Source organism: Amycolatopsis sp. N2S4-7, from assembly GCF_058119595.1.
The window spans coordinates 6,661,994-6,884,964 of sequence record NZ_CP172299.1 but is presented as its reverse complement, the minus strand read 5'-3'; the positions used below and the strand labels follow the sequence as shown (position 1 = coordinate 6,884,964).

The following is a 222,971-nucleotide window of genomic DNA, read 5'->3' as shown; positions in this document are numbered from 1 at the left end:
AAGCGTTTCGCCTCGCGCAACTGGCTCCGCACGGTCGGAGCGCGAGGTTCCGTGACTGTGCTCATGCAGGTAAGAGCGCCGGCCACGCCCGCACGGACGACATTCCCCCGTTCGGCGGTACGGCGACGCTCCCGTGATCTGAGGCACACCGCCGGCAAAGCACCCTGCGGGGTGAACGAACGGTGTTTACATGTCCGGAACGCGCAGCCCGAACCAGAGGTGAGTGATGATCGGATTCGAGACCGACCTGCAGGACCTGCGGGACTCGGCCGCGGCCCTCCAGGGCGCCGCCGGCGCCGCCGAAACCGCGTCGAACGGCCTGCGCGGCACCGACGTCCCCGTCTCCTCCGACGGCGGCGGGCTCTTCGGCGGCATCGCCGGGATGCTGCCCGTGGACAACGCCTTCGGCCGGTCGCTGGGGATGCCCGCGGTCGCCAAGGCCTACAACGACCACCTGGAGAAGATCCAGAAGCTGGTCGCCCGCCTGCACCAGACCACCGCCGACACCAGCCACGCATTGATGCGGGTCGCGGAACTGTACGAAAAGGCCGACGAGGACTCGAAGCAGCGCGTCAACCGCGCGGCCGCGGGCCTGGAAGGGAACTGACGCCGTGGACGGCTACTTCGACTCCGGGCTCGACGCCCAGCCGATGTCCGACGGCGACGACCGCCGCGCGGAACTGCTCGAAGGCGTGTCCGCGGACCTGACCGACGGCGCGAACGACGCGCTGGACGCCCTCGAGATCCTCAAGTACACGGACTGGGTGTTCAGCCTGGGCAACGACGAATCCGGCTTCCGGAAGATGCAGGACGACATCGCGGCCATCTACCGCGAGTTCTCCGACGCCGACATCGACCACGACTCGGCCGACGGCCTGCAGAGCCTGATCATGAAGCACGACGCCGTCTGGAAGCAGCTGCAGCGCGAGTCGGGGCCGAAGCTCGACGACGCGCAGCAGTTCCTCGACGTCTGGCGCGGCTCCGCGGCCAACGCCGTCAAGGCCTACCTCCACGACCTGGCCGAGACCTTCACGGCGGTGACGTCGAAGATCACGGTGCTGGAGAGCGACCTCGTCGCCGCGCGCGAGGCGATCGCGTCGGCCCGCCAGGACCTGAGCAACCTCGGCTCCACGTTCAAGCAGACGGCCGAGGACTACCAGAAGTCGCAGGAGCGCAAGCGCGAATCGGCGATGTCGAAGGTGCTCGCGGCGACGTTCGCGGGCGCGGTCACCGGGCTGCTCGCCGTGGCCACCGGCGGTGCGGGTGCCGCGGCGGGGACGACGATCTTCACCGCGGCCAACGGCGCGCTGGTCGCCGGGAACGCGGCAGGCGGCGCGATCACCGCGGTGGTGGCCAACCAGGCGGAGATCACCGGCGACAACGCGTTCGACCTGTACCAGAGCTTCATCGACAGCGCGGGCAAGATCCGCGACGGCGCCGGCCAGGCCGCCGCAACCCTGGCGGACCGCATCGGCGACGAGGCCGTCGACCTGCCGCCGATCCCCGAGTCACCGGACGTCAGCCCGGGCTCGAGCTTCGACCCGGACAACTTCGAGACCGACCACACCTCGCGGCGGACCGAGGAGAACGTCCGCGACGCGAACGTCGACATCGCTCCCGACGGCCAGGTGTCCGACGGCGGCCACTTGGAGCGCCTGAATGGCTGACCAGACGGCGAAACCCGACCGCGACGCGCTGCTGGCCGAGCTGTCCGCGCTGTCGGCGACGGCGACGTCCACCGACGGCGCGGTTTCGCTGTCGGTCAACACCGACGGCGTGCTCACCCGGCTGCGGCTCACCGACGCCGTCTCGCGGATGTCGCCGGCCGAGATCGCCGACGCCGTCCTGCGGACCTACGTCGACGCGCAGCGGGAGTCGGCGAAACGGACCGGGCAGCTGCTCGCGCCCCTGGGCACCGGCGGCTACCTGATGGACCGGCTGCGCTGGCGGATGCAGTTCGAGCCCGATCCCGTTTCGCCGTCACCCGCCGCTCCTTCGCGCGATGAGCGGACCGACGCGGTGCTGAAGGACCGGTCGGCCGAGGCCCCGGCCGCCCCGCCGCCACCCGGCCCCGTGGCGGACGAAGACTTCTACCGCCAGGGCCCGCGGATGGACCAGGCCTGGTGAGCCGTCAGGCGGGTTTGAGCTCTCCGGTGAAGTAGGCGACGAGGTCCGGGGTGCGGCGCTCACGGCCGATCGAGACGTAGAGCCCGGCCACCCGGCGGTCGTCCGCGCCGAAGAGCACGATCCCCGTGACGCTGCCGACTCCGGCGACGTACTGGCCGTGCAGCCCGCCGCCGTCCCAGGTGCCGCGTTGGACGGTGCCGTCGCCCATCTGCAGCTTCGCTGCCGCCTCGATCTCCTGGACGGTCACGCCCTGGTAGTAGCTGACGGCGGCGCCGTTGCCGAACCCGCAGGTGACGGCTGCCTGGGCGTGCACCAGCCGGGCCACCGAGTCGGCCGCCCGGCAGGTGGCGCGGTCCGGGACGGTGCCGGCCAACGAGCGCAGGCACGGGGTGAACCCGGCTTGGTCGCGCTGGGCCGTCGTGGTGCAGTCCACTGTGGACTGAGCGGCCGATTCACCCTTGGTGGCCAGGACGATCACGGTGACCACGATCGCGACGACGACCAGCACCGCCAGCGCGATGAGCCACGGCTTGGTGTTCTTCGTCGGCGTCGGCGTTGTCGGCGGCGGCGGCGCGTACTGCGGCGGCCGGACGGCCTGCTGCTGCCACGGCTGCGGCCGCGGCGGCGTCACCGGCGGGCGGACCGGTGCGAACGCGGGCACGGTGAGGTCGGTGGCGGTGCCCAGCGGGACGTGGTGCAGCCCGAACGCGACCGCCGTCTCGGGCTGGTCCTGGGTGGTCGGCACGACGCCGAGCTGGCGGCCGAGCAGCGCGGCCAGCAGCGGCATCCGGCTCGGCCCGCCGACGAGGTAGATGCCGGCCAGCTGCGCGGGACTCAGCCCGGCGCGGGCGATCGTCGCACCGAGCAGCTCGGCGCTGCGCAGCAGGCTGGGCCGCACGAGCGCCTCCAGTTCGTCCCGGCTGACCAGGACGTCACCGAACGGCTCGGGCATGGGCACGTGGGTCTGCGCGTGCCGCGACAGGCTTTCCTTGGCGTCGCGGACGTCCTGCAGGAGGGCTCGGCGGAGGCGGCGGTCGGCGGTGGTCTGCGGGCGCAGGAGGCGTTGCCACTGCGCCGGATCGGCGTGCGACACCGACCGGCCGATGTGCACGAGCAGCGCCTGGTCGATGTCGAGGCTGCCGAGGTCGGGCAGGCCGTCCTCGGCGAGCACGGCGAAGCCCTGCTGGTTCACGCCGACGACCGCGCAGTCGAAGGTGCCGGCGCCGAGGTCGTAGACGCCGATGGGACCGGTGTGGGAGTTGCCGAGGCTCGCGTAGTGGGCGGCCGCGGCCACCGGCTCCGGGATCAGCCGTACGTCCCCGAACCCGGCCTTCGTGGCGGCGGTGCGAAGCGCTTCCTGCCGCGTGGCGCCCCAGCCGGCGGGGTGCGAGATCCGGACCTGCCCGGGCGGCCGGCCCAGCTGCCGCTCGGCCTCCTCGCCCATCCGCCGCAGGACCGCGGCGAAGGCGTCGGTGACGTCGATGGTGACGTCGCCGAGCCGCAGGGTGCCCTCGTCGAGGCGCCGCTTGGGGTTGGGCTCGAACCGGCTGGGATCGAGCCGCGCCCGCCGCTCGGCGTCCTGCCCGACGACGAGCAGGCCGTCGTCGTTGACGTAGACGGCGGAGGACATGGTGACGGACCCGTCGACCTCGATGGCCCGCGGCCCGCGTCCGAAGGCGGAGAGCACCCCGACCGTGCTGGAAGTCCCGAAGTCGATCGACAGCACGTCCAAAGCGGTTCCCCTCCCGAGCCCGCGGGCATCGTCTCATGCCCCCGGACGCGAGAAGGGCGGCTCCCCTTCGCGGGGAACCGCCCTTCCTCCGTGCTACCTGACGAGCCGATCAGTCGTTCTCGGCTTCGCCGCTCTGCTCCTCGTGACCGGCGCCGATGCTGACCGGCGGGGCGTCCGGGACCGACGACGGCTTGCGCTCACCGCGGAAGGTGAACTTGGCCTGGTCGTCCTTGTCCTCGGGGTTGCCGCTCCAGCCTTCGACGTCGACCAGGATGATCTGGCCCGGCTCGACCTCGCCGAAGAGGATCTTCTCCGACAGCTGGTCCTCGATCTCGCGCTGGATGGTCCGGCGCAGCGGCCGGGCACCGAGCACGGGGTCGAAGCCGCGCTTGGCCAGCAGGGACTTCGCCTTCGGCGTCAGCTCCAGCTCCATGTCCTTCGCGCGCAGCTGGGTCTCGACCCGGCCGATCATCAGGTCGACCATCATGATGATCTGTTCCTGCGTCAGCTGGTGGAACACGATGATGTCATCGATCCGGTTCAGGAACTCCGGGCGGAAATGCTTCTTCATTTCCTCGTTGACCTTCTGCTTCATCTTCTCGTACCGGGTGCCGGTGTCGTTGGACCCGGCGAACCCGAGCGAGACGGACTTCGAGATGTCCGACGTGCCCAGGTTGGACGTGAAGATGAGGACCGTGTTCTTGAAGTCGACCGTGCGACCCTGACCGTCGGTCAGGCGGCCGTCCTCCAGCACCTGCAGGAGCGTGTTGTAGATCTCCTGGTGCGCCTTCTCGATCTCGTCGAACAGGACCACCGAGAACGGCTTGCGCCGCACCTTCTCGGTCAGCTGGCCGCCCTCTTCGTAGCCGACGTAGCCCGGAGGGGCACCGAAGAGCCGCGAAGCGGTGTAGCGGTCGTGGAACTCACCCATGTCGATCTGGATGAGCGCGTCGTCCTCGCCGAACAGGAACGAGGCCAGCGCCTTGGACAGCTCGGTCTTACCGACACCGGACGGGCCGGCGAAGATGAACGAGCCGGAGGGGCGCTTCGGGTCCTTCAGACCGGCACGCGTACGGCGGATCGCCTGCGAGACGGCCTTGACCGCGTCCTCCTGGCCGATGATGCGCTTGTGGAGTTCGTCCTCCATGCGCAGCAGCCGGGTGGTCTCCTCCTCGGTCAGCTTGAACACCGGGATGCCGGTCCAGTTGGCCAGCACCTCCGCGATCTGCTCGTCGTCGACCTCGGCGACGACGTCGAGGTCGCCGTCCTTCCACTGCTTCTCCCGCTCGCCCTTCTGGCCGAGGAGGGTCTTCTCCTCGTCGCGCAGGCGGGCGGCCCGCTCGAAGTCCTGCGCGTCGATCGCGGACTCCTTGTCGCGGCGGACGTTCGCGATCTTCTCGTCGAACTCGCGCAGGTCCGGCGGCGCGGTCATCCGGCGGATGCGCATCCGGGCGCCGGCCTCGTCGATCAGGTCGATCGCCTTGTCCGGGAGGAACCGGTCGTTGATGTACCGGTCCGCCAGGGTCGCGGCGGCGACCAGCGCCGAGTCGGTGATCGAGACGCGGTGGTGCGCCTCGTACCGGTCACGCAGGCCCTTGAGGATCTCGATGGTGTGCTCCAGCGACGGCTCGCCGACCTGGATCGGCTGGAACCGGCGCTCGAGGGCGGCGTCCTTCTCGATGTACTTGCGGTACTCCTCGAGCGTGGTCGCGCCGATCGTCTGCAGCTCACCGCGGGCGAGCATCGGCTTCAGGATCGAAGCCGCGTCGATCGCACCCTCGGCGGCACCCGCCCCGACCAGCGTGTGCAGCTCGTCGATGAACAGGATGATGTCGCCGCGGGTCTTGATCTCCTTGAGCACCTTCTTCAGGCGCTCTTCGAAGTCACCGCGGTAGCGGGAGCCGGCGACCAGGGAGCCCAGGTCCAGCGTGTAGAGCTGCTTGTCCTTGAGCGTCTCGGGCACCTCGCCCTTGACGATGCTCTGCGCGAGGCCCTCGACGACGGCGGTCTTGCCGACGCCCGGCTCGCCGATGAGCACCGGGTTGTTCTTGGTCCGGCGGGACAGGACCTGCATGACCCGCTCGATCTCCTTGCCGCGCCCGATGACCGGGTCGAGCTTGCCCTCGCGGGCGAGCACGGTCATGTTGCGGCCGAACTGGTCCAGCACCAGCGACGACGACGGGGTGCCCTCACCACGGCCGCCGGAACCGGTTTCGGTGGACTCCTTGCCCTGGTAGCCCGAGAGCAGCTGGAGCACCTGCTGGCGGACGCGGTTCAGGTCCGCACCCAGCTTGACCAGCACCTGCGCGGCGACGCCCTCGCCCTCGCGGATCAGGCCCAGCAGGATGTGCTCGGTGCCGATGTAGTTGTGGCCGAGCTGCAGCGCTTCGCGCAGCGACAGCTCCAGCACCTTCTTGGCGCGCGGCGTGAACGGGATGTGCCCGCTCGGCGCCTGCTGGCCCTGGCCGATGATCTCTTCGACCTGCTGGCGCACGCCCTCCAGGGCGATGCCCAGCGACTCCAGCGCCTTGGCGGCGACACCCTCACCCTCGTGGATCAGACCCAGGAGGATGTGCTCGGTGCCGATGTAGTTGTGGTTGAGCATCCTGGCCTCTTCTTGAGCCAGGACGACCACCCGCCTCGCGCGGTCGGTGAACCTCTCAAACATGTGCACTCCCTCGACTGCTGCGCCGGCGGCCCGTTTCCATCGTGCTTTCACCGCGATGGATTCAGCACCGTGAGACCACTCTAGTAGCCAAGCGGTCGCGCTGGCGTACCACTACGGCTGTTCGCGGTCTTTTCCGCACCCGGACGTGGGGTCTTCCGGATGCTTCCATCTTCAGGTTGCCCTGCACCTTTACGTCAAGCACAACGTGCGGACGGCCACGCGGATTCCGCCATCCGCGCGGTGTCCGCTCACCGCGAACAGTCCGCAAGCTGGGAGTGCCCGCCTCCATCGCCACCCGATTGGCGCAGCAGCCGTCTGCCTGTAAGGTTAGGCAGGCCTAATCCCCTACGGCGCTTCGAGGAGGGCCGCGGTTGAACCAGCAGCGGTCCTTCCGTGACGCACGCGAGGTCGGCGACGGCCTCGCGTCGTCGTTGCGGCGGGTTTCCGGCCGTCAGGAACGCACTGAGCTGCGGCGGGACGTCCCGGTGGGCTGGATCCGCTGTTCGGAGCTCCTGGCGACCCCGGCGTACTTCGACGAGTGGCGCGGCCTCCTCGGCGACTGGCTGCTGCGCGAGCACGACGCGACCCCGTCCCGCACGACGGCCAGCTGGGTGATGACGTGGTACCTCCACGTGCCGGCGTACGTCGGCGCGCTGCTGCTGCACCACGAGCGCCGGGTGCCGTCCCTGAAGCCTTCGGAGCTGGCGTTCCGGCTGGCCGACGACCGCCCCCACCCCGACGGCATGGCCGTGCTGGGTGACGCGTTCCACTGCCTCCCGACCGACCCGGGCTCGGCCCGCCCGGAGGCCACGGTGGTCCGCGACGAGCGCGCGCTGGCGGCGGTGCTGAGGGCCCGCTACCTGGCCCACGCGGCGGCGTTCGTCCGGGCGTACGCCCCGGTGAGCAGGCTGGGCCGCCGCACCCTCTGGGCGGCGGCGACCGACGCGCTGGAGAACTCCCTGTGGTGGGCGGGCCGCCAGGGCGGAACCCCGGAGGCGGAGGGCGCGGGCGTCGCGGACGCGGCGCTGGTCCTGGACGCGCGGTACCCGCCGCTGACGTCGGCGTCGACGTTGCGCCTGGCGGAGGGGGCGGACGGCCACCGGGAGTGGACACGGCGCCGGGAGAGCTGCTGTTTCTCGTACTTGCTCCCGGCGGAGTCGGAGTGCGACGGCTGCCCGCGTACCTGCTCCCGGGAGTCCAGCACCTGACGGGTTCACGGCCTCCAGGCCGGGTCCCGCCCCGAGGCACCGAGCGCCCGCTCCAGCGGCGAAGCGTCCTCCGCCACCGCCACCACCGGCCCGTAAACCCCCATCGAGCGTGCCTGCTCGCCCATCGCCACCGCGGACTCGAACACCGCCGTCGCCGCCTCAGGCGCGCAGCGGAGCTCCTGGCCGCTCGCCCGGGCCAGGTCCCAGCCGTGCAGGACGAACTCGCCCAGCACCATGTCGCCGATCACCGACGCCGGCATCTCGGCCGTGCCCAGCGCCGCCGTGCCCGTCCACGCCGACGGTGTCCCGAAGGCGTCCACCAGCGTCTCCGTCTGCTTCTCCAGCGCCGCGCGCCAGTCGTCCGTGACCAGCGCCGCCTCCGCCTCGCCCGTGGACGGGGACGGCGGGGCCTCGCGGCGGCCCGCGGCGATGAGCCACGGGCCCCAGTACAGGAGGTGGTTCAGCAGCCCGCGCACGTCGTACCCGGCGCAGGGCGTCGGCGCGGTCAGGTCGTCCAGGGCACCGGCCACGCGGAGGAATTCGGCCGCGGCGGGGCGCAGCAACTCGGCAGTCATGCGGCGATCCAAAACCGGCGGCCACCGGGCCGTCTTGAACGAACGCGACAGCTACCGTTGAGCCGTGGCGCACCGGATCCCGCGCGGCATCGTGGCCGAGGCCACCGCGCGCACGATGTTCACGCTGACCAGGTACCCGCCCACGCCCGAGCTGGCGGACTTCGTCGACTACCACTGGGTGCTGCGCTGGGACCTGCGCGGCAAACCGCCCCACGAGCAGCGGGTGCTGCCGAACCTCGCGGTCAACGTGACGTTCTTCCCCGGCGCCTCCGGCGTCCACGGCCCCGCCCGGGACGTCTTTTCCCACCGCCTGGAGGGCCGCGTGCAGGGCTTGGGGGCGCGATTCCGGCCCGGTTGCTTCCGCGCGTTCCTCGGCGCCCCCGTGAGTGACATCGCCGACCGGGCCGTCCCGCTCACGGACGTTTTCGGACCGAAGGCGATCGACGCCGCGGAATCGGTGCGCACGGCGGCCGGTGACGCGCAAATGGTCCGTGCGATCGACAACTTGCTGATCGCAAAACCGGTGACGCTCTCGGCGGCCGCGCGCCGGGCGGCCGAGGCCGTGGAATCAATCGCCCGCGATCCCGGAATTACCCGGGTGGCGCAACTCTGTGCGGATACTGGACTAACCACCCGGTCCTTGCAGCGGCTGTTCGCCGAACACGTCGGCTGCCCGCCCAAGTGGGCGATCCGGATATACCGGCTGAACGACGCGGCGCACCGGATCGCCACCGAAGGACCGCCGGATTACGCCGGACTGGCGGTTCGACTGGGCTATAGCGACCAGTCGCACTTCATCCGCGATTTCCGGACGGTGACCGGACAGTCGCCCGGCGAGTACGCCCGGACGTCCCGCGCCGCCGCCGAACGCGAACCGGACAACGATCGGACATGAAGAAAGCCGCCGGGCGAATTCGCCCGGCGGCCACCGCCGTAAACCCCGCTTGCCGAGATTGTCCTGCCGTCACCGGCGCGAGACAGCCGCTGGTCAGCGACCTGCGATCAGCCCGCGCGGAGCCGGTGCGAACAATCTTCAGTTCTTCTTGTGGTAGGCCTCGACGACCTCGGAGGGGATGCGGCCCCGGTCCGAAACCGCGTAACCGTTCTTGCGCGCCCAGGCCCGAATGGCCTGGTTCTGCTCACGGTCGACCGCGGCCGGGCGGGCCGAGGCCTTACCCGCCACCGGGCGCCCGGAAGCGCGCTTGCGGCCACCCGCGCGACGCGCGTGTTCGACGTACTGGGCCAGGGCGTCCCGCAGCTCCTCGGCGTTTTCCGAAGAGAGGTCGATCTGGTAGCTGACTCCGTCCAAACCGAACTCGACGGTCTCTTCCGCCTCACTGCCGTCCAGGTCGTCGACCAGCGAGACGAGCACCTTCTGTGCCATCTGTTTCCTCCTGCGGGGCTTACTCAATGATCTGGTTACGGGGCGAGCCCCGGGACAGAAGACTTTGTCTAGAACATTAGTACCCGCTTCGGGAGGGCAGCGCAAATCTCATTGGGATAACCGACGGCTATCCTCACACGGCCGGGTTATTCGGGACGCACCAGCGGGAAGAGGATCGTCTCCCGGATACCGAGACCGGTCAGCGCCATGAGGAGCCGGTCGATACCCATTCCGACGCCGCCGCTCGGCGGCATTCCGTACTCCAGGGCACGGAGGAAATCCTCGTCGAGCCGCATGGCTTCGCTATCGCCCTGCGCGGCGAGGAGGGACTGTTCGGTGAGCCGTTCCCGTTCGACGACCGGATCGACCAGCTCGGAGTATCCGGTGGCGAGTTCGAATCCGCGCACGTAGAGGTCCCACTTCTCGGCCACGCCGGCCCGTGAGCGGTGCTGGCGCGTCAATGGCGACGTCTCCAGCGGAAAATCACGGACAAAGGTCGGGGCGTGCAGGTGATCTCCGACGAGGTGTTCCCACAGTTCCTCGACCAGCTTCCCGTGCCCGAGCTTCGGATCCACTTCCAGGCCCCTGGCCTGCGCGAATCCGAGCAGTTTGGCGGCGGGCGTCTCCGGCGTCACCTCTTCGCCGAGGGAATCGGACAACGACTCGTACATTCCGAGAGTGGTCCATTCGCCGGACAGGTCGTACTCCGAACCGTCGGGCAGGGTGACGACCTGGGTGTCCAGCACCGCCTGCGCGGCCTCCTGGATCAGCTCCCGGGTCATCACCGCATTCGTGTCGTACGTGGCGTAGGCCTCGTAGTACTCGAGCATCGCGAACTCCGGCGAGTGCGAGGAGTCGCTGCCCTCGTTCCGGAAGTTGCGGTTGATCTCGAAGACCTTCTCGATGCCGCCGACGACGCAGCGCTTGAGGTAGAGCTCCGGCGCGATCCGCAGGAACAGCTCCATGTCGAACGCGTTCGAGCGCGTGACGAACGGGCGGGCCGCGGCGCCGCCGTGCAGCGTCTGCAGCATCGGCGTCTCGACCTCGGTGAACCCGCGCCGGTGGAACGACTCCCGCAGCGACCGGACTACGCCGGCGCGCGTGCGCACGACGTCCCGCGCGCGCGGGCGCATGATGAGGTCGACGTACCGCTGGCGGATCCGCGTCTCCTCGGCCAGGTCCTTGAAGGCGTTGGGCAGCGGGCGCAGCGCCTTCGACGTGATGCGCCAGCTGTCGGCCATCACGGAGAGCTCGCCGCGCTTGGACGTGATCACCTCGCCGTGCACGAACACGTGGTCGCCGAGGTCGACGTCGGACTTCCACGCCGCCAGCGCGTCCTCGCCGACCTTCGCCAGGCTGATCATCGCCTGGAGTTCGGTGCCGTCACCCTCGCGGAGGCTCGCGAAGCACAGTTTGCCCGTATTGCGCAGGAACATCACCCGGCCGGTGACGCCGACCACGTCGCCGGTGGCGGTGTCGGCGGGCAGCCCGGAATGCGCCGCACGCACATCGGCGAGCGAGTGCGTACGGGGTACCTCGACCGGGTAAGGATCGATACCCTCGGCGAGGATCCGGTCGCGCTTCTCCCGGCGCACCCGCATCTGCTCGGGCAGTTCGTCTTCGGCGGGCTCGCTGGTGGAAGCGGGGTTTTCGGTCATGGCCCATAGGGTACGAACCCCGCGGCGCGCTACGCCAACCGGATTACCTTTCCTTTCCCTCCATTAACCTGGGCCGCGTGAGTGAACCCACACCGGACCTCCACGCCCAGCGGGCTTCTTCGTTCGGCAGCCGGGCCGGCGCGTACGCCGAGCACCGGCCCGATTACCCGCGGGAGGCGATCGAGTGGGGCCTTTCCGGGGTGACCGGAACCGCGCACCGGGTCCTCGATCTCGGCGCCGGAACCGGCAAACTCACCCTGGGCCTGGCCGGGCTCGGCCTCGACGTCACCGCGGTCGAACCCGATCCGGAAATGCGCGCCGAACTGGCGCGGGTCGTGCCGACGGCGACGTCGCTGGCCGGACAGGCGGAACGGATCCCGTTGCCCGACGCCGTCGTCGACGCGGTTTTCGTCGGCCAGGCGTTCCATTGGTTCGACGTCCAGCCGGCGATGACCGAGATCGCCCGCGTGCTGCGCCCGGGTGGCGTGCTGGTGCCGATGTGGAACTACGAAGACGATTCCGTGCCGTGGGTCGCCGAGTTCGCGAAACTCGGCCGGACCGGGGTGAGCAGCGCGTGGATCGAAGGCAGGCGGCAGCCCGCCACGCACCCGGAGTTCGACTCTTTCGAAAGCCGGACGTTTCGGCACGCGCAACGGCGCACCGCGGAAAGCCTCGTGGAAACGATCGCCACGCATTCGCACATGATCGTCGCGGATCCGGCGGACGCGGCCGCCGGATTGGCGGAGATCCGCCGCTTCCTCGCGGCGAATCCGCACACCGCATCCGGCGAGTTCGACCTGCCGCTGCGCACTTGGGTGTTCCGCGCCCGGCGGCATTGACCTCGATCAAACTGGAGGTTCCATACTGCGGTCATGAGCAGGAAATCCCTGGGGCGAGCACTGATCTCGCTGACCTCTTTGGTGACCGCAGTGGGCCCGTACCGCGCCGACTGGAACGAGACCCACGTGCACAACCCGGCGTGGCCACCGCACGCGAAGTTCCACAACGGCCAGACGATGAGCCTGGGGCTCGCGCTGGGCGTCACCAGCCTGTGGCAGCTGTGGCGGGCCCCTTCGGCGCGCACCGGCCTCGACACCGGGGCGCTGCTGGCGTCGCTGTACTGGGTGACGCAGATTTCGGCGCTGGCCTACCCGGGTTCGAAGGCGGTGGACCCACCGGGAACCGCGCGGTTCCCGCAGGCGAAGATCGCGTTCCCGGCGTTGGCGGTGACAGCGCTGGGGTACGTGCTGGAGCGCCGCCGCCTGGCCCGCGGCTGACGACCGGACCGGGTCAGGACCGGATGTTGCGCTCGTAGACCAGCCGCAAGCCCAGCAGCGTCAGATCCGGGACGTGGTCGGTGATCGTCTCCGACTCGCTGATCACCAGCGGGGCCAACCCACCCGTGGCGAGCACCGCCACCGGTTCCGTTCCGCCCGGTGACAGCTCGCGGACGATCCGGCGCACCAGTCCGTCCACCTGGCCGGCGAACCCGTACAGGATCCCCGACTGCAGGCACTCCACCGTGTTCTTGCCGATCACCGACCGCGGCGGGACCAGTTCGACCTTGCGCAGCGCCGCCGCGCGCAACGCCAGTGCGTCCACCGAAATCTCGATGCCCGGGGCGAACGCTCCGCCGAGGAACTCGCCCCGGGCCGAGATCGCGTCCACGTTCGTCGACGTGCCGAAGTCGACCACCACGCACGCCGTGCTGTGGAGGTGGTGCGCGGCCAGCGTGTTCGCCAGCCGGTCCGCGCCCACCTCCTTCGGGTTGTCCACCAGCAGGGCCACGCCCGTGCGCACCCCCGGCTCGACGACGATCTTCGGGATCCGGGCGTAGTAGCGCGCCAGCATCACCCGCAGCTCGCGCAGCACCGCCGGCACCGTCGACAAAGCACTGATCCCCGTGACGGCGTCCGCGTGCGGGCCGAGCAGCCCGCGGACCGTCAGCGCCAGCTCGTCGGCCGTCATGCGGGCGTCCGTCCGCATGCGCCAGTCGCCGACCAGTGAGCTGCCGGACCACAGGCCCAGCACGATGTTCGTGTTGCCGACGTCGACGGTGAGCAGCAAGCGGGTCAGCTTTCCGCGTGCAGCAGCGCGTCGAGGCGGCGGGCGTCCGCCGTCTCGGCCACCGGGAACACGGCCGTCTCCTCGTCCGGCGGCAGGGTCACCGTGCCGGACAGCAGTCCGGAGCCCTCCGGCGCGTGGCCGGGGTCGGTGTGCCGGTGGACGATCCGGTTGTCCGCGTCGACGAACACGACCCGCGGTTCGTACGTCGCCGCCTCGGCGTCGTCCATCTGGCCGTACGAGATCAGGATGACCAGGTCACCCGGGTGCACCAGGTGCGCCGCGGCGCCGTTGATGCCGAGCACCCCGCTGCCGCGCTCGCCCTTGATGACGTAGGTCTCCAGCCGCGCCCCGTTGGTGACGTCCACAATGGACACCTGTTCCCCCGGCAGCAGGTCCGCGGCCTCCATCAGGTCTTCGTCGACCGTCACCGAGCCGACGTAGTGCAGGTCCGCCTGGGTCACGGTGACCCGGTGGATCTTCGACTTGAGCATCGTGCGGTACATCGTGGACTCCTATTCCCCTGCGTCCCGCTCCGGGTGTGCCGGGTGCTCTACCGCAGCGCCGAGCAACACCGGAACGTTGTCGATCAGCCGGGTGCTCCCCACCCGGGCGGCGATCAACAGTCGTGCCTCACCGTCGACGGGCGCGGGCCCGAGGTCGGTTCCCCTCAACTCCAGGTAATCCACCTCGACCGCAGGACGCGCGGCGAGGGTCTTCCACGCGGTCTCGAGGACCGCGGCCGCCCCGTCCCGGCCGACGAACGCCCCCGCGGTGAGGGCGGCCGACAGGACGATGGCGTCTTCGCGCTGCTCAGGCGTCAGGTAGACGTTGCGCGATGACAGCGCCAGCCCGTCGCGCTCACGCACGGTCGGCACGCCGATGACGCGCGTGTCGATGTTCAGGTCCTTGACCATCCGCTTGATCAGCACCAGCTGCTGGTAGTCCTTCTCGCCGAAGAACGCGTAGTCCGGGCGAAGCAGGTTGAACAGCTTCGCCACGACGGTCAGCACCCCGGCGAAGTGCCCGGGCCGGGCGGCGCCCTCCAGCTCGTCGCCGAGCGGGCCGGGGTGCACGGTCACCGTGGCACCTTCGGCGTAGAGGGCGTCGGCACTCGGCGTGAACGCGATTTCGACGCCGTCCTCGGCCAGCACGGCCAGGTCGGCGTCCAGCGGACGCGGGTAGGCCTCGAAGTCCTCGCCCGCGCCGAACTGCAGCGGGTTGACGAAGATCGAGGTGGCCACGACGGTGTTCGGCAGCCGCTTCGCGCGGCGGATCAGCTCGCGGTGCCCGGCGTGCAGCGCGCCCATGGTCGGCACGAGCGCCAGCTTGCGCCCGACGCCGTGCAGCGCCCGGCTGACCTGGCTCACGTGCTCGGGCGGCGCGAACGTGTTCAGGGTGCCGCGGCTGAATTTCGGTGTGGTCACTGGTCTTGGTGCCCTTCGGCGGGATCTTCGAGGAGTTCGGTGAGGTCTTTGGCGGCCGCGGTGTCCAGCAGCCCGGCAGCCGTCGAACGCGCCACCGTGCGCCTGGCCAGCGCGCGGTAGGACGGCGCCACGTCCGGCGCCCGGTCCGCGAGCACCTCGAGGTGCTTGCGGACGGTGCCGAGATCGCCACGGGCGACCGGGCCGGTGAGCGCGCGGTCGCCGTGTCGGAGCACATTATCCAACGCGGCCGAAAGCAGTGGCGCCACCAGGCGCTCCGACTGCGCGATTCCGGCCTGGCGCAACAGGTCCGCGCAGTCGGCGACCAGCGTCATCAGGTGGTTCGCGCCGTGCGCCAACGCAGCGTGGTAGAGCGCTCGCGCGGAGTCGGGGATCCGCACCGGCTCGGCGCCCATCTCGACGGCGAGCGCTTCGCCGACGTTCCACGCCGCCTCGTCGTCCTCCGCCGCCGTGACGCCGATGCTGCACGCCGCCAGCCGTTCGAGGTCCTCCTCGCGGCCGGTGAACGTCATCGCCGGGTGCAGCGCGAGCGGCAGCGCCCCGGCCTCGGCCGCGGGCGCCAGGACGTCGATGCCGTGCGCGCCCGAGGTGTGCACGACGATCTGCCCCGGCCGCAGCGACTCGGTCGCGACGAGCCCGCGGACCATCCCGGCCAGCGCGTCGTCGGGGAGGGCGAGCAGCACCAGGTCCGCCCGGCGGACGGTTTCGTCGGGCGGCAGGAGGGGCACGTCGGGCAGGAGGCGTTCGGCTCTCGCCAGTGACGAGGCGGACAGGCCGGACGCGGCGACCACCGTGTGCCCCGCCCGGGCCAGCGCGGCACCGAGCACACTGCCCACCCGGCCGGCGGACACGACGCCGACCGCGAGGCGAGCGGGCCTCATCATGGCGTGCGCCTGTGGACGCTCATGGTTCGCAGACTCCCTCTGCTCTCGTTCCAGTCCCGCTCCGGGTACCGGACGACGGCGCGAGACTAACTCGATTAAGCGCGCACCGTTGAGCCCGGGTGACCAGCTTCACCCGGACCGGGTCACCCGCGGGCGGCCTCGTCGGCGAGGCGCGTCGCCTCCGCGCGAGCGGCCTTCAACGTGCGCAGCAGCTCCTGCTGGCGCTGCCGGTCGGTGTCGCTGCGGAGCTGGTGCCGGTCCAGGAACGCGAGCTCCGTCACGCTCGCCTGGTACACCGCGACGGCCCTCGCGGCCTGCTTGCCGGACTGGCGTTTCGCCTGACGGCGCCAGGCGCGGCGGCCGGGCAGGCTGGCCAGCAGGTCGACCTCCGAGGGCGCGATCCAGCGCGCCGCGGCCATGTGCGGCAGGGCGGCGGCGATGATCCGCTGCTCCCGCCGTCGCTGCAGGACGACCAGGTACACGACGCCGAGGAACAACGGCACCATGATCAGGAAGTACACGGTGAGGAACTTCGACCCACCGAGCAGCGCGGCGCTGTTCCACAGGGCGTGCAGGCAGACGGCGGCCAGGTAGCCGGCGAGCGGCGCGATGACCCGCATCGCCTTGGTGGTCGTCCGCGCGGCGATCCCGATCCCGATGCCGGTGAGCACCGCGAACAGCGGGTGCGTGAACGGCGCCAGCACGCCACGCAGGAAGAACGCCGTGATGACGCCCTGGCTGTGCCCGTCGCCGAAGCCGTAGTCGGCGAACGCGCGGCCGAAGTAGTAGATGTTCTCGGTGAACGCGAACCCGGCGGCGCTGAACCCCGCGTAGACGACGCCGTCCACGACGCCGTCGAACTCGCTGGAGCGGCGCCACAGGATCAGCACCACGAACAGCGCCTTCGCGGCCTCCTCGACGACCGGGGCCGACACCAGCGCGGCGAGGGTGTTGCCGCTGCCGGAGCCGAGCAGCTCGTCACCGACCGCCTCGGCGGTGGTGTTGATGAGCAGCGCGGTGATCGTCGCGATGCAGGCGCCCCAGGCGAACGCGAGCAGCAGGAACTTCGCCGGCTCGGGCTCCCAGCGGTCGACCCACAGGAACCCCGCGACCACCCCGGCGACCGGCACCAGCGCGGCCAGCACGCCGATCGTCACGGCGAGCGGGCCGACCCGCGCCGTCGCCAGGCCGAACAGGAAGAGGCCGCACAGGGCCACCACGATCAGCCCGAGCACCGGCAGCAGCACGGTGATCCGGCGAGGCCGCCGTCCGCGATCCAGTCCCGTCGCGGGCGAGAGGGTTCCGCTCACAGCCGGTCACCCTACGCAGACCGGACGCGGACCGGAATGCGAACCCCGCCTCAGTCCTCGGCGCGCCGGCGGCGCCGCGGCGTCGCCGCCGTTCCGCCGTTCGCGGCCAGCAGCTCGCTCACCGAACGGCCCGCGGCGTGGGAGCCGCTGCCCGGGGCCGGCTCGGCGGCGCGACGGCCGTTGCGGGCGGCGTGCCCGTTGCCGTTGCCGTTGTGCCCGTTGCCGTTCTGCTCGACGTCCGCCGGGTCGACCGGGGTCATGTTGCGCCGCGACATGGACGCCCGCTCGGCGATCATGCCTTCCCACGCCGGCGGTTCACCGTCCGGACGGCGGCGGCGGCCACCCGCGGGCTCGGGCGGCGGCGCGGGCACGGCGGGCATCTGCTGGGAGTCGTCCGGCTTGCGGCGACGGCCCCCGGAGCGGCCCTGGAAGTTGCGCACCGACTCCGGCAGCGTCGGGTTCGCCATCGGCGCCTCGGCCGGGGCCTGGGCCGCCGGCTCGGCGGGCGCGCGGTGCGAACCACCGTGGCGGGACGGCGGCTCGTCGAGGATCGGCGACATGTCGGCCCGCGAGAACTGCTCCAGCCGCGACGGACGCCGCCCATCAGCGGCCGGTACCGGCGTGGTCGGCGGCACGACCGGCGGCAGGTCGGTGCGCGACGGCTGCTGCCGCGCCGCCGGGCTGGTGCTCGGCACCGGCGTCGTCGGCGGGACGATCGGGATGTCGGTGCGCGACGCCGAGGCGCCCCGCGGCATCGGCGGCTTGGCCGGCGTCGGCTCGGGCGGCTTCGGCCGGTTCGGCCGCTGCCGCTCGGCGAAGTCGTCGCGGTTCTGGAAGGCCGCGCTCAGGTCGGTCACCGGGCGGATGTCCGACCGGGACATCTCGGACGGCTTCGGCGGCGGCGGCACACTGGCCGCCGGGCGGCCCGGCGCCGGCCGCGGCGGCTCGGGCGCCTTGCGCGGCTCGGGGCGCCCGCCGTTCGGCTGGCCGCCGACACGGGGCAGGTCCGGCCGCGACATCTCGACGCGCGGGATGTCGGGACGCGACATCTCGACGCGCGGAATGTCCGAACGGGACCGCTCGACCCGCGGAATGTCCGAACGGGACCGCTCCACGCGCGGGATGTCCGGGCGGGACATCTCCACCCGGGGAATGTCCGGCCGCGACATCTCGACGCGCGGGATGTCGGGGCGCGACATCTCCACCCGCGGGATGTCGGGACGCGACATCTCGACGCGGGGAATGTCCGGACGCGACATCTCGGCGGGCCGCATCGCGGGGCGCGAGAGCTCCGCGCGCCGCGCGGGCGGCGGCTCGGGACGGCGGATCTCCGTCTTCGGCTCCGCGGGACGGCGGATCTCGGTCTTGGGCTCGACCCGGGGCACATCGCGGCGCGTCGGCTCGGCGGCGGCTTCCGGACGGCGCTCGGGCTGCTTCGCCACTTCTTCCGGCTTCGGCAAGCGCATCGGCTGCGACTCGGCCTGGCGGCGGGCCGCCTCGGCGCGCAGCTCGGCGGCCTTCATCTCCCGCTGGGCGGCGTTCAGCGCCGGGTCGACCGGCGGCACCGGCGGACGGCGTTCGCTCAGCGGCTTCGGCCGGGCCATCTGCTGGGTGCTCTGCACGGAGACGTTCGCCGGGGTCTTCGGGACCGGCTTGCCGCCGAAGCCCTTGCCCTTGCCGAGGCCCTTGCCGTTCGCGGGCTTGCCGCCCGAAGCCTTGCGGCGGCGCTCGTCCAGGACGCGGTCGATCAGCTCGGTCGGCCGCTCGCCCGCCTCGACCACCGGCTTCTTGCCGGCCATCAGCTGGGCCGGCTTCTTCTTCGGCGCGCCGTCGGTGACCATGCGGTTGTCGTCGGAGAGCTTGCGCATCCGGGTCGCCTGCGCGGTCAGCGCGACGCGCTCGAGCAGCACCTCGCCGCCGAACAGCGACTGGAGGCTGTCGCGCAGCGCGGAAACCTCGTTGCGCAGCGCCTCCAGCTCCTCGCGGCCCCGGGAGTCGGCCGCGGTGCGGTTCTCCGCTTCCATCTCCAGTTCGTACTCGCGCCGGGCCGCGATCTCGCGTTCCAGCTCCAGCTCGTACACCGCCTGCGCCTCGGCGACCGCGTCCTCGCTCTGTGCCGCGTGCTTGCGGTACTTCACGGCGAGGAACGCGCCGATCAGGGCGGCCCAGAGGGCGGCGACGATGCCGAGCCGGAGGTACCGGAGGTCGTCGCTGAGCACCAGTGCGAGGGTGGCTCCGATGGCGAGGACAAAGCCGACAACGAGCCACGGCCTGCCCAGTAGGCGGCCGCGCGAGTCGTCACCCACGCCGGTCATGACTGACACCGTACCTGCTCGTAATCCGAACGAGACCTACTCGGTCCAGCGAGCGGTGGGATTCCAGCGCTAACCGGTCGTCCCGCGGGTGCGCTCGCGCTCTTGGTCGCGGGGGGTCCGGCAGCAGTGTTCGAGCCACAAACCCGCTGCTACCAGGGCCGCGGAGGAAACCACGCCGACTATCCCGGCGCGGGTGTCGAGGACCGCGGCGACGAGTTCGTCACGTCGCGGAAAAAGGTAGGCGAGCGCGGCCAGCCAGGCGCCGCCCATGAACGCTCCGGCGAGTGACGAAGCTTTGGCGAGCGCCACCGATCGGGCGACCCCGATAGCGGCAACGACCCGGCCGCTCTTGATCCGTGAGCGAATGGCGAACGCGAGCACCGCCTCGATCACGGCCAGCACCGCGAAGGTGACGCCGGCGAACGTGGGCAACTGGGGCAGCTCGCCGTAGGCCACCAGGAAGAGCAGGTAGCCGAGGACCAGGCCGAGCAGCCCGGCCACCACCAGGTCACGGGGCCGGGTGAAGTGCATGCCCCAACCGTACCGACTCCGCCGGCCGGACCTCGGAACTAAGGTTGACTCTCCACCGACTGGAGAGTTCATCATGCGTCTTGTGGGCACCACCGCGACCTTCACCATCGGCGAGCTGGCCCGGCGGACCGGCCTGCCGGTCAAGACCATCCGCTTCTACTCGGACGAGGGCCTGCTGCCCCCGACCGAGCGGACGGACGCCGGCTACCGGCTCTACGACGCCGCGGCGATGGCCCGGCTCGAGCTCGTCCGCACCCTGCGGGAGCTGGGGCTGGGCCTCGCCGACGTCTCGGCCGCGCTGACCCGGTCGACGACCGTCGGCGAGCTGGCGACCCGGCACGTCGAAGCGCTCGACGAGCAGATCCGGCGGCTTCGGCTGCGCCGGGCGGTGCTGCGCGCGGTGGCCAAACGTGATTCCGAACTGGAGGAAGTGAAGCTGATGAACCGTCTCGCGTCGATGTCCGACGAGGAGCGCAAGCGGCTGGTCGACGAGTTCTGGGACGAGATGGTCGCGGGACTCGACGTGGACCAGGAGTTCTACCGGCGGATGCGCTCGGGGAAGCCCGAGCTGCCCGACGACCCGTCGCCCGAGCAGCTCGAGGCCTGGATCGAGTTCGCCGAACTGGTGCAGGACCCGGACTTCCGGACCTTGATCCGCCAGATGAGCGAAACGCAGGCGCGGCAGATCCGCGAAGGCGACTTCCAGCAGCCGGCGGACGCCTGGCAGCAGAACTGGCCGGGCTGGGTCTCCCGCGCGGAGGCGGCCGTGAAGGCCGGCGAATCGCCCACGTCGGAGACGGGGCAAACGCTTGCGGCCGAGATCGCGGCGGCCACCGCCCGCGCGGACCAGGACCCGGCGTCGGCGGAGTTCCGCGCGGAGATGGCGGACCGGTTCGCGACGAGCGGCGACCCCCGGGCCGAGCGTTACTGGCAGTTGCTGGCGACCATCAACGGCTGGCCGCCGGTCCCGACGGCCCAGCCCGCGGTCCGGTTCATGGTCGCGGCCCTGCGCGGCTGACTCGTGCGAAACAGCGTGGGCAAGCTCCCTGTCGCCGACCCGAGACGGCGACTCGGCGATCCACCGGCCGCCGGGGGTTGACTTGCTCAGCGCAGTGCGAAGTCCGTCCGGCGGACCGTGGCGACCTCGTCCGCCGGCCGGGCGGCGAGCAGCGTGGCGATCGGGCCGTGCCCGGGCAGCACCGCGGCCGGCTCGATCTCCACCCACGGCACCAGCACGCTCGCGCGGTCCGGTGTCCCGGGGTGCGGCAGCAGCAGCTCCGGGTTGTCGGACGTCACGCCGTCCACCGTGACCACGTCGACGTCCAGGGTCCGCGGGCCCCAGCGCAGCTCGCGGACCCGGCCGGCGGCCTGCTCGGCCGCCTGCCCGGTGCGCAGCCACGCCCAGTGGTCCCGCGCCGGGTCGTCGACGACGCACACGGCGTTGAGGAAGTCCGGCTGGTCCTCGACGCCCCACGCCTTCGTCTCGTACACGCTCGACACGGCGACCAGCGCGGGCCGCACGGCGTCCAGCGCCAGCTCGAGGAACGCCAGCCGGTCACCCAGGTTCGAGCCGAGGGAGAGAACGGCGCGGCTCATCGGTCGCGCCGCACCGTCACGGCGACGTCGTCGAAGGTCAGCGGGATCGGCGCCGACGGCTTGTGGACGGTCACCTCGACCGCGCTCAGCCGCTCGTCGCGCAGCACCTCGTCGGCGATCTTGCCCGCGACGCTCTCGATGAGGTCGTACGGCTCGCCCGCGACGATCCCCGCCGCCAGCTCGGCCAGCTCGCCGTAGTGCAGGGTCTTGGTCAGGTCGTCCGACGCGGCGGCGGGCCCGAGGTCCAGCCACACGGTGACGTCGACGACGAACTCCTGGCCGTCCCGCTTCTCGTGCTCGAACACGCCGTGGCGGCCGAAGACCCGCAGGCCGGTCAGCGTGATCCGATCAGACATCCGGTGAACCCTTCCACCACGCCGCGGCCACCGTGACCGCGTCCAGCGACGCCCCGACTTCGTGCACCCGCACACCCCACGCACCCGCGGCCGCGGCCAGGGCGGAGATCGCCGCCGTCGCGTCCTCGCGGCCGTCCGGCGGACGCGGGGTGCCGTCCTTCGCGGACAGCAGGCGGCCGAGGAACCGCTTGCGCGAGGCGCCGACGAGCACCGGGAAACCGAGGGAAAGCACCGAGTCCAGGCCGCGCAGCAACGCCCAGTCGTGCTCGGCGTTCTTCGCGAAGCCGAGCCCCGGGTCGAGCACGATCGCGCTCTCGGCCACGCCCGCCGCGAGCGCAGCGTCCACTCTGGACAGCAGTTCGGCGCGGACGTCGGCCACGACGTCCTCGTACTCGGCGAGCGCCTGCATGTCTTCGCTGTGCCCACGCCAGTGCATCAGCACCCACGGCACGCCGGCCTCGGCCGCGACCCGGGCCATGGCCGGATCGGCCAGCCCACCCGAAACGTCGTTGATCACCTTCGCGCCGGCTTCGAGCGCCGCGGCGGCGACGGCCGCGCGCGTGGTGTCGACCGACAGCGCCATGCCTTCGGCGGCGAGGGTCTTGATCACCGGCAGGACGCGCTGCAGTTCGGTCTCGGCGTCCACCCGGGACGCCCCCGGCCGCGTCGACTCCCCGCCGACGTCGATCAGGTCGGCACCGCGCGCCCACATCTCGCGGGCGTGCTCCAGCGCCTGGTCGAGCCCGAGGTACCGGCCACCGTCCGAAAAGGAATCCGGCGTCACGTTCAGCACGCCCATCACGACGCACCGGCCGGGCGCGGGGAGCCCCACGCTCACCGGCGCGCCTTGATGAGGTCGAGCGCCTCCGCCCGTGACGACGGCGAGGTCTTCAGCTGGCCCCGCACCGCGGACGTGGTCGTGCGGGCGCCGGGCTTCCGGATGCCGCGCATGGCCATGCAGAGGTGCTCGGCCTCGATCACGACGATCACGCCCCGCGGCTCGAGCTTCCGCACGATGGCGTCGGCGACCTGGGAGGTGAGCCGTTCCTGAACCTGGGGGCGCTTGGCGTAGAGGTCGACGAGACGCGCCAGTTTGGAGAGCCCGGTGACCTTTCCGCCGGCGTTCGGGATGTACCCGACGTGCGCGACGCCGTGGAAGGGCACCAAATGGTGCTCACAGTTATGCGTTAAATGTCCCGCAATCAAAAAGGTCGGATGCGGCTCGCATTTGAAACTGTAAACAGTATAGGGTTTGGCGCCAGTCGCTGTCACCGGTGTCACCGACTCGACCTGCACGTACTCGGACTCGATCAGGTCGGTTGCGTAGTCGTCCTGGGGGAAGCCATGCTTCCGGAACCAGCTGTCCGCGACGTACAACCGAGACGCGGTATCACCGGTGTTCGCGGTGAACCGGGCACCGATGATCGTCGCCAGGTCCTCGAGGAACGGCGTGTTGGCACTCGCGATGATGCGGCCTGCCGAATGCTTGCTCCGGTGTCCGTCCCCATCGACGTATCCGTCGAGGAAGCCGTTGAACGTCGACAAGTCGTTGAGGACGACCACCGGGAACCGCTGACGCATGTGGTGGGCGTCGCCGCCGACGTACTGCCGCATCAGGTCGGCCAGGAAGGACGACACCACTCGAACGCGGAACCCAGGGAGGTCGCGTCCCAGGTAGCCGGACGGCCGCGAAGTCGGTTCGACCTTCGCGTCGATACCGAACGCGCGGTGCAGCGACTCGGCGAACTTCTTCGCGTAGTCACGATCGTTCACGACAAGCGACACGGACCGGTCGGCGACCGTGCCGTCGGCGCAGACCGTGCCGATGACATAGCCGAAGTCGTATCCCGGGGTGGGGCGCCGGCGATCCCGGCAGAGCTTCTTCGGGTGCGTCCATTCAATGAACGTGCCCTCGACGTCCTTGGCTTCCTTCCAGCCCTCCGGAGTCGCCAAAGGATGGTCGGGAGTGACGAGGAACTTGCCCACTGAGGTCTTCACCTCGACCAGCTCACGCGTCTGGTGCGAGCTGATCTCGGTGACCTCGGTCTCCTCGACGTTGCCGTCGACGAGCGTCCAGAGCTTGTCACCCACCTGCACGTCAGCAGCCTGCTTCCGGCCGCCGACGGCGTTCACCGTCTGCTTGCTGGGCACGCACTGGCTGAACATCGGGATGTCCGTGATCAGCACCAGCTCTTCGTGGGACTCGTCGAAGGTGCGGTCGAGGACCGCGTCCGGTTCCGTGTACAGGCCCGCGAACATCTCGCGGTACGCGCGGGCGACCCGGGCGGGGGTCTCCTTGAGACCGTCCCGCTCCGGGTCTTCGCCACACGCCAGAAGAAGCTCGCGGATCGCCTTCTCCGCCCGGTCCTGGTCGAAGACCGGGCGACCGGCGTCACTGGGGCTTTTCTGGTCCATCCACGTCACGACGCTCCCCCTCGCTCTGCTGGTTGCCGGCCTGGTCGGCGAACCAGCCGTGCTCACGAGGGCGTTCTTCACCACCGGGCCGCCACGACTGGCCCGGCTGACCGCCGGGGGAGGTCGCGGGCGTCCAGCCCGGAGGGGCACCGTAGTTCGGCGGGCCGCTCTGGCCGGCCGCCGGGCCACCCGGGTAGCCGCCGGGCTGCTGGCTGCCGTAGTTCTGCGGCCAGTGCGCCGTGCCGTTCGGGCCACCGTTCGGGCCGCCGTAGGGCCGGCCGCCGTTCGGGTAGGCGCCCGGCGGCGGCGGGGCGTACGGGTTGGCGTTCGGGTCGACCGGGGACGGCGACGGGTACGGCGGGCCACCAGGCAGGTCACCCGCGCCCTGGGCCGTGCCGACCGGGGTCGGCTCCGGCTTCAGGACCGGCTTCTCCTTCTCCGGCGGCGGCCACGGCTCGCCGCGCTCCATCGCCAGCTCGCCCGGGGTCTTGATCGGCGGCTTGTCCGACGGCGTCCGCTCACCGAACTCGTTGAACACGGTGATGTGCGGGCGCTTCTCGACCGTCGCGAAGATCCGCTCCAGGTCCTTGCGGGTCAGCGTCTCCTTCTCGAGGAGTTCGATGACCAGCTCGTCGAGCACGTCGCGGTAGGTGTTGAGCACGTGCCACGCCTCGGTGTGCGCCGTCTCGATGAGCTTGCGCACCTCCTCGTCGATCTCGTGCGCCACCTCGAGCGAGTAGTCCGCCTGCCGCCCGGCCGACCGGCCGAGGAACGGGTCGCCCTGTTCCTGGCCGTACTTGACCGCGCCGAGGCGGGCGCTCATGCCGTACTCGGTGACCATCGCGCGGGCGATCTTCGTCGCCTGCTCGATGTCGGACGAGGCGCCGGTGGTGGGCTCGTGGAAGACGAGCTCCTCCGCCGTGCGGCCACCCATCGCGAAGACCAGCCGCCCGATCATCTCGGAGCGGGTCATCAGGTCCTTGTCGTCCTCGGGGACGAGCAGGGCGTGGCCGCCGGTCCGGCCGCGAGGCAGGATCGTCAGCTTGTAGACCGGTTCGATGTCCGGCATCGCCCACGCGGCGAGCGCGTGCCCGCCCTCGTGGTAGGCCGTGATCTTCTTCTCCTTCTCGGAGATGATCCGGCTCTTGCGCGCCGGGCCGCCAACGACGCGGTCGACCGACTCCTCCAGTTCGACGTCGCCGATCACGTGCCCGTTCTTGCGGGCGGTGAGCAGCGCGGCCTCGTTGAGCACGTTCGCCAGGTCGGCGCCGGACATGCCGACGGTCCGCTTGGCCAGGCTGGTGAGGTCGGTGCCCTGAGCGATCGGCTTGCCCTTGGCGTGCACCTCGAGGATCGCCTTGCGGCCGCGCAGGTCCGGCGCGGACACCGGGATCTGCCGGTCGAACCGGCCGGGGCGCAGCAGCGCCGGGTCGAGGATGTCGGGCCGGTTCGTCGCCGCGATCAGGATGATCCCGCCACGGGCGTCGAAGCCGTCCATCTCGACGAGCAGCTGGTTCAGCGTCTGCTCGCGCTCGTCGTGCCCGCCGCCGAGGCCGGCGCCGCGCTGGCGGCCGACCGCGTCGATCTCGTCGACGAAGATGATGCACGGCGCGTTCTGCTTGGCCTGTTCGAACAGGTCACGGACACGCGACGCACCGACACCGACGAACATCTCGACGAAGTCCGAGCCGGAGATCGTGTAGAACGGCACGCCGGCCTCGCCGGCGACGGCCCTGGCCAGCAGCGTCTTACCGGTACCCGGCGGCCCGTAGAGCAGAACGCCCTTCGGGATCTTCGCGCCGAGCGCCTGGTACCGCGCCGGGTTCTGCAGGAAGTCCTTGATCTCGTACAGCTCTTCGACGGCCTCGTCGGCACCCGCGACGTCCCCGAAGGTCGTCTTGGGCATGTCCTTGTTCAGCTGTTTCGCCTTGGACTTGCCGAAGTTGAGGACGCGGTTGCCGCCGCCCTGGGCGTTGTTCATCATCCACATCAGCAGGCCCAGGACGAGGGCCAGCGGGATGGCGAAGATGAGGATCTGCGTCAGCACGCCCTGCTGGGTCACCTTGGTGGTGAACTTGATCGGCTGACCGCCGGTCTTCGCCGCGATCAACGAGTCGTAGATCGGGCGGGTGGCGTCCGAGGGGTACTGCGAAATGATCTGGGTGACCTGCTGCCCGTCGACGTCGATCGGTTTCGCCAGCAGCAGCTTGAGCTGCTGTTCCTTGTCCTCGAGGCTGGCTTCCTTGACGTTGTTCGTGGTGATCTGGGAGTTCGCCACCGAGATGGGTGCCTGGGTGTACCCACGATCACTGTCGAAGATCGTGTTGTACGCGAACAACGCCAGCAACCCCGCGACGATCCACAGCAGTGGGTTCCTGAGCACGCTCTTCCGGTTCATACGACTCGGCCCTGGTGGCCTCGACCCTCCCTGGTTGGGCGGCTCCTGTGATACCCGCCATCACGATCTTGACAACCCGTGGTGCCTGGACACCCGTCCCAACAGGGTACCGTCCGCTGCCGCGTTCATCCCCTGTGAGCCTCTCGCAGGTCAACGGGCGATACCGCGTCCAGGTTCCCGGCCGGCGTCCGCACTGGAACTTATTCTGCCGTCGCCCGCCGCATGACGTCCGCGCTGCCCTGCGGCTTTGCGCTCGGGACGCGGCGGGCTGACCAAAACAAGCCTCACGGTCACGCTAGCGCGTGCCGTCCGACACACTGCTCACCATCTCGCCCAGCCGGGTCCGCAGCGTTGCCGCGTCGGCGGGGGCCACGGTGACCCACTCACGGCCGTCTGTACCTGCGCGGGAGAGACTCAGGTAGCGCCCGGTCGCGGTGTCGAACCAGGCCAGCACGCGGGACCGCTGCTTGGCGCCGACCTGGGAACGGCTGTTCGCTGCCAGCTGACCACCGCGCAGGCGGGGCTGGCCGGCGATGCGGCCGTACCCCTCCCGCGGGTCGGCCGTGGCGCGCTCGCTCAACGGCGTGCGGCGGGACCGGCCCCGGCGTTTGTCGTCTTCATCACCCGGCGCCGACGGCACCGGGACGCGGATCGGGGCGGTGCGCAGGGCGTCGTCCAGCGGGAGTGTGACCGACGCCTCGCTGCCGCGCGGCCCGGCGGGCAACACGCCGATGACGGCGGAGACCAGGGCGTCCGGCGGGACGTCCCGCAGCCAGATGCCGTCGGCGTCCTGGATCGCGAGCACGCCCTTCGTGTCGTCGGCCGCCGCGAGCACGCCGACGGTGGGGGCCTCGAACTGCGGGATGTGCAGCGCGTCGATGGTCAGCGGGGCGAAGGCCAGCAGCTGCAGTGCGTCCTCGATCGGCGGCGCCAGCCTGCCGCGCGGCTCCCGGATGCCGCGCGCCTTCAGCTCGACGTCGGTGCGGTGGCGCAGCGAGACGCGCTCGTCCTCGGTCGCGCCGTGCGACCGGACCAGCAGCGGGTACGGCAGCTCCCCGACCTGCGCCGACTCCCAGAGGAAGTCGAACGCCAGTGGCGAGAAGAACTCTTGCATCATTACTCTCCCGGTTCGGACTCTCGCTCAGCGTAGACCGCCCCACCGACAAAACGGGACGGTTCCCGTCGCCGGCCGGGCAAGCCCGAAGAACCCGGACCGATCCTCCCAGAGGTCAGACCGTGCTGGTTGTCGCGGCTCCCGCGAGCATCTCCCCGAGGCGGTGGCGCAGCGTGGCGGCGTCGGCGGGGGCGATGGTGATCCAGTCCCGGCCGTCGCGGCCGCGGGTGGCCTGCGTGAAGTACCGGCCCGACTCCGTGTCGAACCAGCTCAGCACCGGCGTCCGCGTCCGCCCGCCCACCCGGTTGCGGGCGTTGGCGGCGATCTGGCCGCCGCGCAGCCGCGGCTGGGCGTGCAGCCGGGCGAGGGCCTTGCGGTCGTCCTCCGCGCCGGCGCGCTCGTCGCCGTTGCCGCGGCGCTGCAGGAAGTCGACGCCGTGGGCACCGACCAGCTGTTCCAGCGGCACCGTGACCGACTTTTCACTGCCGCGCGGGGCGCCCGGCAGCAGCGAGACGATCGCGCTGGCGAGCCCGTCCGGCGGGCACGGCTGCAGGTGCAGGCCGCGGGTGTCCTGCACGGCCAGCAGCCCTCGGCCGCCCAGCACGCCGGCGATCGCGAGCAGCGGCTCGGCCTCCGGGGCGATCAGCTGGACGGCGTCCAGGCTCAGCTCGGGGGTGGCCAAGACCCCGAAGTAGTCCTCGACGTGCGGTTCGGGACGGCCGCGGCCGTCGGCGAGCCCGCGCGCGGCGAGCCCTTCCAAAGTGCGCTGACGCAGCAGCGACCGCTCGTCGACGGTTTCCCCGTGCGAGCGGACGCGCAGCGGGTACGGCAGCTCGCCCAGCCCGGCGGACTCCCACAGGAAGTCCACCTCGACCGGGGTGAGCAGCTCAGCGTTCGGCATCGAGCCACCCCCAGGAAAAGGACGAGCCGGGCGCGCTCTCGCGCGCCCGGCCTCGGGTCAGCGGTCTTCGTCGTCCCCGGACCACGCACCGATGACCGGCGGCGGGGTCGCCTGGTTCGCGCCGAAGGCCTCGTCCGGGTCCGCCTCGATGAGGAACGACGCGTGCGTGTGCTCCTCGTCCTGCTCCTGCTGGGCGCCCTGCGGAGCCATGCCGCCCATCCCGCCCATGTTCGGCGGCGGCGGGGTCTGCCCGCCGATCGTGCCCGCCGACGAGACGACGCCCTGCTGGGGCGCCTGCGCCGACGCCGCGCTCTGCGCCTGGCCGTCGGAGGACGCCGTTGTCGTGTCGTCGGCCTTCGCGCCGGACCGGTTGCCCTTGCCGAGCGCGCGGGAGGCCAGCGCGCCGAGGCCGCCGGCGGCACCGCCGATGCCCAGGCCCATGCCGATCTTGCTGAGCGGGTTGCTGCCACCGGACTGCGCGCCGCCCGGGGCGACGTGTCCCGTCCCGGTGCTCGTTCCGGTGCCCGTGCCCGGGCCGCCGGGGGCGTCGCTGCCCAGCGTGGCCGCGTCGTGGCCGAAGCCGGCACCGCCGTGGGCGGCCGCCGCGCCCGGACCGCCGACCGCGTGCTGCGCGTCGAACGCGCCGCCGTGGCCGCCGAAGCCGGCACCGCTGGAGGCGAAGATCGCGTCGCCGGCGCCGCCCGAGAGCCCCTGCACCGGGCCGGCGCTGCCGACGGAGTTGACCGCGTTGAACGAGATCGAGTTGTGCGATCCGGTCGGCTTCATGCCGAGCGACTCCGGGCCGAAGCTCGGGGTCGAGCTGTCGACCTCGCTCATCGCCTTGGTGTAGGCGTTGAAGAACGCGACCTGCTGCGCCTTGACGTCGTTGGCGGCGTCGGCCTGCGCCTTCTGGTCGGCGATCAGCGCCGCCGGGCCACCCGCCAGCGCGGCCGCCATGGCCTGCTTGGGGTCGTAGTCCTTGGGGGCCGGCATCTTCTTGACCTCGGCGGCCGCCGCGGCCTGCCGGGCGAGCCGGTCGGACATCGTGTGCGCGGCCTCGGACGCCTGCGAGCCGGAGTTGGCGATGGCCACCAGCGCGCCCTGCGCGCCCGCGGCACCCTGGCCGACCCACGCGTTGCCCAGCTCGGAGATCGCGTTGTAGAGGTGGTCCGACGCCTGCTTCAGCTCGGTGCCGTGGTGCGCCCAGGCGTGCCCGGTCGTCTCGGCCGTGCCGGGGTCGTTGTTGTTGACCGCGCCTTCGTACAGCTGCTGGCTGGCCTGCGCGTTCCAGTTCGGCGGGTTGGCGATCGCGCGGTCGCTGCCCATGTCGAAGCCGTCGGAACGGCCGCGGGCGCTGGCGACGATGTCCTGCGACGCCGAGTTGTCGCCGAGCGGGACGAGCGAGCCCGGGTCACCGGTCGACGGCTGGTCGCTGTTGTTCGGAGCCATGACTTCGAAATCCCCCTCTGGACTCAGGCCTTGCGGAACGGGTCGGCCGCGGCCTGGTCGATCTCGTGGTACCGGGACATCGCCGTGACGATGCCCTCCTCGGCGGCGGAGTACTGGTCGAGCAGGTTCTGCAGGGCGGCGGCGTAGGAGTCGCCACCGCCGTCCGCGCGCTGGACGAACTTGGCGGCCATCGCGTTGCCGACCGGGTTGTCACCCAGCTTCGGCGGCTGGGCGAGCGTGCCCGCGCCGTTGAGCAGGGCTTCGACCGCGTCCTTGCCGGTGCGGATCTTGTTCAGCACGGTCTGCGCGGCGTCGGGGTCGATCCCGACCTGGCCCGCCGCGGCCGCGGCCTTGAAGGCGTTCGCGTCGGCAGCGCTGCTGTTCCCCATCTGCACTCTCTCCCGTTCCCCCGACCCGGTCACCGCGGGCACGAATGGTCTTCGCATAGGTTAACGCACGTGATCAGAGCCTATGACGCAATCCACGAAGCCGGGGTTCCGCAAATCCGGTAGTTGCGGTGAACGGTCGGTGAACTACGCCGTGTAGACCTTCGGGTCCAGCGTCCCGATGTACGGCAGGTCCCGGTAGCGCTCGGCGTAGTCGAGGCCGTAGCCGACGACGAACTCGTTGGGGATGTCGAAGCCGATGTACTTGACCGGCACGTCCACCTTCACCGCTTCCGGCTTGCGCAGCAGCGAGACCACCTCGAGCGACGCGGGGTTGCGGCTGGCGAGGTTCTTCAGCAGCCACGACAGGGTCAGGCCGGAGTCGACGATGTCCTCGACGATCAGCACGTCCCGGCCGGCGATGTCGCGGTCGAGGTCCTTGAGGATGCGCACGACACCGGACGACGAGGTCGCCGAGCCGTACGAGGAGACGGCCATGAATTCCAGCTGCGTCGGCAGCGGCAGCGCACGGGCGAAGTCGGTCATGAACATGACCGCACCCTTCAGGACGCCCACCAGCAGGAGTTCGCCCTGCCCGTTGGCCGGATAGTCGGCGGCGATCTGCGCCGACAGCTCCGTGATCTTGTCCTTGATCTGCTGCTCGGTGACGAGCACGGAGGCGATTTCGCCCTCGTACACGGGTCATTCTCCTCGCGTGGTGGGTTGGGAGGTGAGGCAGAGCCTGCCATGCGCCCGGCGCGCCTCCAAGTTGCCCGGCAACCAGACACCGCCCTGTCCACGCCACCGGGCGACCAGCGCGTCGACTGCGCGGAGGTGCGCGTCGGTGAGCTCGCGCACACCCGATTGCAGCAACCACCTGCGAAGAACCCGCCGCCGCAGCGCCGCCGGTTCGCCCGCGAGCACGGCGACATCCAGTCCTTCGGGGCCGCCCGCGCGGGTGAAGATCATGTCCGCCACTGTGTCCAACGCCTCGTTGTCCTCACGCAATTGCGCCGCGGTGCGGGCCAGCGCGGCGGCCACCCCGCCGTTGAGGACGTCTTCGAGGAGCGGCAGGACTTCGCTGCGCAGCCGGACCCGCGTGAAGCGCGGCTCGGCGTTGTGCGGGTCGTCCCACGGCTCGACGCCGAGTTCGGCGCAGGCCTGCCGGGTGGTGGCGCGCGGGACGGCGAGCAGCGGACGGCCCCACGGCGGGTCGTGCGGGCGCATCCCGGCGACGCTGCGGGGGCCCGAGCCGCGGCCGAGCCCGAGCAGGACCGTTTCGGCCTGGTCGTCGAGGGTGTGGCCGAGCAGGACGAGGTCGTGCCCGGCCAGCGCCCGGTAGCGGGCCTTGCGCGCGGCGGCTTCCGGGCCGCCGGGGCCGGTGACGTCGGCCCGGCGCACCTCGGCTTCGTCGACACCGAGCGCCTTCGCCGCGGCGGCGGCGTCGCGCGCGATCTTCGCCGAGCCGTCCTGGAGGCCGTGGTCGACGACCAGCGCGCGGACGCGGTGGCCGTGCTGGTGCCCGACGTGGGCGGCCGCCTCCGCCAGCGCGAGGGAGTCGGCGCCGCCGGAGACCGCGACGCACAGCTCGGGCGGCGCTTCGACCGTCTCGAGGAAGGCGCGGACGGCCCGGCGGACGGCCGCGACCGCCGTCCCGGTCATCCGTGCAGGCGCCGGACCCACGCGGCCGGGTCGGAGATCTCGGCGCGCGACGGCAGGGTGTTCGGCGACCGCCAGACGGCGTTGAAGCCGTCCATGCCGACGGCGTCCACGACGTGCTTCGTGAACTTCGCGCCTTCTTCGTACTGACGGATCTTCGCGTCGACGCCGAGGAGCGCGCGCAGCAGCCGGTCGAAGACGCCGCCGCCCTTGCGCCGGGCGGTGAACCGCTCGCGGATCGTGTCGACGCTCGGCACGACCTGCGGGCCGACGGCGTCCATCACGTAGTCGGCGTGGCCTTCCAGGAGCGTCGAGAGCGCCAGCAGCCGGTCGAACACCGCGCGTTCCTTCGGCGACTGGAGCAGCTCGGCGAGGTTCAGCTTCGGGCCCTGCTTGATCGCCTCGGGCAGCCGGCCGACCAGGTCGGACAGGCTGTCCGTACCGCCGCCGGCGAGCCCCGAGACGAGGCGTTCGACCTCGTCGGCGAAGTAGTCGCGCAGCCAGGTGACCGCGGTGAACTGCAGCCGGTGGGTGCACTCGTGCAGGCAGACCCAGAGCCGGAAGTCGTGGCCGGGGACGTTCATCGCCTGCTCGGCGGCGACCACGTTCGGCGCGACGAGCAGCAGCCGGCCTTCCCGGTCCGGCCCGCCGAAGGGGTCGTACTGGCCGAGCACGCGGCTGGCCAGGAACGCGAGCACCAGCCCGGTCTGCACGCCGGCGCCGCCGGCCAGGATCGGCCCGAACGGCCCGCCCTGCTGCGGCAGCGCCCGCCCGGTCAGCGCGTCCAGCCCGGCCGCGGCGGAACGCACCCAGCCCGGGCGGTCGACGACCTCGCCGGGCAGCAGCGGCAGGTCGAGCCCCAGGTTCGTCAGCTGCCGCACGTGCCCCTCGGCCTCGACGGTCAGCTCCCGCAGATCGGTGACGGCCGCGTCGGCCTCTTCGCGCGGGACCTGCGGGCCACCGCGCACGAGCAACGCCCCGGTCTGCGCGGCGATCGCCCAGTCGACCATGGGCCGGGTCTCGGTTTCCTGACTCACCCTTCCGACGCTACCTGGCCGGGGTGGGTTTCCGGCCACGATCTTCGTACGGTTCGGCGGCTACGAGCACCCCGCCGCGCTCGTGGCGCGGGACGCGCACGCCGACGTGCGGCCGCGACGGGGGCCGCCGGACCGCGCCGCCGCCGCGACGGCGGAACACGAGCGGCGCACCCGCAGCAGCCTCGCGCCTCCGGGCGGCACGACCGCCTCGGCCCACCCACCACCCAGCCTCGGCGGCTACGAGCACCCGCACTTGCGGAGGCTCGTCGCGAGGGCGTCGATCGCGTCCCGGCCGGGCTGCTGGTCGGAGCCGTTGGACATGAACGCGAACACCAGCACCCGGCCGTCCTGGTCGAGGACCAGGCCGGCGAGGGTGTTGACGCCGGTGAGCGTGCCCGTCTTCGCCCGCACCCAGCCGCGGCCGGCCTCGGATGCGGGCGTGGCGAACCGCTTGTCGGCGAGGGTGCCGGTGCCGCCGGCCACCGGGAGGCCGGACAGCACCGGGCGCAGCTTGGCCGTGTTCGGGTTCTTGCCGTCGGGCGCCGCCGCGGCGGCCAGGACCTCGGTCAGCAGCTTCGCCGGGATCTTGTTCTCGCTCGAGATGCCGCTGCCGTCGGACAGCTTGACGCCGCCGACGTCGAAGCCGTGGTCCTTGAGCACCTTGATGGTCGCCGCGGCGCCGCCGGCGAAGCTCGCCTCCTGGCCGGTGGCCAGCGCCACCTGCCGCGCGAGGGCCTCGGCGAGGACGTCGTCGGACAGCTCCATCGTGTCGGAGACCAGCTCGGTCAGCGGGGCCGACTTGACCTCGGCGAGCACCTTCGCGTCCTTCGGCGCCGTGGTCTGGCCGCCCGCCGACGCGCTCAGCTTCGACGCGATCGTCGCCGCCAGCGTGGTGCCCGCGTTGGGCACGCGCTGGGAGTTGTTGTTCCTCGGGTCCTGGCGCCCGGCGTCGGCCATCACCGACCCGATCTGCGTGGCGAAGGTCGACGGCGCGTCGCCCGCGGCCCAGCCCGGGGCCGTCGTCGCGCCCTTGAACAGGCTCAGGTCGACCTGCACCTTCTTGACGCCGGGATTGGCCTTCTTCACCTGCGCGACGAGGTTGTCGAGGTGCGCGGCGCCCGGGTACAGCGGCGATTCGGTGCCCAGCGGCAGCGCGGTGAGCGTGACGTCACCGCCCCCGACCAGGATGACCGTGCCCGGGTCGGCGCCCTGCACGATCTTCGTCGACAGCCGCGTGTTCGGGTCCATCGTCAGCAGCGCGGCCGCCGAGGTGAGCACCTTCGTCGTCGACGCGGGTGTCACCGCCGTCGACGCACCGTGGTCCCACAGCGTCGTCCCGCTCACCGGGTCGACCACGCTGCCGTTGAGCTGCCCGAGTGCGTTGTTCCCGGCCGCCGGGGCCAGCGCGGACTTGACGCCGTTCGCCGTCGGCGCCTGCCCGGACGTGTCCGGCCCCTGCAGCTGACGCGTCGCGGCGGCCGGGTCCGGGCTGTCGCCCTTCGGCGCGTTCGGTGCCCACGGCAGGCCCAGGCGGTTCGACACCTTCGGCATGGCGGCGGCGACCCCGCCCCCGGCCAGCAGCAGCAGGACCACCACGACGAGTGCGATCAGCTTGCCCTTGCGCCGCTTCTTCGGCGGCTCCTCGGCCGCCGCCGGTTCGGGCGCGGACGGCGACGGCGGCTCGGCGGGCGGCTCGTTCCGGGGCGGCTCGGTCCGCGGCTGGGGCTGCTGCTGGAAGGCGCCGGGGAACTGGGTGGGCCGCTCGATCCCGACGGTCGCCTCGGCGTCGAACCGCTGCCCGTCCGGCTCGATCCGCATCGGCCGGGCCAGCGACCCGGCGGACGCCGACGGCACGACCCCGCGCGGCGGCTCCGGCGGCAGCCCGGGACGGTTCTCGCGCACCTCGATGCGCTGCGCCCAGGGCGGCGGCTCCTCGACGCGCTGCTGGGGTTCCTCCAGCCGCTGCGGCGGTTCGTCGCGACGCTTCAGCTGCTCTTCGCGGCGCTGCTGCTCCTCGCGCCACATCTGCAGCTCTTCCCGCCACTGCTGCTTCGGCTCCCCGGCCGGCTCCTCGTGGCGTTCCGGCTGCTCGGCGGGCCAGACGTTGCGCTCCACCGGCACCCACGGCGCCTGCTCGGACCGCACCGGCGCCATGTGCTCGGTGCCCTGCTCCGCCGACGGCTGTTCGGCCTTCTGGATGAACTGCGTGCTCTCCGCACCCGACGCCGCGGGCTTCGCCTCGGTGGCCTTCGGCTCGGCAGGCTTCGGCTCGGCAGGCTTCGGCGCGGGCTGTTCCACCTGGATGTACTGCGTGCCCTCGGCCGCCTTCGGCTCGGTCGGCTTGGGCTCAGGCTGCTCCACCTGGATGTACTGCGTGCCCTCGGCCGGCTTCGACTCGGCTGGCTCGGTCTCGGGCTGCTCCACCCGCATGTACTGCGTGCCCTCGGCCGCCTTCGGCTCAGGCTGCTCCACCTGGATGTACTGGGTGCCCTCGGCGGACTCCGGCCCGGCGGGCTGCTCCGCCGGCGGCCGCTTCGGCTCTCGGCTGCCGAGCCGGTCGGCGAGGTCCTGCTTGGCCGGGCTGGGCGCGGACGGCGGCGTCGGCTCCTCCGCGGGCGCGTTGAGACCCGGGATCGGCTCGGGCGCGACATTCGGCGCGAACCACCCGCCCTCGGGGGCCTCGCTGCCTGTGACCTTGGGCACCCCTGGCCGGTTCGAAGCGGCCGCCGGCGGGTCGGGCAGCGACATCGGAGTGGTCTTCCGCGCCCCGGACGACGAGCGGTCTTCGTCCGACGAAGGCCACATCGGCTGGTCGTTTTCCGGCACCCACCACTCCTTCTCACCTGCCCCGGGAGGGGCCAAGCTCACATGCCGTGAGGCCGACATCGATGCGGCCCCGCGGCAGGGCGTAGTCCACACTAGGAGACGTCAAGACAGTCATGAAGGTTGCCGCCCGCGACGCGTGGCATGCCGGGACCTATGAAGAAGCAGCGAGGACAGGCGTGGAGTTCGACGTCACGATCGAAATCCCCAAGGGGGAGCGCAACAAGTACGAGGTCGACCACAAGACCGGCCGCATCAAGCTGGACCGGACCCTGTTCACGGCCACGCAGTACCCGGCCGACTACGGCTTCATCGACGACACGCTCGGCCAGGACGGCGACCCGCTCGACGTGCTCGTCCTCGTGCAGGAGCCGACGTTCCCCGGCTGCCTGATCCGCTGCCGCGCGATCGGCATGTTCCGGATGACCGACGAGAAGGGCCCGGACGACAAGGTCCTCGCGGTCCCGACGAACGACCCGCGCCTCGAGCACCTGCGCGACATCCACCACCTGAACGAGTTCCACAAGCTGGAGATCCAGCACTTCTTCGAGGTCTACAAGGACCTGGAGCCCGGCAAGAGCGTCGAAGGCTCGAGCTGGGTCGGCCGCGCCGAGGCCGAGAACGAGATCGCCCGCTCCTACGAGCGCGAGACCGACCGCTTGGCGAAGGAAGAAGCCAACGGCGGCCACTGAGCAGCGAAAAGGCCCCCTCGGGAGTTTCCCGAGGGGGCCTTTTCACGTCGTCAGTGCGCCAGGGCGAGGGCGGGGACGCCGTCCTCTTCGGCCTCCGCGCGCTGCTGCATCGCCGACTTGTCCGACAGCGGCGTCTCCTTGAGGAACCACACCAGCGCGAAGCCGACGGTCAGCACGATCCCGCCGACCAGGAACACCGTGCTCATCGAGTCGGCGAAGCCCTGCAGGATCGGCCGGGCCAGCGTCGGGTCGAGGGTGGACAGGAACGACGTGTCGTTGACGTCCAGGCCGCTCTGCATCCGCTGGGCGAACTCCGGGTGCTGCGCCAGCGCCGTCACGTAGGCCGGCGTGGTCATCGCCGAGCGGATGGCGTTCGCGATCCGGTCGCCGACCGTGCCGAACAGGATCGACAGGAACACCGCGGTGCCCGCCGTGCCGCCGATCTGCCGGAAGAAGGTCGCCGCCGAGGTGGCGACGCCGATGTCCTGCGGGCGGACGTCGTTGGTCGCGGCCAGCACCAGCGTCTGCATCGAGGCGCCGAGGCCCAGGCCGATCACGAAGGCGATCACCATGACCAGCGCCAGCGAGGTGTCGACGGTGATCGTCGACAGCGCGAACAGCGCCGCCGCCATCAGGCCGATCCCGGCCACCGCGAACATCTTGTAGCGCCCGGTCTTCGAGATGAGCCGGCCGCTGGTCATGCTCGCGCTCATGATGCCCAGCGTCAGCGGGAGCATCTGCAGGCCGGCCTGGGTCGGCGTCGCGCCCTTGACGATCTGCAGGTACAGCGGCAGCGACATCATCGCGCCGAACATCCCGGCGCCCTGCACGACCGTGACGATCGTCGACATCCGGAACACGGACCGCCGGAACAGGCGCAGCGGCAGCAGGGCGGCGTCGCCCATCCGGCGTTCGATCCACACGAAGGCGGTCACGCCGAGCGCGCCGACGACGTACATCGCGATCGACGCGGCCGAGCCCCAGCCCCACTCGCGGCCCTGCTCGGCGACGACCAGCAGCGGCACCAGGCCGACGGCCAGCGCCACGGCACCCCAGTAGTCGACCTTCTGGTCCACGCGGCTGTGCGGGAGGTTCAGCACCTTCGTCACGACGACCAGCGCGGCCAGCGCGATCGGGACGTTGACCAGGAAGACCCAGCGCCAGCCGGTGATGCCGGCGAAGGTGTCGATGCCGGCGAAGAAGCCGCCGACGACCGGGCCCGCGACGCTCGAGATGCCGAACACCGCCATGAAGTAGCCCTGGTACTTGCTGCGCTCACGCGGCGCGGTGATGTCGGTGATGATCGCCAGCGCGAGCGACATCAGGCCGCCGGCGCCGAGGCCCTGGAAGGCGCGGAACGCGGCGAGCTCGTACATCGACGTCGCCATGCCGCTGGCCAGCGAGCCGACCAGGAACAGCGAGATCGCCGTCAGGTACATGGGCTTGCGGCCGTAGAGGTCGGACAGCTTGCCGTACAGCGGCGTCGAGAGCGTCGCGGTGATCAGGTAGGCGGTAGTGGCCCACGCCTGCAGGGACAGGCCGTGGAGCTCGTCAGCGATGGTGCGCATCGACGACGACACGATGGTCTGGTCGAGCGCGGCGAGGAACATGCCGAGCATCAGCCCGGACAGCACGGTCAGGATCTGGCGGTGGGTCAGTTTGCCGGTTGTCGCGGCTGCTCCTTCCGCCGTGGTGGTGTCGCTCATGGTGGTCTCCCTCGAAGTCCGCGTAGTTGCTTGTACCTCTCAACTACTTGCTTCGACCAACTATTCCGCAGAAGCTTGTATCGAGCAACCAAATATTCTGTGACCCCGGTCTCCCGGCCCCGAACGCCGTGAAGGCCACCTCGAGGGGAGTCCTCGAGGTGGCCTTCACGAACCGGTGGTCAGGCGGAGTACCCCGGGATGGGGAACGGGGCCAGGAACTCGCGGATCTCCGCGGCGATCGTGTCCAGGGACGACTCGTCGTGCGCGGCGGCCGCGGTGACCGTGCGGTCGATCCAGTCCGCCACCTGCGGCTGGTGCTCCGGCTTGAGGCCGCGGGTGGTGATCGCGGACGTCCCGAGCCGGATGCCGGACGGGTCGAACGGCTTGCGCGGGTCGAACGGCACCGTGTTGTAGTTCAGCTCGATGCCCGCGCGGTCCAGCGCCTGCGCGGCCGGCTTGCCCGCGACCGCCTTGTTCGTCAGGTCGATCAGCAGCAGGTGGTTGTCCGTGCCGCCGGAGACCAGGTCGTACCCCTTGGCGAGCAGGGCGTCCGCGAGGGCCTTCGCGTTGGCGACGATGGTGTGAGCGTAGTCGCTGAACGACGGCTGCTGCGCCTCCCCGAGGGCGACCGCGATCGCAGCGGTCGTGTGGTTGTGCGGGCCGCCCTGCAGGCCGGGGAACACGGCCTTGTCGACGGCCTTCGCGTGCTCGGCGTCCGAAAGGATCATCGCGCCGCGCGGGCCGCGCAGCGTCTTGTGCGTGGTTGTCGTGATCACCTGCGCGTGCCCGACCGGCGACGGGTGCGCGCCGCCCGCGACCAGCCCGGCGATGTGCGCGATGTCGGCGACGAGCACCGCGTCCACTTCCGCCGCGATTTCGGCGAACGCCGGGAAGTCGATCGTGCGCGGGATCGCCGTGCCGCCCGCGAAGATCAGCTTCGGGCGGTGCTGACGCGCGAGGTCGCGCACCTGGTCGAGGTCGACGCGGCCGGTCTCCTTCGCGACGCCGTAGCGCACCGGCGTGAACCACTTGCCGGTGGCGGAGACGCTCCAGCCGTGCGTGAGGTGCCCGCCGTCCGGCAGCGCCATGCCGAGCACGGTGTCGCCCGGCTGCGCGAAGGCGAGGTACACGGCCAGGTTCGCCGGGGAGCCGGAGTACGGCTGGACGTTCGCGTGGTCGGCCCCGAACACGGCCTTCGCCCGCTCGATGGCGAGCTGCTCGACCTGGTCGATGAACTGCTGTCCCTCGTAGTACCGCTTGCCCGCGTACCCCTCGGAGTACTTGTTGGTGAGCACGGTCCCGGTCGCTTCGAGCACGGCCTGCGAGACGTAGTTCTCCGACGCGATCAGGCGGATCTTGTCGTGCTGCCGCTTGGCTTCGTCCTCCACGAGCCCGGCGATGGCGGGATCGGCGGCGGCGAGTGCGTTCAATTTCGGCTGGTGTGTCATGGCGTACTCCGGTTCAGGAGTGGCCTTCACCCAGGCGCGCGGTGCCGGCCTCGTCGTCGCTTCCCGGTGGTGCTCCACCTCGATGGCGCCAGTCGCTGCTGCGCGGTAGAGCCTAGTCCACCCCGCTCGAGACCCGGCGGTGTTCGGCGCACCACTTGCGGGTGCACCCCGACGTGCGGTCGCAGAACGGCCGGGCACAGGTCGCACACCGCTTCACCCGCCGCCAGCCGCCGACGGTGACCAGTTCGGCCAGCCCGGCCGCGCCCGCCGCCAGCTCGCTTTCGCCGGCTCGCGTCGTCACGTAGACGATCCGCCACGCCGCGCCCGTGTCGACGAGCCGCGGCCGCGCCCCGGCCTCCGCCAGCACGGCGTTGAGGCGGCGCGCGGCCGCGTGTTCGCCGGGAAGCTGCGCGACGATTTCGCACAACCGCGGATTTCCCTGGCGCAGCAACCGTTCCGCGACCCCGAGCTCGGGGTCCAGCGCGTGGAACGGCGGCACCACCGCGTGCTTGCGCACTTCAGTCCACGACCGCGACGCCCATCGAACGGGCCGTGCCCGCGATCGTGCGCATCGCCGCCTCGACGTCCGCGGTGTTCAGGTCCGGCAGCTTGCGCTCGGCGATTTCGCGCAGCTGGTCCTTCGTCAGCTTCCCGGCGACCTCGTGCCCCGGGCGCGCCGATCCCTTGTCCCCCAACGCCTTCTTGATCAGGAACGACGTCGGCGGCGTCTTGAGCCGGAGCGCGAACGAGCGGTCCTCGAACACGGAGACGACCACCGGCACGATGTCGCCGCGCTGGGCCGCCGTCGCCGCGTCGTAGGCCTTCTTGATCTCGACCAGGTTGACCCCGGTCTGCCCCAGCATCTTGCCGAGGTCGACGACCGGGGCGTTGCCCGCGGTGAGTTCCAGGGTGACCTGGTGGGTGAGTTTCTTCGGAGCCATGCCCCGAAGTTAGGGTCTCCAGTTACTGGAGGGTCAAACCGGTTTTGTGCCCGCCCGGTGCCGACGCGCCAGCTCCTGGTAGATCGCCGCGTTGTGCTCGACCCACATCCGCGCCGAGTCGGTCAGCGGCACGAACTTCTTCGCCGGGCTGCCCATCGCGATGACCTCCGGCGGGACCTCCGTCGCGGGCGTGACGGTCGCGCCGGCCGCGACGAGCGCCCGCGCGCCGATCTTCGCCTTGTCGAGCACGGTCGAGCCGTTGCCGATCAGCGCCTGCTCCTCGATCGTGCAGTCGTGCACCAGGCACTGGTGGCCCACGGTGACGTTCTTGCCGACCTCGCAGACGCCGTCGTTGACGTGGATCACCGAGTTGTCCTGGATGTTGGCGCCCTCCCGGATGACGATCCGGCCGAAGTCGGCCCGGATCACCGCACCGAACCAGACCGAGGCGTCCTTCTCGACGACGACGTCGCCGATGAGGGTGGCGGTGGGCGCGATCCAGGCATCCGGGTGGACCTGCGGGCTGAGCCCTTCGAACGAGAACAGAGGCATGCCCGCACCCTAGACCGCGCCCCGCCGTGACATCCGAGGCTTCGCCTCGGGCCGGGGCTCCGCCACCCGGAACCCCCGGAAAGCACCATGGGGTCAGCCGGTGATCGCCGCGTTGATGATGATGTCCACGGCCTGGTCGTTGCGCGTCGTCTGCGGGACGATCTGGGTGTCGCGCGGGTAGAAGCCCGGGCTGCTGCCCTTCGGGTACATCTCGAAGGTGAAGCTCCAGATCTTGTGGTTCGCCCACATCCAGTCGTTGACGCTGCCGTCGGTGATGTAGAGGTCGCTGGACTGCTCCGGCGTGTAGCCGTTGGTCGCGGCCATCTGCCTGCCGAGCGACTGGAACTTCTGCGCCTCGGCCGCGGTCAGGCCCGGCGCGGTGTCGGCGTAGGTGTAGCCGAACGGCCAGAGCACCAGCTCGGAGTAGGTGTGGAAGTCGATGTGCGTCTTGATCTGCTGGACGCCGCCGACGACCCGCGAGTTCACCCAGTTCGAGACGGCGCGGGTCTCGGGCGCGGAGAACGCCGCCGTGCCGCGGTAGGTCTCACTGGACGGCGAGCTCGACGAGCCGCCGCAGCAGCCCCACTTGTAGCCCCAGTTGCGGTTGGGGTCGGTGCCGCTGCCCTGGCGGTTCTTGCGCCAGCTGTGGAACGTGCCGCCGGAGATGTCGTACTCGGAGCCGTCCGGGTTGACGCTGGGGATCACCCAGATCTCGGTGCTGTCGACCAGCCGCTTGATCGCGCTGTCCGTCGCGTACCCGCTGGTCAGCCGCTGCACGATGTGGAGGCACATCTCGGTGGTGAGGTGCTCGCGGGCGTGCTGGTTGCAGGTGAAGAGGACCTCGGGCTCGTTCTCGTCGGTGCCGGCGTTGTCGCTGATCTTGAGCATCGACAGGGCGCGGCCCTCGTATGAGCTGCCGGCGCTGCCGAGCTTCGTGAGCGTGGGGTAGTTCGCGACGGCCTTCTGCAGCTCGGTCTGCGTCTCGGCGTAGGTGTGGTAGCCGGTGTAGCCGGCGGGGAAGTCCTCGACGGTCTCGGTGCCCTGCGGCCGGTTCACCTTGCCGAGCGCCTTGACGCCGAAGCCGAGCGCGCGCAGCTGGGCCGCTTCGGCCGGGTTGGCGATGACCGTGGTCGTCGCGCCCTGGGCGTCGAGGATGTCCGCGCCGGTCCGGGCGACCTCGGTGCGCTGCTGGGCGGTGCCGGTGCCGGTCACCTCGTACACCTGGGGTCCGTCGGGCTGGGCCGCGCCGGCCTGACCGCCGACGGCGAGCACCAAGAGGGCGGCCACCGCCGCCGCCATGCACGTTCGTGTGCGCATCACGTCTCCTGCTCTCGGGGGGGTTCCTCGACCTTCGCCGGAGCCGGACGTAACGCACAATCCGTAGCAGTACGGATCTATTGGGTGTTTCTAGCCGTAGTTCGCGAAGCAGAGCGCCTCGATGTCGGCACGCAGCGTGGCGAACGGCCGCGGGCGCACCCGCTGCTGGACGACCGTGCCCAGCAGGTACGACAGCAGCGCGCGGGCCCGGGCCCGCGGGTCGTCGACGTCGAGCGGGGCGAGGAGCTCGGCGAGCAGCTCGGTGAGGGACGTGAGCATGACGTCGATGGCCTGCGGGTGCTGCGCCCGCCCGGCCGCGATCCAGTACTCGAACCAGAGGAAGGCCGCGTTGGGGTTCGCGGCGAAGACGCGCAGGTACTCCTCGAGGACGGCGAACAGGCGCTCGCGCGGCTCGTCGTGCTTCGCGGCGACCTCGCGCAGCCCCGCGGCGAAGGCGGTGATGTGCGCGGCCATCGCCCGGTCGATGAGGACGTCGATGTCGGCGAAGTAGTAGTGGATCGCGCTCTTGGTGAGCGGCCCGGCGTCCGCGATGGCCCGGACGGTGCACCCGGCGAGCCCGTCGCGCGCGAGGACGACCCGGGCGGCTTCGACGATCTGTTTCTGCTTGGCGAGCTGGTTGGGAGAGAGCCGCTCGCTGCGACCGGGGACTGCGCTCACGGTGATTCTCGTTACCTTCTTCCTGGGCGGCAGCCCCGAATCCTAGGGCAGACGTCCTGTGGGTGGCCTCCGGGTGAAAAACCGGATTGGCCACCCCGGTCCGCGCAGCGGACAATGCGCGCATGGTGATCTCAGGGGACAAGGGGCTCAGCCCGGCTGCGCGCAGCCAGCTGGAGAAGGAAATCGCGAACCTGCGCGCGCAACGGGAAGCCCTCGCGCCGCAACCCGGCGAGCAGGAACGCACCGGGGACGCGGCGGACCAGGCGGACGTGATCGACCGTGCGGAAGCCGCCGCCCGGCTGGACCGCCAGATCGCCGATCTGGCCGCGAAGATGGAACACGGCGGCTACGGCAACGCCCAGCTCCCGGACGGCACATCGGTGACCCTCCGCTTCTCCGACGGCGACGAAGAGACGTTCCAGGTGGTGACGGTCCCGGGCGAGGACGCCGACGCGATCACCTCGGACAGCCCCCTGGGCCTGGCCCTGGTCGGCCGCAAGGCCGGCGACGAGATCACCTACCGAACCCCCCGCGGCGACGCGAAGGCCACGGTGGTGAAGCTGACCCCACCGAAGTAAGACCCGTCGACGAAGGCCCCCAGCCACGAGCCGGGGGCCTTCGTCGTCCCGGCGTTGACCCGGACGGGCGGATCCTCGGACGAAACCCAGCGGTCTTGGTGTGCTTGCGCCACCACCCGAGCCGGGACATGCTGGAGAGGCTTACAACTCCACACTGAGCGACTTCAGCTCTCACGGAATCCCTGAGCAAGGGGGTGGGGTGCCGAGGCCCCACCACGGCCTCGGCACCCCCGCCATCAGGGCAGACCTTCGGGTCGGCGATCCAGGAGAGCGAGGCGTCACGTCGGTGACCAGCGAAATCGTTCAGGTCAGTGGGATTGTGGGGACGGCACTGGTCGTCCGGTACGTGACGCAGTTGATCGTGATCGTCTGGTCTTTGAGGGCAGACGAGCCAGGTCGCAGACACGCGATCCGGCTGCTCGAACTGCTTCGCGGGACCAGACGCCAACGTCGTCGGCCGCCGTAGCGGCCCCGTGCGGACGAGGTACCCCCTAATTCGCCCGCACGGGCCCTACGGGGCTCCAAAGCCGCTGGTCTCGCGTCGAGGCGACCGCGATGAACCGGATCTTCCCCGTGACGGGTGAACCTGCGGAACTTTTTCGCCGCCGAAGTCACTCACTTTGCCACCCACCAGACGAGTCAGGCCCCACCCGAGGTGTCTCGGATGGGGCCTGACCTGCGGAGCCGCCTAGGGGAATCGAACCCCTGACCTATTCATTACGAGTGAATCGCTCTGGCCGACTGAGCTAAGGCGGCATGTCTCCGGCTCGCGCTGGCGACGACGACAAGTGTAGCGGAGGCTGTCACCGTCACTTTCCGGGGGGACCGTCGTTAGGGCCCTATGACGTCGGTCTCACTCCCCGGTCGACCTATCTGGAGGCTCTGGCACATGCGGCGAAGACTGCCCCGTTCGGTGGCCCTGCCGGCGGCCGCGGCGTTGCTCCTGCTCAGCGCGGCGCCGGCGAACGCCGACCCGACCTATCCGACGACGCCGATCCCGCAGCCGGCGAATCCGGGGCAGGCGCCCATTTCGGCGCCGATCGGGCCGCAGCCGCTGGGGCAGGCCGTCGGTGATGCGGGGACCGCGCTCGGGATCATCCGGCTGCTGCCCAACGCCGTGCCGACGAGCACGATCCTGCCGGGGTTCGGGGCGACGCTGCCGAAGCAGTCGGCGCTCGAGGCCGGGATGGGTCTGTCGAGCGCCTCGGCGAACTCGGACGCCTACCTGAGCTACGAGAAGGCGATCGCGCAGGCGTCGCCGTTCGGCTTGTCGGTGGGCGGGAACGCGCCGCAGACGCCGGGCAGCGTCGTGCAGACCGCGTTGCCGGACAACCCGCAGCCGATCAGCGGTGGCCTCAACGCGCCGTCGAACCCGCTGCTCAACGTGGGTCTGCTCAACGGGAGCGCGCACGCGCGGTGGAGCCCGACGCTCGGCCCGTGCGTCGACACCATCGCCGACGCCAGCACGTCGGTGGCCAGCCTCTCGCTGCTGAACGTCGTGCCGTCGATGCCGAACCTGGGCCTGGACGCGCTGAAGCCGAAGCTCGACCCCGGCTCGCTGGCGAGCGGCTTCGACCTGACCAAGGGCCTGCAGAGCCTCGGTGGCCTGCTGCAGGGCGGCGGGCAGACCGCGGCCGACGGCAACGGCTCGCTGCTGAGCCTGCCGAACACGCTGTCGTCGCGGTCGCAGGTGAAGCTGGTCGACCTGCCCGGCTCGAAGAACAAGGCCGTGCAGTCGACGTCGACGCTGCAGGCCGCGGACATCGAGATCCTCAAGGGCACGCCGCTGGCGCTGAGCGTCAAGGTGGCCAGCCAGCCGACGCTCAAGGTGACCTCCACCGGCGACGCGAAGACGTCCAAGGTCGAGTACACCGCGCCGGTGCTGACCATCGAGGCGGGCGGCAAGACGCTGTACACGCTCGACGCCGCGCACCCGACCAAGGACATCCCGATCGGGCTGCCGCTGAAGCCGTTGAGCGACCAGTTCGGCAAGGTGAAGGACCTGCCGGTGGTGGGTGGCCTCCTGGCCCCGCTCGAAGGTCCGGTCCAGCAGGTCGGCAACACCGCGGGCACCGTGCTCGACCTCGGCGTGCTGCGGCTGAGCATCGCCGGGCTCGACCAGAAGTCCGCGAACATGACCACGCCGTTCAAGGGCTTCCAGCTGGGTGCCTCGGCGCGGATGTTCGACCTGCAGCTGCTGCCGACGACCAAGCTCAAGAGCCTGCTGCCGGACGACCAGGCGAAGAACCTGCCGTCGTCGCTGGCCCAGCTGTCGCTCGGCGAGCAGGTCGCGCGGGCCTACGCGCCGACCGGTGGCGTGGTCTGCGGGACCGCGTCGACGCCGCCCGCGGGCGGTCAGGCGCCGAAGGGGCCGGTCAAGAACCTCGCCTACACCGGCGGCGCGTACGACACCGTGCCGCTGTTCTGGACGGGTACCGCGATGCTGCTGCTCGGCGTGGTCATGGTGGCCGCGATGCCGGGTGGGCGGCGGCGCCCGCTGGCCGTCGTCGTCGAGGAGAAGCCCTTCAAGCCGTCACCACGCCCGCGCGAGTGAACCGGACGCCCCGGGGGCAGTGAGGGAACCCGTCAGGAGCCTTGCTCCTGACGGGTTCCTTTTGCTGTCAGCCCTGGCGAAGCGTCGTGACCATCGCCTCGACGGCGATGCGCGGCTTCACGTTCAGCTCGATCGCCTCGCGGCACTCCAGCACCGCTTCGAGACGGCGGAGCGTCGACTCCGGCGTCCACGAAGACGCCGCTTCGGCGATCTCGTCGGCGTGGTCCGGGTGGTTGAGCGTCGCGCCGGAGCGAGACGTCGTCACCAGGACGTCGCGGTAGAACCCGACGAGGTCGATCAGTGCCAGGTCGAGCGTGTCGCGCTGGGTGCGGGTGGCGCGGGACTTCTGCTTCTTCTCGAGCTGCTTGACCGCGGCTTCGGCGGCCCGCTTGGCGCCGGCGACGCCCTTGCCGATGCCGTCGCCGCCCATCGCGGTCCGCAGCTCGTTGCGCTCGTCCTCGTCGCGGGACTTGCTCGCCTCGCCCGCGTCGGCCTCGGCCGCGCTGATCAGCTGGTCGGCGCACGTGAAGACGTCACTCGGCCGGCGGAGGCCGAGCGGGATCCGCAGCACGGTGGCGCGGCGCTGCCGCGCGGCCTCGTCGGTGGCGAGCCGGCGCGCGCGGCCGACGTGGCCGCCGCACACGGAAGCGGCCCACTGCGCGCGCTCCGGGTCGACGCCGTCCCGGCGCACGAGCACGTCGGCGATCGCCTCCGGCGGCGGCGTCCGCAGCGTCACCAGGCGGCAGCGCGAACGGATCGTCACGGAGACGTCTTCGGGGTGGTCGGAGGGGGCGCAGAGCAGGAAGACCGTGCGGTCCGGCGGCTCCTCGACGGCCTTCAGCAGGGCGTTCGACGCGCCTTCGGTGAGCCTGTCGGCGTCCTCGATGATCACCACCTGCCAGCTGCCCGTGGTCGGGCGGCGCGCGGCGGCCTGCACCAGCGCGCGCATCTCGGCGACCGAGATGGACAGGCCTTCCGGCACCACGAGCCGGACGTCGGCGTGGGTGCCCGCCATCGTCGTGTGGCAGCCGGGGCAGGCGTTGCAGCCGGTGCCGGTGCTGCACTGCAGGGCCGCGGCGAACGTCCGCGCGGCCACCGAGCGGCCGGACCCGGGCGGGCCGGTGAGCAGCCAGGCGTGCGTCATCGCGCCGGACGGGGCCGGCTCGCCGGCGACGATCTTCGCGGCGGCCGACGCCGCCGTGGCGAGTGTTTCGACCGCGGGTTCCTGGCCGACCAGCTGGTTCCAGACGCCGATGCGTTCGGTCGTCGTCACTTCGCCTCCACGCGAGGCTCTTCCGGGGTCTCGACGGGCAGGGTTTCGACGGGCAGGGTCTCCACCGGGAGCGGCACCGGCTTCTCCGTCGTCGGCGCCAGCGCGGACAGGCGGCCGACGAACACGGCGCGCAGCGCCGTGCGGATGCGCTCGGCGACCTCGGTGTCGGTGCCGTCGGCGTCGATCACCACGTACCGGTCCGGGTCGGCCGCGGCCATCTCGGTGAGCAGGTGCTGGACGCGCCACTGGTCGTTCAGCTTGGCCGACTTGTCGCGCGGTGCCCCGTTCGGCGCGGAGTCGAGCAGGACGGTCAGGTCCGGGCGCAGCCGGCCGGTCGCCCAGTCGGCGAGGCCTTCGAGCTCGTCGCTGTCGAGGCCGGCGACGGCGGACAGGTGCGCCAGCGGCGAGTCGACGAACCGCTCCATCACCACGACCGAACCGGCGTCGAGCGCCGGCTGGACGTGCCGCTCGACGATGTCGGCGCGGACGGCGGCAGCGGCCAGGGCCTGGGCCCGCGCGCCGGTCAGCGAAGCGCCGGAAACGAGCGCGGTGAGCCGCTTGTCGTCGAGCGCGGGGTCGGCGGCGACCACGACCGGCCGGGTGCCGCCGCGCATCCAGTCGGCGAGGTTGACGGCCTGGATCGCGGTGTTGATCGCGGTGGTGCCCTCGACGGCGATGAGGAAGCCGTTGACGCGCCGCGGCGTGCGGCGCAGCGCGTTGCGCAGGTCGGACAGGATCGGCTCGGTGCGCTTGTCGTCCATCTGCCGGTAGGCGAAGAGGCCGGCGACCAGTGCGATCGCGGCGCCGCCGAGCATGATCGGCCGGGTGCCGTCGATGGTGACTGGGCTGCCCCAGACGTTGATCGTGTGCGGCGCCACCACACCGACCAGGACCGGGACGGTGACCGTGGTGCCGAACAGGACCAGCTTCATCATCAGCTGGTAGATCGCGTTGATCCGGCCGCGGATCGCGTCCTCGACCCGGGAACCGATGATCGTGACACCGGTGAGGAACGCCGTCCCGGCCCAGAAACCGACCAGCACCACGGTGATCAGCGAGATCGACAGGTGCGGCGACAACGCGACCAGCATCAGCGAGATCCCGGCCGCGACGATGGAGATGCCGAACAGCCTGTCGTGCGCGAGCCGCCGGGAGAGCTTGGGCGCGAGCGCCATCCCGGAGGCGAGACCGAGGAAGACGGCCAGGACCAGGAGGCTGAACGCGGAGTCACCGGCCAGCAGGCTGGAGGAATAGGGCTTGGCGGAACCGATCACCGCGCCGCCCGCGGCGAACGCGCCGAACGCGCCCACCAGCAGGCCGCGCACGAGCGGCGTGCTGCGGATGAACCGGAAGCCGTCGGCGATCATCGTGCCGACGCCGAGCTTTTCCTCGTCGGCCTGCTTGACCTTCTGTTCCGGCAGCGCGTGGACGTTGCGCAACGAGAGCTCGGGGATCCGGGTGGCGATGAGGATCGCGCTGGCCAGGTAGAGCAGGCCGGTGATGATGACGACCAGCTTCGCGATGCTGAGACTCGCGCTCTCCCCGGGGAAGAGGTGGAAGGTCGTGTTGACGCCGGTGATGACCGCGTTCGCGCCGGCCGCGGTGATGACGGCGAGGCCGTAGGTCATCACCATGCCGAGCTGGTTGGCCGTCTCGACCTGGTCGGGCCGGCGGAGCAGGTTGGGGACCGCCGCCTCCTTGGACGGGATCCACATGCTCGCCGCGCTGCCCACCAGGAAGTTGCCGACGAGCAGCCACCACGGCGCGCTGATCAAGGCGATGGACAGCAGGAAGCCGCACCGCAGCAGGTCGGCGACGACCATGACCTTGCGCCGGTCGAACCGGTCCGCGAGCAGCCCGCCGACCGGGGCGAACAGCAGCCCGGGCGCCAGGCCGGTCAGCACGACGCCGACGAAGGCGAAGTTCTGCGCGAAGTAGTTGTTCGTCAGCTTCGTGGCCAGGCCGGTGAGGGCGAGGATGTTCAGCCAGTCGGCCACGCTGCACAGGTACGTGACGCCCCAGAGCCGCCGGAAAGGTTTGATCGCCAGTACCCGCCGGACCCGGTTGATCGTGGACGCCTCGGCGCCCGACGACGCACCCGGGCCGGCCCCGGGTACGGAACGCACGCCCTCGCTGATACGCCCACCCCACTAGTCACCGCGGTGCCGGACGCCCTCGTGAGGGCGCCCGACCGTGAAGTCAGGGTAGCCCGATCGGCCCCTGGCGCGCGGCACGCCCCCGTGGTGCGGGGCGGGTGGTGACCAGCGGAGGGACGCTAGTCGAACAGCCCGGTCACGCTGCTGACCAGGCTGGACACCATCTCGATGGCGACGAAACCGAACACGATCAGCAGCACCACGGCGAGCATCACGCCCGCCGCGCTCGACGACGGCCGGTTGAACGCCGGCATCGACATCGACGGCATCCGCGGCAGCCTCCGCCGCTTGACGGGCACCACCTCGAGGTCGTCGTCGACGTCCTCCTCGGCAGGCGCCTCCTGCCGCACGGGCCGCAGCAGCTGCGGTGGCCGGGTCGGCCACGTGCGCTGCCGGTTCCGTTGCCGGGGCAGCACCCCGAGCGGCGGAGCCACGTTCTCGCCCACCGTGCTCAAAGTGCCCGCCGGCGGAATCGCCTCCGGGGCCCGGACCCCGGCTTCCCTCTCCTCGCGGAGCGTCTCTTCGACCATCCGGCGCACGACTTCTTCGTCGTGCTGCACCGGCCCGGCGACCGGAACGGGGCCGGGCTCGTGGCCATTCAACCCACCGGTGCGTGGCTCGGGCGCCGCGGTGACCAGCCCGGAGACGGGATCCGCGAACGTTTCGCCGGGGGCTTCGGACAGAGTGCCGTCGCGCTGAGTGAGCTCGGGGGCATTGAAGAAGGGAGCCTCACCGTTCGCGCTCATGGTGACCACCTCACTACTGAATGTCCTCGCCTTTCCAGGGTAGCGACGATGGCGGATAACGCATCCGCCCAATGGCTCTGTCTCCATTGGATGGTCGGTCACGCAGCGCAAGCCCGTGCCCGAACCCCCTGCAGTGTCCAGTCCGCCGGGGACGTGGTCGACCGCCAATGGTGACGGATTGTAGTGAGTCCGATCACATCGGCGGTCGGCGGCACTGGCCGGCGGGCTGGCCGCAGATGGCCAGTTTGGCGGCCGGTGCTCGGAGTGGTCATGGGTCCGGCTGGAGTCGCAGGGACCGCCACGAAGGGCTTTCATCAGCGACGATCGCTCCGGCCGCCCCGCCCTGACGCGACTCGGGAGCGGCTGGCGCGCAGACGCCGAGCTGGACCCGTCCACCCGCGACCCGCCCGCTTCCACAGCAGCACCGGGCCGCTACTGCCCTGTCGCAGCAGCCGGGAGACCCTTTCTTCTCAGGGCACCTCCTCCTGTCCGAGATCGATCATCTTCCGGCACCAGTCGCGCAGCATGCCGCGGCTGAAGGGGCTCATCACCAGCTGGCGCCGGCCGTCGCCGCGATCCAGGGCCGCCAGCGCGAAGCGGCCCAGGTCCGTGTCGACCAGGACGAAGCCGTGGTCGGGGAACTCCGCGCACAAGCCGCCGAACGCCAGCATGTCCAGGACCGCCGTGCCCGAGCGGGGGCGGGCCAGCAGCTCCCGCATCGCGCCCACGTCGTCGTCCTGGCCGTCGTGGACCAGGCCGTCGTCGTCCACCGAGACCCAGATCGGCCGCGACGAGCTGCCGAACGGAGCCTCCGGCAGCTCCGCCACCAGCATCTCCGGCAGCTCCTCGAAGTCAGCGAGGTGGATCGCCGTGCGGCCGGGCAGCGAGCCCATCATGAACGCCCGCTCGCCGTCGGCGTAGCACCGGATGTCCGCGGTCTCCGGCCCTTCGTCGAACACGCCGCACAGCGCCGCCCGGACCGAACCGCGCAGCATCAGCGACACCACCTCGAAGCCGATCTCGTTGAGCTCGCCGTCCTCGCCGAACGGCGTGCCGTCGATCCAGGCGGCCCACGCCGTGTGCCGCTCGACCTCGGCGACCAGGTCCGCCGGGTCGTCCGAGACCGGACCGTGCACCAGGATGTCGTGGTCGCTGACCTCCGGGTTGTACAGCCGGTCCACCGGCTCGCGGTCCGGCATCGCCGTCAGCACCGGCCAGGCCGCCAGTTCCAGCAGCTCCCTGGCCGCCGTCCGCTCAGCCATGACTTCGCACCACCTCCCCCGCCGCCGGGCGTCCGTGGTCGTCGCGGCAGACCGGCTCGGCCACCCGAGCCGACGACCCGCCGGCCGGGCCGGACCGCGAATCCGCGGACGAGCCGCCTTCCGTGGCCCGCTGGTCCGGCACCCCGCTGTTCAGCTCGGCCGCCTCGAGGATGGCTTCACCGACCGTGAGGTTCATCGGCACCACCTCCGCCTCCTGGCCCGGCGACGGACCCGCGGCCACCGGGTCCACCGGGGCCGACGGCTGGTACCCGTTGTACTCACGCATGGCTCTGCACCGCCTCGACGATCCACTGCTCGGCCGTGCTCCGCGACGCCGGACCCCACGTGACCGTCCAGCGCCCGTTCCGGCCGACCGCGGCGCTGAACTGGTACCGGCCGAGGTCGTTGTCGATCAGCCCGAACGCGCCGTGCGGGTACTCCGCCAGGATCGCGTCGCGCACCGCGAGGTCGACCAGCACCGTGCCCAGCCGCGGCCGCGCCGCGCACTCCCGGATCAGCTCGACCGCCCGCTCGCACCGGCGAGGGATCAGGCCGCCCTCGTCGGTCTCGATGCGCACGTGCTGCCCCGGGCCCGGTGGCCGGTCCGGCAGCCCGTCGAACACCCAGCCCGGCAGCTCGCTGAGGAAGCCCGACCGCAGCCGCGCGCGGTTGCCCAGCTTGTGCAGCACCGTGGTGTAGTCCTCGTCGCCGAAGAACCGGACCTCCCACGGCTCGTTCCGGGCCGGGAAGACCCCGGTGACCACGCCGCGGATGAAGCCGCCGCGCAGCGCCCGGTAGAGCCCGACGGCCTCGGCCGTGACCTCGCCACCCGGCGCGAGGCCGATGGCGGCCATCCCGGCGACGAACCGGGTGTACTGCTCCACCTCGTCGGCAAGGCTGCGCTCCTCGTCGGCCGGCGGCGAAGGTCGACGGCCCGGCAGCGGTTCGGTGTCCGCCAGCACCGGCGGAATCTCGAACTCGGGGTCGTAGAACTCCATCACCGAGGGCCGCTCCGGCACCTCGGCCGACAGCGGCGCGATGACCTCGTCGATGACGTCGAAGACGGCGACTGAGTTGTTCACCCCTAGATTGAACACCCTGGCACCGACAATTTCTCGCACATGTGTTCGAGTGAGTGACATCTGTCGGTGAGCGGTCGGCGAGCGGCTCAGACATGCTCCGGCACCCGCCCCTCGACGAACTCCGCGAGCCTCTCCACGCTGCCGGGCAGCCACCAGAACCGGCGGTGGCCGCCCCGGCGTCTGCCGAGCGCCGCCAGGTGACGGCCACGGTTGTCGTCGACGAACGCCAGCGTCTCCCACGGCCGCCGCGGTCCGTCGTCGCGATCGCGGACGAAGTCGACCAGCACCGTGCCGAGCCGGGGCCGTCGCAGGTCCTCCATCAGGTCGAGGACCAGGCATTCCTGTCCGGGGTCGAGCACCCCGCGCTCGTCGGCGTCGAGGTACAGCCCCTCGCCCGGCACGGGCGGGCGGAACGGCAGGTTCGTGAACGCCAGGCCGAGCAGCTCCGCGACCGAGCCGGACGTCGGCCCGGACAGGTGCGTGCCCTCCCAGGCGACGCCGAAGGTCTTCCGGTCGTCGAAGAACGCCGACGACCACGGCTCGTCGAACATCGCGACGGCCACGCCGCAGAGGCCGCCACTGCCGGCGAAGCCGGGCAACGAGTCGAAGAGGTCCGTGGCCGAGGACGCCGCCGCGGCCGCCGCTCGGACGGGCTTGAGGATCTGGGGGGTCACCGTGTGCACGGTGCGTGGTGTTGTGGTCACGTGTTCATGAAACCCGGGACCACCGACAATTTCCCGAACGTCTGTTCGAGGTGTCACCTGAAGGTGTGACGAAAGGCCCCTTCCCGGCCACGAGAGCCGGGAAAGGGGCCTTCAGGAAGAGCGCTACTTGGCCTTCGTCGTCGTAGACCGCTTCGTGGCCGTCTTCGTCCCGGTCGACTTCGCGGCCGCCGCCTTCGCGGTCTTGCTCGTGCCCGCCTTGACCGTCTTCGCCGTCGTCGAAGCCGGCTTCCGCGCCGGCGCCTTCCGCTTCGGCGCCGGGCCCTTCGCCCGCTTCTCGGCGAGCAGCTCGGACGCCCGCTCGGCGGTGAGCTCCTCGATCTCGTCGCCCTTCCGCAGGGTCGCGTTGTACTCGCCGTCGGTCACGTACGGGCCGAAGCGGCCGTCCTTGACCACCATCGGCTTGCCCGACACCGGGTCGTCACCGAGCTCCTTGAGCGGCGGCTTCGCCGTGGCGGACCGCCCACGCTGCTTCGGCTCCGAGTAGATCTTCAGCGCTTCCTCGAGGGTGATCGAGAAAAGCTGGTCCTCGGTCGAGAGCGACCGCGAGTCCGTGCCCTTCTTCAGGTACGGCCCGTAGCGCCCGTTCTGCGCGGTGATCTCGTCGCCGGACTCGGGGTCCTTGCCGACCACGCGAGGCAGCGAAAGCAGCTTCAGCGCGTCGTCGAGCGTGATGGTCTCGATGTCCATCGACTTGAACAGCGAGCCCGTACGCGGCTTCGGCGCCTTCGCCTTGGCGGCCTTCTTCTGCGCGGGGGTGGCGTCCTCGGGGATCTCCACCTCGGGCAGCACCTCGGTCACGTACGGCCCGAAGCGGCCTTCCTTCGCGACGATCTCGTGCCCGCTCACCGGGTCGGTGCCCAGCGAGCGGCCCTCCTGCGGAGTCGCGAACAGCTTCTCCGCGATCTCCTGCGTGAGCTCGTCCGGCGGCAGGTCCTCGGGCAGGTTCGCGCGCTGCGAGTTCCCGTCGACCTCGCGCTCCAGGTACGGCCCGTAACGGCCGACCCGGACCACGACGGTGTGCCCGTTCTCGTCGCTGAACAGCGGGATCGAGTTGATCTCGCGCGCGTCGATGTCCTCGACGCTGCCCTCGACGAGCTTCTTCAGCCCGCCCAGCCGGCCGATCGAGCCGTCGACGCCCATGTCGCCGCCGAAGTAGAACTTCGACAGCCACTGCCCGCGCTGCTCGTCGCCGTTGGCGATGCGGTCGAGCTCGTCCTCCATGCCGGCGGTGAAGTCGTAGTCGACGAGCCGCTCGAAGTGCCGTTCCATCAGGCCGATCACGGCGAACGCGACCCACGACGGAACGAGCGCGGACCCCTTCTTCCAGACGTAGCCGCGGTCCTGGATGGTCTTGATGATCGACGCGTACGTCGACGGGCGGCCGATGCCCAGCTCTTCCAGCTTGCTGACCAGGCTCGGCTCCGAGTACCGCGCCGGCGGCGACGTGGTGTGGCCGTCCGGGTTCAGGTCCGACGCGGTGAGCGCCTGGTCCTTCTCCAGCACCGGCAGGCGGCTCTGCTTGTCGTCGGCCTCGCCACCGGTCTCGGTGTCGACCGCCTCGACGTACGCCTTGAGGAAGCCCGCGAAGGTGATCGTGCGGCCCGAAGCGGCGAAGGTGCACTCCTCGCCCGAAGTCGCGGTGCCGACGATGCGCACGGACATCGTGGTGCCCTTGGCGTCCGCCATCTGCGACGCGATCGTGCGCTGCCAGATCATCTCGTAGAGCCGGAACTCGTCGGTGTCCAGCTCGCCCGCGACCTGGCCCGGCGTGCGGAAGACCTCACCCGACGGCCGGATCGCCTCGTGCGCCTCCTGCGCGTTCTTGACCTTGCGCGTGTACTGGCGCGGCGACGGCGAGACGTACTCCTTGCCGTACAGCTGCGTGGCCTGGCTGCGCGCGGCCGAGATCGCCGACTCCGACAACGTCGTGGAGTCGGTACGCATATAGGTGATGTAGCCGTTCTCGTACAGCTTCTGCGCGATCCGCATCGTGCGCTCCGAGGTGAACCGCATCTTGCGGCCCGCCTCCTGCTGCAGCGTCGACGTCATGAACGGCGCGTACGGCTTCCGCGTGTACGGCTTCTCTTCGACGCTGGAGACCTTGAAGTCACGCTGCTTCAGCGCTTCGGCCAGGCGTCGCGCGTCGGCCTCGGCCAGCACGCGGATCTCGTTGTTCGACGCCTTGAGCTGCCCGTCCGAGCCGAAGTCGCGGCCGGTGGCCAGGCGCGCGCCGTCGACGGCGACGAGCCGGGCCGGGAAGTTCCGCGGCGAAGCCTCTTCGCCGGCGTCCATCGTCGCCGAGATGTCCCAGTACGAAGCCGACGTGAAGCGCATCCGCTCGCGCTCCCGCTCGACCACGATCCGGGTCGCCACCGACTGCACGCGGCCCGCCGAGAGCTTCGGCATGACCTTCTTCCACAGCACCGGCGAGACCTCGTAGCCGTAGAGCCGGTCGAGGATGCGGCGGGTCTCCTGGGCGTCGACGAGGTCGGCGTCGAGCTCACGGGTCGAGTCGGCGGCCGCGCGGATGGCCTGCTCGGTGACCTCGTGGAAGACCATCCGGCGGACCGGGACTTTCGGCTTCAGCGTCTCGAGCAGGTGCCACGCGATGGCTTCGCCCTCGCGGTCGGGGTCCGTGGCGAGGTAGAGCTCGTCGACGTCCTTCAGCAGGCTCTTCAGCTCGGTGACCTTGGACTTCTTGTCCGGGGTGACCACGTAGAGGGCCTTGAAGCCGTTGTCGACGTCGACGCCGAGCCGCGCCCAGGCCTCGCCCTTGTACTGGGCGGGCACGTCGGCGGCACCGCGCGGCAGGTCGCGGATGTGCCCGACGGAGGACTCGACGACGTAACCGCCGCCCAGGTAGGGGGCGATCTTGCGGGCCTTGGTCGGCGACTCGACGATCACCAGCCGCCGGTGCCCGGCGCCGTTGTCCGCCCCGGCTCCGTCCTTCTTGGTCCGTGCTCCTGCCACGCTGTCCTGCTCTCCGCTCATCTCGCCCCGCCGCCGCGGGACTGCACCACGTCTCTGGCCTCACCGGAGGTCCGAGCCCGCGTCTCGACCTGCCAGTGTGCACGCTGTTCCGGCCTGGACGGCGCGGAGGTGGCCCAACACGCCGCTGGACCCGTGCCCAGCGCATCGCCGCTGACCTCGACGATGTTTCCCCAACGTACCTGCTACGTGATTTAGGCCACGTCCCGCGCAGCCTAGCGCGTGACCGTCCGGATACCCTCCGTTCGACGGTGGTGGGCGCGGGGACGTCACCGCTTCACTGGGTTCCCCGTCCAGCCGAAAGGATCCGCCATGACCCGACGCCTGCTCGGCGCCCTGCTCACCGCCGCGACCGCCACAGTATTACTGGGAACCACTCCGGCGAGCGCGGCCGCGGCGAACTTCGCCGGCACGGTGGCGCTGTCCAACTGCTCGGGTTCGGTGGTCAAGCCGGCCGCGACCCCCGACACGGCACCCGCGCTCGTCATGTCCAACGGGCACTGCCTCGAAACCGGCTTCCCGGCTCCCGGTCAGGTGATCACCAACCGCAGCTCCAGCCGGACGTTCACGTTGCTCACGGCCAGTGGCAGCAACAAGGCCACGCTCCGGGCCAAGAAGATCGTCTACGGCACGATGACCGACACCGACGTGTCGCTCTACCAGCTCACCACCACCTACGCGCAGATCAAGGCCAGCTACGGGATCTCGCCGCTCGAGCTGTCGAACGCCCACCCGGCCGCCGGCGCGGCGATCGACGTCGTTTCCGGCTACTGGAAGCGCATCTACTCCTGCACCATCGACGGCTTCGTGTACCGGTTGAAGGAGGGCAGCTGGACCTGGAAGGACTCGATCCGCTACACCTCCGCCTGCCAGACCATCGGCGGCACCTCCGGCTCGCCGATCATCTCCGGCGGCAAGGTCGTCGGCGTGAACAACACCGGCAACGAGGACGGCGGACGCTGCACGGACAACAACCCGTGCGAGGTCGACCAGGCCGGCAACGTCACCGTCCGCGAGGGCATCAACTACGGCCAGGAGACCTACGGCATCCCGGCCTGCCTCACCGCGGCCAACGAAATCGCCCTCACCCAGGCCGGCTGCACCCTGCCCCGGCCCTGACGCGGCTCTCGCACCCGGTCAGGCCGTGCTCGACGCGGCCTCCGGGTGCGAGACCGGCAGCGGCGGCGCACCGGGCCACGCCGCTTCGGCGCCCGGCGGCGGCTCCCCGATCAGTTCCAGCAGCGCCTCCAACCGGCGTTTCCCGGTGACCTTGACGGCCGGGGCCTCGGCTTTCGGGCCGGTCAGCTTCGCCGCGACACCCAACGGCGTCAGCGCCTCGACCAGCCGCTCGTGCATGCCCGGCGCCAGCGGGTCGACGCCCAGCAGGTAGCCCTGCGTGCCGGGACGGCCGCCGGCGAGCGCCCACATCCGCAGCATCGCGCCGCTCAGCCGGAAATTCTCCGGCACCGCTTTGCCCGAGTCGTCCTCCGCCGGGCCGCCGCAGCCCTCACGCAGCCACCGCAGCGCCAGCGGGAGCAGGTCGACCCGGAACGATGTGCGCACCTGCGGGCGGCCGCAGTCGGCCTTGGACACCTGGGCGTCGGAGCCGCGGCAGCGGAACTCGCGGGCCAGGATGTGGGCCCGCCACGGCTCCTCGACGACCACCGACAGCCGGGCGGCGGTGCGCCCGAACCCGGTGATCTGGCCGTGGCAGCACAACAGCCCGGCCAGGTCGCCCAGGCCGGGCCCGCTGGCCTCGGCGGAGAAGAGCGAGATCGTCCGATCCACCGCGCCATACTAGAACACAAGTTCGATTCGTGGCGAGTGTCACGCCGATCTTCACCGAGGTGGTTGATCCAGCTGACGGCAGCTCGGGGCGCGCTGTTCCGCCGCCTCCAGGGCCGGGACGTCCTTGAGGCCCTTGAGGTAGTCCAGCGTGTCGATGCGGTCGAGCGTGGCCCTGGCTTCGCCGAGGGCGTCCTTCGTCGCCGTCGCGTCGCCGCGGACGGCGTCGATGCGGTCACGCGCGCTCTGGGCCTGCTCGCGGATCTCGGCGAACTGCCCGATGACGTCCTTGCGGCCGCCGTCCGCCGACGGCACCGGCGGCGCGCCGAGCGCGTTCAGCCCGGCGAGGCTCTGGTCGAGCCCGCCGACCACCGACGAAAGCAGGTCACTGGACGTCCGGGACGCCTGCTGCGGCGTGCTCGGGTCGACGGTGGGCAGCGCGGCCAGCGCGCGGACCAGGTGGGTCACCGCGCCGCAGTAGCCGTCCGCCCATCTCGCCGCGGGATCGGACTGGGGAACCACAGTCGTCACCGAAAGACCCTGGTCACGAGCTGGCGACTGCACCGCGGCCTGCTGTCCGCACCCGGCGAGGCCGAGGGTGATCGTCGTGGTCAGAGCGGCTAACACGGTTGACCGCAGCCGCACCTGCACACCTCCTGCCCGACGCCGTCCCGGCAGCCCCGACGGTACCGATTCGGTGCTGCTTCGCAAGTCGCCGGGCCTTTCTGGGATTGCCTCACCGGACCCCGGCAAGCCCCGGGCCCGGCACGCGTCGCCGCGTACCGGGCCCGGGTTCGCTCACTAACCGGTGTCAGGCCTTGATCTCGGTGGGGGTGTCGGAAAGGACGGTCCCCCGGCGCTTCGACACCACGATCGCCGCCACGATGATCGCGACCGCGACCAGCGAGATGATGATGCGGACCGCGGCGTTCTCGTCCGGGCCGATCGAGAACTGGACGACGGCGGGCGCGATCAGCACGGAGACCAGGTTCATCACCTTGATCAGCGGGTTGATCGCCGGGCCGGCGGTGTCCTTGAACGGGTCACCCACGGTGTCACCGATGATGGTGGCCTCGTGCGCGGACGAGCCCTTGCCACCGTGGTTGCCGTCCTCGACCAGCTTCTTCGCGTTGTCCCACGCGCCACCGGAGTTGGCGAGGAAGATCGCCATCAGGGTGCCGCACGCGATCGCACCGGCCAGGTAGCCGGCGAGCGCGCCGGTGCCCAGGCCGAAGCCGACCGCGATCGGGGCGAAGACCGCCAGCAGACCCGGCGTCGTCAGCTCACGCAGCGAGTCGCGCGTGACGATGTCGACGACCTTGCCGTACTCGGGGCGGGTGGTGCCCTCCATGATCCCCGGGATGTCGCGGAACTGGCGGCGCACCTCGTAGACGACCGCGCCGGCGGCCCGGGACACCGCGTTGACCGCGAGACCGGAGAACATGAACACCACGGCCGCGCCGATGATGACGCCGACCAGCGTGTTCGGGCTGACGATCTCGTTGACGAACGACTTCGCCGAGTCCATGCCGGTGACCACGCCGTTGCCCATGCCCGCCAGCGTCTTCGTGATCGCGTCCGAGTAGGAGCCGAAGAGCGCGGTCGCCGCGAGGACGGCGGTCGCGATCGCGATGCCCTTGGTGATGGCCTTGGTCGTGTTGCCGACCGCGTCCAGCTCGGTGAGGATCTGCGCGGCCTTTTCGTCGACGTCGCCCGACATCTCGGCGATGCCCTGCGCGTTGTCCGAAACCGGGCCGAAGGTGTCCATCGCGACGATGACGCCGACGGTGGTCAGCAGGCCGGTGCCGGCGAGGGCCACGGCGAACAGCGCGACGCCGCCGCCCAGCAGGTACGCGCCGAACACGGCCGCGCCGATCACCAGAGCGGTGTAAACGGCGGACTCGAACCCGACCGAGATGCCGGAGAGGATGACGGTCGCGCCGCCGGTCTCCGACGTCTGCGCGACGTCCTTGACCGGCTTGTACTCGGTGCCGGTGTAGTAACCGGTCAGCTTCAGGATGACCGCGGCGAGCACGATGCCGATGATCACCGCGATGGTCGCGATGACCGCCGGGTTGCCCGAGTTCTCGTAGCCCGCGCCGAAGTCGGAGAAGCTGCTCGGCAGGTACACGAACGCCGCGATCGCCGACAGCACCGCGGAGATGACCGCGGAGATGTAGAAGGAGCGGTTGATCGTGACGAGGCCGCCTTCGCCGGCACGCGCCTTGGTGATGTAGACACCGATGACCGCGGTGATCACACCGATGGCCGGCACGATCAGCGGGAAGATCAGGCCGTGCACGCCGAAGGCGGTGCTGCCCAGGATCAGCGCGGCGACGAGCATGACGGCGTAGGACTCGAAGAGGTCCGCGGCCATGCCGGCGCAGTCGCCGACGTTGTCACCCACGTTGTCCGCGATGGTCGCGGCGTTGCGGGGGTCGTCCTCCGGGATGCCCTGCTCGACCTTGCCGACCAGGTCGGCGCCGACGTCCGCGGCCTTGGTGAAGATACCGCCGCCGACACGCATGAACATCGCGATCAGGGCGGCGCCGAAGCCGAAGCCCTCCAGCACCTTCGGGGCCTGGCCGGTGTAGACCAGCACGACGACCGCGGCACCGAAGAGGCCGAGACCGACGGTGATCATGCCGACCACACCACCGGTGCGGAACGCCACGCGCATGGCCGTTTCCCGGCCGCCTTCCTCGCGCGACGCGGCGGCGACACGCAGGTTCGCCTGCGTGGCCAGCCACATGCCGAGGTAACCGATCGCGAACGAGAAGGCCGCGCCGACCAGGAAGAAGATCGAACGGCCGATCTTCTCGTTCCAGTCGTCCGCGGGGAGCGCGAAGAGCAGGAGGAACACGATCACGCCGAAAATGGCGAGGGTGTTCCGTTGCCGCTTGAGGTACGCGGCCGCGCCTTCCTGCACCGCCTTGGCGATGTCCTGCATCTTGGCGGTGCCCTGGCCTGCGGCCAGCACCTCCTTGAGCAAGACGTAGCCGATGACGAGTGCGGCAAGCGCGACCACGGCGACTACACCGACAATCGTGTAGCCACCTCCGGAGAGCGCAATAGTGCCTGCGCCCTCCGCGAGGAACTGCCGTGACATTCGTCCTCCAGGAGACGTCGTCTTGCACCAGCGTCGACGGCAGCCGGGGGTTCGACACGGCCGGCGCTGGCATGGACCCTGTACCGAGCGACACGCTAGCCGGGCAGCAATGCACGTCTCACATGACGCTCACCACAGAGGGTGTGGATTGCGGGAGTGTATTGGTATCGCAACCAGCGTCTTCACGCCGTCCCGGGGACGGTACATTCCGTTACCTTGTGAGCCTCCTCACTTGATCGATCCCTCTGGCGCCGATGCGTTGGCGCAGCTGGAGATGCGAGAACTGTCGGACCCCTGTGCCAAGCTCGGCGGGTGGACGACTCACGTGGGCGGCGGCTGCTGGGGCGGGTGACCGCCGGCATCCCGTCGCGCGAGCACCCGGTCACGCACGTCGCGGACCTGCCGGGCCGTGCCGCGCGCTACGCACCGTGGCCGTCGTGGACGGATCCGGCGGTGATCGCTGCTCTCCGTGACTGCGGCGTCTCGGCGCCCTGGGCCCACCAGGCCGAGGCGGCGTCGCACGTGTACGAGGGCCGTCATGTGGTGATCTCGACCGGCACGGCCTCCGGCAAGTCGCTGGCCTACCAGCTGCCGGTGCTGTCCCGGCTGGCGGCGGGCGAGAAGGCGAACGCGCTGTACCTGTCGCCGACCAAGGCGCTGGGGGCGGACCAGCTGCGGTCCGTGTCCTCTTTGGACGTCCCCGGCGTCCGGGCGGCGTCGTTCGACGGGGACACGCCGATGGCCGAGCGCGACTGGGTGCGCGCGCACGCGAACTGGGTGTTCACCAACCCGGACATGCTGCACCGCGGCATCCTCTCGGCGCACGGGCGGTGGGCGACGTTCTTCCGGCGGCTCAGCTGCGTGGTCGTCGACGAGTGCCACAGCTACCGCGGCGTCTTCGGCTCGCACGTCGCCCTGCTGCTTCGCCGGCTTCGGCGGGTGGCCGAGCACTACGGCGCTTCGCCGGTCTTCGTGCTCGCGTCGGCGACGACGGCTTCGCCGGCTTCGTTCGCGTCGCGGTTGACGGGTGTGCCGTGTGAGGCGGTGACGGAGGACGCGTCGCCGCGCGGGGCCCGGACGGTGGCCTTGTGGGAGCCGCCGCTGCTGGAGGAACTGACCGGGGAGAACGGCGCGCCGGTCCGGCGTTCGGCCGGCGCGGAGACGTCGCGGATCCTCGCCGACCTGGTCGTCGAAGGCGCGCGGTCGCTGGCCTTCATCCGGTCGCGGCGGGGCGCGGAGCTGGCCGCGCTGGGGGCGCGTCGCATCTTGTCCGAAGTGGACCCGGCACTGGCGGAAACCGTTGCGGCGTACCGGTCCGGCTATCTTCCGGAGGAGCGCCGGGCGCTGGAGGCGGCGTTGCTGTCGGGACGGCTGCTGGGCGTCGCGACGACGAACGCTCTGGAACTCGGCGTCGACATCGCGGGGCTGGACGCGGTGGTGCTCGCCGGCTACCCGGGCACCCTGGCGTCCTTCTGGCAGCAGGCCGGGCGGGCGGGTCGTTCCGGCGATTCGGCGCTCGTGGTGTTCGTCGCGCGGGACGATCCGCTCGACACCTACCTCGTGCACCACCCGGCGGCGCTGCTCGACAGGCCGGTGGAGACGGCGGTGCTCGACCCCGCGAACCCGTACGTCCTGGCGCCGCAGCTCGCGTGCGCCGTCGCCGAGCTGCCACTGACGCTCCCCGAGCTCGAGGTGTTCGGCGGCTCGGCGGCGCGGGAAGTGCTGGAGGAGCTGGCGGAGCAGAAGCTGCTGCGGCGCCGGTCGAGTGGCTGGTACTGGACGTCGCGCGAGAAGCCGCACGCCGAAGTCGGCATCCGCGGCACCGGCGGCGAACAGATCGCGGTGGTCGAGTCGGACTCCGGGCGGATGCTCGGCACGGTCGACCCGGGGTCGGCCTGCTTCGCCGTGCACCCCGGGGCGGTGTACCTGCACCAGGGGTCGTCGTACGTCGTCGACGAGCTGGACCTGGAGACGGGGCTGGCGCTGGTGCACGCGGAAAACCCGGACTGGACGACGACACCGCGCGAGATCGTCGACATCTCGGTGCTGAGCACGCAGGAGAAGCAGGACTTCGGCGGGGTGAGCGTCTGCCTCGGCGAGGTCGCCGTGACGTCGCAGGTGGTCGGGTACCTGCGGCGCCGTCCGTCCGGGGAGGTGCTGGACCACACGCCGCTCGAGCTGCCGGAGCAGAGCCTGCGCACGCGGGCGGTCTGGTACACGATCTCGCCGGAGCTGCTCGGGACCGACGTCGGGCGTGCGGGTTCGAGCGGCTCCGGAGACTCCGGCTTCTCCAGTGACTCCGGCGGTTCGGCCGATGGCGAGGCGGGGACCGGGGGCCATCGGGTGGGGACCGAATCTGCGGGGCCGGTGGGGACCGGGAAGGAAACCCTGGCGAGCGGTCGGGGGCCCGCTCGCGAGGGTGGCAGGACACCGGGGGGTGCCGGATTGGTTCCGGCACGGGTCCCCGGTGCCCTGCATGCCGCCGAGCACGCGGCGATCGGCCTGCTACCGCTGTTTGCTACGTGCGACCGATGGGACATCGGCGGGGTGAGTACCGCGTGGCACGAGGACACCGGGGAGGCGACGGTGTTCGTGCATGACGGCCATCCCGGGGGTGCGGGATTTGCCGAACGCGGTTATGCCGCGATTGTCCCGTGGCTGGCCGCAACGCGGGAGGCGATCGTCTCCTGCGAGTGCCCGACGGGATGCCCGTCCTGCGTTCAGTCGCCGAAGTGCGGGAACGGCAACGAACCGCTGGACAAGGCGGGGGCTGTGGCCGTTCTGGGAACCGTGCTCGGGGCTTTGCGTCAACACGGCACCTAGGACGGCCACTGGTGGTTCATGGAGTTGTGTCCTGCTCCGCCTCGGCCGGGCTGGGACCGGCCAGGGGCGGTGGTTCGGGTGGTTCAGGCCGCGGTGGTGTGGACCAGCTGCGGGGAGTGCTCGCCGGCCAGGGCGCGGACGAGGACGTCGTGCACCTCGGCGGCGTCCGGCAGCTGCCAGCCGCACACCTCGGGCTTGACGCGCCAGTGCACGACACCGTGCTGGAACGGCGACGGCGGCAGCGGGATGTAGCTGTCCTTGCCGTGCCACTGGATGGAGGCGCGGGAAGCGATCTCGGCCGGGACGTGGTCGGCGACGGTGGTGAGGAAGAGCCAGCGGCCGTTCGGCATCGCGACGATGGGCGCGGGGTGACCGAGGGCGCGGAGCAGGCGGCAGGCGCGCTTGCCGAGTTCGTCGTCGACCTCGAGGGCGTCGAGGACGGTGCCGGTCGCGACGAGCAGGCTGTGGGTGCGGTCGGAGAACCAGGTGGCGACCTCGTGGGCGTGGGTGCCGATCTGCTCGCGCCAGGCTTCACTGGCCGGGACCGGACGGCGCCAGGTGAGGTCGTCGCCGTCGGTGAGCGGAGCGGGGTTGACGCCCGGGAGCACCGGCCAGCCACGCCAGGCGAGACCGATCGCCTCCGCCCGCAGTTCGATGCGGAAGGCGCCCCGCCAGCTGTCCGGCCAATTCGCGTCCAACATTGTCTTCCTGCCTGCCTTCAAGTCCGGTTCTCCGCGACCCGGTTAAACCCGGTCGTGGTGTCGCACATCTCACTAAACGGCAAGTTGCACATCGCCCGGAACCCCCGCGCGACAACCGGTGGTTACGAGGCGATGAACGCCCAGTAGTCCGTACGGCCCGACCGAACCCGACGACGCGGATCGACGGTGAGCGGCGACCACACAGGGACCGTTCGTCGTGCAAAACCCCAGGATCGACACTCCCCCGACCGGGCGCGGAGTGGCTGAAGCACCTCCGTTCGGCCCAGGTGAGCAGCCGATTCGACCGCTCGCCGTGCACCAACGACCGCTGCCCGTGACCATCAGCCGCTCATCGTCGGGTCCGACGGATCAGCCGGTCGTCGCCGCATACCGACCGGTCGGCGTCCGCTGGGCGGCAGTGGCCGGTGGGCTCGGCTGCGCTCGGGCTGCGGCCGGTGGGCCCGCAGGGTTGGGGGGGTCCGGCGCGAGTGGCCATGGTGACTGGCCGGTGGGGCCGGCGCGGGCCCTGGCGGATGGCGCGGGCAGCCCGGGGAAGTCCCGGCGCGAGGGTCACGATGGCTGGTCGGCGGAGCCAGCCCATGCCCTGGCAGATGGGGCGGGCAGCCCGGCCAAGCCGCGGCGCGCGGGTCACGGTGGCTGACCGGTGGGGCCAGCCCGAGCCCTGGCAGATGGGACGGGCAACCCGGCAAAGCCGCGGCGCGCGGGTCACGGTGGCTGACCGGTGGGGCCAGCCCGAGCCCTGGCAGATGGGACGGACAGCCCGGCCAAGCCGCGGCGCGCGGGGTCACGGTGGCAGGCCCGTCGGGCCGGCGCGGGCCCTGGCAGATGGGGCGGGCAGCCCGGCGAAGCCGCGGCTTGCGGCTTGGACCTCGACCAGGGCGTCGAGTCGCTGCCATCGGCAGGTCAGGAGCGTGGTGCCCATCCGGTCGGCGACCCACCTGGCGCGCTCACACGCCTGGACGGGCCCCTCCGCGGCATGGGAAGCGGCCGCGAGGGCTCCCAGGTCGGCGGCGGCTTCCGCGCGATGCCGGGCGAGGACCGCGGCGCCGAGCCAGAAGCCGAGGACCGCCACGCCGGCCAGTGCGGTCACCGCCATCGCTGTCCAGATGGTGGCCACTCCGCTGTCGGAGCTGTCCTGAGGCCGTCCGTTCTCAGCGACTGCGGGACTGCCCTCAGGCCGCCGGACGAGCACTCCGTTCCTAGCGACTGCGGAACTGTTCTCCCGTCGCCGCGCGAGGCGGCTCGATGGTTGGGGGTCAGCCTGGTGCACCGGCGGCCTCCGTTCCCGGCTCGGCCACCGCGTAGGCGGTTGCGGCCAGATCGACGCCCGGCAGCAGGTCACCTGCTGGGTGGGCCGTCACCTTGACCGTGAAGGCGTCGCCCGCGTGGTGGAAGTCGAGGTTCGCGCCTGGTGGGGCGATCGCGTGGACCGCTGCCGCCGCCTCGTGGGGCTGGCCTCTTGCCAGGAGGCGCGCCGCTTCGCGGGCTGCGTCCGTGCAGCGCAGCTGGCTCGTCAGGACCGTGAGGCCGGCGACTAGCAGCACCGTCACCACCGTGAGCCCCGCCAGGCCGAGCGCCGCCTCGACGGTCACCGATCCTTCGTCGCGACGCCTCACGACGGCACCGACAGGGCCTTCATGACCAGGCCCGTCAGCCACGAAACGACCGAGTCGCCGGTGAGCAGGGTGTAGAGGACGGCGGCGAAGGCCGCGACGGCGACGGTGACGATGGCGTACTCGACCGTCGTGGAGCCGTCGTCGTTGCCGGGGCGCCGGTGGAACGCGCGCATGGGGTTTCCCTTCGGTACTTGTCCGTGGTCAGAAGAGCGGGCCGAGACGTCCAGCGAGGCCGAGGACGACGGGCAGCACGCCCAGGCAGAAGAAGGCCGGCAGGAAACACAGTCCGACCGGGAGTGCGAGCGCCACCCCGGCGCGTTCGGCGCGCTCCTCGGCTTCGGTGGCCAGCTCGTCGCGGAACCGTCCGGCGAGGTCGCCGGCCGCCGTGGCGAACGCGGCGCCCGAGCGGGACGTCCGGATCGCGGCGGCTGCCAGCTCGCTCAGGCCGGGGACCGCCTGCACCGGTGCCCAGGCCTCGCCGGACCGGGAGCCGAGGCCGAGCAGCCCGGCGGTCGAGCGCAGCGCCGCGCCCGCTTCGGCAGGCGCGGTTCCGGCGACGGCATCGAGAGCCGAGGGAACAGGCAGCCCGGCGCGCAGGCAGGCGGCGAGGAGGTCGAGCGTCCCTGCGAGCCGCAGCCTGGCGGCGATGTCCACGGTGGGTGCGCGCGGCCGGCGGGTGCGGCGGATGGCCCACCACCCGGCGGCGGTCACGATGGCGCCGACGACCATCCCGGGCACGCCGCCGATGAGCACCGCCATCGAGGCACCGCCCAGAGTCGCCGCCGTGTGCGGGACCGCCTGGCGCCAGACGTGGGGGCGCTCGGGTTTGGGGTCGCCCGCCAGCCAGTCGAAGCGCCGCGCTGCGGTGGTGTCCGGCCAGATGAGGAAGGCGCAGCCGAAGAGCAGGAGTGCGATCGCGTTCATCGGATCCCCACCTGGCCTGTCAGGGCGCGGCACCAGGCCGTGCCTGCCCAGAGGAGGGTGCTGCCAGCCACCAGGAGCAGCTGTCCTGGCGTGCTCCCCGTCAGTACGGACAGGGGACCCGCGCCCATGGCCTGGCCCGCCAACACGCACAGGGCGGGGAGTCCGGTGAGTACCGCCGCGCTTGCCCGGGGGCCGGCCAGTTTTGCGCGTGTTCGGCGGGCGAATGTCAGGGCTGCTTCGGCGTCGCGGCGGGCTGCGTCGAGGACGTCGGCCATCGGTAAGCCGTAGCGTCTTCCCAGCGTCCATGCGGCCGCCAGCTCGGGGAGGGCCGGTGCCTTCAGCTCGCTGTCGAGACGGGCTGCCGCGGACAGGGCGTGGAGGGCGTCCGCCACCGGTGGGACCACCTCCGCGGCCGCTTCCGCCGCTGTTATCGGGTGGGCTCCGGATCGGAGCTCGGCCACCATCGTCCGCAGGGCCGTCGCCGTGTGGGCGGCCATCTCCAAGTCCGCCTTCGCGCGGCTGTGGGCTCGCCACTCCTGGCGCCACGCCAGCGTCAGCACGCCGGCGGCAAGAGCGCCGCCTACGCCCGCGAGTAAGCCGCCGAGGGCCGCGGGGAGCAGCCAGCGGATGACGGCCCACACCTCAGGGAGCCGGACCTGGCTCGTAGCGGGTTGCTCGACCGCGGCCTGGAGCCGGTTCGGTGGCGCGGGCCAGCACGCGAGGGCCGCGCCGATGCACAGCGGGATCCACGGGGTGATCACCGGTGTCTCCTTCGCCGCCGGGGGAAGACGTTCACCAGCAAGGAGATGCGCACCAGCAGGAGGCTCAGCACGTGATCGCCCCCGAGGTGACGAAGAGGTGGCGGTCGATCGTCCAGCGGCCGGCGCGCCACACCGGCACCACGCGGGCCCGGCCGTGCTCGGCGCGGAGCACGCCGACTTCGGCGAGGCGCCGTCGGCCGCCTGGTTCGCGTCGCATGTGGAGGACCACGCGGATGGCGGCGACGAGCTGGCTGTGCACGGCTTCGCGACCGAGGCCGCCGAGTGCGGCCAGTGCCTCGATGCGGGCGGGCACCTCCGCCGGGGAGTTGGCGTGGACGGTGCAGGCGCCGCCGTCGTGCCCGGTGTTCAGGGCGGTGAGCAATGCGCCGACCTCGGCGCCGCGGACCTCGCCGACCACCAGCCGGTCGGGACGCATGCGCAGTGCCTGGCGCACCAGCTCGGGCAGGCCAACCGCGCCCGCACCCTCCACATTGGCCGGCCGGGCGACGAGACTGACGAACTGCGGGTGCGCGGGCTGCAGCTCGCCGGCGTCCTCGACGCAGACGATCCGCTCGCCCGGGTCGACCGCGCCGAGCAGCGCGGCCAGGAGCGTGGTCTTGCCCGCGCCGGTGCCCCCGGTGACGAGGAACGCCATGCGCCGGGCGACGACGGATTCCAGGATCTTCGTGCCGCTCGCGTCGAACGCGCCGAGCTCGCTGAGGGTGGCGAGGTCGTGCGTCGCCGGGCGAAGGACGCGCAGCGACAGGCAGGTGCCGCCGGCCGCGATCGGCGGGAGGACGGCGTGCACGCGGATCCGCCCGTGGGGCCCGGAGCCGGGCAGCCAGCCGTCCACAAAGGGCTGTGCGTCGTCGAGGCGACGCCCCGCCGCGAGCGCGAGCCGCTGGGCCAGGCGGCGGACGGCTTCTTCATCGGGGAAGCGGACAGCCGTGCGGCTGAGGCCTTCGGGACCGTCCGTCCAGACCTCGTCCGGGCCGGTGACGAGCACGTCGGTGGTCGCCGGGTCGTCGAGGAGCGGCGCCAGCGGGCCGGCGCCGACGAACTCGTCGCGGGCTTGGCGGGCCGCGGCGAGCACCGCGTCGTGGCCGAGGGCGCCCCCTGCTTCGGCTCGGACCGCGGTCGCGACGGCGACCGGGTCGGCCTGGCGGCGGTCGCCGGCGAGGCGGTTGCGGACGCGGTCGACGAAGTCGCTGGTCATGGGTTCACCTCCGGGGTCGGAGCAAGAACCGAAGCCGCTGTGACCCGGGTGCCGGCCGATGGACGCGACGGCGTTCGGGGCGTCAGCAGCGTCAAGAAGTTCTCGGCGCTCATCGGGCCGCGCGCCGCGAGAGTCAGGACCGTGGGCAGGAGGAGATCGCCCACCTTGACCGGAGGTCCCGGTGGCCGGAGGCCGGTCATCGCGGTCATCGGGCGGCTGCCAGGGCTTCGCGTCGGGCCACGTTCAGGACCTTTGCCGCCGCCGACGCCAGCGGCCCCGCCGGTTTGGCCGGGAACTCGCCTCGCTCCACCGTCGCGGACAGGCCGCGCTCCGCGGGCATCGAGGCCAGCATGGGCGGGCCGAGGAGGCCGACCGTCCGCGCTGCCAAGGAGTCGGCCCGGGACCGTCCACACGCGACCACGCCGAGGCGGGCGGTCAGTTCCGACAGTCCGCGCAGCACCTGCTTCGCCGCCATGCACGCGCGGAACTCCACCGGCACCACCAGCACCACCAGGTCGGCCACCGCAACCGCTTCCGCGGCCGCGCCGCCGAGGGTGCGCGGGAGATCGCACACCACCGTGCGGCCCGAGCGGCGCCCCGCGGCGAGGACCGCCGAGAGCGACCCGACCGCCGGGCCCTCGCCCTCCCGGCCGCACGCCAGCACCGGCAGGCTGCCGCCGCGATGTCGGCGTTGCGGGAGTGCGGCCGCCAGCGCCGACACCGAGACGCGGCCGCTGAGCCGCACCTCGGGCCAGCGCAGCCCGGGCGCCTTTTCCAAGCCGAGCAACAGATCCAGGCCCCCGCCGAGCGGGTCGCAGTCCACCAGCAGGGCACCGCCCGGATCGCGGTCGGCCACCATGGCCAGCATCGAGGCGAAGACGGACGCGCCCGCGCCGCCCCGGCCGCCGACCACGCCGAGCACCAGGCCGGGCTGCTCCGAGGGTGTCTCGACGATGTCGGCGAACGCGCCCGCGAGCTCGGTCTCCTCGTCGGGCAACGAGATCACGCGCTCGACGCCGCCGCGGAACGCGTGCTCCCACGTTCGCGGCCCCGGACTGCCCTTGCAGACCAGGAGGATCCGGCCCCGCCGGGGCAGGACGGGTGGTAGCTGCGCGGTTTCTTCGTCGAGGACGACCAGCGGCGCACGGGCCCAGAGCCCGCGGGCCGCGGTCAGGTCCGGTGCTCGCTCGAGCTCACAGCCCGCCACCGCGGCCACGCGCAGTATCTCGTCGAGCACGGTTTCGTCCGCGGCGACCACCAGCGGTCGTTCGCCCGTCATGCGTTCCTCCCCCGTCGTCGGTGCGGGCCGTGGGTGGCCCGGCTTCCACCGTCGCGGTCGGCGGGGTGGCGGCACAACGGGTCGGGCGGCCGGCTGTGGACAACCGGGGTGTTGTGGACAACTGCTGCCCGCGGACGGGCTCGTGAGCCGGTTCTGTCGGTGGGCTGTGGCAGGATCGCGCCCGCCCGCGACGCACTTGCGGCGGCGATCGGCACAAACTTCCGCATTCGACGATTTCGACTCGATCGCGTGAATGCCGGAATTCCGCCGGATACAGGAAACCGGAAAAGGTTAGCGGAAGGCAAGGGCGCGGTACTCCGCAGAGAAGGCGGCCACCAAGAATCGCAATTCGGCCTGGGAAAAGAGAATTCGCGAAGGTAAGCGGAAAGTAAGAGGGCGGCCCCCGCCAGGGGGAGGGACGGGGGCCGCCGTGGGTTCAGCCCCGGGGGGTCGGACTGAACCGGGCCCGGTTGGACACCGGGCTCCCTCACTGTAACTCCGCCCGGCGCAGGTTCGCGCGCCGGACGAGGCATACAGTTCGGTAACGGCACAGCGCGCCCGAAGTCCCTTCCTGTCATGGATTTTCCGGCGGTGCGACGCGCGCGTGGTGGATCAACGGGACGCGCCGCGATCAAGCTCTTATCCTGGGCACGTGGCCGAACCGAGCAGCGCGCCGTCGCGCATCCGGAAGCCGGGCCCGGAGCACGCGGTGGCCGCGTTCTTCGACCTGGACAAGACGATCATCGCCTCGTCGAGCGCGCTGGCGTTCAGCAAACCATTGCTCAGAGAGGGACTGATCAACCGTCGCGCCGCGCTGCGCAGCGCCTACGCGCAGCTGGTGTTCTCGCTCGCCGGCGCCGACGAAAACAAGACCGAGCGGCTGCGCGCCGAGGTTTCCGCGTTGTGCGCCGGCTGGGACGTCGCCCAGGTTTCCGCGATCGTCCGCGAAACCCTGCACGACGTCGTCGACCCGCTCGTGTACGCGGAGGCGGCGGAACTGATCGCGCGCCACCGCGCGGACGGGCACGACGTCATCGTGCTGTCGGCGACCGGCGAGGAGGTCGTCGCGCCGGTGGCGGAGATGCTCGGCGCGACCCGGAGCGTCGCCACGAGGATGCAGATCGTCGACGGCCGCTACTCCGGCGAAGTCGACTTCTACTGCTACGGCGCCAACAAAGCCGTCGCCGCGAAGCAGCTCGCCGCGACCCACGGCTACGACCTCGCGGAGTGCTTCGCCTACACCGACTCGAGCACCGACATCCCGCTGCTGGAGGTTGTCGGGCACCCGCACGCGGTCAACCCGGACAAGCTCCTCCGGCGCGAGGCCCTCGACCGCGGCTGGCCGATCCTGGCCTTCGAGCGGCCCATGTCACTGCGCACCCGGCTCCCGGCGCGGTCGGCGGGGATCGTGGCCCTCGGTGTCGGCGCGGTGGCCGCCGGAGCGACCTGGTACGGCCTCAGCCGTCGCCGTAGGTCCCGTTAGCCGCTCGCCCGCCACCCACACGGCCGTACGGCCTCCACTTTGCTTGGTCCAGCCCCGAATTGTCCGTCGCGCAGGGTGCCGGTGTCACCCGATCCAGCCTCTGTACCGGTGCACCCATCCGCGCACTTGAAGTGACCGGGCTCACGGCGTAGAAAGTAGGTGCGGACGTTCGGTCGGCCAGGGAACAGGTAGAAGAGAAGCCTGTTCCACCCCGGCAAACCTCCGTGCGCGGACTCCGGGTACCCACGCGCAGCGCGCCGCGGGAGGCTCGTCGTCTAGGGACTGCGTAGTGGGACGCCACACGCCGAGTCCATGTAGGTACGACCAGAGTTGCACGCTTGGTCGCCCGAGAAGTTCGCGCTTGCAGGCGGCGCCCGTGGCCCATGGCCACGGGCGCCGCCTCGTCTATGTGGGGGACAAGGACGCCGGGATGCGGGGACAAACACCCCCGCTCGGGCTTTGCCCGTGATCTGCGGGGCATCACGCGCGACTGGCGGGGCATCACGCGTGACTGGTAGGGCATCTCACGTGAGCAGACAGGCATCTCGCGTGACTGGCGGGGCATCACGCGTGATCAGAGGGGCATCTCGCGGGAGCGGGACGGATCTCGCGTGATTGAAGCCGGGACTCGCGGGATTGGGGACGGGACTCGCGGGATTCGGCACGGCGCAGACCCCGTTCGAGCCTTTGCACCTTGCGAACGGCGACTTTCCTACCGATCCGGGTACGACTGGACCGTTGGTGCGGTCGGTCGATGGACATCGACGGATTCGGTGAGTAGCTTCCCGATACTGGCGCCTCCGAGTGGACTTCTCACGTCCCACCAGGCGCCCGCAACTTTCTGGGAGGCTGGTCGTGACGACCCGAAATCGGAGGTTCCATGCGCTCGCCCTGCCCGTCGCGGGGGTGCTCGCCCTCACCGGTGTGGGTGTTGCGACCGCGGCGAGTGCGCCGCGGGTGAGCGTGGACGCGCAGGCGGAGGCCGCGGCGACGCAGGCGTTGCGCGGGCTGACGCTCGAGCAGAAGGTCGGGCAGCTGTTCGTCACCTGGGTGAACGGCAAGACCGCCGACGAGGTGAACCCGAAGAACAAAACGGACTTCGGCGTCGACACCCCCGCGCAGGTGATCCAGAAGTACCACCTGGGCGGCGTCATCTACTTCAACAACGACTCGCGCGACAACTTCGACGACCCCACGCAGGTCGCGAAGCTGTCCAACGGCCTCCAAAAGGCCGCCATCACGAGCGGGGCGCACATCCCGCTGCAGATCGCCGCCGACCAGGAGGGTGGCACGGTGACCCGGATGGGGGCGCCGGCCACCGAGTTCCCGAACGCGATGGCCATCTCGGCCGGCCGGGACACCGGGCGCGCGACGCAGGCCGCGACGATCCTCGGCCAGGAGCTGCGCGCGGTCGGCATCAACCAGGACTTCGCGCCCGATTCGGACGTCAACTCCAACCCCGTCAACCCGGTCATCGGCGTCCGATCGTTCTCCGGGCAACCCGGCCTGGCCAGCGACTTCGTCACCGCCGAGGTCAAGGGCTTCCAGAAGTCCGTGGCGGCGACCGCCAAGCACTTCCCCGGGCACGGCGCCGCGCCGACCGACAGCCACACCGGGCTGCCGCGGATCGACAGCACCGAGGCGCAGTGGCGGGCCACCGACGTGCCGCCGTTCAAGGCCGCGATCGCCGCGGGCATCGACTCGATCATGACCGCGCACATCCAGTTCCCCAGCCTCGACCCGTCGCTCGAGCCCGCGACGCTGTCGAAGCCGATCGTCACCGGAAAGCTGCGCAACGAACTCGGCTACCGCGGCGTGATCGTCACCGACTCCCTCGAAATGCAGGGCGTGCGCGAGATGCACAGCGACGCCGAGATCCCCGTCCTCGCGCTCAAGGCGGGTGTCGACCAGCTGCTCATGCCGGTGCACCTCGACGTCGCCATCAACTCCGTGCTGGCCGCCGTGAAGTCCGGTGAGATCCCGATGCGGCAGATCGACCAGAGCGTTCTCCGCATCCTCACGCTGAAGTTCAAGCGGGGCATCCTGTTCTCGCCGTTCGTGGACGCGAACAAGGTCATGAAGACCGTCGGCACGCCGTCGCACCTCGCCACCGCGCAGGACATCGCCGACCGCGGCATCACGGCTATCGCGAACGACGCCGGACTTCTGCCGCTGAAGCAGAAGCCCGCGACGGCGCTCGTCACCGGCTGGGGCGTCTCCACGACGGCGTCACTCGCGCAGAAGCTGACCGCCCACGGCACGGCCGCGACCGCGTACCAGACCGGCCAGGCCCCGACGGACGCCCAGATCGCACAGGCGGCCGCCACCGCGAAGAACGTCGACCTCGTCGTCGTGCTGACCAACAACATCGGCGGCTTCCCCCTGCAGACCAAGCTCCTGGACGCCCTGCAGGCCACCGGGAAACCGGTTGTCGCGGTCGCCGCGCAGATCCCGTACGACGCGGGGTACCCGACCGCGGTGAAGACGTGGCTGGCGACCTACGGCTACATCGGGCCGACGCTGGAGGCGCTCGCCAAGGTGATCCTCGGCGAGACGAAGCCGATCGGGAAGCTGCCGGTCGACATCCCGGCCGGGGCCGACGTGCACACCGTGAAGTACCCGTTCGGCCACGGGCTGACGTGGTGAACCTGAACCGGCGCCACTTCCTCGGCGCGAGCGCGCTCGCCGTCCCGGCGCTGGCGGGCGGCTCCGCCGTCGCCGGGGCCCAGCCCGAGCAGCCCCCAGCGCCCGCGCAGGCGGGCCACGGCCGGGTGCTGACCGGTGCGGAACAGCTGGCCGCGCAGGGCTGGCGGTCCCTCAAGGGCCGCAAGCTCGGCGTCCTGTCGAACCCGACCGGCGTCTTGCTGAACGGGGACCACATCGTCGACTCGATGGTCGCGGCCGGCGTGAAACCGGTCGCGGCCTTCGGGCCCGAGCACGGCTTCCGCGGCAGCGCGCAGGCCGGCGGCTCCGAAGGCGACTACACCGACCCTCGCACGGGCGTACCGGTGTACGACGCGTACGGCGTCGACGCGACGAAGCTCGCTTCGCTGTTCACCAAGGCGGGCGTCGACACGGTCGTGTTCGACATCGCCGACGTCGGCGCGCGCTTCTACACCTACATCTGGTCCCTCTACACGGCGATGGTGGCCGCGGCGAAGACCCAGGCCGCCTTCGTCGTGCTCGACCGGCCGAACCCGCTCGGCGGCCGGGCGGCCGGACCGGTGCTCGACCCGAAGTTCGCCTCCGGGATCGGGCGGAAGCCGATCGCGCAGCAACACGGCATGACCGTCGGCGAACTCGCGCGTTTCTTCGCCGAGGAGTTCCTGCCCGGCGAAGGCGTGAAGCTGGAGCACCTCGACGTCGTCCAGGTACGCGGCTGGCAGCGCGACACGCTCTTCGCGCAGACCGGGCTGAACTGGGTGCTGCCGAGCCCGAACATGCCGACCCCGGACACGGCGCTCGTCTACCCGGGCACCGGCATGTTCGAAGGCACGGTGTTCTCCGAAGGCCGCGGCACCACCAGGCCGTTCGAGATCATCGGCGCGCCCGGGCTCGACTGGCGCTGGCGCGAGAAGCTCGAGGACCTCGGGCTGCCCGGGGCGAGGTTCCGCGAGACCTACTTCGTGCCGACGTTCAGCAAGTTCGTCAACCAGACCTGCGGCGGCGTGCAGGTGAGCGTCGACGACCCGCGGGTCTTCGACGCCATCCGGACCGCGGTCGCCATGCTCGTCACGGCGAAGGCGCTGCACCCGGACGTGTTCGCCTGGCGCCCCGACAACTACATCGACAAGCTCTCCGGGTCCGACCGGCTCCGGACCATGGTCGACGCCGGCGCGGGCGTCGACGAGGTCACCGGGGCCTGGCGGGCCGAGCTGGCCGAGTTCGACCGGAAACGTCGTCGCTACCTGCTCTACCGCTGAGGGGGAGACTCGTGCGTGCTAGGAAGGTCATCGCCGCGGCCACCGGAGTGCTGGTCGCGCTGACCACGTTGACCTCGGGAGCCAGCGCCATCACCGGACGCCACGACGTCGCCGGTCGCTTCGACCGGCCGCAGCAGGGGTTCGCCCCGGCGTGGACGACCCTGCGCGACGGCGGCCCCAGGGACGTCGGCCTCGACCCGGCGCCGATCAAGGCGGCCGAGGACTTCCTGGCGAGCTGGACGAGGCCGGACGCCACCGGGCACCCGCACTTCTCCGGCGCGGTCGGCCTGCTGGCCCACGACGGCGTGGTCGTCGACCGGTACGCGGTCGGCGGCGCGCTGCGGTACGCCGACGCTTCGGGCACCGAGCTGCCCGCGGACCAGCAGGTCCCGATGCGCAACGACACGATCTTCGACATGGCGTCGATCTCGAAGCTGTTCACCTCGATCGCCGTCCTGCAACTGGTCGAACGCGGGCAGTTCACCATCGACACCCCGGTCTCCCGCTTCTTCCCGGAGTTCGCCACCGGCGACAAGGCCGCCATCACGGTCAAGATGCTGCTCACGCACACCTCCGGCTTCGACGCCGACCCGATCCCGTCGTTGTGGGCGGGCTACCCGGACATCCCGTCGCGGCGGCAGGCCGTGCTCGACAGCCCGCTGAAGAACAAGCCGGGCACGACGTACCTCTACTCCGACATCAACCTGCTCACCCTCGGCTTCATCGTCGAGAAGCTGACGGGGCAGTCCCTGGACAAGGTCGTCCACGACCGGATCACCGCCCCGCTCGGCATGGCCGACACCGGCTACAACCCGCCCGCGGCGAAGCTGAACCGGATCGCCGCGACGGAGTTCGAGGCGAACCCGCCGCGCGGGATGGTGCGCGGCAGCGTCCACGACGAGAACGCGTGGTCACTCGGCGGCGTCGCCGGGCACGCCGGGGTGTTCAGCACCGCCGGCGACATGGCCGTGCTGGCCCAGACGGTCCTCAACGGCGGCAGCTACCGCGGGCACCGGATCCTCGGCCAGGACACCGTGCGTCAGATGCTGACGAACTACAACCAGCAGTTCCCGGACGACTCGCACGGCCTCGGCTTCGAGCTCGACCAGCCCTGGTACATGGGCGCACTGGCGTCGCCGGTCAGCGCCGGGCACACCGGCTTCACCGGAACGACGCTGGTCATCGACCCGGAGTCGCGCTCGTTCGCGATCCTGCTGACCAACCGGGTGCACCCGACCCGGACCTGGGGCTCGATCAACACCGCCCGCCAGGTGTGGGCGACGTCACTGGCGAGGGCCATGGCCGTGAAACCGGCCGCCGGGAAGGACGCCTGGACGAGCACGCTGGGTAACGCCGCCGTGGCAACGCTGAGTACTCGCCCTTTTACTACGCAAAGTGATCAAGCCCGCGTGTCCTTCTACGCTTTTGTGGACACGGAGGGAAGCACTGATCCACTTCAGCTGCAGGCCAGCTCCGACGGCGTGAACTGGCAACCGGTCACGGTATCGGTTTCCGGACCGGGAGCACCCTCCGGAAACGTGACGTCGCTCTCCGGACACGGGCACCGTGCCTGGTGGAAGGTGACGGGCGCGCTGCCGCAGGGCGCCTCGGTCAGCCTCCGCTGGCGTTACAGCACCGACCCGAGTTACACGGGCCGCGGTGTTTCCGTCGACGGTGTGAAAGTCACCGAGAGCGGCCGATCACTCCTCGACGGTGAACGAAACCCTGCCGCGTTCGTCGCAGAGGGTTGGCAGTTGAGCGCTCGGTGACGCTCTCGTCGCCGACTGTCGACCATTAGTCGGAATTTACCGTCCGCTTGCCGCTTGCACCGCGACACTAAGTTGCCAAGTCGTTAGCTTGACCTCGTTAACAAGGTCGACCCTGTTGGCGACTTTCTGGTCAACGATTAATCGCAAATCTAGATCCGCAGACACGGACGGGTTGCGATCGTACCGAAGGGTGTGGGTAGCCTTGTCGCAAATGCCAACGGTTAGTAACTTTCCGACGGTGAGTGATACCGATTCCGTAGTCGGCACGACACCGTCCGAACCCGTACCGGTTCAGACGGCCGTGCGGGACGCCGACTCCAGCCCGCTGGTGCGGATCCGGTCCCTGCTCCCCGGCTTGGCCCGCGCCGAGCAGCGCGTGGCCAAGGTGGTGCTGGAAAACCCCGCGTCCGTCGCGAGACGCAGCATCACCGAGGTGGCCCTGGCCGCCAGCACGAGCGAGACCACGGTCACGCGGTTCTGCAAGGCCGTCGGGGTCGGCGGGTACCCGCAGCTGCGCATCGCGCTGGCCGCGGACACCGCGCGCACCGAGGCGCGCACCTCGCGCAACCTCGGCGGCGAGATCGGCCCGGAGGACGACCTGGCCGCCGTGATCGGCAAGGTCAGCTTCGCCGACGCGCGGGCCGTCGAGGAGACGGCCGACCAGCTCGACGTCGCCACGCTCGAGCGCGTCATCGAGGTCGTCGCGAGCGCCGGCCGCGTGGACGTCTACGGCGTGGGCGCCAGCGCGTTCGTCGCCGCGGACCTGCAGCAGAAGCTGCACCGCATCGGCCGCGTGTGCTTCTCGTGGTCGGACACGCACATCATGCTCACCTCGGCCGCGGTGCTGAGCCCCGGTGACGTCGCGATCGGCGTCTCGCACACCGGCGCGACCACCGACACCGTCGAGGCGCTGCGGGTGGCCAGGGAGCACGGCGCGATCACCATCGCCGTGACGAACTTCCCGCGCTCCCCGATCACCGAGGTCGCCGACCACGTTTTGACCACCGCTGCCCGGGAAACCACTTTCCGTTCGGGAGCCACGGCGAGCCGGATCGCCCAGCTCACCGTCATCGACTGCCTGTTCATCGGCGTCGCGCAGCGGCACATGGACGCGTCGGTCAACGCACTGGACGCGACCCGGGACGCGGTCGGCTCGCACCGCTTGGGGGTCAGGCCGGACGGTCGTCGCCGTCCGCGGGAAACCGGCAAGTAATGACCGGAGAAAATGTGAGGCGCATGATGACCGTCCCCGTGCAAGCGGTGCACGTCGATTCGCCGACCGAGACCCGCAATCCCCGCACCACGGACATCGACCTGATGTCCACCGCGGGGATCCTGGGCGCGATCAACGCCGAGGACCGCACGGTCCCCGGTGCCGTCGCCGCGGTGCTGCCCCAGGTGGCGCGCGCGGTGGACTACGCGGTGGACGCCCTGCGAGCCGGCGGCCGGGTGCACTACGTCGGCGCGGGCACGTCGGGCCGGCTGGCCACCTTGGACGCGGCCGAGCTGGTGCCGACGTTCAACGTGCCCGGCGACTGGTTCATCGCGCACCACGCCGGCGGCGAGCGCGCGCTGCGCCACGCCGTCGAAAACGCGGAGGACGACTCGGCGGCGGGGGCAGCCGAGATGGCCGCGATGGTCCAGCCCGGTGACTTCGTGCTCGGGCTGACGGCGTCGGGCAGGACGCCGTACGTGCTGGGTGCGCTGGCCGCGGCGGCGCGCCAGGGTGCCCGGACGGGCCTGGTTTCGGGCAACGCCAAGGCGGCCAAGCCCGCCGGGGTCGACGTGCTCATCGCCGTCGACACCGGCCCGGAGGCGATCGCCGGCTCGACCCGGATGAAGGCGGGCACGGCGCAGAAGATGATCCTCACGTCGTTCTCCACCGCGACGATGATCAAGCTCGGCCGGACCTACTCCAACCTGATGGTCAGCATGCGGGCCACCAACGCGAAGCTGCGCGGCCGGACCATCCGGATCCTGCAGGAAGCCACCGGCATGACGATGGCGGACTGCTCGGACGCACTCACCGAGGCCGGGGGCGACCTCAAGGTGGCGCTGGTGCACCTCCTGTCGGGCTCGGACGTCACGAGCGCGGCGAAGGCGCTCCACACGAGCGGCGGCCATGTCCGCAAGGCACTCGACACCTTGCGGGTACGCGCCAGTTAGAACAGATTGCCCGTCATCTGTTCACCTGCCTAACCTCTCAGGTGAGGAAGGCGGGGGTGGGCGATGACGGGCGCGGGTACGACCGAGGACTCGCGGCGCGGGCTTTCGCGCCGCGAGTGGGTGTCGATCGGCGGGATGGCCGGGTTCATCCTGCTGCTGAACGTCGTGGGCTGGGGCGTCCTGGCGGGCTTCGTCGCGCCGCGGCACTACGCGCTGGGCACGTCCGGCGTGTTCGGCATCGGGCTCGGCGTCACCGCGTTCACGCTCGGCATGCGGCACGCCTTCGACGCCGACCACATCGCCGCGATCGACAACACCACGCGCAAGCTGATGGCCGACGGACGGCGGCCGCTGTCGGTCGGGTTCTGGTTCTCCCTCGGGCACTCGACGGTCGTCTTCGCGCTGTGCCTCCTGCTCTCCCTGGGCGTCCGCGCGCTGGCCGGTCAGGTCGAGGACGGCTCCTCGGCGTTGCACGAAGCCACCGGCCTCATCGGGACGTCGGTGTCCGGGGTGTTCCTGTACGTGATCGCGATCCTGAACCTGGTCGTGCTCGTCGGGATCCTGCGCGTGTTCCGGCGGATGCGCCGCGGCGACTTCGACGAAGCCGCGCTCGAGCGCCAGCTGGACAACCGCGGCGTCCTGAACCGGTTGCTGCGCGGCGCGACGAAAGCCGTCCGCAAGCCGTGGCACATCTACCCGGTCGGGCTGCTGTTCGGGCTGGGCTTCGACACCGCGACCGAAATCGGGCTGCTCGTGCTCGCCGCCGGCGCCGCGACCTTCGCGCTGCCCTGGTACGCGATCCTCGTGCTGCCGATCCTGTTCGCCGCCGGCATGACCCTGTTCGACACCGTGGACGGCTGCTTCATGAACTTCGCCTACGGCTGGGCGTTCGCGAAGCCGGTGCGGAAGATCTTCTACAACATCACGGTGACCGCGCTGTCCGTCGCCGTCGCGCTGCTCATCGGGACCATCGAGCTGGTGACGATCCTCGCCGAGGAGCTGGACATCACGTCCGGGCCGCTGGCCGCGATCGCGTCGGTGAACCTGGACTACGTCGGCTTCGGGATCGTCGGGCTGTTCGTGCTGACGTGGGTCGTCGCGCTGACGGTGTGGCGGTTCGGGCGGATCGAAGAGAAGTGGTCGGCGAAGCTGTCCTGAGCGCGACGGCCAGTGCGGCGACGGCGGCGAGTGCGCCGGCCAGGCCGACCCACGCCGGGCCCGCGGCGGCGAGGACGACCCCGCCCACTGCCGAGCCGAGTGCGCCACCGACGTAGATCGCGGAGCCGTTCAGTCCCAATGCGACAGTCGGGGCGTCCGGTGCGAGCGTGAAGAGCCGGTGTTGCTGCGGCACCATCAGCATCCCGCCGAAGACGCCGGAGAACAGCGCGAGCAGCAGCGCGCCGGGCAGCGACAGCACGGCCAGGTCCAGGACGGCGAGCACCACGGCCGTGCCGGCCAGGGAAAGCGCGAGGACGCGGGCCGGGCCGAGGCGGTCGGTGGCGCGACCGGTGACGGTCGTCCCGATCACCTGGCCGAGCCCGGACCCGACCAGCACCCACGACAGCACCGCGCCGCTCGCGACCGGCGCGACCAGCACCGGCAGGTAGACGAAGACGGTGAAGCCGGCGAACGTGCCGAAGATCGTCACCAGCAGCACCCGGGCAACCGGGCGCCGGACCACCACCTCGAACCGGGCGCGCAGCCCGGCCGCGGGCAGCCGGACCTCGGGGATGAGCGGGATCAGCGCCGCGACGAGCACCGCGAGCACCCCGATCCCCCACATCACCCCGCGCCAGCCGAACCAGGTGCCCGCCAGCACGCCGATCGGGACGCCGAGCACCATCGACACGCTCATCCCGGCGGCGACCGTGGCGAGCGCGCGGCCACGGCGTTCCTCGGAAGAGAGCGCACCGGCGAGGACGTAGGCGTTGGACTGGAACGCGGCCGCGCCGACCGCCGCGAGCAGCCGCGCGACGGCGACCACCGCGAACGACGTGCCGAGCGCCTGCCCGGCCATGCCGGCGGTGAACAGCGCCATGCCGCCGGCCAGCAGCCACCGGCGGTCCCAGCCGCCGGTGAGCGCGGCGATGAGCGGCGACGCGATCGCGTACGTGAGGGCGAAGACCGTGGTCAGCTGGCCGGCGACGGATTCCGTCACGTGCAGGTCGGCGGCGATGGCAGGCAGCAGGCCGTTGAGGACGAACGCGTCGGTACCGACGATGAACGTGCCCATCGCGAGGACGAGCAGGACCTCCGGCGCGCGAGGCGATCGAGATCGTGACGGTGCTGCAGGCGCTCGCCGACCCCGTGCGCCTGGAAGTCATCCGTGAGCTGGCGAAGGAGATCGAGCCGCGAAGCTGCTCGCTCGAGGAGTACGACGTCGACATCACCGCCGCGACGCTGTCGCACCACTGGCGTGTGCTGCGCGAAGCCGGTCTGACGACGACGTTCGTCGAAGGGCGGCGACGTTGGGTCGAACTGCGCCGCGAAGACCTCCAGGCGCGGTTCCCCGGCCCTGCTTGACGCCGTGCTGGCTTAAGAAGCCGCGTCCGAGATGCTCTTCGCTTCGCGCGCACCCGCTTCGAACGCTTCGCAACAGAAGAGCAGCCACGCGCGTACGCCTTCGGACGTCCCGCTCGCGAAGCCTTCGGCAGCTTCCAAGTACTTGGGCACCCGGCGGAAGAACGCCACCTCGGGCACGCTCAGCGCCTTCGGGTCCAGGCCCGTCGCGACCATCGTCAGCCGTGCGGCTGCGCGCGCCACGACGCCGTCCGCGCTGCCGAACGGCTTGAGCGCCAGCAGTTCGCCGTGCACCACGGCCGTCAGGACCGGGCCGGGCACCGACGTCGCCCCGGTCACCAGCTGGGCCAGCAGCTCCAGGCGGCCACCGCCGGAATGCGGGCGCCCCAACGCATCCGGGTCGTCGACGAGGTCCGCGGCGGCCAGGACGTGCAGCCGCGCCAGCGCCTGCATCGGCGCGCGGCGCCACGTCGGAAGGAGCGTCTCCAGGGTCTCCGCGACGCGCAGCGCGCCGGCGAGGACGGGGTCGTCGACCTCGCCGTCGGCGGGCAGTTCCGGGTTCGCGCCCTCGATGCCGGCGGACGCGCGGGCCGCGCGGACCGAGGCTTCGGCCGCGGTCGCCGCGCCGCCGCGGAGGTTGGCCGGGAGGCGGTGCACCGCGAACACGGCGTCCTGCGCGGACTTCGCCGCCGCGGCGACGCCTTCGAGGTCGAGCAGCGGCTTCAGCGGGTCGCTCATGCGTCGAGCACCTGTCCTTCGCGGGTGACCACGGGCGGCAGCACCGACCACGGGAAGTTGATCCACTTGTCGGTGTGCCGCCAGACGTACTCGCACTTCACCGTCGAATGCGGCTTCTCGTAGACGACCGCCGAGCGCACCTCGGCGACGTGGTCGAGGCAGAAGTCGCGGACGAGCTTGAGCGTCGCGCCGGTGTCGGCGACGTCGTCGGCGATCAGCACCTTCTTGCTCGTGAGGTCGACGACGTTGGGCACCGGCGGCAGCATCACCGGCAGGTCGAGGCGCTGGTCGACGCCGGTGTAGAACTCGACGTTCATCACGTGCAGGTTCTTCACGTCGAGCGCGTAGCCGAGCGCGCCGGCGACGAAGAGGCCGCCGCGGGCGATGGAGAGGACGAGGTCCGGCGCGAAGCCGTCGTCGGCGATGGTGTGAGCCAGTTCACGGCTCGCCGTGCCGAACAGCTCCCAGCTCAGCTCTTCCCGCTCTTCGGCCATCGATCTCGCCCTTCGTCGTGGTCCGCCGAGCATAGGCAACGCCGAAGTGGCCCTTGGAAACGCTCGAAAATTGGCTATCAGACAGCGCCACTCCCGCGTTTACGGTGATCACGTGAGCGACTGGAGCACCCGACCGACCCTGTCCGGCGAGCACGTCCGCCTGGAGCCGTTGACGCACGAGCACGCCAAGGGCCTGTTCGAGGCCGGCGCCGACCCGGGCATCTGGGCGTGGCTGAGCCTGCGCCGGCCCGCGGACCTCCCCGCCGCCGAGGCGATGGTCGAGCAGATCCTGGCCGACCCCGACCGGCGGCCGTGGGCGCAGGTCGACGTCGCGTCCGGCCGCGTCGCCGGGACGACGTCGTACTACCAGGTTGTCGAGAAGCACCGGATCCTGTCGATCGGGCACACCTGGATCGGCGCGGACTGGCAGCGCACCGGGCTGAACACCGAGTCGAAGCTGCTCCTGCTCGAGTACGCCTTCGAAACCCTTGGCGCGCAACGCGTCTCCTGGGAGACCGACATCCGCAACCTGCGCTCGCAACGCGCCATCGAACGACTTGGCGCGCTTCGGGAAGGTGTCCTGCGGGCGCACCGGATCCGGCCGGACGGCTCGTCGCGCGACACCGTCACCTACTCGATGCTGGCACCGGAGTGGCCCGCGGCGAAGGCCCGGCTGAACGAACGCTTAGTCACCGGGGCTCGACTGCCCCGGTGACACGGAGGGCAACGTGGGTGCAACCTTTTACAAGGCGGACTAACGTCGCTAGCGTGCCGCTAGCCGTCGTTTCGGCGCACTACAGGAGGCCTTGCACCATGACCGAGCAGTCCCCAGCCCTGGACAACCTGCTCACCGAGAGCCGCACCTTCCCGCCCAGCGAAGATTTCGCTGCTCAGGCCAATGCGAAGGCCGACCTCTACGCCGAGGCGGACGCCGATCGCGAAGCGTTCTGGGCGAAGCAGGCCGAGCGGCTCACGTGGGACACGAAGTGGACCACGGTACTGGACTGGACCAATGCGCCGTTCGCGAAATGGTTCGTCGGCGGCAAGCTGAACGTCGCGTACAACTGCGTCGACCGGCACGTCGAGTCCGGCCACGGCGAGCAGGTCGCGATCCACTGGGTCGGCGAGCCGGGTGACACCCGGGACATCACCTACGCCGAGCTGAAGACCGAGGTTTCCAAGGCCGCCAACGCACTCGTGTCGCTGGGCGTCACCGCCGGCGACGTCGTGGCGATCCAGCTGCAGATGGTCCCCGAGGCCATCTTCGCGATGCTCGCGTGCGCGCGGATCGGCGCGCTGCACAGCGTCGTCTTCGGCGGCTTCTCGCCGACGGCGCTGCGAGCCCGTGTCGACGACGCCGCCGCGAAGCTCGTCATCACCTCCGACGGCCAGTTCCGCCGCGGCAAGGCCGCGCCGATGAAGGCCAATGTCGACGAAGCGCTCGAAGGCGCCGAGACGGTCGAGAAGGTCATCGTCGTGAAGCGCACGGGCGACCAGCTCGAGGGCGAAGTGCCGTGGACGGACGGCCGCGACCTCTGGTGGCACGAGCTCGTCGACGGACAGTCCGAAGAGCACACTCCCGAGGCCTTCGACAGCGAGCACCCGCTGTTCATCCTCTACACCTCCGGCACCACCGGGAAGCCGAAGGGCATCCTGCACACCTCCGGCGGCTACCTGACGCAGACGGCTTACACGCACCACAACGTCTTCGACCACAAGGCCGGCGAGGACGTCTACTGGTGCACCGCGGACATCGGCTGGATCACCGGCCACAGCTACATCGTCTACGGCCCGCTCGCGAACCGCGTCACGCAGGTCGTCTACGAAGGCACGCCGAACACCCCGCACGAGGGCCGCCACTGGGAGATCATCCAGAAGTACAAGGTCTCCATCTACTACACGGCGCCGACGCTGATCCGCACCTTCATGAAGTGGGGCGCGGAAATCCCGGAGAAGTACGACCTCACGTCGCTGCGCGTGCTGGGCTCGGTCGGCGAGCCGATCAACCCCGAGGCGTGGATCTGGTACCGCGAGACCATCGGCGCCGGCCGGACCCCGGTTGTCGACACGTGGTGGCAGACCGAGACCGGCGCGATCATGATCTCGCCGCTGCCGGGCGTCACCGCCGCCAAGCCGGGTTCGGCGCAGAAGGCGCTGCCGGGTGTCTCCGCGAAGATCGTCGACGACCAAGCGCAGGAGGTCGGTCCCGGCGGCGGCGGGTACCTGGTGCTCGACAAGCCGTGGCCGTCGATGCTGCGCGGCATCTGGGGCGACGAGGAGCGCTACAAGGAGACGTACTGGTCGCGCTTCAGGGAGCAGGGCTTCTACTTCGCCGGCGACGGCGCGAAGTACGACAACGACGGTGACGTCTGGCTGCTGGGCCGCGTCGACGACGTCATGAACGTGTCCGGGCACCGCATCTCGACGACCGAGGTCGAGTCGGCGCTGGTGTCGCACCCGACGGTGGCCGAGGCCGCGGTCGTCGGCGCGACCGACCCGACGACCGGCCAGGGCATCGTCGCGTTCGTGATCCTGCGCGGCAACGCCGTGGACGGCGGCGAGGAGGCCATCCAGGCGCTGCGCAACCACGTCGCCAAGGAGATCGGGCCGATCGCGAAGCCGCGGCAGATCATGGTCGTGCCGGAGCTGCCGAAGACGCGCTCGGGCAAGATCATGCGCCGCCTGCTGCGCGACGTCGCGGAGAACCGGCAGGTCGGCGACGTCACCACGCTGGCCGACTCGTCGGTGATGGACCTGATCTCGTCGGGCCTGCAGTCCGGCAAGTCCGAGGAGTGAGCTAGCGTTCTGCCAGTCAGGGCCCTTCCGGTTTTGCGCCGGGAGGGCTCTGTCATGGAACCCCCGAGCGGCGCGCGTCGAACGCATGTTCTACACTGTGCCGCGAACCACACCCACTTCCCGGGCAAGGAGACGACACGACGATGACCGTGGATGTCCTGACGCACGACGAGGAAACGGCTACCGAAGCCCCGGCTCCGGCCGTTGCCGTTACCACCGACGAGGCGGCCGTCGACTCGTCCGCGTCCCCGGCCTCCCCCTCGGAGGAGCCGGCCGAGCCGGCCGCCGAGGAAGAGGCCCCCAAGCCGAAGCGCGGCCGCCCGAAGGGCGCGGCGACGGCGTCGACGGCGAAGAAGACCCGCACGGTCGAGCTGATCCTGACGGTCACCGGCACCGCCGACGGCGAGTGGCAGGCCGAGCTGAAGAACGGTTCGAAGTGGGTCGCGAAGGGCCTGGAGATCCCCGCCGCGGCGGTCTCCCGCGCGGCGAAGGAGCTGCACGCCGAGCTGTCCGGCCCGATCGACGAGGTGATCAACCAGGCCCGCGAAGCGCAGGCCGCGAAGGTCGCCGCACTGGAAGCCGAGCTCGAGAAGGCCAAGCAGGCCCTCGCCGAGCTCGACGTCTGAGCTTTTTTCCAGGAAACGCCCGGTTCCGCGATGGCGGGGCCGGGCGTTTCCGCTTTTCCGGGGGTCGGGTTGGGTACCTGGGGAGTCGGCTCGCGTACCTGGACAGTCGGCTCGCGCGGGAACGGGTGACGTCAGCCGTCGGCCGTCGAACGTGCCTCGAAGTCGTCCAGCCAGCTCTGGAAGTCGAGCGGTCCGTAGAGGTACTCGCCGATCTTCCGCACCTCGTCGCGGGTCGGCGCCACCTCGTGGCCACGCTCGACGGTCACCAGCTCACCTCTCTCGATGTCGACGGTCGGCTCAGGCGATGGGTGGACGGCTCGGGAGCGGGGTCTTGAACTCCACCCACATGGAGTCCGTCAGTGCTTCCACGTGGTGCGCCACCCCGCGCGGGTGCAGTGCCGAGTCGCCCGGTTCCAGCACCGACTCCACACCCGCGATCGCGCCGCGGAGGCGGCCCGACAGGACGTAGATGATGCTGTCGTGGTCGTGCGCGTGGGTCGGCGATGCCACCCCCGCCGGGTAGTGGATCAGGTAAGCCAGTCCGCCCGCCGCCTGCTCCAGCAGGCGGAACCGGCCTTCGCCGCCCTCAAGAGGGAGACCTTCCACCGTGCTCAGCGGCTGCCAAACTTGCTCGTCCATGCCGACCATGATGACCCAGAACCGGTGAGTCCACACAGGACCGGCTTAGGTAAGGCAACTGTTAATTAGGCGAACCTGACACAAAGAAGAAGGCTCGCCTCGCTTCTCTTTCCGTGTTTCACTTGTCCCGTGACCGAAACGATTGACGGTGACGCCGTCGGGCACGCCCACGAACCGCACCAGGGCGTCGGCGGGAAGCTGAACTGGCTGCGGGCCGGGGTTCTCGGGGCGAACGACGGGATCGTGTCGGTCGCCGGGATCGTCGTCGGCGTTGCCGGCGCGACCACCGAAAGCACCACGATCCTCACCGCCGGAATCGCCGGGCTCGTCGCCGGTGCCTTTTCCATGGCCGGCGGGGAATACGTCTCCGTGAGCACCCAGCGCGACACCGAACAGGCCTTGCTCCGGCTGGAAAAGCAGGAGCTCAAGACCATGCCGGAGGCCGAGGAGCGCGAACTCGCCGAGATCTACGAGGAGAAGGGCCTTTCGCCCGACCTCGCGAGCCAGGTCGCCCGCGAACTGACCGAAAAGGACGCCCTGCAGGCGCACGCCGAGGCCGAACTCGGCATCGACCCGGACAACCTCACCAGCCCGTGGCAGGCGGCGTGGGCCTCGCTGGTCGCGTTCTCGGTCGGCGCGCTGCTGCCGATCCTCTCCATCGCCTGGGCCGGCGTCTCCCTGCGGGTGTGGGCGTGCGCCGCCGCGGTCGTCGTCGGCCTCACGCTGACCGGGTGGGTCAGCGCGAGGCTCGGCGACGCGAACGTGGGGCGCGCGATCGTCCGGAACGTCGGCGTCGGCGCCCTCACCATGGTGGTGACCTACTTCGTCGGGGTGATCTTCGGAGTCACCGTGGGCTAGTGCACGCCCTTCATCAGCTTGCGGATGAACGGCGTCGCCACCAGGAGCAGCAGCCCGATCGCGATCGCGACCCCGCCGACGGTGCCGAAGTACGGCGTCTCGTCGTCGACCGAGTAGTACTCGGCGAGCTTGCCCGACATCGCCGTGCCGAACGAGATGGACAGGAAGTTCAGCGCCACCATCTGCGTCCGGAAGGCCACCGGCGCGAGCTTCGTCGACAGGGACAGCCCGACCGGCGAGAGCATCAGCTCGGCGATCGTGAAGACGAACAGGATGCCCACCATCGCGAGCAGCGGGCTGGCGTTCTTGCCGCTGCCCACCATCGGCAGGAACAGCAGGAACGCCGCGCCCATGAGCACCGTGCCGAGCACGAACTTGATCGGCGTCGACGGCTGGCGCTCGCCGAGCTTCGTCCACAGGGCCGCGAGGATCGGGGCGAACACGATGATGAACACCGGGTTGATCGAGTTGACCCACGGCACCGGCATCACCCAGCCGAACAGGTCCCGGTTCAGCCGCTGGTCGGTGTAGGCCGCGACAACCGTGAACTGCTGCTGGTACAGCGAGAAGAACGCCGCGCTGGCGATGAACATCGGGATGAACGACAGCACGCGGCTGCGTTCCACGCCGGTGATCTTGCGGCTGGTCAGGATGACGAGGAAGTAGATCACCGAGATGACGCCGACCGCCCAGACGACGACGTCGGCGAGGTTGCCCGGGTTGACGACCCCGGTCAGCAGCAGCGCCACGACGACGGCGAGGAGCACGACCGCGGCCCCGGCGGCCAGCAGCCGCTGCGACGACGGCAGCGGGTTCGGCACCTCCTTGGCCTTCTCGCCGAGGTTCTTGCGGCCCAGCGCGTACTGGATCAGCCCGAGCGCCATGCCGATGGCGGCCAAGCCGAAGCCGAGGTGGAAGCCGACCTTGGTCTGCGCCAGCCCGGTCAGCAGCGGCCCGACGAAGGCGCCCAGGTTGACGCCCATGTAGAAGATCGTGAACCCGGCGTCGCGCCGCTCGTCGCCTTCGGCGTAGAGCGTGCCGACGATCGCGGTCGCGTTCGACTTGAGCCCGCCGCTGCCCAGCGCGACGCACACGAGGCCGACGGCGATGCCGGTCAGGCCCGGCAGCAGCGCCAGGCTGATGTGGCCGATCATGATGAGCACGGCGCTGTAGAACAGCGTCCGTTCGGAGCCGAGGAGCCGGTCGGCGACCCAGGCGCCGATGACGGCGGAGAGGTAGACCAGGCCGCCGTACGCGCCCACGATGCCGAGCGCGGACTCCTGGGCCAGCCCGAGGCCGCCCTGCTCGACCTTGTAGTAGAGGTAGATCGGCAGGATGCCGAGCATCCCGTAGAAGGAGAAGCGTTCCCACATCTCCACGCCGAAGAGGTTCGCCAGCCCTCGTGGGTGCCCGAAGAACCTCGTGTCCTGCTGGACCTCGGTTGAGGTGCTCACAACTGAGTCTTCCTTTGTCTCGGACTTCGTTGTCGCTTGGCATGCTATGAGCACACCGTGTTAACCCACCACCGGTACCCCGTGTGGCGGCGGCCATAACAATCCGTGACAAAGAGGCATTAAGCTCCGGTCAAAGGTGCGCCGGGAAGTCTGGTCGGCAACAGTGATCAGCGACCCCAGGAGCCGCCCGTGTCCCGCCCGTTGAGCGAATTCGCCCGCTACCTGCGCACCGAGACGACCGGCGGACTCATCCTGCTGGCCGCGACCGCGGTCGCGCTGATCTGGGCGAACTCACCGCTGCGGGACAGCTACGAGGCCCTGCGCGACTTCCGGCTCGGCCCGGAGTTCCTCCACCTGAACCTCACGATCGGCGACTGGGCGAAGGACGGCCTCCTCGCGCTCTTCTTCTTCGTCGCCGGGCTGGAGCTCAAGCGCGAGCTCGTCATCGGCGAGCTGTCCCGCTTCAAGCAGGCGGTGCTGCCGGTCGTGGCGGCGGTCGGCGGCATGGTCGTGCCCGCGCTCGTCGCGCTGAGCGTCGGCTGGGGGACGCCGGGGATCGAGCGGGCCTGGGCGATCCCGGTCGCCACGGACATCGCGTTCGCGCTCGGCGTGCTCGCGCTGACCGCGTCGAACCTGCCCTCGAGCGCGCGGATCTTCCTGCTGTCGCTGGCCGTGGTGGACGACCTCGGCGCGATCGTCGTCATCGCCGTGGTGTTCACGACCGGCTTCGACCTGGTCGCGGTGGCCGTCGCCGTCGTGGCCCTCGCGCTGTACGCGTACCTGCAGCACCGGCGGGTCCGGACGGCCTGGCTGTACGTGCCGCTCGCGCTGGTCACCTGGGTCGCGGTGCACTCGGCGGGCGTCCACGCGACGATCGCCGGCGTCGCGCTCGGCCTGCTCACCCGCGTCCGGGCCGACGAAGGCGAGGCCGAGGCGCCGGCCCTGCGGCTCGAGCACCGGCTCCAGCCGTGGTCGTCCGCGGTGGCCGTGCCGGTGTTCGCGCTGTTCGCGGCCGGCATCTCGGTCAGCGCCGATTCCCTGGGCGCGGTGTTCACGACGGCGTTGCCGCTCGCGGTGCTCGCCGGGCTGCTCGTCGGGAAGGTCGTCGGCATCCTCGGCGCGAGCGTGCTCGCGGTGAAGCTGGGCGCCGCCGAGAAACCCCGAGGCGTGGGCTGGCGCGACCTCGGCGCGTTGTCGCTGCTCGGCGGGGTCGGGTTCACGGTCAGCCTGCTGATCGCGGAACTCGCGCTGCCGGGCGACGCGAGCGAACTGGCGAAGGCAGCGGTGCTGATCGCATCGGCGACGGCGTCCCTGCTGGCGGCCGCGGTGCTCCTGAGGCGCAGCCGGGTCCACGCCCAAGCGGAGTGATCTCGCGACACTCGGCTACGCCGCCGCGCCCCCATAAAGGACACATGGCACGATGACCCGGTGAGCAGCCCCAAGCACGAACGCACCGGTCCCGACGGCGTGGGGGCCGTGCCTTACCTCCCGCTGTCCTCCGACACCGACGTCCCCGGCGACCAGTCGATCGGCAGGCTCGTCGGCGACGCGACCCAGCACATCTCGACCCTGGTCAGGGCCGAGATGGAGCTCGCGAAGTCCGAGCTGGTCGGCGAGGTGAAGAAGGGCCTCAAGGGGGCCGTCTTCTTCCTGATCGCGCTGACGGTCTTCCTGTACAGCACGTTCTTCCTGTTCTTCTTCGCGGCCGAGGGGCTGGCGCAGTGGCTGCGCTACCGCTGGATCGCGTTCGGCATCGTGTTCGTCCTGATGCTGCTGGTCGCGGCCGGGGTCGGGTTCCTCGGCTACCGCAAGGTGCGGAAGTTCAAGGCACCCGAGCGGACGATCGCCAGCGTCAAGGAGACCGCCGCCGCGCTCAAGCCCCAGCGCGCGCCCGAAGCCGACTTGACCACCACGCGCGACTGAGTCGTTGCACGCGTCCCCCGACCCGTCGACCGTCCGGCTCGACGGCCCGTGGGCCCACCGCGATGTCTCCGCGAACGGCATCCGACTGCACGTCGCCGAGCTCGGCGAGGGGCCCGTCGTGGTGCTGCTGCACGGGTTCGCCGAGTTCTGGTGGACCTGGCACCACCAGCTGCGGGCACTGGCCGACGCCGGGTTCCGCGCGGTCGCCGTCGACCTGCGCGGCTACGGCGACTCCGACAAACCGCCCCGCGGCTACGACGCGTGGACGCTGGCCGGTGACGTCGGCGGGCTGATCAAGTCGCTCGGGGCGCGGCGCGCGCACCTCGTCGGGCACGCGTGGGGCGGCATGCTCGCCTGGACGGTCGCCTCGCTGCACCCCCGGCTCGTGGCCTCCGTGACGGCGATCGGCGCGGCCCACCCGCTCGCCCTGCGGTTGTCGGTGGCCCGCGCCCCCTGGCGCGGCCAGGCCCGCGCGGCCGGGCACCTCTTCCGCTTCCAGGTGCCGATGGCGCCCGAGAAGTGGCTCGTGAAGGACGACGCCAAGGCCGTCGAGGACCTGTTCGGCAGCTGGGCCGGGAGCCGCTGGCGGTCCACTTCGGACTTCTCCGCGAGCGTGGCGGCCTTCCGGCAGGCGATGCTCGTGCCCGGCGTCGCGCACAGCGCGCTCGAGTACTACCGCTGGGCCTTCCGCGCCCAGTTCCGCGGCGAAGGCCGCCGCTTCACCGGCGCCGTCGACGCCCGGATCGCGGCGCCGACGCTGCAGCTGCACGGCGCCGACGACACCTGCATCCTGCCCGAGACGGCGACGTCGTCGGTGCGCTGGGCGGGCCCGCACGCCGAGCCGGAGATCTGGCCGGGCGTCGGGCACTTCCCCCACCTCGAAACGCCGGACCGCACGTCGACGGCCCTGGTGGACTTCCTCAAGCGAGGCTGATGGCGTTCTTCGCCCGCTCCACCGACTCCTCCGATGCCGGCCCTTCGGGGTTTTCGGTGGCGAGCGCCTGGTTGAGCTCGACGAAGGGCCGCATCCGCCGTTCGTAAGCCGCGAAGGCCTCCTCGTACCCGGCCCGGCCGAGCTCCTGCGCGAGGACGTACGCGCCGACCAACGCCAGGCTCGTGCCTTGGCCGGACAACGGCGAGGCGCAGTAACCGGCGTCGCCGACCAGCGCGATCCGGCCCGTCGACCAGCGGTCCAGGTGGATCTGGGCCATGGCGTCGAAGTAGAACACGTCCGCTCCGGCCATCGCTTCGAGGAGTTTCGGCACCTCCCAGCCGACGCCGGCGAGCCGCTCGGCGACCAGCCGCTTCTGCTCCGGGACGGTCAGCCGCGGCAGCGGTTCCGAACCGAAGCCCAGTGTCACGCGGAGTTCGGTGTTGTCCCGCACCGGGTAGGCCACGCCCCCGGTGTGCTCGTGCCGGAACCAGACCTGCCAGTCCTCGAGGCCGAGGAAGTTGGCCGCCGGGAAGATCGCGAGGTACTGCCCGAGGTGCCGGATGAACTCCGCTTCCGGCCCGAAGGCCAGCCGCCGGACGGCCGAGTGCAGCCCGTCCGCCCCGATGACCAGGTCGAACGTCCGGATGCCGCCGTTCTCGAACTCGACGCGCACCCCGTGTGCTTCCTCGGTCAGCGCCGTGATCGATTCGCCGAAGACGTATTCGACGCCGGTCGCCTCGCCGAGGATCGAGACGACGTCGTCGCGCAGCAGCTCGAAGTCGTCGCTGTCGAGACGTCCGCTGGTGAACGTGTGCTCCTCGGACCGGAACAGCTCGTGGCCGTCCCCGTCCACCACGGACATCCCCCGCATCCGGGTGCGCACCGCGCGCATCCGTTCGCCGAGGCCCATCCGGTCGACGACGTCGAGGGCGACCCCGCGCACGTCGATCGCCTGCCCGCCGCTGCGCACACCGGGTGCCCGGTCCACCACGGTCACCGCCCAGCCGTCGCGTGCCAGGAACCAGGCCAGGGTGCCGCCGGCGACGCCGCCGCCGGAGATCAGGATGTTTCGCATGTGCCCTCCAGAGTCGTACGCTTGTGCGGACAACAGTGGAGTTCATCCAGCTGGAAGGCCAATTCTGTACTAGTACAGATGGCTGTCTGTACTAGATCAGGAGACCATCGTGAAGTACGTGGCCATCGCCGAGGAACTCCGCGGGCGGATTGCGCGTGGCGAGCTTCGGCCGGGCGCACGGGTGCCCTCGACGCGGCGGCTAGCGGCCGACCACGGGGTCGCGATGGCGACCGCGGCGAAAGCGCTGGCCCAGCTGAGCCAGGAGGGCCTCGTCCACGCCGAGCCGCGGTCCGGCACGGTCGTCGCGGGCCGCGAGCGCCGCGGTGGGCAGCGCGGACTGACCCGCGAACAGCTCGTGCGGACCGCCATTTCGATCGCCGATGCCGAGGGCCTCGGCGCGCTGTCGATGCGCGGCATCGCGGCCCGCCTCGGCGTCGCCGCCATGGCGCCCTACGGGTACGTGAGCGGCAAGGACGAGCTGGTCATTTTGATGGCCGACGCGGCGTACGGGGAGTGCGGTTACCCGGCGACCCCGCCGCGGGGCTGGCGCGAACGGCTGACGCTCGGCGGCCGGACCCTCTGGACGCTCTACCGGCGGCACCCGTGGCTCGTCCAGCTCGCGCCGATCACCCGGCCACTGCCGCTGCGCAACCTGGCCACGCACGCCGAGTGGGCGCTCTCCGCGCTGGCGGAGCTCGACGTCGACGCGGCCACCCTGTGCGACCTGCACGTGCTGTTCTTCAGCCACATCCAGGGCATCGCGATCCACCTCGAACGGGAGCAGCACGCGCTGGCGTCGTCCGGGCTGTCCGAAGACCAGTGGATGGACCACCAGGCGCCCGCGATGGCCGCGATGACCAGCGGCCACCCGACCTTCGCCGCGATGCTCGGCGAGCTGTCCGCCACCGGCTACGACCTCGTGCTGGACGACCTCTTCGAGCTGGGCATGCGGGCCCTGCTCGACGGCCTGGCGCTGCGGTTCGGGCGTTAGGCGGCGCAGGAACCGGTGGACACGTTCGCCGTCTGCGACGACGCCGCGGCCACCTCGGCCCGCACCTGCTCGGCCGTCAGCGTGAAGCCGGTCTCCGGGTCCTCCACCGCCGCCCCGAACACGACGCCGATGACCCGGCCGTCCGGTGTCACCATCGGACCGCCCGAGTTGCCGCTGCGGATCTCGGCGCGGACGGTGAAGACGTCCCGCTGCACGGTGTTGGCGTCGTAGATGTCGGGGCCGCGGAGGTTGATCCGGCCGCGCACGCGCGCCGGGGTCGCCCGGTACGGGCCGTCGAGCGGGTAGCCGAGCACGACCGCGCTGTCGCCCGCCCGTGCCGTCTCCGGCGCGAACTCCAGCGCCGGGGCGCGCAGCCGCGGCACGGCGAGCACCGCGATGTCGACCTCGGGGTCGAAGTAGACGACCCGCGCCGGGTAGTCGCCCTGCGTCGTCTCGATGCCGACGGTGTCGGTGCCGGCCACGACGTGCGCGTTCGTCATCACCCGCTGCGGCGCGATCACGAACCCGCTGCCCTCGAGCGACCGCGAGCACGAGCTGGCGCTGCCGCGGATCTTGACCACGCTGCCGTGCAGGTCCTGGACGATCGCGCTGCTCTGCAGAGCGGGGTCCGGCGGCGAGGTGTCCGCCGTCGGGGCCTTCTGGAACGGGTCCATGATGGACGGGAAGCCGGACGCGTCGAGCAGCTTCCGCAGCTGGCTCGGGAAGCCCTGCGCGGCCTCCGGCATGGTGTCGTTGACCTTGCCGAGCACCACCGAGTTGTTGATCGCCTTGGCCAGCCCCGGCAGGCCGGACACGGTGGTCAGCGGCGTCGCGATCAGCCACGCGACCACGAACACGACGACGGCCTGCACGACCGCCCCGAGCGTCTTGTCGATGCCGGAGAGCTTGTCCGGGTTGATCTTCTGCCGCAGCTTGCGGCCCACGTAGACGCCGATCGCCTCGCCGAAGGCGACCAGGAACACCACGGTCGCCACCGCGAAGGCGACCTTCCACACCGGGTCGTCGAAGAACGAGACGACCACCGGCGCGAGCTTGATGCCGACGATCGCGCCGAGCACGACGCCGACCAGCGAGGGCAGCGCGATGATCACGCCCTGGAACGCGCCGGACACGGCCGCCAGCAGGGCGAGCAGCAGCACCAGCACATCGACCCAGTTCACCGCGTCACTCCCCGCTCACGCTTTTAGGGGGGTCCGGGTGGCGGAGCCCCCGGCCCGGGGCGGAGCCCAGGTCGGACGCTGTCCGTGCCTGATACGCCGCCAACGCCTCGTCGAGGTCCCGGACGTCGTCCGAGTCCCACTCGCGCTCCCAGCCTCCCAGGCTGAGGAGGACGGAAAGCAACCCGGCGGTGAAGCCCCAGACGAACAGGCCGCCGACCTCGAAGGCCGGCCCCTTCCAGGGCGCGCCGGCCTTCTTGACCGTGAACCGGTTGGCCGGGTCGACCAGGTCGGCGATGGCGACGCGCGCGACGGACGCCGTCTCGCCGGGGTCCACCGCGTGCACCGGGGACGGCTCCGCCCAGTGCGCCAGCACCGGCGTCACGGCGAAGCCGGACACCGGGACGAACAGCTCCGGCAGCACCGCGACCGGCCGGACGCCGGACGGGACGACCCCGGTCTCCTCTTCGGCCTCGCGCAGCGCGGTGCCGATCGGGCCGCCGTCGCCCTCCTCGGCGCCGCCGCCGGGGAAGGCGACCTGCCCGGCGTGCGAGCCCAGCGTGTCGGCGCGGCGCTGCAGGAGGACGTCCGGCTCGCCGTCGGCTTCACGCTCGCCGAAGAGGATGAGCACGGCCGCGGGGCGCGTGTAGGCGTCTTCGGGCGGGCTGAACCGCGTGAACGTCTTCGAATCGACTTCGGCGCTCACCTTGACCAGCGGCCGGAGCCACTCGGGAACCGACTCCGGCTCGACCAGTGGTCCGATCACGATGCCCCCTCGACTGCCGCGCGCACCTGGTCAGTGTTCCCGAAGACCCGGGGATTCGCGATGAACCGGATCTCACCGGCGGCGGTGACCAGGTAGGACGCCGGCAGCGACGAAGGCACCTTCAGCGCCGTCCGGACGGGCCCGGCGGGCCCGTCGCCGTCGAACACCGACGGTAGGTGCACGCCCAGGTCGGCGAGGAGGTTCAAACCGTCCTTCGCCGGGCTCTGCACCTGCACGCCGAGCACGCGCACGGCACCCGGCTGCTTGGCGTACTCCTGGAGCACGGGCAGCTCGGTCCGGCACGGCTCGCACCACGACGCCCACACGTTGACCAGCACCGGAGCGCCCGCCAGCGCGCGTCCGACGTCGACGCTCGCGCCGTCGCCGAGGCAGTCCGCCCTGACTCCGTCGAGCTCCTTCACCGGCTGCGCGGACCCCGGTGCGGGGCACGGCTGCAACGCCGCCGCGGACCGGGCGGGACCGAGGTCCGCGGACGGCTTCGCGGCGGTGTCCGAGGCGCCGCGCGGCAGCAGCGCGACGATCAGCGCCACCGCCAGCACCGCGGCGGCGAGGGCCCATTTGGTGACGGTTGTCACCGGGGCGCCGCCAGCGCCAGGATGTGGTCCTTTTCGACGCCTTTGACCAGTTTCGCGGCTTCGTCGAAGCCGGTCGGGCCGGCGCCGTACGACGGGCAGTCCCTGGCCAGCGGGCAGGCGCCGCAGGCCGGCTTCTTGGCGTGGCAGACGCGGCGGCCGTGGAAGATCACCCGGTGCGAGAGCATCGTCCACTCCTTGCGGGGGATCAGCTCGCCGACCGCGTGCTCGACCTTGACCGGGTCCTCCTCCGCCGTCCAGCCCCAGCGGCGGACCAGCCGGCCGAAGTGGGTGTCGACGGTGATGCCCGGGACGTCGAAGGCGTTCCCGAGCACGACGTTGGCCGTCTTGCGGCCGACGCCGGGCAGGGTGACCAGGTCGTCGAGCTTGCCCGGCACCTCGCCGCCGAACCGCTCGACCAGCGCCGCGCCGAGCCCCATGACGGAGTTCGCCTTGGCCCGGTAGAAGCCGGTGCTCCGGAGGTATTCCTCCAGCTCGGTGCGGTCGGCGCCGGCGTAGTCGGCGGCGGTCCGGTACCGCTTGAAGAGGGCGGGCGTGACGAGGTTCACCCGGACGTCGGTCGTCTGCGCGGACAGCACGACCGCGACCAGCAGTTCCAGCGGAGTGGTGAAGTCGAGCTCACAGTGGGCGTCGGGATACACGTCGTCCAAGCAACGCTTCATCCGCCTGGCGCGTCTCACCAGAGCTAACCGGCTTTCACCAGCGCCCTCACGGGGGGCGTTCGTGGTGGCAGGTGGCACCCCGATAGCCTACGGGCGCCGTCGGACGAGCCGGTCAGTGCACCGGTGGACGACCGACACGCCAGAGCACCACCTCGGCGCAGTTTCCCGGCCGCCATGAGCGAGGATCTGGAGTAGATGCTTCCCACTGAGTGTTTCGGGGTCCGGTCATGACTGTCTGGTTCGTCATCCTGGTCCCCCTGGTCATCATGTTCTTCGCGCTGGGCATGGAGCGCGTCGAGAGTAGGCTCAAGCACGTCGCGGTGCAGGAGAACGAGGTCGAAGAGTTCCTCGAGCAGGCGCAGCCCAACGAGGTGCGGGCGCTCTACGGGCACGGCATCGGCCGCGCGCTGGAGCTGTTCCGGCTGCGTAGGCTGGGCGGACGGGCAGCCAGGCTACGCGCGCGTCGCGTGCGGAGTTAGGCTCCACGTTCGAACGAGATCGTTTCGCGGGCGCGCGCGTCCGACGGGCGATCTCGGGAGTACGCCCTAGACTGACGCGCAAGTGATCGGCGTCACGCTCCTCCACGCAAGGGGGAGCGTGATCGTTTCTCGACGAGGAGGCACCCGAGGTGGACGAAACCCTGGCCCGTGCGGGCATTTTCCAGGGTGTTGAGCCGGCAGCGGCGGAGGCGCTGGCCCAGACCTTGGAATCCGTGGAGTTCCCCCGCGGCCATGTCATCTTCAACGAGGGCGAGCCCGGCGACAAGCTGTACATCATCCAGTCCGGCAAGGTGAAGATCGGCCGCAAGTCCCCGGACGGCCGCGAGAACCTGCTGGGCATCTTCGGCCCGTCGGACATGTTCGGCGAGCTGTCCATCTTCGACCCCGGTCCCCGGACGTCGAGCGCGACCACGGTCACCGAGGTCCGCGCGGTCACCATGGACCGCCCGGCGCTGCGGCAGTGGATCTCGACCCGCCCGGAGATCGCCGAGCAGCTGCTGCGCGTGGTCGCGCGCCGCCTGCGCCGGACGAACAACATGGTCGCGGAGCTGATCTTCACCGACGTCCCGGGCCGCGTGGCGCGGGCGCTGCTGCAGCTCGCGCAGCGGTTCGGCAGCCAGGAGGCGGGCCTGCTGCGGGTCACGCACGACCTGACGCAGGAGGAGATCGCCCAGTACGTGGGTGCCTCGCGCGAGACCGTCAACAAGGCTCTGGCCGACTTCGCCCACCGCGGCTGGCTGCGGCTCGAGGGCAAGAGCGTGCTGATCCTGGACCCGGAGCGCCTGGCCCGCCGGGCCCGCTGACCCCAGGGTTCACCGGCGGAGGCCTCCCGACCTGCGAGCCGGGAGGCCTTCGTCGTTCACGGGCCTGTACACGACAAAGAGCCGGGCGCCACCCCCGACGTGGCGCACCGGCTCTTCGTTGTCGCGCGGACCATCCCCCGACGATCCGCGCTCCCCGCCCTCCGGATCAGGCCCCGACCCAATGTGCCGGAGGGAGCTGGGTTTTTCTGTGCTGTTGTTCAACCATCACGGCCCATACCCACGAATTCAAGGCCATTCACTCTCAAGGACGCCGTCTCGGCCGTTTCGTTGCAGGAGTTCACGGAGAATATCCTGAGTGTTACCCGATCGAGACCTCTCGCTCGGGATCAAGATCGATTTCCAGTCTGCCGGTGACGCACGCGACCGTCAAATAACTGGTACTCACGTACCACTCTGCGGCATACTGGTACGCGTGTCCCAGTCTGCCTCGAACCACGAAAGCCGGACGTCCCTCGCCGACTACCGCGCCGCGCTGACGACCCGCGCGGCCCGGCGGCCCGCCGTCGCCTCCGTGCTCGCCCGCCTGCCGATCGCCATGATCGGCATCTCGGCCCTGCTCTACGTCCAGCGCGAGACCGGTTCCTTCGCCGCCGCCGGGCTCGTCTCGGCCGGCTCGCTCGTCGGTGTCTCGGTCGGCGCGGTGGTGCAGGGCAGGCTGATCGACCGGTTCGGGCCGACGCGGCCGCTGCTGATCGTCGCACTCTTCTCCGCGCTCTCGATGGCCGCCTTGGTCACGGCCATCGAGTCGCACGCCGCGACCGCCGTCCTGGTCGCGCTCGGCGCGGTCACCGGGCTGTCGGAGCCGATGGTCGGGTCGGCGTCGCGGGCGCTGTGGACGCGGCTGCTGCCCCCGGGCGGCGCGCGCAACGCCGCGTTCTCGTACGAGGCGATCAGCATGGAGGTCTTCTTCATCCTCGGCCCCGGCGTGGCCGGGCTGCTGGTCATGGCGCCGTGGGCGGGCACCGGCCTGGTGCTGGGCGTCGCCCTGCAGTTCACCGGCGCGCTGCTGTTCGCGCTGAGCCCGGCCGTCCGGGCGTGGGGTCCTTCGTCCGGCGCGCGCGGGTCGCTGCTGGGCGCGCTGTCGAGCCCCGGCATGCGGACGCTCGCGCTCGCCGCGCTCGGCTTCGGCGTCGTGATCGGGTTCGTCGAGGTCGCCGTGCCGGCGTCGGCCACCGAAGCGGGGCACGCGTCCGTGGGTGGCCTGCTGCTGTCGGCGTGGTCGCTGAGCTCGGTGGCGTTCGGCGTCGCCTACAGCCTGCGGCCGTGGCCGCGGCGGCTGGGCCAGCGGCTGCCGGCGCTGCTCGGCGGGTTCGGCGCGCTGGTCGCGCTGCTCGCGTGGCCGTCTTCGCTGTGGGGACTCGCCCTGATGATGCTGCTCGCGGGCGCGTTGATCACACCGCAGTCGACGGCCCACTCGGCGGCGATCGAGGTGGTCGCGCCGGCCGGGACCGCGGCGGAGGCGTTCGGCTGGGTGCTCACCGCCGTGACGCTGGGGCTGGCCGCGGGCCAGTCGGTCAGCGGGTACATCGTCGAGCACGCCGGGCCGGGTACCGCGTTCCTGGCCGCGAGCGCGGCCGGGCTGGTGCTCGCGGTGGCGGTGTGGGCGCTGCGCGGCACCGTTCGTCCGGCGCAGGGGCCTGCGTCGATCGAGGAGCCTTCGCTGGTCGGCGCCGGCCAGTAGGGCGCGTTTGCGCTGGTCAGCGGGTTTTGTCGGTGGTGCCCGCTAGTTTCGTGGCATGGACGTCACCGCGCCTGCCCACCGCCTCTCGGCGGCCGTCTCCGCCGCTTCGCGCCTGCTGCCCGCCCGCGCCGGGCTGCGGCTGCGGGCCGGCGCGGGCGGGCTGACGGTCGACGGCAGCGACCCGGACCTCACCGTCCGGTTCGACTGCCCGGCGACCACGCACACCGACGGCTCGGTTGTCGTCCCCGCGGCGCCGTTGACCGAGACGCTTCGGGTCCTGGACGCGGAGCTGGTGCGCCTGGTCGTCGAAGGCAGCCGCCTGGCGTTGCGCCTGGACAACGCCCGGTTCGCGCTACCGCTCCTTTCGGCCGCGGCTGACCAGCCGGTTTTCGAGCCCACCCGAGTGTCCGAAGTGGACGGCGTCGCGTTCGCGTCGGCCCTGCGGATCGTCGCGGGCACGGCGGCGAAGGACGACCCGCTGCCGCTGTTCACCGGCGTCCGCCTCCAGGCAGCCGGCGGCAGGCTGACGCTGACCGCGTCGGACCGCTACCGGATGGCGGTGGCCCGGTTGCCGCTGCGCTCGCCGGGTTCGCTGGACGTCCTGGTGCCGGCGGCCCTGCTGACGGAGGCCGCCCGCCAGGCCCGCGGCGTCGTCGGACTGCACGCGGGCCCCGGACGGTTCGGTGTGAGCTGGCAGGGAGGCCTGGTCGGCACGGCAGTGCTCGACGCGGGCTTCCTCTCGGAGGACTCGATCCCCTCGGGAGCGGTCGACACAACGGTGTCCCTGGAGGCGGATGCCCTGGCAGCGGCGGTCCGCCGCGTCGGGGTGTACGCCGAGGACCGGCGGGTGCTGACCCTGGAGGTCCGGGACACCGAGGTGCGGCTGGCGAGCGCCCGCCAGGACACGGGCGAAGCGGAGGAGACCCTGAAGGCCGACGTCCTCGGTGGCCGGACGTCCCCGTCGTTCCAGGCGAGGTACCTGCTGGACGCGCTGCAGGCGTTCGCCGGGGAGCGGGTGGTGCTGTCGATCCAGCCGGGGATGCGGGCCTGCGTGCTGCGAGGCGCCGAGGGTGGGGAGGTGGAGCTGACGTACTACCTGATGCCGATGCTCAGCCGATGATCTCGGTCAGGTCCTTGAGGGCGACGTCCGCCGCCGGCCCGGCGGTGAACTGGCTGACGGTCATGGCCGCGCTCCCGAAGCGCTGTTCGTAGGCGAGCCGGAGATGGGGTGACGAGCGGTCGAGCACGTAGAGCTCCGCACGGCGATCACCGCGCTCGAGGACCAGCCCGACGAGGTCGGCGACGAGCCCGCCTTCCACTCGGCGGCTTTGAACTCCGCTCCCCGTCGGCAACGCGCGAACGATCATGGCGGCGTGGATCAGGTCCTTCTCGACAGGTCTTCTTGGCCGAAGAACTCGAGCAGTTCGATGCAGGGAGCCGAGGTCGCTCTTGGGCGGCGGTGGCTCGGTGGGCGGCGCGGGGTCGGCCTGCTCGCCCGGCTCGTGGGGAAGCGGGCTCGTCGAGAAGTCGATCGCGTGCTCGTCGTCCACAGGCAGTGAGTCGCCCGTGTGCCGTCCCGCGCTACACCGGCTCCAGGGTGCCGAAGCGCTTCAACGTCCTGATCATCGGAGCCGTCTCCACCTGGTGCACCCCCGGCAGCCCGCCCAAGTCATCGGCCAAGTACGAGTAGAGCGCTGCGTCGTCGCGGCAGCCCACGTTGGCCACCAGGTTCGCCGGGCCCGTGGTCGCCGCCGCGAAGGCCACCTGGGGGTGCGAAGCCAAAGCTCGGCCGGCCGATTCCAGGGCCGAGGGCGCCACCGTCAGCCAGAGCGTTGCCGTCAGGGGGTAGCCCAAGAGGGCCGCGTCCACCTCTACGTCGAAGTACAGCGCTCCCGATGCGCGCAACGCCGCGAGGCGACGGCGGACCGTCGACTCCGAACGGCCACACGCCGCCGCCAAGGTGGGCACGTCCGTGCGGCCGTCGTGGGCCAGGGCCGCCAGCAGGTCCGCGTCGCCTGGCTCCGGTCGGTACGGGACGTCCGGAGGCGGGTGGCGCAACGCGGCGACCTCCGAGGGCGACAACGCGTTCGACCGGCCCGGCCACCCCGCCGGGCCGCCCGCGAAGCGGCGCAGCAGCCGGTACGCCGTCATCGACACCACCCTCGGCGTCCGCGGCAGCTGGCCGAGGAGCAGGCCGTCCGTCTCCTCGCGCAGCGGCGCGCGGATGAAACACACGATCTCCGTCCCGCCGGACATCAGGCTCACCCACTGGGTGTCCGGCCGCCGAGCCAGGGCCGCGGCGATCGCGCCGGCCGCATCCGGGACACAGCGCAGCCGCACCAGCCAGTGCACCTGGCCCAGCGGCGCCGCCTCCGGAACGCCGACCACCCGCAGCACCCCGGATGACCGCAGCTTCCGGTACCGGCGCGCGATCGTCTGGTCCGAGACCCCGAGCACCGACGCGATCGTGCTGAACGACGCCCGGCCGTCCAGCTGCAGCGCGTGCGCCAGGCGGCGGTCGAGGTTGTCGAGCAGGCCGGATTCCACCAGATCAGCCTAGGCAACGTCGGATTTCGCGCACAATCACGCCACGAGCGGAAGATCAAGCTCACCGAGCCCACCCTGAAGCCATGAACATCGACCACACGGTCTTCCTGACCCGCCGTTACGAGGAAACCTGGCGGCGCTACGAACAGCTCGGCTTCACGCTCAGCCCGCCGTCGCGGCACTTCGCGGCCGTCAGCGACCGGAGCGAACCGGTCCCCAGCTGCACCGCGAACCGCTGCGCCTACTTCGGCGGCTCGTTCCTCGAACTGATCGGCATCGTCGACGAGGAAGCCGGCGACCCGTGGCGGGTGCTGCCGATCCTCGACGCCCGCGGCAACGGCCTCCACGGCTGCTCCTTCGGCGTCGACGACTCCGACGAGGCCGCCAGAAGGCTGCAAGAAGCCGGCCTCTCGACGTCGGGCGTGCTGAAGCTGCAACGCGACGTCGAACTGCCGGAAGGCACCCGCACCGCGCGCTTCCGCAGTGTCCACATCAGACGGGACCGCACCCCCGAAGGCATCCTCCACACCGCCGAACACCTCACGCCGGAGTACATCCACCAGCCCCGCTACCTCGATCACCCCAACGGTGCCCGCGGAATCGCCGGAATCACCCTGATCGTCCCCGACGACGAGATCGACGACTACCGGAAGCGCTACGACGTGATCACCGACGGCCACCAGCTCGTCGACGTCTTCGGCGTGAGCGACCTCGGCGCCGTCCTGCCCGGCGAAACCCCGCGAGAACCGCCGTACTTCGCCGCGCACGGGGTTGTGGTTGCGGATCTGGCGAAAGCGCGGAAGCTGGTCGAGGAGCACGTTCCGACCACCACCCACGACCACGGGTTCTTCGTCCGGGCCGAAGACGCCTGCGGAGCCGCGGTGTCCTTCGAGGAGGCACGATGATCGTCGAAACCACCACCGGCCGCGTCCGCGGGCAAGATGGCACCTTCTGGGGAATCCCCTACGCCGCGGCGAAACGCTTCGAAGCGCCGACACCGCCGCAGCCGTGGACCGGCGTCCGCGACGCGCTCGAAGCGGGTCCCGCGGCGCCGCAGCCGCCGTCGCGCCTGGAGCACGCCCTCGGTCCGATGCCGCTGCCGCAGAGCGAGGACTGCCTGAGCCTCAACGTCTTCACGCCGTCGGCCGCCGGGAACCGGCCGGTGCTGGTGTGGCTGCACGGCGGCGGGTTCTCCAGCGGCTCGGGCGGCCAGGTCTGGTACACCGGCACCCGCCTGGCCCGTGATGCGGACGCCGTCGTCGTGACGCTCAACTACCGCCTCGGCGTGCTCGGATTCCTGCACGCCGACGGGATTCCGCCGAACCTCGGCATCGCCGACCAGTTCGCCGCGCTCGAATGGGTCCGGGACAACATCGCCGCGTTCGGCGGGAACCCGGCCGAGGTCACGCTCGCCGGGCAGTCGGCAGGCGCACAATCGACGCTGACCTTGTGGTCGTCACCGCGCACCGGAAACCTCATCAAGCGGATCGCGCTGCAGAGCGCGCCGCTCGGGATGCGACCGTCCACACCGGACGAAGCCGCGGTGTCGGCCGGACGGCTCGCCGAAGCGCTGAAGGACAACGACATCCGCACGGTACCGGTCGAGCAGCTGCTCGCCGCGCAGCTCGCCGTACCCGGCAAGCCCGGCTCGCTCGAGCCGCCGTTCCAGCTGGTCGCCGACGACGACCTCGTCGCGAAGGACCTCATCGAAGCGGCCCCCGAAGGCCCGGCGCTGATCAGCCGGACGCGGGAAGAACTGCGCGCCTTCGTCCCCGACGCGCCCCGAGAAGCGATCGACGAAGTGAACAGCTTCTTCACCAGCGACCGGCTGGCCGAGAAACTCGGCGCCTTCACCTACCGCTTCGACTGGCAGGCCCCGGGCAACCGGTTCGGAGCCTGCCACTGCATCGACATCCCGTTCCTCTTCGGCACCCACGACGTCTGGGACGCGCCGATGCTCGAAGGCGCCCCGAAGGGCCTGGAGAACGAAACCGGGCTGCGCGAAGTCTGGGCCGCTTTCCTCCACGGAGAGCAGCCCAGCTCGCTCAGCCCGCCGAAGCTGCCTTGACCGCGGCCTCGACCTCGGCGAAGGAGGGGTTGACCATCGCGGTCGACCCGACGATCACGGTCGGCACCGTCTCGTTGCCGTTCGCGACTTCGCGCACGCGCGCGGCGCCGGCCGGGTCCTCCCAGATGTTGATCTTGCGGATGGTGAAGCCGCTCTTCGACATCGGCCGGTCCAGCGCGGCGCAGAACCCGCACCCCGGCCGCCAGTAGAACTCGACCTCGACGTTGCTCATCCCTGTTCCTCCGACCGCAAGTAGTCCAGCTGCGCCTGCACGCTCAGTTCGGCGGGCGCCCACAACGCCCGGTCGACGTCGGCGTAGACGACCTCGACCACCTGGCGCGGTGTGGCGTCCGCACCGAGCGTCTTCAAGGCCGAACGCACCTGGTCGAGCCGCTGTTCCCGATGGGCAAGGTACGCACGCGCGGTCGCGGGCAGGTCGGGGAGCTCTGGACCGTGCCCGGGCAGCCCCACCGTGCCCGCCGGCAGCTCGATCAGCTTCCGCAGCGAGCGCAGGTAGTCGCCGAGGTCGTGCAGCACGGTCGTGCCCCGGCCGAGGATGGTGTCGCCGGTCAGCACCTGGCCGTCGAGCACGAGCGACACCGAGTCGTCGGTGTGCCCGGGGGTGTGCAGGACACGGAGGGAGAGGCCGCCCGCCGTGATCGTCTCGCCGTCCACAAAGGACGACGCGCCGAGGCACAGCGACGGGTCGAAGGCCCGCACCGGCGCGCCGACGCGCTCGGCGAACCACGGTGCGCCCTCGGCGTGGTCGGGGTGGAAGTGGGTCAGCAGGACGAGTTCCACCGTGCCGACCGCGGCGAGCAGTTCGAGGTGCTCGAGGTCGCGGTAGCCCGGGTCGACGACCACGGCCGGACTCGACGGCGTTGCCCGCAGTACCCAGGTGTTCGTGCCTTCGAGCGTCATCGACGACGGGTTGTTCTCCAGCAGCACCGACGCCGTCTCGGACACCTGGCGCAGCACGCCGTAGGCCGGGGCGCTCATCGCGGCTCCAGGACGACGCGGACGTGGTCGTTCTCGCGGATCAGCGTCGGCGCGATCCGGACGATCTCGCGCGGCGCGTTCAGCACGTCGTCGGCGGTGGCGAACCGCGCCAGCTCGCTCAGCGTCAGCCAGGTCGGGGGCATCAGCATCCGGCGGCCTTCGCGCGCGTCGGCGATCGCGTCGTCCGGGCGCTGCCAGCCGGAGCTCGACGCCTCCGACGTCGCGCCGTCGGCCTCCTGGCCTTCGGGGAGCTTCGCGACGTAGAACCGGGTGTCGTACCGGCGCGGCTCCTGCTCGGGCGTGATCCAGTGCGCCCACGGGCGCAGCAGGTCGGCCCGCAGGGTCAGCCCGGCGCCGGCGAGGAAGCCGGCCAGCGACACCTCACGCGTCTCCAGGGCCTGCCGGGCGGCCGCGTACGGCGTGACGTCGGTGAGGACCGCGTCCGCGCCGCCCGCGAGCAGCACGCCGGACTCCTCGAACGTCTCGCGCACGGCCGCGCAGGTCAGCGCCCGGGCGAGGGCCTCGTCGCAGCCGAACCGCGAAGCCCACCACGACGGCTCCGGGCCGGCCCACGCCACCGACGTGTCGGCGTCACGCTGGTCGACCCCGCCGCCGGGGAAGACGGTCATCCCGCCGGCGAACGGCATGCCCTTGACCCGGTGCTGCAGGAAGACCTCGACGCCGTCGGCGCCGTCCCGGACCAGGATCACGGTGGCCGCGTCCTTCGGCGTCGCCGGCGGGCCGTCGGCGTTGGCCCGCGTCGCGACGCCGGCACCGACCGGGATGTCGAAGACAAACTCCTTTGGCTGCTCCACCCGGGCAACATACCTCCGCCCCCCGACGTTCCGTCGCGCAGTTGTGGCACGCCGGACACGGAAAAGGCGGCACCTCCCGGAGGGGAAGTGCCGCCTTCTCGCGAAAGAGGTCCTACGGAGCGGTCCAGCCGCGCTGGTCTCCGCCGGAGCGGGAAGCGCCGTTGAGCCGCATCTTCGCCGCCTCGGCGCGCTCGCGCTCGGCCAGCTCGGCGTGCAGCTCGCGCAGCAGCGCCCGGTCGCGCTCGCTCAGGCTCGGGTCGTCCAGATCCAGTGCGGGCAGCTCGACGACCTCGTGCATCGACGGCTTGCCCGCGGCGATCTCGCGGCCCTTCTCCGGGTCCTCGGCCAGCGCCTGCCGCAGCTGGGCGACCTCGGCCGGCGTCAGGTCGGCGGTGCGCTCCGCGCGCGTCTCGGACCGCGCCTTGCGGGGCGGCTCCGGGGCGGGCGGCGGTGACACGATCGGCACCACCGGGGCGACCGGCTCCGCCGGCGTCGTCGCGGTGGTGCTGCTGGAGCGCATGCTGTGCCTGCTGCCCGACTCCGCGACCGGTTCCGGCGTCACCGGGGCCGGCGGCTTGACGACCGGCTCCGGCCGAAAGGACGACGTGCTCGACGTCGTGCTCCCGGTCACCCAGGCCGGCGACGCGGCCGCCGAAGCGGCCTGGTGGTACTCGGAGTGCGCGACGCCCGGACCGCTGACCTCGACGACGGAGTGGATCCCGGCCCGGCGCAACGCCGTGTCGACGCGGAACGCGACGGCCGGCGGGTTGCCGTCCGGACCCAGCTCGACGAGCACCACGCGCTGCGGCAACGCGCCCGGCACGCTGCCGGCCGGGGTGTTGCGCCACACCGCGTGCACCGAGCGGACGTCCGGCAGCACCTGCAGGGTGCGGTCGAGCGCCTCGGCGATGCCGAACTCCGGGGAGTTCTCGCCGCTGAACCGGTGCGTGTTGACCGGCTCGGTCTCGTCGACCAGCAGGTCGTTCGCCAGCGTCGCGTCCGACCGGCTCATCTCGAGGACCAGCGCGAGCTCGCGCTGCTCGGCGGAGCTGACCGGGATCCGGCCCGCGATGAGCGTGCCGGTGGTCAGCTCGACCGCCTCGTCGATGTGCGCCCGGGCGATCAGCTCACGCGCCTCGGTGAGCGCGCTGTCGTCGATCCGGCCCGCCAGGGCCAGTAACAGGTTGTGCAGGCGCAGGGGCACCGAGAACCCGTCCATGGGCGGGCCGTCGTGGACCTCCACCATTGCCTTGCTCCCTCCCAGCTCGCTGGCGGGCGAGCGTTATGCGGCTACTAGCCGGTTCCCCGCCACCGCGCCCACGCAGACCAGCTCTGAGTCGGCCAGCGCGGCCCGGTGGTACCCCGGCAGGTCGAAGCGCGGCGGGATGACCTCGACGCTGGGCTCTTCGTCGCCCAGTACCCGCAACACCCGCTGCAGTTCGCCGGTCAGCCTCGGCAGGCCCGCCTGCGCGGTGATCAGCAGGACGCGCTTGGCGGTTCCCTGCCCGACCACACCGACGTGTCGCCAGCTCTGCCGCACTTCCCCCACGTCCGGGCGTCCGCGCAACGTTGCGTGGATCAACACGGACACGGAGTCGACCGAGTTAACCCATTCGGGCGCACTCGACGTGAATGTGTACCGGTTCTCGGTGACGTCGTCTACCCCCAGCGTCGAACTGACCTGGTGCCAGTCGGCGCCGTGCGGGATGAGACCGGCCACGAGCAGGCGGTACTCCGTTTGGTCGAGGTCGATCCTGTGCTTAAGCAAAGACCTCGGCAGGGTCCGGGCGAGGGTGCCCATGGCGCCCTCGCCGAGCCAGTCACGGAAGCGCCACAGCAGCTGGTCGGGCAGCCGCCCGGCCAGCCGGAGCAGCAGCTCGTGGGTGGACTGCTCGATGTCCGGATCCATCACTGCACCTCCACGATCAGTTCGACCTCCACCGGCGACCCGATGGGCAGCTCCGCGACGCCGACGGCCGAGCGGGCGTGGATGCCCGCGTCGCCGAAGACCTCGCCGAGCAGTTCGGACGCGCCGTTGACGACCGCGGGCTGACCGGTGAAGCCCTCCGCGGAAGCCACGAAGCCGACAACCTTGACGATCCGCACGACGTTGTCAATGCCGACCAGCGCGTGCACCGCCGCGAGCGCGTTGAGCACCGACGTCCGCGCGTGGCCCTTGGCCTCTTCGGGGCTGATCTCGGCGCCGACCTTGCCGGTCGCGGCGAGCACGCCGTCGACGAAGGGCAGCTGGCCCGAGGTGTAGACGTGCTTGCCGCTCTGGACGGCGGGCACGTACGCGGCCAGCGGGGCCGCGACGCCGGGCAGCTCGATGCCGAGCTCCTTCAGCCGTTCGCTCCAGCTCACTCCGGTCAGCCCTTCGGACGCTTGAGGTACGCGACGTGCTGCTCGCCGCTCGGGTTCGGCAGCACCGCGACCAGCTCCCAGCCGTCCTCACCCCACGTGTCGAGGATCTGCTTCGTGGCGTGGATCAGCAGAGGGACGGTCGCGTACTCCCACTTGGTGGCGCTCATGTCCCGGGAGCGTAGCCAAGCGGGCAAGGGCGCCGGGGACGACCGCCGGAAAACGAGCCGCGACGCGCCGTCGCCCGGGCGGACTGTGGTCCATCTCACGTCCGCCGGCGCCCGCTAGCGTGGCCTCGTGGAAACGTGGCGCGTGATCGCGACGGCGCTGCTCGCGGCGGCCGGGCTGCCCCTCGTGCTCGTCGTGATGGCCAAGGTGCGCGACCGGACGCGCAGCTCGGGCCAGGTCGCCGTCGGCGGTGTGGTCACCCTCACGCTGCTCGTGGTGCTCGGCGTGCTGCTGCTCACGGTGCTGCCCGGGCTCGTCGCCTGGCTGCTCGTCGCGGCGGTCGCGGCTGCGGTCAGCGTCATGCTGCTGGCCAGCTGAGCACTGATTTAGGGTGAAGAAGTGACCACTTCCCATGCCGGCTGGACCGACGAGCTTGCCCGCGCCCGGCTGCACTTCGTCACCGGCAAGGGCGGAACCGGCAAGACGACGCTCGCCGCCGCGCTCGGGCTCGCGCTCGCCCGCGAAGGCCGTCGCGTGCTGCTCATCGAGGTCGAGGGCCGCCAGGGCATCGCCCAGCTCTTCGACACCGAGCCGCTGCCCTACGCCGAGCAGCGCATCGCGTCCGTCCCCGGCGGGGGCGAGCTGCGCGCGCTGCACATCGACGTCGAAGCCGCGCTGCTCGAGTACTTCGAGATGTTCTACAACCTCGGCTTCGCCGGCCGGACGCTGCGGCGGATGGGCGCGATCGAGTTCGCGACCACCCTCGCGCCGGGCCTGCGGGACGTCCTGCTCACCGGGAAGATCAAGGAGTGCGTCGGCCGCACCGAGTCCGACGGGCGCCACACCTACGACGCCGTCGTCGTCGACTCGCCGCCGACCGGCCGGGTCGTCAAGTTCCTCGACGTCACCAAGGCGCTGACCGACCTCGCGAAGACCGGCCCGATCCGCGGCCAGGCCGACGGGGTCGTGCGGCTGCTGCACTCCGGCGAGACCGTGATCCACCTGGCCACGCTGCTGGAGGAGATGCCGGTCCGCGAGACCGTCGAGGCCGTGGCCGAGCTGGACGGCGCGGACCTGCGCCCGGGCGCGGTGCTCGTCAACCGGGTCCGGCCGCCGCGGCTGCCGGCCCGCTCGGTGACCGCCGCCGCGGACGGGCGCGTCGACGCCTCCCGCGTCCGCACCGGGCTCGCGTCGGCCGGGCTGAAGCTGCCGGACGCCACCCTGGACGCGCTCGTCGACGAGACCGTCGAGCACGCCGTGCGGGTCGCCGCCGAGCAACGGGCGCGCGAGCAGCTCGCCGAGGCGGACCTGCCGACGCTCGAACTGCCGGACCTGACCGACGGCGTCGACGTCGCGGCCCTCTACGACCTGGCCGAGGCCCTGACCGACCAGGGGGTGCGGTTGTGACCACCATCGACATCGACGCGCTGCTCGACGACCCGGAAAGCCGCGTGATCGTCTGCTGCGGCTCCGGCGGCGTCGGCAAGACCACCACGGCCGCGGCGCTGGCCCTGCGCGCCGCCGAGCGCGGCCGCCAGACGGTCGTGCTCACCATCGACCCCGCGCGCCGCCTGGCGCAGGCGCTCGGCCTGCGCGAGCTCGGCAACCACCCGAAGCAGGTGCAGGTCGAAGGGTTCGAGCCGAAGGGCGAGCTGTGGGCGATGATGCTCGACATGCGCCGCACCTTCGACGACATGGTGCGCGTGCACGCCGGCCCGGAACGCGCCGAGCAGCTGCTGCAGAACCCCTTCTACCAGACCATTTCCACGTCGTTCTCCGGCACGCAGGAGTACATGGCGATGGAGAAGCTGGGTCAGCTCGCGGCCACCGGCGAGTGGGACCTGATCATCGTCGACACCCCGCCGAGCCGGTCCGCGCTGGACTTCCTGGACGCGCCGACCCGGCTCTCGAGCGCGCTGGACGGCCGGATGATCCGGCTGCTGACCGGCCCGGCGAAGGCCGGCGGCTGGGGCCTGCGCAAGGTCGTCAACGCCGGCTTCTCGATGTTCGCCAAGGCGGTGTCGACGATCATCGGCGGCCAGCTGCTGACCGACGCGTCGGCGTTCATGCAGGCCTTCGACAGCATGTTCGGCGGCTTCCGCGAGCGCGCGCGCAAGACGGCGGAGCTGCTGCGCTCGTCCGGGACGTCGTTCCTGGTCGTGGCCGCGCCGGAGCCGGACGCGCTGCGCGAGGCGTCCTACTTCGTCGAGCGGCTCTCGTCGGAGTCGATGCCGCTGGCCGGGCTGATCGCGAACCGCACGCACCCGGTGCTCGCCCCGCTGTCGGGTGCCGAGGCCTTGGCCGCGGCGGAGTCCCTGCAGAAGGGCGACACGAACGCACCGCTGGCCGAAGCCGTGCTGCGGCTGCACGCCGACCGCGTCAGCCTGGCCGCCCGCGAGGAACGGCTGCTGGCGCGGTTCACCCGGGCCCACCCCGAAGTGGCGCTGGCCCGGGTGCCCGCACTGGCCGGTGACGTCCACGACCTCGACGGCCTGCGCGACATCGGCGTGAAGCTCGCGGGCTGAGCGGCGCGGGCGGCGCGGCAGCAGGGCCGCACCGCCCGCACCCGCTCAGCCGACTTCGACCCGTTCCTCGGCGTCCCGCTTGGCCGCTTCGAGCAGGTCCGCCCAGCTCTCCACGTCGGGGCGACGGCGCAGCAGAGCCCGCCGTTCCCGTTCGGTCATGCCGCCCCAGACCCCGAAATTGATACGTCCGTCGAGTGCTTCGGCGAGGCATTCCGTGCGGACCGGGCAGCCCATGCAGACGGCTTTCGCCCGGTTCTGCTCCGCACCCCGGACGAACAGGCCGTCCGGATCGGCGTCCCGGCAGGACGCGTTGATTCGCCAGCTCGACTGGTTGGTTTCCATACCCCCAGCTCCCTACCCTGGTGATCGACGCACCAGCGGGGAAAGGCACTGCGCGCCCTGCCCCCGCGAGCGTGTCTCCCTCTGCTCACGTCGGTTACCCGGGCACCTCCCCGGTGCCGGTGCCGCCGTTCGGACCAAGCGAGCTCCCACCCGCGTTGATCCATCCGACGGCTTTTCTTCGTGAGACGTTGACGGACTGTAGGGGCCGTCGGTTCCCCCCGCCAAGACCTAGAATGCCTTCCGTTACCAGATGTCACTGAAGGGGGTCAGTTTTGTCACTGAATTCACACTTGTGGAGACACGGCGTCACCGGCGCCTGACTCACTCCGCGTAGGCTGGCCCTCGTGCGAAAAGCGGATGGTTTGTTCAAGCTCATCGGCCTCTGTCTGCTCGCGGGGGTGCTCGTCGCCGGCATGCTCTTCCCGGTCGTGGGGGCCGCCGGTGTCATGTCCAACCAGGCCAGCGAGACGGTGGAGAAGACGTCCTCCGACCTCGCGGACATCCCTCCGCCGCTGGTCACGACGGTCACCGACAGCACGGGGAAGCCGATCGCCACCCTGTACGACCAGTACCGGCTGCCGATCAACGAGAACCAGATCAACGAAGCCATGAAGTGGGCCCTGGTCTCGGTCGAGGACAAGCGGTTCTACGACCACCACGGCGTCGACTGGCAGGGCACGCTGCGCGCCGCGGTCAGCAACACGACCGGCGCCGACACCCAGGGCGCCTCCACGCTGACCCAGCAGTACGTCAAGAACTACCTGATCAACGTCGTCTACCGGACCGACCAGGTCGGCCAGAAGAAGGCCCAGGAGCAGTCGATCGCCCGCAAGCTCAAGGAAGCGCGGATCGCGATCCAGCTCGAGACGAAGCTGACCAAGCAGCAGATCCTCGCCGGCTACCTCAACATCGTCGAGTTCTCGCGGCAGATCTACGGGATCGGCGCCGCCGCGCACGCGTACTTCGACACCACGCCGGAGAAGCTCACCGTGCCGCAGGCCGCGCTCCTGGCCGGCCTGGTGAACAACCCGATCAACAACGACCCGTGGAAGCACGCGGACAAGGCCACCGCCCGCCGCAACCTGGTGCTCGACCGGATGGTGGAGAACAAGAAGCTCGCCAAGGCCGACGCCGACCGCTTCAAGGGTGAGCCGCTGGGCGTCGTGCCGGACTTCCCGGCGAAGCCGCCGGCCAACTGCATCGGCGCCGGCCCGGAGTCCGGGTTCTTCTGCCAGTACGTCGAGGACTACCTGCTCAAGGCGGGCGGGATGACGAAGGACCAGCTCTACACCGGCGGCTACACGATCAAGAGCACGCTGGACGAGCGCGCCAACCACGAGGCGAAGGTCTCGGCCGAGGCGCAGGTCAAGAAGACCCAGCCGTACATCGCCAACACGCTCTCCCTGGTGAGACCGGGCAAGGACCGGCACGAGGTGGTCGCGCTCGCGTCGAACCGCGACTACGGCCAGGACCAGGACGCCGGCCAGACGACGTACGCGCTCCCCACCGGCGTCTACAACACCGGCGGCGCCGGGTCGACGTACAAGATCTTCACGACCGCCGCGGCGCTCGACAAGGGGGTCACGGGGATCTTCTCGCCGGTCGACGTGCCGGACACCTACGTCTCGCACGTCTTCACCGGTGGTGGCAACAGCTGCCCGCAGACGGGGCCGCCGCTGCGCTCGCGCTGGTACTGCGTCGGCAACGCCGGCGACTACAGCCGGGTCGCCCAGGGCGCGACGGTCCAGACCGCGCTGGCGACGTCGCCGAACACCACGTTCGTCGAGCTCGAGGACCGGCTCGGCAGCACGGCCCCGGGCATCGACATGGCCCGGCGGCTCGGCATGCGCGACACGATGGCGAGCAACGCCGGCGGCGGGACCGTCGACCCGAAGGCCGACTCCGAGGCGAAGAACATCAGTCAGGCGGAGTTGTACGGCCCCCGCGGGAACAACCCCGGGTACGGCGCGTTCACCCTCGGCTTCAGCCCGCTCAGCGGCTTGGAGCTGGGCAACGTCGCGGCGACGATCCTGTCCGGCGGCGTCTGGTGCCCGCCGACGCCGATCGCCGGGGTGACCGACCGCAACGGGAAACCGGTGGCCGTCAAGGAAGCGCCGTGCGAACAGGCGGTGCCCGAGGGATTGGCGAACACCCTCGCCGTCGGCATGAGCAAGGACGACCAGCCGGGCGGCACCTCGGCCAAGGCCGCCGCCGACGTCGGCTGGGACCGCCCGATCATCGGCAAGACGGGGACGACGCAGGGCAACGTCTCGGCGACGTTCGTCGGCGGCACCCCGCAGCTGGCGGGCGCGGCGATGACGTTCAAGTTCGGTGGCGGCCAGGGCGGCATCTGCGACGCCGGGCCCGGCAACGTCCGGGTCTGCCCGACCGGGAACATCTTCGGTGGCAAGACCCCGGCCCGCACGTGGTTCGGCGCGATGAAGAACATCCTCGACGGCAGCCAGCCGAGAATGGACCTGCCGCAACCGGATCCGAAGTACATGGGCGGCCCCGGCCGGTAGCCGACGGCGAGCGGAGGGGCCCGCGGCCCCTCCGCTCGGTTCAGTTCTTCGGCATGTCCACCAGGATCCCCGTGTTCCACCACTCGTAGAGGTCTTCCAGCTCGGCGTTGTCGGTGACCTTGGTCGAGAGCAGCACCCCGGCGACGAGGTTCTGCTGCGTCCACACGAGCTGGGCCGGGTCGCCGAGGAAGCACGTCAGGAACTCGCCCGGCTTCGGCGAGGGCGCGCGGTAGTACGTGCCCCAGATCTTCGGGTACTTCTCCGGGCTGCACGCACCCTGCGCGTCGTTGCGGGTCAAGCCCTGCGTCTTGACGATGTCCTGGAAGAACGCGTCCATCGCCGCCGCGTCGGCGAACCGGAGGAACCGCGCCCCGGTCGGCTCCGGGAACACCACGTTGCCCGACTTGATGTCACCGACGTTCGAGCCCCGGCACTCCACCGCCGCGACCGCACCGGCCGTCGGGGCCGCGTCGACGCACGAGTACTGCTTGTAGATGGCGGGAAGCGCGTCGTACAGCTTCTGGTCGTGCGGCGGCTTGGCTTCCGATGTGGACGGTGGAGCCGAGCCCGGCGACGTCGACGGCGCGTCCGAGGTCTCCGTGACGGTCGCGGGCACGGACGGGCCGGCCGTCTGCGTCGCCTTGTCCTTGGTCACCAGGTACGTGATCAGCAACGCGGCCACCACGACGCCGGCGAGCGCACTGCACACCGCGATCCACCGGTTGCGCTGGGACTTCGGCGGCTGGCGGGAGGCCGGAAGGCTCGGCGGGCCGGTGAACCGCCCGGTCGGCGGACCGGGGTGGGGCGCCGCCGGGATCGGCGTCGCCCGCGGCGGGGTCATCGGCGCGGGCATCGTCGGCCTGGGCGAGGTCGTCGGCGCGGCCAGCGTCGGCCTGGGCGGGGTCGTCGGCGCGGACAGCGTGGGACGCGGCGGCGTAGCCGGGCCCGGTGCCGTGAGCTGCCACGTCGGGATCGGCGGCGCCGGTGCCGTCACGGCCGCCCGGACGGCTTCGGCGAACGCCCCCGCCGTCGGGTAGCGCTCGGCGGGGTTCTTCGCCATCCCGTGCGCCACCACGGCGTCCAGGGCCGGCGGCAGGCCCGGCCGCACCTGGGAGGGCGACGGCGGCGGGGCGGTCAGGTGCGCGCCCATCTGCGCGGCCGCGCCCTCGGCCGGGAACGGACGCCGGCCGGTGAGGCATTCGAAGAACACGCACGCGAGCGCGTAGACGTCGACGAGGCCGGTGATCGGGGCGTCACCGAAGCGTTCCGGCGCCATGTAGTCGAGCGTGCCGATCACGTTGCCGGTGCCGGTGATCGACGTCCCTTCGGCGGTCATCGACCGCGCGATGCCGAAGTCCACGAGGTAGACGAAGTCGGCGCTCGTGACGAGGACGTTGGACGGTTTGACGTCCCGGTGCACCAGGCCGTCCGCGTGGGCGGCGTCGAGCGCGCCCGCGACCTGCTCGACGATCCCGGCGGCCCGCGCGGGGTCCAGCGGCCCGTCTTCCAGGAGCTCCTTGAGGTCGCGGCCCTCGACGAGCCGCATGTCGAGGTACAGGCGGCCGTCGATCTCGCCGTACGCGTGGATCGGGATCACGTGCGGCTCCCGCAGCCGAGCCACGATCTGCGACTCGCGGCGGAACCGCGCGCGGAAGGCTTCGTCGCCGACGAACGGGTCGGACAACAGCTTCAGCGCGACGACGCGGTCGTGCGCCGTGTCGTAGGCGCGGTGGACCTCGCCCATGCCACCGCGGCCGAGCAGGCCTTCGATCCGGTACGGCCCGAACTGCTCCATCGTTCTCCCCAAGCCCCCCGGCTCGTAACCCGTGACAACCGGGCCGACGCAGATGCTAAGCGGCAGGTTCCCCGGAACGGCGGCGAAGTCACTCAACCGTTGAGCACGTATCCTGGACTTCGTGAGCACGCTCAGTAACACAAGCACGTCGGGGGCGACCGCCAAGCGCCTCGCCGCGGGGACGCTGGCGCTCGGCGCCGCGACCCTCGGTTACGCCGTCGGCATCGAACGGCGCCGCTGGACCCTCCGCACCGCCGAACTCCCGGTGCTGGCGCCCGGCTCGCGGCCGTTCACCATCCTGCACGTCTCGGACCTGCATATGCTGCCGAGCCACCGCAGCAAGCAGCGCTGGGTGGCCGCGCTCGACGAACTGAACCCCGACCTCGTCGTCAACACCGGCGACAACCTTTCGCACCAGCAAGCCGTCCCGTCCGTGCTGCGCGCGCTGGGCCCGCTGCTCGACCGGCCCGGGGTGTTCGTCTTCGGCAGCAACGACTACTACGCGCCCAAGCCCAAGAACCCCGCCCGGTACCTGATGCCGCAGGGCAAGAAGAAGCGCATCCACGGCGTCCAGCTGCCGTGGCGCGACCTGCGCGCGGCGTTCGTCGAGCACGGCTGGACCGACCTGACGCACGTCCGCCGCACCATCGACGTCGGCGGCCAGCGCGTGTTCGCGGCCGGCGTCGACGACCCCCACCTGCGCCGCGACCGCTACCCGGACATCGCGGGCCCGGCCGACAGCGGCGCGGCCGTCCGCATCGGCGTCACGCACTCGCCGGAACCGCGGGTCCTCGACACGTTCGCCACGGACGGTTACGACCTCGTCCTGGCGGGCCACACCCACGGCGGCCAGCTCCGGCTCCCGGGCTACGGCGCGATCGTCACCAACTGTGAGCTCGATCGCAGCCGGGCCCGCGGTGCGTCGAGGTGGGGGGCGCACATGTGGCTCCACGTCTCGGCCGGTCTCGGGACGTCGCCGTGGGCGCCGGCCCGGTTCGCCTGCCCGCCCGAAGCCAGCCTGTTGACCCTGGTCCCGCGCGGGTCGGGGTCGGCCGAGCCCCGTAAGGCGGCCCGCCGAAAAGCCCGCGACACGGTCCGCTAGACTTCTCCACGACCCGTTAAGCAGTACCTCGGGGTGTGGCGCAGCTTGGTAGCGTGCCTCGTTCGGGTCGAGGAGGTCGTGGGTTCGAATCCCGCCACCCCGACGAGTAAGAGCCGGTGTCTTCGGACACCGGCTCTTCTGGTTTCAGCGGGTCGCCGTCACTTCGACCCAGCACTGGCTGAAATCGCCGTCGCCGCTTCTGGCCCACGTCCACGCCGAACGGGCCGCACTCGCCAGCTGGTCGCGGTCGCGGCCGAAGTCCGGGTCCTCCAGGGCCTCGTCCAAGCGGGATTCCACGTACTTCGCCAGGTCGCGGTACGTCAGGTCCGAGCGGTAGCGGGCGCGCGAGACCACCTCTCGGAAGCCCGCCGACGCGCAGTGGTCCGCGATCGTGCGGCCCGCGAACGGGTCGCCGCCCGCGCGGCGGCGCAGCAGGTGGTGACCGCGCAGGGCCGCGTCGACGTTCGCCGTCTTCGGGCGCAGGCGGGCCTTGCTCCAGTCCGAAGTGGACAAAGCAAGCCGCCCGCCCGGCTTCACCACCCGGTACAGCTCGGCCAAGGCGTCCGAAGGCCGCGAGAGGTGCTCGAACAGCGCGTGCGAAAAGGCGACGTCGACGCTGCCGTCCGCGAACGGCAAGTCGTACGCCGACGCCACCACGAAGTCCACTATGGACCTTCCGGCGCGGCGGGCGGCGGCGCGCGCCATCGCCACCTGGCCCGCGTCGCGGTCCACGCCCGTCACCCGCGCGTCCGCGGCCAGCCCCAGGGTGATCGAGCCGGGGCCGCAGCCGAGGTCGACCACCCACATGCCCGGCGCGAACAGGGGCTGGGCGAACGTCGCGCGCTCCGCGGCCGTGCGCGCGGCCATCATCGAAACCGCGTCTCGCCCGTAGCCCGGCGCATAACCCTCCAGCACCCCGCACACAGTACGGCCAGAAGGTGGCAGGATCGAGGGGTGAGCACGCAGTCAGCCAACCAATATCCGCCCGCGGTGGTCCCGGACCGGCTGTTCGACGACGCCGAAGCCGAAGCCCGCTGGCGCGCCCGCTTCCACGCCCCACGGATTTCCGTGCCCGACTGGGCCCGTGACGCCCCCGACGCCAACATCTACGTCTCGAACGCCAGCGGCGTCTGGGAGGTCTACGCCTGGAACCGCGCGACCGGCGAGCACCGCCGCGTCACCGACCGGCCGAACGGCACCCTGCACGCCACGCCGTCGCCCGACGGCGAGTGGATCTGGTGGTTCGACGACACCGACGGCGACGAGTTCGGCTCCTGGGTCCGCGAGCCGTTCGCCGCGACCGAGGGCAGCAAGCCCGAGAAGGCCGTGCCGGACGTCCACGACGGCTACCCGGCCGGCCTCGAGATCGGCACCGGGATCGTCGCGGTCGGCGTCTCGACCGACGACGGCAGCGAGCTGTTCGCCCGCGCCAAGGGTGAGACGCACCGCTTCTACAGCCACCCGGACGACGCCGGCATCGCGTCCCTGTCCCGCGACGAGAGCCTGATCGCGATCTCGCACTCCGAACACGGCGACTCGCGGCACCCGGCGCTGCGGGTGCTCGCCACCGACGGCTTCGGGACCGTCGCGGAGAAGTGGGACGGCGAAGGCAAGGGCCTGACCGCCCTCGAGTTCTCGCCGCTGCCGGGCGACCAGCGGCTGCTCGTCCTGCACGAACGGCGGGGCCGCGAGGAGCTGCTCGTCTGGGACGTCCGGGCCGGCACCGAGACCGAGCTCGAACTGGACCTGCCCGGCGAGGTCGTCGCCGGCTGGTACCCGGACGCGCGCGCCCTGCTGGTCGTCCACTTCCACGAGGGCCGCAGTTCGTTGTACCGCTACGACCTCGACACCGCCGAGCTGTCCTCTGTGGATACTCCGGCCGGCCGGATCGGCGGGGCGGGCGTCCGCCCGGACGGCACGGTCGAGTACTCGTGGTCGAGCGCCGCCGAGCCGGCCGCGGTCCGGGCGCGGACCACCGACGGCACCGATTCGGTGCTGCTCGAGCCGCCGGGTGACCGGGCGCCGGGTTCGGAGCCGGTCACCGACGCGTTCGTCGACGGCGTCGGCGGGCGGATCCACGCGCTGGTGTCGCGGCCGTCCGGGGCGCCCGACGGCCCGCTGCCGACGGTGTTCTCCCTGCACGGCGGCCCGCACGCGGCGGACGAGGACCGCTTCTCCGCCTACCGCGCGACCTGGCTCGACGCCGGGTTCGCCGTGGTCGAGGTCAACTACCGCGGCTCGACCGGGTACGGCTCGGCCTGGCGCGACGCCATCGAAGGCCGGCCGGGGCTGACCGAGCTGGAGGACGTCGCCGCGGTCCACGACTGGGCCGTCCAAACCGGACTCAGCGACCCGGCGAAGTGCGTCGTCAACGGCGCTTCGTGGGGCGGGTACCTGTCCCTGCTGGCGCTCGGCACCCAGCCGGCGCGGTGGGCGGCGGGCGTCGCCGGGGTGCCGGTGGCGGACTACGTCGCCGCGTACGAGGACGAGATGGAGCAGCTGCGCTCGTTCGACCGCGCGCTCTTCGGCGGCTCGCCCGACGACGTGCCGGCGGTGTACCGGGAGTGCTCGCCGATCACGTACGTCGACGCCGTCACGGCGCCGGTGCTCGTGCTGGCCGGCGACAACGACCCGCGCTGCCCGATCCGCCAGATCGAGAACTACCTCGACCGCCTCGCCGGCCGCGACCTGCACCACGAGTTCTACCGCTACGACGCCGGCCACGGCTCGCTGGTGATCGCGGAGACGATCAAGCAGACGGCCATCGAGGTCCACTTCGCCCTGCGGGCCCTCGGCCTGCGCTGACCCGGCAAGTCCGTGAAGGCCTCTCCGCGTGCGGGGAGGCCTTCACGGCGTTTCAGCGTTCCGAGTGCAGCACCCCGCCGGTGGCCCAGTGGTCCGCGCCGATCTCGACGAGCGTCACCTGGACCCCTTCCGGCTTGCCGCCGCAGGTGCGGATGAACGCGTCGGTCAGCTCGCGGACCAGTGCGCTCTTCTGGGCGGGCGTGCGGCCGGGGAACATGGCAACGCTGATCATCGGCATGGCGGCTCCTGCTGCTAGGTGGGACGCCGCGAAGCTAGCACCGGGACCGCCGCCGCGTACTGCGGGACGAGCCGCGCGCCGAGGGTCGCCTTCAGCCCCGGCCATGCTCTTGCCGAGAACGACCGACGGCCGCCAGTGCCCACTGGACGACTTCGCCGTAGTAGTGGAAGTAAAGGCCGGGCCGCCCGCTGTCCTCGCGCGGGCACCGCGCCCCAGTGCCGGGCGATCGGCAGCTCCGGGTGGTCGAACACGCTCCCGACCGCCGGCAGCCGGCCCGTCGCGGGGTCGCGGTACTCCGTGATCCGGACGCCGGGCTTCGGCCGCGCGCTGTTCGTGTTCGCGGTTTCATTACATGTCCTATTTGGACACGAAACTGGTCATGCGGGTCCAGGCGTTCGCGCGCGCCGCGGCGGGCCGCCGAGCGTGCCGGCCGCGGTGGTCGTCGCGCTGCCGGTCGGGAAGTGGGTGAACCGGGCGCTCAGAGTCCCCGGTTCACCGACTGCAGTTTCGTGACGGCGGTCTCGTCGCCTTCGAACCCGAGGTCGACGGCGTCGCGACCGAACACGAACAGCAGCAGGTCCACCGGCTCGCCGACGATCGTGACCGGGTCGGGCCCGGTCTTGACCGCGGCCTCCCGGCCGTCCTTCGTGCGGAGGGTGACGCCGACGGGCGCCTTGCGCAGGTTGAGCTTGGCGGCCTGCTTCACCGAGCGCCAGGCGGCGGCGTCCCGGGTGGCGTCGGCGGGCCGGGGCTGCCAGCCGGGTTGCGCGCGCCGGACGTCTTCGTGGTGAACGAGGAACTCGGCGGTGTTGGTGAGCTCGTCGAGCGGGCCGATGGCGGTGGGCCAGAGCTTCGACGGGCCGGTCCGGACCTGCTCGACGAGGCTCGCCCACGGCTTGGCGGCGTAGCGGTCCTGGACCTTCCGCGTGTACCCGGCGAGCGCGGGCACGACGATGCCGGGCGCGGCGTCCAGGCGGTGTTCACGCACGACGAGGTGCGCGGCGAGGTCCCGCGTGGTCCAGCCCTCGCACAAGGTCGGCGCGTCCGGCCCGAGGTCGTCGAGGAGCGAGCACAGCGCCTGGCGTTCGTCAGCAGCGACACCCATGTGGTCGACGTTACCCGCCGGTAGAGGCCGAGGCGACGGGAAGAGACGGCGGGCACGTCTCGTTGATCGAAGAGTGAGCCGACTCTTCAGCCCGATCTCCGTCCGCGGCCTGACCCTGCCGAACCGCGCGTGGGTGTCGCCGATGTGCCAGTACTCGGCGACCGGCGGCCTGCCCGGCGACTGGCACCTCGTCCACCTCGGCCAGTTCGCCGCCGGCGGCGCCGGGCTCGTCATGACCGAGGCCACGGCCGTCACCCCTGAAGGGCGGATCAGTCCGCAGGACACCGGCATCTGGAGCGATGAGCACGCGGACGCCTGGCGCCGGATCGTCGACTTCGTGCACGGCCAGGACACCGCCATCGGCATGCAGCTCGCCCACGCCGGCCGCAAGGGCTCTACGCGCCGGCCGTGGGAAGGGCCGGGCAGCGTGCCGCCCGAAGACGGTGGCTGGCAGAGCGTCGGCCCGTCCGCGACGGCGTTCGGCCAGTACGCCACCCCGCGCGAGCTGAGCACCGACGAGGTCAGCTCACTCCCCGGGGCATTCGCCGAGGCGGCCCAGCGAGCCGAGAACGCCGGGTTCGACGTGCTCGAGCTGCACTTCGCGCACGGCTACCTCGTGCACCAGTTCCTGTCGCCGCTGTCCAACTCCCGCACCGACCGCTACGGCGGCGACTTCGAGGGCCGCACCCGGCTGGCGCTGGAGATCACCGACGCGGTGCGGACGCGGACCGGCCTCCCGCTGTTCGCCCGGCTCTCGGCGACGGACTGGACCGATGGCGGGTGGACCGTCGACGAGTCCGTCCGGCTCGCGAAGCTGCTGGCCGAGCGCGGTATCGACCTCATCGACACCTCGTCCGGCGGCAACACCCCGCACCCGGACATCCCCGTCGGCCCCGGCTACCAGGTCCCGTTCGCCGAGCGCATCCGCTCCGAAGCCGGCCTCCCGACCGGCGCGGTCGGCATGATCACCGACCCGCACCAGGCGGAGGAGATCATCGAAAGCGACCAGGCCGACGCGGTCTTCCTCGCCCGCGCCCTGCTGCGCGACCCGCACTGGCCGCTCCGCGCGGCGAACACCCTCGGCGCCGACGTGCGCTGGCCCGACCAGTACGCCCGCGCCAAGTCCTGGCACTAGGCCGTGTCCTCAAAGCTGGTGGGTGACTGCTTGATCTTGGGTTGTGGTGCTTAGGCATGAGCTGACTGATGAGCAGTAGCAGGTCATCCAGCCGTTGCTGCCTGCTTCGGGGGCGAAGGGACGCCCGCGGGTGGATGACCGGCGGGTGATCAGCGGGATGGGGAAGCACACGCGCGCGGCGGGCCACAGCGAGCCAGACGATCACGCCATCGGCCGGCGCCGGGGTGGACCCACCACCAAGATCCCTCTCGCCTGCGACGGTCACGGACGGCCGTTGTCGGTCGTGCTGACTGGCGGCAACGTCAACGACTGCACCGCTTTTGTCCAGGTCATGGCGGGCATCGAGTTCCGCCGGCCAGGTCCCGGCCGTCCGCCGACCCGGCCGAGCCGGGTGCTGGCGGACAAGGGCTACTCCAGCCGCGCCATCCGCTCCTCCCTGCACCGACGGCACATCCCGGCGACGATTCCCGAACGCCGGGATCAGCAGGCCAACCGGTTGCGCCGGGGCCGGGCCGGTGGACGCCCACCGGCCCTCGTCCGTGTCGCCTACCAGCGCCGCAACATCGTCGAACGCTGCCGGCTCATCTCCTACCGGGGCCTGATCGACCTGGCCACGCTGCTCATCCGGCTTTGAGGACAGGCCCTAGTGGTGGAACGCCGTCGCCTTCGACGGGTCCTTCGGGCGGCCGCCCAGCTCCTCCAGCTCCGGCAGCACCCTCGCCAGGTCGGCCAGCAGCAGGTCCGCCAGGTCGTGCGTGAAGCCGTTGCGGACCACGATGCGCAGCACCGCCAGGTCCGTCCGGTTCTCCGGGAACGTGTACGCCGGCACCAGCCAGCCCCGCTCGCGCAGCCGGCGGGACACGTCGAAGACGTCGAAGCCCGCGTCCGGGCGGGTCGTGAACGCGAACACCGGCAGCTGGTCCCCGCGGGTCAACAACGAGAAGGGCCCGAGCGCCTCGATCCCGGACGAAAGGTGCACGGCGACGTCACGCGAGGCCTGCTGCACCGCCCGGAATCCCTCCCGGCCGAGGCGGACGAACGTGTAGTACTGGGCCGCGACCTCCGCTCCCGGGCGCGAGAAGTTCAACGCGAACGTCGGCATGTCGCCGCCGAGGTAGTTCACATTGAAGACCAGCTCCGACGGCAACGCGGCCTTGTCGCGCCAGATCACCCAGCCGACGCCCGGGTACACCAGCCCGTACTTGTGGCCCGACGTGTTGATCGACGCCACGCGCGGCAGCCGGAAGTCCCACACCAGGTCCGGGTCGAGGAACGGCGCGATCATCGCGCCCGAAGCGCCGTCGACGTGCACCGGGATGTTCCAGCCGGTCCGCGACTCCACGGCGTCCAGCGCCGCCGCGATCTCCGCGACCGGCTCGTAGCTGCCGTCGAACGTCGAGCCCAGGATCGCGACCACGCCGATCGTGTTCTCGTCGCAGCGCTCGACGGCTTCGGCGGCGGTGAGGTGGAACCGGTCGCCGTCCATCGGGACCAGCCGCGGCTCGACCTCCCAGTACTCGCAGAACTTCTCCCAGCACACCTGGACGTTCGCGCCCATGACCAGGTTCGGCCGGCCACTTCGGCCGAGCCGGGCCCAGCGCCGCTTCAACGCCATTCCGGCGAGCATGCACGCTTCGGACGAACCGGTCGTCGAGCAGCCCATGATGTCGGCCGGGTCGCGGGCGTGCCAGAGGTCGGCGAGGATGTTCACGCAGCGTCGCTCCAGCTCGGCGGTCTGCGGGTACTCGTCCTTGTCGATCATGTTCTTGTCGACGCACTCCGCCATCAGCTCCCGCGCCTGCGGCTCCATCCACGTCGTGACGAAGGTGGCGAGGTTGAGCCGCGCGTTGCCGTCGAGCATCAGCTCGTCGCGCACCAGCTGCAGCGCGGTGTCCGGTGGCAGCGAGTCGTCCCGCAGCTTGTCGTGCGGCATGACGAAGTCCGCCGCGAGCGCCGGGTTCGCCCCCGCGTAGAGCGGGTTGGTCCCGGCCGCGCGGTCCGGGCGGTCGGTTTTCCCCTGATGCAGCACCATGCCACCGAAGGTACTGACCCCCACCGACGAAAAAGGGCCGCTCCGTCCGGAACGGCCCTTTCGTGGGGAAAAATCAGGCCTGCTGGGCCTGCCACATCCAGTGCGCCTCTTCGAGCGCGCGGGTGATCTCGATCAGCAGGTCCTGCGTCACGAGGTCGCTCTTGTCGGTCTCGTCGATGCGCTGGCGCAGCCGCTCGATGAGCGCGGCGAGGATGTCGACGATCGCGGCGACCGTGGACTCCACGGACTGCCAGTTGTCGGGGAACTCGGGCACGCCCGAGCTCTCGACGACGGTCTTCGCCTTGCCGTTCGGCGAGATGCCGATGGCGTTGGCGCGTTCGGCGACCTCGTCGACGTACTGGCGCGCGGTGGTGACCAGCTCGTCGAGCTGCAGGTGCGCGCTGCGGAAGTTCGAGCCGACGACGTTCCAGTGCGCCTGCTTCGCGATGAGGGACAGGTCGACCAGGTCGACCAGCGTCGCCTGCAGGGCGTTACCGGTGATCTCCTTGTCGGCCTCGGAAAGCGGGCTCTTGATCGGAGACTTGCTCATCTCTGGTGATCCTTTCCTCGTACTGGTTCGGACCTGGAGCCGGGGGTCAGACGGTGGCGGAGAGCGCGACCTCGATGTTGCCGCGGGTCGCGTTGGAGTAGGGGCACACCTGGTGGGCCTGCTCGACCAGCTGGTCGGCCTGGGCCTGCTCGAGGCCCGGCAGGGAGACGTTCAGCGCGACGCCGAGGCCGAACCCGACCTCCTGCTTGAGCACGCTGACCTCCGCGGTCACCGTCGAGCCGTTCAGCGGGACCTTGGCCTGGCGGGCGACCAGCTGCAACGCGCTGTGGAAGCAAGCCGAGTAGCCGGCGGCGAAGAGCTGCTCCGGGTTGGTCTTGTCCCCGCCGGGGCCGCCCATCTCCTTCGGGATGGCCAGCGACTCGTCGATGACCCCGTCCGACGAAGTCACTTCGCCGTTCCGGCCGTCCCCGCGCGCCGTCGCCACCGCGGTGTAGATCGCCTGCCCCATGTTCAGCCTGCCTTCTGTCCCGGACGCTCCACAGCGAGCGTCTCACCGGACACAACATCCCGCACCCGCGGAACGGTGCCACCACATGGCAGGCATCACGTGGATCGATTACCCGGGGCCCTCCGGGCGAAACGTCATGCGGTGCGCGTCACCGCGAATTCGGCGACCTGCCGCCCGATCAGGCGAAGGGTCCGGTAGCTCTTCTCGTCCGACGCGCCGCCGCCTTCGTCGAACTTGGTCTCGGCGGAGTTGATCGAACCACCCAGCGGGGTGGCCCAGCCGCGCAGCGCGTGCGTGATCGTGCGCAGCTGCTCGAGCGTGGTCACCGCGGCCTGCCAGCCGTAGGCGACGGCGGCGAGGCCGACCGCGCGGCCGTCGAGGTAGGGACGGCGGTCGTCGCGCAGGTCCTCGACGTAGTCCAGGGCGTTCTTGACCAGGCCGGACAGCGCGCCGTGGTAGCCCGGCGAGACGACGATGAGCCCGTCCGCGTGCCGGATGGCCTCGACGAGCCGCGTCGCGCGTTCGTCGCGCTCCAGCTCGCCGGCGTCGTAGAAGGGCAGGACCAGCTCGGGGCCGGTGAGCATGCGGGTGTGGACGCCCAGTTCGGCCGCGCCGGTGAGCGCGATCTGCAGCGCGCGTTCGGACTGGGAGCCCTCGCGCAGAGAGCCGCCGATCCCGAGCACGTTGACCGTCCTGGCTGAAGTCACGCTTTCCAGGCTAACCCCTCCACTTAACTGGAGGACCAGAGTTTGGGACCGAGGTCCCGGTCACACCTGGACCTGTTACCTACTGGCAAGTAACCTCGTCGGCGGCACCGATGTTCAGGAGGCAAAGATGGCGATCCCGCTCCCGGTCCGCGGCCAGGCCGCCGCGTCCCAGCTCGCGTACTGGCTGCCCACGCCGGTGCGGCGCGCGGTCGCGGGGCGCCCGGTGCGCATCGACGGCCAGACCCTCGCGCTCGACGCGCAGCTGCTGCTCCGGCTGCAGAAAATCGCCCGTGCGGAGCTGGTGCGCGGCTCGGTCGAGCAGTCGCGCGCCCTGCTCGACCAGGGCAGGCACCTCGTCAGCGGCAAACCGATCGAGCCCGTGTCGGTGCGCGAGATCGCCGTCCCGACGCCGGACGGCGATCTGCCCTCGACGCTCTACACGCCCGTCGGGCTGCCGGAGAAGTCCCCGTTGCTGGTGTTCTTCCACGGCGGCGGCTGGGTGATCGGCACCCGGTCGAGCCACGACAACGCCGCCCGCTTCCTGGCCAAGCACGCCGGCGTGCGGGTGCTGTCGATCGAGTACCGGCTGGCCCCGGAGTTCCCGTTCCCGGCGGCCACGGAAGACGCGCTCGCGGCGTTCGAGTACGCCGTGGCGAAGGCGAGCGACCTCGGCGCCGACCCGGCGCGGATCGCCGTCGGCGGTGACAGCGCGGGCGGCAACCTCGCCGCCGTGACCGCCCAGCAGGCGCTGCGGCGCGGCGGCCCGGTGCCGGCGTTCCAGCTGCTGATCTACCCGGCGACGGACTTCTCGCGGCGCTACCGGTCGCAGGACCTGTTCGCCGAAGACCTGTTCCTCACCGACGTGCACATGAAGTGGTTCGAGGGCCACTACGTGCCGGAGGGCACCGACCTGACCGATCCGCGCCTCTCGCCCCTGCACGCGGACGACCTGAGCGGCCTGCCGCCGGCCCTGGTCGTCACGGCCGGGTTCGACCCGCTGCGCGACGAAGGCGAGGCGTACGCGGAGAAGCTCGCCGAAGCCGGTGTCGACGTCGCGTTGAGGCGCCACGACGACCTGATCCACGGGTTCATCAACTTCACCGGCGTCGGCACCCGGTTCCGCGAGGCGCTGGCCGAGATGGCGGGCGCGCTGCGGCAGGGTCTGTCCAAACGGGACTGACGGGTCCGGGGGCCGGCCCGGAGCCCGGCGCGGAGAAATGTCCGCGACCGGGCTCCGGGCCCCCCTGTTTTTCAGTGGTCGGTCACGACCCCGGCACCGGCGGGACGGGCAGCGGCAGGGGCGGCACCGGGAGACCGCCGAGCAACCCGCCCAGGATCCCGGTGACGGCCGCGAGCAGCGCCTTCACCAGGTCGCTGACGATCTTCAGCGGGCCGGGCAGGTCCGGCAGCGACGGGACCGGGATCGGCAGCGGTGGCAGCTGGCGCGCCTTGGCCGTCGGGTCGTTCAGCAGCCGGGTGGTCTCGTCGGCGCGGCCCTTGGCGAGGCCGGCGAGCTGTTCGGTGTCGGTCTGGATCGTGTAGCGCTTGCCGGCCGCGATGTCCGCGAGCACCGGGCTCAGCCGGCCCAGGTCGGACCGGGTGGCACCGACGTTGCCGGCGTAGGCCTCCTTGGTCAGGTCGTCCCGCATCTGGAGCACCTGGGTGGCGAGGGCCTGGGTACTGGAGGACCCCTTGCCCCCGTCCGGGCTCGCCGAGGCGATCCCCGCCATTCCCACCGCCAGCAGACTTCCGGCGATTACCAGGGCGACGGATCGCCCGAATTCGACTTTCATTGCTTACCTCCTGGCACACGAGACCTGACGGGGTAAATCGATACTCCTCGTGTCGAAGATCAGCCACCCGATCACCGGTTAGGGAGGTTTAACACCCTTACGTGCCGGATTCGAATGAACAGAACTGACCCGCAATTGATGAACGCCGGAACCTTGGCCATCCCCCCGAAGATCATCATGACCGATTCCGAGCATCACCGCTGGTAGTTACTGCCCACTATGGAACGACTTCGTCACTCACCCGAGTGCCACCGGTGATCGTTCACCTTCATCGCTCCGTCGGAGCGCGTGTCGGGACTGCTCCAGATGGGGCGCTCCACGTCCGCACCGCCACCCACACGGTCCATCCCGAGGCGGGAGCGAAAATGCGAAATCAATTCCACGAAAACGCCGCCGTCAAAGCGGCAGTCCCGCCTCCAGGTGGGCCACGGCTTCGTCGAGGATCACCAGGGTGTCGGCGTCGGGGTCCGCCGCGGCGCCGACGAACGCGGCCATGATCACGCCGACCACCGCGCCCGCCCAGTTGCGGACCTCGAAGTCGTCCGCGGCCCGGCCGGTGCGGCGCGCGGCCAGCCCGGCCAGCAGGTCGATCCCCTCGGCGAACTGGTCCATGATCGCGCTGCGCAGCTCGGGCTCCCGGAACACCAGCATCTGCCGCTCGCGTTCCCGTGCCCAGTCGTCGGCGGGGATCTGCTCGCGGATCGTGTCCACGGTCGCCCGCAGCGCGGCGAGCGGGCTCAGCTCGGGCGGCTGCGCGAGCGCGGCTTCGATGAGGACCGGGTCGAACGGGTCGTAGAGGACCGTCGCCTCCTTCGTCGGGAAGTACCGGAAGAAGGTGCTGGGCGAGATGTCCGCCGCGGCCGCGATCTGGTCGACCGTCGTCGCGCTGTAGCCCTGCTCGTGGAACAGCCGCAACGCGTGCCGCTGGATCGCGTCCCGCGTCCTGGCCTTCTTCCGCTCGCGCAGTCCCTGGGGTTCAGATGGCGACGACGTCATGCTCCGATTCTCGCGGCTGCGGTCCCGTGGCCGTCCGCCCGGGCAGGAACAGCAGGGCGAGCAGCCCGCCGGCGACGCCGAGCCCGGCGCACACCCAGAGCGTCGCCGCCATGCCGTCGGTGAACGCCGTTCGCGCCGATTCGGCGAGCGCGGGCAGGTGGAGCTTCTCCGCGACGGCGATCGCGGCGGACGCGCTGCCGCGCACCGCGTCGGCCACGGGCGCGGGCAGCCCGGCCACGGCGACGCCGTCCCGGTAGACGCCGTTTAGCACCGTGCCCAGCACCGCGACGCCGATGGTGCCGCCGACCTGGCGCAACACCTGGATCAGCGCCGAGCCGGCGCCCGAGCGCCCCTCGGTGAGCGCGCCCATCGCCATCGACATCAGCGGCGGCAGCGTGCACCCGGTGCCGAGGCCGATGACGACCTCCCAGCCCACGGTGACGCCGTAGCCGTCCGACGGCGATGTCGTCGCCCCCCAGGCCAGCCCGGCCGCCAGCAGCGCGAACCCGCCCGTGACGACCGCCCGCGCGCCCAGCACGGCGACCAGCCGCTCGGCGATCTTCGCCGACACCAGCATTCCGCCGATCAGCGGCAGCAGCCGCAGCCCGGTCTGCAGCGCGTCGGCGCCCTGCACCGCCTGGAACAGCTGCGGCAGCACGAACAACAGGCCCATCAGCGCGAAGGACGCCATCGTGGCGAGCACCGCGCCCCAGACGAACCGCGGCTCGCGGAACAAGGCGAGGTCGGTGAGCGGCGCGGCCCCCCGCGTCTGCGCCCAGCAGAACACCGCGAGCAGCGCGGCGCCGAGCGCGATCAGGCCGTACGTCGCCGGGTCGGCCCAGCCGTGCTCGCCGGCGTAGACGAAGCCGTACGTGAGCGCGACCAGCCCGGCCGCCGAGAGCGCGATGCCCGCGAAGTCGATCCCGCCCTGGCCGGAACCGCGCGTGAGCGGCACCAGGAACAGCACCGCGACCACGCCGACCGCGGTCAGCGGGACGTTGATCAGGAACACCGAGCCCCACGCGAAGTGGTCGAGCAGCCAGCCGCCGAGCAGCGGCCCGAGCGGGATGCCGACGAACGTCGCCATCACCCACGTCGTCAGGGCCTTCGCGCGCTCCTCCGGCGGGAACAGGATGTTCAGCAGCGAGAGCGAGAGCGGGATGAGGAACGCGGCGCCGACGCCGAGGACGACCCGGGCGGCGATCAGCTCGCCCGGCGAACTCGCGTAGGCGCACCACAGCGAAGCCAGCCCGAACACCGCGAGCGCGGCGAGCAGCAGTTTCTTCGGGCCGAAGCGGTCGCCGAGCAGGCCCGCCGGCAGCAGCAGCGCGGCCAGCGCCAGCGTGTAGGCGTTGCCGAACCACTGCAGCTGCGTGGTCGTGGCGCCGAGGTCCACAGCGAGCGTCGGCACGGCGACGTTCAGCACGGTCAGGTCCAGGCCGACGGTCAGCAGGCTCACCGCGAGCGCACCGAGCGCCCACCACCTGCGTGGGTAGAGCTGAGTCATAGCGACCCCCAATTGATAGTTACTCCCAAATGAGAGTAGCTCTCAAAATTTCCCGGCGCCAGTGAGAAATAAGTTGCACGCGCGTACCACCTTGGGTTCTCATCGAGGGCGTGCCGTTCCAGCCGTACCGCCGGGTCCTGTCCGTTCCCCGCGTCAAGTCGACGATGGCGCTGATGTTCCTGGCGCGGCTGCCGATGACCATGAACGGCGTGCTGATGACGCTGTACATCGTCACCGGGCTCGGCCGCGGCTACGGCGCCGCCGGGCTGGTCGGCGCCGGCGTCACGCTCGGGATGGCCCTCGGCGCGCCGCTGCTCGGCCGCTGCTTCGACCGGTACGGGCTGCGCCCGGTCGTCGCCGTCTGCGGCATCGGCACGACGGTGTTCTGGATCGCCTCACCGCACCTGCCCTACGAAGCGCTCGCCGCGGTCGCGGTCCCGGCCGGGATGCTCTCGGTGCCCGCGGGCTCGCTGGCCCGGCAGGTCCTGGCCGCGCTCGTCCCCGTCTCGGAGCGCCGGGCGGCGTACTCGCTCGACACCATCTCGATCGAAGCGACGTTCATGATCGGTCCCGCGGCCGGCATCGCGGCGATCACGTCGTTCTCGCCGACGTGGACGCTCACCGCGCTCGGCCTGCTGTTCGGCGGCACGGCGTTCCTGATCTGGCTGATCGACCCGCCGATCCGCGAAGAGGCCGAGCCGGGCGCGTCCGGGGTGCGGCCGCCGCTGCGGAGCTGGCTCACCGGCCGGCTCGTGGCGACGCTGCTGATCGCCGCCGGCACGCTGTTCGTGCTCGTCGGCACCGAACTGGCGACGCTGGCGGCCCTGCGCTCGAACGGCGAAATCGGCATGACGGGCCTGGTCATCGCGGTGATGTGCGCGGCATCGATAGCCGGCGGCATCGTCCACGGCGCCGCCCGGCGCTCGTTGCCGCAGGGCGTGCTGATGCTGCTGCTCGCGCTGCTGGTGGTGCCGGTGGGACTGGCCGACCAGCCGTGGTGGCTGCTGATGCTGGTGCTGATCCCCACGAACCTGCTGTGCGCCCCGACCCTGGCGGCGACCACCGAGACGGTCAGCCGCATCGCCCCGCCCCAGGTCCGCGGCGAGGCGATGGGCCTGCAGGACGCCTCGACCCGGCTGGGTCTGGCGCTGGGGAGCCCGGTGGTCGGCTTCGCGATCGACCACTCGAGCCCGGCATGGGGCTTCGCGGCGGCGGGGCTCGGCGGCCTGGTGATCGCTTCGGCGGGGCTGCTGTGGCGCCGGTCGCGGGAACCGGCGCCGGTCGCGGCGGATGCGGCGGTCAGCCAGTCCGCGGCCTAGCGTGGCTGCGGCCTATCCGGCCACCCCGCGCGATCCGCGGCCGAGCCGGGTAACCGCTTGGCGGGCTGCCGCCGCTTGGCGGGCTGCCGCCGCTTGGCGGGCTGCCGCCGCTTGGCGGGCCACCGCCCGCCGGGTCGCGGCCGCCGCTTGGCGGGCCACCGCCCGCCGGGTCGCGGCCGCCACCTAGCCGAGCGACCCCATCCCGCCCGCGCGATCCGCGGCCGAGCCAGTCCGCGGCTTAGCCACAGGCCGCGCGGAGGGCGTCGAGCTTCTTGACGTTGCGCTGCACCCACTGGGCCACCACACCGGCGTCCTCGATGCGTTCCTTCTGCACCTCGACGTACGAGTCGGCCATGCCGAGCAGCGCGTTCTTGACGTCCTGGTCCTGGACGTTCCCCGCGAGCTCGCGCAGCCGCTTCTCCTTGTCCTCGGCGCGCGCCTTGAACTTGGCCGGGTCGACCAGCGGGTTCAGGTCGGCGAGCCCGAGGGCCTCGGTGCACGCGCCGACCTTGTCCGCGGTCCGGCTGCCCTGGTCGACCGCGCTGCTGACCTGGTCGCACCCGCTCAGCAGCAGTGCGGCTCCGGCCAGCAGCGCGGCCGTCGTTCCACCCCTCGTCATGGCGTCAACGTACCGTCAGCCCTTGACGCAGACCACCTGCTTGAGGTGCGCCACCACCTCGACGAGGTCCGTCTGGGCCTTGATCACCGTTTCGATGTCCTTGTACGCCGCCGGGATCTCGTCGACCACGCCCGAGTCCTTGCGGCACTCGACGCCCGCCGTCTGGGCCGCGAGGTCGTCCGCCGTGAACAGCTTCTTGGCCTTGGTGCGGGACATCCGGCGGCCGGCGCCGTGCGACGCCGACTGGAACGACGACTCGTTCCCCAGGCCGCGCACGATGTACGAACCGGTCCCCATGCTGCCCGGGATGATCCCCAGGTCACCCGATCCGGCACGGATCGCGCCCTTGCGGGTGACGAGCAGCTCGACACCGTCGTAGGTCTCCTCGGCGACGTAGTTGTGGTGGCAGGAGATCGCGTCGTCGAAGGTGACCTGCGGGAGCTCGTCGCGAACCGCCTGCTTCACCAGCGCGACCATCGTGGCGCGGTTGCGCGCCGCGTAGTCCTGCGCCCAAAACAGGTCGCGCCGGTAGGCCGCCATCTCCGGCGTGCCGGCGACGAACACCGCGAGGTCGCGGTCGGGCAGGTCCGCGTTGTGCGGCAGCTTGCGCGCGACGGCCATGTGCCGCTCGGCCAGCTCCTTGCCGATGTTGCGCGAACCCGAGTGCAGCATCAGCCACACCTGGCCGGTGCCCTCTTCGAGGCAGACCTCGATGAAGTGGTTCCCGCCGCCGAGGCTCCCGATCTGCCGCGCGGCCCGGTCGTGCAGCTCCTGGACGCCGGGGTGCAGCTCGCCGAAGCCCTTCCAGAAGGTGTCCCAGCCGCCGACGCCGTGCACCTTCGCGGGGTTCACGGGCGTCTTGTGCAGCCCGAACCCGACGGGCACGGCGCTCTCGATGCGCCGGCGCAGCTTGCCGAGGTCGTCGGGCAGGTCGCTCGCGGTGAGCGACGTCCGGACGGCACTCATGCCGCACCCGATGTCGACCCCGACGGCGGCCGGCGAAACGGCGTCCCGCATGGCGATGACGCTGCCGACGGTGGCCCCCTTGCCGTAGTGCACGTCGGGCATCACGGCGACGCCGTGCACCCACGGCAGGTTGGCGACGTTCTGCAGCTGCCGCATGGCCTGCTCTTCGACCGACGCGGGATCCGCCCACATCCGGATCGGCACGCGGGCGCCGTCGACAGCGGTGTACATGGTTTCCTCCCCTGGACTTGCTTGCGGGACTTAGGATCCCCCGTGGAGGCGATTCGGACAAGACGATTTCCGATCGTCCACTGTGGAGGAGAACGCACATGGGACTGCTGCCCGGCCCGGGGGCCGCCACCCGGGGGATGGTCCCCGACACCGAACTGACGGCCGATCCGCACTTCGACGACCCCCGCCTCGCCGCCGCCGTCTCCGCGGCCCTCACCGGGGACTGGCGTCCCGCTGCCGCCCTCGTCGCCGCGCTCCGGGGGGACTGGGACCGGCGCACGGCCGTCGTCGACGCCCTCGCCACCGCCGCCACGACCGAACGGCAGTGGCTGCGGGACTGGCTCGCCGTCCGGGACGGCGATGCGGACGCCACCGTCGTGCAGGCGCAGACGTTCGTCGCCCTGGCCTGGCAGCGGCGGGGCGCGGCGCGCGCCCGGCACACCAGCCGCCAGCAGTTCGGGCCCTTCCTCCAGTTGCTGGAACACGCCAGGGACACCGCATGGAAGGCGGCCGAACTCGCCGAAGCGGATCCGACGCCGTGGGCGACCCTCGTCTCCGTCGCCACCGGGCTCGAGGTCCGCTACCAGCCCTTCGACGGGATCTGGTCGGGCCTCCTCGTCCGCGCACCCGCCCACCGGCCCGGTCACGAGCGCGCCCTGCGCTACTGGTGCCCGAAGTGGCACGGCACCGAAGAGCGCCTGCTCGACTTCGCGACCGGAGCCGCGGCCATGGCCCCGTCGTTGACGCCGCTGCCCCTGCGGGCGGCCTTCGAGATAGCCATGGAGGGCAACCCGATCTGGCGCAGCCGGTACGTCCAGGAGGCCCTGGACGCGGCCTTGCCCTGGCTGGACGGCGAAGGCGCCGGACACCCGAGCGCCCGGGAAGACCGCGGTTACGCCATCTACGCGCTGCACCACAACGGCCGTCACGACGAGGCCGTCGCCCAGTTCCGGAAGCTCGGCGGCCACGCCGACGGGTACGTCTGGAACTTCACGACCGACGTCACCCGGTCCGCCGATCCCGTGAAGCAGTTCGCCACCCTGCGCGCGAAGGCGTGCCGTCACGCGTCCCGGGACGCGTGACGGCACCAGCGCGTCAGAGCTGCTGCGCGATCAGCTCCGCGATCTGCACGGCGTTGAGCGCCGCGCCCTTGCGCAGGTTGTCGTTGGAGATGAACAGCGCCAGCCCGCGGCCGCCGTCGACGCCCTGGTCCACGCGGATCCGGCCGACGTAGCTGGGGTCGTTGCCCGCCGCCTGCTGCGGGGTCGGGATCTCCGACAGCTCGACGCCCGGGGCGTGCGCCAGCAGGTCCGTCGCGCGCTCGACCGTCAGGGGCCGCTCGAACTCGGCGTTCACGGAGATCGAGTGCCCCGAGAACACCGGCACCCGCACGCACGTGCAGGACACGCCGAGGCCCGGGATGCTCAGGATCTTGCGGCTCTCGTTGCGGAACTTCTTCTCCTCGTCCGTTTCCAGCTCGCCGTCGTCCACAATGGACCCGGCCAGCGGCAGGACGTTGAACGCGATCGGCCGCGCGTACTTCTCCGGCTTCGGGAAGTCGATCGCCGCGCCGTCGTGGGTCAGCAGCGACGCGTGTTCCGCCGCGGCGCGGACCTGGCCCGCCAGCTCCTCCACGCCGGCCAGCCCGCTGCCCGACACCGCCTGGTACGTCGACGCGACCAGCCGGACCAGCCCGGCCTCGTCGTGCAGCGGCTTCAGCACCGGCATCGCGGCCATGGTGGTGCAGTTGGGGTTCGCGATGATCCCCTTGCGCGCCTCCTTGATGGCTTCCGGGTTGACCTCGCTGACGACCAGCGGCACGTCGGGGTCCATCCGGAACGCCGAGGAGTTGTCGATCACCGTCGCGCCCGCCGCGGCGAACCGCGGCGCCTGCGCCTTCGACGTCGACCCGCCCGCGGAGAACAGCGCGATGTCCAAACCGGACGGATCCGCCGTCGCCGCGTCCTCGACCGTGACCTCGGTGTCGCGCCACGGCAGCTTCGACCCCGCCGAGCGCGCCGAAGCGAAGTACCGCAGCTCCGCGATCGGGAACTCGCGCTCCGCCAGCAACTTGCGCATCACCGCGCCGACCTGGCCGGTCGCGCCGACCACCCCGACCCGCAGCCCGTCCGCCATCAGCGACCACTCCCCGCGTAGACGACGGCTTCTTCGTCGCCGCCGAGTTCGAACGCCTCGTGGATCGCGCGCACGGCTTCGTCGAGCTGCGCGTCCCGGATCAGCACCGAGATGCGGATCTCCGAGGTGTTGATGATTTCGATGTTGACGCCGGCCTGCGCCAGCGCCTCGCAGAACGTCGCCGTGACACCCGGGTGCGACCGCATCCCGGCGCCGACCAGCGAAACCTTGCCGACGTGGTCGTCGTAGAGCACCGACTCGAAGCCGATCTCCGCCTTGACCTTCTCCAGCTCCTTGACCGCCTTGGCGCCGTTGGCCTTCGACAGCGTGAACGTGATGTCGGTGCGGCCGGACACGGTGCTCGACACGTTCTGCAGCACCATGTCGATGTCGATCTCGGCGTCGGCGATGACGCGGAAGATCCGGGCCGCGGCGCCGGCGTGGTCCGGCACCCCGGTCACCGTGATCTTCGCTTCGGAGCGGTCGTGCGCCACACCGGTGATCAAGGCTTGTTCCACGGGGATCTCCTCGATAGAACCGGTCACCGTCGTGCCCGGCTTGTCACTGTAGGAAGAGCGGACTCGGATCGGCACGCCGTAGCGGCGCGCGTACTCGACCGAACGCAGGTGCAGGATCTTCGACCCGCTCGCGGCCAGCTCGAGCATCTCCTCGTACGGGATGGTGTCGAGCTTGCGCGCGTCCGGCACGATCCGCGGGTCGGCGGAGTACACACCGTCCACATCGGAGTAGATCTCGCAGACGTCGGCGTTCAGCGCGGCGGCCAGCGCGACGGCGGTGGTGTCCGAGCCGCCGCGGCCCAGCGTGGTGATGTCCTTGGTGTCCTGCGCGACGCCCTGGAAGCCCGCCACGAGCGCGATGTAGCCCTGCTCGAGGGCCTCGGTGACCCGGCTCGGGGTGACGTCGATGATGCGCGCGTTGCCGTGCACCGACGTCGTCACGACGCCGGCCTGCGAACCGGTGAACGACCACGCTTCGGCACCCTGGGCCGCGATGGCCATCGCCACGAGCGAGTTCGAGATGCGCTCACCCGCGGTGAGCAGCATGTCCATCTCCCGCTCCGGCGGCGCCGGGTTGACCTGCTGCGCCAGGTCGAGCAGCTCGTCGGTGGTGTCACCCATCGCCGAGCAGACCACGACGACGTCGTTGCCCGCCTTCTTCGTGGCGACGATCCGTTCCGCGACGCGCTTGATCCGGTCGGCACTTTCCAGCGACGATCCGCCGTACTTCTGGACCACGAGGGCCACGCCCGAACCTCCTCGACGGGCCGGGCGGCTCCCTGGTGGGCACCGGAGAGCCCCCGCGTCCCATGTTTGACAGGGAGCCTACCGGGGCTTCCGCGGCCTGCCACCCTCTTGACGTGGGGCGACCCCTTCGCGTGGGTCGCCCGGAAGTAAATCTTCCGTAACACCAAGGAAATGCACGGAGCCCTTCCTTCCGAGTGATGCAGCGCACGCCTGGCTGTAGTTTCTGATCGTGCGTAAACCAGCTGTGACGAGCGTCCCGATCGCCTCCCTGATGGCCGAGCGGTGGAGCCCGCGTGCCTACGACGAGTCGGCCGAGGTCACCCCGGAGCAGGTCCGGGCGCTCCTGGAGGCGGCCCGCTGGGCCCCGTCGTTCGGCAACACCCAGCCCGCGCGGTACCTGGTGGGCGTCCGCGGCACCCCCGCGTTCGACGCCGTCCTGTCGACGCTCAACTCGGGCAACCGGGCCTGGGCGCACCGGGCGAGCCTGCTGCTGATCGGCGTGATGGTGACGACGAACGAGAAGGGCGCGGTGCCGTACGCCGAGTACGGGCTCGGGCTGGCTTCGGAGAACCTCGTGCTGCAGGCGGTGGAGCTGGGCCTGATCGCCCACCAGATGGCGGGGTTTTCCCCGGACGCGGTCCGCGCGGCGTTCTCGTTACCGGACGACGCGGTCCCGAAGGTCGCGATCGCGGTCGGCTCACCGGCCTCGCCGGAGGTGCTGGAGGAGGACTGGCGGATCGAGCGCGAGAAGGCGGAACGGGTGCGGCTGCCGCTGGAGGAGTTCGCGTTCACCGACCAGTGGGGCAAGCCGGCGCTCTAGCCCGGCAGGACGACGGCCCGGTCGCGAACGCGGTCCCAGGCGCCGACCGGCACGGTGGTGAACACGTCGTCCACCGCGGCGAACCCGCCGATCGCCGTCCTGACGGCGGCGATTTCGCCGGCGGTGGCGACGTCGATTCCGCAAACCGAAGCAATGACGGCGGCCGGCGCGCTGTTGAGGTCGACGAGGCCACCGTCGTCGTAGTTCCGCGGCAGATCGGGGCGGCCGATCCGCAGGTCGCGCGCGATGAGCGGGTCGGCGGCGACGAGCTTCCGGGCTTCGGCGCGGCGTTCCCGCGCGGCGAGCGCGGCGGCGAGGGCCGGGTCGCCGTGTTCCGCCGGCGCCAGGCCGAGGACCTGCCGGCGGAGCTTGACCTGCTGAACGCAGGCGACCGCGGCCACGACGAGACCCAGGATCGTGGCGATCGAGGTCAGCACGTCCCCGGTGGTGCCGACCGCCTTGCCGGCGGCGTCCTTCGGGGCCATCGAGAGCAGCACCCCCACGACCGCGGCGGCCGCCCCGAACGCCGCGGCTCGCGCGTAGAGCGACTTCCGCCCGAGGCGGACGGCGGCGTGCACGAACGGGACCCAGGCGAACAGCCCGATGGTGGCGATGGTGACGACGAAGTACCAGCGGCTCCCCACGCGGGCGATCGCGCTCGGCTTCGTCACGACAGGCTGTGAAACGGACATGGTCAGCACCCCTTCCGGCGTGCTGAAGTCGCCTGGCCGCGACAGTGCGTTACCCGCCGGTGCCGATCGTGATCACGGCGAGATTCAGGAAGCGCCGCCCACCCGGCGGATCACCTTCGCGAGAATCCCGGACACCACGAGCCAGAAGATCGCCGCGATGCCGTAGTTCACCAGCACCCGCAGCTTTCCGTCACTCGGTGTGAACAGATCGCTGAACCCCAGCGCCAAGCTGTCCGCCCACGACCGGACGAACGAAACGATGCCGTTGTCCGGATTCGCCGAGCCGACCGTGAAGATCACGTGGATCACCAGGAACGCGGCGAAGATCAGTCCTACCCAGCGGACGATCGACGCCACCGCCGAAGCCACCTTGCCCCCGGTCTGGCGCCAGTCGACGGCGGCCCGGCGGGAGCGGGAGACCCGGGTCTCCGTCTCCTCCGATGACGACGACTCAGCGTGTTCAGCCATGCCCGCAGTTTCGCACGGGGATACGCCGATTGCTACCCGCTGGTAACACGTTCAGCCGATCCGAAGTAACAGTTCAATCGCGGCCCGGCTTCCCTCACGGAGCGTTCCGTGGTTATGGTGGGGTCGTGGCGCGTGCTCTCCTGCTTCGCTGCCGCGACGGGGCCTGACCGGACCGGCTCCCCGTCGCGGGGCTTCGTGGTGCCGGTCGCACCCGTCGATCTGGAGACACCCACATTCCCATGAGCAAGATCCGCAAACCTTCGCGTCCCGCGCCTGCTGACCAGCCCGCTTGGAACACCCAGCGCGGCACGTCCATGCCGGTCCACCGCTACCGCCCGTGGTACGACCTGGTCGAGAACATCGACCTGCCCGACCGCACCTGGCCCGAGAAGCGCATCGAGCGCGCGCCGCTGTGGTGCGCCGTCGACCTGCGGGACGGCAACCAGGCCCTGATCGACCCCATGTCGCCCGCGCGCAAGCGCAAGTTCTTCGACCTGCTGGTCCGCATGGGCTACAAGGAGATCGAGGTCGGCTTCCCGGCCGCGTCGCAGACGGACTTCGACTTCGTCCGCGAGATCATCGACGAGGGCGCCATCCCGGACGACGTCAGCATCCAGGTGCTGACCCAGTGCCGTCCCGAGCTGATCGAGCGGACCTTCCAGTCCCTCGAAGGCGCACCCCGCGCGATCGTCCACATCTACAACTCGACGTCGATCCTGCAGCGTCGCGTGGTCTTCCGCGAGGAGCGCGAAGGCATCAAGAAGATCGCGACGCAAGCCGCGGAAATGGTCGTCGAGCTGGCCGCCAAGCAGCCGGACACCGACTTCCGGTTCCAGTACTCGCCGGAGTCCTACACCGGCACCGAGCTGTCCTACGCGCTCGAGGTCTGCAACGCCGTCACGGAGATCTGGCAGCCGACGCCGGAGAAGCCGGTGATCCTGAACCTGCCGGCGACCGTCGAGATGGCGACGCCGAACGTCTACGCCGACTCGATCGAGTGGATGAGCCGGAACCTGGACCGCCGCGACTCGGTGATCCTGTCGCTGCACCCCCACAACGACCGCGGCACCGGCATCGCCGCCGCCGAGCTGGGTTACCAGGCCGGCGCGGACCGGATCGAGGGCTGCCTGTTCGGCAACGGCGAGCGCACCGGCAACGTCGACCTGGTCGCGCTGGGCATGAACCTCTACAGCCAGGGCATCGACCCGCAGATCGACTTCTCCGACATGGACGAGATCAAGCGGACGGTCGAGTACTGCAACCAGCTGCCGGTCGGCGAGCGCTCGCCGTGGGGTGGCGACCTGGTGTTCACCGCGTTCTCCGGCAGCCACCAGGACGCGATCAACAAGGGCCTCGACGCGATGAAGGACGCCGCCGACAAGGCGGGCGTACCCGTCGACGAGCACCCGTGGGAGGTCCCGTACCTGCCGATCGACCCGAAGGACGTCGGCCGCACGTACGAGGCCGTGATCCGGGTGAACTCGCAGTCCGGCAAGGGCGGCGTCGCCTACATCATGAAGGCCGAGCACCAGCTCGACCTGCCGCGGCGGCTGCAGATCGAGTTCTCGAAGGTCATCCAGCGCTACACCGACTCCGAGGGCGGCGAGGTCGACCCGACGACGATGTACAACGCGTTCTCGGCCGAGTACCTGGAGCTGAAGACGCCGCTGGAGCTGGTCCGCCAGCACGTCCGCGACAACGGCGACGGCGAGTACGACATCACCGCGACCGTCCGCGTGGAAGGGGACGAGCACGAGGTCACCGGCCGCGGCAACGGCCCGATCGCGGCGTTCTTCGACGCCCTGTCGACGGTGGGCTTCGACCTGCGCCTGCTGGACTACAGCGAGCACACGCTCTCGCCGGGCGACGACGCGCGCGCCGCGTCGTACATCGAGTGCGCGATCTCGGACCGCGTGTTCTGGGGCATCGGCATCGACCCGTCGATCGTGACGGCGTCGCTGCGCGCGGTCGTGTCGGCGGTGAACCGCGCCAACCGGTGAAAGCCGAGCGGCTGGTCGCGCTGTTGTTCACGCTGCAACGGCGACGCAGCGCGACCGCCGCTGAGCTCGCGTCGGAACTGGGTGTCTCGGAGCGCACGATGCACCGCGACCTGGCGGCACTGCGTGACGCGGGGGTTCCCCTGTGGACCGAGCAGGGCCGCCACGGCGGTTTCCGGCTGGTCGACGGCTGGCGCGCGGGTCTCGACGGCCTCACCGCACGTGAGGCCGTCGCGCTCTTCGCGCTGGGGGTGCCGGACGCGCTGGCCGGGCTCGGCCTCGACACCGCGGGCAGCGCGGCGCGGGCGAAGGTGTCCGCGGGCATGCCCGCGGAGCTGCGGGAACACGCGGCGCTGGTCGCGGGGCGCTTCCACCTGGACGCACCGGGCTGGTTCGGCTCTTCGGACGAGCCGCCGGCGCTGGCGGAGGTGGCTCGGGCGGTCTGGAGCCGGCGACGGGTGTCGGTCACCTACCGGCGCCGCGACAAGGTGGCTTCGCGGGAGCTGGAACCGCTGGGGCTCGTGCTGAAGGCGGGCGTCTGGTACCTGGTGGCCCGGGTGGTGCCGGGCGACGCTGTGCGGACTTACCGGGTTTCGCGGATCTCGGGTGTTGCGGTGTCGGACGTCGCGTTCTCACGACCGCCGGACTTCGACCTGGCCCAATGGTGGCGCTCGTCATCGGCGGCGTTCGAGCAGGTGGCGCGCCCGCTGTGGGTTCGCGCCCGGCTGAACCGGACGGCGGTGCGGGAGCTGCGCCGCGTGTTCGGTGGGGAGCACCTGGCGGACACGGTGGTTTCGCTGGGAACGCCGGACGAGGACGGCTGGGCCGAGGCCGAGCTCGCCCTGGAAGACGGCGAGATCGGCCTCGGCCAGCTGGTGGCGTTGAGCCCGGGTGTGGAGGTTCTCGAGCCCGCTTCGCTGCGAGCGGCACTGGCCGAGATCGGCGCCGAACTGGCGGCCCGCAACGCCTGATCCACAGGGGCCGGCGAATGTGGACAACCGGCGGCCCCGGCGGGCGTTCGGGCAGTTTTGTCACACCCCGCCGATAGACTGGACAAGGGCACGCCCCCCAGAGGAGGGCGGGGGCCGCGTCAGCGGTAGCCGGTCGTATCCGCAGGCTTTCCCGCGTCGGCCACCTCCACCATGTACCGCCAGGCGTCCGGCCTGCTGCCGTCGATGTCGTCCACCTCGTACTCCTTGGCCAGCTGCCCGCTGCTCACCGTCTGGCCGCTCCACCGGTGCCGGTCCGGGTCGGCCGCCAGGGCCACCACCGTGCGCCCGCAGAACGTCGGTGTCTCCGAAATCGCGAAGTGCGGCACGCGCGCGCACGCGTCGCGCCAGTTCTCCTCTGTCACCCCGTAGATCTCCAGCATCGCCTCCGACCGCAGGTACCCCGGCGTGAACGCCACCGCCGTGCACGAATGGGCGGCCAGCTCCGCCGCTTCCCCGATCGCCAGCAGGTGCGCCGACGCCTTCGCCATGTAGAACGGCAGCGAAGTGCCTTCGCGGTACTTCGCGTTGTACTCGGCCGTGCCGTCGGTCAGTTCGACGACCAGTCCGCCCGGGCGGCCGATCAGCTGCGGGAGCAGGAAGTGGCTGGTGATCAGGTGCGCGTCGATGCCGAGGCGGATCATCCGCAGGCCGGCCGCCAGGTCGTGCTCCCACACCGGCTTGCCCCAGCCGAGGTGGTGGTCGCCGCCCCAGAGGCCGTCGATCAGGATGTCCAGCGGGCCGACCTGCTTGGCCAGCGCCTCGACCTCCTCCGGCACCAGGTGGTCGACGCGGATCGCCTCCGCGCGGCCGCCCACGCGCTCGACCAGCTCGGCCGTCTCCTCGATCGTCTCCGGCCGGTCCACTTCGGACCGTCCGGCGCGCGTGGACCGGCCGGTCACGTACACGAAGGCGCCCGCCCGGCCGAGTTCGACGGCGATCGCCCGGCTCGCGCCACGCGTCCCGCCCGCCACCAGTGCGACTTTTCCGGAAAGTTCGTTCATGCCGCCAGCTTCACGGCGAACCATGACAACTCCTGTCATGGTTCGCGAAGCCTGTGGACGACCTGTCGGGTTCCTGTGAGTCCCCGGTGATCGGGAGTGAACCGGGCCCGGCGGGCGGTTAATGGAGGTGTGGACGGATCGACGGCGGGACTGCTGGTGCTGTTCGTCGTCTCGCTGGTGCCGCTGCTGCCCACCGAGGTGACGCTCCTCGGCATGGGCATCGCGGCGGCGCAGGGCGGGACGTCGCTGGCACTGGTGATCGCCGTGGCGAGTGCCGGGTGCCTGGCGTCCGACCAGGCGCTCTACGCCCTCGGCCGGTTCGGTGGCCGGGCGGCGCTGGACCGGCTGAGCCGGCGGCGGAAGATCGCCGCCGGCATCGGCTGGCTCGACGGGCGGCTGCAGCGCCACCCCCGGCCGGTGCTGGTGGTCGCCCGCTGGCTGCCGTCGGGCGGGACGGTCGGTGCCCTGCTCGCCGGATCGCTCCGGTGGCCGATGGCGGAGTTCTTCACCGCCTCGGCCGTCGGCGTCACACTCTGGACGTCCTACGTGGCCTTCCTCGGCTACGCGGGCGGCCAGATCATCACCGAACCCGGGATCAGCCTGCTGCTCTCCCTGGGCGTGGCCCTGGTCCTGGGTTCGGCGATCACCTACGGCGTCAGACGCGGAGCTAAAGCGATTTGACCGCCTCGAGGATCTGCAAGGGCTCGGTCCGGGTCGTGAAGTCCGGGTGGACGTCGACGAACCGGAGCACCCGGTCCCGGTCGACCACGACCACCGCCGGGTGGACCAGCTCCCAGGTGCCGTTGACCTGCTCGAGGTCGGTGCCGAGCAGTTCCATGGCCTCGCGCACCGGGGCGGACACCGGATAGCTCAGCCCGAGCCCCCGCGCGACGGTGCTGCCGGCGTCCGAAAGCACGGGGAACTCCACCTCCGCCACCGGCACCGAGCCGTCCGGCCGCTGGGGGCTGATCGCCACCAGGGTCGCGCCGAGCGACTTCAGCTCGGGCAGGAGTTCCTGCTGGTAGGTGCGCAGCGTCAGGTTGCAGTACGGGCACCACTGGCCGCGGTAGAACACGAGCACCGCCGGCCCGTCCGCCACCAGGTCACCCAGGTTCACCGGTGCGCCATCGGCGCCGGGCAGCGTGAAGTCCTCGACCTCGGCGCCCGCTTCGGCGAACTTCGTCCCGCCCGCGCGACGCCGGTCCGCTTCGAGGATCTCGAAGATTTCCGGCGGCAGGGCGTCCCGAAGCTGGTCGTTCAGCCCGGTCAGCGCGGTGTTGAGCGTCATGGATCCCCCTCGCGAGTTGTACTAATTGGTACAGTGTGCCGAACTGTACTATCCAGTACATGGAAGCGCAAGCAGCGGCCACGACCCCGCGCGGCAAGCGGACCCGTGACGCGATCGTCGACGCGGCGGCGCAGCTGATGTACGTCCACGGCGTCGCGGGCACGAGCATCGACAAGGTGCTCGCCGCGAGCGGGGCCGGGAAATCGCAGATGTACCACTACTTCAAGAACAAGGACCAGCTGGTCGCGGCCGTGATCGACCGGTACCTCGAGCAGATTCTGGCCAACCAGCCGGCGATCTTCGAGCTGACCTCGTGGGCGGATCTCGAGACGTGGACCGAGCAGCTGCTGGACGTCCACCGCCGGGCCGGCGGCCCGATCGCCTGCCCGCTGGGCAACCTCGCCGGCGAGCTGGGCGACAACCCCGAGATGGCGCCGCTGGTCGACCAGGCGTACCGGAAGTGGGAGGCCTACCTGGAGCGCGGCCTGACCACGTTGCGGGACAAGGGAGAACTCGCGCCCGACGCCGATCCGGCACGCCTGGCCCAGGCGGCGATGACGTCCGTCCACGGTGGACTGCTGCTGGCGCACGTCCGGCACGACATCGTCGCACTGGAGGACGCCCTGCGGATCGCGCTGACGCACCTGCGCGGTCACGCCGTGAGCTGAGCGACCTCCGCGCGCAGCTCGTCGATCACCTTGGCCACGGCCGGGCGCTGCAGCGCGCCGGTGCGGCACACCGCTTCCACCAGCCGCGCCGCGCGGATCCCCGCGAGGGGCCGCCCGACCAGGCCGCTGCCGCGACGGGTGTCCATCGTGTACCGCGGCAGCAGGGCGATGCCGTGCCCGGCGGCGACCAGCCGCTCGGTGATCCGGAAGTCGTTGATCCGCTGCACCACGACCGGCCGCACGCCGGTGCGGATGGTCAGCGAGCGCAGCACGTCGTCCACCGGGAAGCCGAAGTCGACGCTGATCCAGCGTTCGTCCGCGAGCTCGGCCAGCTCGACGCGGCGGTGGCCGGCGAGGCGGTGCCCCACGGGCAGGGCGACGTCGAGCGGTTCCCGCAGCAGCGGCACGACGTCGAGCCGGCCGGAGTCGAACTCCGGCGCGTGCTCGTCCCGGTGCGCGACGACGACGTCGTAGTCCGCGACCAGACCGGGAACCTCCGGTGGCGTCATGTCGACATCGCGGACGTCGATCTCCAGGCCCTCGTAGCCGCCGACGCGGGTCAGCAACCCCGGCAGCAGCATCAGCCCGGCCGACTGGAAGATCGCGATCCGCACCCGTCCGCGCGGCGCGCTGCGGTAGGTGTCCAGTTCGGACTCCGCCCGCTCGAGCGCGGCGAGCACCTCGTCAGCGCGGGCGACGAGCGCGCGGCCCGCGTCGGTCAGCCGCAGTCCCCGCCCGGCGGGCTCGGTGAGGGGCAGCCCGACTTCGCCCTGCAACGCGCGCAGCTGCTGCGACACCGCCGACGGCGTGCAGTGCAGCGCCCGCGCGGCCGCGGTGACGCTCCCGCGGTCGGCGAACTCCCGCAGCGTGCGCAGGCGACCCAGATCCACGAGGCCAGCGTAGTTGAAGCGCAGCTACACAGTGCACACAGTTTCGGCGACCGCCGCTTCACGGTCGTGCCGCTGCCGGGCGACCGTGCCCACGCTGACCAGCGCGACGATCCCGGCCACGCAGCCGAGCAAGCGTTTTCGCCGGGCGTCCGGTCGAGTCCGCTGTGTCCGTGAACGCGCGAACCCGGTCAACGGCAGCACGCCACGCAGCATCGGTTCCCCCCCGGTTTCGACAAGGCGCCCATCCTCAACGGCCGCGGACCTCGCGCGCTTGTTCTCCTTGAAGTACACCTACAAGGTCCCTGCAGATATTCTCGCTGGTCCTTCACGATCGGCCTTGTCAGAGTGGAGGCATGCCCGCCCGTGACCGCCTGCTCGCCGTGCTCGTCGCCGTCCTCTGGGGTCTCAACTTCCTCGCCATCCACGCCACGCTCGGCCAGTTCCCGCCGGTGTTCGCGGGCGCGCTCCGGTTCGCCGTGATCGCCGTGCCGACGATCCTGTTCGTGCCGTGGCCGAAGGTGAAGGTGCGGCACCTGCTCGGCTACGGCCTCGGCTTCGGCACCGGGCAGTTCGCGTTCCTGTTCATCGCGATGGACACCGGGATGCCGACCGGGCTCGCGTCGCTGGTGCTGCAGGCGTCGGCGCCGTTCACGGTGCTGCTCGGCGCCGTCTTCCTGCGCGAACGCGTCACCCCGCACCAGCTGGCCGGCATCGCGCTGGCCGTCGCCGGGATGGCCGCGATCGCGTGGCAGCAGTCCGGGCACGCCGCCCTGCTGCCGATGATCCTGACGCTGCTCGCCGCGCTGAGCTGGGCGTTCGGCAACCTCAGCACGCGCAAGGCCGAGCCGGACAACCCGCTGCACTTCACGCTGTGGATGTCGGTCGTGCCGCCGCTGCCGATGTTCGCGCTTTCGCTGGTCATGGAGGGCCCGGCCGCGCAGTGGCGGTCTCTGACGACGCTGGGGACGCCGACCGGGCTGACCGCGCTCGGCGGCCTGACCTACGTCGTGCTGATCGGCACCGTCGTCGGCTCGGGGCTGTGGACCACGTTGATGCGGCGCAACCCGGCCGGCGTCGTGTCGCCGTTCTCGCTGCTCGTGCCGGTGGTCGGGCTGACGGCGTCGTTCCTGCTGCTCGGCGAGCGGCCGACCGGGCTGGAGATCGGTGCCGCCGTGGTCGTGATCGCGGGCGTGCTCCTCGGCTCGCTCCGGACCGCGCGCAAGCCCGACCCGGAGCTCGTCGCGGTCTAGGCCGTGGGCTCGCTGACTTCCTGCTTCTCTTCTTCTTCGTGCTTGCGGCCGAGGCGCTTCTTCATGACGAAGAAGACGACGACGCCGATGACGATCGCGGCGAGCAGGCCGAACTTGGAGAACCGGCCGAGCCACTCTTCGGCGACGACCCCGAGGTAGAAGACGGCCGCGGTCGTGCCGCCCGCCCACACGATGCCGCCGGCCGCGTTCGCCAGCAGGAACTTCGGGTAGTGCATGCGCAGTGACCCGGCGAGCGGGCCGGCGAGGATGCGCAGGAACGCGATGAACCGGCCGAGGAAGACGGCCCACACCCCGCGTTTGTTGAAGATGCGTTCGGCGTTGGCGAGGTGCGTCGGACCGAAATGCTTCGGGAATTTCCGGCCGGCCCAGGCGAACAGCCGTTGTCCCCCGGTCTTTCCGATGAAGTACCCGATGCTGTCGCCGATGATGGCGCCGGCACTGGCCAGGATGCCGATCCACAGCGGGTTCACCGCGTCGTGCGTCGAAGCCAGCAAGGCGGCGCTGACCAGCACGATCTCGCCGGGGAGCGGGATGCCGAGGCTCTCGATCATGATCACGGCGCCGACGATCAGGTACACCGAGAGCGGCGGGATCGCCTCCAGCCATTGGTCGATGTGCACTACCCGTACCCCCTGGTACCTGTGTCCGAATCTGCTTTCCGCAGGGTACCGGGAGCGGTGTGCCCCGGGCGGCCTCCTCAGGTATTGCCACCGGTACGACTTAAGTCGGGTCAGTCCAGCGCGGCCAGGGCCGGCGCGACCGGGAAATCCCCGGAAACGACGTCGAACCCGCGATTTTCGGTGAGCGGCTCGGCCAGCACCCCGACGAGCACAGCGGCGACGTCCTGCCGCGTGATCCGCCCCGGCTCCAGGTGCCCGGCGATCTTGACGCGCCCGGTCGGCGGGCCGTCGGTGAGCGTGCCGGGCCGGACGATGGTCCAGGTCAGCGCGGATTTCTGCAGGGCGAGGTCGGAGATCTGCTTGGCGAGCAGGATCGACCGGACGAGCCGGTCACCCTGATCGGGCGAATCGGCGAACTGCGCGGACAGCTGGACATAGCGCGAGACGCCGGCCTTCTCGGCGGCCCGGATGGCGGCGATGGACCCGTCCCGATCGACGAGGTTCACCGATTCGGGTTCCGGATCGGGCGCCCCGATCGCGCTGATGACGACTTCGGAGCCGGCCAGCGCCTCGACGAGATCATCGGCATCAGCGGTGACATCGGCAACGACCGGCTCGGCATCGAGGTCCCGCAGGACTTCAGCGCGCCGCCGGCTCCGAAGCCCGGCCCGAACGGTATGCCCCCGCGCGGCGAGCATCCGAACAACGTGAAACCCGGTCCGCCCCGACGCGCCCAGCACGGTGACCTGCATGGCTCGATGGTGCCGCAGATCCGGCTGGTTCGCGCCCCTTCCGATCGTGTGAAGGCGGTTTGTGGGGGTTGGGCTCGGTGTTCCACAGGGTTGTCCACAGGGTTGGTTGGGTGTGGACAACTTTCGGTGGGGAGGTCTGAGCAGGCTGTTCTGGGGGCTCAGCCGCGAGGGCTGGCTCAGCCGGAAAGGGGCTCGTCCGCAAGGGCGGGCTCGGCCAGTGCGGTGAGCCCGGCCGCCGGAGTCGGCTCGGCCGCCCGAGTCGGCTCGATCGGCGAGGTGACCTCCGCCAGCCCCCGACCTCACCCAGCGGCCAGCGCCGCCGCCCGTGCCTCCAGATATGCCTGCTCCGGCACGCTCAACGTCCCCCGCGCGGCGGCCGAATACGCCTCCCGCGCCCCCACAACATCCCCGGCTGACTCCAGCAGGTGCGCCCGCACCGAGTCCACCCGATGGTGCCCCTTCAAAGCCGGGTCCGAAGCCACCTCCTTCAACTCCGCCAACCCGGCCTCTGCCCCATGGACCTGCGCGAACGCCACCACCCGGTTCAACGTCACCATCGGCCCGGGCGCGACCACCCGCAGCAGGTCGTACAACGTAAGAATCTGCGCCCAGTCCGTCTCCTTCGCCGAGGCGGCCTCAGCGTGGACCGCCGCGATCGCGGCCTGCAGCTGGTACGGCCCCACCGGAGCCGACGACAGCGCCTCCGTGATCAGCGCGATTCCCTCCTCGATCAGCGAAGGGTCCCAAAGGGACCGGTCCTGGGTCGCCAGCGGCACCAGCTCTCCCGATGGAGACACCCGCGCCGGGCGGCGGGCCTCCGTCAGCAGCATCAACGCCAGCAATCCCGTGACTTCGCCGTCCGAAGGAAGCGAAGTCCTCAGCTGCCGGACCAGGCGGATCGCCTCCGTCGTCAGCTCGACGCGGTTCAGCGCGTCACCCGAACTGGCCGTGTGGCCCTCGGTGAACACCAGATACAGCACCTGCAGCACCGCCGACAGGCGGTCGGGGCGTTCGGCGTCCGGGCACGTCAGGCGGGCACCGCGGAGTTTCTGCTTCGCGCGGCTGATCCGCTGGCCGATCGTGGCTTCGGGCACCAGGAAGGCCCGCGCGATCTCCGCCGTCGTCAGGCCGCCGACCGCGCGCAGCGTCAGCGCCACCTGCGACGGCCGCGTCAGGGACGGGTGGCAGCAGAGCAGCAGCAACGTCAACGTGTCGTCGACCCCGGCGACCGGCTCGGGGTCCGGGGGCTCGGCCAGCGCCACCGTCTCTTCGCGCCGCTGCCGCGCCGTCTCGCTGCGCCACTGCTCGATGCGCCGACGGGACGCCGTCGTGATCAGCCACCCCTTCGGGTGGTCGGGGACGCCCTCGGACGGCCACTGCTGCGAAGCCGCCAGCAGCGCCTCCTGGACGGCGTCTTCGCACGCGTCGAAGTCCCCGTACCGGCGGACCAGCGCCGCGAGGACCTGGGGCGCGAGCGCCCGCAGGAGATCCGGCGTCACAACCCCATCACCGGCCGCACTTCCACCACCCCGAACGCCGCCTCCGGAATGCGGGACGCGATCTCCACCGCCCGGTCGAAGTCCGCGCAGTCCAGCAGGTAGAAGCCCGCCAGGAACTCCTTGGCCTCGGCGAACGGCCCGTCGGTCGTCAGCGGACCGCCGTCGCCCACGCGGACCTGCTTCGTCAGCTCCGGAAAGGCCAGCCGCTCCGAGACGATGCGCTCGCCGGACGCGTCGAGGTCGTCGTTGAGCTGCCGGTAGTAGGCGAGGCCGGCCGCCTGCTGCTCCTCGCTCATCCCCTCCCACGCCGCGCGGGACTCCGGGTTGCCGTAGATCAGGACCACGTATTTCACGAAACCTCCCGGAGGATGTCGAAATCCGCCCGGCGGCACCTACGTCCCCCTCGAAGGCACCAACCGGCACCTCTGGAGGATGGCATGACCGAGCAGGACGAGAAGCGGATCCGCGCACTGATGACGGCCCGTGAGGTCGCGATGGCCGAGCGTGACGCCGAGACCCTCGGCTCGCACTACGCGCCGGACGTCGTCGCGTTCACCCTCGCGCCCCCGCTGGTGCACCGCGGCGCGGACGTGATCGACGTCGAGGCGCGGAAGGCCTGGTTCGACGGCTTCGAGGGCCCGATCGAGTACGAGATCCGGGACCTCGAACTCACCGTGGGCGACGACATCGCCTACGGCCACGCCCTCAACCGGCTCTCGACGACGCCGAAGGGCATGCCGGAGAAGTTCGAGCTGTGGTTCCGGGCGACCGTCTGCTTCCGCAAGCAGGACGGCGAGTGGCGGATCACCCACGTGCACGACTCGACGCCGTTCTACATGGACGGCACGATGAGCGCCGCCCTGGACCTCAAGCCCTGAAAAGGGAGTGGCCGGCCGGGAAGGATCCCGGCCGGCCACCACACTCAGAGGATTTCGGCGGAGGTGCCGATGTCCGGCGGACCCAGGTCGGGGTTCAGCGCCCCGGTGAGTTCCACCAGTTCCGGCTTCACCTCGTGCGGCTGGATGCGCCCGTCGCGGATGTCCTCCGCGTAGTGGCACGCCACCCGGTGGCCGCCGCCGATTTCGCGGAGCTGCGGGCGGTCGGTGTCGCACAGGCTCGCCTGCTTCCACGGGCACCGCGTGTGGAAGCGGCAGCCCGACGGCGGGTTCGCCGGCGACGGCAGGTCACCGGCGAGCAGGATCTGCTCGCGGGTGTCCTCGACCTGCGGGTCCGGCACCGGGATGGCCGACAGCAGCGCCCGCGTGTACGGGTGCAGCGGGTCCCGGTACAGCGAATCCGCGTCGGTCTCCTCCACCAGCGCGCCCAGGTACATCACGCCGATGCGGTCGGAGATGTGCCGCACCACCGCGAGGTCGTGCGCGATCACCACGTACGTCAGGCCGAGCTGGTCCTGCAGGTCCTCCAGCAGGTTGACCACCTGAGCCTGCACCGAAACGTCCAATGCGGACACCGGCTCGTCGGCGACGATCAGGTCCGGCTCCACGGCCAGCGCCCGCGCGATGCCGATGCGCTGGCGCTGCCCGCCCGAGAACTCGTGCGGGTACTTCCGCAACGACGTCTCCGGCAGGCCGACCGCGGACAGCAGCTGCCGCAGCCGCCGCTGGGTGGCTTCCTTGTCCTTGTCGAGGCCGTGCGCGTGCATGCCCTCGACCAGGATGGACTCGACCGACTGCCGCGGGTCCAAACTGGACATCGGGTCCTGGAAGATCATCTGCATCCGGCGCCGGGCCTTCCGCAGTTCCTCTCCCTTGAGCTGCGCGACGTCGGTGCCGTCGAACACCACGTGACCGGAGGTCGGCTCGTTGAGCCGCAGGATCGCCCGGCCCAGCGTGGATTTGCCGCACCCGGACTCGCCCACCAGGCCGTAGGTTTCGCCCCGGCGGATGGCCAGGTCGACACCGTCGACCGCGAACACGTGCCCGACCGTCCGGTCGAACACGACGCCGCTCTTGATCGGGAAGTGCACCTTGAGGTCGGTGACCTCGAGCAGCACGTCACCAGCAGGACGGGTCATCGGGTTCCTCCTCCCGCGGCGACCGCGGGTCGCACGGGGTTGTGACAGCGCAGCAGGCCACCCTGGTCGGGCACCAGCTGCGGCTGAACCTCGCGGCAGACCGGCAGCGCGTTCGGGCAGCGCGGTGCGAAGGCGCACCCGTGGTCCCACGGGATGTTGTCGGACACCGAACCCCGGATCGGGATCAGCTTCTCGCCGCGGCCGGCGTCCAGCCGCGGGATCGAGGCGAGCAGGCCGTGCGTGTACGGGTGCCGCGGCTCGGCGAACAGCTGGTGCCGCTGCGCCCGTTCGACGATCTTGCCGCCGTAGAGGACGTTGACCTCGTCGCACAGCCCGGCGACGACACCCAGGTCGTGCGTGATCATGATCAGCGCGGTCCCGGTGTCCTGCACCAGTTCCCGCAGCAGCGCCAGGATCTGCGCCTGGATGGTGACGTCGAGCGCGGTCGTCGGCTCGTCGGCGATGAGCAGCCGCGGGCGGCACGCCAGCGCGATCGCGATCAGCGCGCGCTGCCGCATCCCGCCGGAAAGCTGGTGCGGGTACTCGGAAAGCCGCCGGGACGGGTCGGGGATGCCGACCTTGTCCAGCAGGTCCACCGCTTCGACGGACGCCACCTTGCGCGACATCCCGCGGTGGCGTTCCAGCACCTCGGTGATCTGCAGCCCGATCGGGATGACCGGGTTCAGCGAGGACAGCGGGTCCTGGAACACCATGCCGAGGTCGCGGCCGCGGCGGTCGCGCATTTCCCGGTCGGACAGCTTGAGCAGGTCGGTGCCCTCGAAGCGCACCGAACCGCTGACCTTGTTGCCGCGCTTGGCCAGCAACCGCATGATCGCCAGCGACGTCACGGACTTGCCGCAGCCGGACTCGCCGACCAGGCCGACCGTCTGGCCCGGTTCGACGTCGAAGCTGACGTTGTCCACCGCGGTGAACGACTGCTCGCCACGGCGGACGAAATCGACTTTGAGATCACGGACCTCAAGGAGTGCCATGGGGGTTCACCGCCTGTTCTTCGGGTCGAGGGCTTCGCGGAGGGACTCGCCGAGCAGCGTGAACCCGAGCGCCACGATGATGATCGCGATCGCCGGGTAGTACGCGAGCTCGGGCCGGACGTCGAGGAACTGCCGGGCACCCTTGCTCAGCATGATGCCCCACTCCGCCCGGTTCGGGTCCGGGTCGCCCAGACCGAGGAACGACAGCGCCGCGGCCTCCAGGATGGCGGTCGCCAGGGTCAGCGTGGCCTGCACGATGACCGGGCCGAGCGAGTTCGGCAGCATGTGCCGGAACACGATCGCGCCGCGCTTCACGCCCAGCGACGTCGCCGCGAGGACGTGGTCGCTGCTGCGCTGCGTCAGCATCGACCCGCGCAGCAGCCGCGCGAAGATCGGCACCCCGATCATCGAGACGGCCAGGATCACCGTCCACTGGCTGGGCTTGGCGAACAGCGCCGCGACCGAGATGGCCAGCAGCAGCGACGGCACCGACAGCATCACGTCGACGAGTCGCATGAGGACGGTGTCGACCCAGCCGCCGAACGCGCCGGCGAGCCCGCCGATGACGACGCCGACGAGCACGCCGATCACCGTGGCGAGCACACCGACGAGGAGGGTGTTCTGCGCGCCGACGATCAACCGCGACAGCTCGTCGCGGCCGAAGTCGTCCACGCCGAGCGGGAAACCCGGCTGAGGGCCGGGGATGATCCCCTGGCCGAGCGCGACCTGGCCCTGCAGGTAGCGCTCGAACGGGTCCTTGGGCGCGATCAGCGGCGCGAACACCGCCAGCAGCACGAACAGGCCGGTGATCGCGGCGCCGGTGATCGCCACCGGGCTGCGCAGCATCCGCCGCAGGGCTTCGCCGCCGAGGCTGCGCCCGCTCGCCGCCGCGAGCTTGTCGATCGGCTCTTTCTTCTTGTTCAGCAGAGTGTTCATCGCACACGCACCCTCGGGTCGATGATCCCGTACGAGACGTCGACCAGCATGTTCACCAGCACGTACACCAGCGCCCCGAAGAGCAGCAGCGCCTGCAGCCGGGGGTAGTCACGCCGTTCGATGCCTTCGGCCAGCAGGAACCCGAGGCCGCGGAAGTTGAACACGCGCTCGGTCAGCACCGCGCCGCCGAGCAGCGCGCCGGTCTGCAGGCCGATGGTGGTGACCACCGGCAGCAGGCCGTTGCGCAGCACGTGCCGCCGCCGGACGACGGGCTGCGTGAGGCCCTTCGAGTTGGCCGTGCGGATGAAGTCCTCGTTGAGCACTTCGAGCACCGACGCGCGGGTGATCCGGGTGATCACCGCGAGCGGGATGGTGGCGAGCGCGAACGCCGGGAGGATCAGGTGCCTGATCGCGTCCCAGACCGCGTCCCACTCGCTGGTCATGATGCCGTCGAGGATGGCGAAGTTGGTGATGGCGGTCGCGTCCAGCCCGGCGGTCTGCCGTCCCTGCGACGGCAGGCCCAGCGGCCCGGAGAGCAGGTCCTGCATCATGTAGCCGAGGAAGAAGACCGGGACCGCGACGCCGATCAGGGTCAGCACGATGATCACGTTGTCGGCGACGCCGCCGCGGTAGCGGGCCGACAGGTAACCCGCCGGGATGCCGATGACCACCGCGACGATCATCGCGGAGAGCCCCAGCTCGATGGTGGCCGGCAGGAAGGTGCCGATCTCCGACATCACCGGCTGGGTGGAGACCAGCGAGGCGCCGAAGTCACCGGTGAGCGCGCGGCCGAGGAACTTGAAGTACTGGATGATGACCGGCTGGTCGAGCCCCAGCACGTGGTTGAGGTTGGCGATCTTCTCCGGCGTTGCCTTGTCGCCGAGGAGGGCCGCCGCGGGCCCTCCGGGCAGCGAGCGTAGCCAGGCGAAGACCAGGATGGACAGGATGAGCAGCGTCGGGATCGCTTGTAGCAGCCGACGCAGGAGAAAACGGAGCACTTGGTGTCCTTTGGGGCCAGCCCGGGAGGTACGGGCATGGGGTGGGCGCGGTAGCGCCCACCCCATGCGCTCGAGGCAGAACTCAGTTGACGGTGACGGTGTTGAACCGCTCGTCGGTCAGCGGGCTGGCGACCAGGCCCTTGACCTTCGGGCCGACCACGATGGCGGGCGGGCCGTAGGAGATCGGGATGGCGGGCAGGTAGTCCATGATCTGCTTGTTGACTTCCTGGTACGCCTTGGCGTGCGCGTCGCCGGCGGGCGAGGCGTCCGCGGCGGCGAGCGCCTGGAACAGCTGCGGGTTGTCGAACCCGAACTCCTTCTTCGTGCGACCGAAGAAGGTGCCGACGAAGTTCCCCGCGTCGTTGTAGTCACCGGTCCAGCCGAGCAGGTGGAGGTCCTGCTTGCCGAACTTCTGCACGTCGTCCTTGTAGCCACCGTTCCACGGCTTGGCGACCGGCTCGATCTTGATGCCGATGGCCTTCAGGTCCTCCGAGAACGAGGTGAAGACGTCCGCCGGGTTCGGCATGTACGGCCGGGTGACCTCGGTCGGGTAGTAGAACTTCAGCGTCAGGTTGGTCGCCCCGGCCTCCTGGAGCAGCTGCTTCGCCTTCTCCGGGTTGTACGGGTACTTGGTGACGTCGTCGGTGTAGCCGGAGATCGTCTTGGGCACGAACTCGGTGGCGACCTCGGCACCCTCGGGCAGCTTGCTCTTCACGAACTGCTCGCGGTTGATGCCGTAGGCCAGCGCCTGGCGGACCTTGACGTCCTTCAGCTTCTCGCCGGCCGGGCCGGACTGGTTGATGCCCATGTAGAGGACGTTGAACGGCGGGCGCACCAGCACCTGCTCGCCTTCGTTGCGCAACAGGCCGTAGTCGGCGGGCGCCGGGTAGTCGTAACCCTGGATGTCGCCGGCCTTGAGCGCCTGCTTGCGGGCGTTCTCGTCCGGGATCACCTTGAAGATCAGCTTGTCGAGCTTGGCCGTCTGGGTCGGGCTGGTGTCGTTCTTGGACAGGGTGATCTCACCCTTGCCCTGGTCCCAGCCGTCGAACTTGAACGGGCCGGTGCCGACCGGGTGCTTGTTCGCGTACTCGCTGTAGGTGAACGAGTCGCCGGACTGGGTGACCTCGTCCGACTTGTACTGCCTGAGCGCGGTCGGGCTCTGCATCGCGAACGACGGCAGGGTGAAGGCCGCCGGGAACGCGCCCTTGGCCTTGTTGAGGTTCACGACCGCGGTCGCCGGGTCCTTGGCTTCGCAGCTCTTGTAGACCGGGTTGCTGTAGTCGTCGCTCTCGTTCTTGGCGAAGCCTTCGAAGACGTCGGCGTAGTAGATCATCTGGCTCTGGGCGGCGGCGCCCTTCATGTTGTACCAGCGGTCGAAGTTGAAGCAGACCGCGGTCGCGTCGAAGGCCGTGCCGTCGGAGAACTTCACGCCCTGCTTGAGGGAGAAGGTCCAGGTCTTGCCGTCGTTGCTGGACTCCCACTTCTCGGCCAGGGAGGGCTCGAGGTCGGCGGTGCCCGGCTTGTTCTGGATCAGCGTGTCGAAGATCTGCCGCGTGATGCGGAAGGTCTCGCCCTCGTCGTTGAAGATCGGGTCGAACAACTTCGGGTTACCGGCCGCGCCGAAGATCATGGTGCCCCCGGAACCACCCCCTGCGCCCTCTTCACGCTTGGATTCCGCACAGGCGGACAGCGAAACCGCGAGCGCGCCGGCGAGCCCGATCAGGGCCACGCGGCGTGTTCGGGTCAGCCGCAATTGCTGCATCTGGCACCCCTTGGGAGATGTTTCGGGTTCAAAGTCACCGTCCGGTCGGTCAGGAACTCGACGGACGATCGGTGTGCTCGCCGACACTAGCGGGAACTCGGCCCGCACTTAAGCACGTGAGGTTACGATCGCGCTACGTGGGCGTCGATTTGACCGCAATGTGTCCGTAAATCACGACAGAATGTGACCATTTGTGGGCTAACACTCCGCCCAGTGCTCGATCACTAACTCAGATGGCGGTACCCTCGTTAGCCCACTCGTGTTTCCCCGATCGGCTCGCTTGATCGATCCGGAGGGTGGAACTCACGGACGGTGAGCGATCGGTTCCCTACGAAAGTCGGGTTCCGGCGGCTTCGGGGGTGCCGTCGACGGCGAACCAGCCGCGCTCGAACCGTTGCCAGCGGCCCAGTTCGTCCCGTGCGGCTTCTCCGTCCCTCGCCACGGATCGGGCCAGCCGCTCGGCCTCCGAGCCGCCGGAGATCCAGCAGAGGTGCGAAAGCAAGGGTCTTACCGAAGTCCGGCCGCTCGAAACCCCCTCCAGCACCAGGACGTCCGGCGGGCTCACCCGGACGAGCTCCCCCGGCCGGGGTGTTCCGGTGGACCAGTCCATTCGCCGGTAGGCGCCGGGCACGCCGTCCGCGAGGGGACGCAGGACGCCGTCGACGAGCCGGGGCCACCACGCGACGGGGTCGTCCCAGGTCGCGAAGGCATCGGTGCTCACGAGGGCGGTCCGGCAGCGGCGGCCTCGCAGCTCGGCGACGACTTCGGCGGCCAGGGTGGACTTCCCGGCGCCCGAGGGACCGTCGATGGCGAGGACGCGGACCCGGCCGAGCCGGGCGGGTCCGGCGAGCAGAGCGTCGGCCAACGACAGCCGGGCAGGAGCGTTGGCCGGCGACTTCCCGGCGCCCGATGACAGCCGGGCAGGAGCGTTGGCCGAGAAACGCGTCACTTGCTGACGCGCTCGACCTCCGGCAGGCCCTTCACGTCGTCCGGAGCCGCCGTCTTCGCTTCGAGCTCGGCGATCCGGTGCTCCAGCTCGCGCTTGGCGTCCTCGAGCTCGCAGCGCAGCAGGGCGGTCTCCTCGACCGACGTGCGCACTTCTTCTTCGAGGTGCCCGACCTCGGTGGACAGGTGCAGCGACACCAGTGCCAGCACGACGCCGGCGAGGAGGAAGACGAAGTTCGACGGGGTTTCCACCCCGGTCAGCCGGGCCAGGAACTGCGCGGCCGCGGGGATCACGGCCAGCACCACCACGCCGATGGCGACGATGAGCCACACGCCCGCGTACTTCTCGCGGAGCTTGCGGCGCCGCATCATCTCGAGGACGACGAAGAGCACCAAGCAGGCGATGACGATGCTGAGGATGCGCCAACCGGCCATCTTCGCAAGCTCCTTATGCCGAGTCGGAGGAGTCGACCGCGGGGCGGCGGCGTACCAGCGCGAGCAGCAGGGCGAGCCCGGCGCGGCCCAGGTACACGGCCGACTTGACGGGCGAGTGGCTGGGCGTGCCGCCTGCGCGCTCGCGCATGATGACCGGGATCTCCCGGATGGTCAGCTTGGCCCGGATGGCCATGACCAGCGATTCCACCGTGTCGCCGAGGTATTCGGCCGGGTAGTAGTAGGCGAACAGCCGGATCGCGCGGGGGCCCATGGCCTTGAACCCCGACGTGACGTCGGTGAGCCTGGTCTTCGCCAGCCGCGAGAACACGAGCGAGAGCACGACCATCGCGTACTTGCGCGGCCCGCTCGCCTTGTACGAGCCCTTGCCGGCGAACCGGGAGCCGATCACGATGTCCGCGTCGTCCAGGCCGCGCAGCAGCGCCTCGAGCTCGTCCGGGTCGTGCTGGCCGTCCGCGTCCACCTGCACGACGACGTCGTACCCGCGGGCGGCGGCGTAGCGGAAGCCGGTGCGCATCGCGCCGCCGACGCCCAGGTTCACCGCGAGGCGGGCGACCTCGGCCCCGGCCGCGCGGGCGAGCTTGGCGGTTTCGTCGACCGAGCCGTCGTCGACGACCAGCAGGTCGCCGTCCGGCAGCGCGCGTTTGACGTGCTCGATGACCGATGCGACGCTCGCCGACTCGTTCAGCGCGGGCATCACGATGAGCACGCGGCGGCTGGTCACAGTGGTCGCCGGGGTCACAGACACGCGATCACCTTAGCCTGTCGTCTTCGAAGGGAAGTGCCGGGGGACGGCTCGACGCGGCCGGTCACCGGCCGTCACCGGCCGAAGAACCGGACGTCGCGCCGGAGGCGACGACCCCCTGCTGGCCCTCGATCTCGTAGATCGAGGCACCCGGGTTGCGGTAGACCAGCTTGAACCCGGGGCTGGTGTCGAGGTGCAGGAGGCCGACGTCGTTTTCGGTCGTCTTGGTGACCTTGCCGGTGCCGACGAACGCGTACCGCACCTTCAGGTCGGTGAGCAGTTCGCGCACCTTCGGGTACTTCGCGACGTCGTTGCCGAAGACGCTCAGGTAGCCCGCGTCGGTGTTCATCTCGGCGCCGTAGAACGTCCACTGCGTCGGCATCACGCCGGCCAACGCGTACATCCAGACCGAGCCGTCGGCCTTGTCGTTCAGCACGTGCTCGCCGGGCGCGGTGTGCTGGGCGAGCCAGGTGAACGCCGTTTCCTCGTCCTTGTTGACGGTCTGGGTGTCGGCGTAGTTGAGCTGCACGCGGGCGGCGTTGCGGCCGATGTACCCGCCGCGGCTCAGGCCGCCGACGACCAGCGCGACCACGACCATGCCCACGAGGGTGAGCGTCGCGGGCTTGACGTTCGGCAGGCGCGGCGCGACCTTCTCGGCGAACCAGCCGGACGCGGTGTGCGCGAACTCGCCGAACGCGACGCAGCCGGCCAGCGGCACCAGGGCCGCGACGCGCCAGTTGTCGTTGTAGAACGGGCTGCTCAGCGTGTGCACCAGGTCCGTCTCGAGCGACACGGTCGCCGCGAACAACGCGCCGAGCACGACGTACGCGCCGACCATCCAGAGCATCCGCCGGTGCTTGACCAGCAGGAACACGCCGATGATGGCCGGGATGCCGATCCACCACTGCGGGAACGCGGCCATCGGCGAGAACGTGATGGTCTCGCCGACCGCGCCGGTGACGGTCGCCTCGGAGGCCCAGAACGCGCTGGTCACGCCGGTCGCGTTGTACAGCGAAGGCAGCACCACCGGCAGGCCGAACACGGCCGCCAGCACGACCGTCGCCACCAGCGACGGCATCGAGCGGCGCCAGGTGATCGGCTCGAAGCGGAAGACCACCGCGGCCAGGATCAGCAGGAAGTACACGATGACGACGAACACGACGCTCGTGTGCAGGCCGGCGAGCCCGGCCACGCCGACGCCGATGGCGACCGGGCCGGCGATCCCGCGGGGCTCCAGCAGGTGGCGCGCCACCGCGAGCGCGGCCGGGATCAGCGCAACGCCGGCGACGAACGGCCACAGCGGGCCGCGCCACAGCGAGTCGTAGGGGAACACCGTGAAGCACGCCGACACCGTGGCGGCCGCGGCGACGCCGATCGGCGGCATCCGCCAGGCGTGGCACATCGCGGCGACGCCGAGCGGCACGGTGAGGACCACCGCGAGCGCCGCCAGGTTCAGCGTCGGCATCATCGTCAGGCCGCCCTTGCCGAAGACCAGGGCGAGCAGTGCGTGGTAGGTGTCCGGGTAGAAGTAGTTCGTCTGGTTCGGCAGGTTCGCGATGGTGCCGACGGTCGACGGCCGGGCGTCACCGTGCTCGGCGATCCAGCGCACCAGGTTGGCGTGGAACGGCGCGTCCCAGCCCTGCTGGACGTTGTCGAGGTTCCGGACGCCGCGCAGGAAGGTGACGGCCCCGATGCCCATGCCGGCGGCCACACCGAGCCCGATGAGCACCTGGTCGCGGACGCTGCGCGCGGGCCGCTCGGGCTCGGTCCAGTCGGGGTGGCGGCGGGCGGTGAACCGGTTCACGGCGAAGGCCAGCGCGAACCCGAGAACGGACACCACGAGGGTCCACAGCGCGACGTTCGGCAGGGTCCAGCGGATGCCGAGCCTGCCGAGCACCGGGATGCCCAGCGCGACGAGGCCGAACGTGAGCATCGGCCCGGCCGCGGCCAGCGTCCACCCCCGCAGCCGGATCGCGGCACCGAACACCAGACCCGGCAGCCAGAACGCGAGCAAAACGAGTAGCACGTTCATCGAATCGCTGTCCCAACCTCACCGGCGCTCCACGCCGTTCCCGTCCCACCAGCGGGGCCATCGCACCCTACTGGGCCACTACGAAGACGCTTCAACGGCTCCCGCGGTTGTGCCGGTGCCGGTTTCCGGAGCCCGCCGCAGGACGAACGCGAGCACGACGGCCAGGCCCAGAGCCGGCGCCGCGGCGAGCGCGACAACCGCGCGGAACACGGTGTCGCCGGGGAGGAACAGCAGGAACAGGGAAGCCGTGCCGGTGACGACGGCCCAGGTGACCAGCACGAGCCGCGCCTGGGTGCGCGCCACGAGCACGGCCGTGAGCAGCTGCATCGGCACCAGCAGCACCGAGGACCACACCAGCCCCGCGACCGACCAGCCGTCGATGTCGTAGCCGGGGCCGCTGACCAACCGCACCGCCCACGGACCGAGCCACAGCCCGACCAGCGCGCCGAGCGCGGCCAGCGCCAGCGAGGCGACGGCGCCGAGGGCCAGCACGCGGCGCAGCCGGTGGCGGCCCTCCTCGGTGACCGACAGCCGGACGACGAACGGCACGGCCAGCGACTGCACCGGCCCGATCAGGGTCAGCGGCAGCCGGGCGATGACCAGCGCGGCGAACAGCGCGCCGACGCGGTCGCCGTCCCCGCCGGGCGCCAGCAGGCCGACCAGCGCCGGGTAGCCGGTGATGACCGCCGACGTCAGCGCGGCGCCGACCAGCAGCATGCTCATCCGGCGGGTCGTGACGCCCCAGCCGTCGCCGTCGACGTGCGGGTCGAGCAGGCGCCGGGCCGGGCGGGCGAACAACAGCCAGGCGAACGAGCCCGCGGCCACCGCGATCGCCAGCGAGACGACGTTGTAGGCGACCGAGACGAAGAGGACGCCGAGGACGAGCGCCCGCACCGCCGGTTCGGCGACCACGAGCAGCGAGAACGCCTTCACCTTGTGCTGCCCGATCAGCAGGCCGCGGGTGCCGAACTGGCAGGCGAACGCGACGCCGCCGGCCAGCACGATCAGGGCCAGCGACCAGTCGCCGTGGAACAGCCGGTCGTTGACCGGCGGGATCAGCAGGGCCAGGGAGAAGGCGGCCGCGACGAAGACGCCGACGGCCACCGCCCGCAGCGCCGGGCGGCCCGCCTTGCCACCCCCGAGCGCCGCCACCGCCGACTGGCGGGACAGCTCCTGCTCGAGCGGGGAGAGCGTGCTGCCGAGGCCCATCACCAGGCCCCAGAACGTGACGAAGATGGCGTACTCCTGCGGCGGCAGGAGGCGCTGGCAGGCGACGGTGAGGACGTAGCCGAGGCCGATCGACACGATCAGCGAGCTGCCGAGGCTGCCCGCGGTGGTGCGGCCGTTGCGCACCCCGGTGTCGGCCTCCACGTCCGTCCCCTTCACGCCGGCGGTGCTCATCGGCGGCGGAGCTTGGTCCGCACGGCCATGGCCAGTCCACGCAGGACACCGGCGCCGAAACCGCCCGCGAACACCGGCAGCAGCTTGGTGACCGCGCGGGCCTCCGGGCCGGTCGCGCCGCACTTCTTCACGACCTCGCCGGCCGCCACGGCACCGAGCACGCCGGCGGCCAGGGTCGTCTTCGGCTTCTTCGCGGCGAAGGCCAGCCCGACCACCCCGGCGGCGAGGGCGCCGAACAGGGCGTTGCGGGCCGGGCCGGGCGAGCCGATGTAGGAGTCCACATAGGTGGTCCCGCGGAAGTAGGCCTGCTGCGCGAACTTCTTGAACGAGTCGCGCCCGTTGTAGACGGCGGAGAACTCCGGGGCCAGCCAGATCCGCTCGCGCTCGGCGATCCAGCGCAGCATCCGGGTGTCGTCGCTGGCGAAGCGGATGTCGTCGAACAGCGACACGAAAGCCGTCACGGAACCTTCGAGAAGGCCGCGGCGGGCGCAGAAAAACGTCGTCCCCTTGGGGTAGACGTCGAATTCCTCAATGCCGTACGACGTCAGCCGCGGATTCGCGAAGTATTTGCGCCACGGGACCTTCACCAGCCCGGCCATGAATCCCGCGTACGGGTTGTGGTCGGAGGCGACGTTGATGTGCCCGTTCCAGACCGCGCGCTCGGGGTGGTCCACGAGCTGGTCGCGCAGGAACGTCAGGCTGCCTTCGTCGACGATGACGCGGCTGTCGAGCAGCACGATCCAGTCGCCGGACGACTTCGCGATGCCCGCGCTGCGCGCCTCGAAGCGGCCCGAGTTGGCCTGGCTGAGCACCGTGATGCCGTGGCGTTCGCGCAGCTCGTCGAGCCGCGACGGCGTGGCGTCGGTGCTGCCGTCGTCCACGACGACAACCTCGATCGGCCAGCTCGCCGCCTCGGCCGAGGCGAGCAGCGCGCCGACACTGCGGTCGATCCAGTCCTGCTCGTTGTAGACCGGGATCACGACACTGAGCGAGGGGAGGAGCGGGTTCGCACTCACCGTGCCGAGGCTACCCGGCGGCCCCGGCGGCGGGTCGGCCAGTATCCTTACGCCACCGCACCCGACCAGGAATGGGCTCTCACGGTGATTTCCTTCATCCTCGGCACCACCGCGGAACTGATCAAGATCGCGCCGGTTTACCACGGGATCGTCGAGCGCGGGGTGCGGCCGAAGATCTGGTTCACCGCGCAGCACGTCGACGAGGTGGCCGACGTCCTGGCCGACCTGAACCTCCCGGAGCCGGACGTCTGGCTGGTGCCGCGCGACAAGGCCCACAACCTCGAGTCGCCGGCGCAGGTACCGGGCTGGGCGGCGCAGGTGCTGCGCACCGCGTGGGGCCGCCGCCACGAGCTGCGCGCGGCGCTGGCCGAGGACGGCCGCCCGCCGCTGGTGCTGGTGCACGGCGACACGTTCACCACGCCGTACGGCGCGCTGATCGGGAAGCGGATCCTCAAGTCGCGGGTCGGGCACATCGAGGCGGGCGCGCGGTCGGGCAGCATCCTGTCGCCGCTGCCCGAGGAGCTCAACCGCAAGATCGCGGCGAAGGTCGTCGACATCCACTTCGCGCCGACCGCGCGCGAGGTGAACAACCTGCGGCACACCCGCGGGGTGGTCGTCGACACCGAGGCGAACACGGCGATCGACTCGATGCGCCTGGCGATCGGCCAGCCCCTGGTGGTCAAGGACCTGCCGGAGAAGTTCGGCCTGGCCACCCTGCACCGCTTCGAGCTGCTGTCCCGGGCGGACAAGTACCGCGAGGCGCTGGAGATCCTGCGCGAAGAGAGCCGCAAGATGCCGGTGCTGTACATGGCCGGCGCGCCGGAGCGGGAGAAGATCCGCGCCCTGAACCTGGAGCACCTCTTCGACAACCGGTTCATCATCCGGCCGAAGCTGCGGTACCTGAAGTTCCTGCCGCTGGTCGCGCGCGCCGAGTACGTCGTCACCGATTCGGGTGGTCTGCAGGAGGAGTGCGGCTACCTCGGCCTGCCGTGCGCGGTGCACCGCAACCGCACCGAGCGGCACGTCGGCATCGGGGCGAACATCGAGCTCACCGAGATGCGCGGGGACAAGCTGCGCGAGTTCCTCGCCACCTACTCCGAGCGCCGCGGCGAGAACTGGATGGACAAGTACCACCCGTCCGAGGTGGTCGTGAACACCCTGGCGCAGCTCGGCTACTGCTGAGTCCTTCGTCCGGGTGACCTTCGGTTTCCCGGGCGGTGGATCGGGCACGGTTTTGCCATGATCCACATCGGACTGGCGGCGGTCCTGCTGGTGACCCCGCCGATCGACCAGGCCTCCGTTCGCGAGGCGGCGCTGGACTCGGGCTTCCAGGAGGCGTACGTCGCCGTGGCGGGCCCGATCGCCCGCGCGATCCACGCGGCGTACGACATCCCGGCGTCGGTCACGGTGGCGCAGTCGATCCTGGAGTCGAACTGGGGCCGCAGCAAGCTGTCGACGGCGGAGCGGAACTACTTCGGCTTCAAGTGCGTGACGGCGACGAGCCCGGGCCCGATCGCGCTCGGCTGCGCGCGCTACCCGACAACGGAGTGCGTGCCGTCACCGTGTCACCCGGTCGACGCGTTCTTCCGCACGTACGCGTCGACCGACGACTCATTCCGCGACTACGGCCGGCTGCTGACGACGAGCGCGAACTACGCGGCAGCGCTCCCGGTCCGCGACGACCCCGACGCGTTCACCCGGGCGGTGGCCCGCAAGTACGCCACCGACCCGGAGTACGCGAACAAGGTGATCAGGTTGATGGACCTGTACGACCTGCGCCGCTTCGACCAGTGAGCGGTTAAGCGTCGTTCTCCGCGCCCGGTGAGCGGGTCGTCCTCGCCGGCGACAGCGGCCCGGTAGGGGCCGGAGCCGAACACCACGGTGATCCGCACCTGACCGCCCGGGACCGGCTCGAGCCGCAGCGCGCCGGGCTCGTCGCCCAGCCGGGCCTCCGCGAGCTCTCCGACGGTCAGCTCGACCACGCCGGACCTGCGGTGGTCCCCTCTCGAGCGGGAAGCTCGGCACAGTCGCGGATGTCGAGCAGTTCGGCCTCCGTCCCCCGCTCGGTGAGCAGTTGCGTCCGGGCCGGGGTCGAGCGGCCGGCCGTCAAAGGGCGCGGCGGCCCGAGAGCGCGCGGCCCAGCGTCAGCTCGTCCGCGAACTCCAGGTCACCGCCCATCGGCAGGCCGGACGCCAGCCGCGTCACCGTCAGGCCCGGGAAGTCGCGCAGCATGCGGACCAGGTACGTCGCCGTCGCTTCGCCCTCGGTGTTGGGGTCCGTCGCGATGATGATCTCGCTGATGTCGGCCTCGCCGATGCGCTTGAGCAGCTCACGCATCCGCAGCTGCTCCGGGCCGATGCCCGACAACGGGTCGAGCGCGCCGCCCAGCACGTGGTAGCGGCCCTTGAACTCGCGCGTGCGTTCGACCGCCAGGACGTCCTTCGGCTCCTCGACCACGCAGATGACCGTGAGGTCGCGGCGCTCGTCGCGGCAGATGCGGCACTTCTGCTGCTCGGAGACGTTGCCGCAGACCTCGCAGAACTGCACGCCCTCCTTGACCTTGCCGAGCACGTCCTGCAGCCGCGCGATGTCGGCCGGGTCGGTGGCCAGCAGGTGGAACGCGATCCGCTGGGCGCTCTTCGGCCCGACCCCGGGCAGCCGCCCGAGCTCGTCGATCAGGTCCTGGACGACACCTTCGTACAAGTTCGTCAGCCGCCGAAACCGAGGCTGCCGAGGTCCGGCATGCCGCCACCGCCGCCGAGGCCGTTGGCCAGCGGGCCGAGCTTCTGCTCGGTGAGCTTCTGCGCGTTCGCCGACGCGTCGCGGACCGCCGCGACGACCAGGTCGGACAGCGTCTCGACGTCGTCCGGGTCGACGACCTTCGGGTCGATCTGGAGGCTCTTCAGCTGGCTGTCACCGGAGACGGTCGCGGTGACCAGCCCGCCGCCGGCACTGCCGGTGACCTCGGTGTTGGCGAGCTCTTCCTGGGCCTCGACGAGCTTCTGCTGCATCTGCTGCGCCTGCTGCATCAGCTGGGAAAGGTCGAAGCCGCCGCCGGGTTGCACCATGATCCCACTCGGTCCTCTCTGCACGCCTGTGTCGCCACCAGGGTAGTCGCGCCACGCGCGGTGCCGGGCTGTGGCACCGTGGTCGCCGTGCGACGCGCGACTGCCCCCCTCCTGCTGGCCGGTGCCCTGCTGCTCACCGGCTGTGCCGACGATGCCCCGGCGGCGCCGGCGCCCGCTCCCGTGACCACGCGGACGGTCACGCCGACGCCGACGACGGTCACGCCGCCTTCCCCGTCTTCGCCTTCGGTCGCCGCGCCGCCTCCGGTCGCCGCCGGGAAGGTCGTCGTGCTGGACCCCGGGCACAACGGCGGGAACGGCGCGCACCCGGCGGAGATCAACCGGCCGGTGCCCGCGGGGCGCGGGCAGACCAAACCGTGCAACACGACCGGCACCGCCACCAACGACGGCTACCCCGAGCACGCCTTCACCTTCGACGTCGCGCGACGGGTCGGGGAAGCGTTGACGGGCAAGGGAATCCATGTTGTCTACACGCGACAGGACGACACGGGCGTCGGCCCCTGCGTCGACCGGCGGGCCGCGATCGGCAACGAGGCGAACGCCGACGCCGTCGTCTCGGTCCACGCCGACGGCTCGAACTCCGCGGGCGCGAACGGCTTCCACGTCGCGTATTCGTCGCCGCCGCTGAACGCGGCGCAGGGCGAGCCGTCGACGCGGCTCGCGAAGACGCTGCGGGACACGATGCGCACGAGCGGCTTCAGCACGGCGAACTACATCGGCGGCGACGGCCTGTCGGCACGTTCGGACCTCGCCGGGTTGAACCTTTCGACGCGCCCGGCGGCGCTCGTCGAGTGCGGCAACATGCGCAACGCGGCCGAGGCGGCACGGATGACGAGCGCGGAAGGGCGCCAGCAGTTCGCGTCGGCCATCGCGGCGGCGATCGAGGCCTACCTGGCCTCTTGAGCCTCGAGAACGGCCTCGCCGTGCAGCGTCGCCCATTTCGTGAGGACGCCGATCGGCTCGACGAGGGTCCGGCCGAGGTCGGTCAGGCAGTACTCGACCCGCGGCGGCGCTTCGGCGTACGCCCGGCGGTCGACCAGGCCGTACCCCTGGAGCTTGCGCAGCGTCTGGGTGAGGACCTTGCGGGAGATGCCGCCGATGAGGTCGACCAGCTCGCCGTGCCGCCGCGGGCCGCGGCTGAGCGCGAACACGACGACGACCGCCCACTTGTCGGCGATGATCTCGATCGCCAGCCGGGCCGGGCAGTCGGCGAGGAAGACGTCACCGGAGAAGTCACCCATGGCAACAAAGGTACCGAGCGGTACCTGTCGGCTTCCTAATCTCGGGGGCATGGAACTTCCCGAAAGCTGCCACCGGCTGTTCGAGCGGCCGTTCAACGCCGTGCTGACCACGATCAACCCGGACGGCTCCCCGCAGACGTCGATGGTCTGGGCCAGCCGCGAAGGCGACGAGATCGTGATGGGCATGGAGGGCGGCCGTCCCAAGGTGCGCAACATCCGGCGGGATCCGCGCGTCACGGTGCTGATCGAGGACCACGACGGGCGCGACTCGCGCGGCCTCCCCCAGTACCTGCTGGTCCGCGGCACGGCCCGGATCGTGGGCCCGGACATCGCCGACGAGTTCACGGCCCTGATGGACCGGCAGGCTCAGCGGTACCTCGGGGTGCCGAAGTACCTGCTGGGCAACCAGGGCTCACCGACGGCGGTGATCGTCCGGATCAAGGCCGACCGGGTCACGGGCATCGGCCCCTGGGCGGCTTGAGCCGGGTACCGGCCAGGTCGGCTCCCGTGCCTGGCCGATCGGCTCGCGTGCCTGGCCGGTCGGGTTCGCGTACCTGGGCAGTCGGGTCGCGAGCCGACCCTCTCGGTACGTCGGCCGACCGTCTGGGTAGGGGAGGCGACCCGTGCGGTCAGTCCAGCGGGCGAGCGCCCAGGTGCTCGGAGAGCAGCTTGCGGGCCAGCTCGTCCGGGTCCTTGTCCGGCGGCGGTGGGGGCGGCGGCGGGGCGGGGCTGGCGTCCTCGTTGTAGAGGTCTTCGTCGTCCTCGTCGGACGGCTCCGGGGGCAGCGGGATGTCCGGCTCGCTCGTCGTGACGCGGGGCCGGGCGGGCGCCGCCGGGGGCGTGGGGCGGGTCGCCGGTTCGGCGGGCGCCGCGGGGGTGGCCGCCGGCGCTGTCGCCGACTGGCGGGTGAACGACCGCTCCGGTGCGGGCGCCGCCTGCTGCGGACGGGCGGCGGGCGCGGCCGGGGCGTTGCCGTGGACGCAGCGGACCTGCCAGTCGCCGCCTAGGACGTCGGTCAGCGCGCCCGCGATCTTGCGCGCGTTGTCCTGGTCAGACAGGCGCCGGGCCAGCGGCTCGGACTTGTGGGTCAGCGTCAGGGCGTTGCCGTCGACGCTCGCCACCGTGGCCTGGGTCAGCATCGCCTCGAGGCTGCGGCCGCCGGTGAACTTGCGCAACGCGGTCATCAGCTGCGGCCAGATGTTCCGGATCGCGGCGGCGTCCATCCCGCCCGCCGCCGGAGCTTCCTGGGCCGCCGGCGCGGCTGCAGCGGCCGGGGCGGGCGTGCCGCCGCCGGGAGTGCGCGGAGCGCTCCAACCGCCGTCCGCGGAGGCTGCGGCCGGGGCGGGCGTGCCGCCGCCGGGAGTGCGCGGAGCGCTCCAACCGCCGTCCGCGGAGGCCGCGGCGGGTGCCGACGCGGCCGGGGCAGGTGCCGACGCGGGGGCGGGCTCGCCGCCAGGGGTGCGTGTGGTCCCCCAGCCGCTTTCCGTCGACGGGGCGGCAGGCGCGGCGGGGGCACTGGCCTCCACGGGCGCAGGACTCGGAGCGGGCCGCGCCGGGGGCTTGACCGGCTCGGGGACCGGCGCCGGGCCGGTCCCGGGCGCACGTTGCGACGGCCGGGAGAACTCCCGCTCCGGCGCTCCCCGCACCGGCGGCTCGACGCCACCCTCGACGGCGCCGCCGGCCAGGGTCGCGCGGCGCTCCAGCCGTTCGATCCGGGCCAGCAGCGCCTTTTCCGCCTCGGTGACCGAAGGCAGCAGCATCCGCGCGCACAGCAGCTCGAGCACGAGCCGCGGCGACGTCGCGCCGCGCATCTCCAGGAGTCCATTGTGGACGATGTCGGCGTAGCGCGAGAGCGTGCCGAGGCCGATCCGCTCGGCCTGCGCGACCATCCGCGCCAGCTCCTCTTCCGGCGCCGACACCAGCCCGCCCGCGGACTCCGGCACCGCGCGCAGCAGCACCAGGTCGCGCAGCCGGTCGAGCAGGTCGGTCGCGAACCGGCGGGGGTCGTGCCCGGCGTCGGTGAGCTTCTCGACCGTGCCGAACACCGTGGCGGCGTCTTCGGTCGAGAGCGCGTCGACCATGTCGTCGATCAGCGCGACGTCGGTGACGCCCAGCAGCGAGACCGCGCGGCTGTAGCTGACGCCTTCGGGCCCGGCGCCGGCGAGCAGCTGGTCGAGCACCGACTGCGTGTCACGCGCCGACCCGCCGCCGGCCCGGATGACCAGCGGGTACACCGCGGGCTCGACCTCGACGCCCTCGGCGGCGACGTTGCGCTCCAGCAGGTCGCGCATCGCGCGCGGCGGGATCAGCCGGAACGGGTAGTGGTGCGTGCGCGAGCGGATGGTGGTGAGCACCTTGTCCGGCTCGGTGGTCGCGAAGATGAAGATGACGTGTTCCGGCGGCTCTTCCACGATCTTCAGCAGGGCGTTGAAGCCCTGCGTGGTGACCATGTGCGCCTCGTCGATGATGAACACGCGGTAGCGCGACTCCGCGGGGGCGTAGAACGCCTTGTCGCGCAGCTCGCGGGCGTCGTCGACACCACCGTGACTGGCGGCGTCGAGCTCCGTGACGTCGACGCTGCCCGAGCCTTCGGGGGCGAGCGCGCGGCACGAGTTGCACTTGCCGCACGGGTCGGGCGTCGGGCCTTCGACGCAGTTCAGCGAGCGCGCCATGATGCGCGCGCTCGACGTCTTGCCGCAGCCGCGGGGGCCGGAGAACAGGTAGGCATGGTTGATCCGCCCGGCGGACAACGCCGTGCGGAGGGGTTCGGTCACATGCTCCTGACCGACTACCTCGGCGAACGTCGCCGGACGGTACTTGCGGTACAGCGCGAGAGCCACGCCCGTGAATCTACCGCGACGCGACGCGTCTCCGTTGAGGGCGGTGGTGGGGGCACGGATGGAGTACCGGGGTCGACCGACAACTAGGCTCGGCGGTCGTGGGGCGTGCGCGAAACAGTGGTCCGGTGCCCGGGCGGTACCCGGTGCGGTTCGGGACGGCGGAGCTGCTCCGGGACGCCGACGGCGGCAACGCCTGGCTCGTGTCCGTGGACGGCGTCGCCCAGTCGTACGTCGACCTCGACGACCCGCTCAACCTGGAGTTCGACTACGTCCGGCGGTTCGGGGACGTGGTGGACCACCTGCCGCCGGGCCCGCTGGACGCGCTGCACATCGGCGGCGCGGCGTGCACGCTGCCCCGGTACGTGGCGGCGAGGCGCCCGGGGTCGCGGCAGCTGGTGTTCGACGCCGACGCCGAGCTGGTCGACCTGGTCCGCACCGAGCTGGGGCTGCGGGTGCCGGGCCTGCGGGTCCGGGTGACGGACGGCCGCGCCGGCCTGGCGACCCGCCGGGAGGATTCGGCGGACCTGGTGGTGGTCGACGCGTTCGAGCGGGCGTCACTGGCCGGCGGCCTGGCCACGCTGGAGGCGACGCGCGCGATGGCGGCCATCCTGAGGACCCCGGGCACGTACCTGGCGAACATCACCGACGGCTCGGGTCTCCCGTTCGCCCGCCGTTTCCTGGCGACGCTGCGGGAGGTGTTCCCGGAGGTCCTGGTGCTGGCGGACCCGGCGGTGCTGAAGGGCCGCCGTTTCGGCAACCTGGTGTTCGCGGCCTCGACAGCGGACCTCCCGACGGCCGAGATCGCCCAGCGCACGGCCTCGGCGGCGTTCCGGGCAAGGTGCGTGTACGGCGAGGAGCTGCGAAAACTGGCGGGAAGCGCGGCACCGCTCACGGACGAGGACCTGCCGCCGTCGCCGCAGCCCCCGGAAGACGTGCTGGGCGTGTTTTAGGCATGAGCACCGAGGCCCACGGCAGGCCGCCCAGCTGGCGCGAGGGGGCCGCGGCAGAGCTCGCAGGTCGCGAGAGAGGCACCGTGGGGGTCCGGGGGCTCGGCCCCCGGGCAAGAGGACGAAGTCGAAGCCCCGGCGAGAGGGCGAAGCCCGAAGAGCCGGAGGCAGAGACGAAGGGGACCCCGCGCACCCGTCAGAGCCTGCTTATCCTTGCTGCCTTCCGGCCCTGGGGAGGTTCACAGGGTGGACGCCGCGCGGGGTCCGTGGATCAGTGTAGCCACCGAGAACTCCCGGTGACCCAGCGGGCCCCGCTCAGGCTCCCGCGCCCGCCTGGGCCCGGGCCTTCTTGAACGTGTTGTGCAGGACCGCCAGCAGGGCGTCGCGCACCGAAAGCTTCTGCCGTGCGTCGAACGTGATCAGGGGGACGTCTTCGCTCACCGCCAGTGCCCAGCGGATATCCTCCAGGTTGTGGCCGAGCGATCCGTCGAACATGTTGACCGCCACCACGAACGGCAGGCCCGCGTTCTCGAAGTAGTCGACCGCCGGGTAGCAGTCGTCCATGCGGCGGGTGTCCACGATCACCAGTGCGCCCAGTGCCCCGTGGACCAGGTCCTGCCACATGAAACCGAAGCGGTCCTGGCCGGGGGTGCCGAACAGGTACAGCTTGACCTCGTCGTCGATCGTGATGCAGCCGAAGTCGAGGGCCACCGTCGTCGTGGTCTTGGCCGGGACGTGGCCGGTGCTGTCCACCGATGCGGCCACCGACGTGATCGCGGCTTCGGTCGTCAGCGGCTTGATCTCCGAGATGGACGACACGGCCGTCGTCTTGCCCACGCCGAAGCCGCCCGCGATCACGATCTTGACCGGGGCCGGCGGACGGGCGCCCGGTTCAGTGAATGGCTTCGAGTCCACGAATGACCCTTTCGATCATGCCGAGGTCGTGCGAGTTGTGGTTCCCGGGCCGCCGGACGACGACGTAGCCCAGCTCGGCCAGGTCGGCGACGAGCACGCGGGCGACGCCGATGTGGAGGCCGAGCATGGCGGCCACCTCGGCGACCGACATCGTGTTCCGGCAGAGCGAAACGATTTCCTGCCGTTCGAAGGTGAGCTTCGGGTGCGACGCCGCGCCGAGGCGTGACGTCATGACCTGGGCCTCGATCTCGAGGCTCTGGTCGACCGGCTGGGCGCGTCCCGAGGTCATCAGGTACGGCCGCAGCAGTGAGATGTCCGGTTCTTCGGTCATCGCCGTGCCCTCCCTCCGGCCGTCACATGCCGACCGTGTTCTTCAGCTCCTCGATGAGCCCCGGCGTCAGGACTTCGGTGGCGCGGTTGGCGAACATCGCCATCTCGTAGGCGATCGTGCCGAGGCTGGCCTGCTTGTTGGCGAGGACGCCCAGCGAGCAGCCGATGCTGATCGTGCAGACCAGCAGGTACCCGTGCTCGAGCTCGATGATCACCTTGTCGGGCGAGCCGAGCGGGTGGCTTTCGGAGACGCCGTGGGCGAGGCCGAGCATGGCGGAGGAGATCGCGGCGAGTCGGTCGGCGTTGGAGCGCTCGAGCTCCGACGACACCGCGATCAGCAGGCCGTCGGCCGAGACCGCGATGGCGGCTATCGCGCCCGCGGTGTGCTGCGCGAAGCGGCTCACCAGCCAGTTGAAGTTCTGGGCTTCGACACTGACACCAGGTGCGGGGATGCTCATTTCCTGCTCTCTTCTCCTCGTTCCATCACACGACCGGCGACCACGCCTTGGGGCGGGCTGTCTGCCGTAACCACGTCCGCCTTGGCGAGGCCGGCGGCGAACGCGTCGAACGCCGCTCGCTCGGCCGCCGGGTCCCGCCGGGGGCGGTTGGCGACGGCTCGGGCGATCGGCCGCCCCGCGGGCTGCTGGCGCAGGCCGGGGGCGAGCTGGGCACCGGGGACGCGGCGGATCAGGCCGTCCCGCGACTGCGGGATGGCCGGGATCGGCGCGGAGTCGGTGGTGCGAGCGGGGGCCGGCGGCGGCGCGTCCGCGGGGACGCGCACCGGGAGACGCGGGGGCGCCGGCACGGGTTCGGTCACGACGGTGGGCGGCGCGGACGGCGGGTCGGTCGTCATCGCGCCGACCTCGGCGGCCTTCGCGAAGGCGCTCTGGAACCCGTCCATGGCGGCCTTTGTCGCTTCGGGGTCGTGGCGGGGTTTGCCGTCCTCCACCGGCGCCGACGTACCCGGGCTGGGCAGCTGCGCGCCGCGGACGCGGCGGCGCAGGCCGCCCCGGGTCTCGCCCACCGGCTCGGGGGCGGGTTCTTCGGCCGGCTTGACGTCGGGTTCGGCGTCCGGCCACACCGGTTCCAGCTGGCGGAACCAGCGGAACCCGTTGCCACGGGCGGTGCCGAGCAGTGCCGGGATCGCCGGCATCGGCAGCTCGGTCGGTGCGTCGGGGGCCGGATCGGGGGCGTACTCCCGCCACTCCTCCACAGTGGACAGTGCGGCCGGCTCCGCGGGCGCCGCGTGCCGCGGGCGCGGCGGGGCGATCGCGGGCGCGGCCTGCGCCGGGATCACCGGCGCCGGTTCGGCCTTCGGCAGCTGCGCGGCGCGGTGGCTGAACAGCGACGGCGGGATGGTCAGCCGCGCGGTCACGCCGCCGGTGGTCGGCGTCGCGAGCAGCTCGACGCCGAGGTCGTGGCGCCGCGCCAGGCGGCCGACCACGAACAGGCCGAGCACGCTGGTCGGCGCGAGCTCCAGGCGTTCGCGTTCGACGAGCCGCTTGTTCTCCTCGGCCATCTTCTCCGCGGTCATGCCGATGCCGTGGTCGACGATGCTGACCAGGCAGGAGCCGTCGGTGAGGAACATCGTGTCCACGTCGACCATCGAACCCGGCGGCGAGAACGACGTCGCGTTCTCCAGCAGCTCGGCGAACACGAGCACCAGGTCGGCGCCGAGGGCCGACGACAACAGGATCTCCGCGACGACGCCGAGCTTGACCCGCTGGTAGTCCTCGATCTCGGCGAGCGCCGAGCGCAGGGCGGTCGACAGCTCGATCGGCCCGGCGATGCGGGTCTCGTCGCGGGTGCCGGACACCACGAGCAGGTTGTCGGCGTTGCGGCGCAGGCGGGTGGAGAGGTGGTCGAGCCGGTAGAGGCTGGCCAGCAGCCGGGTGTCCTGCTCGTTGCGCTCGACCTCGTCGATCAGGGCGAGCTGGCGGCCGACGAGGTTCTGCGTGCGCTTCGCGACGTTCGCGAACATCAGGCTGGTGTTGCGCCGGGTGAGCGCCTGCCGCTCGACCAGCTCGGCCGCGGTGGTCTGGACCCGGTTGAACGCGGCGGCGAGCTTGCCGAGCTCGTCGCCGGAGACGACGTCGATGGTGGCCAGCCGCGGGACCTGCTCCTCGGCCTCCTCGGTGTCGGTCACGCGGACGAGCTCGGTGCCGGCGAGGTCGGCGACCGACGTCGCCGCGGTGGTCAGCTGGCGCAGCGGGCCGGCGATCGAGCGGGACACCGCGACGGCGAGGAAGGCGACCAGCAGGAACAGCGCGCCCGCGCCGATGCCGACCGTCCACGCCAGCTCCGTCGCGCTGTCGGCCCGCTCGGTGGCGGAGTCGGCGATCTCGGTGATCGCCCGCTCCTGCACGAGCTTCCGTTGGCCCGCATGGGCGTCCGCGGCGGCGAGCACGTCCGAGACGTACTGCGTGGTGCCCGCCGCGTCACGCGGGTTGCCGATCTGGGCGGCGAGGTCGTCGACGCGCCGGCCGGCGTCACTCTGCTCGATCCGGACGACCTGGGCGGCCCGCGCGCTGTCGTCGCCGTCGTCGCCCTGCTGGACGAACCGGTCGATGAAGATCGGCGCCTGCTGGGTCGCGTCGTCCAGGATGGACCGGCCGGCCTCCGGCGACACGGCGGTCACGATGAGGGCCATGGCGCGCAGCGAGTTCTCTTCGTTCGCCCGCAGCAGCGCGTCCAGCGCCGTCAGCTCCCGGGTGCCCTCGGCGTCGCTGGTGAGCTGCGGGACCAGGCGCAGGGAGTCGATCACCGCGTCGATCACGGCGTGGTAGGTCCGGGCCACGCTGTCGAGCGCGACGCCGCGGCGGGCGGCGTTCTCACGCAGCTCGCCGAGCGAGCCGATCCGGGTCAGCGCCGCGGAAAGCTCGTCGGGGGCGTCGGGCCCCAGCGAACCGCGGACTTCGGCGATCGTCGCGTCGACCACCTTGCGCTGCTGGAGCATCGGGTCGGGGCTCGCCGACGGCGTCGCCACGAACGCGCCCGTCAGCAGCCGCTCGCGCTGCAGCTGCCACATCAACCCGCCGAGCTGCTGGGCGTGCCGCGCGACCGCGGCCGACTGCGCCGCCGCACCGGCGCTCCCGGCCTGCGTCAGCACGAACGGCACCGACACCAGCACCACCGCGACCAGCGGGGGCAGGAGCAGCAGGTTCAGCTTGCCGCGAATGCCGAGCCGAGCGAGGAATCCTCCGCGCTCCGCCCGTTTCGCGGTCGACCTGCCGTGCCTCATCCCGCCACCTTCCCGTCGTCCGTTCTCACTCGACCGCGGCCACCCGGCTCACGTGGCCGCGGTGCTGCTCGCGGACCAGGTCCTCGATCCGGGCGCGCAGCGCGAGGAACTGCGGTTCGCGCTTCACCGCCAGGTCCCGCTCGGCGGGCAGGGTCACCTCGACGTCGGCCGCGATCCGGCCGGGGTCGGAGGCGAGCACCACGACCCGGCCGCCCAGGAACACCGCTTCTTCGACGTCGTGGGTGACCATCAGCACCGTGGTGCCCGTGTCGGCCCAGACCTGGCGGATCAGCACTTGCATGTCCTCTTTGGTCTGGACGTCCAGCGCGCCGAAGGGTTCGTCGAGGAGCAGGACTTCCGGCTCGCCCGCCAAGGCCCGCGCGATCGCGACGCGCTGTTTCTGGCCGCCGGAAAGCTGCTTCGGCAGTGACCGCCGCACGGCCTCGAGCCCGGTCTCGGCGAGGTACCAGTCGACGCGCTTGGCGCGCTCGGCGGCGTCGATCGCCAGCAGCTCGAGTCCGAACGCGACGTTCTTCTCGACGCTTCGCCACGGGTAGAGCGCGCCGGACTGGAAGACCAGCCCGCGGTCCGGGCCGGGGCCGGTCACCGGCACGCCGTCGAGCACGATCTCGCCCTCGGTCGGCCGGCTGAGCCCGGCGACCAGCGACAACAGCGTCGACTTGCCCGAGCCGCTCGCGCCGACGACGCAGACGAACTCGCCGCGCAGCACCTCGAGGTCGACGCCGTCGAGGGCGCGCGTCACCTTGCCGCGGACGCTGTAGTCCTTGGCCACGTTCCGCAGTTCCAGCGTCATGCCGCCCACTTCCCGACGCTCGTGCGCAGCAGGCGCAGCAGGACGTCGATCGTCAGCCCGGCGATCCCGATGACCACGAGCACCGCGAAGATCTTGTCCGTCTGCAGGAACCGCTGCGCGCGGACGATCCGGTAGCCGAGGCCCGCCGAGGAGTTGATCAGCTCGGCGACGACCACGAAGTTCCACGCCGCGGCGGCGTTGACGCGGATCGCGTCGATCATGCCGGGCAGCGAGTGCGGCACGACGATCTTGCGCAGCACCTCGCCGCGGCGCGCGCCGAGCGTGTAGGAGACGTCGATGAGCGAGCTGGGCACGCCGCGGACGACGTCGGCGGTCATCAGCGTGTTGAAGAAGACCGTCCCGATGAAGAGGATGGCGATCTTCGACGGCTCGCCGAGGCCGAGCCAGATGATCAGCAGCGGGATGAACGCGCTGGCCGGCAGGTAGCGCAGCAGCCCGATGAGCGGCTCGAAGAACGCCTGCCCGGCGGTGAAGGTGCCCATCAGGATGCCGAGCGGCACGGAGATCAGCACGGCGAGGCCGAAGCCTTCGAGCACCCGCTGGGTCGTCGCCCAGAGGTCGTCGAAGAGCTCGCCGGTGCCCGCCATGTCGATCCCGGCCTTGAGCACCGCGGCCGGGGACGGCAGGAACGTCGCGTCGACGACGCCGCTGACGCTCAGCACGACCCACGCGAGGAACGGGATCGCGAACGACAGCACCGCCAGCGTCCAGCGGGCCGAGGCGGAAATCGGCGCGCGCAAGGAGAAAAGCGGCGAAGCGGACGGCTTCAGGCCGGCCCGGCGGGGCAGCGGCGACCAGTCCGGTCGTCCGCCGCCCGCCCGGCGTGCCTCCTGCTGCTCCGCGAGCCGCTGCTCGGCTTCCAGCGCCTCGGCGGCCCGCGCGTCCGCCGAGGTCGCCGGGCTGGTGCGCTGGGTCGGACCGGTCACTGGGGGGCGGCCTTCACGAACTGGTCGTCGAACAGGCCGTCGAGCGACGGCCGCTGCTGCGCGAGCCCGGTGCCGACGATGAAGTCGATGATCTTGTTCGCCTGGAAGTCGAGGTGCTGCGCGGTGACGCCCGGGGTGAACGCGTCGATGTTCTGCTGGCGCGTGAAGATCGTGGTGCCGGCGTCGTAGGACTTGTAGTCGGCGTCGGTGACGCCACCGCGCTTGGCCATGATCTTCACGGCCGCGTCCTTGTTGTTCTTGATCCAGGTCAGTGTCTCGAACCAGGTGTTGACCAGCGCCTGGACGTCCTTCGGGTGGTCCTTGACCAGCTTCTGCGACGTGACCAGGTGGTCCGGGATGGCGCCGGGGAACTCCGCCGACGACGAGATCGCGCGGCTGCCCGGGCGCTCGAGGGCCTTCGAGGTGAACGGCGCGAACGCGGCGACGGCGTCGACCTGGCCGCCGGCGAACGCGGCGGCCGCGGCGTCGGTCGGGAGGTTGACCAGCTGGATGTCCTTTTCGGTCAGCTTCGCCGCCTGCAGCGCGAGGAGCAGCAGGTAGTGGTCGACCGCGCCCTGCTCGACGGCGACCTTCTTGCCCCGGAGGTCGGCGACGCTGGTGATCCCGTCGCGCGCGATGATCTTGTCGTTGCCGGTGGAGTTGTCGTTCACCAGCACGATGGACAGCTTCGCGCCGCCGGAGACCGACGACAGCGTGTCGTTCAGGGTCTGGCTGTTGGCGTCGATGGCGCCGCTGGAGAGCGCGTTGATGCTGTCGGTGTAGTTGTCGAAGTACTTGAGGTCGACGTTCACGCCGTTCTTGGCGAACAGGCCCTGCTCCTGCGCCACCTGCCAGGGGAACCAGCCCGGCCAGGCGCTGAACCCGAGGGTGATCTTGCTGCCGCTGCCGGACGCCGAGCTGTCGCTGCACCCCGAGAGCGCGGTGACCCCGGCGAGGGTCAGCAAGGTCAGGAGCACCGTCAGGAGACGGGGGCGGGGACGGGAAATCACAACGAACTCCAGGATGCGGGGGAAGTGGAGTGGTGCCGTACCTAAAGGGGGAAAACGGTGCTCGGGGCTACAGATGGTCACGACGAGGAGGCGGTTCGGGTCGAGCTGCGCCACCGCGCACGGTCATCGCTGCTCTCTTCCGGCCGCACCTGATCGGGTCATCGCGAGAGAACGCGGACAGGGAGCACTACACCCAGTGAAAACCCAGCACTCAACGCACCGGATCAGCCACCCCTTGTCCCTCTCCCGGCGGAGAGCCTAGCGAGTAGCACAAGATCCCCACAACGCCCCAGCACTGCATCCGAACGAGTGACCCTCAGCCGGGCCAACCAGCAACATCAGGGCTCTTCAAGATCAAGTTCGGGGCGTTTTCTGTCGGCCGCCCGGCCAATTTGATCGACATCCCGTGCGTCCATCGCGTGCAACTGCACGCGTGATAGTCCCTCGTCGTTACCGCCGTGCCGTGGAGTATCGAGATCATCACCGACCGCTACGAACCGGGTCCGAACAATCGTTCGGAAAATGTCGGTCACTGGAACTCGAATCGAACACGTGTCCGCATCCGCGCGATACCGCAGGCGTCCGGAATCCGCCAAATGATTCGCAAGTGTTAACGCGGCGGAAACAATTCGGCCGATTCCGGACTCGGTGCTGGAGTGCCTCGGGCGGAATTCACCCACGGCACCGTCCGCACGGCCCATCACATTAGGTCAACTGAGCGGTTTCGTCAGGTCGTAAACGGTCGTGCCCCCGACACCGACCGGCGCGAAGTTCTGCTCGACCCAGGTCTGGATCTCGCCGGAGGTCCCCCGGCCGCCCCCGAAGCCGCCGCGCCCGCCGGCGACGTAGTAGCGGATGTCGCCGTCGGTGACGTACTGCTCGAACTGACGCAGCGTCGGTGCCGGGTCACTGCCGCTGAAGCCGCCGATCGCGAGCACCGGCCGCCCGCTCGCCAACGCGAGCCCCGCCGACTGCATCGCACCGCTCTGCGCCGCGGCCCACTTCGTCGTCGTGTTCTTCAGCAGGTCGATCACGGCGGCGTCGGTCTCGCCCGCGCCGAAGCCGCGGGCCCCGCCACCGAAGCCGCGTCCACTCGCGACGGCCGGGCCGGACGACGGGGTCCCGCCGGAGTGCGCGGTCGCCGCCGTCGCCAGCGTGAACGACGTCGTCCCGAGCAACGCGCCGCACAGGGCGAGCACGGCGACGACCGGGCCCAGCCTGCGGAAGCGGTCGGCGCCGAAGAGCAGCGCCAGCACCGCGGCCGCGCTGAGCACGAGGAGGGTGTAGCGGATCCACGGCTGCCAGTCCGGCGTCCGCGCGAGCAGCACGAAGCCCCAGACGGCGGTCACCGCGACCATGACGGCGAGCACCGCGCGCGCGGCGAAGTTCGCGCGGCCGCGCCAGAGCTCCCGCGCGGAGATGCCCAGCGTGCCGGCGATCCCGGGAGCCAGCGCGACCGTGTAGTACGGGTGGATGATGCCGCTCATGTAGCTGAACACCAACGCGGTGACGACCAGCCAGCCGCCCCACAGCAGCAGCGCCGCCCGCGTCCGGTCGGTGCGGGGCGTGCGCCGCGTGAACCACAGCCCGGCGACCAGCCCGATCACCGCGGCCGGCAGCAGCCACGACGCCTCGCCGCCGAACTCGCCGCTGAACAGCCGCGTCAGGCCAGTCTCACCGCCGAATCCGCCACCGAAGCCGCCGCGCGCCGCGCCCGTGGGCAGCTCCATCCCGGCCGGCGGGGTGACCGCGCCACCGCCGCCCCCGCGGCCTTCGCCGAAGATCCGGCCGAGGCCGTTGTAGCCGAAGGCCAGTTCCAGCACGGTGTTGTCCGTCGAACCGCTGATGTACGGCCGGTCCGCGACCGGCCACAGCGCGACGGCGACGATCCACCAGCCCGCCGAGACGAGCACCGCGCCCGCGGCGGCGAACAGCTGGCCGAGCCGGCGCCCGGGCGACGTCGGCGCCGCGACGGCGTACGCCAGCACGAACGCGGGCAGGACCAGGAACGCCTGCAGCATCTTGTCGAGGAAGCCGAACCCGATCGCGACCCCGGCCAGCACCAGCCACTTCGTGCTCGCGTGCTCCAGCGCGCGCACGACGCAGTACGCGCCGGCGACGAGCAGCAGCACGAGGAAGGCGTCGGGGTTGTCGTAGCGGAACATGAGCGCGGCGACCGGCGTCAGCGCGAGCCCGGCCCCGGCCAGCAACCCGGCGCCCGGCCCGGAAAGCCGCCGCACGGCGAGGTACAGCAGGCCCACCGACGCGACGCCGGCGAGCGCGTTCGGCACCAGCAGGCTCCAGCTCGAGAAGCCGAAGAGCCGCCCGGACAACCCCATGATCCACAGCGAGAACGGCGGCTTGTCGACGGTGACGACGTTGCCCGGATCGAGCGAACCGAAGAACAACGCCTTCCAGCTCCACGTGCCCGCTTGCGCGGCCATCGCGTAGAAGTCGTTGGCCCAGCCCGTTTTCGCCAGGTCCCACAGGTAGAGCACCCCGGTGCCGAGCAGCAGCGCGGCCACGGAAGGCCTGATCCAGCGCGGTTTCCGGGCAGCCTCGGGCGCGGGCAGCGCGTGGGCGGGCGCCGGCAGGGTGGTCGTCATGCCGCCCACCGTGTCGGCGCCGCATGTGGTGAACTTGTGCCGAAGCTGTGAGCGCGCTGTGCATCGACCCCGATCGGGTCACTCCGGCGCCGGGGCCTCCGGGAACGTGATCTCGAACTCCGTCCGCCCCGGACGGCTGGCCACCCCGACCCGGCCGCCGTGCGCGCCGGCCACCGCGGCCACGATCGCGAGCCCGAGCCCGGTGCTCCCCGCCGCGCGCGAACGCGAGTTGTCGCCGCGGGCGAAGCGCTCGAAGATGTCCGGCAGGATCTCCTGCGGGATCCCCGGCCCGTCGTCCGCCACGCGGAGCCGGACCACTCCGTCCGAAGTGGACAGAGTGGTCGTCACCGTGGTGCCCGCCGGGGTGTGCGTGCGCGCGTTGGCCAGGACGTTGATCACCACCTGGTGCAGCTGGCCCGCGTCGCCGAGGACGCCGATCGGCTCGCCGGGGACGTCCATCAGCCACTTGTGGCCCGGGCCCGCGACGTGCGCGTCCGCGACCGCGTCGGCCACCAGCCGGCACAGGTCCACCCACTCGTGCACCACCGGGCGCCCGGAGTCGAGGCGTGCGAGCAGCAGCAGGTCCTCCACCAGCGTCGTCATCCGGCGTGACTCGGATTCGACGCGGCTCATCGCGAACGCGACGTCCGGCGGCACCTGCTCGCCGCTGCGGCGGGTGAGCTCCGCGTAGCCGCGGATCGCCGCCAGCGGCGTGCGCAGCTCGTGGCTCGCGTCGGCGACGAACTGGCGGACCCGGTTCTCGCTCGCGTGCCGCGCGGTCAGCGCGTTGGCGACGTGCTGCAGCATCCGGTTCAGCGCCGAGCCGACCTTGCCGACCTCGGTGTTCGGGTCGGTGTCGGCCTCCGGAACGCGTTCGGACAACGCCACTTCGCCGCGGTCCAGCGGCAGCTCGGACACCCGCGTCGCGGTCGCGGCCAGCCGGTCGAGCGGCTGCATCGTGCGGCGGATCGTCGCCGCGCCGACCGCGCCCGCCACGAGGATCCCGGCGAGCGCGACCCCGCCGAGGATGAACCCGAGCCGCCAGAGCGTCTCGTTGACGTCCTTCAGCGGCAGGCCGATGACCGTGCGCTCGCCGCCGGCAGCCGCGGTCGACAGGACGCGGTACTCGCCGAGGCTGCCGCCGAGGTCGACGGTGTGGGACTTGCCGTCGGCCGGCAGCCCGAGCAGTGTCGTCACCTGCTCGCGGGTGATCGGTTTGAGCGGTGGCCTCTTCTTGCCCTGCCCGGTGCCGGTGGTGACGGTCCCGGCGGCGGAGTCCAGGACGCTCGCCCGGATCACCCCGCCGGCCACGGTGACCGCGAGCGTGCCGTCGCCCTGCCCGAGCACCCGCAGCGGGTCGGGCGGTGGCGTGTCGCCGTACACCCAGGGCGGGGGTTCCCCGGGGTGCTTGCCGCGGTCGTTCGCCGCGGTGAGCCGCTTGTCCTGCTGGCCGACGAGGAACTCGCTCAGCGCGAACTCCGTGACCACGCCGACCACCAGGCACACCAGCGCGAGCAGCGCGGCGAGCTGGACGATCAGCCGCCGCCGCAGCGACCACGGCCGCTGCGCCCGGAACCGCCGCCGCTCAGCCCGCTGGCTTGAGGACATACCCGGCGCCCCGCATGGTGTGGATCATCGGCTCGCGGTCGGCGTCGATCTTCTTGCGCAGGTAGGAGATGTAGAGCTCGACGATGTTCGCCTGACCGCCGAAGTCGTAGCTCCAGACGCGGTCCAGGATCTGGGCCTTCGACAGCACCCGCTTCGGGTTGCGCATGAGGTAGCGCAGCAGCTCGAACTCGGTCGCGGTCAGCGGCACGAGGTCGCCGCCGCGGTGCACCTCGCGGCTGTCCTCGTCCAGGGTGAGGTCGCCGACAACCAGCTGCGAACCGCTCGCGCCGGTCACCCCGCCCGCCCGGCGCAGCAGCGCGCGCAGGCGCAGCGCGACCTCTTCGAGGCTGAACGGCTTGGTGACGTAGTCGTCGCCGCCCGCGGTGAGGCCGGCGATGCGGTCCTCGACCGCGTCCTTCGCCGTCAGGAACAGCACCGGCAGGTTCGGCGCCTCGGAACGCATCCGGCGCAGCACCTCCAGGCCGCTGAAGTCGGGGAGCATGACGTCGAGGACGACGGCGTCGGGGCGGAAGTCGCGCGCGATCCGGACGGCCTCCGTGCCGTCGCCCGCGCTGCGCACCTCCCAACCCTCCATCCGCAGGGCCATCGACACGAGCTCGGCCAGCGTCGCCTCGTCGTCGACGACGAGGACCCGCACCGGGCTCCCGTCGGCGCGGCGCAGGTCGGCCTTGCCGGGGCCGGGTGACGTGGCGTTCATAGCGGTCATGGTGCCACCTTCCCGGCTCGCGATCGGTGTTCGCTGTGCGGCCGCTGTGCGTTTCCTGTGAACATCGCTCGTTCGAGGCACAGCGCCCGCTGACGCCTCGCACAGCTCAAACACAGACGGCGCGGTGAACCTGGGCGGGACCAGTGTGGGTACGACCGGAGGACACGATGACGACCCCGAACACCCCGCCCGAAGGCGGACCGGCCCCCGCCACCGACCCCGCCTGGGGCGCACCGGCCCCGGCGAACTGGGGCGACCCCGCGGCGGCCGCGCCCAAGAAGGGCTGGTCCGGCAAGAAGACGGCGATCGCGGCCGGCATCGCCGTGGTGATCGCGGCCGGCGGCGGCGCGGCGATCTGGGCCGGCACCAGCAGCGCCGACAACGCGGCCCAACAGGGCCCCGGCGGCTTCGGCGGCCCGGGCGGCGGCCAGTTCCGCGGCCAGGGCATGCCGGGCGGCGGCTTCGGCGGCGGGATGGCGGCCATGCGGGACGCGCTCCACGGCGACTTCGTCGTGGCGAACCCGAACGGCGGCTACACGACCGAGCGCCTCCAGACCGGCGACGTCACCGAGCTGAGCGCGACGTCGGTGACGCTGACCAGCAAGGACGGCTACAAGCAGACGTACACGATCAACTCGTCGACCCAGAAGACGGGCGACGTGAAGACGGGCGACACGAACATCACGGTGGTGGCCACAGTGGAGGGCCAGACGGCCACGGCGACCTCGCTGGGCAAGGGCTTCGAGGCGGGCCAGCGCCAGCCGGGCCAGCGCCGCAACGGCGGCGGTTACTCGGCCCGCCCGACCAGCTGACCAAGGGCGCTAAGCAACAGCCCCCCATGCGGCGCTGTTGCGTCCAGCGCAGCCCACGCGGCGTTCGGTGCAATCCGCGCACCCAACGCCGCGTGGGGGCGGTCGGGCCGCACCCCCTCTGAACCCACCTCCCAGGGAACGCCCCGGTGCCGCGACCCCTCCCGCCGCATCGGGGCGTTCCCACCCCTCCTGCCCGCCCGTTAGGGCAGAGTTGCGGGTGTGCAGGACATCAGGGGGTCACTGAGGCGGCAGTCGCTGCTGGTCGCCCTCGTCTGCGTCGCCGGGGACGCCGCTCTCTTCACCATCCGCGGCCCGCTCGGCGAGGCCGGCTGGCGGGCCTGGGTCGTGCTGCTCGGCGGCATCGCCGTCAACGCCGCCCTGGCCGGGGCCGCGCGCTACTCCGGCTGGGTGGCGCTCGCGCACGCCCTCCTCTACGCCGGCGCGCCGCTGCTCCTCTGCACCTGCCAGGGGTACGTCACCGGCAACAACGCCGGCATCCTCATCGCCGGTTACCGGGCCGGGGCCTGGCTGCGGCCGAGACCCGCCGTGCTCGCCCTCGGCGCGCTGCTCGCCGGCGTCACCGTCGGCTGCATCGAAGGCGGCGGCCGGACGGCGGCCGACTGGCGGCTGGTCGTGGTCAACGTCGGCGTGTCCGCGTTGCTGCCGTGGCTGGTCGGCCGGTACACGACGGCCCGGCGCGCCTACATCGCCGACCTCGAGCGCGAAGCGGACGAACGCCGCCAGCACGAAGAAGAAGCCGTGAGGAGAGCCGTCACCGAAGAGCGCACGACGATCGCGCGCGACCTCCACGACGTCATCTCCCACCACGTCAGCGCCATCGGCGTGCACGCCGGCGCGGCCCGGCTCGGGCTGCCCGACGGCGACTCGCCGGTGCGGAAGTCCCTCGGCGCGGTCGAGTCCGCGAGCCGCTCGGCGATGGCCGACCTGCGCCGGCTCCTCGACCTCCTGCACGCCGAAAACACCGTCGCCCAACCCGGTCTCGACAACCTCGGCGAGCTGGTCGAGACCGTCCGCGCCGCCGGCCTGCCCACCCGGCTGACCCTTCGCGGCGAGCCTCGCGAACTGCCGGGCTCGCTCGACGTCGCCCTGTACCGGATCGCGCAGGAGGCCCTGACCAACGCGCTGCGCCACGGCAAGGGCCCGGTCGAGGTCGAACTAAACCACGGCCGCACCGAAGTCGTGCTCACGGTGACGAACGGCCTGCACCCCGGCCGGACCCCGGCGAGCGAGCACGCCCACCGCGGCCTGGCGGGGATCCGCCAGCGCGTCACCCTGTTCGGCGGTCAGGTTTCCTACGGCGAGACCGGCGAGCGGTGGCAGCTGCGCACGACCTTCCCGGTGGAGAGCACATGATCCGCGTCCTGCTGGCCGACAACCACGCGATGTTCCGGTCCGGGATGCGCGCGCTGCTCGACACCCAGCCCGACTTCACCTGCGTCGGCGAAGCGTCCGACGGCCGCGAAGCCGTCGCCGAGACCGCGCGCCTGCGCCCCGACGTCGCGGTCATCGACGTCCGGATGCCCCGCCTCGACGGCCTCGCCGCGACCGAGGCGATCCTCGCCGCGCCGGGCAACGACACCCGCGTCCTCGTGCTGACGACCTACGACGCCGACGAGTACGTCTACCGCGCGCTGCGGGCCGGCGCGAGCGGGTTCCTGCTGAAGAGCCTGGCGCCGGAGGAGCTGGTCGCGGCGATGCGGGTGGCGGCGCGCGGGGACGCGCTGATCGACCCGTCGGTGACGCGGCGGCTGGTCGCGAAGTTCGCCGCGGTGCTCGAGCCGGTGGCCGCCGAACCCCCCGAGCTGGCCCGGCTCACCTCCCGCGAACGCGAAGTGCTGCTCCTGATCGCCAACGCCTGCAGCAACGCCGAGATCGCGCGGCAGCTGCACGTCGGCGAGGAGACCGTCAAGACGCACGTGTCGCGGGTGCTTTCGAAGCTCGGTCTGCCCGACCGCGTGCACGCCGTCGTCTACGCCTACCGGCACAACCTCGTCCCGGGCGACCGGTCTGCTTAGACTGGGCCGATGAGGCGGTGGATCACCTTCGCGGTCGGGGTCGTGCTCGTGCTCGTCGGCGCCGTCTGGGTGCTGCAGGGCATCGGGGTCATCACCGGCAGTTTCATGACCGGCCAGAAGCTGTGGTTCCTGATCGGGCTCGCCGCGTTCCTGGTCGGGGTGGTCCTGGTCGCGGCGAACCTGACGCGGCGCAAACCTACTTCGTGAAGATCTCGAAGATCGGGTAGCCCGGCGCGATTTCGCGCAGCTTCTCGTCCGAGGCCTTGGCGTCGACGCCGTCGAAGAACACGCCGACCTCGAACTTCCAGCGCTTGAGGTAGGCGCGCAGGATGCCCGGCTTCTCGTCGTCGCCCAGCTCGCGGAAGGTGAACACCTCGACGCGGCGCCCGACGCGCAGCGAGCCCTGGCCGGCGGCGCGCAGGTTGCGCACCCACTGCGTCTCGCCGCGCGGGGCGACGAGGTAGCGGACGCCGTCGACGGTCAGCAGGTTGACCGGGACCGAGCGCGGCTCCCCGCTCTTGCGCCCGACGACGGTCAGCACCCGGCTGCCCCAGACGCTCACGCCCAGCTTCGTCAGCTTGGCGACAACCTCGTTGAAGACGCTGGTCGACTTGCCGGGCTCGATGTAGCGGGTCATGGTGTCCTCCGAAGTTTGGGAGAGCAGTGCTCTCGGTTAAGAGCAGTGAACACCTCTGCGAGCACTGCTGTCAAGAGCACTGCTCTCTATTTTGTGCACCGCTCTGTTCGTGGCACACTGGCCGCCATGACCGCGACCCGGACCGCGCGTGAACGAGCCCGCGCCGAACTCACCCAGGAGATCAAGGACGAGGCCCGCCGCCAGCTCGCCGAGGTCGGCGCGCACGGGCTGTCGCTGCGCGCCGTGGCCCGCGAACTGGGCATGGTGTCGTCCGCGCTGTACCGCTACTTCCCGAGCCGCGACCGGCTGCTGACCGACCTGATCGTCGACGCCTACAACGCGATCGGCGAGGCGGCCGAGGCCGCGGACCCCGGCACGGGCGCCCCGCGCGAGCGCTGGCTGGCGATCTGGCACGCGACGCGCGACTGGGCCCGCGCGCACCCCCACGAGTACGCGCTGATCTACGGCTCGCCGATCCCCGGGTACGAGGCACCGCAGGACACCGTCGCGCCGGCGGGGCGGGTCGCGCTCGCCCTGGTCAAGGTGCTCACGCACACCGAGCTGCGGGAGGTGGACGGCGACGTCCCGCCCGAGCTGCGCGCCCAGGCCGAGACGCTGACGAAGATCCTCGGGATCGTTGCCGGCCCCGAGACGGTGGCCCGGCTGATCATGGCGTGGACCCAGCTGTTCGGCGCGATCAGCTTCGACCTGTTCGGCCAGTACGTCGGCAGCGTCGACCCGGCCGACGCGTTCTTCGCCCACACGGCGAAGCGGATGGCCGAGTTCGTCGGGCTCTAGGGCGGTACCGTCACGCGAAAGGCCAACGGCGGGAAAGGCGGGCGACGTGACGGGGTGGGCCGGGAAGGTCGGCAGGATCCGGGTGATCGGGACCGGGGTGATGGGCCGCGGGATCGTCCAGCTCGCCGCGACCGCGGGGGTGACCGTCGAGCTGGCCGACGTCCGGCGCGAGGCCGTCGGCGACGCGATCGACCACGTCGGCGCGATGGCCGACAAGCTCGCGTCGAAGGGCAAGCTCGCCGAGGACCCGCAGGCGGTCAAGGACCGGCTGGTCGCGGTGGACGCGCCCGACGCGCCCGCGGACGGCGTCGACCTCGTCGTCGAAGCCGTGCGGGAGAACCTGGCGACGAAGCGGGCGCTGTTCGCCGACCTCGAGCGTGTCTGTCCACAAGAGACGATCTTCGCGACGAACACCAGCTCGCTGTCGGTCACCGAGATCGCCGCCGAGCTGGCCGAGCCCGGGCGTCTGATCGGGCTGCACTTCTTCAACCCGGTGCCGCTGATGCGGCTGGTCGAGGTGGTCCCGGGCACGCGCACGCACGACTGGCTGCCCGGCGAAGCACTCGAGCTGGTCCGGAGCTGGGGCCACGAGCCGGTGCTCGCGAAGGACGCGCCCGGGTTCCTCGTCAACCACGCCGGCCGCGGCCTGAACACCGAGGCACTGCAGATCCTCGCCGAGGCGCTGGCCGAGCCGGCCGACGTCGACCGCATCGCCCGTGACGTGCTCGGCCTGAAGCTCGGCCCGTTCGAACTGCTCGACCTCACCGGTCTCGACGTCTCCCACGCCGTGCTGGAGAGCATCTGGAGCGGCTTCCACGGCGACCCGCGGCTGCGGCCGTCGTGGCTGACCCGGCCGCGCGTGGCCGCCGGCCTCTTCGGGCGCAAGAACGGTGCGGGGTTCTATTCGTACGTCGACGGGAAGCAGCAGGTCGCCGACGAGCCCACGGCGCCGCCGAAGCCGACGAGCCCGGTGTTCACCGCGGACGAGCACCTCGCCCGCGTCCTGACGTCGGCCGGCGTGCACGTGGTGTCGGACGCCTACCCGGACGCGGTCCTGCTCGTCCCCCTCTACGGCGAGTCCACAGTGGACGCCGCGGCCCGCGCCGGGCTGCCGGCCGCCCGCGTCGCCGGCGTCGACCCGCTCGGCGGCTACGAGCGGCGCCTGACGATGTCGGTGCACCCCGGCCTCGACCCCGTGGTGGGCCGCGCCGCCTGGGGTGCGCTGGCCGCGACCGGCCACCCGGTGACGGTCGTCCGCGACGGGCCGGCCCCGATCGCCCAGCGGCTGCTCGCCTCGATCGTCAACACCGCCTGCTTCATCGCGGGCCAGCACCTGGCCACGCCGTCCGACGTCGACACGGCGGTCCGCCTCGGCCTCGGCTACCCGCGCGGGCCGCTGGCCTGGGGCGACCTCGTCGGCGGCGACGTCGTGCTCCGCATCCTGAGCGGCCTGGCCGCGACCACCGGCGACCCGCGGTACCGGCCGAGCCCGTGGCTCGCCGAGCGCGTCGCCCTCGGCCTGCCGCTGACGTCGGCCGGGACGACACCCGCGGACCTGCGTTCGTCCTGAAAGGACCCGCGAACGAAAACAGGCCGCCTCCGGAATCCGGAGGCGGCCTGTGCTTCGTGGTCCCGCGTTACGGGACGACCTGGACGACGTCGCCGACGTGCAGGGTGTTGAAGAACTTCAGGGACGCGCTCGCCGACAGGTGGATGCAGCCGTGCGAGTACACCGAGAGGCTGCCGGTATGGAAGGCGTCACCCGGGTAGAAGAACACCGAGTTCGGCATCTCCGCGTTGTCGAACTCCTTCGACAGGTGCATCTTTTCCTTCGACAGCACGTGGAACGTGCCGGTCGGCGTCGCGTAGCCCTTGCGGCCCGGCAGCATCTTCACCGGCCCGTAGACCACCTTGCCGCCCTGCAGCAGCCACGCCTGGTGCGCCGAGATGTCGACGCAGGCGGCGGTGCCCGACGCCGCGGCCGCCGCCGCGCACGGGACGTCCGCGTCGCTCTCCGGCTTGGGCTTGGGCTTCGGCTTCGTCGTGGTCGGCGCCGGCTTCGACTTCGACGTGGTGGGCGTCGGCGTCGGGGTCGGCGTGGCGCTCGACGAGGTGGGCGCCGGGGTGGTGCTCGAGGTCGTCGGCGTCCCGCCGCCGGTCCCCGCCGCGGCGACGGCCCCGCCGCCCGCGTTCGGCCCGCCGGTCGCGGCGCCGCCGCCGGAGCACGCCGCCAGCACGAACGCGGTGGCCAGCGCGGCCGCTCCCGCCAGAAGCCTCTTCACGATCCGGTACCCCCAGCAACTCGATCATCTCGTGTGGACACCGATAAAGACGGCAGTCACCCGGTCGAGGTTCGTCCGGGAAGGTCACGATTGGGTAGATGATGAACTCACGGTGACGCCGAGAGCGTCTCAACCCCCGGGTTGAGGGACGGCTCCACCCGGGACCGATCCGTGCGCCGACGGGGTCGAGCCGCCGGGCGCCGAGGCTGGGAGCACCTTCGAACCGAGGAGCACCCGCCCATGTCCAGCACCGTCGCCACCGCCCTGCTCTACGTCGCTGTGGCCGGCCTCGTCCTCTACAAGGTCGTCTACCAGCAGATACGTGGCACACTGCTCAGCCGGAAGTCGCTGGTCACGATGCCGCTGATCCTCGTCGCGGTCGGCGCCTACCTGACGCTGCAGGCGCTGCCCGGCGCGTCCACGGCCGAGCTCGGTCTGCTCGCCGCCGACCTGGTCGTGCTCGCCGGGCTCGGGGTCCTGCGCAGCACCACGACCACGCTCACCGCGCGCGAAGGCACGACGTTCCAGAAGGGTTCGGCCGTCACGATCGGGCTGTGGGTGCTGACCGTCGCGGTCCGGATCGGACTGGTCGCGCTGGGTACCGCGCTCGGCGTCGCGGGTCCGCTGACCTCGGCGTCCGTCGCGCTCACGCTCGGCGTGAGCATCGCGGTGCAGAACGCGACAACCTACCGCCGCATCCAGCGCCGCGGCCTGCCGCTCGCCCAGCGGTCCCCGGCCGTCAACCGCTGACGCGGCCGAGCATCCGCGCGTACATCCGGCCCGGGCTGGGCACCGACGGCGGCACCAGGAACCCCGGCAGCGGCGGCAGCGCACCGACGAAGGCACCGAGCCGCTCGTACAGCGCGGCCGCGCCGGGCGGCCGGGCTTCGGGGTCCTTCGCCAGCATCTCGGCGAGCAGCGCGTTGAGCGGCTTCGGGACACCCGCCACCGGCGGCGGCAGCTCCTTGACCTGCCGCTCGAACACCGCGTACGCCGTCGGCCCGTCGAACAGCCGCCGTCCGGTGAGCATTTCGTGCAGCACGCAACCCAGCGCGTAAAGGTCGCTTCGCGGCTCGGCGCCGCCCCGCTGGATCTGCTCGGGAGCCATGTACGACGGCGTCCCCAGCAGCTGCCCGGCCCGCGTGAACTGCGCGGCGTCGGCTTCGCGGAGCACGGCGAGCCCGAAGTCCATCACCTTCACGCCGCCGTCGGGACCGAGCATCAGGTTGGACGGCTTGAGGTCGCGGTGGCACACCGCGAGCGCGTGGGCGGCGGTCAGCACCGCGCACGCCTGCGCCGCGATCGCCGCGGCCCACGGCACCGGCAGCGGCCCGTGCTCGGCGAGCAGGTCGGCCACCGTGACCCCGTCGACGAACTGCATGACCTGGAACAACCGGTCGTCGTGCGTGCCGTAGTCGTACAGCGTCGGCACGCCGGGGTGGTCGAGCGTCGCCAGGATCCGTGCCTCGCGAGCGAAGCGGGCTTCGAGTTCTTCGTCGCGGCCTGGCAGCCTGAGCAGCTTGATCGCCACGCGCCGGCCCAGCCTGCGGTCGTGCCCGCCGTGCACCGCACCCATCCCGCCGCGGCCGAGCGGCAGCTCGTCGAGCTCGTAGCGGTCGGCGATCAGCATCCGTTCCCCTAGTGGCCCGGCTTGAGCCGTCCTTCGACAAGTCCTGCGAAGCCTAGCCTCACCAGCTCACGGCCCGTTTCCGCCGTCTCGCGCAGGACGGCGTCGAATTCCGCGAGCCGCCGGAAGACCAGGCCGTATTCCCGCTGGACGGCGATCGGGCACCGCGGAATCCGCACCCGCCTGCTGTCGATCCGGGTCGACGCGGACGCGGCGGGCAGGTCGGCCGCGCGCAGGCAGCCGGCCAGGAAGTCCGCGTCCAGGCGGGCCGGGTCGACGCGGTACACGGTGAGCCCGGCCCCGACCGCCTCCGGTTGTCCACTGTGGACGTACGCGACGCCGGTCACCGACGCGACGACGTCACCGTCCTCGGCCACCGGGTGCTCGGCGTCCGCGCGGGCCGCGTGCTTCACCTCGACGACACCCGCCTTGACCAGCTCGCCGATCGTCGTGAACGCCGGTTCGGCGTCCGCCGCCTCGAGCGGCGGCAGCTCGGGAGCCAGTTCGGAGAACTTCCTTCGCACGGCCTGGAAGGCCTGGCCGAGGTCCTCGTCCCGGGCCCGCCGGCGGGCCGGCGTCAGGTCGACGTCGTCGTCGAGCAGGTCGATGATCCGGACGCCGGATTCCGGCCGAGCCAGGAACTCCCGCCAGCCGGCTTCCACTGTGGACAGATCGTCGCCCGCCTCGCCGAGCAGCACGGTGGACGGCGGGCGTTCGCCGGGCACCGGACGGCGCAGCAGCCAGAGGTCGGGGCCGGCCGACGTCAGCGTGACGACCGCGCGGACCGCGCCCGCGCGCAGCAGGTTGCCGCGGATGCGCTTGCCGCTGCGCCGCCCGGCCGCCGCGCCCGGCATGAGGATCGCCACCGGGCCACCGGGTTCGACGTGGGCGAGGCAGTGCTGCACCCAGGCCAGCTCCGGCTCGCCGCGCGGCGGCAGGCCGTACTCCCAGCGCTCGTCGCCGACGAGTTCGTCGTGCCCCCAGGCCCGTTCGTTGAACGGCGGATCGCACAACACGGCTTCGGCGGTCCGGCCGGCGAAGGCGTCTTCGCGCAGCGCGTCGACGGCGTAGACCTCGGCCTCGATGCCGCGCAACCGCAGCCGCAGCGCCGCGATCGACGCCGTCATCGGGTCGCTGTCCTGGCCCAGCACGGTTTTCGCGCCACTCGCCAGCGCGAGCGAGCCGAAGCCGCACGCGGGGTCGAGGATCGCCGACACCGGGCCGGTGAGCCGGGCCATCAGCTCCGCGATCGGCTCCGGCGTGGCCGACAGCCGTCGCGAATGGGCCTCGAAGTACCGGCGGCACAACAGTTCGAAGGATTCGACCGGCCCGGCCCGGTGCGTCATCTCGCTGAGCAGCGCGAGCAGCTCCGGGTCGTCGAGCTCGCTGTCGAAGGTGTCGAAGATCCCGGCCTGGAAGGCGAAGAAGACGCCGGCGCGGCTCACGCGCTCGGCCAGGTCGAGGTCGTCCCCGAGGGCGCGAAGGCGCTGCCAAGCGCGTTCCCCGGCGGTCAGCTCGAACTTCTTGCCGCGGGCGCGGAACCAGCCGGCGACGTCGGACAGGCCGAACAACGGGCTCGACGCCGTGCCGCCGACCGGCTGCGGGAAGTCCGGGTAGCGGCGGCGCCAGTTGCTCACCGCGGCCCGGCCGACGCCGGCGAGCCGGGCGATGTCGGCCGCGCTGACCGTGGCGTCGTCGTCCATGGCGAGGACTCTATCGGAGGATGCTCCATTCAGCCGAGACGGTTGTGAACTCAGTCAACCAATGCTTTCATGGGGGCATGACACACGATCGGTACGTCCTCCGGTACGCCGCGGGGTCGGACGTCGGCAAGCGGCGCAAGGTCAACGAGGACGCGCTGTACGCGAGTTCCCGCCTGCTCGCTGTCGCCGACGGCATCGGCGGTCAGCCGCACGGCGAGGTCGCCAGCGCGACGGCGGTGGACGTGCTGCGCGAGCTGGACGTCGACCTGCGCCGGGTCGACCTCACGGGCGTCGACCTGGCCGCGACGCTGGCCGGCGTGGTCAAGTCGATCGACGAGCGGCTGGCCGAAGTCGCGTCGCAGGAGCCGACGACGTCCGGGATGGGCACGACGTTGACGGCCCTGATGTTCGACGGCGTCGAGTTCGCGGCGGCCCACATCGGCGACTCCCGCGGCTACCTCCTGCGCGACGGCGGCCTCCGCCGGCTGACCCGCGACCACACGCTGGTGCAGGCCCTGGTCGAGGACGGCCGCGTCGCCGCCGAGGACGCCGACTCCCACCCGCGCCGATCGCTGCTGATGAAAGCGCTTCAAACGGCGGGCTCCGGCGAGCCCGACATCTGGACGTTCACCCCGTCCCCGGGCGACCGGTACCTGTTGTGTTCGGACGGTCTGAGCGGCCCGGTCGGCGAAGCCACCCTGCGCGACGTGCTGGCGAGCATCGAGGACCCGGCGGAGGCGATCCCGCAGCTGATCCGCCTGGCCAACGAAGGCGGCGGCCCGGACAACATCACCTGCGTCGTCGCCGACGTCACCACCTGATCCAGGTCAGACCCACCTTCGCAGCGCCGGAACGGCATCCGGTATCGTCTCCTGCGGAGGATTGGCCGAGCGGCCTAAGGCGCACGCTTGGAAAGCGTGTTGGGTTCACGCCCTCGCAGGTTCGAATCCTGTATCCTCCGCGCTTGATCAGGCGAAACGCCGGGCGGCCTTCACGGGCCACCCGGCGTTCGTCGTCTCGGGGCTCAGTGCCCCTCCCGGACGGTCCCGCGGCTTCGCTGAACTCGTGCCCCACATGGCCCGCGCGACCCACCCTCGGTACGTCCCGGACGCCCCCGGCTCCCACTTTCGGCCGTCGGGAACATGAATTGTCTTCGCTGCCGCACATTTCTGCTTCTGTACGGGGAGTTACGACCAGGGCTGAGCGAAGCGCATTACTCCGGTCGCGCTAGTCTCACCACCACCTCGCCCGCCCCCGTCGAGAAAGGCCAGCAGTGGCACGAAAACCGCTCTGACCTGGGGTAGCGCTGGCCAGCGACTTCAGCGTGCGGTACTGGTGCCGGGACGACCCCCGCACAGACCGTGATCGGCCCGGCCCCGGACGTTCCCACGTCCGGGGCCTTGCTGATTCCGGACCCGCGATCACTCGGCAAAGTCAGATGATCACGCTGTGTCGTTGGATCTGTTTCAATGGAAACCGTCCCCGTACGACCACCAGATTTCGAGGAGTAGAGGCCCGATGGCCGGAGTCGAAGAGATCCGCGCTGGCATCGCGCTCGCCAACGAAAAGGCGTCCGCGAGCATCGCCGCCCTCCAGCAGGCAGCGCAGTCTCTCGAAGAAGCCCAGCAGTCGCTCGCCCAGGCGACGCAGGGGAGCAGCCAGCACGAAGTGAGCCAGGCGCACGGATTGCTGGCGGAAGCTCTGCAAGGCATCAACGGCCTGCAGAGCACCGTCCAAGCCAGCATTTCCTCCGCCGACTCCTACTCGGCGCGTCTCTGAACGGATGTCGCTCGCCGAACTCCACCAGCTGCTCACCGCCGTCGTGGCTGGGCTCGCCGATGCGCGCGCCCACTCCGAGCGGGCCACAAGCCTGCTCGGGGAAGCCCGGCAAGCTCTCGTGGACGCCCAGGCCAAGGCCGATCCCTGGCTTCCTTCGCAGTACGCGCAGGCCGGCGAGGGGCTGGACCAGCTCCTCGTCCGCCTGGGCACCGCCGAGGATCTGGTGAGCGGATACCGGTCACGCCTGTAATCCTTCTAGGGACACCTTTCTTGGGGACGCCGATGGCCAACAAGTCAGCCGAGCAACGCAACCGCGTCGAAACCGCACTCGACCGGGTCCGCCATCAGATCGGACTGGTGCTGGGCGCGGCGGCCGGGGCGCGCCAAGCCGCCGAGGCCGAGCTCGCCAAACTCGAGCTGGAGCGGGACATCGTCCGCGTCGGCATGAACCACGCCAGCACCGAGCAGCAGAACGAATGGGCACGTCACCCCGCCGCGCACGAAGTGTTCGGCGCGCTGGGCAGCGTGCGAAGCGCTTTCTACACCGACTGGAGCCAAGGTCCCGCGACGCTGCGCGAGCTCGTCTCGCAGAACGCACCCGGCCCGGCCGGGCTGCCGCCGGGCGACTGGCTCGGCACAGTCGGGCACAACCCGGGCCTGACGGCGCCCGGTCTCTGGCGCGTCGGGTCGGCCACGGCCGCCGGCAGCGACGCCACCCGCACGTTCGACGTCGCGGTCCCGTTGCTCGACGAGTCGCACCTGGCGATCACGTCGGCGCCCAAGACGCGGCCCGCGATCGACGGCATCGTGCAGAACCTGCTGATCCGCGTGCTTTCGACGTTCGAGCCCGGCGCGGTGCGCGTGCACCTGTGGGACATCGGGCAGCTGACCGCGATCCTGCCGGACCTCTACCCGCTCAGCCAGACCAGCGCGCTCTCGCTGTACGACCCGGGCCGGCTCGAGGACCTCCTCGACGAGCTGGCCGGCCACATCCGCCGGATCCACGCCACCGGCATGGCCGCCGGCTACACGTCGTTGCGCGAGATCCGCAAGGCGACCGGGCAGCGGGGCGAGCCGTTCCGCATCGTCGTGCTGTACGGCAACGGCGAAACCCTCGAACCCGAGCGCGCCCGCGACCTCAAGCGCGTCGCGAGCGGGGCGCTGGCCGCCGGGATCTGCCTGATCATGGTCGACGTGCCGACCGCGGTGAGCGCGCCGGTCGAGACGCTCAGCCTCACCGACAACCGGCACGCGATCAGCAGCATGACGGGCACGGACCTGATCGTCGACCTCGATCCGCCGATGCCGTCCGGGCAGGTGATCCGCGCCGTCGACAAGATCGCCAAGGCGCTGATCGCCAAGCAGGGCGGGCCGCGGTCGTTCGACAACCTGCTGCCGACGGAGCTGGGCCGCGAGAGCTCGGCGCGGGAACTCCGTGCGCCGGTCGGGTTCTTCGAGGGCGAGCCGGTCGAGGTCGTGATCGGCGACGCGAGCCCGCACGCCCTGATCGGCGGCCCGTCCGGCTCGGGCAAGACGAACTTCCTCTACGCGCTGCTCGGCAGCCTCGCCGCCCGGTACACCCCGGACGAGCTGGCGCTGTACCTGCTGGACTTCAAGGAAGGCGTCTCGTTCGCCGGGCTGGCGCCGGGCCGGAAGGACGCGAGCTGGCTGCCGCACGCGCGGCTCGTCGGCGTCAACGTCAACACCGACCGCGAGTTCGGCCTGGCGCTGCTGCGGTTCCTAGCCGACGAGCTGCGCCGCCGATCGGCGGCTGCGAAAGAGCACGAGGTCACGAACCTCGCCGACCTGCGCGAAGCCGACCCCGGCGGGCACTGGCCGCGGATCGTCGCGGTGATCGACGAGTTCCAGTACCTGTTCGCGGGTCGCGACCAGGTGACGGCCACGGCCACGCAGTTGCTGGAGGACATCGCGCGGCGAGGCCGGTCGCAGGGCATCCACCTGGTGCTGGCCAGCCAGGACGTCGCCGGCATCGAGGCGTTCTGGGGCAAGCCGGCGGTGTTCGAGCAGTGCACGCTGCGGATCGCGATGCCGAAGGCGCGGCGCGTGCTGGCCGAGACGAACAACGCCGCGGTCTCGGCGCCGAAGTGGCACGGGGTGATCAACCACGACTCCGGCGTCGCGCACGGCAACCAGCTGGCCCACATCCCGGACGCGAGCAGCAAGAACGTGTTCGTCCGGCTGCAGCACCGGCTGTGGGAGGAGTACGCGGGCCGGTTCCCCCGGCCCCGCCTGTTCGACGGCGCGCATTCGCCGGTGCTGGAACAGTTCCCGGCGTACCTCGACCTCAAGCCGAACTCGAAGCCGCGGGCGCTGCTCGGCCAGTCGATCGACGTCACCGAGACGGCGTGCGGCGTCGACCTGCCGCGGGCGCCGGGCCGCAACGTCGCGGTGCTCGGGTCCGCCACCGCCGAGGCACTGTCCATCATGGACTCCTCGGCGCGGTCGCTGTCGCGGCAGTACGAACCCGGCGAGGTCGAGTTCTTGCTGAGCTGCCCGATCGAGGCGTGCGCGCCGGCCGCGCTGGAACTGACCGAGAGGTTGCGCCAGGACGGCCACGCGGCGTCCCTGGTGGAGGACCTGACCGGGGTGCTCGAGTCGATGACGGGCTCGCTGTCCGGCGGCGCGAAGGTGCTGCTGCTGTACGGCGTCGACGCGGCCCTGCCGAGTCTGGAAGCCAAGGCTGTCGGGCAGCTGAAGAGCGGCCTCGACCACCTGCGGGTGGTGCTGAAACAGGGCCCGGGCCACGGCATCCACACGATCGGCTGGTGGCGCAGCATCGCGCGGCTGAAGGACACGCTGGGCTTCAACGGCACCGACGACATCGGCACGTGGGCGGCCCTCGACGTCCAGGGCAACGAGCTGTCGCCGTTCGCGGCGGGCCAGGTCGTGCACTGGTCGCCGCGCCCGGGCCGCGCGTTGTTCTTCGACCGCACGACCCACGGCGCGCCCGAAGTGATCATCCCGTTCCAGCGTCCGGAGAACGCGCAATGACCGACGAGGCTGCGGCCACGGCCGCCACTGCCGCCACCGCGGCCATGCGGTACAAGGAAACCATCGCCCTCTCCCGCGGTTCGGCGGACAACCTGCGCGCGTGGGAGCTGGCCCGCGCGGAGGCCCTGGAAGGGGAGATCGAGGAAGCCCGGAACGCGATCGCCGCGGCGACCGAGCGCGAAGCCCGCGCGGCCGAGCGCGCGACGCGCTGGTGGAAGATGGCGCTGCACAACATCCAGGGCCTGCTCTGGCTCGACCCCGGCGACGACCCACGCCCGGTCCCGACCGCGCGAGCGGCGTACCTGGAGCGGTACCTGCAGGAGGTCAAGCCGAGCTACCAGGAGCTGGTGCAGGCGGTGCTGGCCCTGGGATGGCGGGCCAAGCGGGCAGCCTCGAAGCGGGGGGACCAGCCGCCGCAGCTCTAGACGTCGAACACGGTGTCATAGGGCTCGTCGTCCTCGGCGGGGGTTGGCCTGCGCGCGCGTTGTGGCGGCAGCGCGCTCTGCTCGGCGGGGATTGGCCTGCGCGCGTGTTGTGGCGGCGGCGCGCTCTGCTCGGCAAGCCGTCCCCCGGCGGCGACGGCTTCCCGGACGGCAGCCGTGATGGTCCGGCTGAGCGTGACGGCGTCGAACCGCATGGCTTCCGGCGCAAGCCGCACTTCGCTGACAACCCCGCCCGGCCCGGCGAGCACGGTGACGGACCCATCCGGCGAGACGACGGTCGTGTGCCCGCTCCCCGCGATCCCGGCGAGCAGGCGCTGGTTCTCGGCTTTGCGGTCTTCGATCTGCTTGAGCTGCCAGCGCATTTCCTCGATCAGCTGTGCGGTGGCCATGGCCTCCCCTGGTGCGTCCGTCATCGCGAGATCTCCCCGCCGCGCAGGCTCCAGGCCACCTTCGCCGTCGCCTCGGCGACCGCCGGCCAGGCCTCTTCGGACTCCGCTACCACCGAGAGGATCACCGCGGCCCGGCCGTCCGGCAGCGGGATCTGGTACTCCGCCTTGATCTGGGGGCGGACGTCCCGTTCGGGCAGGTGGAACTCCCCACCGCTGATCGCGACGATGGCCGGGCCGATCGGGAGGCGCACCGGCTGCACCACCGCGCGCTTGTGCCGGCTCCGGTACTGCGCGGCCATCGCCGCCACCAGGGCGTCCCGGTTGCCGGGCGCGGTGTCCGGCCACTGCGCTACGCCCAGCGTCAAGGTGGCGACGTCACCCTTCCGCGGCCCGACGGCGAACTTGCCGAACACGCGGATGCCGTTGGCCTGCATGGTCGGCACGAGCGCCATCAGGTAGCTGCCGAACTCCTCGACCGTCTTCCCGGCACCGGCCGCCACGTTCTCGGCGACCATCCAGGCGTGTCCGCGGTTCATCCTGTCGTCGCTGCCCACCGGCATCCCGGAGAACCCGGGCGGCAGGTCGATCTGGAGAGGCATCAGTGCCACACCTCGTCTTCCGCCCGCGCGCGCCGGCGCTCCGGCGCGTTGTCGGCCTCGATCCCGGCCTCGGCAGCGTTCCAATACGCGACCCCGGCCGGCGAGACGGCGTAAGCAGCGATCTGGCCGGCGTCCTTCGGCACCCAGTAGTTCAGGAAGTCGCCGATCGGCCCCTCGAAGTCTTCACCGATCACCCGCGCGGCGGCATCGGCCTGGAACTGGAGCCCGGTCGCCCCCATGCCGATGGCCATCGCCGCCGCCTTACCGCCCGGGGGAAGGACCAGGCCGGCCAGCGAGCTGCCCGCGCCGACCAGGTCGAAGGCCAGTGTCTCCATCGCGACATCGGCGCCTGCCACTGCGGCCGTGGCATGGCCGCTGAGCGCGGCCACCCCGAGTCCCGTCGCCACAGCTCCGACGGCTTTGTCGGCCGGCGGCGGGAGAAACTCACCGACGAGGCCGAGGGCGTTGCCGACGTCGCCCGTCACGTCCGAGAGTTTCGACAACAGCTCGGCGTGGTCCTGGACGAAGTCCCACGCCTGGTCGACGCCATCCGCGAGGGTTTTCGACAAGTCGACAAGTACCCCGCCGACCGCGTCGTCCAGCTTGTCGAGGAGGCCAGGCTCGTCCGGGGCCAGCTCCTTCGCCTTCCGCAGGAGCTCCGCGACGCGGCCCGCCGCCTCGGCGTGCTCCTGCTGGAGCTGCTTCGCCGCGTCTTGGACGTTCTGGCAGCCGTCGATCGCGGTCTGGAGGTGCTGGCCCGCGTTGTCGAGCAGGCGCTGGGCGATCTGGAGGGACGGCTGGTCCGGGAACGTCCGGCCGGCCAGCGCGAAGTCCGGGTTCGCGCGGGCCTGCTCGGCGGCCTGGGCCGCCGCCTCCGCGCGGGCCTCCAGGTCCGCCGCGCGTTTCTGCAGGTCGCCGAGGTGGTGCGCCCACGCCTCCAGCGCGTCGGCGGCCTGTCCCATCGACTTGGCCGCGCCGTCGAGGTACCCCGGCAGCGGGCCGACGCGCCGGGTGAAGGCCTCGCTCGCCTCGCCCTGCCAGACGCCCTGCTTCGCGACGATCTGCCGCAGCGAGACGTTCGCCTCGGCCAGATCGCGGCTCACGACGCGGTACTTGGCCGCGAGGTCGGTGACGCCGTCGAGGTCGCCCGGCGCGGGGTCGAAGCCCAGGGCCGGGAAGTCACGGGCGCTCATCGGCCGAGACCGTTCAGGCTGTCGGTGATCCCGCCGGTCGCGCCACCACCGGGCGGCCGATCGTCGCGCTCAGCCGGCTGATCGAGACCCGGCACCCCTCCAGTCGCCCCACCCGCCGGACCGCCGCCCGGCTCGGCCAGGTCGTTGATCCCCGGCACCCCGCCCGTGTATCCCCCACCCACCGGACCATCACCCAGCACCGCGGACCCGAACCTCCCCAGCTCACCGCTGAACTCGGCCTCGATCTGCTCGTACCTCTCCTTCGCCTCCCTGAGCCGCTCCGTGATGCCCGAAGCCGCCTCGCCGAGCCGTCCGATGCCGTAACCCCAGGCCTCTTCGAACTCCATTCCCGCCTTGCCCAGCTCGGCGGTCCCCAAGGAGCCGAACGCCCCTCCGCCGCCCAGCTTCCGGTTCGCGTCGGCCATCCCGTCCGCCGCCGTTCCGAGGTCGTCGATGAGCTTGCCCAGCTCGCCGACCTTCACCGCATACCCGTCCACGCCACCCTCCCCTGTGGTCCTGTCCACCGTAAGACGGCCGCCAACGCTCCGCGGTTTCACCGTCACCCAAAGGAGTGGGCACGAGAAAGGCCACCATCGGGGCAAAGCGCCCGACGGTGGCCTCTCGTCAGCGAACTAGTGCGTGCCGAACACCTGCTCCAGGCAGTCGAGCAGGTCGTTGATCCCATCCTGGAACGGATTGCCCGCCCCCGGGCGGAACCGGACCACCTGCGGGTCGTGGTCGCTGGCCTGGTCGGCGAACTCCGCGTTGATGTGGACGACGTCGTAGTCCACCCCGCGCGGCGCCTTCGACGCCAGGATGTGGTCCAGCACCTGCGACTGGCCCTCGAACACGTAGCTGTACCGCTCCGCTTCGGGCACCGACGCGATCAGGTCCTTCAGCGCGCCACCGGCGGTGAGCGTCTGGACCGCGGGCGAGAACGGGTAGTCGTTCAGGTCGCCCGCCACGACGATGTTCGCGCTGTGATCGGCCGCCAGCAAGGAATCCACGAACCCGCGCAGCACCGTGGCCTGCTTCGCCCGCTGCACCTCGGAACTGCGCACCGGCGGCTGGTACCGGCCGTGCGTCGGCTGGTCGCCGCCCTTGGAGTTGAAGTGGTTGGCGATGACGAAGACCGTGCGGCCCTTGAAGACGAACTCGCCCGCGAGGGGCTTGCGGCTGGCCGTCCAGGCTTCGTTCGCCGGGTCGACCCGGCCGGGCGACGCCGTCAGGTGCACCTTGCCGTGTTCGCGCACCACGCCGACCGCCGAGGTCGGCGTCCCACCCGGACGATCCACAAACGACACACGCGCCGGGTTGAACAGGAACGCGACGCGGATGTTGCCACCCGGCTGGCCGCCGTCGGCGTCGTCGACCGGGTCGATCTCGCGCCACTCGTAGCGCGGGCCGCCCTTCGCGACGATGGCGTCGGTGAACCGCTGCAGCGTCTGGTCGGCCGCGACCACGCTGTCGTTCGCCGGGCCGTTGTTGTCCTGGATCTCTTCCAGGTTCACGATGTCCGGCGTCGCCAGGTGCGTCACGATCGCGTCGGCGAGCCGGTCGAACTTCGCCTGGGTGTCCACTGGGGACAGGTTCTCGACGTTGTACGTCGCGACGGCGAGCTCGCCCGTGCGCTGCTTGCGCGTGGTCTCACCCTGGAGCCCGTTGTCCTTTTCGGTACCGAGCACGCCGGCCAGCAGGGTGTAGCCGCCGAAGTCGTCGTACTCGACCGGACCCGACGTGGTGCCGGTCAGCAGGTCGCCGACGTTGAGCTTCGGGAACGGCCGCTCGGCGAACGGGATCAGCGACTGGACCTTCAGCACGCCGCTGTTCAGCTGGTCGTAGCCGAGGTAGACGGTGCCGCCGCGGACCGTGCGGTGCTGGTCCGGCTTGGTCGTCACGTACAGCTCGTTGAACGAGTTCGTCGGGCCGACGACGCGGGCGTCGGTGACCGAAACGATCTCGCTCTCGTGCGCCTCCCAGAAGTCGAGCGCGTACTTCGACGGCTCCAGGGTGAGCGGCTCGATGTTCCCGCCGGGCGACGGCGCGTACGTCGTCGGCACGGTGTCGGGGTTGAGCACGGTGGGCGCGGGGAGCGCGTTCCCGTGCGAGTCGACCGTCCACTGTGCACTGGTCAGCTCGGTGAGCGACTGGTAGTTCGACGTCGCGGGCGCGTCCGGGTAGAACTCGCGGACGGTGCCGGTCGCGGTCACCGCGTCGCCGATCGCCACGGCCGGGCTGGCCGAGCCGGTGAACACGAACAGGCCCTCGCTCGTGCGCGGGTCGGTGTCCGGGTTCGGGTCGGTGAGCCAGAAACCGCGGATCGAGCCGAACGTCCGGGTCGCGGTGACGACGCCGGTGACGCCGCCGACCTTCTGGTCCTTGAAGGGCGAAATGCGCGTGGTGCCCTGGATGTCGTGGATCTTCGCCGGGACCGGCGCCGGACCGGTGTCGCCGCCGGTCGACTCGCCCTTGGTGTTGGTCGGGGTCGGTTCGCCGACGGCGAAGTCGGCGCCGTTGTCGTCGGTGTCGGCCAGCGAAGTGCCGCGCGCGACGGAGTTCGTGTTCGACGGCGCGGCGGTCGGGGTGCCCTCGCGCACGGTGGCCGTGCCGAACCCGACGAGGTCCTTGATCCGCGGGTCGGCGGCGCAGTCCGCCGCGGTCTTGCAGGTCAGCGCCGTGCTGCCGGAGACGAGGGCGATCGTGCCCGCGGTGGCCGACATCGCGATCGCGCCGGTCGCGTCCGCCGTGGGCAGCTCGACGGTGCCGCCGGCGCCCTTGCTCTCGGCCACGAGGTAGCGCCCGCCCGGCGCGACGCTGCCGGTCAGCGGCGTGACCTGCCAGGCGCTCGACGGGCTGGCCGAACCGGGCAGGTACTGGACGCTGAAGCCGGCGAGGCTCGTGGCCGCCGTGCCCCGGTTGGCGAGCTCGACGAAGTCGCTGGTGAGCGTCGCTCCCGAGTTGCCGCCACCGCCGTAGACCTCGGCGATGACCGCGTCGGCGCTGGGCGTGGCGAGCGCGGCCGGTGCCGCCACCCCGCCGAGCACCAGGCCCGACGCGACGGCCACCGTGAAGGCGGCCTTGGATCTGTGGGTCTTGGTCACCCTGAGTCCCCTTTGTGCTTGAACAGTCGTGGCATAGTCCCCCGAGCAAGTGAGGAGGAGGAAGACAAAGATGCAACGATTCGTAACAACTACTTTCGTCGTCACCCGATCGGCAGAGCAGGTTTCGTGATCACGCTCGTACTCGGCGGAGACGTCAACATCCAGGGCCGCGCGACGCCCTCGGCCGCCTTCGAGCGGCTGGATCCGCTGCTCAAAGGGGCCGACCTCCGGTTCGTGAACCTCGAAGGACCGCTGTCGGGAACGGCCGGCGACGCGGACATCCCGCACAAACCGAACTGGCGGCATTCCGCGCCGGAGATGGTGGAGGCGCTGACGGCCGCCGGTATCGATGTCGTCTCGTGCGCCAACAACGTCACGTACCCGCCGGCCGCGGCGATGGCGAGCCTCGCGGTGCTCGACCGCGCCGGGATCGCGCATTGCGGGGCCGGCGCGAACCTCGACGCCGCGCACGCGCCCGCCGTGCTGGAACGCGCCGGCACGAAGGTCGCGTTCCTCGCGTACACGTCGCTCTGCTGGCCCTGGGGACAGGCCGCCACGGCGACGTCGCCCGGCGTCGCGCAAGCGTTTGCGACCACCGCGTACCAGCCCGATCCCCGCGTCGCGGACATCCCGGGCCGCCCACCGCTGGTCCGCACGACGCCGATCCCCGAACACCTCGAGCGGCTCGTCACCGACATCAAGCAGGCCAAAGCCGCCAACGACCACGTCGTCGTCTCGATGCACTGGGGCCTGCCGGGGCCCGATCTGGCCGAATACCAGGTCACGTACGGGCGCACCGCGATCGACGCCGGCGCCGACCTGGTCGCCGGGCACGGGCCGCACACCATCCAGGCCGTCGAGGTGTACCGCGGCCGCCCGATCCTCTACAGCCTCGGCAACCTGGTCTTCGACTGGCCGGCGATGCGCGGGCGGCACGTCGACGGGCTGCTGGCCGGCTGCATGTTCGGCGACGAACCCCGCCTGGAGCTCATCCCGGTGCGGCGGAACGCCGACAACGAGTGCGAACCGCTCGCCGGGGAAGACGCGAGCAAGGTCCTGCGGTACGTCGCGGACGTCTCGGCGCTGCGTTCGACGGCGGTGACCGTCCAGGGCGGAATCGCGTCGGTAGCCGTTGGTGCGTAACGGATCGCGCGCGTTCTGTGACAACTGGACACGAGCGTGTCACCCATCCGGCGCATCTGCCTTAAATGCAGCTCAAGGACGGGAACAACCCGGGTGAACCGGCGGTACGGTCTGCGTGAGCCGCCGGAAAAGTGGCACAGACCACTCCCCGACAGCTCGCGGTCGGCACGACACGGGGGGAGGGAGAACGATCATGTGGGGGCTGATTGTTCTCAGCTGCGTGTTCGTGCTGGTGCTGGGGATAGCCGCGGTCGTGGACCTTCGGGACCACGACCGCGGCGAGCACCGCGCCTAGCGCACCGCCTGCCTCCCCTGGTAACGGCCGAGAAGCGTCCGCGCGCCGGCCAGTGCGGCCCGCCCGGCGCCCTTCGCGCTCGCGGCCAGGACCGTCGTCCAGTCGAAGTAGTCGCGCCAGAGCACGATCCGGCCCGCTTCGACCTCGAACGTGCCGCACACCCAGAACTCCGCCTCCCACGCGCCGCGGCGCAGCACGTCGGTGCGCTCGGTGAGCACGACGTTGCCGTCCGCGGCGATGTGGTGGGTCCGCGCTTCGAAGCCGGAGCCGTACTTGGCCATGACGCGCAGCTGCTTCTCGACCGCGGCGAGGCCGCGAGCGGGCGGCAACGGCACGTTCTGGTACACGATGTCGCTCGCCACGAACGTCAGCGCGCGGTCGACGTCGAGGTCTTCGAGGGCCTTGAGGAAACCGGTCACCACTGCCTGGGGTTCATCGGTCATGACCCCAGGCTAAGGCTCAGAACGGCCGGTCGCCCGCGATGGCGACGCGCTCGGCGATCCGGACGTGCGGGTGGTAGTCGTTGACCGCGTAGTGCTGCGTGGCGCGGTTGTCCCAGAACGCCACCGAGTTCGGCCGCCAGCTGAACCGGACCTGGAATTCGGGCGTGTGTGCCTGCAGGAACAGGTACCGCAGCAGCCGGTCGCTCTCGGCCCGGTCCAGTCCGACGATGTGCGTGGTAAACGCCTGGTTGACGAACAGGGTGCGCCGCCCGGTCTCCGGGTGCGTCCGGACCACCGGGTGCTCCACCGGCGGGAAGCGGTCCTGCCACCGCGCCAGCAGCGCGGGATCGGAGAACCGGTCGAAACCGGGGAGGTAGTCGTGCACCGCGGTGAGCCCGTCGATGCGGGCGCGGACGTCTTCGGGCAGGTTGTCGTAGGCGGCGGCCATGTCGGCCCACATCGTGTCGCCGCCGACCGGCGGCACCTCGAGCAGCCGCAGCACCGAGCCGAGCGCCGGGTTGGGCCGCCAGGTGACGTCGGTGTGCCAGATGTTCTCGTAACCGGGCATGGCGGCGGTCCGCTCGAAGCGCGTGACGGCGTCGTCGTCGCCGCGCGGGATGAACGGGTTGGTCTCCAGCTCGCCCCAGTTGGCGGCGAACGCGCGCTGCTGCGCCGACGTGATCCGCTGGTCGCGGAAGAAGAGCACCTTCCACTCGAGCAGGGCGCGGTTGAGCTCCTCGCGCAGCTCGGGGGTGAGCGGCTCGGCGAGGTCGACGCCGTCGATCTCGGCGCCGATCACCCGGCCCAGCGGGCGGAGGGCGAAGCGCTCGTACCGCTCCTGCGGGTCGCGCAGGACGCGCGGGCCTTCGAGGAGGCCGTCGGCGGGCGTGACGGCCTCACGCAGCTGGATCCGGGCAGGCAGGTCTACGGACATGGTTGTGCTCCAAGGGTTTTCGGGGGAATTCGGACGCCGGGTTCGCGTCAGGCAGGGGGCGAGCCCAGGCGGCCGCGGCGCAGCAGGAGCTCCACGGTGCCTTCCCCGATCGACCGCTTGGAGGCGCGGCCGTGCCACCGGATTGGCGTGCTTTCCGAGGTGGCGGGCATGGGTTCATGGTGTTCTTCCTCCCGCCCTGCGGTCAAGACGTCCACTTGGTGGAACGTCCCGAACGGCGCAGGTCACCGCGATGCGGGCCCCGCGGGGGCATGAGGCAAGATCTTCCACGATCGGGTGAGCGCCCTTGACGACGGAGGTCCCCATGCCGGAAGGCAGAGGCTCGCGGATCGGCAGTGACATCCCGGGTACCGGGGGCTTCGCCACCCGGACCGCCCCGAAGACGCCGGACCGCCTGCGCGCCGCGGCCGACCTGCTCGACCAGGCCGCGGCGGCCGACGACAAGGCGGCGGGCCGGTTCGCCGAAGCCCGCGTCGATTCGACGCCGGTCGGCATCTCCCCGCAGGCCCGCGAGCTGGCGGCCCGCTGGGAAGCCGCGCTGGCGGCCCGCGAGGCCGACGCGCGGGTGCTCGGCGACGCGACGTCCGACCTGGCCGGCCGGCTGCGGATCGCGGCCGAGAGCACCCGGAGCACCGGCTTCCGGGGGCGGATCGCGGTGGCGCCGTGACCACCGAGGTCTTCGAGCACCCCGCGCTGACTTCGGCCGCGTCCGCCCTGGCGGCGCTGCGCGCGGCGGCGGGGCGCCTCGGCGTCCCGGACCCGGTCGCGGCGCTGCGGCACCTGGACTGCTCACCGTCGTCGATCCGCACGTCCGCGTCGGCGGTCGATACGGGCGCCCTGGTGGTGACGTCGGCCCAGGCCGAGTTCCGCGCCGGCGTCGAGCGCGCCGAAACCGGCGGCAGCGCGGAAACGTTCGCCACCTGGGCGGACACAGTGGACGGTCAGTACAGCGCGGCGGCGCGCGCCGCCGCCGAGACGGCCGCGCTGGGAGTCCGCATCGCCGACCGCCTGGACGAGCTGGCTTTTGAGGTCTCCGCGGAGGTGTCAGCCCTCGCGGCCGTCGCCGAGCCGTCGGTGGCGGCGGTGCTGACGGGCGACCGGTCCCCCGAGGTCGTGAGCGCGGTGAGCACCGCGTGCACGGCGGTGGTCCGGACGATTTCCACGAAGATCGCGTCGTTGTCTTCGCTGGCGGCGGAACTCGAACCGCTGACGACGCCGGCCGTCCAGCTCAGCTGAAGTGCTCGCGGGCCCACTCTTCGAAGGGCCGCGCGGGATGCCCGGTGACGCGAGCGACGTCCAGCGAGACGGGCTCGGGTTCCGCGACGAGAGAGGCCCAGTGCTTCAACGCACTCGTCGCGAATTCCTCACCCATGTACTGACTCAGCTGCGTTTTCGCCTCTTCCGGCGGCTGTTCTTCCCACCGGACGGGTGTTCCCGACGCTTCCCCGATGAGCCGGGCCTGCTCGGCCTGGCTGAGGGCTTCGGGTCCGGTGACGAGGTAGGTCTGCTTCGCGTGGTCCCCCAGGAGCGCCTTGACGGCCATGTCGGCGACGTCGCGCTCATGGACCAGAGACCGCTTCGCCTGCCCATAGGGCCCCCGGACAACGCCCGTTTCGGCTTGCTGCGCCCAGCCGAGGGCGTTGGTGGCGAGTCCGGTGACGCGGAGGAAGGTCCAGTCATCGGTGACGTCTTCCACGGCGGCCTCGACGTCTCCCCAGACACCGCCGTCTTCCGCGGACATCGCCGAGAGGTAGACGATCTTCTTGCCGGTGAAGGGTTTTACCGCCTTGTCGATGCCTTCGGCGGTGAAGAAGGGCCAGAGCAGATAGACGGCGTCGACCCCTTCGGCGGCTCGGGCGGGATCGGTGATGTCGCCCTGAACGACGTCGACGCTCGCAGGTGCCTTCGCCGCATCGCGGACGAGAACCCTGGTATCGATGCCGGCGGCCAGCAGGCCGGTGACGACGTGACGTCCGGTGTGGCCGGTGGCCCCGGTGACGAGAACGGTCATGGTGTTGGCTCCTGGTGATCAGCTTGTGCCGGCCACCACCGTCACACTTCAAGGGCCCTTCAAGTCAAGACTTTGCTCTTACCCCTTGCGACGCAAGGGAATGGATCACCGGAGAACGAGGGTGGGTAAGAATGAGCAAACAATGGAAAGCTCGGCCGCCACTGCACACCGCGCGGTTCGCCCACGACGCGGCGACGACGCACGGGCACCCGTCGGCGGCATCGTCGAGGTCGACCTCAGCACCGGTGTGGTCGAGCGGTACGACCCCGCCGCCGACGAGTGGACCACGGCCTCGCCCCTGCCGGCACCACGCGCGGCGACTTCGGCCGCCGGGCTGAACGGGCTGCTCTACGCAGCGGGTGGCCTCACCGACGAACACGCGACGAAGCGTTCAGGACTGCGGAACGGTACTCACCGGATTCCGACACCTGGAAACCCGTGCGTTCGATGCACCAGCCGCGAGCGCTGCTGGGCGCGTGCGTCCTCGCCGACGGCCGCGTCGCCGTGGTCGGCGGTGGACCCGGGCCGTTCCAGGATCGCCTGGGCCGCCACCGCACCACGGAGAACTACAACCCGGGCACCGGGAAGTGGCACCTTTTGAGCACCCTGCTTCCCCGCGGGACGTCTTCGCTCGGCGCCGCACCCGAATCCGAAAACACCGTGCTGGCCATCAGCGGCGGCACGGTCGTCGACCGGGTCCCGACGCTCATCCCGGATGTGCTCGCGTTGGAACTGCCGGCCGTCTGACACGAACGAAACCCCCGGCCAGCTGAGCTGACCGGGGGTCCGGTTGAGCGGTGGCGGTGGGATTTGAACCCACGGACGGGGATTAGCCGTCACACGATTTCGAGTCGTGCTCCTTCGGCCGCTCGGACACGCCACCGCCGAGAACAATACCGGAGGGCCTGCCCGAGCCTCACGAGGGGTCGACCGGGCGGCCGGCCCGTCGCCTGACCTGGGCTTCTCGCACCACGCCGCGCGCCTTCGAGCGCAGGTCGTGGGCCACCTCGCGGACCTGGGCGCGGCGGCGCTGCATGCGGCCCGATGCCATCAACCGCCGGTTGCCCGTCACCGAGCCGACCCTTTCGCGCGCGCCGCCGACCGCCTGCTGGACCTTGTCCTTCATCGTCATGACGTACCTCCCTTCCCGCGGAAGGGGTACCCACGACCGGGCGACCGAATCAGCGCCGCGTCGCGAAGTACGTCTCCAACAACCCGGCGCACTCCTCGACCAGCACGCCGCCGTGGACTTCCGGGCGGTGGTTGAGACGGCGGTCACGGACGACGTCCCACAGGGAGCCCACCGCCCCCGTCTTGGGCTCCCACGCGCCGAACACGAGCCGCGAAATCCGCGCCAGCACCAGCGCGCCCGCGCACATCGTGCACGGCTCCAGCGTCACCGCCAGCGTGCAGCCTTCGAGCCGCCAGCCGTCGCCCACCACGCCCGCCGCCGCGCGCAGGGCCAGGATCTCCGCGTGCGCCGTGGGGTCGCCCAGCTCGATGCGCGCGTTGCGGGCCGCGGCCAGCGGGACGCCGTCGGGGCCGAACACGACCGCCCCGATCGGCACGTCCGCGCCGGGAGCGCGCGCCGCCTCCAGCGCGGCCTCCACGGCCTCGGTGTCGGACGGGCGTCTCAGAGCTCGTCCAGGAGCTTGGCGAACTCGCTGCCGAACCCGCAGCGCTGCGCGACCATCTGCAGCTGCTCGTCCGGGTACAGGTCGACCTCGCCGACGATGACCTCCAGCTCCGGCCCGGGCAGCCCGAGATCCGCCAGGATCTCGAGGTCGCCCTCGGGCCAGACGGAGTCGTCCTCCTCGTCCGGCGGGTCGACGCGCAGGACGTCGAGGACGTCCGCCGCGATGTCGTAGTCGAGCGCCGCCGCCGCGTCCGAGAGCAGCAACGACGGCCCCCGCGGGCTCGGCCGGACGATCACGAAGAACTCGTCGTCGACCGCCAGCAGCCCGAAGCTCGCACCGGTGGAACGTAGTTTGCCCAGTTCAGTGATCGCTGCGTCCAGCTCGGTCAGCGCCCCCGGGTCGAGCGCACTGCACCGCCACCGACCGTCTTCCCGGACCACGGCTACCGCGAAGCCCGTGACCGGCTCATCCACCGCCATGCGCACACCGTATTCCGCTGCTCGGCCGAGCGCACGCACGGTGCACCCGAAGCGCCGCATGAGGCACTATCGGGACCATGACCGGCCCCACTGACCTGCCCACCCTGCCCGGCACGCCGTTCGCCGGCCTCCTCGACGACGCGCGGGCGCTGCAAGGCCGCACCATCGCGCTCCGGCGCGCCGTGCACCGCCGTCCGGAGCAGGGACTCCGGCTGCCGCGCACCCAGGCGGCGATCCGGGAAGCCCTCGCCGACCTGCCGCTGGAGATCACCGAAGGCAAGGCCACGACGTCGCTGACGGCCGTCCTGCGCGGCTCCCGGCCCGGCCCGGCGGTGCTGCTGCGCGGCGACATGGACGCGCTGCCCCTCACCGAGGAGACCGGGCTGGACTTCGCGTCCGAGGATCCCGAGTCGATGCACGCCTGCGGGCACGACACGCACGTCGCGATGCTCGCCTCCGCGGCCAGGCTGCTCGCGCAGCGCAAGGACCAGCTGGCCGGGTCGGTCGTGTTCATGTTCCAGCCGGGCGAGGAGGGCCACCACGGGGCCCGGTTCATGATCCACGAGGGCGTCCTCGACGCCGCCGGGACGCGGGTCGAGCGCGCGTTCGGCGTGCACATCCTGGCCAACGCGCGCAGCGGGCTGCTGCAGCTGCGGCCCGGCCCGCTGATGGCGTCGGCGGACTCGTTCACCGTGCGCGTCACCGGCAAGGGCGGCCACGGCTCGGCGCCGCAGCACACGATCGACCCGGTGCCCGCGGCCGCCGCGATGGTCGGCGCGCTGCACACGATGATCACGCGCCGGGTCAGCGTGTTCGACCCCGCCGTGCTCTCGGTGACGCGGATCCAGGCCGGTACGACGTCCAACATCATCCCGGAGACCGCCGAGCTCGAGGGCACGATCCGCACGCTGTCCGAGCAAACGCGCGCGCTGGTCCGCACCGAGCTGCCCAAGGTCTGCGAAGCCGTCGGCGCGGCGCACGGCTGCCGGGGCGTCGCCGACGTCGAGCCGGGCTACCCGGTGACCGTCAACGACGACCGGATCGCGGCCGAGGTGCTGCGGCTCGGCGCGGCCGTGCTGGGGCCGGAGAACGTCGAGCTGCTCGCCGACCCGCTGATGGGCGCCGAGGATTTTTCGTACGTCCTGCAACGCGTTCCCGGCGCCTACGCGTTCATCGGCGGCTGCCCGCCGGGCGTCGACCCCGCCGAGGCGGCGGCCAACCACTCCAACCGCGTGATCTTCGACGAAGACGCGATGCCGAACGGCGTCGCCATGCTGGCCGCCTTCGCGCTGGATGCCCTCCGCTAGGGCCCGGTCCGCGACGGGCGGCCGTCCTCCAGGTGGCCGGCGAAGCGGCGGCGCCACCCCGGCGTCTCGAAGGTGACGTCGTACCAGCCGTTCTTCGCCGGCACCGGGAAGTCGTGCGAACCACCCGGCGGGATGGTGACGTCGCCGAGCGCGACCGGCGCCGGCCCGCTGTTGGTCACCGTGACCCGCAGGGCCGGCGTGCTCACGAACGTGACGGCGGCGTCGAGCCCCGCGCCGCCCGAAGCCTCGACAATGAAGCCGTTCGGGCCGTGGATGGCGACGTCGTAGGACCCGCCGTGCGGGACTTCGCCGGTGACCTCGCCGTTCGGCGGGACGTCGAAGCGCTGCGACGTCCCGCCCGCGTGGTAGGCGTACGCGGCCAGCTGCAGCGCCTGCGTCCCGTGGTTGGCCAGGTGCAGCTTCAGCGCCTCCGCCTCGACCGTCGCCCACGCGACCGGCTGGTACGGCAGCGGGCGCGCCTTGGCCGTGCCCGGCTCCTGCGCCAGTGCGCCCGGGCGGACCGTGGGCTTCGGCAGGCGCGACTGCGTCCGGTCGGCTTCGGCGCGCAACGCGTCGGCGTCGGGCAGCAGCGGGATTGTCGTGTCGTGCGTGCGGAAGTCGAAACAGCTGGTCAGGTCGCCGCAGATGGCGCGGCGCCAGGCCGAGATGTTCGGCTCGCGCACCCCGGTCCACGTCTCGAGGAACCGCAGCACCGACGTGTGGTCGAAGACCTGCGAGTTCACCCAGCCGCCGCGGCTCCACGGCGAAACGACGGTCATCGGCACGCGCGGCCCCAGCCCGATCGGGACGGGCGGCCCGGACGGCTCGCCCTTCTCCGGCCGGTTGCCCGGCAGGTATTCGCCGGGGGTGCCGGGTGTCGGCGTCGGCGGGACGACGTGGTCGAAGAAGCCGTCGTTTTCGTCGTAGTTGAGGAAGACAACGGTCGATTCCCACAGTTCCGGCTTGTCCCACAACGCTTTCAGCATCCGGTGGACGTACGCCGCGCCGTCGACCGGCCGGGCCGCCGGGTGCTCGCAGTAGCCGTACGGCGCCACGACCCACGACACCGCGGGCAGCGTCCCGGCCGCGCAGTCCGCGAGGAACTCGGCCAGCACGTGGTCGAGGTCCTTGCCCTTCCCCGAGTCGGGCAGGAGCTTCTTGCGCAGGTTCGCGCGCTCGGCCAGCCGCCGCTTCAGCGGGTCCATCGAGTACAGCGAGTCGTGGTAGCTGTGGAACTGCCACAGCGGGTTGTCGCCGTAGTCGCCGACGAAGTGCTCGGGGACGCCGCGCTCCTCGTCGTTCGCGTAGATCCGCCACGAGATGCCCGCCGCCTCCAGCCGCTCCGGGTACGTCGTCCAGCGGTAGGACGGCTCGTAGTCCGGCGCGTTGTGCGTCACGGGTCCGCCGGCGACGCCATCGGGGTCGTTCGTGCCGGTCCAGTGGAACAGCCGGTTCGGCTGCGTCGGGCCCTGCATCGAGCAGAAGTAGTGGTCGCACAGCGTGAACGCGCTCGCCAGCGCACGCTGGAACGGGACGTCGTCGCGCGCGAAGTACCCCATCGTCATCGGGCTCTTCGCCGTGATCCAGCCGTCGTACGCGCCGCCGTTCCACGCGCGGTGGGTGCTGTTCCAGTCGTGCGGGAGCTCGCCGAGGTCCTGACCGTCCACAACGGACGTGTCGATCCGGAAGGGCAGCACCGGGCCGTCGCGGCCGCGCTGGCGGAAGACGTCCCGCAGCGCCGCGCGGTCACCGAACCCGCGTACGCCCGCCATGGTGCCGTAGTAGTGGTCGAACGACCGGTTCTCCTGCATCAGCACCACGACGTGGCGGACGTCGTCGATCGTGCCCGTCCGCGGCGCCGGGGCGCACGCGGCGGGCAGCGCACCGGCGAGGGTGACCGCGGCCGCGCCGCCGAGCACCGTGCGCCGCCGGATCCGGCCCATGCCCACCTCCTCGGGCGAGCTTTCCCGACGTCCGCGGCCGGAACAAGGAGTACCTTCCCCGCAGGGAGAGGTGGTGCCATGCTCGGCTCAGCGGAACTGGTCGCCTTCGCACCGTCGACCGATCTGGAACGCTCGCGCGTCTTCTACACGGATGTCGCCGGGCTCGAGTTCATCGAGCAGACCCCCTTCGCGTGTGTGTTCCGCAGTGGCGCGACCATGCTGCGCGTCACCGCCGTGGCCGGGTTCACGCCGCAGCCGTTCACGGTGCTCGGCTGGGAAGTCGCCGACATCCGGGTGGCGGTGACCGAGCTGCGTGGCCGTGGCGTGGAGTTCCTCACGTACGACACGCTGCCACAGGACACCGACAAAATCTGGACGACGCCGGGCGCGCGGATCGCGTGGTTCCCCGATCCGGACGGCAACGTGCTGTCACTGACCGAGTTCACTGGTAATTAAACAACAGTGTTGATTTAATGGGCGCATGACCGAAGCCGACCGCCTCGCCCAGCTCGCCGAGCAGGAGGAACGCCTCCAGTTCACGAAGTTCGACAACGAGACCGCGCTCGCCCTCGGCCAGCAGCTGCTGGCCGCCGCGCGGGAGCGCGGGCTGCCGGTGACGATCTCCGTCCGCCGCAACGGCCAGCGGCTCTTCCACGCGGCCCTGCCCGGCACGTCGGCGGACAACGACGCCTGGATCGACCGCAAGAGCCGCGTCGTCGACCGCTACGGCCACAGCTCCTTCCTGGTCGGCACGCAGTTCCGCGCCAAGGGCGGCTCGTTCGAGGAGCACTCCCGCCTCGACCAGGACGAGTACGCCGCCCACGGCGGCGTGTTCCCGGTGCTGGTCCGCGGGGTCGGGCCGGTCGGCACGGTCGGCGTGTCCGGGCTGCCGCAGGCCGAGGACCACGCTTTCGTCGTCGAACAACTGGAGCTTTTCCTGGGCTGAGTTGTCGATTCAGCGTCTCCTCGCGCGACGGGTGGGTAGATCCCGACCCGAGGAGACACGATGAGCAAGCTGATCGCCACGACGTTCCTGACCCTGGACGGCGTCTACCAGGGCCCCGGAGGCGTCGAGGAGGACACCACCGGCGGCTTCGACCTCGGCGGCTGGGTGAAGCCGTTCTACGAAGAGGGCATGGCCGGGCTCGTCACGGAGTGGATTTCCCAGGCCGGCGCGTTCCTGCTCGGACGGCGAACGTACGACATCTTCGCCGCGCACTGGCCGAAGGTCACCGACCCCGGCGACCCGGTGGCGTCCAGGCTCAACGACCTGCCGAAGTACGTGGCGTCGCGAACCCTTTCCGACCCCGCCTGGTCGAACACCTCCGTCGTGAGCGACGTCGTCGGCTTCGTGCGCGAGCTGAAGGCACGCCCGGGCCGCGAAGTCCAGGTCCACGGGAGCGGCGCCCTGCTGCAGACGTTGATCGCCCACGACCTGGTCGACGAGTACCGGCTGTGGCAGTACCCGGTGGTGCTGGGCAAGGGTCGTCGCCTGTTCCCGGACGGCGTGGTGCCGAAGGCGTTCGAGCACGTCGAGACCCGGCACACCCCGGCAGGCGTGAACGTCCTCGTGCTGAGGCCGGCAGGCAAGCCGCGGTTCGACACGTTCCAGCTGGTGACGGAATAAGAAGTGGCGCTCGCTGCTACCGTCGGTGCCATGAAGCGCGCACTGACGACGACGCCGGAAAGTGTCCCGGCGCGCTGAACGATGTCTCAAGCCCGGGGCGGTTGCCCCGGGCTTCGTCTTGTGGTCACCCGCCTCGCCGTTCACGAGGAGTCCACAATGCACGATCACCGCAAGCTCGGCCGTGAGCTCGGCCTGTTCGACACCGACCCGCTGATCGGCGCGGGCCTGCCCTACTGGCTGCCCGACGGCGCGATCATCCGCCACAGCCTGGAGGAGTACGTCCGCGACCTCGAACGGCGCGCGGGGTACCGGCACGTCCATTCGCCGGTGCTCGGCAAACGTGAGCTGTACGAGATCTCCGGGCACTGGTCGCACTACCGCGACGACATGTACCCGCCCATGGACGTCGGTGGCGAGCAGCTCGTGCTGCGCCCGAGCCTGTGCCCGCACCACGCCCTGATCTACCGTTCCCGCGGCCGCAGCTACCGCGAGCTGCCCCTGCGGATCGCCGAGCTCGGCGGGATGTACCGCGCCGAACTGTCCGGCGTGCTCGGCGGGCTGAGCCGCGTGCGCGCGATCCAGCTCAACGACGCGCACGTCTTCTGCACCCTCGACCAGGTCGAAGACGAAGCCGCGGCCGCGCTGGCCCTGATCCGGCGGGCCTACGACGCGCTCGGCATCCGCCCGGCGCGGTACCGGCTTTCGCTCGCCGGCGGCGGGGGCAAGTACGTCGGGGACGCCGGGATGTGGGACAGCGCCGCGGACATCCTGCGTTCGGTCCTCGACCGCAGCGGGCTCGCGTACGACGCCGTAGAGGGCGAAGCGGCCTTCTACGGCCCCAAGATCGACGTCCAGATCGCCGACGGCGCGGGTCGCGAATCGACCCTGTCCACCGTCCAGGTCGATTTCCACCAGCCCGGGCAGTTCGGTCTCGAATACGTCGGGGCGGACTCGGCGAAACACCGGCCGGTCATGGTGCACCGCAGCATCATCGGCAGCGTGGAGCGCGCGGTGGCGCAGCTGATCGAGGTCCACGGCGGCGCGTTCCCGGCCTGGCTCGCCCCGGTCCAGCTGCGCCTGCTGCCGGTGTCCGAGGCGGAACTGCCTTACGCACGGGAAGTCCTGGACCGGTGCGCGGACCTGCGGGCGGAGATCGCCTCGCAGGGCAGCCTCGGCGCGCGGATCCGGGAGGGACGGCTGGTCCCGTACCAAGCCGTGATCGGGCCGCAGGAGGCTGCCGCGGGGCAGCTCTCCGTGCGGCTGCGCGACGGAAGCCGTCTCGACGCCGCGCCCGCGGACGAAGTGCTGGCGCGGATCGGGGCGGAGGTCAGGAAGCCGTAGCCGCGGTCAGCCAGTCGAGCGCGGGTGTCAGGCTTTCCGGCGCCGCCCATCCGTTGATCACCGCGAGCAGTTCCAGGTAACGCTCGCGTCGGGGATCGTTTACGGTCTCGAGCCATTCCCGCAGTTCCGCGGGGTCGCGCCCGAGACCGTCGACGATCGCCGCGGCCTGCGGCGAGTCCGGCGGGACCCCGGCTTCGAGGGCCGGCGTGACGACGTCGCGCACCTCGGCGGCCAAGTCGCGGCGCAGGCCGGCTACGTGGCGCTCCACGAGCCGGCGCAGGACGGCGCGGAACTCCGCGTCCTGCGTCAGTTCGGCCAGGCCGATCCAGGCGTCGAGCTGCGCTGGGCTGGGATTTTCGGGCAGTTCGGGGGTGAGCGTGCGGGCGACGCCGTCGAGCTCGGGACGGCCGCCGAGCGCGTCGGCGAGGAAGTCCTCGACCAGGCGACGGCGTTCCACTTCGGACAGTCTGGCCAGTTGGTGCATGAGACTCGTCTCCTCGGGGGTCGAACCGCGCCGGGCCACGGCCGTCAGCACCGCGCGACGCAGCCGCAGCACGCGGATCTCCACGCCCAGGGCCTCGGCGTGCCTCGCCGCGACGTCGGCGACGGTGGTCTCGCCGTCGAAGATCCGGCGGATCGAGGCGAGGTCGAGACCCAGGTCGCGGAGGGTGCGGATGAGGTCGAGCCGGGCGAGCGCGGCGTCGTCGTACCGGCGGTGACCTGCGGTGTTGCGCCCGGACGGCAGCAGAAGGCCGCGGTCGGAGTAGAAGCGGACGGCCTTGATCGTCAGTCCGGTGCGCCGGGCCAGCTCGCCGATCGAATACCGCATGACGTCAGCCTGGCACCTCCCCCAGGGGGAGCCGCAAGCCTCGTTTCACCCCATCGTGTCGATCACACGTTCGACGATTCGCGGTAAAGTCGATCACATGAGCGAACGACCTCAGGTCTCCTCCCGGATCCGGGTGACCAGCTGGGTCGGATTCACGAACCGCAACGCGACGATAAGGAGTACGAGCATGGAAGCCGTGTAGATGGTCGCCATGGCGTCGACGGACTGGTTCGCCCGGATGCCCGCGGCGAACACGGAGTTGTAGAGCGCCACGACGAGGGTCGTCGAGTCCGGGCCGGCGGTGAGGAACGTCAGCTCGAACATGCCGACCGTCCGGACCAGCACGAGGATCGACGCGGCCAGGATCCCCGGCAGCAGCAGCGGGCCCAGGATCCGGGTGAAGACCGAAACGGTCCGCGCGCCGGACATGCGGGCCGCGGCTTCGATCTTCGGGTCGATCTGCTCGATGAACGGCGTCATCGTCAGCACGACGAACGGCACCGACGGCACCAGGTTCGCCAGGATGACGCCGGTGATCGTGCCGGCCAGGTGGAACTTGTACAGCACGGTGGCCAGCGGGATGCCGTAGGTGATGGGAGGGATCAGGATCGGCAGCACGAACAGCAGCATCACCAGGCGCTTGCCGGGGAACGACCGGCGGGCCAGGGCGTAGGCGGCCGGGACGCCGACCGCCACCGACACGGCGATCACGACCAGCGCGACGATCGCCGTGGTGAGCAGGACGTCGGACAGGCCGAACTCCCGCCAGGCGTCGGCGTACCAGTGGGTGGTGAAGCCGTCCGGGAGCCAGGTGCCGAACCACTGCGTGCCGAACGAGTCGACGACCACCGAGAGCACCACGCCGGCGAGGTTGACGAAGAAGAACACGACGACGGCCCAGACGACCCAACGTCCGGGACGCGCGACCCAACCGGTCATCCCTTGCCTCCGGTCGCTCCGCGGTACAGCGTGCCGCGCCACGCCATGACCAGGCCGATCACGATCAGCATGACCACCGCCATGAGCATCGCGACGGCCGAGCCCATCGAGTAGTCGTACTCCTCGAACGCGGCGTGGTAGGCGGCGATCGAGATGACGCGGGTCTCGTTCGCGGGATCGCCGACCAGCTGCGCCGAAGGGAACACCGAGAACGCCATGACGAACGACAGACAGAAGGTGATCGCCAGGCCGGGAGCCAATAGGGGCAGCGTGATCCGGCGGAAGCGCTGGACGCCGTTGGCGCCGAGCGTCGCGGCCGCCTTCTCCAGGGAGGGGTCGATGCCCGAAAGGTAGGACAACGTCAGCAGGAAGGAGAACGGGAAGCCGGTGATCACCAGCGACAGCAGCACGCCGGTGTAGTTGTGGATCAGCGGGAGCGGCTCGTCGGTGATGCCGAGGACGGTGAGCACCTTGTTCAGCCAGCCCGCCGGACCGCCGTACATGATCAGGCCCTGCGCGGTCAGCACCGTGCCGAGCGTGATCGGGACGACCAGGATCGTCGTCAGGAGGCGCTTGCCGCGGACGCGGCCGCGCATCACGTAGGCGATCGGGATGCTGGCGAGGACGTTGATGAACGTCGCGGGCAGCGCGATGCCGAGCGTCGTCCAGATGGTGTCGCGCAGGTACGGGTCGCCGAAGAAGCGCGCGTAGTTGGCGAAGACGCCGCCCTTGCGCGGGGCGAACGACAGCTGGAGGCCGTAGAGGAAGGGGTACAGGAACAGGCAGGCAGTGACCAGCAGACCGGGCACCAGCAGGAGCAGGGTGCGATCGATGCCGCGTTCGGCCAGGCGGTGCCGCAGGGCGGGACGCGCGGTCGCGACGGCGGTCATGGCGCGAACACCAGGACCCGCTCGGCCGGGACACCGATCTTCGCGGTGTCGCCGGGGGCGAGGCGCTTGTCCGTCCGGAAGTAGACCGGCAACCCGCTCGGCAGCCGGGCCGAGACCGACAGCTCGCGGCCGTGGTACTCGACGATCTCGACCGTGACGTCGAGGGCGTTCTCCGCGCCGTCGCCGAGGACGAAGTCCTCCGGGCGGATCGCCACCTTCGCGGGCCCCTCCGTGAGGGACGCGCGATTGGCGCCGGTGAGCCGGACGCCGGCGCCCTCGACCGTGGCCGAGGAGCCCGTGGCGGCGGTGACCGTCAGGTCCAGGAGGTTGCGGTAGCCCATGAACGACGCGACGTAGCTGTTCACCGGCTGGGCGTAAACCTCCTCGGGCGTGCCGATCTGCTGGACGGCGCCCTCGCGCAGCACCACCAGGCCGTCGGCCAGCGACAGGGCTTCCTCCTGGTCGTGGGTGACGTACACCGTGGTCAGCCCGAGCGTCTGGTGGAGGCGGCGGATCTCCATCCGCATCTCCAGCCGGAGCTTGGCGTCCAAATTGGACAGCGGCTCGTCCATGAGGACGACCGGCGGCTCCAGCACCACCGCGCGGGCGATGGCGACGCGCTGCTGCTGGCCACCGGACAGCTGCGCGGGGAACTTCGCCGCGTGCTCGGTGAGCTGGACCAGGCGGAGGGCCTCGTCGACCCGGCGCCGAGCATCCGCGCGGCCGACCTTGCGCATCTTGAGGCCGAAGCCGACGTTGGCGCGGACGGACATGTGCGGGAACAGCGCGTAGTTCTGGAAGACCATCCCGAACCCGCGTTGCTCCGGGGGCTGCCCGTCGATGCGGGCGTCGTCCAGCCAGATGCTGCCGCCGGTCAGCGGGAGCAGGCCGGCCAGGCAGTTGAGCGCCGTCGACTTGCCGCAGCCGGACGGGCCGAGCAGGGCCACGAACTCGCCGCGCTTGATGGCGAGGTCGAGGCCGCTCAGGGCGTTCGCGGCGCCGAAGCTGCGGGAGACACCGTCCAGGCGCAGCTGCTCGAACGTCACTTCTTGCCGACCTTCGAGCCGCCGACCAGCTGGTTCCACTTGTCGAACGCCTTGACCTGCTGCTCGGCCGGCAGCGACGTCTCCTTGGGGTACTGCGCGATCCACTGGTCGTACTCCGGGCGCCCGAACTGCTTGATCGTGTCCTGGCTCTTCTGCGGCGCCATCTGCAGCGTGACGTCCTTGACCGCGGGGCCGGGGTAGAAGTAGCCGTCGTCGTAGGCGATGGCCTGCTGGTCCGGCTTGAGCATCCACGCGATCAGCTGCAGGATCGCCGACTCCTGGTCGGGCGAGAGGCCCTTGGGGATCAGGGCGTACTGGGCGTCGGTGACCCAGTGCATCGGCTGCATGATCGCGGTCTTCACCGTGTTGGGCACGGTGCCGAGCTTGCGCGGGT

221 protein-coding genes, 4 tRNA genes, 1 other RNA gene and 4 pseudogenes (2 of these 230 running past the window's edge) are annotated in these 222,971 nt (G+C 71.2%); 81 read left to right on the top strand and 149 right to left on the bottom strand.

What is annotated here, in order from left to right; translation table 11 throughout:
* Positions 1–32, bottom strand: partial view of an Ig-like domain-containing protein gene (locus ACH54P_RS32650; protein WP_489907149.1) — the beginning only. Its footprint begins 592 nt before the window's first position; only the first 32 of its 624 coding nucleotides appear in the window; its start codon is at positions 30–32; its stop codon lies beyond the left edge, outside the window.
* A gap of 194 nt (positions 33–226) precedes the next feature.
* Between ACH54P_RS32650 and ACH54P_RS32645 the strand changes: the two genes are divergently transcribed.
* The 3 genes from ACH54P_RS32645 to ACH54P_RS32635 are packed head-to-tail and all read left to right on the top strand — an operon-like array spanning position 227 to position 2,127.
* Positions 227–607: a hypothetical protein gene (locus ACH54P_RS32645; RefSeq protein ID WP_489907148.1), complete on the top strand. Its 381-nt coding sequence runs from the start codon at positions 227–229 to the stop codon at positions 605–607.
* A 4-nt stretch (positions 608–611) separates the two neighbouring features.
* The gene (locus ACH54P_RS32640) at positions 612–1,667 is read left to right on the top strand and encodes a hypothetical protein (RefSeq protein WP_489907147.1); all 1,056 of its coding nucleotides are present in this window, start codon (positions 612–614) and stop codon (positions 1,665–1,667) included.
* Positions 1,660–2,127, top strand: a complete 468-nt coding sequence (locus ACH54P_RS32635; protein ID WP_489907146.1) for a YbaB/EbfC family nucleoid-associated protein — start codon at positions 1,660–1,662, stop codon at positions 2,125–2,127. The genes ACH54P_RS32640 and ACH54P_RS32635 overlap by 8 nt, the downstream gene beginning before the upstream one ends.
* Before the next feature lie 4 nt (positions 2,128–2,131).
* Here the strand turns inward: ACH54P_RS32635 and ACH54P_RS32630 are convergent, their stop codons facing one another.
* Positions 2,132–3,859 carry an Hsp70 family protein gene (locus ACH54P_RS32630; protein ID WP_489907145.1) on the bottom strand — a complete coding sequence of 576 codons (1,728 nt, stop codon included), beginning with the start codon at positions 3,857–3,859 and terminating at the stop codon, positions 2,132–2,134.
* 109 nt (positions 3,860–3,968) lie between these two features.
* Positions 3,969–6,527 carry an ATP-dependent Clp protease ATP-binding subunit gene (locus tag ACH54P_RS32625; protein ID WP_489907144.1) on the bottom strand — a complete coding sequence of 853 codons (2,559 nt, stop codon included), beginning with the start codon at positions 6,525–6,527 and terminating at the stop codon, positions 3,969–3,971.
* A 371-nt stretch (positions 6,528–6,898) separates the two neighbouring features.
* Between ACH54P_RS32625 and ACH54P_RS32620 the strand changes: the two genes are divergently transcribed.
* The gene (locus tag ACH54P_RS32620; RefSeq protein WP_489907143.1) at positions 6,899–7,735 is read left to right on the top strand and encodes a (2Fe-2S)-binding protein; all 837 of its coding nucleotides are present in this window, start codon (positions 6,899–6,901) and stop codon (positions 7,733–7,735) included.
* A gap of 5 nt (positions 7,736–7,740) precedes the next feature.
* Here the strand turns inward: ACH54P_RS32620 and ACH54P_RS32615 are convergent, their stop codons facing one another.
* Positions 7,741–8,310: a TIGR03086 family metal-binding protein gene (locus ACH54P_RS32615; protein WP_489907142.1), complete on the bottom strand. Its 570-nt coding sequence runs from the start codon at positions 8,308–8,310 to the stop codon at positions 7,741–7,743.
* Between the two features lie 64 nt (positions 8,311–8,374).
* Here ACH54P_RS32615 and ACH54P_RS32610 point away from each other — a divergent pair, with 64 nt between their 5' ends.
* Positions 8,375–9,205, top strand: coding sequence for a DUF6597 domain-containing transcriptional factor (locus ACH54P_RS32610; protein WP_489907141.1), 831 nt, complete (start codon positions 8,375–8,377; stop codon positions 9,203–9,205).
* A 138-nt stretch (positions 9,206–9,343) separates the two neighbouring features.
* Here the strand turns inward: ACH54P_RS32610 and ACH54P_RS32605 are convergent, their stop codons facing one another.
* Entirely contained in the window at positions 9,344–9,694 is a 351-nt protein-coding gene (locus tag ACH54P_RS32605) for a histone-like nucleoid-structuring protein Lsr2 (protein ID WP_489907140.1), read from the bottom strand.
* Positions 9,695–9,840: 146 nt separating this feature from the next.
* Entirely contained in the window at positions 9,841–11,352 is a 1,512-nt protein-coding gene (lysS, locus tag ACH54P_RS32600; protein ID WP_489907139.1) for a lysine--tRNA ligase, read from the bottom strand.
* Between the two features lie 77 nt (positions 11,353–11,429).
* Between lysS and ACH54P_RS32595 the strand changes: the two genes are divergently transcribed.
* Positions 11,430–12,191: a class I SAM-dependent methyltransferase gene (locus tag ACH54P_RS32595; RefSeq protein WP_489907138.1), complete on the top strand. Its 762-nt coding sequence runs from the start codon at positions 11,430–11,432 to the stop codon at positions 12,189–12,191.
* Between the two features lie 33 nt (positions 12,192–12,224).
* Positions 12,225–12,629 (top strand): DUF6640 family protein, encoded by a 405-nt coding sequence (locus tag ACH54P_RS32590; protein WP_489907137.1) that lies wholly within the window; start codon positions 12,225–12,227, stop codon positions 12,627–12,629.
* Between the two features lie 13 nt (positions 12,630–12,642).
* Here ACH54P_RS32590 and ACH54P_RS32585 read toward each other — a convergent pair whose 3' ends face one another.
* From ACH54P_RS32585 to ACH54P_RS32555, 7 genes are all read right to left on the bottom strand, one after another.
* Positions 12,643–13,419 (bottom strand): type III pantothenate kinase, encoded by a 777-nt coding sequence (locus ACH54P_RS32585; protein ID WP_489907136.1) that lies wholly within the window; start codon positions 13,417–13,419, stop codon positions 12,643–12,645.
* Between the two features lie 5 nt (positions 13,420–13,424).
* Complete coding sequence (panD, locus tag ACH54P_RS32580; protein WP_364562529.1) at positions 13,425–13,922, bottom strand: aspartate 1-decarboxylase; 498 nt, start codon at positions 13,920–13,922, stop codon at positions 13,425–13,427.
* Between the two features lie 9 nt (positions 13,923–13,931).
* Entirely contained in the window at positions 13,932–14,843 is a 912-nt protein-coding gene (panC, locus tag ACH54P_RS32575) for a pantoate--beta-alanine ligase (protein ID WP_489907135.1), read from the bottom strand.
* On the bottom strand, positions 14,840–15,799 hold the full coding sequence (locus tag ACH54P_RS32570; RefSeq protein WP_489916762.1) for a Rossmann-like and DUF2520 domain-containing protein: 960 nt from the start codon (positions 15,797–15,799) through the stop codon (positions 14,840–14,842). Before ACH54P_RS32570 ends, panC begins: the two co-directional genes overlap by 4 nt.
* A gap of 89 nt (positions 15,800–15,888) precedes the next feature.
* Positions 15,889–16,992 (bottom strand): PrsW family intramembrane metalloprotease, encoded by a 1,104-nt coding sequence (locus tag ACH54P_RS32565; protein WP_489916760.1) that lies wholly within the window; start codon positions 16,990–16,992, stop codon positions 15,889–15,891.
* 113 nt (positions 16,993–17,105) lie between these two features.
* Positions 17,106–19,370 (bottom strand): DUF6779 domain-containing protein, encoded by a 2,265-nt coding sequence (locus ACH54P_RS32560; protein ID WP_489907134.1) that lies wholly within the window; start codon positions 19,368–19,370, stop codon positions 17,106–17,108.
* A 69-nt stretch (positions 19,371–19,439) separates the two neighbouring features.
* Complete coding sequence (locus ACH54P_RS32555) at positions 19,440–19,901, bottom strand: DUF3180 domain-containing protein (RefSeq protein WP_489907133.1); 462 nt, start codon at positions 19,899–19,901, stop codon at positions 19,440–19,442.
* A gap of 82 nt (positions 19,902–19,983) precedes the next feature.
* On the opposite strand from ACH54P_RS32555, the gene ACH54P_RS32550 reads away from it, so the two are divergent.
* Positions 19,984–20,919 (top strand): MerR family transcriptional regulator, encoded by a 936-nt coding sequence (locus ACH54P_RS32550; protein ID WP_489907132.1) that lies wholly within the window; start codon positions 19,984–19,986, stop codon positions 20,917–20,919.
* 86 nt (positions 20,920–21,005) lie between these two features.
* On the opposite strand, the gene folK is transcribed toward ACH54P_RS32550, so the two are convergent.
* From folK to dacB, 14 genes and pseudogenes are all read right to left on the bottom strand, one after another.
* Positions 21,006–21,497, bottom strand: a complete 492-nt coding sequence (gene folK / locus ACH54P_RS32545; protein ID WP_489907131.1) for a 2-amino-4-hydroxy-6-hydroxymethyldihydropteridine diphosphokinase — start codon at positions 21,495–21,497, stop codon at positions 21,006–21,008.
* Positions 21,494–21,853: a dihydroneopterin aldolase gene (gene folB, locus ACH54P_RS32540; RefSeq protein ID WP_489907130.1), complete on the bottom strand. Its 360-nt coding sequence runs from the start codon at positions 21,851–21,853 to the stop codon at positions 21,494–21,496. The genes folK and folB overlap by 4 nt, the downstream gene beginning before the upstream one ends.
* Entirely contained in the window at positions 21,846–22,652 is an 807-nt protein-coding gene (gene folP, locus ACH54P_RS32535) for a dihydropteroate synthase (protein ID WP_489916758.1), read from the bottom strand. Before folP ends, folB begins: the two co-directional genes overlap by 8 nt.
* A 35-nt stretch (positions 22,653–22,687) precedes the next feature.
* A pseudogene (folE, locus tag ACH54P_RS32530) lies at positions 22,688–23,032 on the bottom strand (GTP cyclohydrolase I); the annotation flags it as partial.
* A gap of 972 nt (positions 23,033–24,004) precedes the next feature.
* A pseudogene (locus ACH54P_RS32525) lies at positions 24,005–24,268 on the bottom strand (GTP cyclohydrolase I); the annotation flags it as partial.
* The gene (gene ftsH, locus ACH54P_RS32520; protein ID WP_489907129.1) at positions 24,246–26,666 is read right to left on the bottom strand and encodes an ATP-dependent zinc metalloprotease FtsH; all 2,421 of its coding nucleotides are present in this window, start codon (positions 26,664–26,666) and stop codon (positions 24,246–24,248) included. The gene ftsH and the pseudogene ACH54P_RS32525, both read right to left, overlap by 23 nt.
* A gap of 295 nt (positions 26,667–26,961) precedes the next feature.
* The gene (locus ACH54P_RS32515; RefSeq protein ID WP_489907128.1) at positions 26,962–27,783 is read right to left on the bottom strand and encodes an ESX secretion-associated protein EspG; all 822 of its coding nucleotides are present in this window, start codon (positions 27,781–27,783) and stop codon (positions 26,962–26,964) included.
* Between the two features lie 112 nt (positions 27,784–27,895).
* A complete protein-coding gene (locus ACH54P_RS32510; RefSeq protein WP_489907127.1) occupies positions 27,896–28,681 on the bottom strand; it encodes an ESX secretion-associated protein EspG in 786 nt (261 codons plus the stop codon).
* A 57-nt stretch (positions 28,682–28,738) separates the two neighbouring features.
* On the bottom strand, positions 28,739–30,130 hold the full coding sequence (locus tag ACH54P_RS32505; protein WP_489907126.1) for a hypothetical protein: 1,392 nt from the start codon (positions 30,128–30,130) through the stop codon (positions 28,739–28,741).
* A gap of 23 nt (positions 30,131–30,153) precedes the next feature.
* Positions 30,154–30,519, bottom strand: coding sequence for a hypothetical protein (locus tag ACH54P_RS32500; protein ID WP_489907125.1), 366 nt, complete (start codon positions 30,517–30,519; stop codon positions 30,154–30,156).
* A 144-nt stretch (positions 30,520–30,663) separates the two neighbouring features.
* Entirely contained in the window at positions 30,664–31,215 is a 552-nt protein-coding gene (gene hpt, locus ACH54P_RS32495; protein WP_086671409.1) for a hypoxanthine phosphoribosyltransferase, read from the bottom strand.
* 3 nt (positions 31,216–31,218) lie between these two features.
* Entirely contained in the window at positions 31,219–32,178 is a 960-nt protein-coding gene (gene tilS, locus ACH54P_RS32490; RefSeq protein ID WP_489907123.1) for a tRNA lysidine(34) synthetase TilS, read from the bottom strand.
* The gene (locus ACH54P_RS32485) at positions 32,175–33,185 is read right to left on the bottom strand and encodes a zinc-dependent metalloprotease (RefSeq protein WP_489916756.1); all 1,011 of its coding nucleotides are present in this window, start codon (positions 33,183–33,185) and stop codon (positions 32,175–32,177) included. The genes tilS and ACH54P_RS32485 overlap by 4 nt, the downstream gene beginning before the upstream one ends.
* Positions 33,186–33,449: 264 nt before the next feature.
* Complete coding sequence (gene dacB, locus ACH54P_RS32480) at positions 33,450–36,038, bottom strand: D-alanyl-D-alanine carboxypeptidase/D-alanyl-D-alanine endopeptidase (RefSeq protein WP_489907122.1); 2,589 nt, start codon at positions 36,036–36,038, stop codon at positions 33,450–33,452.
* Positions 36,039–36,214: 176 nt separating this feature from the next.
* On the opposite strand from dacB, the gene ACH54P_RS32475 reads away from it, so the two are divergent.
* Positions 36,215–36,727, top strand: a complete 513-nt coding sequence (locus ACH54P_RS32475) for an inorganic diphosphatase (protein ID WP_004559896.1) — start codon at positions 36,215–36,217, stop codon at positions 36,725–36,727.
* A 50-nt stretch (positions 36,728–36,777) separates the two neighbouring features.
* On the opposite strand, the gene ACH54P_RS32470 is transcribed toward ACH54P_RS32475, so the two are convergent.
* The 7 genes from ACH54P_RS32470 to ACH54P_RS32440 form a co-directional block, all read right to left on the bottom strand.
* Positions 36,778–38,433: an MDR family MFS transporter gene (locus ACH54P_RS32470; RefSeq protein ID WP_489907121.1), complete on the bottom strand. Its 1,656-nt coding sequence runs from the start codon at positions 38,431–38,433 to the stop codon at positions 36,778–36,780.
* A 179-nt stretch (positions 38,434–38,612) separates the two neighbouring features.
* The gene (gene glyA / locus ACH54P_RS32465; protein WP_489907120.1) at positions 38,613–39,881 is read right to left on the bottom strand and encodes a serine hydroxymethyltransferase; all 1,269 of its coding nucleotides are present in this window, start codon (positions 39,879–39,881) and stop codon (positions 38,613–38,615) included.
* Between the two features lie 112 nt (positions 39,882–39,993).
* Positions 39,994–40,398 carry a hypothetical protein gene (locus ACH54P_RS32460; RefSeq protein ID WP_489907119.1) on the bottom strand — a complete coding sequence of 135 codons (405 nt, stop codon included), beginning with the start codon at positions 40,396–40,398 and terminating at the stop codon, positions 39,994–39,996.
* Position 40,399: 1 nt separating this feature from the next.
* Entirely contained in the window at positions 40,400–40,822 is a 423-nt protein-coding gene (gene rplK / locus ACH54P_RS32455; protein ID WP_489907118.1) for a 50S ribosomal protein L11, read from the bottom strand.
* Positions 40,823–40,855: 33 nt separating this feature from the next.
* Positions 40,856–41,374 carry a gamma carbonic anhydrase family protein gene (locus tag ACH54P_RS32450; RefSeq protein ID WP_285986984.1) on the bottom strand — a complete coding sequence of 173 codons (519 nt, stop codon included), beginning with the start codon at positions 41,372–41,374 and terminating at the stop codon, positions 40,856–40,858.
* A 93-nt stretch (positions 41,375–41,467) separates the two neighbouring features.
* Positions 41,468–42,673 carry a M14 family metallopeptidase gene (locus tag ACH54P_RS32445; RefSeq protein ID WP_489916754.1) on the bottom strand — a complete coding sequence of 402 codons (1,206 nt, stop codon included), beginning with the start codon at positions 42,671–42,673 and terminating at the stop codon, positions 41,468–41,470.
* A gap of 108 nt (positions 42,674–42,781) precedes the next feature.
* Complete coding sequence (locus ACH54P_RS32440; protein WP_489907117.1) at positions 42,782–43,369, bottom strand: TetR/AcrR family transcriptional regulator; 588 nt, start codon at positions 43,367–43,369, stop codon at positions 42,782–42,784.
* A gap of 122 nt (positions 43,370–43,491) precedes the next feature.
* Here ACH54P_RS32440 and ACH54P_RS32435 point away from each other — a divergent pair, with 122 nt between their 5' ends.
* On the top strand, positions 43,492–43,947 hold the full coding sequence (locus ACH54P_RS32435) for a GreA/GreB family elongation factor (RefSeq protein ID WP_489907116.1): 456 nt from the start codon (positions 43,492–43,494) through the stop codon (positions 43,945–43,947).
* A gap of 682 nt (positions 43,948–44,629) precedes the next feature.
* Here the strand turns inward: ACH54P_RS32435 and ACH54P_RS32430 are convergent.
* A tRNA-Thr gene (locus ACH54P_RS32430) sits at positions 44,630–44,703 on the bottom strand.
* 133 nt (positions 44,704–44,836) lie between these two features.
* On the opposite strand from ACH54P_RS32430, the gene ACH54P_RS32425 reads away from it, so the two are divergent.
* Positions 44,837–46,501, top strand: coding sequence for a hypothetical protein (locus tag ACH54P_RS32425; protein ID WP_489907115.1), 1,665 nt, complete (start codon positions 44,837–44,839; stop codon positions 46,499–46,501).
* A gap of 67 nt (positions 46,502–46,568) precedes the next feature.
* Here the strand turns inward: ACH54P_RS32425 and ACH54P_RS32420 are convergent, their stop codons facing one another.
* The 8 genes from ACH54P_RS32420 to topA form a co-directional block, all read right to left on the bottom strand.
* Positions 46,569–47,774: a DNA polymerase III subunit delta' gene (locus ACH54P_RS32420; protein ID WP_489907114.1), complete on the bottom strand. Its 1,206-nt coding sequence runs from the start codon at positions 47,772–47,774 to the stop codon at positions 46,569–46,571.
* Entirely contained in the window at positions 47,771–49,900 is a 2,130-nt protein-coding gene (locus ACH54P_RS32415; protein ID WP_489907113.1) for a bifunctional MFS transporter/dTMP kinase, read from the bottom strand. The genes ACH54P_RS32420 and ACH54P_RS32415 overlap by 4 nt, the downstream gene beginning before the upstream one ends.
* Positions 49,901–50,049: 149 nt before the next feature.
* Entirely contained in the window at positions 50,050–50,676 is a 627-nt protein-coding gene (locus tag ACH54P_RS32410) for a hypothetical protein (protein ID WP_489907112.1), read from the bottom strand.
* Positions 50,677–51,146: 470 nt separating this feature from the next.
* On the bottom strand, positions 51,147–51,938 hold the full coding sequence (locus tag ACH54P_RS32405; protein ID WP_489907111.1) for a hypothetical protein: 792 nt from the start codon (positions 51,936–51,938) through the stop codon (positions 51,147–51,149).
* Positions 51,931–52,224 carry a hypothetical protein gene (locus ACH54P_RS32400; RefSeq protein WP_489907110.1) on the bottom strand — a complete coding sequence of 98 codons (294 nt, stop codon included), beginning with the start codon at positions 52,222–52,224 and terminating at the stop codon, positions 51,931–51,933. The genes ACH54P_RS32405 and ACH54P_RS32400 overlap by 8 nt, the downstream gene beginning before the upstream one ends.
* Positions 52,217–53,020, bottom strand: coding sequence for an ESX secretion-associated protein EspG (locus ACH54P_RS32395; protein WP_489907109.1), 804 nt, complete (start codon positions 53,018–53,020; stop codon positions 52,217–52,219). Before ACH54P_RS32395 ends, ACH54P_RS32400 begins: the two co-directional genes overlap by 8 nt.
* Before the next feature lie 86 nt (positions 53,021–53,106).
* The gene (locus tag ACH54P_RS32390; protein WP_489907108.1) at positions 53,107–53,694 is read right to left on the bottom strand and encodes a hypothetical protein; all 588 of its coding nucleotides are present in this window, start codon (positions 53,692–53,694) and stop codon (positions 53,107–53,109) included.
* A gap of 153 nt (positions 53,695–53,847) precedes the next feature.
* A complete protein-coding gene (topA, locus tag ACH54P_RS32385) occupies positions 53,848–56,736 on the bottom strand; it encodes a type I DNA topoisomerase (RefSeq protein WP_489907107.1) in 2,889 nt (962 codons plus the stop codon).
* A gap of 309 nt (positions 56,737–57,045) precedes the next feature.
* Between topA and ACH54P_RS32380 the strand changes: the two genes are divergently transcribed.
* Positions 57,046–57,852, top strand: a complete 807-nt coding sequence (locus ACH54P_RS32380) for a S1 family peptidase (RefSeq protein ID WP_489907106.1) — start codon at positions 57,046–57,048, stop codon at positions 57,850–57,852.
* Positions 57,853–57,870: 18 nt separating this feature from the next.
* Here the strand turns inward: ACH54P_RS32380 and ACH54P_RS32375 are convergent, their stop codons facing one another.
* The 3 genes from ACH54P_RS32375 to ACH54P_RS32365 form a co-directional block, all read right to left on the bottom strand.
* Positions 57,871–58,521 carry a hypothetical protein gene (locus tag ACH54P_RS32375; RefSeq protein WP_489907105.1) on the bottom strand — a complete coding sequence of 217 codons (651 nt, stop codon included), beginning with the start codon at positions 58,519–58,521 and terminating at the stop codon, positions 57,871–57,873.
* 51 nt (positions 58,522–58,572) lie between these two features.
* Positions 58,573–59,049: a hypothetical protein gene (locus ACH54P_RS32370; RefSeq protein ID WP_489907104.1), complete on the bottom strand. Its 477-nt coding sequence runs from the start codon at positions 59,047–59,049 to the stop codon at positions 58,573–58,575.
* A gap of 280 nt (positions 59,050–59,329) precedes the next feature.
* The gene (locus ACH54P_RS32365; RefSeq protein ID WP_489907103.1) at positions 59,330–61,627 is read right to left on the bottom strand and encodes a sodium-translocating pyrophosphatase; all 2,298 of its coding nucleotides are present in this window, start codon (positions 61,625–61,627) and stop codon (positions 59,330–59,332) included.
* 348 nt (positions 61,628–61,975) lie between these two features.
* Here ACH54P_RS32365 and ACH54P_RS32360 point away from each other — a divergent pair, with 348 nt between their 5' ends.
* Entirely contained in the window at positions 61,976–64,450 is a 2,475-nt protein-coding gene (locus ACH54P_RS32360) for a DEAD/DEAH box helicase (RefSeq protein ID WP_489916752.1), read from the top strand.
* An 83-nt stretch (positions 64,451–64,533) separates the two neighbouring features.
* Here ACH54P_RS32360 and ACH54P_RS32355 read toward each other — a convergent pair whose 3' ends face one another.
* From ACH54P_RS32355 to ssd, 8 genes are all read right to left on the bottom strand, one after another.
* The gene (locus ACH54P_RS32355) at positions 64,534–65,151 is read right to left on the bottom strand and encodes a bifunctional DNA primase/polymerase (protein ID WP_489907102.1); all 618 of its coding nucleotides are present in this window, start codon (positions 65,149–65,151) and stop codon (positions 64,534–64,536) included.
* An 805-nt stretch (positions 65,152–65,956) separates the two neighbouring features.
* On the bottom strand, positions 65,957–66,289 hold the full coding sequence (locus tag ACH54P_RS32350) for an Rv3654c family TadE-like protein (protein WP_489907101.1): 333 nt from the start codon (positions 66,287–66,289) through the stop codon (positions 65,957–65,959).
* Between the two features lie 139 nt (positions 66,290–66,428).
* Positions 66,429–66,764: a TadE family type IV pilus minor pilin gene (locus ACH54P_RS32345; RefSeq protein WP_489907100.1), complete on the bottom strand. Its 336-nt coding sequence runs from the start codon at positions 66,762–66,764 to the stop codon at positions 66,429–66,431.
* A 20-nt stretch (positions 66,765–66,784) separates the two neighbouring features.
* Positions 66,785–66,961: a DUF4244 domain-containing protein gene (locus ACH54P_RS32340; protein WP_489907099.1), complete on the bottom strand. Its 177-nt coding sequence runs from the start codon at positions 66,959–66,961 to the stop codon at positions 66,785–66,787.
* 28 nt (positions 66,962–66,989) lie between these two features.
* Positions 66,990–67,712, bottom strand: a complete 723-nt coding sequence (locus ACH54P_RS32335; protein ID WP_489907098.1) for a type II secretion system F family protein — start codon at positions 67,710–67,712, stop codon at positions 66,990–66,992.
* Positions 67,709–68,473 carry a type II secretion system F family protein gene (locus tag ACH54P_RS32330; RefSeq protein ID WP_489907097.1) on the bottom strand — a complete coding sequence of 255 codons (765 nt, stop codon included), beginning with the start codon at positions 68,471–68,473 and terminating at the stop codon, positions 67,709–67,711. Before ACH54P_RS32330 ends, ACH54P_RS32335 begins: the two co-directional genes overlap by 4 nt.
* A 64-nt stretch (positions 68,474–68,537) precedes the next feature.
* Positions 68,538–69,689, bottom strand: a complete 1,152-nt coding sequence (locus ACH54P_RS32325) for a TadA family conjugal transfer-associated ATPase (RefSeq protein ID WP_489907096.1) — start codon at positions 69,687–69,689, stop codon at positions 68,538–68,540.
* Positions 69,690–69,894: 205 nt separating this feature from the next.
* Positions 69,895–70,968, bottom strand: coding sequence for a septum site-determining protein Ssd (gene ssd / locus ACH54P_RS32320; protein WP_489907095.1), 1,074 nt, complete (start codon positions 70,966–70,968; stop codon positions 69,895–69,897).
* Positions 70,969–71,620: 652 nt separating this feature from the next.
* On the opposite strand from ssd, the gene ACH54P_RS32315 reads away from it, so the two are divergent.
* From ACH54P_RS32315 to nicT, 7 genes are all read left to right on the top strand, one after another.
* A complete protein-coding gene (locus ACH54P_RS32315; protein WP_489907094.1) occupies positions 71,621–72,451 on the top strand; it encodes an HAD family hydrolase in 831 nt (276 codons plus the stop codon).
* Between the two features lie 906 nt (positions 72,452–73,357).
* On the top strand, positions 73,358–75,097 hold the full coding sequence (locus ACH54P_RS32310; protein ID WP_489916750.1) for a glycoside hydrolase family 3 protein: 1,740 nt from the start codon (positions 73,358–73,360) through the stop codon (positions 75,095–75,097).
* On the top strand, positions 75,094–76,374 hold the full coding sequence (locus tag ACH54P_RS32305; RefSeq protein WP_489907093.1) for an exo-beta-N-acetylmuramidase NamZ family protein: 1,281 nt from the start codon (positions 75,094–75,096) through the stop codon (positions 76,372–76,374). The genes ACH54P_RS32310 and ACH54P_RS32305 overlap by 4 nt, the downstream gene beginning before the upstream one ends.
* A 47-nt stretch (positions 76,375–76,421) precedes the next feature.
* Positions 76,422–78,143, top strand: a complete 1,722-nt coding sequence (locus ACH54P_RS32300; RefSeq protein WP_489916748.1) for a serine hydrolase domain-containing protein — start codon at positions 76,422–76,424, stop codon at positions 78,141–78,143.
* 238 nt (positions 78,144–78,381) lie between these two features.
* Positions 78,382–79,356 carry a MurR/RpiR family transcriptional regulator gene (locus ACH54P_RS32295; RefSeq protein WP_489907092.1) on the top strand — a complete coding sequence of 325 codons (975 nt, stop codon included), beginning with the start codon at positions 78,382–78,384 and terminating at the stop codon, positions 79,354–79,356.
* A 23-nt stretch (positions 79,357–79,379) separates the two neighbouring features.
* The gene (locus tag ACH54P_RS32290; protein ID WP_489907091.1) at positions 79,380–80,309 is read left to right on the top strand and encodes an N-acetylmuramic acid 6-phosphate etherase; all 930 of its coding nucleotides are present in this window, start codon (positions 79,380–79,382) and stop codon (positions 80,307–80,309) included.
* 63 nt (positions 80,310–80,372) lie between these two features.
* A complete protein-coding gene (gene nicT / locus ACH54P_RS32285) occupies positions 80,373–81,467 on the top strand; it encodes a Nickel transporter NicT (RefSeq protein WP_489907090.1) in 1,095 nt (364 codons plus the stop codon).
* On the opposite strand, the pseudogene ACH54P_RS32280 reads toward nicT, so the two are convergent.
* Positions 81,451–82,542: pseudogene (locus ACH54P_RS32280) on the bottom strand (MFS transporter); the annotation flags it as partial. The gene nicT and the pseudogene ACH54P_RS32280 sit on opposite strands and share 17 nt — an antisense overlap.
* Before the next feature lie 44 nt (positions 82,543–82,586).
* Between ACH54P_RS32280 and ACH54P_RS32275 the strand changes: the two are divergent.
* Positions 82,587–82,832 (top strand): ArsR/SmtB family transcription factor, encoded by a 246-nt coding sequence (locus ACH54P_RS32275; protein WP_489907089.1) that lies wholly within the window; start codon positions 82,587–82,589, stop codon positions 82,830–82,832.
* 12 nt (positions 82,833–82,844) lie between these two features.
* Here the strand turns inward: ACH54P_RS32275 and ACH54P_RS32270 are convergent, their stop codons facing one another.
* Together ACH54P_RS32270 and ACH54P_RS32265 are read right to left on the bottom strand one after the other, a co-directional pair.
* Positions 82,845–83,567 (bottom strand): Fic family protein, encoded by a 723-nt coding sequence (locus ACH54P_RS32270; RefSeq protein ID WP_489907088.1) that lies wholly within the window; start codon positions 83,565–83,567, stop codon positions 82,845–82,847.
* A complete protein-coding gene (locus ACH54P_RS32265; protein ID WP_489907087.1) occupies positions 83,564–84,061 on the bottom strand; it encodes a phosphoribosyltransferase in 498 nt (165 codons plus the stop codon). The genes ACH54P_RS32270 and ACH54P_RS32265 overlap by 4 nt, the downstream gene beginning before the upstream one ends.
* 112 nt (positions 84,062–84,173) lie before the next feature.
* On the opposite strand from ACH54P_RS32265, the gene ACH54P_RS32260 reads away from it, so the two are divergent.
* The 3 genes from ACH54P_RS32260 (at position 84,174) to ACH54P_RS32250 (ending at position 87,483) form a co-directional block, all read left to right on the top strand.
* Positions 84,174–84,776 carry a GNAT family N-acetyltransferase gene (locus ACH54P_RS32260; RefSeq protein ID WP_489907086.1) on the top strand — a complete coding sequence of 201 codons (603 nt, stop codon included), beginning with the start codon at positions 84,174–84,176 and terminating at the stop codon, positions 84,774–84,776.
* Positions 84,777–84,874: 98 nt separating this feature from the next.
* Positions 84,875–86,857, top strand: coding sequence for an acetate--CoA ligase (gene acs, locus ACH54P_RS32255; protein ID WP_489907085.1), 1,983 nt, complete (start codon positions 84,875–84,877; stop codon positions 86,855–86,857).
* A 143-nt stretch (positions 86,858–87,000) separates the two neighbouring features.
* Entirely contained in the window at positions 87,001–87,483 is a 483-nt protein-coding gene (locus tag ACH54P_RS32250) for a DUF6319 family protein (RefSeq protein ID WP_489907084.1), read from the top strand.
* A gap of 131 nt (positions 87,484–87,614) precedes the next feature.
* On the opposite strand, the gene ACH54P_RS32245 is transcribed toward ACH54P_RS32250, so the two are convergent.
* Both ACH54P_RS32245 and ACH54P_RS32240 read right to left on the bottom strand, forming a co-directional pair.
* Positions 87,615–87,749 carry a hypothetical protein gene (locus ACH54P_RS32245; protein WP_489907083.1) on the bottom strand — a complete coding sequence of 45 codons (135 nt, stop codon included), beginning with the start codon at positions 87,747–87,749 and terminating at the stop codon, positions 87,615–87,617.
* 31 nt (positions 87,750–87,780) lie between these two features.
* Entirely contained in the window at positions 87,781–88,122 is a 342-nt protein-coding gene (locus ACH54P_RS32240) for a cupin domain-containing protein (RefSeq protein ID WP_489907082.1), read from the bottom strand.
* 129 nt (positions 88,123–88,251) lie between these two features.
* Here ACH54P_RS32240 and ACH54P_RS32235 point away from each other — a divergent pair, with 129 nt between their 5' ends.
* Positions 88,252–88,980 carry a VIT1/CCC1 transporter family protein gene (locus ACH54P_RS32235; protein WP_489907081.1) on the top strand — a complete coding sequence of 243 codons (729 nt, stop codon included), beginning with the start codon at positions 88,252–88,254 and terminating at the stop codon, positions 88,978–88,980.
* On the opposite strand, the gene ACH54P_RS32230 is transcribed toward ACH54P_RS32235, so the two are convergent.
* Positions 88,977–90,434 (bottom strand): peptide MFS transporter, encoded by a 1,458-nt coding sequence (locus tag ACH54P_RS32230; RefSeq protein ID WP_489907080.1) that lies wholly within the window; start codon positions 90,432–90,434, stop codon positions 88,977–88,979. The genes ACH54P_RS32235 and ACH54P_RS32230 overlap by 4 nt on opposite strands.
* Before the next feature lie 189 nt (positions 90,435–90,623).
* Here ACH54P_RS32230 and nhaA point away from each other — a divergent pair, with 189 nt between their 5' ends.
* The 3 genes from nhaA to ACH54P_RS32215 are packed head-to-tail and all read left to right on the top strand — an operon-like array spanning position 90,624 to position 93,291.
* Positions 90,624–91,802, top strand: coding sequence for a Na+/H+ antiporter NhaA (gene nhaA, locus ACH54P_RS32225; protein ID WP_489907079.1), 1,179 nt, complete (start codon positions 90,624–90,626; stop codon positions 91,800–91,802).
* A gap of 60 nt (positions 91,803–91,862) precedes the next feature.
* Positions 91,863–92,357: a phage holin family protein gene (locus tag ACH54P_RS32220; protein ID WP_489907078.1), complete on the top strand. Its 495-nt coding sequence runs from the start codon at positions 91,863–91,865 to the stop codon at positions 92,355–92,357.
* A 4-nt stretch (positions 92,358–92,361) separates the two neighbouring features.
* Positions 92,362–93,291, top strand: a complete 930-nt coding sequence (locus tag ACH54P_RS32215) for an alpha/beta fold hydrolase (protein ID WP_489907077.1) — start codon at positions 92,362–92,364, stop codon at positions 93,289–93,291.
* On the opposite strand, the gene ACH54P_RS32210 is transcribed toward ACH54P_RS32215, so the two are convergent.
* Positions 93,278–94,366, bottom strand: a complete 1,089-nt coding sequence (locus ACH54P_RS32210; protein ID WP_489907076.1) for an FAD-dependent monooxygenase — start codon at positions 94,364–94,366, stop codon at positions 93,278–93,280. The genes ACH54P_RS32215 and ACH54P_RS32210 overlap by 14 nt on opposite strands.
* Positions 94,367–94,475: 109 nt before the next feature.
* Here ACH54P_RS32210 and ACH54P_RS32205 point away from each other — a divergent pair, with 109 nt between their 5' ends.
* Entirely contained in the window at positions 94,476–95,357 is an 882-nt protein-coding gene (locus ACH54P_RS32205; RefSeq protein WP_489907075.1) for a TetR/AcrR family transcriptional regulator, read from the top strand.
* Here the strand turns inward: ACH54P_RS32205 and ACH54P_RS32200 are convergent.
* Genes ACH54P_RS32200 through nth form a run of 4 tightly spaced genes read right to left on the bottom strand, consistent with a single transcriptional unit; the run spans position 95,354 to position 98,577 of the window.
* Entirely contained in the window at positions 95,354–96,538 is a 1,185-nt protein-coding gene (locus tag ACH54P_RS32200; RefSeq protein ID WP_489907074.1) for a MarP family serine protease, read from the bottom strand. The two genes, ACH54P_RS32205 and ACH54P_RS32200, sit on opposite strands and share 4 nt — an antisense overlap.
* Before the next feature lie 4 nt (positions 96,539–96,542).
* Entirely contained in the window at positions 96,543–97,301 is a 759-nt protein-coding gene (locus ACH54P_RS32195) for an NUDIX hydrolase (RefSeq protein WP_489907073.1), read from the bottom strand.
* A complete protein-coding gene (locus ACH54P_RS32190; protein WP_489907072.1) occupies positions 97,298–97,897 on the bottom strand; it encodes a TlpA family protein disulfide reductase in 600 nt (199 codons plus the stop codon). Before ACH54P_RS32190 ends, ACH54P_RS32195 begins: the two co-directional genes overlap by 4 nt.
* Complete coding sequence (nth, locus tag ACH54P_RS32185) at positions 97,894–98,577, bottom strand: endonuclease III (RefSeq protein ID WP_489907071.1); 684 nt, start codon at positions 98,575–98,577, stop codon at positions 97,894–97,896. Before nth ends, ACH54P_RS32190 begins: the two co-directional genes overlap by 4 nt.
* A 227-nt stretch (positions 98,578–98,804) precedes the next feature.
* Here nth and ACH54P_RS32180 point away from each other — a divergent pair, with 227 nt between their 5' ends.
* From ACH54P_RS32180 to ACH54P_RS32165, 4 genes are all read left to right on the top strand, one after another.
* Positions 98,805–99,056 (top strand): hypothetical protein, encoded by a 252-nt coding sequence (locus ACH54P_RS32180; RefSeq protein WP_003081722.1) that lies wholly within the window; start codon positions 98,805–98,807, stop codon positions 99,054–99,056.
* 149 nt (positions 99,057–99,205) lie between these two features.
* Positions 99,206–99,880, top strand: a complete 675-nt coding sequence (locus ACH54P_RS32175; RefSeq protein WP_003081747.1) for a Crp/Fnr family transcriptional regulator — start codon at positions 99,206–99,208, stop codon at positions 99,878–99,880.
* A 433-nt stretch (positions 99,881–100,313) separates the two neighbouring features.
* The gene (locus tag ACH54P_RS32170) at positions 100,314–101,582 is read left to right on the top strand and encodes an MFS transporter (protein WP_489907070.1); all 1,269 of its coding nucleotides are present in this window, start codon (positions 100,314–100,316) and stop codon (positions 101,580–101,582) included.
* Positions 101,583–101,637: 55 nt separating this feature from the next.
* On the top strand, positions 101,638–102,702 hold the full coding sequence (locus ACH54P_RS32165; protein ID WP_489907069.1) for a DNA polymerase III subunit beta: 1,065 nt from the start codon (positions 101,638–101,640) through the stop codon (positions 102,700–102,702).
* On the opposite strand, the gene ACH54P_RS32160 is transcribed toward ACH54P_RS32165, so the two are convergent.
* Together ACH54P_RS32160 and ACH54P_RS32155 are read right to left on the bottom strand one after the other, a co-directional pair.
* Positions 102,692–103,132 carry a hypothetical protein gene (locus ACH54P_RS32160; protein ID WP_489907068.1) on the bottom strand — a complete coding sequence of 147 codons (441 nt, stop codon included), beginning with the start codon at positions 103,130–103,132 and terminating at the stop codon, positions 102,692–102,694. The genes ACH54P_RS32165 and ACH54P_RS32160 overlap by 11 nt on opposite strands.
* 31 nt (positions 103,133–103,163) lie before the next feature.
* A complete protein-coding gene (locus ACH54P_RS32155) occupies positions 103,164–104,129 on the bottom strand; it encodes an Lrp/AsnC family transcriptional regulator (RefSeq protein WP_489907067.1) in 966 nt (321 codons plus the stop codon).
* Positions 104,130–104,212: 83 nt separating this feature from the next.
* On the opposite strand from ACH54P_RS32155, the gene ACH54P_RS32150 reads away from it, so the two are divergent.
* Positions 104,213–105,034, top strand: coding sequence for a VOC family protein (locus ACH54P_RS32150; RefSeq protein WP_489907066.1), 822 nt, complete (start codon positions 104,213–104,215; stop codon positions 105,032–105,034).
* Positions 105,031–106,197, top strand: a complete 1,167-nt coding sequence (locus ACH54P_RS32145) for a carboxylesterase family protein (protein ID WP_489907065.1) — start codon at positions 105,031–105,033, stop codon at positions 106,195–106,197. The genes ACH54P_RS32150 and ACH54P_RS32145 overlap by 4 nt, the downstream gene beginning before the upstream one ends.
* Here ACH54P_RS32145 and ACH54P_RS32140 read toward each other — a convergent pair.
* From ACH54P_RS32140 to sp36, 7 genes are all read right to left on the bottom strand, one after another.
* Positions 106,175–106,429, bottom strand: coding sequence for a glutaredoxin family protein (locus ACH54P_RS32140; RefSeq protein ID WP_489907064.1), 255 nt, complete (start codon positions 106,427–106,429; stop codon positions 106,175–106,177). The genes ACH54P_RS32145 and ACH54P_RS32140 overlap by 23 nt on opposite strands.
* Positions 106,426–107,196, bottom strand: coding sequence for an MBL fold metallo-hydrolase (locus ACH54P_RS32135; protein ID WP_489907063.1), 771 nt, complete (start codon positions 107,194–107,196; stop codon positions 106,426–106,428). The genes ACH54P_RS32140 and ACH54P_RS32135 overlap by 4 nt, the downstream gene beginning before the upstream one ends.
* Positions 107,193–108,011 carry an NUDIX hydrolase gene (locus tag ACH54P_RS32130; protein ID WP_489907062.1) on the bottom strand — a complete coding sequence of 273 codons (819 nt, stop codon included), beginning with the start codon at positions 108,009–108,011 and terminating at the stop codon, positions 107,193–107,195. The genes ACH54P_RS32135 and ACH54P_RS32130 overlap by 4 nt, the downstream gene beginning before the upstream one ends.
* A gap of 112 nt (positions 108,012–108,123) precedes the next feature.
* On the bottom strand, positions 108,124–109,257 hold the full coding sequence (locus ACH54P_RS32125; protein ID WP_489907061.1) for a hypothetical protein: 1,134 nt from the start codon (positions 109,255–109,257) through the stop codon (positions 108,124–108,126).
* A gap of 36 nt (positions 109,258–109,293) precedes the next feature.
* The gene (locus ACH54P_RS32120; RefSeq protein ID WP_086859607.1) at positions 109,294–109,920 is read right to left on the bottom strand and encodes a hypothetical protein; all 627 of its coding nucleotides are present in this window, start codon (positions 109,918–109,920) and stop codon (positions 109,294–109,296) included.
* The gene (locus tag ACH54P_RS32115) at positions 109,920–110,375 is read right to left on the bottom strand and encodes a RidA family protein (RefSeq protein ID WP_489907060.1); all 456 of its coding nucleotides are present in this window, start codon (positions 110,373–110,375) and stop codon (positions 109,920–109,922) included. The genes ACH54P_RS32120 and ACH54P_RS32115 overlap by 1 nt, the downstream gene beginning before the upstream one ends.
* A 5-nt stretch (positions 110,376–110,380) precedes the next feature.
* Positions 110,381–110,542, bottom strand: coding sequence for a Sp36 family protein (gene sp36, locus ACH54P_RS32110; RefSeq protein ID WP_489907059.1), 162 nt, complete (start codon positions 110,540–110,542; stop codon positions 110,381–110,383).
* Positions 110,543–110,669: 127 nt separating this feature from the next.
* Between sp36 and ACH54P_RS32105 the strand changes: the two genes are divergently transcribed.
* The 3 genes from ACH54P_RS32105 to bagB are packed head-to-tail and all read left to right on the top strand — an operon-like array spanning position 110,670 to position 113,065.
* Entirely contained in the window at positions 110,670–110,918 is a 249-nt protein-coding gene (locus ACH54P_RS32105; RefSeq protein WP_489907058.1) for a hypothetical protein, read from the top strand.
* A 21-nt stretch (positions 110,919–110,939) separates the two neighbouring features.
* Positions 110,940–111,947 (top strand): ATPase BagA, encoded by a 1,008-nt coding sequence (bagA, locus tag ACH54P_RS32100; RefSeq protein ID WP_489907057.1) that lies wholly within the window; start codon positions 110,940–110,942, stop codon positions 111,945–111,947.
* A complete protein-coding gene (gene bagB / locus ACH54P_RS32095; protein WP_489907056.1) occupies positions 111,944–113,065 on the top strand; it encodes an ATPase BagB in 1,122 nt (373 codons plus the stop codon). The genes bagA and bagB overlap by 4 nt, the downstream gene beginning before the upstream one ends.
* Positions 113,066–113,110: 45 nt before the next feature.
* On the opposite strand, the gene ACH54P_RS32090 is transcribed toward bagB, so the two are convergent.
* Complete coding sequence (locus ACH54P_RS32090) at positions 113,111–113,407, bottom strand: WhiB family transcriptional regulator (protein ID WP_489907055.1); 297 nt, start codon at positions 113,405–113,407, stop codon at positions 113,111–113,113.
* A gap of 344 nt (positions 113,408–113,751) precedes the next feature.
* On the opposite strand from ACH54P_RS32090, the gene ACH54P_RS32085 reads away from it, so the two are divergent.
* Entirely contained in the window at positions 113,752–115,929 is a 2,178-nt protein-coding gene (locus tag ACH54P_RS32085; RefSeq protein ID WP_489907054.1) for a transglycosylase domain-containing protein, read from the top strand.
* A gap of 40 nt (positions 115,930–115,969) precedes the next feature.
* On the opposite strand, the gene ACH54P_RS32080 is transcribed toward ACH54P_RS32085, so the two are convergent.
* Complete coding sequence (locus ACH54P_RS32080) at positions 115,970–117,724, bottom strand: serine/threonine-protein kinase (RefSeq protein ID WP_489907053.1); 1,755 nt, start codon at positions 117,722–117,724, stop codon at positions 115,970–115,972.
* Between the two features lie 121 nt (positions 117,725–117,845).
* On the opposite strand from ACH54P_RS32080, the gene ACH54P_RS32075 reads away from it, so the two are divergent.
* Positions 117,846–118,826, top strand: coding sequence for a metallophosphoesterase (locus tag ACH54P_RS32075; protein ID WP_489907052.1), 981 nt, complete (start codon positions 117,846–117,848; stop codon positions 118,824–118,826).
* Positions 118,827–118,855: 29 nt separating this feature from the next.
* Positions 118,856–118,929: transfer RNA gene (locus tag ACH54P_RS32070), tRNA-Pro, on the top strand.
* Positions 118,930–118,970: 41 nt separating this feature from the next.
* On the opposite strand, the gene ACH54P_RS32065 is transcribed toward ACH54P_RS32070, so the two are convergent.
* Positions 118,971–119,741 carry a class I SAM-dependent methyltransferase gene (locus tag ACH54P_RS32065; RefSeq protein ID WP_489907051.1) on the bottom strand — a complete coding sequence of 257 codons (771 nt, stop codon included), beginning with the start codon at positions 119,739–119,741 and terminating at the stop codon, positions 118,971–118,973.
* A gap of 39 nt (positions 119,742–119,780) precedes the next feature.
* Here ACH54P_RS32065 and ACH54P_RS32060 point away from each other — a divergent pair, with 39 nt between their 5' ends.
* The gene (locus ACH54P_RS32060; protein ID WP_489907050.1) at positions 119,781–121,631 is read left to right on the top strand and encodes a S9 family peptidase; all 1,851 of its coding nucleotides are present in this window, start codon (positions 119,781–119,783) and stop codon (positions 121,629–121,631) included.
* 52 nt (positions 121,632–121,683) lie between these two features.
* Here the strand turns inward: ACH54P_RS32060 and ACH54P_RS32055 are convergent, their stop codons facing one another.
* Both ACH54P_RS32055 and ACH54P_RS32050 read right to left on the bottom strand, forming a co-directional pair.
* Entirely contained in the window at positions 121,684–121,869 is a 186-nt protein-coding gene (locus ACH54P_RS32055; protein WP_176174273.1) for a tautomerase family protein, read from the bottom strand.
* Between the two features lie 478 nt (positions 121,870–122,347).
* Complete coding sequence (locus ACH54P_RS32050; protein ID WP_489907049.1) at positions 122,348–122,974, bottom strand: TIGR03085 family metal-binding protein; 627 nt, start codon at positions 122,972–122,974, stop codon at positions 122,348–122,350.
* Between the two features lie 73 nt (positions 122,975–123,047).
* On the opposite strand from ACH54P_RS32050, the gene ACH54P_RS32045 reads away from it, so the two are divergent.
* Complete coding sequence (locus tag ACH54P_RS32045) at positions 123,048–124,109, top strand: NADH:flavin oxidoreductase/NADH oxidase (protein ID WP_489907048.1); 1,062 nt, start codon at positions 123,048–123,050, stop codon at positions 124,107–124,109.
* A 202-nt stretch (positions 124,110–124,311) separates the two neighbouring features.
* Positions 124,312–124,743: pseudogene (locus ACH54P_RS32040) on the top strand (transposase); the annotation flags it as partial.
* A 9-nt stretch (positions 124,744–124,752) separates the two neighbouring features.
* Here the strand turns inward: ACH54P_RS32040 and gad are convergent.
* The 4 genes from gad to ACH54P_RS32020 all read right to left on the bottom strand — a co-directional run bounded on the left by gad (position 124,753) and on the right by ACH54P_RS32020 (position 127,867).
* Positions 124,753–126,141, bottom strand: coding sequence for a glutamate decarboxylase (gene gad / locus ACH54P_RS32035; RefSeq protein ID WP_489907047.1), 1,389 nt, complete (start codon positions 126,139–126,141; stop codon positions 124,753–124,755).
* 73 nt (positions 126,142–126,214) lie between these two features.
* Entirely contained in the window at positions 126,215–126,691 is a 477-nt protein-coding gene (locus ACH54P_RS32030) for a Dps family protein (protein ID WP_489907046.1), read from the bottom strand.
* Between the two features lie 46 nt (positions 126,692–126,737).
* On the bottom strand, positions 126,738–127,160 hold the full coding sequence (locus tag ACH54P_RS32025) for an organic hydroperoxide resistance protein (RefSeq protein ID WP_285457651.1): 423 nt from the start codon (positions 127,158–127,160) through the stop codon (positions 126,738–126,740).
* A gap of 134 nt (positions 127,161–127,294) precedes the next feature.
* Positions 127,295–127,867: an NADPH-dependent FMN reductase gene (locus ACH54P_RS32020; protein ID WP_489907045.1), complete on the bottom strand. Its 573-nt coding sequence runs from the start codon at positions 127,865–127,867 to the stop codon at positions 127,295–127,297.
* A gap of 127 nt (positions 127,868–127,994) precedes the next feature.
* Between ACH54P_RS32020 and ACH54P_RS32015 the strand changes: the two genes are divergently transcribed.
* Entirely contained in the window at positions 127,995–129,047 is a 1,053-nt protein-coding gene (locus ACH54P_RS32015; RefSeq protein WP_489907044.1) for an alpha/beta hydrolase, read from the top strand.
* Positions 129,048–129,129: 82 nt separating this feature from the next.
* Here ACH54P_RS32015 and ACH54P_RS32010 read toward each other — a convergent pair whose 3' ends face one another.
* The 3 genes from ACH54P_RS32010 to ACH54P_RS32000 all read right to left on the bottom strand — a co-directional run bounded on the left by ACH54P_RS32010 (position 129,130) and on the right by ACH54P_RS32000 (position 132,163).
* On the bottom strand, positions 129,130–129,660 hold the full coding sequence (locus ACH54P_RS32010) for a hypothetical protein (RefSeq protein ID WP_489907043.1): 531 nt from the start codon (positions 129,658–129,660) through the stop codon (positions 129,130–129,132).
* Positions 129,661–130,056: 396 nt separating this feature from the next.
* Positions 130,057–130,656 carry an acyl-CoA-like ligand-binding transcription factor gene (locus ACH54P_RS32005; protein WP_489907042.1) on the bottom strand — a complete coding sequence of 200 codons (600 nt, stop codon included), beginning with the start codon at positions 130,654–130,656 and terminating at the stop codon, positions 130,057–130,059.
* Complete coding sequence (locus tag ACH54P_RS32000) at positions 130,637–132,163, bottom strand: DHA2 family efflux MFS transporter permease subunit (protein ID WP_489907041.1); 1,527 nt, start codon at positions 132,161–132,163, stop codon at positions 130,637–130,639. The genes ACH54P_RS32005 and ACH54P_RS32000 overlap by 20 nt, the downstream gene beginning before the upstream one ends.
* 173 nt (positions 132,164–132,336) lie before the next feature.
* Between ACH54P_RS32000 and ACH54P_RS31995 the strand changes: the two genes are divergently transcribed.
* Positions 132,337–133,482 (top strand): MFS transporter, encoded by a 1,146-nt coding sequence (locus ACH54P_RS31995; protein ID WP_489916746.1) that lies wholly within the window; start codon positions 132,337–132,339, stop codon positions 133,480–133,482.
* A 238-nt stretch (positions 133,483–133,720) separates the two neighbouring features.
* On the opposite strand, the gene ACH54P_RS31990 is transcribed toward ACH54P_RS31995, so the two are convergent.
* Positions 133,721–134,101, bottom strand: coding sequence for a DUF8711 family protein (locus ACH54P_RS31990; RefSeq protein ID WP_489907040.1), 381 nt, complete (start codon positions 134,099–134,101; stop codon positions 133,721–133,723).
* A gap of 15 nt (positions 134,102–134,116) precedes the next feature.
* Positions 134,117–135,298, bottom strand: a complete 1,182-nt coding sequence (locus tag ACH54P_RS31985) for an RtcB family protein (protein ID WP_489907039.1) — start codon at positions 135,296–135,298, stop codon at positions 134,117–134,119.
* Between the two features lie 98 nt (positions 135,299–135,396).
* On the opposite strand from ACH54P_RS31985, the gene ACH54P_RS31980 reads away from it, so the two are divergent.
* Entirely contained in the window at positions 135,397–136,380 is a 984-nt protein-coding gene (locus ACH54P_RS31980) for a DUF4034 domain-containing protein (protein ID WP_489907038.1), read from the top strand.
* 13 nt (positions 136,381–136,393) lie between these two features.
* Here the strand turns inward: ACH54P_RS31980 and ACH54P_RS31975 are convergent, their stop codons facing one another.
* Both ACH54P_RS31975 and ACH54P_RS31970 read right to left on the bottom strand, forming a co-directional pair.
* Positions 136,394–137,434, bottom strand: a complete 1,041-nt coding sequence (locus tag ACH54P_RS31975) for an aspartate-semialdehyde dehydrogenase (RefSeq protein ID WP_489907037.1) — start codon at positions 137,432–137,434, stop codon at positions 136,394–136,396.
* The gene (locus tag ACH54P_RS31970) at positions 137,434–138,699 is read right to left on the bottom strand and encodes an aspartate kinase (RefSeq protein ID WP_489907036.1); all 1,266 of its coding nucleotides are present in this window, start codon (positions 138,697–138,699) and stop codon (positions 137,434–137,436) included. Before ACH54P_RS31970 ends, ACH54P_RS31975 begins: the two co-directional genes overlap by 1 nt.
* 229 nt (positions 138,700–138,928) lie before the next feature.
* Between ACH54P_RS31970 and ACH54P_RS31965 the strand changes: the two genes are divergently transcribed.
* The gene (locus ACH54P_RS31965; RefSeq protein WP_489907035.1) at positions 138,929–139,519 is read left to right on the top strand and encodes a nitroreductase family protein; all 591 of its coding nucleotides are present in this window, start codon (positions 138,929–138,931) and stop codon (positions 139,517–139,519) included.
* Here ACH54P_RS31965 and ACH54P_RS31960 read toward each other — a convergent pair.
* Together ACH54P_RS31960 and ACH54P_RS31955 are read right to left on the bottom strand one after the other, a co-directional pair.
* Positions 139,516–140,211: a ComEA family DNA-binding protein gene (locus ACH54P_RS31960; protein WP_489907034.1), complete on the bottom strand. Its 696-nt coding sequence runs from the start codon at positions 140,209–140,211 to the stop codon at positions 139,516–139,518. The two genes, ACH54P_RS31965 and ACH54P_RS31960, sit on opposite strands and share 4 nt — an antisense overlap.
* Before the next feature lie 84 nt (positions 140,212–140,295).
* Positions 140,296–140,679, bottom strand: a complete 384-nt coding sequence (locus ACH54P_RS31955; protein WP_489907033.1) for a hypothetical protein — start codon at positions 140,677–140,679, stop codon at positions 140,296–140,298.
* A gap of 239 nt (positions 140,680–140,918) precedes the next feature.
* On the opposite strand from ACH54P_RS31955, the gene leuA reads away from it, so the two are divergent.
* Positions 140,919–142,679 carry a 2-isopropylmalate synthase gene (leuA, locus tag ACH54P_RS31950; RefSeq protein ID WP_489907032.1) on the top strand — a complete coding sequence of 587 codons (1,761 nt, stop codon included), beginning with the start codon at positions 140,919–140,921 and terminating at the stop codon, positions 142,677–142,679.
* A complete protein-coding gene (locus ACH54P_RS31945; RefSeq protein WP_489907031.1) occupies positions 142,676–143,647 on the top strand; it encodes a helix-turn-helix transcriptional regulator in 972 nt (323 codons plus the stop codon). The genes leuA and ACH54P_RS31945 overlap by 4 nt, the downstream gene beginning before the upstream one ends.
* Positions 143,648–143,766: 119 nt before the next feature.
* Here ACH54P_RS31945 and ACH54P_RS31940 read toward each other — a convergent pair whose 3' ends face one another.
* On the bottom strand, positions 143,767–144,669 hold the full coding sequence (locus ACH54P_RS31940; protein ID WP_489907030.1) for an SDR family oxidoreductase: 903 nt from the start codon (positions 144,667–144,669) through the stop codon (positions 143,767–143,769).
* A gap of 129 nt (positions 144,670–144,798) precedes the next feature.
* Between ACH54P_RS31940 and ACH54P_RS31935 the strand changes: the two genes are divergently transcribed.
* Positions 144,799–145,350, top strand: coding sequence for a DedA family protein (locus tag ACH54P_RS31935; protein WP_489907029.1), 552 nt, complete (start codon positions 144,799–144,801; stop codon positions 145,348–145,350).
* On the opposite strand, the gene ACH54P_RS31930 is transcribed toward ACH54P_RS31935, so the two are convergent.
* Positions 145,337–145,957 (bottom strand): peroxiredoxin-like family protein, encoded by a 621-nt coding sequence (locus ACH54P_RS31930; protein ID WP_489907028.1) that lies wholly within the window; start codon positions 145,955–145,957, stop codon positions 145,337–145,339. The genes ACH54P_RS31935 and ACH54P_RS31930 overlap by 14 nt on opposite strands.
* Before the next feature lie 59 nt (positions 145,958–146,016).
* Here ACH54P_RS31930 and ACH54P_RS31925 point away from each other — a divergent pair, with 59 nt between their 5' ends.
* The gene (locus tag ACH54P_RS31925; RefSeq protein WP_489907027.1) at positions 146,017–146,625 is read left to right on the top strand and encodes a TetR/AcrR family transcriptional regulator; all 609 of its coding nucleotides are present in this window, start codon (positions 146,017–146,019) and stop codon (positions 146,623–146,625) included.
* Here the strand turns inward: ACH54P_RS31925 and ACH54P_RS31920 are convergent.
* Entirely contained in the window at positions 146,610–147,515 is a 906-nt protein-coding gene (locus ACH54P_RS31920; protein ID WP_489907026.1) for a LysR family transcriptional regulator, read from the bottom strand. The two genes, ACH54P_RS31925 and ACH54P_RS31920, sit on opposite strands and share 16 nt — an antisense overlap.
* Before the next feature lie 24 nt (positions 147,516–147,539).
* Positions 147,540–147,806, bottom strand: a complete 267-nt coding sequence (locus tag ACH54P_RS31915) for a hypothetical protein (RefSeq protein WP_489907025.1) — start codon at positions 147,804–147,806, stop codon at positions 147,540–147,542.
* 62 nt (positions 147,807–147,868) lie between these two features.
* On the opposite strand from ACH54P_RS31915, the gene ACH54P_RS31910 reads away from it, so the two are divergent.
* Positions 147,869–148,765 (top strand): EamA family transporter, encoded by an 897-nt coding sequence (locus ACH54P_RS31910; RefSeq protein WP_489907024.1) that lies wholly within the window; start codon positions 147,869–147,871, stop codon positions 148,763–148,765.
* Here ACH54P_RS31910 and ACH54P_RS31905 read toward each other — a convergent pair.
* From ACH54P_RS31905 to ACH54P_RS31890, 4 genes are all read right to left on the bottom strand, one after another.
* Positions 148,762–149,406 carry a DedA family protein gene (locus ACH54P_RS31905; protein WP_489907023.1) on the bottom strand — a complete coding sequence of 215 codons (645 nt, stop codon included), beginning with the start codon at positions 149,404–149,406 and terminating at the stop codon, positions 148,762–148,764. The two genes, ACH54P_RS31910 and ACH54P_RS31905, sit on opposite strands and share 4 nt — an antisense overlap.
* A 110-nt stretch (positions 149,407–149,516) precedes the next feature.
* On the bottom strand, positions 149,517–150,158 hold the full coding sequence (locus ACH54P_RS31900; RefSeq protein WP_489907022.1) for an SDR family oxidoreductase: 642 nt from the start codon (positions 150,156–150,158) through the stop codon (positions 149,517–149,519).
* Between the two features lie 299 nt (positions 150,159–150,457).
* Positions 150,458–151,657, bottom strand: coding sequence for an RNA polymerase sigma factor (locus ACH54P_RS31895; RefSeq protein WP_489907021.1), 1,200 nt, complete (start codon positions 151,655–151,657; stop codon positions 150,458–150,460).
* Positions 151,654–152,010 carry a YciI family protein gene (locus tag ACH54P_RS31890; RefSeq protein ID WP_489907020.1) on the bottom strand — a complete coding sequence of 119 codons (357 nt, stop codon included), beginning with the start codon at positions 152,008–152,010 and terminating at the stop codon, positions 151,654–151,656. The genes ACH54P_RS31895 and ACH54P_RS31890 overlap by 4 nt, the downstream gene beginning before the upstream one ends.
* Positions 152,011–152,094: 84 nt before the next feature.
* On the opposite strand from ACH54P_RS31890, the gene ACH54P_RS31885 reads away from it, so the two are divergent.
* Positions 152,095–152,535 carry a YybH family protein gene (locus ACH54P_RS31885; RefSeq protein WP_489907019.1) on the top strand — a complete coding sequence of 147 codons (441 nt, stop codon included), beginning with the start codon at positions 152,095–152,097 and terminating at the stop codon, positions 152,533–152,535.
* Between the two features lie 44 nt (positions 152,536–152,579).
* Here ACH54P_RS31885 and ACH54P_RS31880 read toward each other — a convergent pair whose 3' ends face one another.
* From ACH54P_RS31880 to ACH54P_RS31830, 11 genes are all read right to left on the bottom strand, one after another.
* The gene (locus ACH54P_RS31880; RefSeq protein ID WP_489907018.1) at positions 152,580–153,692 is read right to left on the bottom strand and encodes an ABC transporter ATP-binding protein; all 1,113 of its coding nucleotides are present in this window, start codon (positions 153,690–153,692) and stop codon (positions 152,580–152,582) included.
* Entirely contained in the window at positions 153,689–154,684 is a 996-nt protein-coding gene (locus ACH54P_RS31875) for an ABC transporter ATP-binding protein (protein WP_489907017.1), read from the bottom strand. Before ACH54P_RS31875 ends, ACH54P_RS31880 begins: the two co-directional genes overlap by 4 nt.
* A 6-nt stretch (positions 154,685–154,690) precedes the next feature.
* On the bottom strand, positions 154,691–155,620 hold the full coding sequence (locus ACH54P_RS31870; protein WP_285987087.1) for an ABC transporter permease: 930 nt from the start codon (positions 155,618–155,620) through the stop codon (positions 154,691–154,693).
* Positions 155,617–156,618 carry an ABC transporter permease gene (locus ACH54P_RS31865; RefSeq protein ID WP_489907016.1) on the bottom strand — a complete coding sequence of 334 codons (1,002 nt, stop codon included), beginning with the start codon at positions 156,616–156,618 and terminating at the stop codon, positions 155,617–155,619. The genes ACH54P_RS31870 and ACH54P_RS31865 overlap by 4 nt, the downstream gene beginning before the upstream one ends.
* A gap of 82 nt (positions 156,619–156,700) precedes the next feature.
* A complete protein-coding gene (locus tag ACH54P_RS31860; protein ID WP_489907015.1) occupies positions 156,701–158,380 on the bottom strand; it encodes an ABC transporter substrate-binding protein in 1,680 nt (559 codons plus the stop codon).
* Between the two features lie 328 nt (positions 158,381–158,708).
* Entirely contained in the window at positions 158,709–159,251 is a 543-nt protein-coding gene (locus tag ACH54P_RS31855) for a uridine kinase family protein (protein WP_489916744.1), read from the bottom strand.
* Between the two features lie 74 nt (positions 159,252–159,325).
* Positions 159,326–159,760, bottom strand: a complete 435-nt coding sequence (locus ACH54P_RS31850) for a DUF2304 domain-containing protein (protein ID WP_489907014.1) — start codon at positions 159,758–159,760, stop codon at positions 159,326–159,328.
* A 13-nt stretch (positions 159,761–159,773) separates the two neighbouring features.
* Complete coding sequence (locus ACH54P_RS31845) at positions 159,774–160,475, bottom strand: glycosyltransferase family 2 protein (RefSeq protein WP_489916742.1); 702 nt, start codon at positions 160,473–160,475, stop codon at positions 159,774–159,776.
* 112 nt (positions 160,476–160,587) lie between these two features.
* Positions 160,588–162,555 carry a DUF6541 family protein gene (locus ACH54P_RS31840; protein ID WP_489907013.1) on the bottom strand — a complete coding sequence of 656 codons (1,968 nt, stop codon included), beginning with the start codon at positions 162,553–162,555 and terminating at the stop codon, positions 160,588–160,590.
* A 78-nt stretch (positions 162,556–162,633) separates the two neighbouring features.
* On the bottom strand, positions 162,634–163,956 hold the full coding sequence (locus ACH54P_RS31835; protein WP_489907012.1) for a lipopolysaccharide biosynthesis protein: 1,323 nt from the start codon (positions 163,954–163,956) through the stop codon (positions 162,634–162,636).
* The gene (locus tag ACH54P_RS31830; RefSeq protein ID WP_489907011.1) at positions 163,953–164,972 is read right to left on the bottom strand and encodes a glycosyltransferase family 2 protein; all 1,020 of its coding nucleotides are present in this window, start codon (positions 164,970–164,972) and stop codon (positions 163,953–163,955) included. Before ACH54P_RS31830 ends, ACH54P_RS31835 begins: the two co-directional genes overlap by 4 nt.
* An 84-nt stretch (positions 164,973–165,056) precedes the next feature.
* Here ACH54P_RS31830 and ACH54P_RS31825 point away from each other — a divergent pair, with 84 nt between their 5' ends.
* A complete protein-coding gene (locus ACH54P_RS31825) occupies positions 165,057–166,154 on the top strand; it encodes a UDP-N-acetylglucosamine 2-epimerase (RefSeq protein WP_489907010.1) in 1,098 nt (365 codons plus the stop codon).
* A gap of 57 nt (positions 166,155–166,211) precedes the next feature.
* The gene (locus tag ACH54P_RS31820; protein ID WP_489907009.1) at positions 166,212–166,766 is read left to right on the top strand and encodes a glucosaminidase domain-containing protein; all 555 of its coding nucleotides are present in this window, start codon (positions 166,212–166,214) and stop codon (positions 166,764–166,766) included.
* 312 nt (positions 166,767–167,078) lie between these two features.
* Here the strand turns inward: ACH54P_RS31820 and recR are convergent, their stop codons facing one another.
* Together recR and ACH54P_RS31810 are read right to left on the bottom strand one after the other, a co-directional pair.
* Positions 167,079–167,675 (bottom strand): recombination mediator RecR, encoded by a 597-nt coding sequence (gene recR, locus ACH54P_RS31815; RefSeq protein ID WP_489907008.1) that lies wholly within the window; start codon positions 167,673–167,675, stop codon positions 167,079–167,081.
* Positions 167,676–167,680: 5 nt separating this feature from the next.
* Positions 167,681–168,040 carry a YbaB/EbfC family nucleoid-associated protein gene (locus ACH54P_RS31810; RefSeq protein ID WP_489907007.1) on the bottom strand — a complete coding sequence of 120 codons (360 nt, stop codon included), beginning with the start codon at positions 168,038–168,040 and terminating at the stop codon, positions 167,681–167,683.
* A gap of 78 nt (positions 168,041–168,118) precedes the next feature.
* On the opposite strand from ACH54P_RS31810, the gene ACH54P_RS31805 reads away from it, so the two are divergent.
* Positions 168,119–168,961: an N-acetylmuramoyl-L-alanine amidase gene (locus ACH54P_RS31805; protein ID WP_489907006.1), complete on the top strand. Its 843-nt coding sequence runs from the start codon at positions 168,119–168,121 to the stop codon at positions 168,959–168,961.
* On the opposite strand, the gene ACH54P_RS31800 is transcribed toward ACH54P_RS31805, so the two are convergent.
* On the bottom strand, positions 168,946–169,299 hold the full coding sequence (locus ACH54P_RS31800; protein ID WP_489907005.1) for a winged helix-turn-helix transcriptional regulator: 354 nt from the start codon (positions 169,297–169,299) through the stop codon (positions 168,946–168,948). The genes ACH54P_RS31805 and ACH54P_RS31800 overlap by 16 nt on opposite strands.
* A gap of 49 nt (positions 169,300–169,348) precedes the next feature.
* Between ACH54P_RS31800 and ACH54P_RS31795 the strand changes: the two genes are divergently transcribed.
* The gene (locus tag ACH54P_RS31795) at positions 169,349–169,780 is read left to right on the top strand and encodes a TIGR03618 family F420-dependent PPOX class oxidoreductase (protein WP_489907004.1); all 432 of its coding nucleotides are present in this window, start codon (positions 169,349–169,351) and stop codon (positions 169,778–169,780) included.
* Positions 169,781–169,928: 148 nt separating this feature from the next.
* Here ACH54P_RS31795 and ACH54P_RS31790 read toward each other — a convergent pair whose 3' ends face one another.
* Complete coding sequence (locus tag ACH54P_RS31790; protein WP_489907003.1) at positions 169,929–172,139, bottom strand: DNA polymerase III subunit gamma and tau; 2,211 nt, start codon at positions 172,137–172,139, stop codon at positions 169,929–169,931.
* 125 nt (positions 172,140–172,264) lie between these two features.
* On the opposite strand from ACH54P_RS31790, the gene ACH54P_RS31785 reads away from it, so the two are divergent.
* Entirely contained in the window at positions 172,265–173,089 is an 825-nt protein-coding gene (locus ACH54P_RS31785) for a spermidine synthase (protein WP_489907002.1), read from the top strand.
* Positions 173,090–173,260: 171 nt separating this feature from the next.
* Here the strand turns inward: ACH54P_RS31785 and ffs are convergent.
* The 12 genes from ffs to ACH54P_RS31725 all read right to left on the bottom strand — a co-directional run bounded on the left by ffs (position 173,261) and on the right by ACH54P_RS31725 (position 185,284).
* An RNA gene (ffs, locus tag ACH54P_RS31780) (signal recognition particle sRNA small type) lies at positions 173,261–173,355 on the bottom strand.
* A gap of 46 nt (positions 173,356–173,401) precedes the next feature.
* Positions 173,402–174,001 carry a GTP-binding protein gene (locus ACH54P_RS31775; RefSeq protein ID WP_489907001.1) on the bottom strand — a complete coding sequence of 200 codons (600 nt, stop codon included), beginning with the start codon at positions 173,999–174,001 and terminating at the stop codon, positions 173,402–173,404.
* A complete protein-coding gene (locus ACH54P_RS31770) occupies positions 173,979–174,332 on the bottom strand; it encodes a DUF742 domain-containing protein (protein ID WP_020642116.1) in 354 nt (117 codons plus the stop codon). Before ACH54P_RS31770 ends, ACH54P_RS31775 begins: the two co-directional genes overlap by 23 nt.
* A 22-nt stretch (positions 174,333–174,354) precedes the next feature.
* Complete coding sequence (locus tag ACH54P_RS31765) at positions 174,355–174,789, bottom strand: roadblock/LC7 domain-containing protein (protein ID WP_465441701.1); 435 nt, start codon at positions 174,787–174,789, stop codon at positions 174,355–174,357.
* Entirely contained in the window at positions 174,786–177,572 is a 2,787-nt protein-coding gene (locus ACH54P_RS31760) for a sensor histidine kinase (protein ID WP_489907000.1), read from the bottom strand. Before ACH54P_RS31760 ends, ACH54P_RS31765 begins: the two co-directional genes overlap by 4 nt.
* Before the next feature lie 25 nt (positions 177,573–177,597).
* Positions 177,598–178,386, bottom strand: coding sequence for an ABC transporter ATP-binding protein (locus tag ACH54P_RS31755; RefSeq protein WP_489906999.1), 789 nt, complete (start codon positions 178,384–178,386; stop codon positions 177,598–177,600).
* Complete coding sequence (locus ACH54P_RS31750; RefSeq protein ID WP_489906998.1) at positions 178,383–179,333, bottom strand: ABC transporter permease; 951 nt, start codon at positions 179,331–179,333, stop codon at positions 178,383–178,385. The genes ACH54P_RS31755 and ACH54P_RS31750 overlap by 4 nt, the downstream gene beginning before the upstream one ends.
* Positions 179,330–180,343 (bottom strand): ABC transporter substrate-binding protein, encoded by a 1,014-nt coding sequence (locus ACH54P_RS31745; protein WP_489906997.1) that lies wholly within the window; start codon positions 180,341–180,343, stop codon positions 179,330–179,332. The genes ACH54P_RS31750 and ACH54P_RS31745 overlap by 4 nt, the downstream gene beginning before the upstream one ends.
* Positions 180,344–180,681: 338 nt before the next feature.
* Positions 180,682–180,876, bottom strand: a complete 195-nt coding sequence (locus tag ACH54P_RS31740) for a hypothetical protein (RefSeq protein ID WP_489906996.1) — start codon at positions 180,874–180,876, stop codon at positions 180,682–180,684.
* A 177-nt stretch (positions 180,877–181,053) separates the two neighbouring features.
* The gene (locus ACH54P_RS31735; protein WP_489906995.1) at positions 181,054–182,949 is read right to left on the bottom strand and encodes an ArnT family glycosyltransferase; all 1,896 of its coding nucleotides are present in this window, start codon (positions 182,947–182,949) and stop codon (positions 181,054–181,056) included.
* A 78-nt stretch (positions 182,950–183,027) separates the two neighbouring features.
* Positions 183,028–184,557 (bottom strand): sensor histidine kinase, encoded by a 1,530-nt coding sequence (locus ACH54P_RS31730; RefSeq protein ID WP_489906994.1) that lies wholly within the window; start codon positions 184,555–184,557, stop codon positions 183,028–183,030.
* Positions 184,535–185,284 (bottom strand): response regulator transcription factor, encoded by a 750-nt coding sequence (locus ACH54P_RS31725; protein WP_086845625.1) that lies wholly within the window; start codon positions 185,282–185,284, stop codon positions 184,535–184,537. Before ACH54P_RS31725 ends, ACH54P_RS31730 begins: the two co-directional genes overlap by 23 nt.
* A gap of 167 nt (positions 185,285–185,451) precedes the next feature.
* Between ACH54P_RS31725 and ACH54P_RS31720 the strand changes: the two genes are divergently transcribed.
* From ACH54P_RS31720 to ACH54P_RS31705, 4 genes are all read left to right on the top strand, one after another.
* Positions 185,452–186,096 (top strand): hypothetical protein, encoded by a 645-nt coding sequence (locus ACH54P_RS31720; protein ID WP_489906993.1) that lies wholly within the window; start codon positions 185,452–185,454, stop codon positions 186,094–186,096.
* 219 nt (positions 186,097–186,315) lie between these two features.
* Complete coding sequence (locus ACH54P_RS31715) at positions 186,316–187,470, top strand: sensor histidine kinase (RefSeq protein ID WP_489906992.1); 1,155 nt, start codon at positions 186,316–186,318, stop codon at positions 187,468–187,470.
* Positions 187,467–188,132, top strand: a complete 666-nt coding sequence (locus ACH54P_RS31710; protein WP_489906991.1) for a response regulator — start codon at positions 187,467–187,469, stop codon at positions 188,130–188,132. Before ACH54P_RS31715 ends, ACH54P_RS31710 begins: the two co-directional genes overlap by 4 nt.
* 9 nt (positions 188,133–188,141) lie before the next feature.
* Entirely contained in the window at positions 188,142–188,339 is a 198-nt protein-coding gene (locus ACH54P_RS31705; protein WP_489906990.1) for a hypothetical protein, read from the top strand.
* Here the strand turns inward: ACH54P_RS31705 and ACH54P_RS31700 are convergent.
* Positions 188,329–188,769, bottom strand: a complete 441-nt coding sequence (locus ACH54P_RS31700; RefSeq protein WP_489906989.1) for a nitroreductase family deazaflavin-dependent oxidoreductase — start codon at positions 188,767–188,769, stop codon at positions 188,329–188,331. The two genes, ACH54P_RS31705 and ACH54P_RS31700, sit on opposite strands and share 11 nt — an antisense overlap.
* A 126-nt stretch (positions 188,770–188,895) precedes the next feature.
* On the opposite strand from ACH54P_RS31700, the gene ACH54P_RS31695 reads away from it, so the two are divergent.
* Together ACH54P_RS31695 and ACH54P_RS31690 are read left to right on the top strand one after the other, a co-directional pair.
* On the top strand, positions 188,896–189,567 hold the full coding sequence (locus tag ACH54P_RS31695; protein ID WP_489906988.1) for a TetR/AcrR family transcriptional regulator: 672 nt from the start codon (positions 188,896–188,898) through the stop codon (positions 189,565–189,567).
* 46 nt (positions 189,568–189,613) lie between these two features.
* Entirely contained in the window at positions 189,614–191,137 is a 1,524-nt protein-coding gene (locus ACH54P_RS31690; protein WP_489906987.1) for a 3-hydroxyacyl-CoA dehydrogenase, read from the top strand.
* A 67-nt stretch (positions 191,138–191,204) separates the two neighbouring features.
* On the opposite strand, the gene ACH54P_RS31685 is transcribed toward ACH54P_RS31690, so the two are convergent.
* A complete protein-coding gene (locus ACH54P_RS31685) occupies positions 191,205–191,849 on the bottom strand; it encodes a L,D-transpeptidase (protein ID WP_489906986.1) in 645 nt (214 codons plus the stop codon).
* A gap of 240 nt (positions 191,850–192,089) precedes the next feature.
* Between ACH54P_RS31685 and ACH54P_RS31680 the strand changes: the two genes are divergently transcribed.
* Complete coding sequence (locus ACH54P_RS31680; protein ID WP_489906985.1) at positions 192,090–192,599, top strand: hypothetical protein; 510 nt, start codon at positions 192,090–192,092, stop codon at positions 192,597–192,599.
* On the opposite strand, the gene ACH54P_RS31675 is transcribed toward ACH54P_RS31680, so the two are convergent.
* Positions 192,589–193,479: a serine/threonine-protein kinase gene (locus ACH54P_RS31675; protein ID WP_489906984.1), complete on the bottom strand. Its 891-nt coding sequence runs from the start codon at positions 193,477–193,479 to the stop codon at positions 192,589–192,591. The two genes, ACH54P_RS31680 and ACH54P_RS31675, sit on opposite strands and share 11 nt — an antisense overlap.
* 8 nt (positions 193,480–193,487) lie before the next feature.
* Positions 193,488–195,179: an HsdM family class I SAM-dependent methyltransferase gene (locus tag ACH54P_RS31670; protein ID WP_489906983.1), complete on the bottom strand. Its 1,692-nt coding sequence runs from the start codon at positions 195,177–195,179 to the stop codon at positions 193,488–193,490.
* Positions 195,180–195,256: 77 nt separating this feature from the next.
* On the opposite strand from ACH54P_RS31670, the gene ACH54P_RS31665 reads away from it, so the two are divergent.
* From ACH54P_RS31665 to ACH54P_RS31640, 6 genes are all read left to right on the top strand, one after another.
* Entirely contained in the window at positions 195,257–196,000 is a 744-nt protein-coding gene (locus ACH54P_RS31665) for a PP2C family protein-serine/threonine phosphatase (protein ID WP_489906982.1), read from the top strand.
* A 55-nt stretch (positions 196,001–196,055) separates the two neighbouring features.
* Positions 196,056–196,140: transfer RNA gene (locus tag ACH54P_RS31660), tRNA-Ser, on the top strand.
* Positions 196,141–196,697: 557 nt separating this feature from the next.
* Complete coding sequence (locus ACH54P_RS31655; RefSeq protein ID WP_003056176.1) at positions 196,698–196,958, top strand: hypothetical protein; 261 nt, start codon at positions 196,698–196,700, stop codon at positions 196,956–196,958.
* A gap of 4 nt (positions 196,959–196,962) precedes the next feature.
* Positions 196,963–197,208: a hypothetical protein gene (locus tag ACH54P_RS31650; RefSeq protein ID WP_489906981.1), complete on the top strand. Its 246-nt coding sequence runs from the start codon at positions 196,963–196,965 to the stop codon at positions 197,206–197,208.
* Between the two features lie 32 nt (positions 197,209–197,240).
* Complete coding sequence (locus ACH54P_RS31645) at positions 197,241–199,970, top strand: FtsK/SpoIIIE domain-containing protein (protein WP_489906980.1); 2,730 nt, start codon at positions 197,241–197,243, stop codon at positions 199,968–199,970.
* The gene (locus ACH54P_RS31640; protein WP_489906979.1) at positions 199,967–200,395 is read left to right on the top strand and encodes a hypothetical protein; all 429 of its coding nucleotides are present in this window, start codon (positions 199,967–199,969) and stop codon (positions 200,393–200,395) included. The genes ACH54P_RS31645 and ACH54P_RS31640 overlap by 4 nt, the downstream gene beginning before the upstream one ends.
* Here the strand turns inward: ACH54P_RS31640 and ACH54P_RS31635 are convergent.
* From ACH54P_RS31635 to ACH54P_RS31615, 5 genes are all read right to left on the bottom strand, one after another.
* Positions 200,392–200,802 carry a YbaB/EbfC family nucleoid-associated protein gene (locus ACH54P_RS31635; protein ID WP_489906978.1) on the bottom strand — a complete coding sequence of 137 codons (411 nt, stop codon included), beginning with the start codon at positions 200,800–200,802 and terminating at the stop codon, positions 200,392–200,394. The two genes, ACH54P_RS31640 and ACH54P_RS31635, sit on opposite strands and share 4 nt — an antisense overlap.
* 20 nt (positions 200,803–200,822) lie before the next feature.
* Positions 200,823–201,401, bottom strand: a complete 579-nt coding sequence (locus tag ACH54P_RS31630; protein WP_489906977.1) for a hypothetical protein — start codon at positions 201,399–201,401, stop codon at positions 200,823–200,825.
* Complete coding sequence (locus ACH54P_RS31625) at positions 201,401–202,594, bottom strand: putative T7SS-secreted protein (protein ID WP_489906976.1); 1,194 nt, start codon at positions 202,592–202,594, stop codon at positions 201,401–201,403. The genes ACH54P_RS31630 and ACH54P_RS31625 overlap by 1 nt, the downstream gene beginning before the upstream one ends.
* Complete coding sequence (locus ACH54P_RS31620; protein WP_489906975.1) at positions 202,591–203,157, bottom strand: hypothetical protein; 567 nt, start codon at positions 203,155–203,157, stop codon at positions 202,591–202,593. The genes ACH54P_RS31625 and ACH54P_RS31620 overlap by 4 nt, the downstream gene beginning before the upstream one ends.
* A gap of 69 nt (positions 203,158–203,226) precedes the next feature.
* On the bottom strand, positions 203,227–205,695 hold the full coding sequence (locus tag ACH54P_RS31615; RefSeq protein ID WP_489906974.1) for a DUF8508 domain-containing protein: 2,469 nt from the start codon (positions 205,693–205,695) through the stop codon (positions 203,227–203,229).
* Between the two features lie 126 nt (positions 205,696–205,821).
* Between ACH54P_RS31615 and ACH54P_RS31610 the strand changes: the two genes are divergently transcribed.
* Positions 205,822–206,838, top strand: coding sequence for a CapA family protein (locus ACH54P_RS31610; RefSeq protein ID WP_489906973.1), 1,017 nt, complete (start codon positions 205,822–205,824; stop codon positions 206,836–206,838).
* A 291-nt stretch (positions 206,839–207,129) separates the two neighbouring features.
* On the opposite strand, the gene ACH54P_RS31605 is transcribed toward ACH54P_RS31610, so the two are convergent.
* Positions 207,130–207,576 (bottom strand): limonene-1,2-epoxide hydrolase family protein, encoded by a 447-nt coding sequence (locus ACH54P_RS31605; RefSeq protein WP_489906972.1) that lies wholly within the window; start codon positions 207,574–207,576, stop codon positions 207,130–207,132.
* A 16-nt stretch (positions 207,577–207,592) separates the two neighbouring features.
* Positions 207,593–208,510 (bottom strand): TauD/TfdA dioxygenase family protein, encoded by a 918-nt coding sequence (locus tag ACH54P_RS31600; RefSeq protein WP_489906971.1) that lies wholly within the window; start codon positions 208,508–208,510, stop codon positions 207,593–207,595.
* Between the two features lie 322 nt (positions 208,511–208,832).
* Here ACH54P_RS31600 and ACH54P_RS31595 point away from each other — a divergent pair, with 322 nt between their 5' ends.
* Positions 208,833–209,195: a hypothetical protein gene (locus tag ACH54P_RS31595; protein WP_489906970.1), complete on the top strand. Its 363-nt coding sequence runs from the start codon at positions 208,833–208,835 to the stop codon at positions 209,193–209,195.
* A complete protein-coding gene (locus ACH54P_RS31590; RefSeq protein ID WP_489906969.1) occupies positions 209,192–209,764 on the top strand; it encodes a hypothetical protein in 573 nt (190 codons plus the stop codon). The genes ACH54P_RS31595 and ACH54P_RS31590 overlap by 4 nt, the downstream gene beginning before the upstream one ends.
* Here ACH54P_RS31590 and ACH54P_RS31585 read toward each other — a convergent pair.
* Positions 209,757–210,539 (bottom strand): SDR family oxidoreductase, encoded by a 783-nt coding sequence (locus ACH54P_RS31585; protein ID WP_489906968.1) that lies wholly within the window; start codon positions 210,537–210,539, stop codon positions 209,757–209,759. The genes ACH54P_RS31590 and ACH54P_RS31585 overlap by 8 nt on opposite strands.
* A 447-nt stretch (positions 210,540–210,986) precedes the next feature.
* Here ACH54P_RS31585 and ACH54P_RS31580 point away from each other — a divergent pair, with 447 nt between their 5' ends.
* Positions 210,987–211,286: a hypothetical protein gene (locus tag ACH54P_RS31580; protein WP_489906967.1), complete on the top strand. Its 300-nt coding sequence runs from the start codon at positions 210,987–210,989 to the stop codon at positions 211,284–211,286.
* Between the two features lie 48 nt (positions 211,287–211,334).
* On the opposite strand, the gene ACH54P_RS31575 is transcribed toward ACH54P_RS31580, so the two are convergent.
* The 4 genes from ACH54P_RS31575 to ACH54P_RS31560 form a co-directional block, all read right to left on the bottom strand.
* Positions 211,335–211,422 (bottom strand) — tRNA-Ser (locus ACH54P_RS31575).
* Between the two features lie 33 nt (positions 211,423–211,455).
* A complete protein-coding gene (locus ACH54P_RS31570; protein WP_489906966.1) occupies positions 211,456–211,671 on the bottom strand; it encodes a CsbD family protein in 216 nt (71 codons plus the stop codon).
* Positions 211,672–211,720: 49 nt separating this feature from the next.
* Positions 211,721–212,149, bottom strand: coding sequence for a nucleoside deaminase (locus ACH54P_RS31565; RefSeq protein WP_489906965.1), 429 nt, complete (start codon positions 212,147–212,149; stop codon positions 211,721–211,723).
* A gap of 23 nt (positions 212,150–212,172) precedes the next feature.
* Complete coding sequence (locus ACH54P_RS31560) at positions 212,173–212,655, bottom strand: tRNA adenosine deaminase-associated protein (RefSeq protein ID WP_206789346.1); 483 nt, start codon at positions 212,653–212,655, stop codon at positions 212,173–212,175.
* 77 nt (positions 212,656–212,732) lie between these two features.
* Here ACH54P_RS31560 and ACH54P_RS31555 point away from each other — a divergent pair, with 77 nt between their 5' ends.
* A complete protein-coding gene (locus ACH54P_RS31555) occupies positions 212,733–213,962 on the top strand; it encodes a M20 metallopeptidase family protein (protein ID WP_489906964.1) in 1,230 nt (409 codons plus the stop codon).
* Here the strand turns inward: ACH54P_RS31555 and ACH54P_RS31550 are convergent.
* Complete coding sequence (locus ACH54P_RS31550; RefSeq protein ID WP_489906963.1) at positions 213,959–215,905, bottom strand: phosphocholine-specific phospholipase C; 1,947 nt, start codon at positions 215,903–215,905, stop codon at positions 213,959–213,961. The two genes, ACH54P_RS31555 and ACH54P_RS31550, sit on opposite strands and share 4 nt — an antisense overlap.
* Positions 215,906–215,983: 78 nt before the next feature.
* Between ACH54P_RS31550 and ACH54P_RS31545 the strand changes: the two genes are divergently transcribed.
* The 4 genes from ACH54P_RS31545 (at position 215,984) to thrS (ending at position 218,873) form a co-directional block, all read left to right on the top strand.
* Positions 215,984–216,361, top strand: coding sequence for a VOC family protein (locus ACH54P_RS31545; protein WP_489906962.1), 378 nt, complete (start codon positions 215,984–215,986; stop codon positions 216,359–216,361).
* Positions 216,362–216,386: 25 nt separating this feature from the next.
* Positions 216,387–216,851: a heme-degrading domain-containing protein gene (locus ACH54P_RS31540; RefSeq protein WP_489906961.1), complete on the top strand. Its 465-nt coding sequence runs from the start codon at positions 216,387–216,389 to the stop codon at positions 216,849–216,851.
* A gap of 60 nt (positions 216,852–216,911) precedes the next feature.
* Complete coding sequence (locus ACH54P_RS31535) at positions 216,912–217,532, top strand: dihydrofolate reductase family protein (RefSeq protein WP_489906960.1); 621 nt, start codon at positions 216,912–216,914, stop codon at positions 217,530–217,532.
* Between the two features lie 81 nt (positions 217,533–217,613).
* On the top strand, positions 217,614–218,873 hold the full coding sequence (gene thrS, locus ACH54P_RS31530) for a threonine--tRNA ligase (protein WP_489906959.1): 1,260 nt from the start codon (positions 217,614–217,616) through the stop codon (positions 218,871–218,873).
* Here the strand turns inward: thrS and ACH54P_RS31525 are convergent.
* From ACH54P_RS31525 to ACH54P_RS31505, 5 genes are all read right to left on the bottom strand, one after another.
* On the bottom strand, positions 218,860–219,702 hold the full coding sequence (locus ACH54P_RS31525; protein ID WP_489906958.1) for a MerR family transcriptional regulator: 843 nt from the start codon (positions 219,700–219,702) through the stop codon (positions 218,860–218,862). The two genes, thrS and ACH54P_RS31525, sit on opposite strands and share 14 nt — an antisense overlap.
* Before the next feature lie 111 nt (positions 219,703–219,813).
* The gene (locus ACH54P_RS31520) at positions 219,814–220,641 is read right to left on the bottom strand and encodes an ABC transporter permease (protein ID WP_489906957.1); all 828 of its coding nucleotides are present in this window, start codon (positions 220,639–220,641) and stop codon (positions 219,814–219,816) included.
* Positions 220,638–221,531: an ABC transporter permease gene (locus tag ACH54P_RS31515; protein ID WP_489906956.1), complete on the bottom strand. Its 894-nt coding sequence runs from the start codon at positions 221,529–221,531 to the stop codon at positions 220,638–220,640. The genes ACH54P_RS31520 and ACH54P_RS31515 overlap by 4 nt, the downstream gene beginning before the upstream one ends.
* Positions 221,528–222,577: an ABC transporter ATP-binding protein gene (locus ACH54P_RS31510; protein WP_489906955.1), complete on the bottom strand. Its 1,050-nt coding sequence runs from the start codon at positions 222,575–222,577 to the stop codon at positions 221,528–221,530. Before ACH54P_RS31510 ends, ACH54P_RS31515 begins: the two co-directional genes overlap by 4 nt.
* Positions 222,574–222,971, bottom strand: partial view of an extracellular solute-binding protein gene (locus tag ACH54P_RS31505; RefSeq protein ID WP_489906954.1) — the 3' end only. Its footprint extends 796 nt past the window's final position; only the last 398 of its 1,194 coding nucleotides appear in the window; its start codon lies off the right edge, out of view — the gene reads right to left on this strand; it ends in the stop codon at positions 222,574–222,576. The genes ACH54P_RS31510 and ACH54P_RS31505 overlap by 4 nt, the downstream gene beginning before the upstream one ends.

Excerpts from the sequence above, each read along its gene's own strand:
- ACH54P_RS31755 (WP_489906999.1), bottom strand. The coding sequence starts at position 178,386 with ATGACGCTGGAACTGCGGAACGTGGCCAAGGACTACAGCGTCCGCGGC.
- ACH54P_RS32030 (WP_489907046.1), bottom strand. The coding sequence starts at position 126,691 with ATGAGCAAGTCTCCGATCAAGAGCCCGCTTTCCGAGGCCGACAAGGAG.
- ACH54P_RS31800 (WP_489907005.1), bottom strand. The coding sequence starts at position 169,299 with ATGGGTGACTTCTCCGGTGACGTCTTCCTCGCCGACTGCCCGGCCCGG.
- ACH54P_RS31680 (WP_489906985.1), top strand. The coding sequence starts at position 192,090 with ATGTCCAGCACCGTCGCCACCGCCCTGCTCTACGTCGCTGTGGCCGGC.
- ACH54P_RS32380 (WP_489907106.1), top strand. The coding sequence starts at position 57,046 with ATGACCCGACGCCTGCTCGGCGCCCTGCTCACCGCCGCGACCGCCACA.
- ACH54P_RS31820 (WP_489907009.1), top strand. The coding sequence starts at position 166,212 with ATGATCCACATCGGACTGGCGGCGGTCCTGCTGGTGACCCCGCCGATC.
- ACH54P_RS31580 (WP_489906967.1), top strand. The coding sequence starts at position 210,987 with ATGCACCAGCCGCGAGCGCTGCTGGGCGCGTGCGTCCTCGCCGACGGC.
- ACH54P_RS32080 (WP_489907053.1), bottom strand. The coding sequence starts at position 117,724 with ATGGAGCAGTTCGGGCCGTACCGGATCGAAGGCCTGCTCGGCCGCGGT.
- ACH54P_RS32165 (WP_489907069.1), top strand. The coding sequence starts at position 101,638 with ATGGACGTCACCGCGCCTGCCCACCGCCTCTCGGCGGCCGTCTCCGCC.
- glyA (WP_489907120.1), bottom strand. The coding sequence starts at position 39,881 with ATGACACACCAGCCGAAATTGAACGCACTCGCCGCCGCCGATCCCGCC.
- ACH54P_RS31845 (WP_489916742.1), bottom strand. The coding sequence starts at position 160,475 with ATGCCCGCGCTGAACGAGTCGGCGAGCGTCGCATCGGTCATCGAGCAC.
- ACH54P_RS31655 (WP_003056176.1), top strand. The coding sequence starts at position 196,698 with ATGGCCGGAGTCGAAGAGATCCGCGCTGGCATCGCGCTCGCCAACGAA.
- ACH54P_RS32500 (WP_489907125.1), bottom strand. The coding sequence starts at position 30,519 with ATGGGGAACAGCAGCGCTGCCGACGCGAACGCCTTCAAGGCCGCGGCC.
- ACH54P_RS31910 (WP_489907024.1), top strand. The coding sequence starts at position 147,869 with ATGCCCGCCCGTGACCGCCTGCTCGCCGTGCTCGTCGCCGTCCTCTGG.
- tilS (WP_489907123.1), bottom strand. The coding sequence starts at position 32,178 with ATGACCGGGACGGCGGTCGCGGCCGTCCGCCGGGCCGTCCGCGCCTTC.
- panD (WP_364562529.1), bottom strand. The coding sequence starts at position 13,922 with ATGTACCGCACGATGCTCAAGTCGAAGATCCACCGGGTCACCGTGACC.
- ACH54P_RS31645 (WP_489906980.1), top strand. The coding sequence starts at position 197,241 with ATGGCCAACAAGTCAGCCGAGCAACGCAACCGCGTCGAAACCGCACTC.
- ACH54P_RS32090 (WP_489907055.1), bottom strand. The coding sequence starts at position 113,407 with ATGGAAACCAACCAGTCGAGCTGGCGAATCAACGCGTCCTGCCGGGAC.
- ACH54P_RS31675 (WP_489906984.1), bottom strand. The coding sequence starts at position 193,479 with ATGCTGATCGCCGACCGCTACGAGCTCGACGAGCTGCCGCTCGGCCGC.
- ACH54P_RS31960 (WP_489907034.1), bottom strand. The coding sequence starts at position 140,211 with ATGTCCGTTTCACAGCCTGTCGTGACGAAGCCGAGCGCGATCGCCCGC.
- ACH54P_RS31560 (WP_206789346.1), bottom strand. The coding sequence starts at position 212,655 with ATGGCGGTGGATGAGCCGGTCACGGGCTTCGCGGTAGCCGTGGTCCGG.
- ACH54P_RS32410 (WP_489907112.1), bottom strand. The coding sequence starts at position 50,676 with ATGAGCGCGAACGGTGAGGCTCCCTTCTTCAATGCCCCCGAGCTCACT.
- ACH54P_RS32140 (WP_489907064.1), bottom strand. The coding sequence starts at position 106,429 with ATGAGCAACGTCGAGGTCGAGTTCTACTGGCGGCCGGGGTGCGGGTTC.
- rplK (WP_489907118.1), bottom strand. The coding sequence starts at position 40,822 with ATGGCTCCGAAGAAACTCACCCACCAGGTCACCCTGGAACTCACCGCG.
- ACH54P_RS32365 (WP_489907103.1), bottom strand. The coding sequence starts at position 61,627 with ATGTCACGGCAGTTCCTCGCGGAGGGCGCAGGCACTATTGCGCTCTCC.
- ACH54P_RS32050 (WP_489907049.1), bottom strand. The coding sequence starts at position 122,974 with ATGGGTGTCGCTGCTGACGAACGCCAGGCGCTGTGCTCGCTCCTCGAC.
- leuA (WP_489907032.1), top strand. The coding sequence starts at position 140,919 with ATGAGCAAGATCCGCAAACCTTCGCGTCCCGCGCCTGCTGACCAGCCC.
- ACH54P_RS31975 (WP_489907037.1), bottom strand. The coding sequence starts at position 137,434 with ATGGCGGACGGGCTGCGGGTCGGGGTGGTCGGCGCGACCGGCCAGGTC.
- ACH54P_RS31585 (WP_489906968.1), bottom strand. The coding sequence starts at position 210,539 with ATGACCGTTCTCGTCACCGGGGCCACCGGCCACACCGGACGTCACGTC.
- ACH54P_RS31990 (WP_489907040.1), bottom strand. The coding sequence starts at position 134,101 with ATGACGAGGGGTGGAACGACGGCCGCGCTGCTGGCCGGAGCCGCACTG.
- ACH54P_RS32005 (WP_489907042.1), bottom strand. The coding sequence starts at position 130,656 with ATGACGTCGTCGCCATCTGAACCCCAGGGACTGCGCGAGCGGAAGAAG.
- ACH54P_RS31725 (WP_086845625.1), bottom strand. The coding sequence starts at position 185,284 with ATGACCGCTATGAACGCCACGTCACCCGGCCCCGGCAAGGCCGACCTG.
- ftsH (WP_489907129.1), bottom strand. The coding sequence starts at position 26,666 with ATGAACCGGAAGAGCGTGCTCAGGAACCCACTGCTGTGGATCGTCGCG.
- ACH54P_RS31930 (WP_489907028.1), bottom strand. The coding sequence starts at position 145,957 with ATGACGCTCAACACCGCGCTGACCGGGCTGAACGACCAGCTTCGGGAC.
- ACH54P_RS31860 (WP_489907015.1), bottom strand. The coding sequence starts at position 158,380 with ATGCAGCAATTGCGGCTGACCCGAACACGCCGCGTGGCCCTGATCGGG.
- ACH54P_RS32560 (WP_489907134.1), bottom strand. The coding sequence starts at position 19,370 with ATGACCGGCGTGGGTGACGACTCGCGCGGCCGCCTACTGGGCAGGCCG.
- ACH54P_RS31720 (WP_489906993.1), top strand. The coding sequence starts at position 185,452 with ATGACGACCCCGAACACCCCGCCCGAAGGCGGACCGGCCCCCGCCACC.
- ACH54P_RS31995 (WP_489916746.1), top strand. The coding sequence starts at position 132,337 with ATGTTCCTGGCGCGGCTGCCGATGACCATGAACGGCGTGCTGATGACG.
- ACH54P_RS31730 (WP_489906994.1), bottom strand. The coding sequence starts at position 184,557 with ATGTCCTCAAGCCAGCGGGCTGAGCGGCGGCGGTTCCGGGCGCAGCGG.
- ACH54P_RS31875 (WP_489907017.1), bottom strand. The coding sequence starts at position 154,684 with ATGGCACTCCTTGAGGTCCGTGATCTCAAAGTCGATTTCGTCCGCCGT.
- ACH54P_RS32125 (WP_489907061.1), bottom strand. The coding sequence starts at position 109,257 with ATGGTGGAGGTCCACGACGGCCCGCCCATGGACGGGTTCTCGGTGCCC.
- ACH54P_RS31835 (WP_489907012.1), bottom strand. The coding sequence starts at position 163,956 with ATGAGCACCGCCGGCGTGAAGGGGACGGACGTGGAGGCCGACACCGGG.
- ACH54P_RS32615 (WP_489907142.1), bottom strand. The coding sequence starts at position 8,310 with ATGACTGCCGAGTTGCTGCGCCCCGCCGCGGCCGAATTCCTCCGCGTG.
- gad (WP_489907047.1), bottom strand. The coding sequence starts at position 126,141 with ATGGTGCTGCATCAGGGGAAAACCGACCGCCCGGACCGCGCGGCCGGG.
- ACH54P_RS32505 (WP_489907126.1), bottom strand. The coding sequence starts at position 30,130 with ATGGCTCCGAACAACAGCGACCAGCCGTCGACCGGTGACCCGGGCTCG.
- ACH54P_RS31980 (WP_489907038.1), top strand. The coding sequence starts at position 135,397 with ATGGGACTGCTGCCCGGCCCGGGGGCCGCCACCCGGGGGATGGTCCCC.
- ACH54P_RS31880 (WP_489907018.1), bottom strand. The coding sequence starts at position 153,692 with ATGACCCGTCCTGCTGGTGACGTGCTGCTCGAGGTCACCGACCTCAAG.
- ACH54P_RS32425 (WP_489907115.1), top strand. The coding sequence starts at position 44,837 with ATGCGGCGAAGACTGCCCCGTTCGGTGGCCCTGCCGGCGGCCGCGGCG.
- ACH54P_RS32450 (WP_285986984.1), bottom strand. The coding sequence starts at position 41,374 with ATGCCTCTGTTCTCGTTCGAAGGGCTCAGCCCGCAGGTCCACCCGGAT.
- ACH54P_RS31625 (WP_489906976.1), bottom strand. The coding sequence starts at position 202,594 with ATGAGCGCCCGTGACTTCCCGGCCCTGGGCTTCGACCCCGCGCCGGGC.
- topA (WP_489907107.1), bottom strand. The coding sequence starts at position 56,736 with ATGAGCGGAGAGCAGGACAGCGTGGCAGGAGCACGGACCAAGAAGGAC.
- ssd (WP_489907095.1), bottom strand. The coding sequence starts at position 70,968 with ATGACGGGCGAACGACCGCTGGTGGTCGCCGCGGACGAAACCGTGCTC.
- ACH54P_RS31545 (WP_489906962.1), top strand. The coding sequence starts at position 215,984 with ATGCTCGGCTCAGCGGAACTGGTCGCCTTCGCACCGTCGACCGATCTG.
- ACH54P_RS31710 (WP_489906991.1), top strand. The coding sequence starts at position 187,467 with ATGATCCGCGTCCTGCTGGCCGACAACCACGCGATGTTCCGGTCCGGG.
- ACH54P_RS31700 (WP_489906989.1), bottom strand. The coding sequence starts at position 188,769 with ATGACCCGCTACATCGAGCCCGGCAAGTCGACCAGCGTCTTCAACGAG.
- ACH54P_RS31540 (WP_489906961.1), top strand. The coding sequence starts at position 216,387 with ATGACCGAAGCCGACCGCCTCGCCCAGCTCGCCGAGCAGGAGGAACGC.
- ACH54P_RS32025 (WP_285457651.1), bottom strand. The coding sequence starts at position 127,160 with ATGGGGCAGGCGATCTACACCGCGGTGGCGACGGCGCGCGGGGACGGC.
- ACH54P_RS31635 (WP_489906978.1), bottom strand. The coding sequence starts at position 200,802 with ATGGCCACCGCACAGCTGATCGAGGAAATGCGCTGGCAGCTCAAGCAG.
- ACH54P_RS32435 (WP_489907116.1), top strand. The coding sequence starts at position 43,492 with ATGGTGATCTCAGGGGACAAGGGGCTCAGCCCGGCTGCGCGCAGCCAG.
- ACH54P_RS31885 (WP_489907019.1), top strand. The coding sequence starts at position 152,095 with ATGACCGAGCAGGACGAGAAGCGGATCCGCGCACTGATGACGGCCCGT.
- ACH54P_RS31765 (WP_465441701.1), bottom strand. The coding sequence starts at position 174,789 with ATGAGCATCCCCGCACCTGGTGTCAGTGTCGAAGCCCAGAACTTCAAC.
- ACH54P_RS31550 (WP_489906963.1), bottom strand. The coding sequence starts at position 215,905 with ATGGGCCGGATCCGGCGGCGCACGGTGCTCGGCGGCGCGGCCGCGGTC.
- ACH54P_RS32010 (WP_489907043.1), bottom strand. The coding sequence starts at position 129,660 with ATGAAAGTCGAATTCGGGCGATCCGTCGCCCTGGTAATCGCCGGAAGT.
- ACH54P_RS31955 (WP_489907033.1), bottom strand. The coding sequence starts at position 140,679 with ATGGCTGAACACGCTGAGTCGTCGTCATCGGAGGAGACGGAGACCCGG.
- ACH54P_RS31640 (WP_489906979.1), top strand. The coding sequence starts at position 199,967 with ATGACCGACGAGGCTGCGGCCACGGCCGCCACTGCCGCCACCGCGGCC.
- ACH54P_RS31555 (WP_489906964.1), top strand. The coding sequence starts at position 212,733 with ATGACCGGCCCCACTGACCTGCCCACCCTGCCCGGCACGCCGTTCGCC.
- ACH54P_RS31595 (WP_489906970.1), top strand. The coding sequence starts at position 208,833 with ATGCCGGAAGGCAGAGGCTCGCGGATCGGCAGTGACATCCCGGGTACC.
- ACH54P_RS32120 (WP_086859607.1), bottom strand. The coding sequence starts at position 109,920 with ATGGATCCGGACATCGAGCAGTCCACCCACGAGCTGCTGCTCCGGCTG.
- ACH54P_RS32470 (WP_489907121.1), bottom strand. The coding sequence starts at position 38,433 with ATGAGCGACACCACCACGGCGGAAGGAGCAGCCGCGACAACCGGCAAA.
- ACH54P_RS31665 (WP_489906982.1), top strand. The coding sequence starts at position 195,257 with ATGACACACGATCGGTACGTCCTCCGGTACGCCGCGGGGTCGGACGTC.
- nth (WP_489907071.1), bottom strand. The coding sequence starts at position 98,577 with ATGAAGCGTTGCTTGGACGACGTGTATCCCGACGCCCACTGTGAGCTC.
- ACH54P_RS31985 (WP_489907039.1), bottom strand. The coding sequence starts at position 135,298 with ATGTACACCGCTGTCGACGGCGCCCGCGTGCCGATCCGGATGTGGGCG.
- ACH54P_RS32340 (WP_489907099.1), bottom strand. The coding sequence starts at position 66,961 with ATGCGCGCGTTCCACCGGCGCCCCGGCAACGACGACGGCTCCACGACG.
- ACH54P_RS32250 (WP_489907084.1), top strand. The coding sequence starts at position 87,001 with ATGACCGTGGATGTCCTGACGCACGACGAGGAAACGGCTACCGAAGCC.
- ACH54P_RS31605 (WP_489906972.1), bottom strand. The coding sequence starts at position 207,576 with ATGACCGATGAACCCCAGGCAGTGGTGACCGGTTTCCTCAAGGCCCTC.
- folP (WP_489916758.1), bottom strand. The coding sequence starts at position 22,652 with ATGGGCGTGCTGAACGTGACGCCGGATTCCTTTTCGGACGGTGGCCGG.
- lysS (WP_489907139.1), bottom strand. The coding sequence starts at position 11,352 with ATGACCGAAAACCCCGCTTCCACCAGCGAGCCCGCCGAAGACGAACTG.
- ACH54P_RS31520 (WP_489906957.1), bottom strand. The coding sequence starts at position 220,641 with ATGACCGGTTGGGTCGCGCGTCCCGGACGTTGGGTCGTCTGGGCCGTC.
- ACH54P_RS32055 (WP_176174273.1), bottom strand. The coding sequence starts at position 121,869 with ATGCCGATGATCAGCGTTGCCATGTTCCCCGGCCGCACGCCCGCCCAG.
- ACH54P_RS31925 (WP_489907027.1), top strand. The coding sequence starts at position 146,017 with ATGGAAGCGCAAGCAGCGGCCACGACCCCGCGCGGCAAGCGGACCCGT.
- ACH54P_RS31525 (WP_489906958.1), bottom strand. The coding sequence starts at position 219,702 with ATGCGGTATTCGATCGGCGAGCTGGCCCGGCGCACCGGACTGACGATC.
- ACH54P_RS32515 (WP_489907128.1), bottom strand. The coding sequence starts at position 27,783 with ATGATGCAAGAGTTCTTCTCGCCACTGGCGTTCGACTTCCTCTGGGAG.
- ACH54P_RS31795 (WP_489907004.1), top strand. The coding sequence starts at position 169,349 with ATGGAACTTCCCGAAAGCTGCCACCGGCTGTTCGAGCGGCCGTTCAAC.
- ACH54P_RS32240 (WP_489907082.1), bottom strand. The coding sequence starts at position 88,122 with ATGGACGAGCAAGTTTGGCAGCCGCTGAGCACGGTGGAAGGTCTCCCT.
- ACH54P_RS31735 (WP_489906995.1), bottom strand. The coding sequence starts at position 182,949 with ATGACGACCACCCTGCCGGCGCCCGCCCACGCGCTGCCCGCGCCCGAG.
- ACH54P_RS31515 (WP_489906956.1), bottom strand. The coding sequence starts at position 221,531 with ATGACCGCCGTCGCGACCGCGCGTCCCGCCCTGCGGCACCGCCTGGCC.
- ACH54P_RS32180 (WP_003081722.1), top strand. The coding sequence starts at position 98,805 with ATGACTGTCTGGTTCGTCATCCTGGTCCCCCTGGTCATCATGTTCTTC.
- ACH54P_RS31840 (WP_489907013.1), bottom strand. The coding sequence starts at position 162,555 with ATGAACGTGCTACTCGTTTTGCTCGCGTTCTGGCTGCCGGGTCTGGTG.
- ACH54P_RS32265 (WP_489907087.1), bottom strand. The coding sequence starts at position 84,061 with ATGGCCGAAGAGCGGGAAGAGCTGAGCTGGGAGCTGTTCGGCACGGCG.
- ACH54P_RS32015 (WP_489907044.1), top strand. The coding sequence starts at position 127,995 with ATGGCGATCCCGCTCCCGGTCCGCGGCCAGGCCGCCGCGTCCCAGCTC.
- thrS (WP_489906959.1), top strand. The coding sequence starts at position 217,614 with ATGTCTCAAGCCCGGGGCGGTTGCCCCGGGCTTCGTCTTGTGGTCACC.
- ACH54P_RS32325 (WP_489907096.1), bottom strand. The coding sequence starts at position 69,689 with ATGACCAGCGACTTCGTCGACCGCGTCCGCAACCGCCTCGCCGGCGAC.
- ACH54P_RS32405 (WP_489907111.1), bottom strand. The coding sequence starts at position 51,938 with ATGGCTGAGCGGACGGCGGCCAGGGAGCTGCTGGAACTGGCGGCCTGG.
- ACH54P_RS31870 (WP_285987087.1), bottom strand. The coding sequence starts at position 155,620 with ATGAACACTCTGCTGAACAAGAAGAAAGAGCCGATCGACAAGCTCGCG.
- ACH54P_RS31600 (WP_489906971.1), bottom strand. The coding sequence starts at position 208,510 with ATGTCCGTAGACCTGCCTGCCCGGATCCAGCTGCGTGAGGCCGTCACG.
- folK (WP_489907131.1), bottom strand. The coding sequence starts at position 21,497 with ATGAGCCGCGCCGTTCTCTCCCTCGGCTCGAACCTGGGTGACCGGCTG.
- ACH54P_RS31670 (WP_489906983.1), bottom strand. The coding sequence starts at position 195,179 with ATGGACGACGACGCCACGGTCAGCGCGGCCGACATCGCCCGGCTCGCC.
- ACH54P_RS32555 (WP_489907133.1), bottom strand. The coding sequence starts at position 19,901 with ATGCACTTCACCCGGCCCCGTGACCTGGTGGTGGCCGGGCTGCTCGGC.
- ACH54P_RS32510 (WP_489907127.1), bottom strand. The coding sequence starts at position 28,681 with ATGCCGAACGCTGAGCTGCTCACCCCGGTCGAGGTGGACTTCCTGTGG.
- acs (WP_489907085.1), top strand. The coding sequence starts at position 84,875 with ATGACCGAGCAGTCCCCAGCCCTGGACAACCTGCTCACCGAGAGCCGC.
- ACH54P_RS31535 (WP_489906960.1), top strand. The coding sequence starts at position 216,912 with ATGAGCAAGCTGATCGCCACGACGTTCCTGACCCTGGACGGCGTCTAC.
- ACH54P_RS31695 (WP_489906988.1), top strand. The coding sequence starts at position 188,896 with ATGACCGCGACCCGGACCGCGCGTGAACGAGCCCGCGCCGAACTCACC.
- nicT (WP_489907090.1), top strand. The coding sequence starts at position 80,373 with ATGACGGGCGCGGGTACGACCGAGGACTCGCGGCGCGGGCTTTCGCGC.
- ACH54P_RS31650 (WP_489906981.1), top strand. The coding sequence starts at position 196,963 with ATGTCGCTCGCCGAACTCCACCAGCTGCTCACCGCCGTCGTGGCTGGG.
- ACH54P_RS32355 (WP_489907102.1), bottom strand. The coding sequence starts at position 65,151 with ATGTTGGACGCGAATTGGCCGGACAGCTGGCGGGGCGCCTTCCGCATC.
- ACH54P_RS31770 (WP_020642116.1), bottom strand. The coding sequence starts at position 174,332 with ATGACCGAAGAACCGGACATCTCACTGCTGCGGCCGTACCTGATGACC.
- ACH54P_RS32645 (WP_489907148.1), top strand. The coding sequence starts at position 227 with ATGATCGGATTCGAGACCGACCTGCAGGACCTGCGGGACTCGGCCGCG.
- ACH54P_RS31940 (WP_489907030.1), bottom strand. The coding sequence starts at position 144,669 with ATGAACGAACTTTCCGGAAAAGTCGCACTGGTGGCGGGCGGGACGCGT.
- ACH54P_RS32000 (WP_489907041.1), bottom strand. The coding sequence starts at position 132,163 with ATGACTCAGCTCTACCCACGCAGGTGGTGGGCGCTCGGTGCGCTCGCG.
- ACH54P_RS32135 (WP_489907063.1), bottom strand. The coding sequence starts at position 107,196 with ATGAGCGCCCCGGCCTACGGCGTGCTGCGCCAGGTGTCCGAGACGGCG.
- ACH54P_RS32635 (WP_489907146.1), top strand. The coding sequence starts at position 1,660 with ATGGCTGACCAGACGGCGAAACCCGACCGCGACGCGCTGCTGGCCGAG.
- folB (WP_489907130.1), bottom strand. The coding sequence starts at position 21,853 with ATGTCTGATCGGATCACGCTGACCGGCCTGCGGGTCTTCGGCCGCCAC.
- ACH54P_RS32210 (WP_489907076.1), bottom strand. The coding sequence starts at position 94,366 with ATGCGAAACATCCTGATCTCCGGCGGCGGCGTCGCCGGCGGCACCCTG.
- ACH54P_RS31570 (WP_489906966.1), bottom strand. The coding sequence starts at position 211,671 with ATGACGATGAAGGACAAGGTCCAGCAGGCGGTCGGCGGCGCGCGCGAA.
- ACH54P_RS31810 (WP_489907007.1), bottom strand. The coding sequence starts at position 168,040 with ATGGTGCAACCCGGCGGCGGCTTCGACCTTTCCCAGCTGATGCAGCAG.
- ACH54P_RS32335 (WP_489907098.1), bottom strand. The coding sequence starts at position 67,712 with ATGAACGCGATCGCACTCCTGCTCTTCGGCTGCGCCTTCCTCATCTGG.
- ACH54P_RS32270 (WP_489907088.1), bottom strand. The coding sequence starts at position 83,567 with ATGAGCGACCCGCTGAAGCCGCTGCTCGACCTCGAAGGCGTCGCCGCG.
- ACH54P_RS32445 (WP_489916754.1), bottom strand. The coding sequence starts at position 42,673 with ATGGCGGCGGCGGTGGCCGCCCTCTTGGTGCTCGCCGTCGGCGGTCAG.
- ACH54P_RS32605 (WP_489907140.1), bottom strand. The coding sequence starts at position 9,694 with ATGGCACAGAAGGTGCTCGTCTCGCTGGTCGACGACCTGGACGGCAGT.
- ACH54P_RS32400 (WP_489907110.1), bottom strand. The coding sequence starts at position 52,224 with ATGCGTGAGTACAACGGGTACCAGCCGTCGGCCCCGGTGGACCCGGTG.
- ACH54P_RS31900 (WP_489907022.1), bottom strand. The coding sequence starts at position 150,158 with ATGCAGGTCACCGTGCTGGGCGCGTCGGGGCGGACCGGGTTTCACGTT.
- ACH54P_RS32150 (WP_489907066.1), top strand. The coding sequence starts at position 104,213 with ATGAACATCGACCACACGGTCTTCCTGACCCGCCGTTACGAGGAAACC.
- ACH54P_RS31760 (WP_489907000.1), bottom strand. The coding sequence starts at position 177,572 with ATGAGGCACGGCAGGTCGACCGCGAAACGGGCGGAGCGCGGAGGATTC.
- ACH54P_RS31850 (WP_489907014.1), bottom strand. The coding sequence starts at position 159,760 with ATGGCCGGTTGGCGCATCCTCAGCATCGTCATCGCCTGCTTGGTGCTC.
- ACH54P_RS32625 (WP_489907144.1), bottom strand. The coding sequence starts at position 6,527 with ATGTTTGAGAGGTTCACCGACCGCGCGAGGCGGGTGGTCGTCCTGGCT.
- ACH54P_RS32290 (WP_489907091.1), top strand. The coding sequence starts at position 79,380 with ATGATGACCGTCCCCGTGCAAGCGGTGCACGTCGATTCGCCGACCGAG.
- ACH54P_RS32590 (WP_489907137.1), top strand. The coding sequence starts at position 12,225 with ATGAGCAGGAAATCCCTGGGGCGAGCACTGATCTCGCTGACCTCTTTG.
- ACH54P_RS31630 (WP_489906977.1), bottom strand. The coding sequence starts at position 201,401 with ATGCCTCTCCAGATCGACCTGCCGCCCGGGTTCTCCGGGATGCCGGTG.
- sp36 (WP_489907059.1), bottom strand. The coding sequence starts at position 110,542 with ATGAGCGCCACCAAGTGGGAGTACGCGACCGTCCCTCTGCTGATCCAC.
- ACH54P_RS32485 (WP_489916756.1), bottom strand. The coding sequence starts at position 33,185 with ATGGTCGACTGGGCGATCGCCGCGCAGACCGGGGCGTTGCTCGTGCGC.
- ACH54P_RS31705 (WP_489906990.1), top strand. The coding sequence starts at position 188,142 with ATGAGGCGGTGGATCACCTTCGCGGTCGGGGTCGTGCTCGTGCTCGTC.
- ACH54P_RS32145 (WP_489907065.1), top strand. The coding sequence starts at position 105,031 with ATGATCGTCGAAACCACCACCGGCCGCGTCCGCGGGCAAGATGGCACC.